The sequence below is a fragment of the Micromonospora narathiwatensis genome (genome assembly GCF_900089605.1).
In the GTDB taxonomy this organism is placed as follows: domain Bacteria; phylum Actinomycetota; class Actinomycetes; order Mycobacteriales; family Micromonosporaceae; genus Micromonospora; species Micromonospora narathiwatensis.
In genome coordinates, this window is record NZ_LT594324.1 from 5,464,244 (window position 1) to 5,688,578 (window position 224,335).

Sequence of the window (224,335 nt, forward strand, 5' to 3'; positions counted from 1 at the left end):
CGGCCGCCGCGACGGTCACCTCGCGGATCCGCCTCGGCACGCTGGTCGCCTCACCCAACTTCCGGCACCCGGCGGCGTACGCCCGGCAGGTGACCGCCCTGGACGACGTCTCCGGCGGCCGGCTGCTGCTCGGCCTGGGCGCGGGCGGCATCGGCTTCGACGCCACCGTGCTGGGCGGGGAGACCCTGCCGCCGGGGCGGCGGGTCGACCGGTTCGCCGAGTTCACCGAGCTGCTGGACCTGATCCTGCGCGAGGACGGCACCACCTGGCGCGGCGAGTGGTTCGCCGCCGTGGACGCCCGGAACAACCCCGGTTGCGTGCAACAACCCCGGGTGCCGTTCGTGATGGCCGCGAACGGGCCCCGCTCGATGCGACTGGCCGCCCGGTACGGGCAGGGGTGGGTGACCACCGGCCTCGGCGGCGACGACCTGGAAACCTGGTGGTCGTCCGTCGAGGACCTCGCCGCCCGGATGGACGTGACCCTGGACCGGGCGGGCCGCGATCCGGCCACCCTGGACCGCTATCTGTCGCTCGACTCGGCGCCGGTCTTCTCGCTCACCAGCGTGGACTTCTTCGCCGAGCAGGTCGCCCGGGCCGCCCGGCTCGGCTTCACCGACGTGGTGACGCACTGGCCCCGGGCCAGCAGCTGGTACGCCGGCGACGAGGCGATCCTGATGGCGGCGGCCAATCTGCTGCCCGAGCTGCGCCGGGTCTGACTCGGCGCGGGGTCAGGTGCCGAGGTCGCCGGTGCTGATGCCCCCGTCCCCGGCGGAGACCAGGCGGAACCGGATGCAGACCACCTGCGAGTCGTCGTCGACCGGGAAGCCCACCCGGGCCCAGTAGCGGCGGTGCCCCTCCCGCCACTCCTCGATGGACCGGTCACCCTCCCCTTCGGAGCGGGCGAATTCCCAGGACACGTCGGCGAAGCGGACCACCTCGACGTCGGTGATCTCGACGACGCCCGCCAGTGCGTCGTGGTCGTCGACCAGGACCAGCCGTTCGCCGGCGTACTCCAGTTCCTCGTTCTCCTCGGCGTACTCGGAGGTCAGCAGGCCGGCGGTGGCGGTCTTCACGCCGGACAGCACGAGGGCGTTGAGGGTGGCGCGCATCTCGCCGGGCGTGCCGAGGGCGAGGGTGCGCAGTCCTCCGATACGGGGCCACATCCTGCCGAGGTTAATCGCCGGCAGCCGACCCGTCGCGGGATTTGTCCGCCCCACGCGCGGTCCGGGGCGACGCTAGCCTGGGACCAGAAGGAGGCGACCATGGCGGACCAGCGCGCGGTGCTCGTTCCGGGCCGGGGCTACGACACCCGCGGCCCGCTCTTCGCGTACGTCGGGGAGGCGCTGCGCCGCCTCGGCTTCGACATCCACGAGGTGACCTGGCAGGTGCCCCGCGACCTGCGCGCCGACCGGACCGCCGCGTGGGTGGCCGAGCAGGTGACGCCGGTGCTGGCCGACGGCGATCTGTTGGTCGGCAAGTCGCTGGGCGCCTTCGCCGCTCCGCTCGCGGCCGACCGTGGGCTGCGCGCCGTGTGGCTGACCCCGGTGCTCAACCACCCCGACGTGGTCGACGCGCTGGGCCGGGCGACCGCGCCGTGCCTGCTTGTCGGGGGCACCGCCGACTCGCTGTGGAACGGTGAGGTCGCGCGCCGGCTCAGTCCGCACGTGCTGGAGGTGCCGGACGCCGACCACTCGATGCTGGTGCCCGGCCCGCTGGCCCGGTCGGCCGAGGCGCTGGGCCGGGTCTGCACCGCCGTGGAGAGCTTCGTCAGATGAGCTGCCCGGCATAGCCGGCCGCCGCCAGCACCCCTTCAGGTCAACCCGACGCGGCTCCGTCGAGGTCGTCCCCGGTGAGCAGCGCGCGTAGCCGGAGCCGCTCGGCGACGTACGGCGGGCAGGTCGCGACGACCGCAGCCGTCCCGACCGGTTCCGCCCCACTGTCCCGGACCACCCGGTCCAGCGCGTCGAGTTGGGCGCCGGTGGCGACCCAGTCGTCGACGAGCAGCACCCGGTCGCCGGGGCCGATCAGGCTGCCGTCCACGCCCATCCGCAGCCGCCGGCCCCGGTAGTCCGGTGGCGTCTCGGCCCAGCGCATCGCGCCGACCCGCCGCCGGCCGCCGTCCTTGTACGCCGGCAGGAAGCCCGCGCCGGCGGCCATCGCGACCAGCGGGCCGAGCAGCAGCCCGGTCACCTCGGGAGCGACCACCACGGTCGGCCGCGCGGCCGGGAACAGGCCGGTGAGGGCCGGTCCGATGCCGGCCAGCACCTCCGGGTCCCGCCACCAACCGGAGGTGTCGCTGACCAGATGACCGCTGTCCGGGCCGGGGTCGATCCAGCGGAACAACTCGACCAGGCGTCGGCTCAGCACGACACCCATCCTCGGGCATCGCCGCCAGGCGATCGCCGCGTGGTCACTGGCCAGCGATCCTTCCTCCGTTCGTATGAGCAAAGTCCACACGAGCGGATACACGTATCAGGGTAAATGTGGGCATAGCACCATGATCGCATTGACTTCGGAAGTGCTTCTCTCGTTACGGTCCGAGCCGGTTTGTTCTGCTGACGAAAGGACCGGGCGGTGGCTGGTAGGCATCTCCGTACCCGCAAGCTCTCCTCGCCCGCCGGCATCGCCGCCACCGCGGCCGTCGGCGTGCTGCTCGCCGTCGGCGGCACCGTCGGCGCCGTCCAGCTCACCTCGGGCGAGCCCTCCGCCGACTCCGCGCTCGCCGAGCCCACTGTGGTCGAGGTTCTGCCGAGCACCCCCGCCCCCGGTTCGGCCTCCCCCTCCGCCTCGCCCAGCACGCCCGCGTCGCCGAGCCTCAGCCCGTCGCCGAAGGCCACCCCCAGCCCGAAGGCGACCCGGACCCAGGCCGCCTCGCGGAGCATGACCCGGACCGCGAGCCCGAAGCCGACGGCGACGAAGACGAAGACCATCCCCGCGGCGAAGGTCGTCGACAGCGGCTCCTGCGGCGCGTCCTTCTACGACGAGGGTCAGATGACCGCGAACGGGGAGACCTTCAACCCGGACGCACTGACCGCCGCGCACAAGACCCTGCCGTTCAACACGAAGGTCCGGGTGACCAACCCGGCCAACGGCAAGTCGGTGGTCGTCCGGATCAACGACCGCGGACCGTTCATCGCCGGCCGGTGCCTGGACCTGTCCCGCGCCGCCTTCGCGGCCATCGCCTCGACGAGCCTCGGCGAGTTGACCGTCCGGTACGAGGTGCTCGGCTGACCCCGTGACCGGCGGCGATCGGGTCAGGAAGGCGATCCGGCCGGGTAGAACGTCCTCAGACGACGGGCCAGGTTCATTCACCGGTTCATCTCCATCAGGCATGCTGTCCGGTATACGCACGCAACCCTTCCAGTCGGGCCGAGGCCCGCTGAGCCCCGGATCCCGCGCCGGCCTCGGCGCGGCCCTCGCGCTGCTCGCCCTCGTCTCCGCCATGGAACTGGCGGACGGCCCCACCGCGCACTACATCGCGCTGATGGTGACCGCCCCGATGCTCGCCGCCGCCCTCGGGTCGTGGCGGGTGGTGCTCGGGGTGGGAGTCCTCGCCACGGCGATCGGAGGTTCCTTCGCACTCGCCGAGCAGACCCTGTCCCTGGTCTCCGCCGTCAACGTCGCCGGCGTCGCGCTGGCCACCGGGATCGCCGGCGCCGTGGCAGCGGTACGCCAGCGCCAGTCCGAGAAGATCGCCGAGTTGTCCCGGCTCGCCTCGGTCGCCCAGCAGGCGGTGCTCCGGCCACTCGGGCCGCAGGTGGGCACCCTCGCGGTGGCCGCCCGCTACATCTCCTCCACCGCCCGGGCCGAGATCGGTGGTGACCTGTACGAGGCGATGGACACCCCGTACGGCGTCCGCATGATCATCGGCGACGTGCGCGGCAAGGGTTTGGACGCGGTCCGGCTCGCCAGCATCGTGCTCGGCTCGTACCGGCACGTCGCGTACGAGCGGGCGGACCTGCGCGCGGTGGTGACCGATCTGGACCGGGCGGTGGCCCGCAACGTGGGCGACGAGGACTTCGTCACCGCCGCGCTGGTCGAGGAGCGGGGCGGCACCTTGACCATCGTCAACTGTGGGCACCCGCCGCCGCTGCTGCTGCGCCGGGGCGCGGTGATCCCGCTGGAACCGCCCGCGCCCGCGCCTCCGCTGGGCTTCATGCCGGTGGTCCGTCCCCGGGTGGAACGGCTCGAACCGGGCGACCGGCTGCTGCTGTTCACCGACGGGCTCGGGGAGGCGCGCCGGGACGGCGAGTTCTTCCCGACGGCCGACCGGGCCTGGCGGCTGCTCGGCCACGGCACGGTCGCCGACGGCCTCGCCTCGTTGGAGACCGCCCTGGTCGAGTGGGTGCACGGGCGGCTCGACGACGACATCGCGCTGTTCCTGATGGAGTACACCGGCCCGCGCAGTGAGGTGACGGCGGCCGTGCCGAGCTGGGAGGTCGGCGCGGCGGAGAGCTGACCCGCCGGTCGGGTCAGTCGTCGGTCAGCTCGTCGGTGGCTCGCCGCCCGGCTTCCCCGGCCCGGCGCAGGAAGTCGGCGATCACCGTCAGCTGGCGTCGTTGTACTCGTGACTGAACCGGGAGTGTGTAATCGCTGTCACTTCCGAGATCGGGTTGTCGTTACCTACCGATGAGTAATACAGTCTGGGTTACTGATCGGTAACAGCTGTTCGGAAGCGGGGCCAGCGAGCATGACCCACTACAAGAGCAATCTTCGGGACCTTGAGTTCAACCTGTTCGAGGTCTTCGGGGCGGACCGGACCTTCGGCCAGGCGCCGTACACGGACGTGGACATCGACACCGCCCGCAGCTTCCTTACCGAGGTCGACCGCATGGCCCGCGAGGACCTGGCGGCCAGCTACGCGGACAGTGACCGCAATCCGCCGATCTTCGACCCGACGACGCACACCGCGCCGCTGCCGGCGTCGTTCAAGAAGTCCTACCAGGCGTTCATGGACTCGGAGTTCTGGCGGCTGGACCTCCCGGAGGCCCTGGGCGGCACCAACGCCCCGCGCGCCCTCTGGTGGTCCCTGGCCGAGCTGGTGCTCGGCGCCAACGCCCCGATCTGGATGTACGCCTCCGGCCCGTCCTTCGCGCACGTGCTGCACGTCGAGGGCACCGAGCGGCAGCGGAAGTGGGCCAAGCTCTTCATCGAGAAGCAGTGGGGCTCGACCATGGTGCTCACCGAGCCGGATGCCGGCTCGGACGTGGGCGCGGGTCGTACCCGGGCCATCCCGCAGCCGGACGGCTCGTGGCACATCGAGGGCGTGAAGCGCTTCATCACCTCGGGTGAGCACGACCTCTCCGACAACATCGTCCACTACGTGCTGGCCCGCTCGGTCGGCGTGGAGGGCGCCGGCGGTCCGGGCACCAAGGGCCTCTCCCTCTTCGTCGTGCCGAAGTACCACTTCGACGAGGAGACCGGCGAGCTGGGCGAGCGCAACGGCGTCTTCGCCACCAACGTCGAGCACAAGATGGGCCTGAAGGTCTCCAACACCTGCGAGATGACCTTCGGTGAGCACGGCGTCCCGGCCAGGGGCTGGCTGCTCGGTGACCGGCACGACGGCATCCGGCAGATGTTCATGATCATCGAGTACGCCCGGATGATGGTCGGCACCAAGGCCATCGCCACCCTCTCCACCGGCTACCTCAACGCCCTGGAGTACGCGAAGAACCGGGTGCAGGGCGCCGACCTGACCCGGTCGACCGACAAGACCGCGCCCCGGGTGACGATCACCCACCACCCGGACGTGCGCCGCTCGCTGCTCATGCAGAAGTCGTACGCCGAGGGCCTGCGGGCGCTGGTCTGCTACACGGCCACCTGGCAGGACCGGGTCGCGATCGCCGAGGCGGCCGGCGACGAGCGGGCCACCAAGCTGGCCAAGCGGGTCAACGACCTGCTCCTCCCGCTGGTCAAGGGCGTCGGCTCGGAACGGGCGTACGAGCTGCTCGGCCACGAGGCGCTGCAGACCTTCGGCGGCTCCGGGTTCCTCCAGGACTACCCGCTGGAGCAGTACGTCCGCGATTCGAAGATCGACACCCTGTACGAGGGCACCACGGCGATCCAGAGCCTCGACCTGATCTTCCGGAAGATCGTCCGGGACAACGGCAAGGCCCTGCTGGCCGTCGCCGGCGAGATCCAGGAGTTCATCACCTCCGAGGCCGGCAACGGACAGCTCAAGGAGGAGCGGCAGGCGCTCGGCAAGGCGCTCGCCGAGATCCAGAACATGCTCGGCGTGCTGACCGGCTGGCTCGGCGAGGCCCAGGGCGGCGACCCGCGGGCCCTCTACAAGGTCGGCCTGAGCAGCCGTCGGTTCCTGCTGGCGATCGGCGATCTGGTGGTCGGCTGGCTGCTCCAGAAGCAGGCGGACGTGGCGCTGAAGGCCCTGGCCGGCGAGGTCTCGGCCGCCGACAAGGGGTTCTACACCGGCAAGCTGGCCGCTGCCCGGTTCTTCGCCCGTGAGGTGCTGCCCCGTATCGGTGCCGACCGGCGGATCATCGAGGGTGCCGACCTGGAGATCATGGACATCCCGGAGGAGGCGTTCTGACCCAATGTGGGGTGATTGGACCGGTTCGACGAGGGCGGTCGGCGAGCGGACAGCTCGCCGGCCGCCGTCGTGGTTTTCCCGGCCCGCCCGGTAGGCCGCTCGCCTGACGGGTAACCGTCGCGGACCACGACAGGGCACGCCCAACGGCCACCGCACGAGGGAGTGCAGCGCACATGGGCATCGGCAGTGGAATCTTTCTCATCGCGCTCGGCGCGATCATGACCTTTGCGATCCGGGCCAACGTCTGGTGGATCGACCTGCGCGCGGTCGGCTGGGTGTTCATCCTGGCCGGGCTGGCCGTCCTGCTCACCACGCTCTGGTTCTGGCAGGATCGGCGCAAGCGGGCGCGCACCCTGATCGTGGAGGAGAACCGGCTCTCCCACCCCACGGCGATGATGCCGCCGCCGCCCGACCCGCCCCCGCCCACCGCACCGCCGTCCTGACCGCGTTCCCTGGTTATCGGGGGCCCTTCTCTGCCTGAGGCGTCAGGGAAGGGCCCTTCCGCACATCTCAGCCCCGGGCGGTGTGCCGGGCGGTGATGGGCGCGGCGGCGGGCGCCAGGGCGGCCCACCGGGTGGTCGGGCGATGCACCACCAGGTCGCTGGTGCGCAGCCCGTCCGGATCCGCCCGTTGCGGATCGAGCAGGCCCGAGACCAGCGAGATGCCCGGGTTGTGGGCGATCAACAACACGGTGCCGGTGTCCGGCGCGACTCCCCGGAGCAGCTCCAGCAGCTCGTCCGGCTGCGCCTCGTAGACGGCCGCCTCGTAGCGCACCACCGGGGCGGAACCCGCCGGTCCCCCCTCCGGCGGGGAACCGGTCATGCCCAGCGCCACCCCGTGCCAGGTCTGCCGCGTACGCCGGGCGGTCGAGCAGAGCACCAGGTCGGGGAGGAGGGCGTGCCGGGCCAGCCACGCGCCGGCCGCCGCCGCGTCGGCATGGCCCCGTGCGGTCAACGGGCGTTCCGCGTCCGGTACGTCCCGGGACTGCTCGGCCTTGGCGTGCCGGAGCAGCACCAGGGTCCGTTGCTGGTTCCTGCCGTCCGTCATGGGCACAGCTTGCCTGATTGGCGATCAGAGCGCCTGGGTAAGTCGATGGCTGCCGCTACCTGATCCATGGCCGCGGCGGGTAGGAAACGCCAGCAGACCGCCAAGGAGGCGACGTCATGGGCATCGGTGCCAGTATCTTCCTCATCGCGCTGGGCGCGATCTTCGCGTTCGCCGTCGACGCCAACCTGGGATGGCTGAACGTGAACGCCGTCGGTTGGGTGCTCATGCTCGCCGGCGTCGTCGGCCTGATCACCACGCTCTACTTCTGGAACAGCCGACGGCGTACCGTGGTCGCCACGCCGGTGCGCGAGCGGGTCGTCGCCGAGCCCGTGGTGCCCGCGCAGGACGACCGGGTCGTACGCGAGGAGTACCGCGAGGTGCGCCGCCCGGGCTACCCGGCCTGAACCGGCGAGCCGGAGCGACGTCGCGGGCCCGCGACGTCGCTCCCGGGCCACCGTTCGGGGCGCAGTGCAGGTCGGCCAGCGGGCGCGGCCGTGGTCAGGCGAAGAGCGCGAAGTAGATCGCGATGTGGTGGCAGATCGCCGCGACCAGGGTGCAGGCGTGGAAGAACTCGTGGTGGCCGAAGACGGTCGGCCACGGGTTCGGCCGGCGCAGCGCGTAGAAGACCGCGCCGACGCTGTAGATCGCCCCACCGACGATCAGCAGCACCAGGGCGGTGACCCCGCCGGAGCGCAGAATCTGCGGCAGCATCGCCACCGCGACCCAGCCGAGGGCCAGGTAGAGCGGTGCGGAGACCCAGCGCGGCGCGTGCGGCCAGATGAGTTTGAGCGCCACGCCGGCCAGCGCACCACCCCAGACCAGGCCGAGCATGACGGTCGCCGGCCGGGTGGTCAGCAGCAGAGCACAGAACGGGGTGTACGTGCCGGCGATGAACAAGAAGATCATCGAATGATCCATCCGGCGCATGATCTGGTAGCCGCGCCGCGACCAGACCCGGCGATGGTAGAGCGCGCTGGTGCCGAAGAGACCGCACACGGTCACGCTGTAGATCAGGCAGCTGACCAGGGGCGCCCAGCCGGGCCGGGCGGCGGCGATCGAACAGAGCACGATGCCGCAGACGAGCGCGACGAAGAACGCGTAGGTGTGCAGCCAGCCGCGCATCCGGGGTTTACCGATGTCGACCGGCTTGAGCCGGAGCGGTGCGGAGGTGGTCACGGCAATAGGCTACGGCACCGTAGGTTACCTGTAGGTAGTGTCGACTGTCACGACTTCCGAACAGCCGGAGGACCCTGGCCAACGGCTCGATCCGCGAGTATGGCGGGATGCGGATCCGACCCGTCGGCGCGCACGCCCTGCTGCTCGACTGCGACGACCCCGAGCAGGTCCAGGCGTGGCGGGCCGAGCTGTGGCGCCGCCGCGAGGCCGGCGAGCTGACCGCCGTCGAGATCGTCCCGGCGGCGGCCACGGTGCTGCTCGACGGCGTACCCGACCCGGCGGCAGCCGCCGCGCGGATCGCCGGCTGGACCCCGCTTGGCGGCGTCGCCGCGTCCACCGCCGCCAAGGTCGAGGTCCCCACGGTGTACGACGGGGAGGACCTGCCCGCCGTCGCCGCCCAGTGGGGCGTCGACGTGCCGGACGTGGTGCGGCGGCTACGGCACACCGAGTTCCGGGTGGCGTTCTGCGGATTCGCGCCCGGGTTCGCGTACCTCACCGGACTGCCGGCGGAGCTGGCCGTGCCCCGGCTGGCCACCCCGCGTACCCGGGTGCCGGCCGGGTCGGTCGCGCTGGCCGGCCCGTACGCGGGGATCTATCCGACCGCGTCGCCCGGCGGCTGGCTGCTGGTCGGCCGGACCGACGCGGTCCTCTTCGACGTGCACGCCGACCCGCCGGCCCGGCTCACCCCCGGCACCCGGGTACGGCTGGCAGCCGCGTGATCGAGGTGCTTCGGGCCGGTGCCCTCACCACCGTCCAGGACCAGGGCCGACCCGGGTACGCCCACCTCGGCGTACCCCGCTCCGGCGCGCTCGACCCGGCCGCGCTGCGCCTGGCCAACCGGCTCGTCGGCAACCCGGAGACCGCCGCCGGCCTGGAGATCACCCTGACCGGCTGCGTGCTGCGGTTCACCCGGGCCGCGACCGTGGCGCTCACCGGCGCGGAGGTGGACGTCCGCGTCGACCGGCGGCCGGGCGACGTGGGCCGGCCGCTGTCGCTGCCCGCCGGGGCGGTGCTGCGGATCGGCCCCGCCCACGCCGGGCTGCGTACCTGGCTGGCGGCCAGTGGCGGGATCGCGGTCGAACCGGTGCTCGGCAGCCGCGCCACCGACACCCTCTCCGGCCTCGGCCCGCCCCCGGTACGCGACGGCGACCGACTACCCCTGGGCGCCTCGGCCGGCCCGCCGGCCCCGGCGGACTTCACCGTCGCCCCAGCCGTCCCGGCCACGCTGCGGTTGACTCTGCGTCCCGGGCCCCGGCAGGACTGGTTCACCCCCGCCGCGCTGGACCTGCTGCTCACCACCCCGTACGCGATCAGCCCGGCGAGCAACCGGGTCGGCGCGCGACTGGTCGGCGCGGCCCTGCCCCGCGCGGTGGCCGGCGAACTGCCCAGCGAGGGCCTCGTCCTCGGCGCGGTGCAGGTGCCGCCGGACGGCCAACCGCTGATCTTCCTCGCCGACCACCCCACCACCGGCGGATACCCGGTGATCGGGGTGGTGGACGAGGTGACCCCGCTCGCGCAGGCGCGACCGGGGACTACCGTGACGTTTCATGGACCTCAACGCTGACCTCGGCGAGGGATTCGGCATCTGGCGGCTCGGCGACGACGAGGCACTGCTGGACCTGGTCACCTCCGCCAACGTCGCCTGCGGTTTCCATGGCGGCGACCCGTCGACGATGCACCGGGTCTGCGCCGGTGCCGCCACGCGCGGGGTCGCGGTCGGCGCCCAGGTCGGCTACCGGGACCTCGCCGGCTTCGGCCGGCGGCACATCGCGTACGACTTCGCCGAGCTGCGCGACGAGACGATCTACCAGCTCGGGGCGCTCGACGCGTTCTGCCGGTTGTTCCGTACCCCGGTCCGCTACCTCAAGCCGCACGGCGCGCTCTACCACGCGGCGGCCTGCGACGAGGCCCAGGCCGCCGCGCTGGTCGCCGCCGTCAGCGCGTACGACCACGAGCTGCCCCTGCTCTGCCCGCCCGGGTCGGTGCTCGCCCAGCTCGCCTTCGGCGCCGGCCTACGGGTGGTCGCGGAGGGCTTCGCCGACCGGAACTACCTGCCCAACGGCTCGCTGGTGCCCCGGACCGCCGCGAACGCGCTGGTCACCGACCCGGACGAGGTGGCCGTCCGAGCCGTCCGGATGGCGACCGAGCGGACCGTGGTCGCGGTTGACGGCAGCGTCGTCCCGTGCCACGTCGAGTCGATCTGCCTGCACGGGGACACCCCGGGCGCGGTGCGCTGCGCCGAACTGGTGCGGGCCGCCCTCATCGACGCCGGTGTCAGCCTCACTCCGTTCGCCTGAACAGAGCCCCACCTCGCCTTGCCCCGCCCCGAGCCGGGTCGGGTCAGGCGTCGTCGAGGCCGCGCAGGATCAGGGGTACGCGGGTGGCGCCGCCGTCGACCACGCGGATCGGGACGCCCCAGTCCTGCCGGGTCAGGTGGCAGGCGGCGTGCTCCACGTCGGCGTCGCAGGTGGCCGCCTGGGCGGTCACCTGGAGCACGCCCTGGGCCACCGCCCCGTCGATCACCAGGCGGCGGGACAGCTCCGTGCTCGTCCCGGCCCCCTCGACCAGCAGCTCGGGCGGGGACGCCGAGACCACCAGCCGGGTGGACGGCCCGTACGTCTCGTCCAGCTTCTGCCCCGGTGCCGGGCTGAAGATCACGTCAAGGGTCAGCTCGCCCGCCGCCACGTCGGTCGGCTTGCGCTCCAGCTTGTGCCGCGGGCCGTCCACCGTGCTCGCGCCCGCCGCGCTGAGCGCGCCCGGGGCCAGCCGGGTCAGCCGGTGGGCGGCCGACTCGACCACGAGCACCTCGCCCTCGGGGGTGAGCACGATGTCGCTCGGCTCGGCGAGCCCGTCCGCCACCGTGGCCACCTGGTCGGTCGCCGGGTCGAAGCGGCGCACCGCCCCGTTGTACGTGTCGGCGATCAGCACCGAGCCGTCCGGCAGCGCGCACACCCCCAGCGGGTGCTGGAGCAGCGCCCGGTCGGCCGGGCCGTCGACGTGGCCGAAGTCGAAGAGCCCCTGCCCGACCGCGGTGCGCATCACCCCGTCCTCGACGTACCGGACCGCGCTGGTCTCGCTGTCGGCGAGCCAGAGCCGGGAGCCGTCGGCGGAGACGGAGAGGCCGGAGGGCTGGGCCATCCAGACGTCCGGCAGCGGGCCGTCCTTCAGCGCCTCGACAGTGGTGCCGGCGTACATGCCGGCGGTCCGCTTGATCGGGTCGAACCACCAGAGCTGGTGGATGCCGGCCATCGCGACGACGACCCGGCCGTCGTACCAGGCGACGTCCCACGGGGAGGAGAGGTCGACCGAGCGCGCGTCGTGCGCGTGGTCGTCGACCGTCGACCGCCACTGCCGCCCGGTGCCGGCCACCGTGACCACCTCGCCGGTCGCCAGCTTCACGCCGCGCAGCAGGTGGTTGACGGTGTCCGCGACGACGAGGTCGTACCCGGCCACCTCGGCGGCGTGTGCGGGCAGCAGGCAGAGCCCCTGCGGCTCGGAGAAGGTGGCGCTCTCCGCCGGGCCGTCGGCGTGGCCGCGGGTGCCCGCGCCGATCCGGCGCAGCACCTTCTCGCCGTCGGGGGCCAGCTCGACCAGACTGTGCCGGGCCGAGTCCGAGACCAGCAGGTTGCCGTCGTCGAGCACCACGGCCTTGCCGGGAAAGCGCAGCGTGGTCTCCGGTTCCGCCGGCGGGACGTACGGGCCGTCGCCCCGGTGCAGGGTGCCCTTCGCCTCGTGGGTGGCGATCAGGTCGTCGATCAGCCGGGCCAGCCCCTCGGCGTGCCCCTCGCCGGCCATGGTGGCGACCACGTAGCCCTCGGGGTCGACCACGGACAGGGTCGGCCACGCCTTCGCCGCGTACTGCTGCCACATGTCCAGCTCGGGGTCGTCGAGCACCGGGTGGTGCACCCCGTACCGCTCGACGGCCGCCGCCAGCGCGTCCGGGTCCTTCTCATGCTCGAACTTGGGCGAGTGCACGCCGATGACCACGAGCACGTCGGCGTACTTCTCCTCGAGCGGGCGCAACTCGTCGAGCACGTGCAGGCAGTTGACGCAGCAGAAGGTCCAGAAGTCTAGGACGGTTATACGACCTCGAAGGTCAGCCAAACGGACGGCCTCGCCGCCCGTGTTCAGCCAGCCCCGGCCGCGCAGCTCCGGTGCCCGTACTCGTGCGCTCATGCCCTCAGTCTGCCGGACCGGACGGACCGATCCGGCCGAGACCCGGCGCGGGGAGGATCACACCGGAACGTACGACGGCGGGGCCACGGCGTACCGTGACCCCGCCGTAGCGGAGCTGCTACTTGCTGGCCGGCTTCAGGCAGAGCACCCGGTCCGTCCCGTCACCGGGGAGCACCACCTGCGGCTGGGTCGGGTCGCCGCACTTCTCCTTGGAGTCGACCTTGGAGACGACCTTGAACGCGCCCGGCTCGGCGCAGTCGGCCTTGGCCGCGCTCGTGCCGGACTGCTTGATGCAGGCACCCACAGCCGGGTTGAACGGAGCCGGCTGTTCGTCGCTGCCACCGATCTTGCCGAGCAGGGTGAGCAGGCCGAGCGGGACGGCCAGGATCAGCACCGCCGCGATCAGCACGAGGGCCAGCACCCGACCGTTGCGGACCTTGGGGGTGGGCGCCTCGGTCTGCGGCTCGGCGTCCGGCTTGAACGCGTCGAAGCGGCCCTGCTCCGGCTCGCTGGTCGGAGCCTGCGACCAGGCCGGCGGTGCCGGCTGGGGCGGCGGGAAGCCGCCCGTACCCGGCTCGCCCATCGCCCCCGGCCCGGGTACGCCGACGGACGCGCGACCGCTGCCGGGCCCGCCGAACGGGTCGGCCTGGCCGCCCGGTGCGCCGTACGGGTTGGGCTGACTACCGGGTGCGCCGTACGGGTCGGGCTGGCCGCCGGGTGCGCCGTACGGGTCGGGCTGGCCGCCGGGTGCGCCGTACGGGTCGGGCTGGCCGCCGGGTGCGCCGTACGGGTCGGGCTGGCCGCCGGGTGCGCCGTACGGGTCGGGCTGGCCGCCGGGTACGCCGTACGGGTCGGGCTGGCCGCCGGGTACGCCGAACGGATCCGGGCGACCAGGGCCGCCGAACGGGTCGCCGGGGCGCTCGTCGCTCTGTGGGTGCACCCCGTTGACCGGCCGGTTGTTGCCGACCGGGTCCACGAAGGACGGCACTCCGGGCGGGAACGGCGGCGGGCCGGCGGGGGAGGACGGCGCCAGCGGTGCCTCGGCGAAGGCGTGGGGACCCGCCGAACGGTCGGGCTCCTCGAACCGGGCCGGCGGGCCGGGCTCGTCGAAGCGCGGGCCCGACTCGGGGAAGCCGTTCGGGGCGTCCTGCCCGGGAACCTCCTCCGGTTCGGCGTGGGCCGGCCGGCCGTACACCCGCGGCTGCGGGGCCGGTACGCCGGCCGGGTGCAGGGGCTGGTCGGTGGGCGGCGTCACCCGGCTGGCCATCGGCACCGAGGCGCTGGCCGAGACGGCACCGGCCGCGCCGGACTCCGGCGAGGTACGCGGGCCGGGCACCACCGGCCCGGCCGGCGACTGCGGCTCCTCGTGCGCCGGCTCCGGCGTACCCCAACCGGCCTGCTCCGGCTCGTACCCCTGCTCGGCCGGCTCGAACTGGGCCGGCGGAGCGTAGTCGGTGGGCGGCGAGGCGGCCAGGGTGGCACCCGGCACCCGCTGCTCCTGCGGCGGCAGCGGCACCGCGTTGGCCGGTGAGATGCCCGGGCCCGCGGCGGGCTGGTAGATGGGGGCCTCCCCGGCCCGGCCCGGCTCCCAGCCGTTCGACGGCGACTCGCCCGGAGCGGCCTCGGCGGACCGGCCCCACGCCTCACCCGGCGCCCAGGGCTCGGCGTCCGGGATGGCGGGGTGCTCGGGCGTCCGCTGCGCCGGGTTGTCCTGCATGCCGCCCCAGGCCGACGAGGAGTCCGCGGCCGGCACCGAGACGCTGGCGCGGGCCGGGGTCCAGGCGCCGGACTCCGGTCGGTCGCCCGGCGTCGGTACGGCGGCCGAGGCCCGTCCGGCCTGCGCCGGCTCGTCCGCCGGTCGGTCCTGGTCGTGCAGCTGCGCAGCGCCCCAGGCGGACGGCTGTGGGGCTTCGGCCTGCCCGGCGGCCCGCCCCGCGGCCCAACCGCCGGACCGATCCGGGTCGTCCTGTGCCGCCGGCCAGCTGTTGTCGGCGGGTGCGCCCGGCACCGAAACCTTGGCGGCGGCGCGGGCCGTCGGCTCGGCCGAGGCCCAGGCCGGCGCGGCTGCCTCGGTCGGCTGGCCCCAGGCCGGCTGGTCGTCCTGCGGTGGTCCGCCCCAGCCGCCGGGGTGGTTGGTCTCGTCCGGCTGACCGGTGGGGCCGGTGGGGGCACCCCATGGCTCCTGCGGCGTGGGGACCTGGGCGGCCCCCCGGGCGCCCGGCTCACCGGGCTGCGCCCAGGCCGGCTGCTCACTCTGGGCGGCGGCCGGTCCGGGGGCGGCGCCCCACGGGGACCCGGCCTGCTCGGCCGGGGTCGACCAGGCGGGCAGAGCCGGTTCGGGGGAGGCGGTCGGCGGGGCGGCGGCCCACGCGGGGGGCGCCTGTTCTCCGGACGGGGCGGGCGGGGCGGCGGCCCAGGCGGGCGTACCCTGCTCCGGCGCGCCCCAGGCCGGGCCGGCCTGCTCGGGAGCGGCCCACGCGGGCCCGCCCTGTTCCGGCGCACCCCAGGCGGGCTGGGGGGAAGCGTTCCACGCGCCCGGCTCACCGGCCGGCGGCACCTGCGCGGTGGCCCGACCGGTGGCGGGCTGGCCGCCCGGTTCCGCCCAGGCGGGGCGTTGGTCGTCGGGGGTGGCCCAGGCGGGGGCCGGCTGGGCGGATGATCCGGCCGGCGGGGGCGGGGCCCAGCCGAGGTCGGCAGCGCCGGGGTACCCGTTGTCCTGCTGCGCCGGGCGGTCGCCGTACGGCGCCGGTCCGCCGGCGCCCGGGGACACCTCTCCCGGCTCCTGGCCAGGTCGGTGCGGGGCCTCGGACGTCATGGGTGCGCCTCCTCCATCACATGTCGGCCACCGATGCCGATCGGGACCGTCGGCCTGGTTGCCGGCGTCGCCGGCGGGTACCGGCCGTGCGGGCTCCCCGCACCGTATCGGGTGGCCGCCGGGAGGCGCCCGGGGGAGCACCGGTCGTTACTCGTCGTCACCGGACGCTGTCGATCGGTTTCTGTCGGCACGATCGGTCCGGGGCGGGCGGGTGGCGACCGAGCCCCACCGTACCGGGCGTCGCTGCGAGGTGGAATCCCGGTGTCAATCGACGTGGAACGCCGAAGACCCGCCCGGTCGCACCGGGCGGGTCTTCGGACTGGAGGAGGTGAGAAAGGTACGGGAGCGTCAGCCAAGGTGACGCTGGGCGATGGCGAGAAGCTCCTGCCGGACCGCGGGCGAGTTGGCGGAACGCAGCGCGTGCTCGATGGCGCGGGCACGGCGGTTGGCGTCGCGGCGGTTGCGGATTCGCTCGATCATGCTCATCTGGGTCTCTCCTCCTGGTTATTCGGTTGTCAGCCCCTTGATGTCTCTATTGAACCGCATAGTGCGGCCAACTTCCATCGATTATTAGGTGAGCTGAACCACGGACCTAAGGATCGTAGGTCGCCGCCCTTGTCGAGCCGATGATTTGTCTCCCAACGGCAACGGCCGGTGTGCCGGGAGTTCACCCCTGGCACACCGGCCGTCGCCGGTGTCGTGGACCGTCAGGTCCAGGCGAGCAACGCCGCCTCCGGATCGGCCAGGAAGTCCCCGATGTCGCGGAGGAACTTCGAGCCGAGTTCACCGTCGATGATCCGGTGGTCGAAGGAGAGGCCCAGCGTGGTGACCAGGCGCGGCTTGACCTTGCCCTTGTGCACCCACGGCAGCTCCCGTACCGCGCCGAAGGCCAGGATCGCGGACTCGCCCGGGGGCAGGATCGGCGTACCGGTGTCGACGCCGAAGACGCCGACGTTGGTGATGGTCAGCGTCCCGCCGGACATGTCGGCCGGCGAGGTCTTGCCGGCCTTGGCGGTCTGCACCAGCTCGGTCATCGCGTCCGCCAGCTCACGCAGCGAGAGCCGGCCGGCGTCCTTGATGTTCGGCACGATCAGGCCGCGCTCGGTGGCCGCCGCGATGCCCAGGTTGACGTACTCCTTGACCACGATCTCGTCGCCGGCCCAGGTCGAGTTGACCATCGGGTGGCGCTTGACCGCCAGCAGCACCGCCTTGGCGACCAGCAGCAGCGGGGAGACGCGTACGTCCCGCCACTCGCGCCGCTCGCGGAGCCGGTCCAGGGCCTTCATCGCCCGGGTCACGTCGACGGTCAGGAACTCCGTCACGTGCGGGGCGGTGAACGCCGAGCGGGACATGTTCTCGGCGGTGAGCTTGCGTACCCCCTTGACCGGGATGCGCTGCTCGCGGTCGGCGCCGAAGCTCGCGGCCGTCGTGGTCGGGGCCGCGACCGTCAGCGGCTCGGTCCCCGCCGGGGCCGAGGCGGCCCGCTGTACGTCCTCCCGGGTGATCGAGCCCAGCGGGCCCGAGCCGGTCAGCGCGGTCAGGTCGACGCCGAGGTCCTTGGCGAGCTTACGGACCGGCGGCTTGGCCAGCACGAGCCCACCGGACCGGCCGGTGCCGTTCACCGCCGGCGCGGGCGCCACGGGGGCGACCGGCGTGGGCGCGGCCTGGACCGGCGCGGCCTGGACCGGGGTGGCCGGGGTGGCCTTGGCCTGCGCCGGGGCGTCGCCCTTGCGCGGGCGACGCTTGGCCGCCGTGGTCCGCGGACCGTAACCGACCAGCACGGCGGTACGCCCACCCGGGGCGGGACCGCCGATCAGGCCCGGTTCGACCATGCCCTCCTCGGGGGCGACCTCGACGGCGGCCAGCGAGGCCGCCGACGGGGTGGGCAGGCTTGCCGGCTCCTCGATCGGCCCGGCGCCCGGGTCGGTGTCGATCGCGATGATCGGGGTGCCGACCTCGACGGTGGTGCCCTCCGGGTGGAAGATCGCCTGTACCTGGCCGGCCCACTTCGCCGGGATCTCGACCGCCGCCTTGGCGGTCTCCACCTCGACGATCGGCTGGTTCAGCTCGATGACGTCGCCCACCTTGACCAGCCAGGCGAGGATCTCGCCCTCGGTCAGGCCCTCGCCCAGGTCGGGGAGGTTGAACTCCTTGATCCGTGACATTCCGCTCACCAGCCGAAGGTGCGGTCGACGGCGTCGAGCACCCGGTCGAGGTCGGGCAGGTACTCCTCCTCGACCCGGGCGGCCGGGTACGGGGTGTCGTAGCCGGTGACCCGCAGCACCGGGGACTCCAGGGAGTAGAAGCACTCCTCGGTGATCCGGGCCGCGATCTCGGAACCGAGGCCCAGGTTGCCCGGAGCCTCGTGGACGACCACGCAGCGGCCGGTGCGCCGCACCGACTCGTACGCGGCGGACAGGTCCAGCGGGGAGAGCGTGCGCAGGTCGATGACCTCCAGCTCCCGGCCGTCCTCGGCGGCGGCGGTGGCCGCGTCCAGGGCGGTCCGCACCATCGGCCCGTACGCCAGCACGGTGGCGTCGGTGCCCGGCCGGGCGACCCGGGCCGAGTGCAGCGGGTACGCCTCGGACAGCGGGGCGTCCAGCTCGACCGGGCCCTTCTCCCAGTAGCGCCGCTTGGGCTCCAGGAACACGATCGGGTCGTCCGAGGCGATGGCCTGCTGGATCATCGAGTACGCGTCCTGCGAGTTCGCGCAGGTCACCACCTTCAGACCGGCGGTGTGCGCGAAGTACGCCTCCGGCGACTCCGAGTGGTGCTCGACCGCGCCGATGCCGCCGCCGTACGGGATCCGGATGACCATCGGGATCCGCACCTTGCCCTGCGAGCGGTAGTGCAGCTTCGCCACCTGCGACACGATCTGGTCGTACGCCGGGTAGACGAAGCCGTCGAACTGGATCTCGCAGACCGGCCGGAAGCCGCGGATGGCCAGGCCGACCGCGGTGCCGATGATGCCGGACTCGGCGAGCGGGGTGTCGATCACCCGCTGGTCGCCGAAGTCCTTCTGGAGGCCGTCGGTGATCCGGAACACGCCGCCGAGCTTGCCGACGTCCTCGCCCATGATGACGACCTTCGGGTCGTTCTCCATGGCCTTGCGCAGACCGGTGTTGAGGGCCTTGCCGAGGGTGAGGGTCTCCGTGGCCATCAGTGCGCGCTCCCCTCGAACGAAGCCAGGTACTTGCTGAACTGCTGCCGCTGCTCGTCGAGCTCGGGCGACCCGTTCGGGTAGACGTGGTCGAACATGGTCACCGGCTCCGGGTCGGGCATGGCGAGCACCCGCTCGCGCAGGTGCACGGACTCGGTGCGGGCCTGCTCGTCGACCTCGGTGAAGAACGACTCGTCGGCGATCTGCTGCTTGGTCAGGAACGCCTTCATCCGGGCGATCGGGTCCTTGGCCTGCCAGGCCTCGACCTCGCTGGCGATCCGGTAGCGGGTGGGGTCGTCGGAGGTGGTGTGCGCCCCCATCCGGTACGTGTACGCCTCGATCAGGCTCGGCCCCTGGCCGTGCCGCGCGTTGTCCAGCGCGTGCCGGGTCACCGCGTACGACGCGAGCACGTCGTTGCCGTCCACCCGGACGCCGGGGAAGCCGAAGCCGGCCGCCCGCTTGTACAGCGGGACGCGGGTCTGCCGCTCCAGCGGCTCCGAGATGGCGTACTGGTTGTTCTGGCAGAAGAACACCAGCGGGGCGTTGAAGACGCTGGCCCAGACGAACGACTCGTTGACGTCGCCCTGGCTGGTGGCGCCGTCACCGAAGAAGGCGATCACCGCCTCGCCGTCGTCGCCGCCGGTCTTGCCGTCCATGGCGACGCCCATGGCGTACCCGGCCGCGTGCAGGGTCTGCGCCCCGATGACGATCGTGTACATGTTGAACTTGAACTCGTTCGGGTCCCAACCGCCCTGGTCGACCCCGCGGAACAGGCCGAGCGGCATGATCGGGTCGATGCCCCGGCAGTAGAGGACGCCGTGCTCCCGGTAGGTCGGGAAGGCCATGTCCTGCGTACGCAGTGCCCGGCCGGCGCCGACCTGCGCCGCCTCCTGGCCCAGCAGACTGGCCCAGAGGCCCAGCTCGCCCTGGCGTTGCAGGGCGGTCGCCTCGGCGTCGAGCTTGCGGACCAGCACGAGGTCGCGGTAGAGCCCGCGGTACTCCTCGTCGGTGAAGTCGACGCGGTACTCGGTCCCGTCCGGGCCGAGCGCGCTTTCGATCCGCTCGCCCTCGGGCGTGAGCAGCTGTACGAGTTCCGGCTCGCCTGCTACGGCGGCACGCTTGGAACGGGGTGCGGCCCGCCGGCCGCGGGTGGTGACCCCGGGGTCGCCCTTTGCCATCCGTCTCTCCCTGTCTGGTCTGCGCCGGTGTCGGGGGTGACCCGTGCCGGCGCACATCATGCGCCGCCCGGCTCGAGCCGGGCTGGTTTCCTGGCGGCCGCGCCTAGCCCCGGTGAGGGTTGCCGCGCGGCGTGAGCCGGGTGCATGGAGCGACCCGGCCCGGGAGCGCCGGCGCCGTTCCGCACCAGCCGCAGGATGCGCGGAGGTGGCGGCTGCGTTGCCGTCGTGCCTGAATGATTGCAGAGGAGGTGAGGGGTCCCACAGTATGGCCTCCCCTGCCCGTGAGGTTCCGTCTGGTTCGCGACGGATGGAGGTTTTGTCGCTTGAGCCGGGCCGCGGACGACGCACAACCGGTGTGTCGACACGCTGTGGCGCCTGGTGAACTGAGGGTCACTGGGGCAAGCTGGCTGCTGTCGGTTCTGTCCTAGTTCGGGCCGAATATCTGGGGCGGTGGCCTGCCCCTGTCGACGTATGAGGAGTGAGTGCCGGTGTCCGAGCCAGCGGGAGATCCCGGTGCGCCCTTCCTCGGCCGCCACCGGACGGCACCGCAGGATGGCTACCGCCGGGTGATCGGGGCGCACCGCGCGCCCGGCCTGGGCGGCCCGAGCCGTGGCTACCTCTTCACCGTCGCACTGCTCGCCGGTACCGCGTCCATGCCGATCCTGGCCGCGATCAGCACCGGGTCGGCCACCGTGGGCAACAGCGCCCTGCCGGACAACAGCACCCCGTTCATTCCGACTCCCTCGGTCGGCCCGGTGGTGGTTCCCCTGCCCGACGGGACCCAACCCCCGCTCCCGCCCGGCCGGACCCCCGGCGCCACGGGCGTGCCCCGGCCCGTGCCGGTGCTGGCGCCGGCCGCCCCGGCGCTGCCCGACGACCGCGACCTCGGCGCGCACCAGGGAACCCGGCCGGCCGTGCCGGCGCACACCCCCGGCCCCGTCCGCGCCACACCCACCGCCTCGCCGCGCCCGCCACGGGTCCCCCCGCCGTCGCCGTCGCCGTCCGCCTCCGAACCGGCCACGCCGGATCCGTCACCGAGCCCCACGGGCGAGCCGACCAGCACCCTTTCCGGGCCGACGGGCGATCCTCCGACCACCGCCGGCCCGGAACCGACGCCGACCGACTCCGCCGGCTCCCCGTCGTCGACCAGCGCGCCGGAGGACCCGCCCGAGTCGACCGCCGGCCCCCGCCGGCCCGACCCTCTGGTGAGCCGGCTCAGGCCGGGTCGTCGGTGAGGCGGTGCCGGTTGGCCTCGATCCAGGCGTCCAGCGCGGCCGGGTCGTCCGGATCGACGCCGTCGGCCATCAGCTGGGCGACCGCTGCCGTAGCCGGGCTGCGCCGCTCGCCGGTGCTGTAGAGCCGGGCGAACTCGGGGACCATCTCCTCGATCGCCTCGTCCGTGCGGCGGGCCGCCGCGGCCGGCAGCCCCCGCTGGCGGGCCGCGTACGCAGCCCAGCCGCGCAGCACCCGGGGCAGCAGCGCGGCGTCGTCCATGTCCAGCACGGCCCGACGGTGCACCCAGTCGAGCAGGAACAGCTCGGCGACCGTCGGGCTCCAGCGCATCGGGTCGGCGTCCGGGAAGCTCGCCGAGTGGTCGAGCAGCAGGCCCAGGCAGAAGTGCAGCGACGCCAGTTCCGCGTCGGCCACCGCGTCCAGGGCGAACCGGGCGGCCTCCGGCGAGCCGAGGAAGGCCCGGACCAACCGGGTCCGCTCCTCGTCGGTGGGCGGTGGAACCTCCCGCGCCCCGGCGGCGACAGCTAGACCGGGCAGGGCGGCCAGCCGCGCGCCGACCAGCACCCGGTCGGTGGCCAACGAGCCCTGGGCGGGCAGCTCGCCGAGGTCGTCGGTGACCCCCAGGTGGCGGGTCACCTCCGTGTGCATCCGGGCCGGGTCCTCGGTGCGGAACCAGGTGAACTCGTCCTCGGTGCAGATCTCCCGGGCCTGCTCGACGATCCGCCCGGCCGGTCCGCCGACGAAGACGTCCTTGGTGATGCCGATGTTGTGGTCGACCAGGGCCACCACGGCATGCTCCGGCCCGCCCTCGGCGTCGTCGTAGGCGAACGTGGCCAGGTACGACGTCTGATCGCCGTAGACGTCCCCGTACGCCCAGGCGCCGGTGAGGTGCACCCGCCCGAGCTGCCCGGCCCAGGCCGGGGCGTACGCGCCGGGGCGGACCCGGGCGGCGCCCTCGGCGTCCGGGACCAGCGCGGCGAAGACGGCGCGGATGGTGGTGGCGGCGGCGCTGCGCCGGCGCGACGTGGCGGCGAGGAACCCGGCGACGAACTCGCGGACGGCGGTCTCCCGGTCGGTCTCCGCGACGGCGTAGACACTGCCGAGCAGCGCGGCGCCGAGCATCTCCGCGTCGAGGGCGGAGTCGAGCCTCGTCACGTCGCGAGCGGCGTGCAGCACCGCCTCGTAAGGGGTCTGTGGCGTGGCCATGCCCCGACCCTACGCCGCTCGGCCGGTCCGGGCACTGCTCAGCACGCCGGGCTCAGCGCCGGGCGGCCTCCCGCAGCGTCTCCCGGGCCTCCGCGTACCGGGCCAGCACCGCCCAGACCGGATCCAGCACGTACTTCTCGCCGACGCTGCCCACCGAGAGCGTCAGCCGGCGTTCGGCCCGCTGCCGGGCGCGTCGCGCCGCCCACCCGATCACCGGCCGGGCCAGCGCCGCGACCAGCAGCCCGGCGAGCAGACCGCCGAGGAGCAGCACGGTCGGCCAGGGCACCTCGCCGAGCCGTGGGTACACCAGCGCGGGCAGACCGAGCGCTCGCAGCACGTAGCCGAGCACCAGCCACCCCAGCCCGGCCGCCGCGGTGACGGTGACCAGCCACTGGAGGGCGCCGACCACGCGCCACCAGGCCGGTCGCCGTGCCATGCCCAGGTCGGTGGCGGCCACCGCGTGGTCCAGCGCGTCCGGCAGGTCGGCCAGCCGGGACCGGGCCGCGGCGGTCACCGCGGCCGGCCAGGGGGCCGGCAGGTCGGCGGCGCAGCGGTCGGCAACCGCGCGGATGGCCAGGTTGAGCGCCGAGCGCTGCGCGGCGGTGGGATCGGGTACGGAGGTCGCCGCGACCAGGCTCTCCGCCGGCGCGTCGGCGCCCCCGGCGGGCAGGTGCAGCCGGCGCAGCGGGTCCGGCCGGAGCCGCCGCCAGCCGCGTACCAGCGGCCAGCCCGTCGTCCCGCCGGCCCGATGCCGGTACGCGGCCTCCACCGCCTCGGCCACGGTCGGCGCCCCGGCCGCCCCGGCCAGTGCCGCGGTGAGTTCCCGCGCCGTGGCGTCACCCGGGCCGGTACGGGACGCCACCGGCCCGACCAGCGGCTCCAGCCCGGCCACCACGGTGTCCACGTCGCCGGCCAGCCGGCGCAGCGCGGCCTGCCGTTCGGCGACCGTACGCTCCAACTCCGGGCGGAGCCTGTCCAGCCCGGCCGGGTCCACCGCGACCGTGGGCAGCAGCGGCACCCCGGTCAGACCGTCGGCGTCGAGCAGCCGGCGCAGGTCGTCGAGGACCCGGGGCAGCTCGGCCGGGGGCAGCCGGTCGGCCTGGTTGAGCACCACCACCGTCACGTCCCGGTGCCGGTGGAACTCGCGCAGGTAGCTGGTGTGGATCACACGGTCGGCGTACTTCTGCGGGTCGACCACCCAGACCACCAGGTCGACCAGACCGAGCAGCCGATCCACCTCCAGTTGGTGGCCGCGCTGCACCGAGTCGAAGTCGGGCAGGTCCAGCAGGACCAGGCCGTGCAGTGCCGCCTCGTCGTCGCCGTCGAGGGCGCTCTCCCGGACGAACCGGTGCCGGGGCAGCACCCCGAGCCAGTCGAGCAGCCGGGACGCCCCGTCCAGCGGCCCCCACACACAGGCGTGCGCCACCCCGGTCGTCGGCCGGCGTACGCCGACCGGCGAGAGGTCCAGCCGGGCCAGGGCGTTGAACAGGCTCGACTTGCCGCTGCCGGTCGCCCCGGCCAGGGCGACCACGGTGTGGTGCCCGGAGAGGGCGAGCCGGGTGCTGGCCCGCTCGACCACGGTGTGCGCGGCGACCAGTTGGGCGTCGGGCACCTGACCGTCCACCGCCCCGAGGAAGCGCTGGAGCGCCCCCAGCCGCGCGATCAGCGCGTCGGGGTCGACCCGCTGCTCGCCCCGGAACGCCTCCCGCATCCGACCGGCGATGCTGCTCACCGGCGGCCCCCGTCCTGTGGCGCGCTCACCGGGTGCCACCCGGGTTGACGGCCGGCAGCACCGGCCCGCCGGTCCGGGTCAGGCCACTGCGGTGCCGGGCCTTCTCCACCTCGCCGGCGGCCCGGCGCAGGGCGGCGCCGGTCTCGGCGGCCGGCCGGGCCGCCTCGGTACGGGCGAGGAACCGGCCGGCCTCCTCGGCCAGCAGCGCGCCGATCTGATCGAGCAGGTCTCGCCGGGCCTTGGTCGCCAGATTCCGGACCGCCTGGTCGCCGAAGATCGCCTGGAGGACGGCCTGCCCGGCGACCGCGGTGCCGGCGCCGGTGGCGACCTCCAACCCGGTCGGGATGAAGGCGGTGGAGGCGAAGACCGCGACCATGACGGCCAACCCGGTCGCGTTGACCGCGTACGCGGCCGTACGGGCCACGAAGCGGCGGTCGCCCCCCTCGGCCTGGACCAGTTCCAGCACCCCCCGCTGCCAGTCGCGGACCAGCCGCTCGGCGCGCCCGGGCAGGCCGTCCGAGGCGTGGGCGAGCCCCGGTTCGAGCAGCTCCGTGCCGGCCGGGTGCGCCTTCCACCCGGTGTACGCGGTCTCCGCCGCCTCGGCGGCCACCCCGCGCAACAGCGTCACGAGCTGGGACTCGATCGCCGTACGCAGCTCGGCGGCGGGAGCCGGACGCCCGGTGACCGCGGCGACCACCCGGTCGCGCAGCCGGCCGATCCGCGCCTCCAGCGTGCGGAAGAACTCGCCGGTGCCGACGAACTCCTGCCAGCGGGCCAGCACCTCGCCGCGGAGCAGCCGGCCGTCCTTGAGCCCCTGGTCGACGGTCCGCTCCGCCGCCCGGTACGCCGCCCGTACCCGTTCGTCCAGCGCGTCGGCGGCGGTGACCTGCTCGTCGGCCGCCTCGGCCAGCTCCACCACGGCGGGATGCAGGGCGGCCAGCGCGCCGTCCAGCGTCTGCCGGACCACGGCGGACCGGGCCTCGGCGTCCGCGGCGAGCCGGGCGAACCAGGAACTGAGTGGGGCGGTGACCCGCTCGGGCAGCAGCCCCTGCCCGTCGACCCAGGTCTCCGGCAGTACGAAGAGTGGCGCTGCGGCCAGGTCCTGGGCGGCGAGCATCTCCGACAGGTGGGCGGCGACCTCGTCGGCCGCCTCCGGGGGCACCCGGTCCAGGACCATGGCGATCACGGTGCCCCGGGCGCGGGCGCCGCGCAGTAGCTCCCAGGGGACGGCGTCGGCGTACCGGGCGGCGGTGGTGACGAAGAGCCAGAGGTCGGCGGCGGCCAGCAGCTGCCCGGCGAGCGCCCGGTTGGCGTCGACCACCGAGTCGATGTCGGGCGCGTCGAGGAAGGCCAGCCCGGCCGGCAGCGCGGGGGCGGTGACCAGGTGCAGGGTGCCCGGGTCCTCGGTCGGCTCGTTGGTCCGGGTCAGGCCGGGCAGCAGGTCGCCCTGGCGGAACCAGGCGGCGTCGGCCGGGTTGCAGACCAGCACCGGCGAACGGGTGGTGGGGCGCAGCACCCCGGCGGCGCTCACCCGCGCCTGGACCAGGCTGTTTACCAGGGTCGACTTGCCCGCGCCGGTCGAGCCGCCGACGACCACCAGCAGTGGGGCGTCGAGGCGGGCGAGCCGGGGCAGCAGGTAGTCGTCGAGCTGGTGGGAGAGGCCGGCGGCGGCGTGTCGGGCCGGTTCCGCCGAGGGCAGGACCAGCGGGAACCGGGCCGCCTCGATCGCGGCCCGCAGGCCGGCGAGCGCGTTGGGCAGATCCTCCGCGTGTCTGGCGGGCGGGTCGTCCCCCGTGGCGGGGCCGGTGCGGGCTGCGACGGCGGGCGCGCCGGAACGGGTGGCGGAATCGCCATGCGTCGTCACGGCTAAAGCGTGCCCGACCGACGCAAGGTAAGACAACCAGACGGTAAGAACGATCAGGTTGCGTCGGGTCGACTCAACCTCGACTTGCGGTTTGCCGGCGGCGTGGCACTATTGAGTCAAGTTCACTCAACTTGTGGTGCGGTCGCTGCGGGCGACCCGCCGGGGCAGGCCCCTTGACCTGCTCACCCGTTACGAAGCGAGGAAGCGAACATGGCACGTGCGGTCGGCATCGACCTCGGCACGACGAACTCCTGCGTCAGCGTTCTCGAGGGCGGTGAGCCCACCGTCATCGCCAACGCTGAGGGCTCCCGGACGACCCCCTCGATCGTCGCGTTCGCCCGCAACGGCGAGGTGCTCGTCGGTGAGGTCGCCAAGCGCCAGGCGGTGACCAACCCCGACCGGACCATCCGCTCGGTCAAGCGGGAGATCGGCACCAACTGGACCGTCGACATCGACGGCAAGAAGTACACCCCGCAGGAGATCTCGGCCCGGACGCTGATGAAGCTCAAGCGGGACGCCGAGGCGTACCTGGGCGAGCAGATCACCGACGCGGTGATCACCGTCCCCGCCTACTTCAACGACGGCCAGCGTCAGGCCACCAAGGAGGCCGGTGAGATCGCCGGCTTCAACGTGCTGCGGATCGTCAACGAGCCGACCGCGGCCGCCCTGGCCTACGGCCTCGACAAGGGTTCCAAGGAGCAGACCGTCCTGGTCTTCGACCTGGGTGGCGGCACCTTCGACGTGTCGCTGCTGGAGTTGGCCGAGGGCGTCATCGAGGTCAAGTCGACCAGCGGTGACAACCACCTCGGCGGTGACGACTGGGACCAGCGGATCATCGACCACCTGGTGAAGACCTTCCGTGGCGAGCACGGCATCGACCTGTCCCAGGACAAGATGGCCATGCAGCGGCTCAAGGAGGCGGCCGAGAAGGCCAAGATCGAGCTGTCCGCCGCCGCCACCACCAACATCAACCTGCCGTACATCACCGCCGGTTCGGCGGGGCCGCTGCACCTCGACGTGACCCTGACCCGCGCCGAGTTCCAGCGCATGACGCAGGACCTGCTGGACCGCTGCAAGGGCCCGTTCGAGCAGGCCGTGAAGGACGCCGGGATCAAGGTCGCGGACGTCGAGCACGTCATCCTGGTCGGCGGCTCGACCCGGATGCCGGCCGTGACCGACCTGGTCAAGCAGCTCACCGGCAGGGACCCCAACAAGGGCGTGAACCCGGACGAGGTCGTGGCCGTCGGCGCCGCCCTGCAGGCCGGTGTGCTCAAGGGCGAGGTGAAGGACGTCCTGCTGCTCGACGTGACCCCGCTGAGCCTGGGCATCGAGACCAAGGGCGGCATCTTCACCAAGCTCATCGAGCGCAACACCACCATCCCGACCAAGCGCTCCGAGGTCTTCACCACGGCCGACGACAACCAGCCGTCGGTGCTGATCCAGGTCTTCCAGGGCGAGCGGGAGATCGCGGCCTACAACAAGAAGCTCGGCACCTTCGAGCTGACCGGCCTTCCGCCGGCGCCGCGCGGCGTTCCGCAGATCGAGGTCACCTTCGACATCGACGCCAACGGCATCGTCAACGTGCACGCCAAGGACCTGGGCACCGGCAAGGAACAGAAGATGACGATCACCGGCGGCTCCTCGCTGCCGAAGGACGACATCGAGCGGATGCGCCGGGACGCCGAGGAGCACGCCGAGGAGGACAAGCGCCGGCGCGACGACGCGGAGACCCGCAACGTGGCCGAGGCGCTCCAGTGGCAGACCGAGAAGTTCCTCGCCGAGAGCGGCGACAAGCTGCCCAGCGAGAACCGCGACCAGCTCAACGAGGCCCTCGGCGAGCTGCGTAGCGCGCTCGGTGGCCAGGACATCGACAAGATCAAGGCCGCGCACGAGAAGCTGGCGCAGGTCTCCCAGCAGGCCGGCTCGCTGCTTTACGCGCAGCAGGGCGAGCAGGCTCCGGGGGCGACCGGGCCGGGCGCGGGTGAGACCGGTGGCAAGCCGGCCGGCGGCGCCGACGACGTGGTCGACGCGGAGATCGTGGACGAGGACAAGAAGTGACGTTCGGTCCCGGACACGTTCGCACGGCAGGGGATGAGGTAACCGCATGACGGAGAAGCCACGAGCCGCTGACCCGGCAGCCACCGGGTCGGCGCCGGGTGGCTCCGCGAAGGCTGGGCAGGACGCCGGCGAGGAGCCGCGGGTCGTCATCCGTGACAAGCGCAAGATCGGCAAGGCCGGCGAGCGGAGCGGGGCCGCCGCGGCGGCAGCCGACGCCGCCGCCGACGCGCCGGCCGAGGGGCTGGTCGAGGAGACCGAGGTCGTCGTCGACGAGATCGAGACCGAGGCCCCGGTCTCCGGCCCGCCCGTGGTCGACGCGCCGGCCGAGCCGACCGAGGAGGCGGTTGAGCCGGAGGCGCCGCTCGGCGTCGAACTGGAGGCGGTACGGGCCGAGTTGGACGAGCGGACCCGCGACCTCCAGCGGGTGACGGCCGAGTACGCCAACTACCGCAAGCGGGTCGACCGGGACCGCAACCTGGTCCAGGAGCAGGCGATCGGCAGCGTGCTCACCGCGCTGCTGCCGATCCTCGACGACCTGGACCGGGCCCGGGAGCACGGCGACCTGGTGGGCGGGTTCGGCTCGGTGGCCGAGCAGCTCACCACCGCGCTGGGCAAGTTCGGGCTGACCGCGTTCGGTGAGCAGGGCGACCCGTTCGACCCCACTCTGCACGAGGCGGTGGCCCACCAGACCTCCGCCGATGTCACCGAACCGACCTGCGTGCAGGTCATGCGCCGCGGCTACCAGCTCGGCGAGCGGCTGCTGCGGCCGGCAATGGTCGCGGTCGCCGACCCGCAGTAGTGCCGACCCGTGCCGTCCCGCCCGCCCGCACCGGGCGGGCGGGACGACCGGGGTACGTCCCGTGGAAGGGGGTGGACGGATGAGTTCCAAGGACTGGGTCGAGAAGGACTACTACGCCGTGCTGGGCGTGGAGAAGTCCGCCTCCTCGGACGAGATCAAGAAGTCGTACCGGAAACTGGCCCGGGAGTCGCACCCCGACCACAACCCAGGTGACCCGAAGGCGGAGGAGCGGTTCAAGGCCGTCTCCGAGGCGTACGCGGTGGTCGGCGACGAGAGGAAGCGCCGCGAGTACGACGAGATGCGTTCCCTGTTCGGCTCGGGCGCGTTCCGCCGCAACGCTCGCGGTGGCGCCCAGCCGGGCGGTGCGCCGTTCGACGTCTCCGACCTGTTCGGCGGCGCGGCCGGCGGCGAGGCCCGGTTCGGCGGTGGCGGTCTGGGCGACCTGTTCGGCTCGATCTTCACCGGCGGGGGTGCCGGCGGCGCGGCCCGCGCCCGCGGTCCGGCCCGCGGCCGGGACGTCGAGACCGAGGTGGCGCTCGACTTCACCGACGCCGTACGCGGGGTGACCCTCCCGCTGACGCTGCGCTCCGCCGGGGTCTGCGAGACCTGCCACGGCACCGGAGCCAAGCCCGGCACCCAGCCGAAGGCGTGTCCGGTCTGCCACGGTGCCGGGGTGACCACCCGCAACCAGGGGTCGTTCAGCTTCTCCGAGCCGTGCCGCAACTGCCAGGGCGTCGGCACGGTCGTCGAGGAGAAGTGCCCGGAGTGCCATGGCAGCGGCGGGGTCACCAAGACCCGTACCCTGAACGTCCGCTTCCCCGCCGGGGTGGCCGACGGCCAGCGCATCCGGCTGGCCGGCCGGGGTGAGCCCGGCGAGCGTGGCGGGCCGGCGGGCGACCTGTTCGTGCAGGTGAAGGTCCGCCCGGACGAGCTGTTCGGGCGCGCCGGGGACGATCTCACCCTGACCGTGCCGATCACCTTCGCGGAGGCGGTGCTCGGCACCGACCTGCGGGTGCCGACCCTGGACGGCACGGTGACCCTCCGGGTGCCGCCGGGTACGCCGAGCGGTCGGGTGCTGCGGGCCCGGGGCAAGGGCGTCGTACGCAAGGACGGCCGGGCCGGTGATCTGCTGGTCACCCTTGACGTGGTGGTCCCGGCGAAGGTGTCGGACGAGGCGCGGGCGGCGCTGGAGGCGTTCACGGAGCAGACTCCGCCCGCCGCGCGGGAACATCTCGACGCTCGGGTGCGTCGGTTCAGTTGACCGGGTGAAAGGCAGCGGAGGTGAGCGGGGATGTCGGACGAGTTCGTCGGCTCGGGTGACCCGGCCTACGAGGCCAAGGTCCTGATGATCTCGGTGGCGGCGCGGATGGCGGGAATGCACCCGCAGACCCTGCGCCAGTACGACCGGCTGGGCCTGGTGCAGGCCGGCCGGGCGTCCGGCGGGGGGCGCCGCTACAGCGTGCGGGACGTGGTGCTGCTCCGCGAGGTGCAGCGACTGAGTCAGGACGACGGGATCAACCTGGCCGGAGTCAAGCGGATCATTGGCCTGGAGCGGCTGCTGGAGGAGGCCCAGCAGCGGGTGGCCCGGCTGGAAGCGGAGTTGGACGCCGCCTACCGCCGGATCGCCGAGCTGGAGTCGCTCGGCGGCTTCCCGCGCGGCGACCTCGTACCCACCAACCGCACCTCGACGGCGCTGGTGGTCTGGCGCCCCCGCCGCACCGGCGAACGCTGACCCGTTCCCGCTATCCCCGTACCGCTCCCAGGCCGGGGCGTGCCCGTTAGGGCACGCCCCGGCCTGGCTGCGGGGGCGGCCTGTGCGGAATGGGGGGTGAAGGGTGGGGTGGTTGGCTAATCTGTGAATCAGGCCCAAGCGGCTCAATCCGGACGGACTTTGGCGGGGGGAGCCGTGGCGGAATCGGCGAAAAAGGTGGCGCAGACGGCAGAGGACCGGCTTGAGGAAGTGGCCAAGAACGTCCGCGAGCGATTTGCCCGGATCACCGACACCACCTTCACCGACAGGATCAGGGACGGGCTCTTTCTCGACCAGGTGGACCACGGCATCGACCGGGCCAGGGCCGACGAACGGCGCCGAAAGCAGGGCGGATCGCCGAGCTGACGATCCGTCGGCGTGCGGGCCGGGACCCACGGGGGGTCCCGGCCCGTTCGCCGTCGTAGGGGTGCTGGCCGGGACGCGGTGATCCGCGCGGGAGTCCCGGCCCGTTCGCCGTCGCAAGGGACGTGGGAGCTAGAGTCGGCGGTTCTCTCGGACCAGGCCGCCCTCGCACCAGTCGCGATAGACGAAGAGGTCCGGGCGGGCGAGCAGCACCCGGCTGTTGTGCGCCCAGTTGCGCATCAGCTCGTCGCCGGCCCGCTCGGCCTGCTCGACCAGCTTGCGGAATCGGCGCTTCGGGTGGGCCCGGAAGTTCGTCCGGATGCCGTCGGCGGCGTAGATGTAGAGGCAGTGCAGGGCGAATCGGCGGGCCGGGCAGGCCGCGTCCATGGCCAGCTCGAAGAGCGTCCCCACCAGGTGGTCACCGGAGACCAGCAGATCCCAGTCCGGGGGCATGGAGGTCAACGGTACGGAGTTCGGCTGATAGGCCCACGTGCGCAGCTCGGCCGGCGACGGATCGACCGGGTTGGCGAAGCCGCGGAACGTCTCCTCCTGCACGCTCACCGGCCAACCTTCCGTCGCCGCTGGCGGGGGCACCGGACCACCCGCGGAACCTGGCTGCTGGGGCGACACGGTAACGCGGTTCCGCGTACCGGCGGTAGACCTTCCCGGAACCAATTCGGCAACCGTTGGCCGGGCCAGGTCGACCATTAGGCCGACCTGGCCCGACGGACTCAGTCGGCGGCCGGCACCGGCGCGGGCGGCCGGGCGGCGGTACGCCGACGCAACCAGCCCTTGAACCAGGGTGTGTCGGGCAGCCGGGCCAGCAGCGGGCCGGCCACCACGGTGATGAGCACGTACGCCGTGGCGAGCGCCGCCAGCTTGGGCTCCACCGGTTGCGCGGCGGCGACGGCGAGCCCGGCGATGACGATGGAGAACTCGCCGCGCGGGGTGAGCGCGAAACCGGCACGCCATCGACCGGGTTCGGCGATTCCGGCCCGCCGGGCGGCCAGATAACCGGTGAGCAACTTCGTTCCCATGGTCACCACGGCCAGCGCCAGTGCCGGAAGCAGTACCGGGGGCATGTCCATCGGGTTGGTGACCAGCCCGAAGAACACGAAGAAGACCGCCGCGAAGAGATCCCGTAGTGGCGACAGCAGTTCGGTGGCGTGGTGCGCCACCGGCCCGGAGAGGGCGATGCCGACCAGGAACGCCCCGACCGCCGCGGAGACCTGGAGCTTGGCCGCGACACCGGCGACCAGCAGGGTCAGGCCGAGCACCCCGAGCAGTAGCGCCTCCGGGTCCTTCGCGGAGAGCGCCGTCGAGATCAGGTGGCCGTACCGGATGGCGACGAACAGCACGGCGATCACGGTGAGCACCGCGACGGCGAGCGCCATGCCGCCCTTGATCAGGCCGATCCCGGCGAGCAGCGCGGTGAGCAGCGGCAGGTAGAGGGCCATCGCCAGGTCTTCGATCACCAGGACCGAGAGGATCACCGGGGTCTCCCGGTTACCGACCCGGCCGAGGTCGCCGAGCACCTTGGCGATCACTCCGGACGAGGAGACCCAGGTGACGCCGGCGAGCACCACGGCGGCCAGCCAGCCCCAGCCGAGTATCAGTGCGAAGGCGAAGCCGGGCAGCGCGTTGAGCACCGCGTCGATCAGGCCGGCCGGGGCCGCCGAGCGGAGGTTCCCCACCAGTTCGCCGGCGCTGTATTCCAGGCCGAGCATGACCAGCAGCAGGATCACGCCGATCTCCGCGCCGACGGCGAAGAACTCCTCACTGGCGTTGAGCGGCAGCAGGCCGCCCTGACCGAAGGCCAGGCCGGCGATCAGATAGAGGGGGATGGGCGAGACGCCGAAGCGGCGGCTGAGCCGGCCGAGCAGGCCGAGCAGGAGCAGCAGCGCGCCGACCTCGACGAGCAGAGTTGTGGTTTCGTGCATCCGCGCCTCAGCCGTCCGGGTCGGCTTCGGCAAGGATTGCGCTGACCCCGTCGAGACCCTGCCGGGTTCCGACCACGACCACCACGTCACCTGCGGCGAAGCGGAAGGTGGGGTCGGGCGAGACGTTCACCTCGCCCTGGCGCAGCACGGCGACGATGGATGCGCCGGTGCGGGTACGTGCCTGGGTGTCGCCCAGTTGCCGGTTGACGTACTTGGTGCCGGCCGGGATGGCGATCTGCTCGGTGAGCAGCCCGGCGGCCTGCTCGCGCAGCCCGGAGAGCTGGCTGAGCATCAGGGACGCGCCGAGGATGTCGGCGAGCGCCTCCGCCTCGTCGTCGGTCAGTGGTATGTCGGCCTGGCAGGAGTCTGGATCGTCCGGATCGTAGAGAACCAGGTCACGACGGCCGTTGCGGTGGGAGACCACGCCGAGCCGGCGGCCGGATTCCGTCACCAGATCGTGACGCATGCCGATCCCCGGTAAGGCAGTCTGTTCAACACGTACTCGCACGCGGGCGAGGCTACCCTGCGTTGGAGGTGTGGTGAACCGGCGACCGGGCTGCGTGGTGGCACTGTTGCTGATGGTGCCGGTTCTGGCGGCCTGTTCGATCGGGGACGTCCGGCGTCCGCCGCCGGACCGGACCTCCGCGTCGCCCGGGCCGGTCGTCACCGCGTCGGCCCGGCCGCCGGTCGCCGACGTCCACGAGGCCCGCCTCGTCCGGGTCGCCGTACCCGACCGGTACGACCCGCCGTTCATCGAGTTCGTCGACGCCGAGCAGGCGTACGCCCTCTTCGCCACCTGCGACGGCCGGCCACCCGGCCGGGACTGCCCGGCGCTGCTCTTCGCCACCCAGGACGGCGGCCGGTCCTGGAAGCCGTTGCGGCACCCCCGGTCGGTCGCCGAGGACCAGCAGCTCTACGCCCCGAAGGGGCTGCTCGTGCTGGCCGCCGAACCGTTCGGCTGGTACGCCTCGACCGACGACGGCGTCACCTTCACCCACTACCCGGGAGTCGCGCGGCCGCCGGTGCTGGTCGGTGCCGACGGCCGGTTCCAGCTGACCCAGGACAGTGGCCGGGTGGCCCGCTGGGACGGTCGCCGGCTGCGCCCGTTGCCGGCCCAGCCCGACCTGCCGACCGTGAACACGGTGCGCGAGGCCGGGGACCTGCTGGTGGCGGCCGGCGCGACCGACGGACGGCCGTACGCCGCGCTCTCGACGGACCAGGGGCGGACCTGGCAGCGGAGCCCGGTGCCGGCACCCGACGGCGAGGTGGGGGTGCTGCGGGTGATGCCGGCGCCCGGCGGCGAGGTCTGGCTGATCGGGGAGCGCCCGGACCGGACGGGCTTTCCGGCGCTCTGGCAGTACCGGGGCAACTGGGAGCTGGTGCGGGCCGCCGGCCACCCGGACGAGATGCGCTCGGCGGCCCCGGTGGGCGACGGGCGGGTGGCGGTGACCGGACCGGACGGCGTGGGCGTGGTGGTGGACGGCAGGTACGAGCGGGTGAACTGGCCGGTCGGCCCCGAGCACTATCTCTATCTGCTCGACGACGGGACCCTCGTGGCCCGGGCACCGGACGAGATCGTGCTCGCCGTCGGCCCGGTCGGCGCCCGCCGGTGGATCAGGGTGGCCCTGGTCGGCGACTGACGGCCCCCGGCGGCTGGGGTGTCGCGCTCGTCCCGGGCGCCGCCGATGAAGTGATCCAGCTCACACCGTTGGAGTTGAGCGGAATAGGCTCAACTCTGGTTGTGTCGCTCCTAGTGGACACGCCGATCCGGGGGAGCCCATGAACACGGAACGCCTCACCACCAAGAGCCGCGAGAGCATCACGGGTGCCGTCGCGCTGGCGAACCAGCGCGGCCACGCCACCGTGGAGCCCTGGCACCTGCTGCTGTCGCTGCTGGACACCGAGGGTTCGACCGCCGCCGGCCTGCTGCGCGCCGTCGGGGCCGATCCCGCCGAGCTGCGCCGGGTCGCCCAGCGCTCGGTCGACGCCCTGCCCGCCGCGCACGGCTCCAGCCTCGCCGAGCCCACGCTGGCCCGCGAGTTCGTCAACGCCATCGGCGCCGCCGAGCAGATCGCCCGGCCGCTCGGCGACGAGTACACCTCGACGGAGCACCTGCTCGCCGGGCTGGCCCGGGTGGGCGGTGCGGTCTCCGTCGCGCTCAGGAACGCCGGCGCCACCGAGGAGAACCTGGTCGCCGCCTTCCCGACCGTACGGGGTGGGGACCGTCGGGTCACCACGGCCGACCCGGAGCAGACCTACCAGGCCCTCGCCAAGTACGGCGTGGACCTGACCGCCAGCGCCCGCGAGGGAAAGATCGACCCGGTCATCGGCCGGGATTCCGAGATCCGCCGAGTGATCCAGGTGCTGTCCCGGCGTACCAAGAACAACCCGGTGCTGATCGGTGAGCCGGGCGTCGGCAAGACCGCCATCGTCGAGGGCCTGGCCCAGCGGATCGTCGCCGGTGACGTGCCCGAGTCGCTGCGCGACAAGAAACTGGTCTCACTCGACCTCGGCGCGATGGTGGCCGGCGCGCAGTACCGCGGCCAGTTCGAGGAGCGGCTGAAGTCGGTGCTGGAGGAGATCAAGAACTCCAACGGCCAGGTCATCACCTTCCTCGACGAGTTGCACACCGTCGTGGGCGCCGGCAAGGGCGAGGGCTCGATGGACGCCGGCAACATGCTCAAGCCGATGCTGGCCCGTGGCGAACTGCGGATGGTCGGCGCGACCACGCTGGACGAATACCGCGAGCACATCGAGAAGGACCCGGCGCTGGAGCGCCGCTTCCAGCCGGTGCTGGTCGGCGAGCCGACCATCGAGGACACCATCGGCATCCTGCGCGGCCTCAAGGAGCGCTACGAGGTGCACCACGGCGTACGGATCACCGACGCCGCGCTGGTCGCCGCCGCCGCCCTCTCCGACCGCTACATCACCGACCGGTTCCTGCCGGACAAGGCGATCGACCTGGTCGACGAGTCCGCGTCCCGGCTCCGGATGGAGATCGACTCCCGTCCGGTCGAGGTGGACGAGATCGAGCGCGCCGTGCGCCGGCTGGAGATCGAGGAGATGGCGCTGGCCAAGGAGCCGGACGCCGCCTCCGCCGAGCGGCTGGAGCGGCTGCGCAAGGAGCTGGCCGACAAGCGCGAGCAGCTCACCGTGCTCTCCGAGCGCTGGCAACTGGAGAAGAGCCACATCACCAAGCTCTCCACCGCGAAGGAGGAGCTGGAGCGGCTCGGCGGCGAGGCCGAGCGGGCCGAGCGCGACGGCGAGCTGGAACGCGCCGCCGAGCTGCGGTACGGCCGGATCCCCGCGCTCAAGACCGAGCTGAAGCAGGCCGAGGAGGAGCTTTCCCGGCTCCAGGCCGACGGCGCGATGCTCAAGGAGGAGGTCGGCGCGGACGACATCGCCGCCGTGGTCGCCTCCTGGACCGGCATTCCCGCCGGCCGGTTGCTGGAGGGCGAGACGGCCAAGCTGCTCCGGATGGAGGAGTCGCTGGGGGCCCGCGTGGTCGGCCAGTCCGAGGCGGTCGCCGCGGTCTCCGACGCGGTCCGCCGCGCCCGGGCCGGCGTCGCCGACCCGGACCGCCCGACCGGCAGCTTCCTCTTCCTCGGACCGACCGGGGTCGGCAAGACCGAGCTGGCCAAGGCGCTCGCCGAGTTCCTCTTCGACGACGAGCGGGCCATGGTCCGCATCGACATGAGCGAGTACGGCGAGAAGCACTCCGTGGCCCGCCTGGTCGGCGCCCCGCCCGGCTACGTCGGCTACGAGGAGGGCGGCCAGCTCACCGAGGCGGTGCGCCGCCGGCCGTACTCGGTGGTGCTGCTGGACGAGGTGGAGAAGGCCCACCCGGACGTCTTCGACGTGCTGCTCCAGGTGCTCGACGACGGTCGGCTCACCGACGGTCAGGGCCGTACGGTGGACTTCCGCAACGCGATCCTGATCCTCACCTCGAACCTGGGCTCGTCGGTGATCAGCGAGCTGACGCTGACCGAGGAGGAGCGCCGGGAGGGCGTCCTCGCGGTGGTCCGGTCGCACTTCAAGCCGGAGTTCCTCAACCGCCTCGACGACATCGTGGTGTTCGCCGCCCTCCAGGGCGACGACCTGCGGGCCATCGTCGACATCCAGCTCGACCGGATGCGCAGGCGTCTCGCCGATCGTCGGTTGGCGCTGGTCATCACCGACGCGGCCCGGATGTGGCTCGCCGAGCACGGGTACGACCCGATCTACGGTGCCCGCCCGTTGCGACGGCTGGTGCAGTCGGCGATCGGCGACCAACTCGCCAAGGCCCTGCTCGCCGGCCAGATCCGGGACGGCGACACGGTGCGGGTGGACCTGGCCGACACCAAGGAGGCCCTCACCGTCACGGCAGGCTGACAGACTCCCGCCCACCCCGGCCGGATCCGCCTCGGCGGATCCGGCCGGTGCGTCTCGGGTACCGGCGCGGGCGCCGGTGGGGAAAGAATGGGGCATGGTGGGGATCGGGAAATGGGAACGCGAGTTGGACGCGAACGTCCGGGAGTTGGCCTCGGCGGACACGCTCGCCTTCGGCGGGGTGGGGATCGCGGGCACCCTGCTGCCGTCGACGGAGGCGTACCAGCAGGTGGAACGGGCGCTGGACGAACATCCGCCGGAGGCCCGGCAGCAGGTCGACTGGCTGCTTGAGCACGGCTCACCGGCCGGAAAGGCGTACGCCGCCGCGCTGCTGGACACCGTCGACCCGGCGGCCGGTCGGGTGGCCTGGAGCCGGTTGCGCGCCGATGACGGGGAACTCACCACGTTCACCGGCTGCCTGATGGACCAGACCACGCTCGGTGCGTACGCCGCGGAGCGGCTCGCCGACGGGTGATCCACTCGGTACGGAGGCCGATCCGATCGGCTCTGTCGGCGATGGCGGGCAGCCCGTACCTTGCCAGCCATGACCTCCCCCGCCGTCGCCGCCCGGCCCACAAGGCCCGCCGTCGTCACGGTCGCCTTCTGGTTGCAGATCGCGACCGTCGCCGTCCTGCTCGCCGTGGTCGGCCTCGTGGTCTTCGCGGCCGTGCGCTACAACGCCCAGATCGACGAGGCGCTGCGGCGGGTCCCGGACGCCGATCCGGTGGAGGTGTCGGACGAGCGCTCGGGCAACATCTTCGCGACGACCACCCTCGGTGTCCCCGCGCTGCTGCTGGCGGCCTGGCTCGCCGCCACCGCGTTGCCCCTGCGCAGTGGCAGCAATCCCGCCCGCATCCTGGTCTTCGTCGCCGCCGGGGCGCAACTGCTGCTCTGCCTCGCGCAGGGCTGCGGCGGCCTGCTGTTGATCCCGCTCATGCTGGCTTCCGGAATAGACGATTCCGGCTACGACCCCGCCCTCGACTCCGGGCCCGGCGGCGCCGACTGGGAGCAGTCGAGGTTTCTCGACGCCCTCTACGACCAGGGGGACCCGGAGGCGATCTTCGCGTTCGGCGGCATCGGCGTGGCGCTGGTGCTGGCGCTCACGTTGGCGGTCATGGTGCTGCTGTTGCTTCCCGATTCCGGCCGCTATTTCCGTCCCGCGTCGGCCGCCCTGCCACCGGTTCCGTACGGCTACTGGCCGGGCCACCCCGCAGCGGCCTACTACCCGTCGGGCTACCCCGCTGCCTACCCGTCGGGCTACCCCGCAGCGGGTTATCCACCGGCCGCCATGCCGTCCCCGCCGGGCTACCCGGTCTGCCCTGACCCGGGCCTGCACCTGGCCTACCCACCCGCCGGCCCGTGGGCACCCGCCCAGCAGGGCGGCCCGTGGGCACCCGCGCCGGGCGCCGGCCTGTCGGCCGCCATTCCGGACGCCGGCCCGTGGGCGGTCCCGCCGGGCGCCGGCCCGTCGGCACCCGCCCCGAATGCCAGCCCGTGGGCGGCCCCGCCGGGCGCCGGCCTGTCGGCACCCGCGCCTGGTGCCGGCCCGTCCGCGGTGCCGGCCGGGGACGACGTCGGCAAGCCGGCCGGGGCGGACGCCGGGGTGCCGGGCAGGGACGATGCCGCCCCGGACGCTGGCGGGCCGTCCGCCAACCCGGGTGGCGGTACGTCCATTGGCTGATCGTCGACTCAGCGGATGAGCTGTTTGGCGAGGTGGCCAGGGTTGTTAACGTCTCCGCCGACGCACGTGGGGAGGCGGTCGTGAACGGTTCGATGGCGTACCTGGTGGCGGCGCTGGGGTGCCCGGTCGGCGTGGCCGGCGTGGTGATCGCCGTGGTGGCGTTGCGTAAGGCCCGCTCCGGGCCACGCTCGCGCACCGCCGGTGCATCGCTCCGGGAACGGGACGCCGACGCCCTGGGCGGCGACCCGCGCCGGCTCAAGCCTGGCGACGTCGTGGAGATTCGCCAGGTCCCGTACACCATCCGCGGGTCGATTCACCTGGTCGAGGGCGGTTGGAGCTGGGCCGAGCACCTGCTCGACGACACGGGTGGGGTCAAGCGCTGGCTCTCCGTCCAGGAGGACCCGGACCTGGAGTTGGTGCTCTGGACCGGAGAGCCGTCGGCCACCGTCACCCCGGGCGCCCCCACTCTGGGCGTCGCCGGCCGCCAGTACACCTGGGACGAGTCCGGCCAGGCCCGCTACACCGCCACCGAGGGCACCGGCCTCGATCCGCGCGGCACCATGCGCTACCACGACTACCAGGCGCCCGGCGGGGCCCGGCTCTCCTTCGAGGCGTACGGGGAGACCGGCTGGGCGGTGGCGCTCGGTGAGAGGCTGCATCGCGCCGAGGTGTCGATCCACCCGCAGGGCGGCCCGGAGCAGGTGGCCTGAGCCGCGCGTATGCCCGCGCGGAGTGGCGCGGCCACTGACCGGACCGGCAGAGTGTCCACGTGTTGCGGGAACGGTGGCCCACCGGTGTCTCCTCCGTCGGAGCGCGCGGCGGTTCCGGCTCTCGTGCCGTGCTCACCTGGCCTGCGCTGGTTACGGTGGTCGTGTGATCTAGGGAAGGAGAATCATGGTCGATGCCTCGGGGACGCCGCCCCGCGCCCGCCCGGGCGTGGTGACGATGTCCAGTTGGTTGCTCATCCTCGTCGCCGCCATCCAGGTGGTGAGTCTGATCCTGACGTTGTCCACCATCGGCACGATTCGGGACGTGCTGCGGGACGCCTACCGGGGCACCGCCGCCGAGCAGGCGAGCGATTTCGCCTACGCGGTCGGCATCGCCGGGGCCGTGATTTCGCTGCTGCTCGCGATCGGGCTCGTCGTCCTCGCCTTGTTGAACAACCGGGGGAAGAACGGCGCCCGGATCACCACCTGGGTGCTGGGCGGCATCCTGTTGTGCTGCACCGGCGGCGGCCTGGCGAACACCGTGGGCGGCAGCCTGACCAGCGGCGGCTCGACCGGCGGCAACATGCCGAGCAGCCAGGAGATCCAGCGCCGGTTGGAGGACGCGCTGCCGTCCTGGTACCTCCCGCTCTCCACCGCGCTCAGCCTGCTGGCCCTGCTGGCCCTGCTGGCTGCCCTGATCCTGCTGGCCCTGCCCGCGTCGAACGAGTTCTTCCGCAAGCCGCAGCCGGCCTGGGAGCCCCCGGTGCCCGGTGGCACCTACCCCGGCTACCCGTCGGTGCCGGGCTACCCGCCGGCCCCGGGCTACCCGCCGGCCCCGGGCTACCCGCCGGCCCCGGGCTACCCGCCGGCCCCGGGCCAGCCGCCGGCTCCTGGCTATCCGCCGGCCACTGGTCAGCCGGGCCAGCCTGGTCAGCCGGGCCAGTTCGGCCAGCCGGACCAGCCGGGTCAGCCGGGGCCGTCGCCGGAGCCCGGCGAGCGCCGCGAACCCGAGGCACCCTCGGGAAGTTGACGCTCCGATAACAGCGACGCCGACGATCCCTCCGAGTAGGTTGCAAGCCGACGCCTACCGGAGGGATCTGTCGTGTCGTATCCCGTTCAGGCACCGTCCCGCCGCCCGGGGACGGTCGTCTCGGCAGCGGCGGTGCTGCTGCTGATGGCGGCCGGCGCCGTGGCGTACGCGGTCGCCAACCTGCTGGTCACGGGTGGCACGGTGGACCGGTTCCGCGCGGCGGCGCCCGGGACCGGAGCCAGCATCGGCGAGATCGACACAGTGGTGTCGCTGCTGCGAGCCTCCACCATGTTGGCGGCCGTGATCGGCGTACTCATGGCGCTGCTGCTCGTCGGGCTCACCCTCGGCCTGCTCTCCGGCCGGCCCGGCGCCCGCGTGGCCACCTGGGCCGTGTCCGGGCTGGGCCTGTTCTGCGGCTGCTGTGGCCTGGCGGTACTGGTCGGTCAGCGGGCTGCTCCGCTTCGCCTCGGTGCCGACGAGCAGGTCACCGCCGATCTGCTCGGCCTCGTCGGAGACGCGTACCCGGGCTGGTGGATCCCGTTGAACGCGGCCGTGTCGGTGGCGCAGGTCCTCGGGTATCTGGTGGCCGCCGTACTGCTGGCCCTCCCCGCAGCCGGTGCCTTCTTCCGTCGTACCGCCCCCGTCGCGCCGCCCGCCGGCCCGATGCCTCCGACGGGCCACATGCCCCCGACCGGGCAGACCAGCCCCGGAGCCGGCCCGGTCTACGGCCCGCCGTCCGCTTCCTCGGCGCCGCCGTCCTACGGCCCGCCGTCGGGTTCGATTCCGCCGGCATCCGGCCCGCCGTCGGGTTCGACTCCACAGTCCTACGGGTCCCCGTCGCCCTGGGCGCCGCCGCCCGGATCGCCGGGCAACCCTCCGCCCGCGTCGGCCCCGCCCGGACAGACCCCACCCCCCGAGGAGCGCGCGTGACCGACGAGTCCCACACCTCCCCGCGCCGCGCGTTGATCACCGGTGCCAGCCTCGGCATCGGCGAGGCGTTCGCCCGCCGGCTCGCCGCGGACGGGTGGGACCTGATTCTGGTGGCCCGGGACGCCGGCCGGCTCGACGCCACCGCCGCCCACCTGGCCGACCGGTACGACCGCCGGATGGAGACCATCTCCGCCGATCTGTCCACCGACGACGGCTGTTCGGTGGTCGAGCGCCGGCTCGCCGCCGAGCCGCCGGTCGAAATGCTGGTGAACAACGCCGGGAGCAGCCTCAACACCCCGTTCGTCCGGTCGGCCGTCGAGGACGAGGTCCAGCTGCTCCGGCTGAACGTGCAGGCGGTGCTGAGGTTGACCCATGCCGCGCTGGGCCCGATGGTCCGGCGAGGCAAGGGGGCAGTGATAAATGTCTCTTCCGTCGCCGGGTTCGGCGTGCCGATGCCGGGGTCGACGTACTCAGCCAGCAAGGCGTGGGTCACGAATTTCAGTGAATCGATCGGTCAGTCGGTGGCGCCGCTGGGCGTGCGGGTGATGGCGCTGTGCCCCGGCTACACCCGTACCGGCTACCACGAGCGGGCCGGCATCAACATGTCGCGCACGCCGGGCTGGATGTGGCTACGGGCCGACGACGTGGTCGACGAAGGGCTGCGTGACCTGCGAAAAGGCAAACTGGTCAGTGTGCCGAGCTGGAAGTACAAGTTGGCCGTGGCGGGCCTGCGGCACGCGCCGAGACGGCTGCTGCGCGGCGTCTCCCGGGACACCAGGGGGCGGGTCGCGCGCGGTGGCGACTGACCTCGGGGCGGTCGGGTGGGTGTCCTGGCGACGGGATCGGCACCCGTGACCCGGATGGACGGTCGCACAGCGTAGCCGGACATCGCCACCCTTCGGTCGCCCGCAGGGCTGACCCGGGAGGACCCGACAGACGCCTCCCAGAGTTGCGCAGTACCCTCTATCGCCATGGGGGACCACGACGACCTGCGTAAATTCATCACCGACCTGGCTGTGGTCCACGGGCGCGTGGTGCTCTCATCGGGCCGTGAGGCGGACTGGTACGTCGACCTGCGTCGCGTCACGCTCCATCACCGGGCGGCACCGTTGGTCGGACGGGTGATGTGTGATCTCACCGCCGATTGGGCATACGACGCGGTCGGTGGGCTGACCCTCGGGGCCGATCCCGTCGCGGTGGCGATGTTGCACGCTGCGGCCGAGACCGACCGGCCGCTGGACGCGTTCGTGGTCCGCAAGGCGGGCAAGGCGCACGGTCTCCAACGGCGTATCGAGGGGCCGGACGTGGCAGGTCGCCGGGTCCTGGCGGTTGAGGACACCTCGACCACCGGCGGCAGTGTGTTGGCCGCGGTCGAGGCGTTGCGTGAGGCCGGGGCCGAGGTGGTCGGGGTTGCGGTTATTGTTGATCGAGGCGCTGGCGACGCGGTACGAGCCGCCGGACTGCCGTATCGGGCGGCCTATACGTTGGCTGACCTCGGCCTTGTGGCGTAAAAGTTTGCCGATTCGGATTTGCTGATATGCAGGCGGATCGATGCTGCTGGTGGAAGGATGGAATACGTGGGAACTGCGTTGGCTGAAATGACCATGCCTCAGATCTCGCCGCTCGCCGGCGAGCCGATCGAACGTGCCGATGCCGAGCGGCTCGCGGGGGTGCTGAAGGCCCTTGCCGACCCTGCCCGGCTGCGGCTGCTCAGTCTGATCCAGTCGGCACCCGAGGGAGAGGCGTGCGTGTGTGACCTCACCGCACCGCTCGGCCTCTCCCAGCCGACGGTCAGTCACCACCTGCGTATCCTCACCGAGGCCGGCTTGCTGGAGCGGGAGAAGCGCGGTGTCTGGGCGTACTACCGGCTGGTGCCGACCGCGATCGCCACGATCGCGGATCTGCTCACCCCGCCGCGGAAGCGGGCCACCAAGAAGGCCCGCTGAAACCGGACGTTGCTGAGTCCGGGGTGGCCGCGTCAATAAGGCGCGGCAACTGGTGGCGTGCCAGGGGTGGCGCCACCATCCGACGGTGACGGCTGCCCGTCTCCGTACCACCCGCAGGTAGACAGGTTGTTGCCGATGGCCGGCCCCCACCAGGGGGCCGGCCATCGGCGCAGCCGTTCGATCAGCGGCGGTGCTGGCCGCGCTGGCCGTGCCGCGGGTCGTCGTCGTCCCCGACCTCGCGCCGGATCGCGTCGGCGGCGCCGGCCGCGCTGGCCGCGGCGACCACCGCGACCGCCTCGCCGCGCTTGCGTGCCCGCCGGTCGCGGAGGAACTCGAAGAAGATCGGCAGTACCGAGATCACGATGATCAGGGCGACCACCGGCAGGATGTACCGGTCGATCTTGTCGCCGATCGCGTTGTAGATCTGGTCGGCCAGCAGGTACCCGATCAGCAGGATGCCGTCCACCCAGAGGATCGCGCCGATCACGTTCCAGAGGAAGAACTGCCGGGCCGGCATGCCGAGCACGCCGGCGACCGGGTTGAGGAAGGTCCGCACGATCGGGATGAAGCGGGCCAGCACGACGGCCTTCGCCGGGCCGAACTTCTGGAAGTAGTACTCGGCCTTCTCCACGTACTCCCGCTTGAAGAGACGGGAGTTGGGCTTGTCGAACATCCGCCGGCCGTACCGGGCGCCGAACCAGTGCCCGAGCTGGGCGCCGGCGATCGCGCAGAGCGGTCCGCCGATCAGCAGCGCGATCAGGTTCAGCCGGGTGCCGGCACCGAAGATCGCGTCCGCCACCGGCGAGGCGGCCACCCCGGCCAGGAAGAGCAGCGAGTCGCCCGGGAAGAAGAAGCCGACCAGCAGGCCGGTCTCGGCGAAGAGGATCACCCAGACGCCGATCAACCCGAAAGTGTGGATCAGGTCCTTCGGATCGAGCGGGTTCAGGGCGATGCTCTCGGAGAACATCCGCGTCTTCTCTGCTGTGTCCACGGCCACAAAGGGTACCCAAGCCCGGTCCGGCATCGCGCCGGACCGGGCGTACCGGTCACAGCCGGGGGTCGACCGGCTCGGACTCGCAGGCGAGGACCGCGAAGACCAGCTCGTGCCGCCGCCAGAGCGGGGCGTCCTCGGCCAGGGCGTCCAGTGCGGCCAGGCCGAGGCCGTGCTCGCGCAGGGCCAGCCCGCGCTTGCGCCCCAGCGAGCGCCGGCGCAGCGCGGCGAGCTGACCCGGCTCGGTGTACCCGGGACCGTAGATGATCCGCAGGTACTCCCGGCCCCGGCACTTGATGCCCGGCTGGAGCAGCGCGCCCTTCGGCGAGCGGGCGGCGAGCCCGGCGTACGGCTTGACCACCATGCCCTCACCGCCGGTCGCGGTAAGCGCCAGCCACCAGTCGGTCGCCGCCGCCACCGCCGCCTCGTCGGACAGGTCGACCACCTGCCGGCGGGTCGGCGTGAAGAACTCCGGGTCCGCCGCGTAGAGCCGGTCGGCCAGGGCCAGGTGCCAGCCGTGGTCCCGGTCGGCGTAGCTGGCCCCGGCCCCGGCCAGCACGGCGAACGGCGCCAGCGTCACCCCGCGCAGCCCGTCGGTCGGCCCGACGTACGCCCGGTACGCCGCCGAGTACGCCTCGATCTCGGACGCCCGGTCGGCGAGCCGGCCGCGCAGCTCCCCGATCGGCAGTCCCCGGCCGGCGGCGGCGTCGAGCGTGGCGAGCGCCGCCGGCAGGGCGGCCCGGCCGGCGGCACCCACGCCGGCGTACTGCTCGCGGATCAGGCTGCCCGCCTTCGCCGACCAGGGGAGCAGCTCGCAGTCGAGCAGCAGCCAGTCGGTGCCCAGCTCGGCCCAGAGCCCGGCCGACGTGACCGCCGCGCGAACCCGGGCCAGCAGCTCGTCGTCGAGCGGCGGACCGAAGAACGGTCGGCCGGTACGGGTGTACGCCGCTCCGCCGGCGAACCGCCCCGGCTCCCGCTCCACCAGCACCACGGCCCGCGAGCCCATGTGCTTCTCCTCGCAGACCACCCGCTCGACACCGGCCGAGCGGTGGTCCGCGAACGCCTCCGCCGGGTGCTCCAGGAACCCGTCGACCGTCGACGTCGAGCAGGGCGCCATGGTCGGCGGCAGCCAGACCAGCCGATCCGGGTCGACCGCGTACCGGCTCATCACCTCCAGCGCGGCGGCGGCGTTCTCCGCCGGCACGGTCAGCGACCCGTACGCGTGGGTGAGGTGCCGCCGCCCGGTGACGTCGGCCAGGTCCAGCACGCTGTCCGGGCGGGCCGGCGCGGGCGGGACCAGCGGGCGGGCCGGGGCGTACCACTCCTTCGCCGCCGGGACGGAGACCAGCTCCTTCTCCGGGTACCGCAGCGCGGTGAGCCGGCCGCCGAAGACGCAGCCGGTGTCGATGCAGATGGTGTTGTTCACCCACTCCGGCTCCGGGGTGGGGGTGTGCCCATACACGACCATGGCCGAGCCCCGGTAGTCGCGCGCCCACGGGTAGCGCACCGGCAGGCCGTACTCGTCGGTCTCGCCGGTGGTCTCGCCGAACAGCGCGAAGGCGCGGACCCGGCCGGACGCCCGGCCCTGGTACGTCTCCTTCAGCCCGGCGTGCGCGACCACCAGCCGGCCGCCGTCCAGCACGTAGTGGCTGACCAGGCCGTCGACGAAGGTCGCCACGTCCGCGACGAACCCCGCCGGCTCCGACTCCAGCTGGGCCATCGTCTCGGCCAGGCCGTGGGTCAGCCGCACGTCCCGGCCGCGCAGCTTGCGCAGCAGCTTCTGCTCGTGGTTGCCCGGCACGCAGATCGCGTGGCCGGCCGCCACCATGCCCATCACCAGGCGGAGCACCCCGGGGGAGTCCGGGCCGCGGTCCACCAGGTCACCCACGAAGACCGGGGTACGCCCGGCGGGGTGCACCGCGTCCACCGGGCGGCCCGCGTCGTCGTGGGCCAGCGCGTAGCCCAGCCGGAGCAGCAGCGCCTCCAGTTCCTCCCGGCAGCCGTGCACGTCGCCGATGATGTCGAACGGCCCGGTCAGCTCGCGCCGGTCGTTGAACAGCTTCTCGTAGCGGATCTCGGCGGTGTCGATCTCCTCGACCCCGCGCAGTACGTGCACCTTGCGGAAGCCCTCCCGGGCCAGCCGCCCGTACGACTGCCGCAGGTCCCGCCGCATCCGGGTGAGCACCTGGCGGCCGTGCGTCCGGTCGGCCCGGCCCCGCGTACGCTCCCAGGCCAGCGCCTCCGGCACGTCCAGCACGATCGCCACCGGCAGCACGTCGTGCTCGCGGGCCACCCTCACCAGGGCGGCCCGGGCGTGCGGCTGGAGGTTGGTCGCGTCGACCACGGTGAGCCGGCCCCGGCGCAGCCGCAGCCCGGCGACGTGGTGCAGCGCGTCGAACGCGTCGCCGGAGGCGGACTGGTCGTTCTCGTCGTCGGCCACCATCCCCCGGAAGGTGTCCGAGGAGAGCACCTGGCTGGGCCGGAAGTGCCGCCGGGCGAAGGTGGACTTGCCGGAGCCGGAGACGCCGACCAGCGCCACCAGGGCCAGCTCGGGAATGTCCAGGATGGTCATGCGCCGGTCTCCTCCTTCCGGGTCAGCACGGCGAGCTGCGTGGGGTTGCCCAGCTCGGGGTCGTCGTCGCCGACCCCGACGATCGTGGCGGTGTAGCCGTGGGTCGCCGACACACGCTCGACCCAGGCGGCGAACTCGGCCCGGGTCCACTCGAACCGGTGGTCGGCGTGCCGGAACCGGCCCGCGCCCAGCCCCTCGTAGCGGACGTTGTACTCGGCGTTCGGGGTGGTCACCACGACCGTGCCGGCCCGGGCGTGCCCGAACACCGCGTCCTCCAGCGCCGGCAGGCGCGGCGGGTCGACGTGCTCGATCACCTCCATGAGCACCGCCGCGTCGTAGCCGCGCAGCCGGTCGTCCCGGTAGGTCAGCGCCGACTGCCACAGCCTGATCCGGTCCCGCTGCCGTTCCGGCAGCCGGTCCAGCCGTAGCCGCCGGGCGGCCAGGGTGAGCGCCTGACTCGACACGTCGGTGCCGACGATCTCGGTGAACCGCCGGTCGGCGACCAGCGCGGCGAGCAGCGCCCCGGCCCCGCAGCCCAGGTCCAGCACCCGGGACGCCCCGCTGTCGCGCAGCGCGGCCAGCACCGCCTCGCGCCGGCGTACGGCCAGTGAGGCGCGCTTCTGGTCCGCCTCCTCAGCCGGTTCCGCCGGGTTGACGCTGTCGTCGGCGGGTGCCTCGTCGGCCAGCCGCAGCTCGGCGAGGCGGGCCAGCGCCTCACCCGCGAGGGCCCGGCGGTGCGCCAGGTAGCGGCGGGTGATCAGGGACCGCTCGGGGTGCTCGGCCAGCCAGCCGGCACCGGCCCGGAGCAGCTTGTCCACCTCGTCCGGCGCCACCCAGTAGTGCTTGGCGTCGTCCAGCACGGGCAGCAGCACGTACAGGTGGTTGAGCGCGTCGGCGACCCGCAGCTCGCCGGTGAGCGTCAGGTCGACGTAGCGGCTGTCGCCCCACTCCGGGTACGTCTCGTCGAGCGGGATCGGGGTGGCGGTCACCGTCCAGCCGAGCGGGGCGAAGACCCGTACGGCCAGCTCGGCGCCGCCCCGGCAGCGCAGCACCGGCACCCGTACCTCCAGCGGGATCGGGGTGGCGGCCAGCTCCGGCCGGTCGCGGGACTCGCCGCGCAGCGCCGACCGGAACACCTTGGCGAGCGCGGAGGAGAGCAGGCTGGACGCGGCGTACGGGCGGTCGTTGACGTACCGGCCGAGGGTGAAGGCGTCCGGGGTGGGCACCTGCCTGCGACCCTGACCGCCGCCCAGCCTGAGCGGATCGATCTCGACCAGCAGGGCCGCCGTGCACCGCTGCTCGTCCGCCTCGGGGTAGAGCACGTGCGCGGTGCCCGCCGGCAGGTCGAAGCTCTGCACGCGGTCCGGGTGCTTGACGAGGAGGTGGCCGAGGTCGGTCGCGGGGCGGTGGGTCGTGGTCAGGGTCAGCAGCACGTTCTTGATGTTCTCAGGGGTGTCGATCTGGTTTCGGATCGTTCGGGATGTCCCGGGTAGGACGGTGCCCCGCCGACCGGGTGGTCGGCGGGGCGCCGTGGTTGCGCAGTGCGCCTGGGGTCAGGCGACGAAGCGCGTCTTGCGGCGGCGGGCCACCACGTAGCCGCCCACGCCGGCCGTGAGGAGCAGGGCGCCGACGCCGGCGATCAGGCCGGTGGAGCTACCGGTGATCGGCAGCGTGCCGCCGTCGCCGCCGTGGCCATCGCCACCGCCACCGCCACCGGCGTCGCCCTGGCCGCCCGCTGCGGTTACGACGATCTTGGCGAGGTCGTTGGCCGGGTTCAGGTCCTGCAATCCGTCGTCGTGCGCGTCGTTGTGGAGCAGCTGGACCTCGCCGGTGAGGGTGCCGGCCTTGTCGATACGCAGGGTGAACGGGAACTCGGCCTTCTTGCCGCGGCCCACCACTTCAGGCAGGTAGCAGGCGTAGACGGCAGCATCGGCCTTGCCGGCGGTGCACTGCTCCGGGGCCTTCGTCGCCGTGGTGCCCTCGGGCAGGGTGACCAGCACCACGGTGTAGCGGCCTTGCTCGCCACCGGCGTTGATCGCTGCCGGGCCGTTGTTGGTGAAGCCGACCGTGACCGGGATGCTCTCGCCGACCTCTCCGCGCACGGTGGCGCCGTCGGCCGCCACATCGGCCTGCTGGTCACCCTGCACGGTGAGCTGAATCCACGTCTCGTTGTTGGTCGGGTCGACGTCGGTCTGTTCCTTGAGCAGGCGGCTCATGGTGCGGGAGGGAGCCGACGACGTGAGCGTGAGGACACCGTCGTCGCCCCTGGTGCTCTCTCCGAGGCCGGGCATCTGGGCCCGGAACGCGTCCCAGTCGGCCGGGGTCATCCAGATGGCGGAGCCGTTGACCTTGTTCGGGGCCCAGGCGTCACCAGGGATGGCGAAGGCGAACGAGTCGTCCAGCTTTGCGCTGCCGCCCGCCGTCACTGTGCCGTCGAGCTTGCAGGCGTAGACGTTCGTGGCGAAACTGTTCGCGAAGTACTCGCAGTTCTGGTACCGCCTGGACGGGGCCAGCTCGTACGAGCCGTAGAAGAAGAGGACGGCTCCGTGGACGTGAGTCTGACCCTGGTTGCCCACCTCGAGCGCCGCCCGCACAGTGCTGCCCGGGCTGCCGTTCAGGTGAAGCAAGGGCTCGGCGGTCAGGTCGACGCCCTCGCCGACGGTGATGGTGGACTCGTAGCTGGCCGTCCCGGCGTTCTGCGTGGTGACCGTGTACTTCAGCGTGCCTTCCTGCCCCGCCTTGGCGGTCTCCCGAGGCAGCACGGGGAGGGTGAGCAGGCTGAGGCTCGGCTTCGGGTCGACCTTCTTCACGCAGGTGAGGACGGCGCCCTCCTCGCTGCAGGAGCCCTGACCCACCGGCATCCGCACCTCAGCGAAGCCGTCGACGTCGCTGCGATCCACCTTGACGGTGTAGTCGGTGAATGGCTCGTTCACCAGCGAGTACAGCGAGATCCACTTCTCCGGTCCGCCGGGGGCGACGATGACGGGGTTCGCATACAGCGAGAAGCCCTGGGCGCCCTTGACGTCGGCGATGCTGGGGGTGGGGTCAGCCGCGAAGGCGGGGGTGGCGGAGGCGGCGACGAACGCGCCTGCGACGCCCAACCCGGCGAGCCAGCGCCGGGCGGAGTTCCTGAGCATGTGGGGTCCTCCTGTGGGATGGATGCCGCGACGCCCCGCCGACCGGTGCCGGTCGACGGGGCGTCGGGTGGTGTCGTACCGATCAGGCGACGAACCGGGTCTTGCGACGGCGGGCGATCACGTAGCCGCCCGCGCCGGCCGCCAGCAGCAGGGCGCCGATGCCGGCGATCAGGCCGGTGGAGGAACCGGTGATCGGCAGCGTGCCGCCGTCACCGCCGTCACCGCCGCCCTGGCCGCCGTTGCCCTTGATGACCAGGGCAGCGGTGTCGTTGCGCGGGTTGAGGTCGGCCACCGGGCCGTGGCTCTCCAGGTCGAAGTGGATCAGCTTCACCGAGCCCGGCGCGGCGTCGACCTTGTCGATCCGCAGGCCGAACTCGAAGAGGGCCTTGTCGCCCTTGTGCAGGGTTTCGAACCACTCGCAGAAGTAGACCTTGGCGCCCGGCTTGCTCGGCCCGCCCTCGATGTCGTCGGAGCACTCGACCGGGGCGGTTACGACCGTGGCGCCGGCGGGGACGGAGACCTGCGCGATGGTCACGATCTCACCGCCCGGCGAGTACGAGTTGGTCATGGCCGGGCCGTTGTTCACGAAGCCGACCTTGGCCTGGACCGTCCGGCCCACGGTGCCCGGCAGTTCGGCGCCGATCGCGGCCACGTCGGCCCGCTGCTCGCCGGTCACCTCCACCTCGATGCCGGTGCCGTTGTTGGTGGTGTCCTTGTCGGTCTGCCGCAGTGCCTGCACCTGCGCGTTCGACGCGGGGACCAGCTTCAGCGGGGCACCGGTGCCCTGCTGCCAGCCGTCCACCTCCTTCAGCTCGGTCTCGATCTCCTCCCAGTCGCCCTTGGCGTACCACGACGCGAAGCCGAACAGCTGGCCCGGGGCCCAGGCGTCCGGGGCGATCCGCAGCCCGGACGAGCCGTCCAGCCGCATCCCGGTGCCCGGGGCGATGTCATCGTCGAAGGTGCACTGCGCGAAGTGCGACCCGAAGCCGTCGAGGTAGGAGCAGTTGCTGTGACGCTTGGCGGGGGCGAGGGCCTCCATGGTCGCCAGCAGGAGCACCGTGCCGTGGCTGGTCGTGTCGCCGATGTTCGCGACCGTGATCGGAGCCGCGATGGTGGTGCCCGGAGCGCCCGCCGCGGTGATGTCAGGCCCCGCCGCGAGGTCGACGCCCTCGCCGATCTCGACAGTTGCGCGGGTGGTCGCCTTCCGGCCGTCGCCGGCAAGGCTCAGTACGACATCGCCCTTCGCGCCGACCTCGGCCTTGTCGTCGGCCTTGACGGTCAGGTCGACGACGTAGTCGATGACGTTCTCGTCATCGAGGGCACAGGTGATGACCGCGCCGGCCTCCTTGCAGCCGGTCAGGCGGTCGGTCAGGGTGACCGAGGCGAAGCCCTGGACGGCGGTGCGGTCAATGGTGAGCGTCAGCTTCTTGGGCAGGGCCTCGGCGTAGGCGAGCAGGGTGACGTTCCGGGCCTCACCGCCAGGAGCCACGAGCGCGTTGTTCGCGTAGAGCAGCACGTCGTTCGCGGGCGGTGCGGCGGCGGCGGGGGTGGCGGAGGCGGCGACGAACGCGCCTGCGACGCCCAACCCGGCGAGCCAGCGCCGGGTGGAGTTGCTGAGCATGTTTTGGGTTCCTCCCGTGGGATTCAGGTGGAGCGCGTGCAGCTTAGAGAAGCCTTAAGCCGCTCCGCTGTCCCGGTTGCCTGGTCGGCGTGTCGAACCGGCTGAAAGGTTGATCATCTTTCGGACGACTTGGCGCAACGACGACGCCCCGCCGACCGGTGCCGGTCGACGGGGCGTCGGGTGGTGTCGTACCGATCAGGCGACGAACCGGGTCTTGCGACGGCGGGCGATCACGTAGCCGCCCGCGCCGGCCGCCAGCAGCAGGGCGCCGATGCCGGCGATCAGGCCGGTGGAGGAACCGGTGATCGGCAGGGTCCCGCCGTCACCGCCGCCCTGGCCGCCGTCGTTGCCGCCGCCAGCGGCGGGGTTCACCACGAGCTTCGCGGTGTCGTTGGCCGGCTTCAGGTCCCGGTAGAAACCGCCGTCGCACTGGCACGGGACGTTGATCTTGACGATCCCGGTCGCGTTCGCGATCACCTTGTCGATGCGGAGCGTGAAGTCACGGGTGGCGGTGTCGCCGGCCTTGAGGAAGGGGTCGAAGTAGCAGCGGTAGTGACGCGCCCCCGGCTCGCCCGGCTCGCCCCACTTGTCGCCGTTCACCGGCGCGCAGCTCTGCGGTACCTCCACCGCGGTCGTGCCCTTGGGCACGTCGAGCGCCATGTAGGTGATGGAACTGCCGGCCCGGTTGTAGTCGAGCGTCGCCGGGCCGTTGTTGCGGACCCCGACGGTCGCCTTCACCAGGTCACCGACCTTGCCGGTCAGCGTGGCGCCGAGCGCCTCGAGGTCGGTGCTGTTCTTGCCGGTGACCTTCACCGCGAGGTGGGACGAGTTGTTGTCCGGCTGGGTGTCCGCCTGGACCGCCTTGCTCATCTTGGCGCTGGCCTCGGCCAGGGTCAGCTCGCCGTCGGTGCCCGGCTTACCGATGGTCGCCTCGAAGTGGTTGATGTAGCGCTGGAAGTCCTCGAACTCGGCCGGGGTCATCCAGACGACTTCGCCGTACTTGAGACCAGGGGCGAAGCTGTCCGCACCGAGAACGTACGGAAGCGTCGCGCTGAAGGTGGTGCCGGCCGGCAGGTCCTCCTTGAACTGGCAGGTACGCAGCTCGTTGCCGACGTACGTGCAGTTGCTGAAGCGCTTGCCGGCGTTGAGGCCGTAGTCGTTGTAGAAGACGACGGTGGCACCCTTGGCGGTGGTGCCGCCCGCGTTGGTGACGCTGAGCGGCGCGGTGAAGCTCTTCCCGGGGGCCAGCGAGAGTTCGGTCGGTGCACCGGCGGCCAGGTCGACGCCCTCGCCGACCCGGACGGTCGACTCGTGCGCGATCGCGTCGATGCCGGCGGCGCTCACCGTCATCTTGAGCTTGCCGCTGTCGCCGTCCTTCGCCGTGTCGGTCGGGGTGAGCTGGACCGGGAAGATGCCGGCCAGACCCCACTCCTCGACACCGACCTCCCACATCGAGGTGCAGAGCAGCACGTGCTTCGACGGGCTGGTGCACTCGCCGATGGTGTCCTCGTAGGCCGTGACGTCGATCTTTCCAGCCAGGTCGCTGAAGTCGTACCGGACGGTGAGGTCGTGCAGCAGGACCGGGGCCGAGGCGTAGATGATGCCGTCTTCGACCTTGCCGGCGGTGCCGGTGGCGACCGTGCTGTCGTTGAAGTACCAGCCGAGCTTGACCTGCGACTTCTCGGCGAGAGCGGGGGTGGCGGAGGCGGCGACGAACGCGCCTGCGACGCCCAACCCGGCGAGCCAGCGCCGGGTGGAGTTGCTGAGCATGTTTTGGGTTCCTCCCGTGGGATTCAGGTGGAGCGCGTGCAGCTTAAAGAAGCCTTAAGCCGCTCCGCAGTCCCGGTTGCCTGGTCGGCGTGTCGAACCGGCTGAAAAGCTGATCGTCCGGTCGTGCAATCTTCGGTTGTCCCCAGCCCGTCAACAGGGCGGGACACCGGGAGGTGCAGTGACGTACGAGGAGTTCGCCGACGCACGGCTGGGCGCCCTGCTGCGGTACGCGGTCATGCTGACCGGGGATCCGCACCAGGCGCAGGACCTGGTGCAGGAGACCATGGTGCGGGTCCAGCTGAACTGGCGGCGGGTGGCCCGGAGCGACGTGCCGGAGCGGTACGTCCGCCGGATGCTCACCAACCAGTACGTCGACTGGCGGCGCGGCTCGTGGGCGCGGCGGGTGCTGCTCCGTGGTGAACCGGACGAGGTGCCCGTGCCGACCGACCACGCCCAGTCCGCGGTGGACCGGGACGAGCTGTGGTCCTGGCTGTCCCGGCTGCCCCGCCGACAGCGCGCCGCGTTGGTGCTCCGCTACTACGAGGACCTGCCCGACGCCGAGATCGCGGAGATTCTCGGCTGCGCCGTCGGCACGGTCCGCTCCTGCATCTCCCGGGCGCTGGCCACCCTGCGAGCCGAGTACATGGAGGTCTGCTGATGATCGAAAACGACCTGCGGGCCGCCTTCGCGCGGCTGGAGGCGCTGACCCCGCCCATCGGCCCGGTCCGCGTAGCCATCGAGCGGGCCGCGGTCCGCCGCCGGCGCCGCCGTTTCCGGCTCCGGCTCGGTGGTACGGCGCTGTTGCTGGTCGCCGCCGCCACGGCCGGCTTCACGGCGTTCGTGCCGCACCAGCCGGCACCCGCGACCCTGCTCGGTGAGCCGGCGCCGCCGACCCCGACCGGCGCGCTGAACGTGCTGCTGCTCGGTGTCGACTCGACGTCGACGCAGCGTCCCCCGCTGGCCGACTCGGTGCTGCTCGTGCACCTCCCGGCCGACCGCAGCCGGCCGTATCTGGTCTCGCTCCCGCGCGACCTGGAGGTCGCCATCCCCGGGCTGCACCGGGACAAGCTCAACGCGGCCTTCGCGTACGGTGCGGGCTACGACCCGCCCGACCAGAGCAAGGGCTACGACCTGACCCGTCGGGCGGTCGTCGACCTGATCGGCGTACCCGTCGACGCCGGCGCCGTGCTGACGTACCCGGTGCTGCGGAAGGTGACCGACGCGCTGGGCGGGGTGGAGGTCTGCCTGCCGCAGCAGATCAGGTCCTCGCACACCCGCCGGGCGTACCCGGCCGGCTGCCAGCGCCTCGACGGGTCCGCCTCCGTCGACCTGCTGCGACAGCGGCGAGGGCTGCCCGACGGAGGTCTGGACCGGGACCGTAACGCCCAGCGGTTCGCGGCCGGCCTGGTCCGCCGGGCCAGAGCGAAGGATGTGTTGGGCGACCCGGTGCAACTCTCCCGCATCGTCGCCGCGGTGGGCCCGGACCTGACCGTGGCCGGCGGATCGGTGCTGGACCTGCTGCGGGTCGTCCCGGAGTTGACCTCGGTCGAGCCGGTCGGGCTCAGCCTGCCGGTCGAGCTGACGGAGGGCTCCAACGGGCGGCTGCACGCGGATCCGAGGGCCGCCCCGGCCTTCCTGGCCGCGTTGCGGGAGGATCGGCTGGCCGAGTGGGCGGCGGCGCACCCGGACCGGGTCACCCCGATCCGCTGACCGGCGCGCCTGGCGTGGTCCGCCGGGCGGCGCCGACGCGGCACGGCCCCGGCGGTGTGCCGGCCGCCGGGTGTCAGCGGTAGTCGTCCTCGTTGGTGGCGACCACCCGGGCCTGTTCGATCGCGTCCCAGTCGTCGACCTCCAGGCCGCGGTGCGGCTCGCCCTCGCCGTCCTCGGGTTGGACCACCGCCGCCTGCTCGACGGCGTCGGCCGGTTCCGCCTCCAGGTCCCGTTCCTCCGGAGCGAGGTGGTCGCTCGGGGCGAAGTCCTCGTCGGGCTGACCCATCGTCCCTCCCTGGATCTCGGTACGGACGGTCACCACCACACCGTACGGGCTGGCTCCGGTCCCCGCTCGGTGCCGGGCCCAACGGCGTGGATCCCGGAGTCGGCGGATTGTCCCTCCCCGCGGGGTACCCGGTGCCAGGATGGTGGGGTGGGCTTCCTGATCCGACTGGCGATCACCGCGATCGCGCTGTGGATCACCACCCTGATCGTGCCCGGAGTGGAGGTGACCGGCCGCAACGCTACGGACACGGCGCTCACCCTGCTCGTGGTGGCGCTCATCTTCGGCGTGGTCAACGCGGTGCTCAAGCCGGTCATCAGGGTGCTCGGCTGCGTGTTCTACCTGCTCACCCTCGGTCTCTTCGCGCTCGTGGTCAACGCCCTGCTGTTCCTGCTCACCAACTGGATCGCCCAGGAACTGCACCAGCCGTTCCACGTCGACGGGTTCTGGGCCGCGTTCTGGGGGGCCATCGTGGTGGCCGTGGTGAGCTGGCTGATGAGCGTCGTGGTGCCGGATCGGCGGGAGGCGCGGTGAGCCCCGTTCCCGGGTCGGTTGTGCCCGTCGCCGCCTTCTACGGGATACTTCCCGCGGTGGACAGCGCGGTCCGGCGCACCAAGGAAGACAGCGGCCTGCACGGCCGAGAGCGGTAAGTAAGGAGCGTTCGACATGCCCATCGCTTCCCCCGAGGCTTACGCGGAGATGCTGGACCGGGCCAAGGCCGGCCGGTACGCGTACCCCGCGATCAACGTGACCTCCTCGCAGACGCTGAACGCGGCGCTCAAGGGCTTCGCCGACGCGGAGAGCGACGGCATCATCCAGGTCTCCACCGGTGGCGCGGAGTACCTGTCCGGACCGTCGGTCAAGGACATGGTCGCCGGTTCGGTCGCGTTCGCGAAGTACGCCCACGAGGTGGCGAAGAACTACCCGGTGAACATCGCGCTGCACACCGACCACTGCCCGAAGGACAAGCTGGACAAGTTCGTCCGGCCGCTGATGGCCATCTCCCAGGAGCGGGTGCAGCGCGGCGAGGAGCCGCTGTTCCAGTCGCACATGTGGGACGGCTCGGCCGTGCCGGTGGCGGAGAACCTGGAGATCGCCGAGCAGCTCCTCACCGAGGCCGCCAAGGGCAAGATCGTCCTTGAGATCGAGGTCGGCGTCGTGGGTGGCGAGGAGGACGGCGTCGAGAACGCCATCAACGAGAAGCTCTACACCACCGTCGAGGACGGCCTGGCCATGGTCGACGCGCTCGGCCTGGGCGAGAAGGGCCGCTACATGGCGGCGCTGACCTTCGGCAACGTGCACGGCGTCTACAAGCCGGGCAACGTCAAGCTCCGCCCCTCGGTGCTGCACGACATCCAGGTGGCGGTCGGCGCCAAGTACGGCAAGGAGAAGCCGCTCAGCCTGGTCTTCCACGGCGGTTCCGGCTCGCTGCTGTCGGAGATCCGCGAGGCGCTTGACTACGGCGTGGTGAAGATGAACATCGACACCGACACCCAGTACTGCTTCACCCGGCCGGTGGCGGACCACATGTTCCGCAACTACGACGGCGTGCTGAAGGTCGACGGCGAGGTCGGCAACAAGAAGATGTACGACCCGCGCGTCTGGGGCAAGGCCGCCGAGGCCGGCATGGCCGCCCGGGTCGTCGAGGCCTGCGAGGCCCTGCGCTCCACGGGCACCAAGATGAAGTGATGCCGAAGTGGAGGGGCCCCTTGTCGACAAGGGGCCCCTCCACCTCAGCGCCCGGTCAGCAGCCGGACCGCCTCGTGCACGTCGTCGGTCAGGTGCACGGTGCTCGACAGGTCGCCGAACGGGGACGCGGCCAGCAGCGGGCGCAGCAGCGACTCGACCGGCAGTTCCGTGGTCCAGTACGCCCGGTCCAGGAAGACGTACGCCCCGCTCGCGCCGTCCGTGCCGTAGTAGGTCTTGGTGGCCGCCTGGAACACCTCCTGCACGGTCCCGGCCCGGCCGGGCGCGAAGACGATCCCGCCCCGGGCCAGCCGGAGGATGGTGTCCTCCCGGATCGCGTTCGAGAAGTACTTGGCGATCCGCCCGGCGAAGAGGTTCGCCGGCTCGTGCCCGTACAGCCAGGTGGGGATGGCCAGCCCACCCGAGCGGGCCCACTCCGTGCCGGCCGCCGCCGGGCGCGGCGCGGGCAGCCCCGGCCCGGCCGAATACCGCTCGCGGATCCGCAGCGCCACCTCCGTGTAGCGGTCGTGGTCGGTGAAGTCGGGCGCGGTCGCGAGCAGGTCGATGGCCGCGGTCAGCTCCTCCGCCGGCCAGGCCGCGAGGAACGCGCCCAGGTTGGCCGCCTCCATCACGCCGGGCCCGCCGCCGGTCACCACCAGCCGTTCGGCCCGTGCCAGCTCCCAGCCCAGCACCGCCGCCATCCGGTACGCGACGCTGCCGCGCCCTACCGCGTGCCCGCCCATCACGCCCACCACGGACTGCGGCCCGTGCACCGCGAGCCAGGTCCGGGTGGCGTCGGCCAGTGCGTTGTCCACCCCGTGGTCGTGCAGCCGCTGGCCGAGCGCCTCCCGGACGTCCGGCAGCGCGCCGCCGTGCGCGCGGAAGTGCGCGTACACCCGGGTGTCGTACATCCCGGCGAACCCCGCCTCCGCGAAGCCCGCGGCCAGGTCGTCCGCGCTGTAGAGATGGGCCGGCTGGGTCGGGTAGGGCAGCCCGGAGAAGGGCGGGACCACGTTCGCGCCACGCCGGACCAGGTCCGCGCCGACCTCCCGGCCGGCGAACCGGCAGCCCACGAAGAGGGTCCCGGCCACCTCGACGCCGCGCAGGTCGGGGACCGGATCGAGGTCGAGGCGCAGGCCCTGCACGGTCAGGCCGGCGAGGCTCCCCTCGGCGAGCCGCCGGTCGAACGCGGCCCGGGTCTCGATCTCGTTGGTGCTGGTCTCGTGCGGCTCGATGACGTCCGCGGGAGGTGGGGTCGGCACGAGATCATCCTGCCCCGGCCCGGCAACCCGGCCAACCCGGCGGCCCGGACCCGGCCAACCCCGGCGGGACGGACAGGAGCCCGGCGGCCAGGCCACCGGGCTCCTGCGTAACCGGGTCCTGGGGAGGCTCCGGACCTGTAGTTGTAGTGGAAAAAATCGCCGCATGGCATGGGCCGCCGGTACCTGCACCGGCACCGCAGGCGTGACGAAACCCTCAGCCGTTCAGCCGACCGGCTCGCCGGACCCTCTCGCGTAGTCGGGCGCGAAGCGGGTTGAATGGGGCGATGCAGAACCTGTTGCCTGAGCCACCGGCCACCCTCCTGCCCGCGCACGAGGAGGCCGACGCCGCGCTGGACGCCGCCGCCGAGCAGGACACCGACGAGGCGTACGCCGAGGTCGCGGCCCGCTTCCCCAGCCACAGTGCGGCCTGGGCGGCACTCGGGGTCCGGGCGCTCGCCGTGGGCCAGGTCGTCCCGGCGTACGCGTACGCGCGTACCGGTTACCACCGGGGCCTGGACCAGCTGCGCCGCAGCGGCTGGAAGGGACACGGTCCGGTGCCCTGGTCGCACGAGCCCAACCGGGGTTTCCTCGGCTGCCTCTACGTGCTCTCCCGGGCCGCGGGCGAGATCGGCGAGGCGGACGAGGCGGCCCGCTGCGCCCAGTTCCTCCGCGACTGCGATCCGGCTGCCGCGGACGCCCTGGCCAGCCACTGACCCGCGTCGACGGCCGGTCCGGCCACCGGCTCGGGTCGGCCGTCGCCTCTCGGGTCCCTGCCGTCCCGGAGGGCCGGGGCTACAGCCCTTCGGCGACCGCGGCGGCGATCTTCAGCCACGCGTCCCGGGTCGCCGAGGAGAGCTGGGCGTACCGGATCGGCTCGCCGGTGTCGATGAGCCGCTCGTACGGCGCCAGCAGCACGGCTCGGGTCCGGGCCGCGAAGTGCTGCTGGATCGCCGGCAGGTCGATCTCCTTGCGCGACGGCGGCATCGACACCACCGTCACCGCCTGTCGGACCAGTCGCTGCCGGCCGCTCTGCTCCAGGTGGTCGAGCATCCGGGCGGCCGTCTCCGCCGAGTCGTTCCGTGCCGACATGGTGACCACGAGCTGGTCGGTGGCGTCCATCGCGGCCTGCCAGTTCTGGGCCCGGACGTTGTTCCCGGTGTCCACGAAGATCAGCTTGTAGAAGCGGCTGACCACCTCGCGGATCTCGGCGAACGCGGCGGCGGTGAGCATTTCCCCACCGGTCGCCGACTCGTCCGAGGCGAGCACGTCGAACATCCCCTCGCCCTGCGAGCGGACGTACTGCGACAGGTCCCCGATGCGGCCGTGCGGGCCCTGGAACTGCCCCAGGTCGCGCAGCATGTCCCGGACCGTACGGGAGTGGAAGTCCTGCTGGGCCCGCATGCCCAGGGTGCCCTGGGTCTCGTTGTTGTCCCAGGCCAGCACGTATCCGCCACGCTTCTGACCGAAGGTCATCGCGAGCAGCAGAATGGCGACGGTCTTGCCCGCGCCGCCCTTCGGGTTGACCACGGTCACCTGGCGCAGCCCGCCGAAGTTGCGCCGGACCATCTCGATGTCGCGCTTCAGGTCCTGCTCGTGCCGCCCGGGCGGGAGCCGGACCAGCCCCATCCGGTTCACCACCGCCCGGACACCCATGGTGGCCATCGGGTCGGCCGGTCTGGCCTGGCGACGGCGGGCGAAGTCCTCGGCCGTCGGAGTCGCCCCGCTCTCCGGGGTCCAGACCGGCTCCGGATACGCGGCGGCGGGTGCGGGCTGCCGCGCGGCAGGCGGGCCGGGCTGTGGCGGTGCGGGGGCACCCGGCTGCGGCCAGGCCGGCGGGTACCAGCCCGGCGGTGGGGTGGGCCCGCCCGCCTGCGGGTGCGCCGGGTACGCCGACGCCGACGGGTGCCCCGGCGGTCCGTACCCGACCGGTCCCGGCGGGTACGCCGTGCCGTCCCCGTACGGCGGCTGCCGCAGCGGTACGCCCGGCGCGGGCGGGAACGGCCCGAGCCGCGGCGGGCTCTGCGGCGATCCCCGGCCGCCCGTCGCCTCGACGGCACCCGCTGCCGGCAGGTCCGGCCCGCCCGGCACGGGGGCGGTCACCGGGACGTCCGGCCCGGGTGAGGCCGTACCGGCGGCCGGCGGCGTCACCGGACCGGCGGCGGCCTCCACCGGTGGCGATGCCGGCGTACGGCCGGACGGTTCGCTCGCCGGGTTGGTGAGCCGCTGCGGCGGCTGCGCCCACGGCGACTCGCTCCGGCCACCGCCCGTCGCGCCGTCACCAACCGGGCCGGACCCGTCCGCGGGAACGGCCGCCTCGGCCACCGTCTCGTCGGCCGTGGCCGGGATGGCCGCCCCGGCCGCCTCTCCGCCGGTCGTGGGCGGGATGGCGGCTCGGGACGAGGGCGGGGTCTGGCTGTCGGGGCCGGCCGGCGGCTGGTCGAGGGTGAACGGCAGGTCCAGGTCGACCGAGGGCTGCACCGTGCGGGCCACGGGTGTTCCGTTGCCGGCGTCCGGCGGAATCTGGTCCGGGGCCGGTTCGCCGGACGGATCGACCGGCTGCGGCGTCGGTGGCCTGGCGGTCGGCGTCGTCGCGGGCGGGGTGGGCCAGGCCGGTGCGGCCGGCTGGGGTGCCGCCCAGGGCGGGACGGCGGCGTCCGGGTCGGTCGGATCCGGCGGCCAGAGCGGTTCGATGTCCCGCTCGGGCACCTGCGGTTGGCCCCGTACGTGGGCCCGGTCGGCGTTCTCGTGCACCACGGTTCCTCCCCATTCCTCCCGCCGAGGATAGGCCGTCCGGTTCGCCGGGGCGTCCGATCGAATCGACGGAGGTCAGACCGTCCAGACCGCCCAGGCGCCCGGCTCGATCCACCAGGACCGCTTGCGGTTCAGCTCGCCCTCGACACCGTCGTCGAGGAAGGGCACCCGCTCGTCGCGCGGCACGACCGCCACCGCCCGCCCCCGGGCCCGGCGTACCTCCAGTCGTACCCGCTTGCGGCCGAGTGCGGACCGGGTGACCACGGGCACGGCCACCGCCACCTCGACCCGGCCGTCGGTCGGGTCCGGGTCGGCCAGCAGCGCCACGTCGTCCAGCCGGGCGTACCCGCCGGCGTTGCCGATCGCGCAGGCCATGATCGGGTCCTCGCCGTGGGAGAGGATCGCGCCGTCGACCTCCACCCGGGCCCGCCAGCGCAGCGGTCGGCCCGCGTCGTCGGCCGCGCCGAGCAGCGCGCCGTCCAGGGTCACCGAGCCGCCGTCGTTGCGCAGCAGGTCGAGCCGGCGGACCGTGCCGTCCAGCACCGCGGCGGCCACCGCCGCCGGATCGCGGGGCAGCCCGAGCTGCGCGGCCAGGTCCCGCGCCGTCCCGCCCCGGGCCGGGTCGAGCGGGAGTACGCCGACCGGCGGCAGATCGGGGACGGTCCGGTTGCCGGCCAGGTCGGCCGGACGGCGGCTGGGCGGCGGAGCGTACCGCCGGACCAGCCGGCGGAGCACGGCGCGCAACTGCCCGTCGCTGGCCGTGGCGACCACCAGCCGGGTCTTGGAGTCCGGGTCCGGCCAGGTGAGGCCGTCGGGGCGCGGCGGCCCGTCGAGGCGGGCGAGCACCTCGTCGATCTCGGCGTCCGAGCGGGCGGTCACACTGTCCACCCGGGCGCCTCGGGCGGTCAACGCGTCCGCACAGGCCAGCACCGGTACGCGCGGCGTCTCGCAGCGCTCGGCCGGCTTGGCGTCGGCGGCCTCGTCGGCGCCACCGCAGCAGGCTCCACCGCTGCCGCAGCCCCCACCAGACCCGTCCCGCTCCGAGCCGAGGGTGAGCAGCACCACGTCGTACACGAAGGAGCCTCCTGCTTCTCGACGAACCCCTGCCGGTCCCGCCGTCCCTACTTGTTAGCCTGACACCCCGGGCTCGCCAACCGGTCGCCACCTGGCACCCGAGCCTTCTGGAGGCGGAGAAGATGCCAGCGATCGTGCTCATCGGCGCTCAGTGGGGCGACGAGGGCAAGGGCAAGGTTACCGACCTGCTGGGCGGGCGGGTCGACTACGTGGTGCGCTACTCCGGCGGCAACAACGCCGGTCACACCGTCATCACCCCGGACGGGCAGAAGTACGCGCTGCACCTCATGCCGTCCGGCGCGCTCTCGCCGAGCGCGATGATCGTCATCGGCAACGGCGTGGTGGTCGACCCGAAGGTGCTGCTGGAGGAGATCGACGGGCTCGCCGAGCGGGGCGTGGACGTCTCCCGGCTGCGGATCTCCGGCGACGCGCACCTGATCATGCCGCACCACCGGGCGCTGGACCGGGTGGTGGAGCGCTACCTCGGCTCGTCCCGGATCGGCACCACCGGCCGGGGCATCGGCCCGGCGTACGGCGACAAGGTCGCCCGGATGGGCATCCGGCTCCAGGACCTGCTCGACCCCGGCATCCTGCGCAAGAAGCTGGAGCTGGCGCTCCGCGAGAAGAACCAGGTGCTGTTCAAGGTCTACAACCGCAAGGCGATCGACATCGACGCCACGATCGAGGAGTACCTGGGCTACGCCGAGCGGCTGACGCCGTACATCGCGGAGACCCGGGTGATGCTCTGGGACGCCCTGGACCGCGGCGAGACGGTGCTGCTGGAGGGCGCCCAGGCGACCATGCTCGACATGGACCACGGCACGTACCCCTTCGTCACCTCGTCGAACCCGACTGCCGGCGGGGCGTGCGTGGGCGCGGGCATCCCGCCGACCGCGATCACCAGGGTCATCGCGGTGAGCAAGGCGTACACCACCCGGGTGGGCTCGGGTCCGTTCCCGACCGAGCTGTTCGACGACAACGGCCAGCACCTGCGCAAGATCGGCCACGAGTACGGCACCACCACCGGCCGGGAGCGCCGCTGCGGCTGGTTCGACGCCGTCGTCGCCCGGTACGCCTGCCGCCTCAACGGCGTCACCGACCTGGTCATCACCAAGCTGGACGTGCTCACCGGCATGCCGAAGGTGCCGATCTGCGTCGGGTACGAGATCAACGGCACGCGTTTCGACGACATGCCGATGACGCAGACCGACTTCCACCACGCCACCCCGATCTACGAGGAGCTGGACGGCTGGTGGGAGGACATCACCAAGGCGAGAACCGAGGATGAGCTCCCCGAGAACGCCAGGCGCTACATCGCGAGGATCGAGGAACTCTGCGGCACCCGCGTCAGCGTGGTGGGCGTAGGCCCCGGCCGCGAAGAGAACGTCCTCCGCCACCCGCTCCTCCCCTGACCTCCCCCCTCGGAGTGCGGTTGATCAAGGAGTTCGCGTCCGGATCCGCAGCCGGACAGACGCGGACTCCTTGATCAACATTGGTGGGTGGTGGGGCCAGTAGGATGCGGGTCGTGCGGGTTCTTCTTGTGGGTGGCGGGGGGCGGGAGCACGCGCTCGCGCTCGGGCTCGCCGCAGATCCGTCCGTCGAGGCGTTGATCGCGGCACCGGGTAATCCCGGGATCGCGGCGGTGGCCGAGCTGCGGGAGGTGAACGCCACCGACCCGGCGTCGGTCGCCGCGCTCGCCGTCGAGCTGGGCGCCGACCTGGTGGTGATCGGGCCGGAGGCGCCGCTGGTGGCCGGGGTCGCCGACGCGGTACGCGCCAAGGGCATCCCCGTGTTCGGCCCGTCGGCGGAGGCGGCCCGGCTGGAGGGCTCCAAGGCGTTCGCCAAGGACGTGATGACCGCCGCCGGCGTGCCCACCGCCCGCGCGTACACCTGCGAGGACCGGGCCAGCGCCGGTAGGGCGCTGGACGAGTTCGGGCCGCCGTACGTGGTGAAGAACGACGGGCTGGCCGCCGGCAAGGGCGTCGTGGTGACCGACGACCGGGCGGTCGCCGAAGAGCATGCGGCGGAGTGCGGTCGGGTGGTGGTCGAGGAGTACCTGGCCGGGCCCGAGGTCTCCCTGTTCGTGGTCACCGACGGGGAGGCGGCGCTGCCGCTGCTGCCCGCCCAGGACTTCAAGCGCGCCGGTGACGGCGACACCGGGCCGAACACCGGCGGCATGGGGGCGTACGCGCCGCTGCCCTGGGCGCCGGCCGGCCTGGTCGACGAGGTGATGCGCGACGTCGTGCACCCGACGCTGGCCGAGATGCGCCGCCGGGGCACCCCCTTCGCCGGCCTGCTCTACGTCGGCCTGGCGATCACCGCCGCCGGCCCCCGGGTGATCGAGTTCAACGCCCGTTTCGGCGACCCGGAGACCCAGGTCGTCCTCGCCCTGTTGGAGACGCCGCTCGCCGGCCTGCTGCACGCCGCCGCCACCGGCACCCTCGCCGCGCACCCGTCGCTGCGCTGGCGGGACGGCGCGGCGGTCACCGTCGTGGTCGCGGCGCAGGGATACCCGGCGGCACCGCGTACCGGCGACGTGATCACCGGCGCGGACCGCGCCGGGGTCATCCACGCCGGCACCCGCCGGGACGCCGACGGCACGCTGCGCTCCGCCGGCGGCCGGGTCCTCTGCGGTACGGCCACCGGCCCCGACCTGCCCGCCGCGCGGGACGCCGCCTACGACCTGGTACGCGGCATCGAGCTGGCCGGCTCGCACCACCGCACCGATATCGCCGCCGCCGCGGTGAACGAACAGGTCACTATTCCGAGCTGACCGGGCAACCCCGCTACCCCTTGCCTCCGTTTGATACCTGAGGCGAGGAGGTGGCCTGAGTGCCGGTGGATGTCGAGGGTTACCGCGAGGCCGGGGCGGATCGGTCGCCGGCCGGGGTGCGGCTGATGATCCGGTCGAGGAGGTTGGCGGTCGCCCGCTCGATCCGGTTGTCCCGGTGCCCGGGGCGGTTGAGCGCCATCGTCCAGTGCAGCGTCCCGCTCGCGAAGACCAGGGCACCCTGCGGCGTCTGGTAGAGGTGGGTGTGCTGCATGGCGTGCCGCCCCGAGCGGGTCCGGAACGGCGACGCGCTCAGCCTGGTCGCGGTGACGTTGACCGGCCGGGGTTGGGTCGGGTCGAAGCCGTCGGCCTCCCCGCCGACCAGCCCCGGGATCCGGTCCCCGTCGACGACCCGGGTGCCCGCCCAGAACCAGTGGTTGGCGGCCTGGACCACCAGCGGGACCGTGGCCCGGACGATGCCGTTGTACTGCACCCCGAGCAGCGCCTGCTCGGCCGGGCCGACCAGTCGCCAGGTGATCGTCGGGCCGGACTCGTCCTCGTCCGGGTCCGGCGTCTCCTTGGCGCAGGCGATCACCCGGTCGGGGCGGGCGTCGCCGGCGGGCCGGACCCGGATGTGCCAGTAGACGCTGTTCGCACCGAAGTACGCGAGGCTCACGCCGTCTTCGACCGCCCGTTCCGCCACCTGCCGCATCTCCCGCGACCAGTACTCGTCGTGCCCGCAGAACACCACGCCCCGGTGTCGGCTCGGATCGAGCCGCCCCGAGTGCAGGTCGAGGCTGCTCGCGTAGCTGATGTCGTAGCCGTTGCGCTCCAGCCACTGGATCGCGTCGTGGTCCTGACCCAGCGCGCCCGGCATACCGTGGTGGGCGTACGGCCGGTCGAAGGAGACCTCCCGTGCCCGTAGCGCCGGGCTGAGCCGCCCGGCCGGGGTGTAGCCGTTGTAGAGGCTCTTGCCGGACCGCCGGTCCATCGGCCACTGGTTGTACGCCTGCCACGTGGTCACCGGCAGGACGACGCAGAGCGCGGCGGCCCGCCGGTCGTCGCGTACGACGAACGGGGTGCACCCGCGCCAGCCGTCGGCCGAGGTGAAGACCGCCTGGTAGAGACCGGAGGTCCAGTCGTCGGGCACCCGGAGGGTCCAGGACACCGGCCAGCGGCAGGCGATCGTCCCGGTCTCCGGGTCGGCGGGCGGCACCGGCTGCGGCGCGCCGACCAGGACCGGGCTGGTCAGCATGGTGCGCGCGCCGGCGCCGTCGTACCAGCCGAGCCGGTGGATGGTGATCTGGAACTTGCCGGCCGGGTTGACCGCGACGTGGAAGTCGATGGACTCGCCGGGGGCGACGCTGGTCGCCGAGGCGTACCCCTGGATCTGCCGCAGCCGGTCGTCGGAGGCCTGGGCACCGACCGGCCACCAGGGCTCACCGGCCGCGCGGTTCTCCACCTCGACGAGCGAGGGCTGGCGGCGGGTCAGGGTGGCCCCGCGGCGCCGGCCGAGGCTGGGCTCGACGGTGCCGAGCGCGCTGGCGGAGACTCCGCCCAGAAGGAGACCGAGTGCCCAGCGCCGGCGAAGTCGGACCATCGGACTGCTCCCGGTAGTGAAGGACCTGCCGGGACAGCCGGCGGAGGAAAACTACCATTGGGGGATCGGTCCCGTCCGTCCCCCGTTGGGCCGGATTCAGCCGTAGTAGCGGCGCAGTTCGCGGCCGAGCACCTTGCCGGTGGCGTTGCGCGGCAGATACTTCACGAAGACCACGTCCCGGGGCACCGAGAAGCGGGCCAGGTAGTGCCGCACGTACTCGCGGACCGCCTCCGGGTCGAGCGTCTCACCGGGACGCAGGGCCAGGAACGCGGCGAGCCGCTGGCCGTACTCCGGGTCGGGTACGCCGATCACCGCGACCTCGCGGACCTGGGGCAGGCGGGCGATCAGGTCCTCCACCTCGGAGGGGAAGACGTTCTCGCCCCCGGAGACGATCATGTCGTCGGCCCGCCCGTCGACGAAGAGCAGGCCGTCGGCGTCCAGCCGGCCCAGGTCGCCGGTGTCCAGCAGACCGTCGCGGCGCTCCCGGCCGGCCCCCGAGGTGTATCCCTCGAAGAGCATCTCGTTGCCGACGAAGATCCGCCCGACCTGGCCGTCCGGGACGGGGGCGCCGGCCTGGTCCAGGATCCTCAGCCGGGTGCCGTACGGGGGCCGGCCCGCGGTGTCGGGCGCGCGGCGCAGGTCGGCCGGGCCGGCGATGGACGCCCAGGAGACCTCGGTCGAGCCGTACAGGTTGTGGAGGACGTCGCCGTAGCGGTCCATGAACGCGGTGGCCAGCCCGCCGGGGAGCGCGGAGCCGCTGACCGCGACCACCTTCAGCGGCGGGCGCGGGTCCGGCGGCGGCGCTTCCATCAGCCGTTGCAGCATCACCGGTACGGCGAAGAGCGCGTCACAGGGCCGCTCCGCCAGGGCGGTCAGCGTGGCGGTCGGGTCGAACCGGCGGTGCAGCACGATCGTGGCGCGCAGCGCGAAGGCCACCTGGAGGGCGGCGTACCCCCAGGTGTGGAAGATCGGCGCGGCGATCAGCACGGCGTCCCGGGCGTGCAGCGGGATCCGGTCGATGATGGACACCAGCGGGCCGAAGCCGTTCGGCGTGGGCCGGCGGGCACCCTTGGGCGCGCCCGTGGTGCCCGAGGTGAGCACGATGGTCCGGCCGTCCCGCTCCGGCGGCTGGAGCTGCTCCCCGGGGATCGCGGCGGCGATCAACTCATCCCGGCCGCGTTCGTCGATCCGGAACACGTCGGCGGGGAGGCCGAGGACCCGCTCGGCGAACTCGGCGTCGTGCACCAGCACCCGCAGCCCCTGCTCCTCCGCCACGGTGGTGAGCTGCGCCGCGGAGAGCCCGGTGTTGACCAGTACGGCGTCCGCGCCGAGCAGCATCGCCGCGACGATCGCCTCGATCATCCCGTGGTGGTTGCGGCACAGCATGCCGATCCGGTCGCCGGCCCGGACGCCGAGCCCGGACCGCATCGAGCGGGCCAGCCGCTCCGACCGGTCCAGCAGCTCCTGGTACGTCAGCGTGCCGCCGTGCTCGTCGACCACCGCGGTACGCCCCGGATCACGCGCGGCGGCCTGGCGCAGCTCCCCGGCGAGGCTCCAGCCCCACCTGCGCAGCGCGCCGAGTTGGGCGGCGACCCGGACGGGCCGGCCCGGGTTGAGCAGTCCACGTCGGGTCAGCGTGGCGACGACGAATGGCAGGTCCATGACGCAGCACTCCTTCGGGAGGCGACGGTCAGCGGATCTGCATCCCGGAGATGGCCCGGGAGATGACCAGTCGCTGGATCTCGGAGGTGCCCTCGAAGATGGTGTAGATCTTGGCGTCCCGATACCAGCGTTCGACCGGGTGGTCGCGCAGGAAGCCGGCGCCACCGAGCAACTGGACCGCCTTCTCGGTGACCGAGACGGCCACCTCGCCGGCCTTGAGCTTGGACATCGAGCCCTCGCCCGCGGTGAACGGCCGGTTGTTGCGACCCATCCAGGACGCCCGCCAGACCAGCAGCCGGGCCGCGTCGATCTCCATCCGCATGTCGGCGAGGGCGAACGCGACCGCCTGGTTCTCGATGATCGGCCGGCCGAACTGCACCCGTTCCCTGGCGTAGTCCAGTGCGTACTCGTACGCGGCGCGGGCCACGCCGAGCGCCTGCGCGCCGACGGTCGGGCGGGACAGCTCGAAGGTGCGCATCGCCGCCTGGCCGGAGGCGCGCCGCCCGGAACGCGCCCGGTCGAGCCGTTCCAGCAGTGCCTCCCGCTCACCCAGCAGGCAGCGCCCCGGCACCCGTACGTCGTCGAGGAAGACGTCGGCGGTGTGCGACGCGCGCAGCCCGAGCTTGCGCAGCTTGCGGGTGGCGGTCAGCCCCGGCGTGCCCGGCGGTACGACGAACGCCGCCTGCCCGCGCGAGCCCAGCTCCGGCTCGACCGAGGCGGTGACCACGTGCACCCCGGCGATCCCGCCGTTGGTGGCGTACGCCTTCTGCCCGTTCAGCACCCATTCGTCGGTGGCCTCGTCGTAGACCGCGCGGGTACGCATGGCTGCGACGTCCGAGCCGGCCTCCGGCTCGGTGGTGCAGAACGCGGCGACCGCCGGCTGTTCGAGGTCGCCGAAGCACTGCGGTACCCACTCGACGAGCTGGTCGGGGGTGCCGGCGCCGTAGATGGCGGCGACGGCCAGCGACGTGCCGAAGATGCTCAACCCGATGCCGGCGTCGCCCCAGAACAGCTCCTCGCTGGCGATCGGCAGGCTGAGGCCGGTGGGGTCGGCCCAGCAGGTGGCGAGGAACTCGAAGCCGTACAGGCCGACCTTCGCCGCCTCCTGGATGATCGGCCAGGGCGTCTCCTCGCGGGCGTCCCACTCGGCCGCGGCCGGGCGTACGACGTCGCTGGCGAAGCCGTGCACCCAGTCGCGGAGATCCCGCTGTTCCTCGTTCAGGTCGAGCGAGAACTCGGCCACGTCAGGCCTTGGGGATGTCGAACAGGTTGGCGATGTTGGCGGCCAGGCCCAGGTCGCCCTTGGCCTTGAGCTTGCCGGTCATGAACATCATGACCGGGTTGCCGCCACCGGAGACGATCTTCAGGAAGTCGACCGGGCCCATGGTGAGGCTGAGCTTCGGGTCGCGGGCCGGGGCGTCCGAGACGGCGCAGGCGCCGTCCTCGATGACGATCTCGTAGGTGTCGGTGCCGCCGTCGGCGCGGCCGGTGACGTTCCAGTGGATGACCGCGTTGGTGGAGCCGGCGCGGTCGGCCCGGAACAGCGACGGCATCCGGCCGAAGACCTCGCTGAGGATCTTGCCGCGGCTCTCGCCGGACATGACCTGGGCGATCTTGTCGTCGGGGGTGGACTTGACCAGCTGCGCGAACTCCTTGGGGCTGACGTTCGCGAAGTTGGCCGGGTCGAAGTCCGTCATGGGGTGCACCTCTCGGAGCGGGGCCGACTTTGGTTACTCTGGCGTAACCTTACGCAGGAGTAGGTATGCTCGCAAGGTGTCCGGCACACCCGCCTTCAAGCGCCTGCCCCGGGCCGTACGCGAGCAGCAGATGCTCGACGCGGCGGTCAGGGTGTTCTCACGCAGGGGTTTTCACGCTGCCAGCATGGACGAGATCGCCGACGACGCCGGCATATCCAAGCCGATGGTCTACGCGTATCTCGGCACGAAGGAAGAACTCTTCGTCGCCTGTCTACACCGGGAAGGCACTCGGCTGATGGCGGCCATCGCCGGGGCGGCGGCCGCCGACCTGCCCGCCGACGAGCGGCTCTGGCGCGGGTTGCGCGCCTTCTTCGGCTTCGTCGGCGCGCACCGGGACGGCTGGGCCGTGCTCTACCGGCAGGCCCGCGGCTCCCAGCCGTTCGCCGCCGAACTGGCCGCCATGCGCAACCGGCTGGTCGAGGTGGTCGCCGGCATGCTCGACCACGCGCTCCGGGCCAGGGGGCGCGAGGTGAGCGCCACCGACCTGGAGGTCGTCGCGTACGCCCTGGTCGGCGCGAGCGAGTCGCTGGCCGACTGGCTCGCCGACCACCCGGAGGCGGACCCGGAGCGGACCGCCGGCCGGATGATGAACGTCGCCTGGCTCGGCGCCGACCAGCTCCTGCGCGGCGCCACCTGGCACCCGCCCGCCCAGTGAGGAACGCCGGTGCCGCCGGCCGCCGGATCAGACCGGCAGGAGGGTGGGTCGGCCGGCGGTGAGCTTGTCCTCGGCGGTCGGGCCGTGCGAGGTGAGCACGACCGGGGTGTCCAGGGCGTCGGCCACCGCCGTCGGCCAGTCGGCGGGCGGGGCGTCGTGGACCGGGCGGGCCCGCAGCAGGCGGGCGGTGAGCGCGGCCTGCCGGTCCAGGTCACCGGCGGGCCCCGGGACCAGCCGGTCGAGGGTGTCGTAGCGGCGGCAGATCCGCAGCTCCGGGCCGGCCAGATCGAGGTGGGTCAGCGCCAACCCGTCCACCCCGCCGACCACGTCGCGGGCGTACCGGTGGGCGACCGCGTCGAAGTGGCCGAACCGGAACCGGCCCTGCCACGGGTTGGTCGGGTTGCGCGGATCGGTGAACGGCAGGGTCGGATCCTCGGTGACCAGGGGCCCGGGGCCGTGCCGGGTGGTGGTCACCCGGAGCACCCCGAGCCGCTGCGCGGTGCCAGCCAGGCCCGCCTCGGCGAGCAGCGCCTCGGCGTTCGCGAAGGTGGTGGTGCTCCACGTCGTGTACGGGTGGAAGCCGTGCCACTCGTCCAGCAGCACCCCCTGCGCCCCCTCGAAGACGCAGGTCCCCGCCCGCAGCACCCCGGCCAGGTACGCCCGGTCCACGATCGCCACCCGCCCGGCGAACCCGGCGTACGCGGGCAGGCAGTCCTCGACCGGCGGGACGTCCAGCGGGCCCAACTCGGCGGTGAGCCGGTCCCGCAGCGCGGCGAGCCGGCGGCGCAGCACCGCCGGGCGGCGGCAGTCCGCCACCCGGGGCGCCTCGTCGGGGTGGGCGAGACCGTACGCGACGGCCTCACCCACCCCCAGCCCGCAGGAGCCGTGCCGGTCGGCTCCCCGGGCGATCTCCCGGGCCCGGTTCGCGGCCCGGTGGTACGGCGTGGCCAGCAGCGCCTCGCCGTCCGCGGTCAGCCGGTCGAGCGCGTCGGGCACGCCGACCGCCGTGAGATGGTCGGCCTCGGCCGCCAGCGCCAGCGGGTCCACCACCACGTGCCGCGACAGGTGGGTACGCACCCCGGGGCGGAACGTTCCCGCGCCGAACTGGGCGAACGTGTGGTGTCGTCCGTCGCGCAGCACGACGTTGTGCGCCGCCTGCGCGCCCCCGTTGAACCGGACCACCGTGTGCACCGGCCGGCTCGCGCAGAGCCAGTCCACGACGGTGCCCTTGCCGGCGTCGCCGTAGCCGAGGTCGACCACCATCACGTGCCTCACAGCCGGGTGACCCCGCCTCCGCCTCCGGCGGTGGGCGTGAAGGGCAGTGCCGCCACCGTGCGTCGGCCGCCGCCCAGCCGGGCCAGCGCCCGGGAGACCGTCCCGCTGGCCGTCGAGCCGGCCCGGTCCAGGTCGCGCAGCCCCTCGTCCAGGTCGATGGCCTGCTCGCCGAGGCCGACAGTGAGTGCGATGGTCTCGCAGACCGCGTCCAGGTCGTCCAGCTCGACGGCGTTCTGCCCGAGCAGGCCACGCCAGAAGTCCAGCACCTTCCGGCTCCCGGCGTACGCGCTGCCGGCCGGGAGCAGGTAGTAGGTGTCCCAGCGCCGGGTCACCTCGTCAACGATCTGCCCCAGCGGCACGCTCTCCCGCAGGTCGTCGCCGATCAGCCGGGCCACCTGCCGCCGGTCCACCCGCTGGTACGCCAGCTCGTCGCCGATGATGAACAGGTAACCGCGCTGCCCCCGCTTCTCCCAGCAGTCGGTGACCGTGTGCCGGGCCATGAAGTACAGCGCCAGCTCGTACGACTCGGTCATCTGGCCGCCACCGCCGCCCTCCAGCACGATCCGGCCGAGGTCGTCGTCCATCCGGTTGTCCGACTCGAACTGCCCGACCTGCAACGGCACCCGGTCGCAGGTGGCGTCGCCGATCGCGCCGAACATGAGCTGCGGGTCGCGGGCGTACCCCTGGCGCAGCAGCAGCCCGAGCAGCTGCGGCAGCTTGGTCTGGAGAACCCGGGGGACGTGGCCCATCGAGCCGGTCACGTCGAACAGCACCGCGATGGCGGTCGACTGCGGGTGCTCGTCGGAGTCGCGGCTCTCCCGAACCGACCCGCGCGGGTCGAGCGCGGGGTGCACCGTCCGGGCTCCGCTGTCGCTGTAGGAGAAGGCGCTCGCGCCGGTCGCCCGCCGGTAGCGGTCGGCGGCGTCGTACACGTCGGTGGACCAGATTCCGCTGCCCATGGCAGCCTCCCTAGAGGTTGAGGGTGAAGGAGCGGAAGGTGCGGGGGCCGTACAGCCGCTCCAGCACCTCGTCGAGTTCGCCGAGCAGCCGCCAGGCGTCGTCCGGGCGGGCCTGGAGGGCCGGTCGGGCGCAGCCGGCCGCGAAGGCGCGCAGGTCGTGCGGGGCGCGGTCGGCCATCAGCCAGGTCAGGCAGCGGGCGGCCAGCGCCAGGTCGGTGCCGGGTCCGCAGGCCCGCCGGCCGGTCACCTCCGGCGGGTACCAGTCCTCGTGGCCGGGGACCAGCGCCGGGACCGCGCCGCCGTCGACCACCGAGAAGCACCAGTCGACCAGCACCAGGCCGTGCGCGTCCGGCTCGATCAGCACGTGCCGGGGGAGCACCGCGCCGTGCACCACCCCGGCGCGGTGGGCGAGGCCGAGGGCGACCAGCAGCCGCCGCCACATCCAGGCCGCGTCGCGCGGGTCCAGCCCGTCCGGGTACGCCCGGCGCACCTCCGCCAGGCTGTGCAGCCCGGGCGCGGCGGCCAGCACGTTGGCCAACCGGTCCGCCCCGGTCGTCGCGTCCCGGATCCGGAGCGAGTCGACCAGCCGGGGCACGTACGGCAGGTGGCGCGGGTCGCCCCGCTCCGCGATCACCCGCAGGGCGCGCGCCTCGCGGGCCATCAGGTCGTTGTCGGCCGGGTCCCGGGGCAGCTTGAGCAGCCGGTCCGCTCCGACGTCGTACAGGTCGGCCAGGTCCCCGGCGTACGCGAGGCGGCGGAGCGGGTAGTCACCGAGCATGATGCCGCCTCCTCCCCGCCACCGGGTGGTGACCTCGATCAGCGCGTCGGTCGCGGCGGCGCGTACCGCCGGATCGGCCGCGCCCAGCCGGTCGGGGTGCAGGGCCGCGACCAGCTTGCGGTAGCGGCGGGCCGGGGCGTCGGTGCCGAAGAGTTCGGCGTCGCCGCGCGCCGCCGCGACCAGCCGGATCGCCTCCTCGGTCCTCACCGGACCGTCTCCTCGCGGGCGGGGCGCAGCAGCGCCGGGTGCAGCAGCCGGGCGTCGCCGGCGCGGTAGAGCTTGGCCCGGGGCCCGCCGCGCGCACCGCCGCGTTCGGTGCTGGCGCCGGTGCTCTCCACGAAGCCGGGCACCGAGAGCACCTTGCGGTGGAAGTTGCCGGCGTGCAGCGGGTGCCCCCAGACCGTCTCGTAGACGGCCCGCAGCTCGGTGATGGTGAACTCGGGTTCGAGGAAGCGGGTGGCCAGCGGGGTGTACTCCAGCTTGGACCGGGCCCGCTCCAGGCCGTCGTCGATGATCCGGGCGTGGTCGAAGGCGAGCTGCCGGCTGGTCAGCGCGGTGACCGGCAGCCAGGCCGCGTCGTCGGCGTCGGTGCCGGCGGCCGGGTCGGGCAGGTCGGGGGCGAACGCCAGGTGGGCGACCGAGACGACGCGCATCCGGGGGTCGCGGTCGGGAGCGCCGTAGCTGCCGAGCTGCTCCAGGTGTACGCGGCGCAGCCGTTCGCCGCCGAGCCCGGTCTCCTCGGCCAACTCCCGGCGGGCGCCGGTGGCCAGGTCCTCGTCCGGGTGGACGAAGCCGCCGGGCAGCGCCCAGTGCCCCTCGTACGGTGGGGCGCCCCGGCGGATGAGCAGCAGGTGCAGCGCGTTCTCGCGGATGGTCAGGGCCACCACGTCGACGGTGACCGCGACCGCCGGATAGCTCCGGGGGTCGTACGCGGCGAGGAAGTCCTGCTCGTTCACGGGTCGTCTCTCTCACTGTAAGAACAACTCAAGGTGAGAACAACTTAGCGCAGAAAGGAGGGAACGCCAACCCCCTCCTCGCTCAGCGGACGGTGCCCACCAACTGCGGACCGCCGGACCGCGCGTCGTGCAGGGCGAAGTCCCAGGCCCCACCGGTCGCGGTCGCGCTGAAGGCCACCGTGGACGGCAGCGGCACCGGCAGCTTGAACGACACCCCCACCGTGTACGCCTCCGGCAGCCGGCCGTCCAGCGCGGCCAGGCAGCGGGCCATGCTCCACATCCCGTGCGCGATCGGGCGGGGGAAGCCGAACAGCCGCGCCCCCAGCCGCGAGGTGTGGATCGGGTTGTGGTCGCCGGAGACCCGGGCGTAGTCGGTCCCCACCCGAGGGGTCACCCGCCACTGCGCCGAGGCGGCCGGCGAGGCCGGGCGGTCACCCCGGTCGCGCCGCGCACCGCCGCCCGCCTGCCGCTCCTTCCCCAGGTACGTCGAGACGCCGCGCCAGACCTCCTCGCCGCCGACCGCGCCGATCAGCACCACGTCGAGCTGCCGGCCCCGCTCGTGCGGGCGCAGGTGCTCCGCGTACGTGCGGAAGTCCAGGGTCTCGCCGGCCTCGACCGGCCGGTGCACGGTGATCCGGTTCGCCACGTGCACCACCCCGGTCAACGGGATGGGGAACTCCGCCGCGGTCATCAGCCGCAACGCCAGCGGGAAACCCAGCACGTGCGGGTACGTGGCCGGCAGCCGGTCGGCGAGCCGGAAGCCGCAGACCCGGTCGTAGTCGGCCAGGTGCGCCCGGTCCACGGTGACCCCGCCGACGCCCAGCTCCACCTCGGGCAGCTCCGGCCCGCGCCGCCCGCCCATCCCGGGCAGCGCCCCGAGCAGGGCGCGTCGGTAGAGCGCCCCGGCCGCCGGCATCCGGGGCAGGTCGATCCGGACCCGCTCCCCGGCACCGGCCACCGGCCGGACGGCCGTACCGGCGACCGCCGACAGGTCCCGGGTGATCTCGGCGGCCGGCCCGGACAGGTCCCGGGTGACCTCGGCGGCCAGGCCGGAGAGGTCCTGCGTCTCGGCGGGCGACTGCCCAGGGGCGTCGCCCGCCGACGCGACCGCGTTCCGCGCCGCGGTGAGATCCTGGGTCGGGCCCTCGATCAGCTCGTGCACCGACAGCTCCTCGGCCGGCTCCTCCGCCCGCCGCTGCTTCCGCCGCGCCATCACGCCCCCAGCAGGCTCTGGCCGCAGACCCGGATCAGGTTGCCGCTGACCGCGCCGGTCGCCGGCCAGGCAAGCCAGCCGATCGTCTCGGCCACGTCGACCGGCAGGCCGCCCTGGGCCAGGCTGTTCATCCGCCGGCCCGCCTCGCGCAGCACGAGCGGCATCCGGGCGGTCAACCGGGTCTCGATGAACCCGGGCGCGACCGCGTTGAGGCTGATGCCGCGCCCGCCCAACACCGGAGCGAGCGAGTCGACCAGGCCGATCACGCCGGCCTTGCTGGTCGCGTAGTTGGTCTGCCCCCGGTTGCCGGCGATGCCGGCGATCGAGGAGACCGAGACGATCCGCCCGCCGGCCGGGATCAGGTCGCGTTCCAGCAGCACGTCGTTGATCCGCTCCTGGCTGGAGAGGTTCACGTCGATGACCGAGTCCCAGCGGTCGGCGTCCATCCGGCCGAGGGTCCGGTCCCGGGTGATGCCGGCGTTGTGCACCACCACGTCGACCCGCCCGTGTCGGCCGGCCAGGTGTTCGGCCAGTCGGGTCGGGGCGTCCGGGGCGGTCAGGTCGAGCTGCACCGCACTGCCGCCGATCTCGTTGGTGACGGCGGCCAGCGCGTCCCCCGCGTCGGGAACGTCCAGCGCCACGACCCGGGCGCCGTCCCGGGCGAGCACCCCGGCGAGCGCCGCGCCGATGCCCCGCGCGGCCCCGGTGACCAGGACGACCTGCCCGTCCAACGGCCGGTCCCAGTCGGCCGGCACGGTGGCGGTGCCGGTGCCGACCCGGATCACCTGCCCCGACACGTACGCGGACCGGCCGGACAGCAGGAAGCGCAGGGTGGCCTCCAGGCTGACCGGGGTGCCGGCGTCCCCGCCCGGCGTGACGTACACCAGCTGGGCGGTGACGCCCCGGCCGAACTCCTTGCCGATGCTGCGGGTCAGCCCCTCCAGGGCGCGCTGCGCGGTCGCCTCGCGGGGCGAGCCGCACTCGGCGGGCGGGGTGCCGAGCACGACCACCCGGCCGCTGGGCAGCACGGCCCGGGCCCGCGGGTGGAAGAAGTCGTAGAGCTGGCGCAGCTCGGTGGAGTCGGTGATGCCGGTGGCGTCGTACACCAGGGCGGCGAAGCGCGACGTGGCGTCGGGGGCGGCGGCCGGGTCGGCCAGCTCGACCCCGGCGGCGGTGAGGATCTTGCCGACCGGCTCGGCGAGCCGGCCGCCGGTCGCGGAGCCGAGCAGGACCGGCCCGGGCGCGAGCGGGCCGCCCGGCGTGTGCCGGCGCAGTCGAGGCGGATCGGGCAACCCGAGGCGCTTGACCAGCGCGCGACCGGCCCCCGTCTGGACGAAGCTCGCGTACCTGTCGGTCATAGGCGTAGCCTACTGGCGAGTAGGGTTCGGGCAACAGCTTCGAGGAGGCCGATCGTGCAGACTGTCCGGCGGGTCGCGGTCATCGGCGGCAACCGCATCCCCTTCGCCCGGTCCAACTCGCGCTACGCGCAGGCGTCCAACGCGGACCTGCTCGGCGCAGCGCTGGACGGCCTGGTGGCCCGGTTCGGCCTGGCCGGACAGCGGGTCGGCGAGGTGGTCGCCGGGGCGGTGCTCAAGCACTCCCGGGACTTCAACCTCGCCCGCGAGGTGGTGCTCGGCTCGAAGCTCGACCCGCACACCCCGGCGTACGACATCCAGCAGGCCTGCGGCACCGGGCTGGAAGCCGCCATCCTGGTCGCCAACAAGATCGCCCTCGGCCAGATCGAGGTCGGCATCGCCGGTGGCGTGGACACCACCTCGGACGCGCCGCTGGCCCTCAACGAGGACCTGCGCCGTACGCTGCTCCAGCTCAACTCCGCCCGGACCCTCGGCGAGCGACTGAAGGTCGCCGCGAAGTTCCGCCCGCACCAGCCGTTCAAGCCGGAGATCCCGCGCAACGCGGAACCGCGTACCGGGCTGTCCATGGGCGAGCACGCCGCGCGGACGGCGCTGCGCTGGCACATCGACCGGCCGGCCCAGGACGAGTTGGCGCTCCGCTCGCACCAGCGGCTCGCCGCCGCGTACGAGAGGTGGTTCTTCGACGACCTGATGACCCCCTACCTGGGGCTGACCCGCGACCAGAACCTCCGCCCGGACACCAGCCTGGAGAAGCTCGGCTCGCTCAGGCCGGTCTTCGGCACCAGCGGGCCGGACGGCGAGCTGGCCACCATGACCGCCGGCAACTCCTCCCCGCTCACCGACGGCGCGTCGACCGTGCTGCTGGCCAGCGAGGAGTGGGCGCGGGAGCACCACCTGCCGGTGCTGGCCTGGTTCTCCTGGTCCGAGACGGCCGCGGTCGACTTCGTGCACGGCGACGAAGGGCTGCTGATGGCCCCCGCGTACGCGGTGCCCCGGCTGCTGACCAGGGCCGGCCTGACGCTTCAGGACTTCGACCTCTACGAGATCCACGAGGCGTTCGCCTCGCAGGTGCTGGCCACCCTGGCCGCCTGGGAGTCGCCGGAGTTCGGCAAGGAACGGTTGGGCCTGGACGCGCCGCTCGGGTCGATCGACCGGGACAAACTCAACGTCAACGGATCCTCGCTGGCCGCCGGGCACCCGTTCGCGGCCACCGGCGGCCGGATCGTGGCCACCCTGGCCAAGCTGCTCGCCGAGCGGGGCAGTGGGCGTGGCCTGATCTCCATCTGCGCCGCCGGTGGCCAGGGCGTGACCGCCATCCTGGAACGCTGACCCCTCGCCGGAACGGCGACGCCCGTCCGGGTTGGTGTCCCGGACGGTCGTCGGTCGTCGTGGTGTGTGGCTGGCTCAGCCGAGGGTGAATTTCTCCCAGGGGCCGATGGCGGTGCGGTTGGCGATGAGTGGTTTGGTGCCGGCGCTTTCGGCGACGACGTAGCGGTTGTTGATGCCGGCTTTGAGGCTGACGGTGCCGTCGGTGTTGCGGATCAGGGTGAATCTTTCCCAGGGGCCGACGGTGGTGCGGTTGGCGATGAGTGGTTTGGTGCCGGCGCTTTCGGCGACGACGAAGCGGTTGTTGACTCGGGCGAAGAGGGCGACCTGTCCGTTGCCGAGGTCGACCAGGGTGAACTTTTCCCAGAGGCCGGCGGCGGTGCGGTTGGCGATGAGTGGTTTGCTGCCGGCGCTCTCGGCGGTGACGTGGCGCTTGTTGATGCCGGCCTTGAACGTGCGCTCGTTGTCGGCGACGTTCACCCGGTAGAACTTCTCCCGGGTGCCGATCGTGGTGGCGCTGGCGACCAGCGAGGCGGTGCTCGACGGCGCGCTCACGTAGCGGTTGTTGATGCCGGCCTTCAGACTGACCGTGCCGTCGGCGTTCCGCAGCAGGTCGAACGTCTCGCTCGAGGTGACCGCCGTGCTGAGCGGGAGCACCGAGCCGCCGTTGGTCAGGTACCGGCGGGTGGCCCGGGAGAAGAGGGCGACCTTGCCGTTGCCGGCGTCCGCCAGGTCGAACTGGGCGGCGGCGCCCAGCGCGGGCTGGTTGGCCGCCACCCCGATGCCGGCGGTCGTCGCGGCCGCGTACCAGAGGGTGTACTGGGAAATCAGCCCGATCGTGCCGGTACGCCGCAGCACGCTGGCGTTCTGGGCGCTGCTGGCGGTGCGACCGTCGCTGCCGGACACCTTGACCGACACGGTGTAGGTGCCGGTGGCCGCGTACTTGTGCGACGCGACCGGGGTGCCCTGGGTGACGACGGTGCCGTCGCCGAAGTCGAACACGTACGAGGTGATCGGCACGAAACCGGGGGTCGAGGTGGTCGCGTCGACCGTGACCGAGTTGGCGCCGAGGTCCAGCGCCGTGTCGAACCTGGCGACCGGATTGCCGACGGTCTCGACCGCGCCCCGGTCGGCGTAGGTGACCGGGCCGGCGCCGGTGTTCGGCACCGCCGGGTTGTCGGCACGGGCGGTCCCGGCCCGGTCGGTGTCCTGATATCCGGGGGCTGCCGAGTTGGCCGAGTCCTCACTGTCCCTGGCCCAGGGGGTGTCCTTGTCGTGGGCAGCCTGTCCCGACGCGGTGCGGAACGCGGCGAGACCCATCCGGGTGCCGTTCCAGGAGTACGCCGACGCCGACGGCGACCCGTGGTGGTACGTGTTGTTGTAGTCGACCACCGTGTCCTTGGTGGCGTCGTCGTAGATGCCGATCTCGGCGCCCCCGGGTCCCGGTCGCTTGCAGTAGACCTGGCCGAAGAGCCCGTTCGAGAGCATGACGTTGTTCTGCACCGAGACGCCGGTCGAGGCCCCGTCGACCCGGATTCCGTCCTGACAGTGATCCCGGACGGTGTTGTTGGTGATCGCTGTGCCGGCGGCCCCGCGGTTGTGGATACCGAAACGCGCGCCACCCATGACCTGGTTGTTGGCCACCACCGTGCCGGTTGCGTCCGGGCCGATCTCGATCGACGCACCGGCGAAAGCGCCGGTGGTGGTGCCGATGACGGTGTTGCCGGGCCCGTCGACCTTGATGCCCGCGCCGCCGTCGTCGCTGTCGGAGATGGAGCTGGCAAACACGGACCCGCCCCGGACGGACACGTCGCTGGTCGCGGCGTCCATGGTCAACCCGCCGAAGAGCGCTGATCCGGTGACGGATACCTGCTTCAGGTTCGACCGGGTCACCCCGGCGAGCCGTACGGCGGGTGCCTTGGCGTTGGTCCCCATCACGTAGCTGCCGCCCTGGACCGTGATGCCCGAGGCGTTCGCGAGTTCGAGGACGGGCGCGTCGGTCGCACTTCGCACCTTGAAGTTCTGGAGCACGACGTCGTGTTGGCCGTCGATGACGAAGCCGGCCGTCGCGCCGCTGAGGATGGCGACGCCGCTGGCGAGGAAGGTGATCGGCTGGTCCGGCGTACCGGAGCTGGTGATGGTGACCCGTTCCGGGTAGGTGCCCCGGCCGACGTCGACCGTCTGGCCGGAGGTGACCACGGCCGCGGCGGCACCGATGGAGCAGAACGGCTGCGCGAGGGTGCCTGGCCCGGTGTCCGAGCAGGCGGTGGATTCCTGGCGGACGTAGAGAGCCGCCGGTTCGGCGGCCTGCGCCGGAGCGGCGGACCCCAGGAGGCTGGCCGTCATGGCGGTAGCGGCGAGAACGGCGGAAGAAGGTCTGTGCATGCGAGTCCTCGGTCGAGGAGGAAGGGCCTGAGTCGGCCGGGAGAGATCCATGCATCATCCCCCGTCAGTCGATCTCCCGCTGTCCCGGGCCCGCCACAGCCGGCGGCTGGCGAGATCGGGCAACCGTGATCTGCCGCGACAACCGGGCAACCCGTCGCGGGTCGCCTTCCGTCCCCTGGACATGAGGCGAGCAGCAGGTTCCGTGCCGTGAAACCGGGTGACGAGGACGAGTTCCGCGAGTTCGTGAGCGCCCGGCTGGATGCGCTGCGCCGTACGGCGTACCTGCTCTGCCGGGACTGGCACACCGCCGACGACCTGGTGTCCATCACCGTCGGCCGGATCTATCGCAACTGGCGGCGGGTCCGGGCCGCCGACAACGTCGACGCGTACGTGCGGGGGATGCTCACCCACGCCTGGCTGGACGAGCGCCGACGCCCGTGGCGGCGGGAGCACGTGAGCGAGGAACTGCCCGACCGGTCCGACCCGGCCAGCCCGGAGCCGTCGCTGGCTGACCGGGAGGTGCTCTGGGACCTGCTCGGGCGGCTCGCGCCGCGCCGGCGGGCGGTGGTGGTCCTCCGCTTCTACTGCGACCTGTCCGTCGAGCAGACCGCGGAGATCCTCGGCATCAGCACCGGCACGGTGAAGAGTCAGGCCGCTCGGGCACTGGAGCACCTGCGTCTGCTCGCCACGGAGGAAATGACCATGGAGTACGGGAGGCGGGTATGACGTACCAGCAGATCTTCGACGAAGCGCTTGGCGCGCCACCTCCGACGTCGGTGGACCTCGACGGGATCATGGTTCGCGAGGCGCGACGCGGCCGGCTGCGCCGGCTCGGCGCGTACGGGACGGCCGCCGGGGCTGTGGTCGCGGTGGCCGTGGGCATCGGGGTGGTGGTCACCGACCGGCCGGCCGTCACCATGCCGGGGATCGTGGCCGCCTCGTCGTCGGAGGCACCTGGCGACGAGGCGAACAAGGCGCGGGTCAGGAGCGCGATGCTCGCGGCGATCGACCGTGAGGTGCCGGGGCTGCGCTGGGTGCCGGACGCCGAGCACAAGAACATGGCCGACTGGAGCGGACCGACCGTGACCGACCCGAGCTGGCCGGTCAGTTGGTTCTCACACCAGTCGGCTTCCGGTTGGATCGGCGCGGGGCTCGCGGTGCGGGGCGACATCCGGGCCCGCTTCTCCATCGAGATCAGCATGCCAAAGGCGGGTCAGTCGACGGAGGACCTGACGTGCTCCGGGGCAGCGCGGGCATGCGAGACGTCGCGGGGACCGAACGGCGAGCGGATTCGGCGGGTGGACGTGGATGGCCGGCGCACCCTGCCGGACAAACCACCCACCCCCACGGTCAGCCGGTGGGTTGAGGTCTTCTGCCCGGATGGTACGCAGGTGCGGGTGTCGGCGGTCAGTTCCTCCGCGGAGTTCCTGCTCACTGTGCCGGAGATGACCGCGATCGGCCTTGACCCGGCGCTCACTCCGCGCTGACACCGGCTGCCGGCGTCCCGCCGACTCACGGAAAGAGTGGCTGTTCCGCGTTGGACAGCCGCTCTTTCGTGAACGTGTAACTCGTCGAATCGCGCGGCCTGCGACCGGCCAGCGAATCAGGCGGTGGTGCCGCCGTCGATCGCGATCGACGCGCCGGTGATGTGCTGGCCACCCTCGCCCACCAGGTGACTGACCATCGCCGCCACGTCGGCCGGTGTTCCGTACCGACCGAGTGCGATGTGCGACCGCTGCTTGTCGGAGGTGGCGCTGTCCGACGGGTTCATGTCGGTGTCGGTGGAACCGGGCAGGACCAGGTTGACGGTGATCCCCCGGGGGCCGAGTTCGCGGGCGAGGGCCCTGGTCAGGCCGTTGACCGCGGTCTTGGTCATGGCGTAGACGCTGACGCCCGGGTCGGGTACGCGGCTGGCGAAGCTGCTGCCGATGTTGACGATCCGTCCGCCGTCGCCCATGTGCCGAACCGCCGCCTGGGTCGCCAGGAACGCCCCGCGTACGTGCACGGCGATGGCCAGGTCGAGGTAGTCGAGGCTGACCTTGTCGATCGGCCCGGCCGCGAAGACTCCGGCGTTGTTGACCAGGATGTCCAGCCGCCCCAGCTCGGCGACCGTCCGCTCGACCGCGTCGACCACCGCCGTACCGTCGGCGCTGTCGGCCTGGATCGCCAGGCCGGTGCGGCCGTACGACTCGATCTCGGCGACCACGGCCTTCGCGCTGTCCTCCGCCGACCGGTACGTGAAAGCGACGTGGGCGCCGTCTTCGGCCAGCCGGCGCACGACGGCGGCGCCGATCCCGCGGCTTCCGCCGGTGACAAGGGCGACCCTGCCGGTAAGTCTGGACACGCTTCCCCAATCCTGTCTCTCGACTCAGGAGGGTGATCACCATATCCGGCGCCCGGTACGGCACTTGTCGACCGTCCTTACCGTGAACGCCAGCCCGTCCGGACGTCACCGGCGGCGGCACTCACGAGGGAGTGGTCATGCCCGGTCAAGCCCTGCTCCGTACCACCGTCGTCGCCCTGACCGCCGCGCTGGCGGTCGCGGGCTGCGCGTCCGGCGGCGAGAAGACCACCGAGTCGAGCGCCACGACCTCGGTCACCGAGGCCCCCGGCGACGCGACCGCAACGGGATCTCCCACCCCCGCGACCGACGGGGGCACGACGACCGGGACGCCGACCGGCGGCGGCTCGACGGGTGGCGGGTCGACGGGTGGTGGGTCGATGGGCGGTGGCACCGGCAGCAACGGTGGGCAGCCCGGCGGCAAGCCGACGACGAGCGCCCCGAAGGCGGCCGGGCCCACCATCACCTTCTTCCGGGTCGCCCAGAAGCCGTCCTGCCCGTCCGGAACCAACCTCAGCCGGACCGAGGGCACGCCGGTCGTCCTGGAGTGGAAGGCCAGCAACGTCGACTCCGTCGCCCTCTCCGTCGACGGCCCGGGGGTGTACGCCGACAACTACCCGCCCACCGGCAGCGAGACGTTGAACTTCCCCTGTTCAGGGGCTGAGGGTGACGTCCAGCGGCACACCTACCTGCTGACCGTCCGCAACGCCCAGGGCAAGCAGACGAAGAGCCTCGCGGTGACCGCGACCGTGCACGAGATCAAGCAGGTGACGTAACCCGGGGGCGGCCGCCCGGTCATGGGAGACTGAGGTACGTGACGACGATCCCGAACGTGCTCGCCCACCGGTACGCCTCGCCCGAACTGGTCGCCCTCTGGTCGCCGGAGGAGAAGGTACGGATGGAGCGGCGGCTCTGGCTCGCCGTACTCAAGGCCCAGCGGGACCTCGGCGTGCCGGTGCCGGACGGGGTGGTCGAGGCGTACGAGCGGGTGGTCGACGACGTCGACCTGGCCTCGATCGCGGCGCGCGAGCGGGTCACCCGGCACGACGTGAAGGCCCGGATCGAGGAGTTCAGCGCGCTCGCCGGGCACGAGCACGTGCACAAGGGGATGACCTCGCGGGACCTCACCGAGAACGTCGAGCAGCTCCAGATCCGCCGCTCGCTGGAGCTGATCCGGGACCGGGTGGTCGCCACCCTGGCCCGGCTCGCCTGGCACGCCCACGAGTACTCCGGCCTGGTGCTGACCGGCCGGTCGCACAACGTCGCCGCGCAGGCCACCACGCTGGGCAAGCGCTTCGCCTCCGCCGCCGAGGAGCTGTTGATCGCGTACGACCGGCTGGAAGACCTGATCAGCTGGTACCCGCTGCGCGGCATCAAGGGGCCGGTCGGCACCGCCGCCGACCAGCTCGACCTCTTCGACGGTGACGCGGAGAAGGTAGCCGAGCTGGAGCGTCGGGTCGCCGAGCACCTCGGGTTCAGCCGGGTGCTGGACAGCGTCGGGCAGGTCTACCCCCGTTCGATCGACTTCGCGGTGCTGGCCGCGCTCGCCCAGGTGGCCGCCGCGCCGTCGTCGCTGGCCACCACGATCCGGCTGATGGTCGGCCAGGAGTTGGTCACCGAGGGCTTCAAGCCCGGTCAGGTGGGCTCCAGTGCCATGCCGCACAAGATGAACACCCGCTCGTCGGAGCGGGTGAACGGCTTCGCCGTGATCATCCGGGGCTACCTGTCGATGGTCGGCGAGCTGGCCGGCGACCAGTGGAACGAGGGGGACGTCTCCTGCTCGGTGGTCCGCCGGGTGGCGCTGCCGGACGCGTTCTTCGCCGCCGACGGGCTCTTCCAGACCTTCCTGACCGTGCTGGACGAGTTCGGCCCGTACCCGGCGGTGATCAACCGGGAGCTGGAGCGCTTCCTGCCCTTCCTGGCCACCACGAAGATCCTGGTCGCGGCGGTCCGGCGCGGGGTCGGCCGGGAGGTGGCGCACGAGGCGATCAAGGAGCACGCGGTCGGGGTGGCGCTGGCCATGCGGGAGCAGGGCGCGGCCGGGAACGACCTTTTCGACCGCCTCGCCGCGGACGGCCGCCTCGGCCTGACCCGCGCCGACATCGACGCCCTGGTCGCCGACCGCAACGCCTTCGTCGGCGCGGCCGGGGCCCAGGTCGACCGGGTCACCGCCCGCATCGCCAAGATCGTCGAAACCCACCCGCACGCGGCGGCCTATTCCCCACCCCCCATCCTCTGATCCCACCCCACCCCACCACCGCCGGCCGGGAGGTGGGCGGGGGCTAGGAGTCGCGGGTGGGGGTTTCGGCGGCGGAGCTGAGGTTGGGGGCGCTCGGCGGCTCGGCGACGCCGCCGGGGGCGGACGCGATCTCCGGGGCCTGCGCGGTGTCGGCGGCGACGAGCGGCTGGTCGGGCGGCATGACGTCCGGCATCTTGGGTACGACGATCACCGCCGTGCCGTAGGCGCAGATCTCCATCCACATCTCGCCGCAGTCCCGGCTGTCGAAGCGCATGCCGATCACCGCGTTCGCGCCGAGCCGGCGGGCCTCCTCGCCCAGTCGCGCCACGGAGTCCGTACGCCAGCGGGTGAGGTTGTCCGGTGCCATCGGGTCGTACGCCCCACCGCGGAGGTTCTTGACCCCCTCGCGGTAGGGGTTGCGTGTCCTCGCCATCGAGGAGACCACTTCGCCGAGGATCTGGCGGATCTCGTAGCCGGGTAGTTGATCCGTCGTCACGACCAGCACGTTTCCGATGCTGTCAGTCGGGCGGCGACCCGAACGTCGGCCGTGGTCACCTGATCGGATGCTGCGAAACGGGTCGGCGCGGACGGTCGGCACGCTGCCGACCATCCGCGCCGCGCGCGGCGTCAACCGGCCGTCGGCCCCCAGACGGGGTGCCGGAGGGTCGGACCGTCAGACACCGGCCACCGAGGTGATCCAGGCCCGGTTGTACGCGACACTGGCGTAGTTCTGGATGCTCGAACCGTCGGCGGTCGAGGCGACGCCGACCTGGAGCCCGTTGTAGAACTGCGGGCCGCCGGAGTCGCCCTTCCAGGCGTTGCCGTTGATCCGGCTGCTGCGGATGGCCTGGCCGCCGTACGCGTCGGTGGCGCTGTTGCTGGTCACCTGGACGGTGGCGGTCTTGAGTTGGCTCGACGGGTTGCAGCCGCTGTAGCAGGTCATGCCCCAGCCGTAGATCGAGTTGGTGGATCCGATCGGCGGGTTGCTGCTGGCCAGCGAGACGGTTGAGGTGGTCACCGCGCTGGAGAGCCGCATCAGCGCGAGATCGTTGCGGGTGTAGGTGGCGCTGACGGTGCGGGTGGTGCCGCCCGAGGCGTAGTAGACGCTGCCGATCCGGACCGACATGGTGCCGCTGATGCAGTGGCGGGCGGTGAGCACCCACGACGAGGCGATCACGCTGCCGGAGCAGGTGAACGAGCCGTTGCTGAAGACCGCGGCGGCCCAGGGCGCCGACGAGACGGTGCCGCCGCCGATGATGTACGGGCTCACGGGGGCGGCGACGGCGCCGCTGGCGGCGCCCAGCACGCCCACGAGGGCGGTGCCGAGGACGGCGAGCAGGGATCGGATACGCATCGGATGTACTCCTTGCCTCACGGACCCGGGATCACCGGGTCGGTCGAGCCGGTGCGGGTTGTGGGTGACCCGCCGGCCTAGCATCGAGCTTTGTCGATGTAGAGTAGGGGCTGTCGGCGGTCGTGGCAAGGATTCGATCGAGCCTAATGGATGTAACGATTTGGCGACCCCCGGCGCGGCGAAGTACCTGCTCGGGGGACGTTCCGGCAAAGCACGGACATCCCGGTTCCCGCACCCCGCCGGTCATGTCGATCACTGCCTGAACTGTCCCGGCCGGTGCGGTCGAAGCGGAATCTGCCAGGTAGGCTGGCTGCGCTCGCCCGTTGTGGGTCGGCACCCAACTGCGTACACAGTCAGGAGTGCCCAGTGCCTCGCGTCGTCGTCGACGTCATGCTCAAGCCCGAGATCCTCGATCCGCAGGGCCAGGCCGTCGCAAACGCGCTGCCCCGGCTCGGCGTCAGTGACGTCGCCTCGGTTCGGATCGGCAGGCGGATCGAGATCGAGTTCACCGGTGAGCCGGACCTGGACCGGGCCCGGGAGATCGCCGACAAGTTGCTCGCCAACCCGGTCATCGAGGACTACACCGTCCGACTGGTCGAGGCCGACGAGCCCGTGGACGCACACCGGTGACCGCCCGGGTCGGTGTGGTGACCTTCCCCGGCTCGCTTGACGACGGGGACGCGGCCCGGGCCGTCCGGATCGCCGGCGCCGAGCCGGTCCGGCTGTGGCACGGCGACCCGGGGCTGCACGGGGTGGACGCCGTGGTCCTGCCCGGCGGCTTCTCCTACGGTGACTACCTGCGCTGCGGGGCCATCGCCCGGTTCGCCCCGGTCATGGAGACGATCGTGGACGCCGCCCGGGGCGGCCTCCCGGTGCTCGGCATCTGCAACGGCTTCCAGATCCTCTGCGAGGCCCACCTGTTGCCCGGGGCACTCACCCGCAACCAGCACCTGCACTTCCGTAACCGGGACCAGGTCCTCCGCATCGAATCCGTCGGCACCGCCTGGACCAACGCGTTCCAGCCGGGCCAGGAGGTGCTGATCCCGGTCAAGAACGGCGAGGGCTGCTACGTCGCCGACCCGGCGACGCTGGACCGGCTGGAGGCCGAGGGCCGGGTCGTCGCCCGCTACCTCGGCGGCAACCCCAACGGTTCGCAGCGCGACATCGCCGCGATCACCAACGAGGCCGGCAACGTGGTCGGCATCATGCCGCATCCCGAGCACGCGGTGGAGGCGCTCACCGGCCCCTCCCTGGACGGTCTCGGCTTCTTCACCTCGGTGCTCAAGCACCTGGTGGGGGCCCCCGCGTGACCGTTCGCGGCGGGATCATCGGTCGGCTCACCCGCCCGTACGGCGGCGAGCGCAGCGAGGAGAGGTCATGACCACCCATCCGGACCCGGCCCTGCGGGAGACGCCGGGCGCCTTCCCGGCCGACCCGGCGGAGCCGCGTACGGCCGCCGTGCTGCCGCAGGCCGGCCCGGCCGACGAGTGGGCCCCGGGCGTGGACACCGTGCCCCGGGCCACCGGCACGCCGGACGAACTCCAGCCGTACGCGGAGCTGGGCCTCCGCGACGACGAGTACGACCGGATCCGGCACATCCTCGGCCGCCGGCCCACCCAGGCCGAGCTGGCGATGTACTCGATCATGTGGAGCGAGCACTGCTCCTACAAGTCGAGCAAGGTGCACCTGCGCCAGTTCGCCGAGAAGGCCCCGCCGAGCGACCGGATGCTCGCCGGCATGGGGGAGAACGCCGGCGTGGTCAGGGTCTCCGACGAGCTGGCGGTGACCTTCAAGGTCGAGTCGCACAACCACCCGAGCTTCGTCGAGCCGTACCAGGGTGCGGCGACCGGCGTCGGCGGCATCGTCCGGGACATCCTCGCCATGGGCGCCCGCCCGGTCGCGGTGATGGACCCGCTGCGCTTCGGCGCGGCCGACCACCCGGACACCGCCCGGGTGCTGCCCGGCGTGGTCGCCGGCGTCGGCGGCTACGGCAACTGCCTGGGCCTGCCGAACATCGGCGGCGAGGTGGTCTTCGACCCCTGCTACCAGGGCAACCCCCTGGTCAACGCGCTCTGCCTCGGCGTGCTGCCGGTCGACCGGCTGCAGAAGAAGGAGGCCGCCGGCCCCGGCAACGTGGTGGTGCTGATGGGCGCCAAGACCGGCCGGGACGGCATCGGCGGCGTGTCGGTGCTGGCCAGCGCCACCTTCGACGACGAGAGCCAGCAGCGCCGTCCCTCCGTGCAGGTCGGCGACCCGTTCATGGAGAAGCTGCTCATCGAGGCGTGCCTGGAGCTGTACGACGGCGAGCTGGTCGTCGGCATCCAGGACCTCGGCGGCGCCGGCCTGACCTGCGCGCTCACCGAGACCGCCGCGGCGGCCGGCACCGGCATGCGGGTGTGGCTGGAGCGGGTGCCGCTGCGCGAGCCCTCGATGGAGCCGCACGAGATCCTGGCCAGCGAGTCCCAGGAGCGGATGCTGCTGGTCGTCGCCCCCGACAAGCTGGACGCGGTGCTCAAGATCGCCGAGAAGTGGGGCGTCTGGGCCACCGCCATCGGCGAGGTGACCCCGCCGGCCGCCGACGGGCAGCCGGGCCGGCTGGTCATCACCTGGCGCGATCAGCTCGTGGTGGACGTGCCGCCGGGCTCGCTGGTCGACGACGGTCCGGTCTACGCCCGCCCGATGCGTGAGCCGGCCGACCTGATCCTGCTCCAGGCCGACCGGGCGGAGACGCTGCCCCGACCGAACAACCCGGAGGCACTCCGGGAGACCGTGCTCCGCATGATCGCGTCGCCGAACCTGGCCGACAAGACCTGGGTCACCGAGCAGTACGACCGGTACGTGCTGGGCAACACCGTGCTCGCCCAGCCGGAGGACTCCGGCGTGATCCGGATCGACGAGCGGACCGGCCTCGGCGTCGCCCTCTCCGTCGACGGCAACGGCCGGTACGCGCGCCTCGACCCGTACCACGGGGCGAAGCTCGCGCTGGCCGAGGCGTACCGGAACGTGGCGGTGACCGGCGCGAAGCCGATCGCCGTGACCGACTGCCTCAACTTCGGCTCGCCGGAGGACCCGGGCGTGATGTGGCAGTTCGCCGAGGCCGTCCGCGGCCTGGCGGACGGCTGCCTGGAGCTGGGCATCCCGGTGACCGGCGGCAACGTCAGCTTCTACAACCAGACCGGCCCGGCGCCCATCCACCCGACCCCGGTGGTCGGCGTGCTGGGCGTGCTGGACAACGTCGCCGACCGGGTGCCGATGGGCTTCGTGCCGCGGCCGGGTGCCGACCACGACCAGCTCTTCCTGCTCGGCGAGACGCACGTCGAGCTGTCCGGCTCGGAGTGGGCCTGGGTGACCCACGAGCACCTGGGCGGCATCCCGCCGCAGGTCGACCTGGCCCGCGAGCGGCAGCTCGCCGAGCTGCTGGCGGCCGCGGCCCGGGTTGGCCACGTCAGCTCCGCGCACGACCTCTCCGACGGCGGCCTCGCCCAGAGCCTGGTCGAGTCCTGCCTGCGGCGTGGCGTCGGCGCCCGGGTGGCGGTGCCCGAGCACTTCGCCGGCGGCTCGATGCCGTTCGTCTTCCTGTTCAGCGAGTCGGCCGGCCGCGTGCTGGTCTCGGTGCCGCGCGGGCACGAGAAGGCGTTCACCGCCCTCTGCGTCGAGCACGGGGTGCCGTGGGAGTTCATCGGGGTCACCGACCCGGCCGGCGCGGCCCTGGAGGTGCACGGCCAGTTCCGGATCGGCCTCGACGAACTGCGCGCCGCGCACAGCGAGACCCTGCCGCGCCTCTTCGGCGGCTCGGAGGCGGCCCGGCCGGGCGTCCCGGCCACCGTCGAGCAGCCGGCGGACGTCGAGCAGCCGGTGGACGTCGAGATCGACGCGGCGGAGACGGTGGCCGAGCCGGCCGAGGCCGTGGACCCGTCGGCGCCGAGCGTGGACAGCGAGGCCGTGGCGGCTCCGGCGGCGGCCGAGACCGCCCCGGCGGAGCCGCCGACGCAGGGTACGCACGTCCCGGCGGAGGTGGCGTCCGAGGCGACGTCCGATCCGGCGGAGACCGGGCCGGCCGGCTCCGTGGCGGCCCCCGGTGACCCGGACCCGACCCCCGCACCGGATCAGCGCTGAGGCCCTGGCCTTGGCCGTTTTCGCCCAACCCGGTTCCGGCGCCCGGTTCGACTGGGGGCTGACCGGGGCGGCGGAACTCGGCCGGGTCTGTGCCGCCCTGGTGGTGGTGGACGTGCTCTCGTTCACCACCGCCGTCGAGGTGGCGGTCGGCCGGGGCATGCGGGTGCACCCGTTCCCCTGGGGGGAACAGGCGGCTGACTACGCCCGCCGGGTGGGTGCCGTGGCCGCGGTCGGCCGCCGGCAGATGACCCCGGAACACCCGTGGTCGCTCTCGCCGGCGGCGTTGCGGAACGCGCCGGTCGTCGCCGACCTCGTCCTGCCGTCCCCGAACGGCTCGGCGATCAGCGCCGCCGCGAGCGCCACCGGCCTGCCGGTGGTCGCGGCGTGCCTGCGTAACGCCCGCGCCGTCGGGCGCTGGCTGCGTGCCGAGGGGTACGGCTCGACCGACTCCCCGGTGGGGGTGGTGGCCGCCGGGGAACGTTGGCCGGACGGCTCACTGCGCCCCTGTGTCGAAGACCAGCTCGGGGCGGCCAGCGTGCTGGACGCCCTGTCCGGCGTACCGGGCGGGCTCTCGGTGGAGGCGGCGATGGCACTGGCCGCACTGGCCAGTACGCCTGACGTACCGGCGGCGGTCCGGGGCTGCGTGTCCGGCAGGGAACTCGTCGAGAGCGGTTTCGCCGGAGACGTGGAGGTCGCCGTCCAGGTGGGTGTGTCCGACGTGGTGCCGGTGCTACGCCAGGGATATTTCGTCGCCGGCTGATCCCCGATCGGCCTCGGGCCGAGCAGACGAAGTGGCCGCCCGGAGAAACCGGGCGGCCACTGTCGATGTCGGTGAAGCGCTCAGGCGGTCGAGTCAGTCGTCCAGCCAGTCGAGGCGGCGTCCGCCGCGGTCGTGCGAGCCGTCCTGGCGTCCCCGACCGGCCTGGGCCGGGTCGTTGTAGTAGCCGCCCTGGTCGTAGCCCTGGTTGTCGTAGCCACCGCTGCGTTGCTGCGGCGGCTGCTCCGGGCTGTAACCGCCCTGCTGGCCGTAACCGCCCTGCTGCGGCTGGCCGTAGCCGTCGCCGCCGCCGTAGCCGCCACGCTGGTCGTAACCGTCGTAGCCCTGCTGCTGGCCGCCGTCGTAGCCCTGCTGGCGGCTGTCGTAGCCCCCGCCCGGCCCGTTGTCGTAACCGCCACCGGGGCCGCTGTCGTAACCGCCGGACGGTGCGCCGTAGCCGGCGTCCGAGCCGTAGCTGTTGCCCTGTTCCGCGCCGCGTCCGTACTGGCCCTGGCCCGGCTGGTCGTAGCCCTGGCCCTCGTCGGGCTGGTAGGTGCTGGTCGGGTACGGGTCGGCCGGCGGCGCGTACTGGGTGCTGTCACCGGTGTACCGGCCGGTCGGCTCGTCGTAGCGGTCGTTGCCGTAGCCGCCGCCCTGAGCGGGCGGGTAGCCACCGGCACCGGCACCGGCACCGGTGCCGTAGTCGCCCCGACGGTCGTAGCCGCCGTCTCCGTACGAGGCGCTGTCGTAGCCGCCACCGGAGGCGGGAGCGTTGCCGTAGCCGCCGCCGGAGGACGGGGCGGCGTTGCCGTAGCCGCCGCCCGAGGAGGGGGCGTTGCCGTAGCTGTTGCCGCCGTAGCCGCCCTGGCCGGGCGCCTCTTCGCCGTAGCCGTAGCCGCCCTGCGGGCCGCTGCCGTAGGTGGGACCGGGGGGCGCGCCGTACGGGTCCGGCGGGACGTCGTCCACGACCGGGCGGTGCATCATGGTCGGTGCCTCGCTGAGCCCGGCCCCACCGACCATCGTCGGCGCGGCCCCGGCACCCATGCCGTTCACCACCCGGGTCTGCTCGTCCACGCCCCGGTACGCGCCTCGGGCGGCCGGTACGGCACCCGCCGCGGCGGCCCCACCCGGGCCACGCGGACCGGCCGGGTCGTCCCCGTCGGCGTCGTCGCCCTCGTTCTTGCGCCGCAGGTAGAGCAGCACGATGGTGCCCACGCCCACGGCGACGAAGAGGCCGCCGAGCAGGATCAGCAGCCAGTTGCCGAAGCCGCCCGACTCCTGGTTCGCGGCGGGCTGCTGGGCGGCGGGGGCCGCCTCGGTGGCCCCGGCGTCGTCCTCAGTGGTGGCGGTGTCGTCGGTGGCCTCCTCGGTCGGGAGGGCCTCCTCGCTCGCCGACGGCGTGGCGCTCGGCGTGACCTCGACCTTGACCGCCACGCTGATGCGCAGGCCGGTCACGGCATCACCGGGGCCTGCGTTGATCGACTTGGTGCCGGGGGTGGCGTCGCCCTTGCTGGCGCCCAGGTCGATCCGACCGGGCGCGATCGGGTCCGACGTCGAGCCGGTGAAGCGGAAGTTTCCGCTGCCGTCGCTGGTGGTCGAGCGCTGCTTGCCCTTGGCGTCCCGCAGCATGACGAGGGCGCCCGAGAGCGGTTCGTTGTTCGCCGCGATGACGACCTTGCCGGAGATCGACTTGACCGTCTGCGTCTGCTCCTGCGTGGGCGGGGGAGCGGAGCCCTTCACCGTCATGGAGAGGCTGGCGCTGTTCGAATCACTCGAGGTCTCGGCGGTCACCTGAACGCCCACGCCGTTGGCGTCCGGTGCGTTCTGACTGGCCTTGAACGTCAGCGAGAAGTTGCGTTGCCCGATGACGGTCACGGTGTCGCAGCCGGAGCTGCAGCTCACCCCGGAGGGCAGACCGGTTACCCGGATAGTGACCTGGGTTGGCCCCGGATCCGAGACTTTGACCTTGACCTGTACCGACGTGTCACCGCCGGCATTCACGGTCACCGAGCCCTGATTGAGGGAGATCTCTGGGGGGTCGGCCTGTGCGGGCGTGGCGGGGACGGTGAGCAGCGCGCCGACTACCAGCGCTACGACCACACCCGCCCGCTGCTTCCAGGCACGTCGGTGTGTTGACACGTCCACCGCCTTCCGGGTCTGACCTCCCCCGCCGGCCGGTGCCGGGCCGGGGAATGATCACTCACGGTACGAATACGCCGTCGGCAACTATGCCTTGTCTGACCGGAACATCTCTACCCAGGGCCGGCGTCGACCGAAATGCGGTCGGGTCGTATCGTCCCTTCGTGTCCTCTCCGCACACTAAGTCCGCTGCGGTCGCGGCAGCGTTGACCGCGCTGGACGAGGGGCGTACACCCGAACGGTCGGTGTTCCGAGAGGCGGTCCGTACCCTCTTGGCCGTCCTCGCGGAGCGCGCCCCCGGCCGATCGGTGGAGGTGCGGATTCCACCCTACGGTGCCGTGCAGTGCGTGGCCGGGCCGCGACACACCCGGGGAACGCCCCCGAATGTGGTGGAAATGGACCCGGCTACCTGGCTGAGCGTGGCCACCGGCCGCCTGAGCTGGGCAGACGCGGTCACCGAGGGTCGCGTACGGGTGAGTGGGGCCCGCGCCGACCTCTCCGCGCATCTCCCGCTCTAGCTGGGCGGATGCCGGAGAGTGTGTCACTCTGGGCAGGCGGATCGTGACTGTCGGTATCGACCCGGATTCGCGTACACTGTCAGGCGACGAGGTCCCGGCTGTACGTGCGGAGCTGCCCCCGACTCCGCCAGGCCGGTCCAGAGCAGCAAGGGAGCGGCAGGTGCCCCGAGGCGATGGCCGGCTGAGCCACGACCTTGACCCCCAGCGGCCCGGCCCGCAGGACGCGTGCGGCGTCTTCGGCGTCTGGGCGCCCGGGGAGGAGGTCGCCAACCTCACCTACTTCGGGCTCTACGCCCTCCAGCACCGCGGCCAGGAGGCGGCCGGCATCGCGGTGAGTGACGGCTCGGGGGTCGTGGTCTTCAAGGACCTCGGCCTGGTCGCCCAGGTCTTCGACGAGCCGACCCTGGCCAGCCTGCGCGGGCACGTCGCGATCGGGCACGCGCGCTACTCCACCACCGGCGGCTCGACCTGGGAGAACGCCCAGCCGACTATCCGGGCGACCAGCGCCGGCACCACGATCGCGCTGGCCCACAACGGCAACCTGGTCAACACCGCCGAGCTTCAGCGTGAGGCGGCCGAGCGGCGGCTCGACTCGGACGGCGCGACCAACGACACCTCGCTGGTCACCATGCTGCTGGCCAGCCGGCCCGACCTCTCCGTCGAGGCGGCCGCGCTGGAGGTGCTGCCCCGGCTGCGGGGCGCGTTCAGCTTCGTCTTCATGGACGAGTCGACCCTCTACGCGGCCCGCGACCCGCACGGCGTACGCCCGCTGGTGCTCGGCCGGCTGGAGCGCGGCTGGGTGGTGGCCAGCGAGACCGCCGCGCTGGACATCGTCGGCGCGAGCGTGGTCCGCGAGGTCGAGCCGGGCGAGCTGATCGCCATCGACGAGGACGGGCTGCGCTCCACCCGGTTCGCCGCGCCCGAGCCGAAGGGCTGCCTCTTCGAGTACGTCTACATCGCCCGACCGGACGCCACCATCGCCGGGCGCAACGTGCACTCCGCCCGGGTGCAGATCGGCCGCCAACTCGCCCGGGAGCACCCGGTCGAGGCCGATCTGGTGATCCCGGTGCCGGAGTCCGGCACCCCCGCCGCGATCGGCTACGCCGAGGAGTCCGGCATCACCTACGGCCAGGGGCTGATGAAGAACCCGTACGTCGGGCGCACCTTCATCCAGCCGTCCCAGACGCTGCGCCAGCTCGGCATCCGGCTCAAGCTGAACCCGCTGCGCGAGAACGTCCGGGGCAAGCGCCTGGTGGTGGTGGACGACTCGATCGTCCGTGGCAACACCCAGCGGGCCATCGTGCGGATGCTGCGCGAGGCGGGCGCGCTGGAGGTCCACGTCCGGATCTCCTCCCCGCCGGTCAGCTGGCCCTGCTTCTACGGGATCGACTTCGCCACCCGGGCGGAGCTGGTGGCCAACGGGCTGGACAACGACGGCATCCGGCGGTCGATCGGTGCCGACACGCTGGGTTACGTCTCGCTGCCCGGTCTCATCGCCGCGACCGAGCAGCCGAAGAGCCGGCTCTGCCGGGCGTGCTTCGATGGGGAGTACCCGATCGAGCTGCCGGCCGGGCACCTGATCGGCAAGCACGTGCTCGAAGGAGTGGGCCGCCGGGTTGCCGCCGAGGCGTCCGACGCCACCGCTGACACCACCACCGCGCTCAACGACAACTTCAGCTCGGCTGGCGGCCACAATTCGGCCTCCGCGCCGCTGGGCGGCACTCCGGACCTGATGAAGGCCGGTCTGACGCCGTCGGCTGCCACCCACCTCCGGTAGCACCACCCACGCGGGTCCGGCCCCACCCGGGTCGGCCCCGCGGGAAACACAAAGGGGAGAACCGTGACGCACGTGTCCGAGCGCAGCGGCGCAGGAACCAGCCCGACGGGCGCTGCCGGCGACCGCCAACCCTGGACGGCCGGCACCAGCCGTACGACGCGCAAACGCTCTGTCTCCTACGCGGACGCCGGGGTGTCGATCGAGGCGGGCGACCGCGCGGTCGAGCTGCTGAAGTCCAAGGTCAAGCAGACCCGGCGCCCGGAGGTCATGGGTGACCTGGGCGGCTTCGCCGGCCTGTTCCGGCTGGACACGCAGAAATACAAGAACCCGATTCTCGCCTCCTCCACCGACGGGGTCGGCACCAAGCTGGTGATCGCCCAGCAGCTCGACATCCACGACACGGTCGGCATCGACCTGGTCGCGATGGTGGTCGACGACCTGGTCGCCTGCGGCGCCGAGCCGCTGTTCCTGCTCGACTACATCGCCACCGGCGAGGTCGTGCCGGACAAGGTCGCCGAGATCGGCGCGGGCATCGCCGACGGCTGCCGGTACGCGGGCTGCGCGCTGCTCGGCGGCGAGACCGCGGAGCACCCGGGCGTGCTGCGCCCCGACGAGTACGACATTTCCGCCACCGGCGTCGGCGTGGTGGAGGAGAGCGAGATCCTCAGCCCGGAGCGGGTCGAGGTGGGCGACGTCGTGATCGCGATGCGCTCCTCCGGCCTGCACTCCAACGGTTACTCCCTGGTCCGGCACGTGCTGCTGGGCGCCGGCCGGATGCGGCTGGACGTGGTGATCGACGACTTCGGCCGGCAGCGGACCCTCGGCGAGGAGCTGCTCACCCCGACCAAGATCTACGCGCAGGACTGCCTCAAGCTGATCGCCGAGGCCGAGGTGCGGGCGCTGGCCCACGTCACCGGCGGCGGCATCCCGGGCAACCTGGTCCGGATCCTGCCCGAGCACGTCGACGCGGTGGTCAACCGCTCCACCTGGAGGCCGCAGCCGATCTTCGACCTGATCCAGTCCAAGGGCCGGATCGAGGACCCGGAGATGGAGGCGACGTTCAACATGGGCGTCGGCATGTTCGCCATCGTCTCCGCCGAGGACGCCGACCGGGCGCTGGCCACCCTGACCGGGCGTGGCGTGGACGCCTGGCAGGCCGGCGAGATCATCGAGGGCTCCGGCAACGTCCAGATGATCGGCCACCACACCCGCGGATGATCACGGTCTGGTGATCATCCGGCCACCTGATCGGGGGTTCACCCGAGTGGCCACCGCCGCCTAGCCTGAAGGGCACTTGGGCTGACGGGGGAGGGTTGATGGCCGCTCGTACGCACTCCGGGATGCGGGGGATCGCCGCCGTGCCCTCGTACGTGGTGATGCAGCCGACCACGCTCTGTAACCTCGACTGCGCCTACTGCTACCTGCCGATGCGCGCGGCGGACCGGCGGATGCCGGTCGCGGTCGCCGAGGCGGTGGCGGCCTCGGTGAACCCGTGGGCGGCGGCGGGGCGCTTCTCCGTCGTCTGGCACGGCGGTGAGCCCCTGGCGGCCGGCCGGGAGCACCTGGCCGCCCTGCTCGCCCCGTTCGGGCCGGAGGTGGAGCACCACGTCCAGACCAACGCAACGCTGGTCGACGACGCCTGGTGCGCGTTCTTCGTCGAGCACGGCATACGGGTGAGCGTGAGCGTGGACGGGCCGCGCGAGCGCAACGCGGAGCGGGTCACCCGGGGCGGCCGGGCCGCGTACGACCGGATCATGTCCGGGGTGGCCGCGCTGCGCCGGCACGGGCTGCCCTTCTCGGCCCTCGCGGTGGTGTCCCGGCCCGGTCCCGGTCTCGCGACCGAGCTGTACGACTACTTCCTCGACCTCGGCTGCGACGTGCTCGGCGTCAACATCGAGGAGACCGAGGGGGTCAACACCCGCAGCAACGCCCGGGACGCCGCCGCGGTGACCGGGTTCTGGGCGGAGCTGGTCGGCGCGTGGCGCCGGGATCCCCGGATCCATCTGCGCGAGCTGGAATGGTCGCTGCGGTACGCCGGGGCCGTGCTGGCCGGCACGGTGGACGACCTGCTGCCCCGCCAGCTCGACCCGATTCCCACCGTCGCCCACGACGGCTCGGTGGTCGTGCTCTCGCCGGAGCTGGCCGGCTTCACCGATCCCGGGTACGGCGACTTCGGCAGCGGTAACGTGCTGACCACCCCGCTGGCCGAGATCCTGGCCGGGGCGGGGCGGACTCCCTGGGTGGCGGAGTTCCTCGCCGGCGTCGAGGCCTGCCGGTCGTCCTGCCCGTACTTCGGCTTCTGCGGTGGCGGCCACGCCGCCAACCGGTACTTCGAGCAGGGGCGCTTCGACGGTACGGAGACCGAGCACTGCCGCAACAGCAAGATCCGCCTACTGGAGGGAGTGTTGGAGCATGCCCGAGACCACCAGTCACCGGCAGTCTGAGCGCGTTGAGGGAGCCGGCCCGGACCCGGTCGTCGAGCGGGTACGGGAGGCCGCCGTGGGGTTGACCGCACTGCTCCACGAGGCCGATGCCGCGCGGGTGCTGCGGGCGGAGGTGTCGGGCGGCGACGGGGCCAGCGCGGTGTGCGCGTGGAACCACTTCGAGAACATCCCGACGTTCTACAACTGGAACAACCGCCCCCGCTGAGGGTACGACTCCGCGATCAAGGACCTGCCGGGTGCGTAGGGGTGTCCCGTCGGTGCGGCAGGTCCTTGATCGTCGGTCGTACGCCGGCTTCCGCAGAGCACATGCGTGAGCACGCGGGGCTTACCGCGTGCTCAGATGTGACCGGAGGTCAGCGGGTCGGACGGACCCAGGTGTCCGGGTCCTCGTCCGCGTGGTCCTCGTCATCGTCGTCGACATACTCTTTGTAGTCGTCGTCGAAGTCGCGGTCCGACTTCCCGCTGCCGCCGAGTTCTCGCTGCAAGGCGGCGAGGTCGGTGTTCGGGGAGTGGTACTTCAACTCCCGGGCCACCTTTGTCTGCTTGGCCTTAGCACGGCCGCGCCCCATGGCTCGACCCCCTCGCACAGAATGCGGGGCAGCCCGAAGGCGGGCCCCGATGACGTCAGGCATCTCTCGTGGCTCTTACGGTACATGGGGATGCCACTGTTCGGCACCTCGGGTTACCGTCAGCCGGCCCTGCGCGTCGCAGTGATCCGGCCGTCACAAAGTGTACCCGGTAAGGGGTGGGTGCCGTGACCGGCCGTGACAGCGGTCAAATAGGCCTTAACTGCCCCAATTTCTAGCTTAACGCCAGTCGGCCCGTCGCATCAGGCCGGGGGTGGAGCCGGTGCCCCGCCCCCGGCGTGATGTTCACCGCAGGCGGATCGTCCGGAGCCGGCCGACCTCGGCCATCCGCCGCTCGGCGAGCCGGTCCGCGGCCACCGCGGGCGGCACGCCCTCGTCGTCGGCGAGCCGAAGGATCTCCCGGGTGGTGTCGTAGATCCGGGTGGCGCGCAGCTTGGCCCGCTCGAAGTTGAAGCCCTCGATCTCGTCGGCGACCTGGATCACGCCGCCGGCGTTCACCACGTAGTCGGGGGTGTAGAGGATGCCCCGGTCGGCGAGGACCTTCTCGATGCCCGGGTGGGCGAGCTGGTTGTTCGCCGCGCCGGTGACCACCTTGGCCCGCAGCACCGGCACGGTGTCGTCGTTCAGGGCGCCGCCCAGCGCGCACGGGGCGTACACGTCGATGTCGGCGGCGATCAGGGCGGCGGTGTCGTCGACCAGCTCGACCTGCGGGTGGTTGGCGCGCACCCACTCCAGGGCCTTCGGGTTGACGTCGGTCGCCACGACCTCGGCCCCGTCCTCCAGCAGGTGGCCGGTCAGGTACTTGCCGACCTTGCCCAGGCCGGCCACGCCGACCCGCCGGCCGGAGAGCGTCGGGCTGCCCCAGACGTGCTCGGCGCCGGCCCGCATGCCCTGGAAGACGCCCCAGGCGGTCAGGATCGAGGAGTCGCCGGCACCGCCGTGCTCCACGCTGCGACCGGTGACGTACCGCGTCTCCCGGGCGATCACGTCCATGTCGGCCACGTAGGTGCCGACGTCGCAGGCGGTGTAGTAGCGCCCGTTCAGCGACTCCACGAAACGGCCGTACGCGCGCAGCAGCGGCTCGCTCTTGATCTGCTCCGGGTCGCCCCAGATGACCGCCTTGCCGCCGCCGAGGTCGAGACCGGCCAGGGCGTTCTTGTACGCCATACCGCGGGAGAGGTCGAGCACGTCGGCGAGAGCCGCTTCCTCGCTGGCGTACGGGTAGAACCGGGTGCCGCCGAGCGCGGGGCCCAGCGCGGTGGAGTAGATCCCGATGATCGCCTTGAGGCCGGACTGCTTGTCCTGGCAGAACACGACCTGTTCGTGGCCGGTGGATCCCGGGTCGTCGGTGGTGGCGAATACGCCCATGGCTGACTCCTGTGACGGTGTGCGCCCTTGTGGGGCGCGGACCTGGTGGCACGCCGGCGGGATGATGCCGGTGCTGCTGAGCCTAATATCGGCCGGAGCCGTACTGTCGCGCACACCACGTCCCCACGTCACGCCGGCAACGTACGGGTCCCGACTCGTGGGAGGATCGCGCCGTGCCGTCGCTCTTCGCTTCTTACCTGCGCGTGTACGAGCCGCTGACCGCCTTCGATCGGGATCGCCAGTCGTTCTGGCGCCGCTATGTGAACGAGGGCCGGGCCGTCGCGCCGCTGGAGGGGCCGGTCCGGCAGCGGACCGCGGTGATCGAGGCGCTCGGTGCGGGCTGGACCCGGCTGCCGGACCTGCCGGACGAGGCGTACGTGCTGGAGACCGACGACTCCCTGCTGGTCTGCCCGTGGAACCTGCGGATCCGGGTGGCCGAGGCGGCGCTGAGCGCCCGGGACGGCGTGCCCGCGGTGCTGGCCGACGCGTTCGTCCCGCCGATCCTGGCCGGCCAGGCCAAGGCGGTGGTGGAGGACTGGCGCAGCGGGGCGCGGGTGCTGGAGCACGGGGTGCCGAGGCTGCACGAGCAGATCGCCACCTGGGGGGTGCCGCTGCGCTGGTTCGTGCTCTTCGACGCGCAGGAGCGGCACCTGGTGACGGAGCCGGACCGGCGGGCGCTGCGCTACCGGACCGAGATCTCGAAGGCGCGCCGACGCTCGTCCCGCGCGCTGTCCGTGCTGCGCAAGTCGGTCGGGGAGGCCCCGATCACCGAGGCGGTCGAGGAGGCCGCCCGCTGGCTGGAGGAGTTCCACCCCCGCTCGGTCGTCGAGCTGGACTACGGGGGTCTGGTCCAACTGCTGCCGGACGAGACGCTGCTGGCCGACGACTCGCCCGAGCTGGTCGCGGCCGGGCTGGCCGGGCTGTCCCGCGGCGAGGCCGAGGAGGCCTCGGCGGCGTACGACAAGCTGGTCGCGCGGTGGCGGGCGGTGCAGTTGCTGGAGCGCTGCAATTAGCCCGGATTATCCGGCCAAGACCCCTTCGACACGAGAGTGTCTCGTAGTTGATGCATCACGACCCGTGATCATGAGTCCGAATAAGGTACTTCCTGACACATAAAAGTCGTAAAAATCGGGCATGGTTCATCCGTCCGTCTAGGGACCTTCAGCCGTTCGGCCCATGTCGGACATCGGGGACTAGCCGGACCATGGGAGACGCGTCGGCCGGCGGGACCCCGGCCGATGTCTATACATGTGGAGGAGTGACCCCGATGGCATCGCGAACGCATGAACCAGAGCCGCTACTCACACCGGCCGAGGTGGCGTCGATGTTCCGTGTCGACCCGAAGACGGTGACCCGGTGGGCCAAGGCCGGCAAGCTAAGTGCGATCCGGACCTTGGGCGGACACCGCCGTTACCGTGAGTCGGAGGTTCGGGCCCTGCTGCAGGGGCAGATCCCCCAGCAGCGTCAAGGGGACTGACGACCCGGACGTTTCTCAGGCGTTCCGATCAGGGGCGGCCGGACGTACGCGACAGCGACGATCCGCCGCCCTTAGTCGTATCCGGGGACTATCCGGGGCTCGCTCGCCCCACCCGGTCCTCCAGCACGATCCGCAGCCCCACCGTACCGCTCTCCCCCCGGCGCAGCCGGCTGCCGAGCAGGCCCAGCCGGCCGAGCAGCCGGTACTTCTGCTTCAACAGCCCCCGGACCCGCCGGGTCCCGACCAGGTCGCAGACCGTCGCGCGCCCCGGGACCGCCGCCCCGTGCGGCCGTCCCCGGACGTCGCACGGGGCCACCGTCACCCGACCGTTGCGCCGGATCCGTTTGACCTTGCCGGTGTCCGACGCGGTCCACACCGCAAGCGCGTCCCCGTCCCGCACCGCCCAGACCGGCGTCGGCACCGCCCGCCCGTCCTTGCGGAACGTCGTGAGCAGCACGTACTTCTCCGCCGCGAGGCGGTCCAGGTCGGTCACGCCGCTCAGGATAAGGCCGCGACAGGCCAGCCGAGCCCGGTTAGCGTGATCGCTGTGACCGGGGAACCCACGATCGGCGACGTGTTCGGCGAGATGATCCGTGACGCGTACGCCGTCGCCACCGGGATCGGACCCCGGCCGCTGGCCGGCGGGCGGCTGCCCCGGCCGGTCATCGAGATCATCGAGCGGGACGACGGCCTGGTCAACGGCGCTCCCGCCGGGCACTACCTGGACCCGCCGGAGGCGTGGCAGCCGTACGACCACCGGGCCGTGGAACGGGTGCGCGGGCACGCGCTGGACGTCGGCGTCGGCGCGGGCCGGATCGCGCTGCACCTCCAACAGCGCGGGGTTCCGGTCACCGGCCTGGACACCTCGGTCGGCGCGCTGCGGGTCTGCCGGCACCGGGGCGTACGCGACCTGGTGCACGGCACGATCGACCAGCACGTCGCCGACGGCCGGCGGTACGACACCTTCCTGCTGCTGGGCAACAACCTCGGGCTGATCGAGGGGCGGGAGCGGGCCGCCGGGTTCCTGGCCGCCCTCGCCGCGCTGGCCCGTCCCGGGGCGCAGGTGATCGCGCACGGCACCGACCCGTACGGCACCACGGATCCGGTGCAGGTCAGCTACCACGAGCGCAACCGGCGGCGGGGCCGGCTCGGCGGCCAGCTCCGGCTGCGGCTGCGCTACCGGCTGCTCGGCACCGAGTGGTTCGACTATCTGGTCTGCACGGCCGACGAACTGGCCGAGCTGGTCCAGGGTTCGTCGTGGCGACTGGTCGACGTGGACGACCGGGACCACCCCTACTACCTGGCCACCCTGCAACTGGCCTGAGCGCCGCCAGGCCCCCGGGACCGGCCCGGGAGCCCGCGCGCGTACCCGTCAGACCTGGACGGTCGGGGAGTGCTGCTCCGGCGGGAGGCCGCCGTCGCCGTCGACCACCTCGTCCGGGGTCCCGTCCTCGTCGATGTCGACCATGGTGATGTCCACCTTGCCGTCACCGTCGGTGTCGAACTGGAACAGGTCGGCCTTACCATCGCCGTCGGTGTCCACCACCCACACGTCGGTCTGCCCGTCGTGGTTGGTGTCCGCGCGGAGCAGGTCCACCCGCTCGTCGCCGCGCGTCTCCACGGTCTCGGCGGTCGCCGCGTTCTCCGGTGCCTGACTCATCTCGATCCTTCCCTCGGCCTGGCCGTCGTCTGTACCCGGCGGGACGCGCCCCCACGCACGCCGCCCCGGTCGGCCCTGCATAGGGTCGCATCCAGGAGCGAGCGGAGCGGGCGGCCGGGCGCGGCGGAGACCCCGTGCGCCACCGCACGCGGCGAGGGGACGTCATGAGTGGTCGTTTTGTGGTCGTCGGGGCCGGCACCATGGGCCTCGGCATCGCGTACGTGGCGTCCGGCGCCGGGTACGCGGTCGAACTGGTCGAGGTGGACCCGACGCGCGGCGAAGACGCCGTACGGCGGCTCGGCGAGCTGTGGGAACGCGGGGTGCAGCGCGGCAAGCTGACCGCCGAGGAGGCGACGGCGAACCGGGAGCGGCTCACCCTGCGGGCCGGGCTGGCCGAGGTCGCCGAGGGGCCCGACGTGATCGTGGAGGCGGTCCCCGAGCGGCTCGACCTCAAGCGTTCGGTGCTCCGGCAGGCCGAGGCACGGCGTCCCGCCCTGCTCGGCAGCAACACCTCCAGCATCCCGATCGCCGAGCTGGCCGAGGGGCTGGCGCGGCCGGCCGACTTCCTCGGGCTGCACTTCTTCAACCCGGTCTGGGTGATGGCGCTGCTGGAGATCGTGGTCGGCCCGGCCACCGCGCCGGAGACCACCGAGGCGGCCGTCGCGCTCGCCGGCCGGCTGGGCAAGGACCCCGTCGTCGTACGCGACATGCCCGGCTTCGCCACCTCCCGGCTCGGGGTCACCCTCGGGCTGGAGGCGATCCGGATGGTCGCCGACGGGGTGGCCAGCCCCGGCGACATCGACAAGGCGATGGTGCTCGGCTACCGGCACCCGATCGGCCCGCTGGAGCTGACCGACCTGGTCGGGCTGGACGTCCGGCTCGACATCGCCCGCACCCTCCAGGCCGCGTACGGGGACCGTTTCGCGCCGCCGCCGCTGCTGGAGCAGTTGGTCGCCGAAGGAAAGCTCGGCAAGAAGTCCGGTCAGGGCTTCTACACCTGGGAAGGCGGGGTCAAGCAGTGAGCGGGCTGCGGATCGAGGAGTTGCCGGACCGGCTGGTGGTCACCCTGGACCGGCCGGAGAAGCGCAACGCCATCGACGCCGACCTGATCGCCGAGCTGCACGCCGTCTGCGCCGAGTTGGAGGCGCGACCCCGGCTGCTGCTGCTCACCGGCGGGACGGAGGGCGTCTTCGCCGGCGGGGCGGACATCGGCCAGCTCCGCGAACGCGGCCGGCTGGACGCGCTGGCCGCCATCAACCAGGCCGCCTTCGCCCGGATCCGGGCCCTGCCGATGCCGACCGTGGCCGCCGTGGACGGCCCGGCGTTGGGCGGCGGCGCCGAGCTGGCGTACGCCTGTGATCTGCGGGTGTGTACGGCGCGTGCGGTGTTCGGCCAGCCCGAGGTGCGGTTGGGCATCCTGGCCGGCGCGGGCGCGACCTACCGGTTGCCGGCGCTGGTCGGCGAGGCCCGGGCCAAGGAGCTGCTCTTCACCGGACGCCGGGTGGACGCCGACGAGGCGCTGCGGATCGGCCTGGTCAACCGGGTGGTGGCGGAGCCGGCGGAGCTGCTGCCCAGCGCGCACGGCCTGCTCGACGAGATCGCCAAGGGGTCGGCGCTGGCGGTGCGGCTGACCAAGCTGGCCGTGGACGCCCCACCCGCCGCCCACCCGCAGCTCGACCTGCTCAGCCAGGCGGTGCTCTTCGAGGACGAGGAGAAGCACCGGCGGATGACGGAGTTCCTGGAGCGGCGTAGGTCCCGCTGACCGGGCCGGACGCGACGAGGGCCGCACCGGTGCGCCCGGTGCGGCCCTCGTCGTCGGTTCAGTGCTGGATCTGCACCCCGGCGTCCGCCAGGTCGGTGATCACCTTCAGCGACTCGCCGAAGCCGATTATCAGCACGGCGTCCGCCCCGTATGCCTTGATCTCCTTGGCGCTGGCGGAGAAGTCCACCGGCGGCGCCTGCGCGTCGGCCGGCGGCTCGTACGTGAGCAGCTTGACGCGGTCGGCACCGAAGCCGGCCCGCTCCAGCTCGGCGCGGACGTTCTCCTGGAAGCCCTGGCCGTAGGAGTCCTTCCGGGCCACGATGGCGACCTTGTGCGGCCCGTCCCGCAGGATCACGTCGGCCAACGCCCGTCCCTGGAGGCTGTCCGGCGGCGCGGTGCGGAAGTAGAGGTCCTTGTCGTCCACCGTGGTCAGCCCGGCGTCCGTGTTGGACGGGGAGAACAGGATCCGCCCGGCGGCCACCACGTCGGGCAGCACGGCCCGGGAGATGCCGGACGCGGCGGCGCCGATGATGACGTGCACACCCTTGGCCACGTGCGAGGCCACGGTCGCCTTCGCGACCTCCGGGTTGGTGCCGTCGTCGCCGTCGATCCAGGTCACCGGCTCGCCGAGCACCCCACCGGCGGCGTTGATCTCACGGATGGCCAGCGCCGCCGCGGCCGCCAGCGGCGGGTACGCCAGCGCCAGGTCACCGGTCTTCGGCAGGAGGCCGCCGATGACCAGCGGGGCGTCGTCCGCCTTCTTCCCGCCGCGCGGCTTCCTGCCCCGGGGCGGCTCCTTGGTGCTCGCCGCCGAGTCGTCACCGGCGCCGACGAACTCGGTCTTGCCGTCGTCGATCTTCTCGTGCCCGAAGTGAAGGGTGGCGTAGCTGGCGGTGGCCGGCTCACCGGCGTCGGTGAACCCGGCCCGGTTGAGCGACACGCCCCGGTACTCGATGTCCTGGCCGGTGCGGGCGAGCCGCAGGCAGGTGGCCGGGTCCTCGCAGCGCTGTCCGCCCGTGGTCACCCCGACGATCTGCTTGGCGATCTCGGTCGGCTCGGTGGTGCCGGCCAGTTGGGCGGCCAGCGCGCTGATCACCACCGCGTCGTACGTCTCCGCCGAGTAGAGGTAGTCGGTCAGCTTCGGGTCTACGGTGCGTAGCCGCTCCTTGAAGGTGTCGGGCAGCGGCGTGAGCGGGATGGTGCCCTTCATCCCGTTGAGAAGGCCCGCACGCTCCTTCAGCTCGACGGCGTACGCGGTCTGCATGTTGCCGTCGGTCCCATAGAGGCGCACCTGGGTGTCGGTGTTCGCCTCCTCGGGCTGGTCACTCCCACAGCCGCTGGTGGCGAGCAGGAGCGCCGCGCTGGCCACAACGATGGCCGCGCGCGACGCGCGTGATACGAGCATGGTCGTCCTTCCTCCGGCGAAGGTCCGTTGCGCACACTAGCGTGCCGACGCGGGTCGCGGGACCGTGGATGGGCGGTCCGTCAGCAGCTTGACTACGGATATCACTCAGCGTGACGGGCGGGCTGTTTCGGGTCACCGCTTGACCTCCCGTCCTACTGTTCGGCAGGTGACCGACGAAGCACAGCAGACGCTGGACGACGCGACCGCCGTGCTCCACTCGGCTCTCGCCGGCGACGGGGACGCAGTGGTGGGCACCTTCGACGCGGTGGTGGACCGGGCCGGCCTGGCCGGGGCGTACGGGGTGGCATGGTGCCTGGCAGCCACCATGGTCGGCGACGACGCCCCGCTCGGCGGCTGCGCGCTGGACTTCCCCGACATCGACCAGGCCGACTACGACACCCGCTGGGTGGCCCGCTTCGTCAGCGCGTACGCCAACGACGACGCCGACACCGGGGAGGCGCTCTTCGGGGCCGCGGCGGCCGACGGGCTGCTGCCCGACTGCCTGCTCACCCTCGCCGGGTCGACGGTGGCGACGCTGCGCAGCCGGGCAGGCTGACCGCTCGACGGATCCGGGCTGTGGTAGCTCTGGAGCATGTCCGAGGCGATGCTGAGCAAGGTCCGCAAGCTGCTCGCCCAGGCCGAGGACCCGGCCTGCACCCCCGCCGAGTCGGCGGCCTTCATGGCGAAGGCGACCGAGCTGATCGCCCGCTACGGCGTCGACCGCGCGCTGCTGGCCGCCCGGGAGCCGGCCACCGACCCGGTCGGCGACCGGGTGGTCGAGGTGGTCGCCCCGTACGCCCGGGACAAGGCCGGCCTGCTCGCGGCGGTCGCCGATCCGTTGCGCTGCCGATGCGTACGCCGCCGGCAGGGCAGCGGCTTCGCGATGCACCTGTTCGGCTTCGCCAGCGACCTGGAACGGGTCGAGATGCTGTTCACCTCATTGCTGGTGCAGGCCGCGCACGGGCTGGCCGGTGCGCCCGTACCGGCCGGGGAGAATCCGGCCGCGTTCCGTCGTAGCTGGCTGGCCGGTTTCGCCCACACCGTGGCGGAGCGGCTGCGCGCGGCCGAGGCCGAGGCGGTCGCCGGAGCCGGCGTACCCTCGACGGCGCTGGTGCTGGCCGACCGCTCCGACCGGGTCCAGCACCGGCTCGCCGAGGTGTATCCGCGGCTGCGTACCGCGCCGCCCCGCCGGCTCGCCGGCACCGGCTTCGGCTCCGGGGTGGCGGCGGGGCGCCGGGCCCACCTGGGCGGCACCGGCGTGACCGGGCGCGGCGCCGCGGGGCGGGGCATCGGGCGATGACCCTTCCATCCCTTGGTGAGACCGGTCAGGTCGCGCTGTGGCTGTGGCCGCGACGAGGTATCTCCGCACACACGCTTTGGAGCTGATATCACGAACGCATCGCTGGTATCGCTGTCCGCCTGATTCGTTTGCGATATCAGCTCGAAAGGCAGTTTTGAGTTGTCCTGATATCCGAGGACATCGGCCCGCCGGGCAGGCGATCGCCGATGCGTCGCAGGTCAGGAACCGCTGCGGGCGACCGTGGCGAGATAGCGGCAGAGGAGTTCGTGCCAGCCAGCGGTGAGCGCCTTGCGGTAGCCCTCGGCGGCCGCGCCGTGCCGGTCGAAATACCGGTGCTCGACCTCGACCCGGGTGCGCTCCGGCCCCTCGGGCAGAAAGAGCACCTCCACCTCGCTGGCCCGCGCCGGGTCCGGCACCGGCACCCGGTCCGGCCCGAGCTGCCAACTGAAGACGAGCCGGCGCGGCGGGTCCCAGGTCAGCACCCGGCCCCAGTCGCCGCGGAAGCCGTACGGGCCGATCTCGTAGAGCATGCCGCCGGCCCGGGGCTCGACCCCCAGCTCGGCCAGCGCCGCCGGCCCGGACCAGGTGTATTCGCGTACCCACCAGTCGGCCAGGGACCCGGTGAAGACCGCGAACGCGCGCTCGGCGGAGGCAGGGGCGAAGAGTTTGCTACGGACGGAGAAGCGGTCGAATTCCTGGCTGACCTCATCCGGATCAGCCATCTCCTGTCCCATAGGCCCGGACCATACCGGCTGCTGCCTCGCTGTGCAGCTTGGCGAACGTCTGTATTCCGGCAGCGGGAATGGGAGTTTCCGACACCCTTGGCCAGGTGAATTGGGGCGAATGCAACAGCGCCGACCGGCGTTTCCGCTGGTCGGCGCTGTTTAGCCCGGCGAAAGGCTATGTGGCCAGGGGCGGGGTCGAACCGCCGACCTTCCGATTTTCAGTCGGACGCTCGTACCAACTGAGCTACCTGGCCGTGGTGCTCGGCTCATGCTACCGCATGGGCCGATACGCAGAACGCCGCGCATGCTGCGCGGCGTCAGCGCTTGCGGTCCTGACGGGACTTGAACCCGCGACCTCCGCCTTGACAGGGCGGCGAGCACTCCAACTGCTCCACAGGACCTTGCTGATGTTGCATCCGGCGCGAGCCGGACCGTGCCCCCAACGGGATTCGAACCCGTGCTACCGCCTTGAAAGGGCGGCGTCCTGGGCCGCTAGACGATGAGGGCGGCCCCGCCATCATTGCACATCGCAACTTCAGACGGACTTGCTCCCATCCGGCCCCGCCGGAGGCATGAGAAGCATATGTCATGCCCCGGCGGTCAACCAAACCGGTATCCCCCTGCCTGCGTCGGCTGGCGAAACCGCAGGTCACGGCCGGGTCAGCGGAGCCGGGTGATGCCGTACCGCTTCTTCAGGTCGGGAATCACCTGCCGGCAGGCGGCCATGGTCTGGCTCCGGTCGCCGCCCCCGTCGTGCATCAGCACGATCGAGCCGGGGCGGGCCGCCGCCTCCACCCGTTTGGCGATCGTCTTCGCGGTCGGATGGTTCCAGTCCTGCGGGTCGACGGTCCAGTGCAGCGGGCGCATGCCGAGCTTGCGCGCCACCGCCACCTCCTCCGCCGTCCACCGGCCACCGGGCTGGCGGAACCAGGTGATCTCGGCGTCCGGTACGGCGTCCCGAATCACCCGGTTCGTCCGGACCAGGTCGGCCTTGATCTCCGACACCGGTCGCCGGCCGAGGTCCAGGTCGTGCCGCCAGCTGTGGTTGCAGAGCTGGTGACCCTCCCGAACGATCCGCTCCACCAGTTCCGGGTAGCGCTTGGCCTGCTGGCCGATCAGGCAGAACGTCGCGGTGACGTGGGCCGCCCGCAACTGGTTGAGAATCTGGGGCGTCCACCGCGGATCCGGCCCGTCGTCGAAGGTCAGCGCCACCGCGTCGTCGTCGCTGCGCCGGTGCAGCCCGGCGGGAAGGTTCTTCGGCAGCGGACGCAGCTTCGGTTTCGGCGGGGTGGTGCGGCTGGGCCGCGGGGTGGGCGTCGGTGTCGGCACCGGGGTGGGTGAGGCGGAGGTGGGTGGACCCGCCGCCGGGGGTGGGGTCTTGCCGGGTCCGCCACAGCCGGTGAGGAACAACACCAGGCCCAGGGCGAGCGCCAGCACGGCGCGTGATCGCATCATCGCTCCCGAGAGGGGTCGGGGTATGCGGACTTCCGACCGTAGTGGACGCGGCTCGGAAGCACGAGAGGTGGTCAGGCCGTCGTCGACCGGTCCTGCGAATCGCGTACGGCCGTCGCCAGCGCGACCGCCTCGGCCAGGTCCATCGGCCGGACCACGCCGGCCGGCAGCGCGTCGGCCCGCCAGCCCGGCCCGGCGGCGAGCACCAGCAGCGGCCGACGGGGGGTGGCGAGCAGCGCGGTGAGCTGATCCGGGTCGGCGGTCGCCCCGGTGTGGGACCAGAGTACGACGGCCGTCGGCCCGGTCCGGGCGACCGCCTCGACCAGGGCCGGCACCGGCACCCGCGCGCCCAGCATGCGGTAGCCCACTCCCGCCTCGGCGAGGGCGGCGCCGAGCGCCTCCAACGGCAGCGTGTGCTGCTCCTCGTCGGCGCAGGAGAGCAGGATCCGGGCCGGCCCGGCGGCCGGGCGCGCCCGGGCCACCGTGGCGAACGCCTCGGACACGCACCGGGACAGCAGATGTTCCACCTCGATCAGCCGGCCGGTGGCGGCGTGCCGGTCGCCGATGCCGGCGAGCACCGGCCGGAGCAGGATGTCCCAGGTCGTCACCACACCGTCGGCGGCGAGGGCGTGCGCGATCGTCTCACCGATGGCCACCGAGTCCAGCCGCATCGCGGCGCGGGCCAGCCCACGGGCTACCGGTCCGGCCCGGCCGACCGGGATGGCCGTCCCGCCGCCGGCCCGGGTGACGCCCGGCGGGGTCGCCCGGCCGAGACGCTCGGGTGCGGCCAGCACCGGCGCCCGCCGGGCCCAGCGGGCGGCCTCCGCCGGGCTCACCCCGTCCGCGGTGAGCCGCCGCATGATCTCCAGCCGCGAGAGGTCGGTCGAGGTGTAGCGCCGGTGGTGTCCCGGTACGTGCTCGCTGGGCCCGAGACCGTAGCGCTGGTGCCAGGTACGCAGCGTGGTGACCGCGACACCCAGCGTCCGTGCGACGGCACCCGCGCTCAGCGCCTCATCGGCCACCCGACCGCTCCGGTGCCTCGTCGACCGGCACACCGGCCGGGCCCGCGCCGGACGAGCCCGCCCCGCCGGCGGCGGGACGTGCCGGACGCAGCAGTTGCCGCACCACCCCGCCCAGCCAGGGCGCGTACGCCTCGGGGGTGGCGTCGAGGTCGGCGGCCAGTTCGTGCGGGTCGACCCAGCGCAGGGTGGCGACCTCGGCCGGGTCGGGCCGGGTGGGCAGGTCGGCCGGCACGTCGGCGCGCAGCACGTGGTCGTACTCGAACTCGACGCGGCCGGTGGCCGGGTCCTCGGCGTGGTAGAGGTGCACCCCGACCTCGGTGAGGTCGACGGGGGCGACGCCCAACTCCTCGGCCAGCCGGCGGTTGGCGGCCTCGGCCAGTGGCTGGCCCGGCAGCGGGTGGCCGCAGCAGGAGTTGGCCCAACGCAGCGGGAAGCGGGTCTTCACGGCGGCCCGCTGCTGGAGCAGGATCCGCCCGTCCGGGTCGACCAGCAGCACCGAGAACGCGCGGTGCAGCCGGCCCGGCGGCTGGTGGGCGGCGGCCACCGTGTCCTCGCCGAGCGCGTGCCCGGCGCCGTCGACCAGTTCGACCAGGTGTCCTTCGCGGGAGGTCACGGTGCCCGCCTTTCGTTCGAGAACGCGCTCACCGACCGGCTCCGGTGATCCGCGAGGCGGCCAGCTTGCCGCTGATCAACACCATCGGTACGCCCACCCCGGGCTGCGTGCCGGAGCCGACGAAGACCACGTTGCCGAGCGCCCGGTGCAGGTTCGACGGGCGGAACGGCCCGGTCTGGAAGAGGCTGTGCGCGGCGGCGAACGGGGTACCGGCGGCCATGCCCTGTTCCGCCCAGTCGGCCGGGGTGACCGTGCGCAGCACCTCGACGCCGTCGCCGAAGCCGACGTAGCCCCGCTCCTCCAGCGTCTCGACGAGCTGGTCGGCGTAGCGGCGGGTCAGGTCGCCCCGCCAGGGCAGCGCGGCCCGGTCGAGGTTCGGCACCGGGGCGAGCACGTAGTAGGTGTGCCGCCCGGCGGGGGCCACCGCGGGGTCGGTCCGGCTCGGGTTCGTCACCAGCAGCGACGGGTCGCTCATCAGCTCGCCTCGCCGGATCACCTGGTCGAACGTGCCGCGCCAGGACCGGCCGAAGTGGATGTTGTGGTGCGCGATCCGGGTGTAGCCCTGCGTCGACCCGACGTGCAGCACCACGCAGGAGGGCGAGTGGGTGAGTCGGCGCTGCCGCCCGGCGGGCAGCAGGTCGCGGTAGGCGACCGGCAGGTCCGGGTTGAGCACCACGACGTCCGCGGGGACGAACTCGCCGTCGGCGGTCAGCACGCCGGTGGCCCGGCCGTTGACCGTCTCGACCCGGGTCACCGTGGTGCCGTACCGGAGCTGCACGCCGTGCTTCTCCGCCGCGCCGGCCATCGCCCGGGAGACCGCGTGGACGCCGCCGCGTGGGAAGCACACCCCGGCCACCGAGTCGAGGTACGCGATGACCGCGTAGATGGCCAGCGCGTCGTGCGGCGCGAGGCCGGCGTACATGGCCTGGAAGGAGAAGATCCGCTGGGTACGCGGGTCCCGGAAGAACTGGTTGATCTTCGTCTGGAGTCGCCGGAACGCCCCGCTGGCCAGCAGCCGCACCAGGTTGGCGGTGAGCAGGTCGGTCGGCGCGTCCAGGTTGCGTTCGATGAAGTCGGCCCGCTCCCACCGCCACAGGTCGCGGGCGTAGTCGACGAACCGCAGGTAGCCGTCGGCCTCGCGAGGGCCGCAGACCCGGGCGATCTCGGCCGCCATCCGGGTGGTGTCCGTGATCACGTCCAGCGTCGACCCGTCCGGGTAGTACGCCCGGTACGCCGGGTCCAGCGGGGTCAGGTCAAGCCAGTCGGTCAGCTCCTCGCCGACCGCGCCGAGTGCCTCGGCGATCAGGTCGGGCATGGTGAGCACGGTGGGTCCGGTGTCGAACTCGTACCCGTCGACGCTGAGTCGGCCGGCCCGGCCGCCCGGCACCGCCTCCCGTTCCAGGACGGTCACCTGCCGGCCGCTGCCGGCCAGGTGCAGTGCGCACGCCAACCCGCCCAGGCCGGCGCCGACGACGACCACCCGGTCCGTGCGTCCGGTCACGATCCGCACGGGACCACCTCCCTCAAAACGGCCCGCGCGACACGGAGCACATCAGCCGTGACCGCGCGTTGGCCATGGGGGCGAGCGTACCCTAAGGTTACGAGTTGCGTCGATTTATGCGTCGAATCTGGGGGGTGGGTCGGGTGGACACCGATCTCACGGCTGCCTACGACCGCTGCCGCGAGCTGCACCGACGCCACGGCCGGACCTACTATCTCGCCACACGTCTGCTGCCCGCATGGAAACGGCGGCATGTCCACGCCCTGTACGGATTCACCCGCTACGCCGACGAGATCGTCGACCGGACCGAGGAGTTGCCGCCGGCCGAGCGCGCCGCCCGGCTGCGGGAGTGGTCCACCCGGTTCGCCGCCGGGCTGCGCGGGGAGCCGGTCGACGACCCGCTGCTACCGGCGGTGCTGCACACCATCGCCGTCTTCGACCTGGACCCCGCCGACTTCACGTCGTTCCTGCGCAGCATGGCGATGGACCTGACGGTGGCGTCCTACCCGAGCTACGCCGACCTGCTCGACTACATGGAGGGCTCGGCCGCGGTCATCGGCACCATGATGCTGCCGATCCTGGGCAGCTCCGACCCGGCCGCCGCCCGGGAGCCGGCCCGCCAGCTCGGCCTGGCGTTCCAGCTAACCAACTTCATCCGGGACGTGGCCGAGGACCTCGGCCGGGGGCGGACGTACCTGCCCGACGAGGACCTGGCCCGGTTCGACGTCACCCGGGACGACCTGTACGCGGCCCGGGCGGCCGGCCACGCCATTCCGAAGATCCGCGAGCTGGTCGAGTACGAGGTGACCCGCGCCCAGGCCCACTACGCCGCCGCCGCGCCGGGCATTCCGCTGCTCAGTGCCGCCTCGCAGTCCTGCATGCGCACCGCGTACGCGCTCTACGGCGGGATCCTCGACGAGGTGGCCGCCCAGGGCTACGACGTCTTCGTACGGCGGGCCCGCGTACCCGGTCGACGGCGGCTGGCGGTGGCCGCGCGGTCGCTGCTCACCCCGACCGGCACGCCGGTCGCGATCCCCGGCCCGGCGTTCCAGCCCGCGCTGGTGGCCTGACCGCACGTGCGACCGGCCCCGGTAGGTGGTCGGTGCGGTGGCCGGCGCGGGAATTCCGGCGCGGCCGGGTCGCGGCGGGGGCCGGGGTGCGAAATGCTGGCGGGATGGCGGAGCCGGAACTGGTGGACGTGGTCGTGGTCGGGCTCGGGGTCGGCGGCGAGGAGGTGGCCGGGCGGCTGGCCGAGGCCGGCCTCACCGTCGTCGGGATCGAGCGGGACCTGGTCGGCGGCGAGTGTCCCTACTGGGGCTGCATCCCGAGCAAGATGATGATCCGGGCGGGGAACGCGCTGGCCGAGGCGCACCGGGTCAACGAGCTGGCCGGTTCCGCGCAGGTCCGGCCGGACTGGGCGCCGGTCGCGAAGCGGATTCGCGAGGAGGCCACCGACACCTGGGACGACCGGCTGGCGGTCGACCGGTTCACCGGCAAGGGCGGCCGGTTCGTCCGGGGCAGCGGCCGGCTCGACGGCCCCGGCCGGGTACGCGTCGGCGAGCAGGTTTTCCAGGCCCGGTACGGGATCGTGCTGGGCACCGGCACCCGCCCCTCGATCCCGCCGATCGACGGCCTGGCCGGCACCCCGTACTGGACCAACCGGCGGGCGATCGAGGTCGAGGAACTGCCGGAGTCGCTGCTGGTGCTGGGCGGGGGCGCGATCGGGCTGGAACTGGCCCAGGTCTTCGCCCGGTTCGGCGTACGGGTGACCGTGATCGAGGCGGCCGACCGGGTGCTCGCCATCGAGGAGCCGGAGGCATCCGAGCTGGCTGCCACGGCGTTGCGCGCCGACGGGGTGCGGATCGAGACCGGGGTACGGGCCGGGCGGGTCAGCCACGACGGCACGACCTTCACCGTGCACGCGGACGGCACCGGGTTCACCGGCGAGAAACTGCTGGTGGTGACCGGCCGCAGGGCGCACCTGGAGGAGTTGGGGCTGGACACCGTCGACGTGGACGCCAGCCAGCGCTACCTGCCGGTGGACGGGCGGATGCACGTCACCGAGGGGATCTGGGCGGTCGGCGACCTCGCCGGCGAGGGCGCGTTCACCCACATCGCCATGTACCAGGCGGCGATCGTCGTCGCCGACGTGCTCGACCACATGCGGCGGAGCAAGGGCGGCCCGGACGCGAGCGGCACCGCCAGCGTGGTCGGTGGTGCGGCCGGGGTGGTCAGCGCGGTCGGCGGGGCGATGAGCGCCGGCGGGTCGACCGCCGCGCCGGGCAGCGTCCCGTACGCCGACTACCGGGCGCTGCCCCGGGTCACCTTCACCGACCCCGAGGTCGGGGCGGTCGGCCTCACCGAACAGCAGGCCCGCGAGCGCGGCGTCAACGTCCAGATCGGGTACGCGGACCTGACCTCCTCCGCCCGGGGCTGGATCCACAAGGCCGGCAACGCGGGCTTCATCAAGCTGGTAGCCGACGCCGACCAGGGCGTGCTGATCGGTGCCACCTCGGCCGGCCCGGCCGGTGGCGAGGTGCTGTCCGGGCTGGTGGTGGCGGTGCACGCGGCGGTCCCGATCAGCCAGCTCCGGCACATGATCTACGCGTACCCGACCTTCCACCGGGCCATCGAGGACGCGCTGCGCAACCTGCGCTAGCAGTTTCGCGGCGATTGCCGGAGCGGCCCCGGCGCGCACGCGCCGGGGCCGCTCGGTGTGGCACACGGTCAGCTCAGGCCGGACCAGAACGCGTACTGATGGTCGCGGATGAACTCGGTCGGCTGCCAGCGCCCCGAGGTCAGGGACTGCACGTGCGGGTGGCGCTCGGTGAACCGCTGCCAGCCGCCGTCCCCGCCGCCGTTCGGGTTGCCGTCCGCCGCGAACCGGGTCCACCCGCCGATCATCCGGTCGGCGAGCCGGTCCTGCTGCCGCGTCCGCGGCACGAAGAGGTCCATGTCGAACAGGTACGCCAGCTCGGCCATGTGCTGGGCCCGCCACGGGAAGCTCGGCTCGTTGTAGCCCACGAACCACGGCGTCTTCTCCTCGGCGAACTCGAACAGGTACGTCGTCGTCCACCTCGACAGCAGCTTCGCGGTGTCGTAGGTCGGCTTCGCCCAGTTCCGGTCGGTGCCGATGGTCGACAGGGCCAGCCCGGCGGAGTTGGCGTGGTCGGACAGGGGGTAGCGGGCCAGGACCCCGTCCGCGTCGACGCCGTACTGCTCGCGGACCGTCGGTTCGTACGCCTCCACCGGGATGGGCGTCCCACCCGGGCTGATCTCCAGCCCGGCGTACCGGCCGTTCTCCTCGTCGTGGTTCAGGCCGACGAGCACGGGGACGCGGTGAAACCGGCCGGTGCGGAACGCCTCTGCCGGGCTCAGGGGCAGCAGCGGCGTGCCGGATACCGGGCGCGGCTCGCCCCACGGCCCGTACGCGGCCAGCAGTTCGGCCACGGTGGTTTCGGACGACCGCAGGCAGGTGGCCACGTCGGTGGCGTCGTCGCAGCCGACGGCCTTGATCACGCCGGCGCTGTCGGCCTCCGCCTCGGCGCGGGTGCGGGAGCCGCCGGTGGCGCAGGGTGCGCTCTGGATGATCGCGCGGTCGAACAGGCCCGCCGACATCGGTGAGGCGAGGTGGTCGCAGACCGCGTACCCGCCACCGGACTGGCCCATGATCGTGACGTTGCCGGCGTCGCCGCCGAACCGGTCGACGTTGGCCCGTACCCAGCGCAGCGCGGCCTGCTGGTCTTCGAGGGCGAAGCTGCCCGAGCCGTACGCCGAGCCGCCGTCGAGCGACGGGTGGGTGAGGAACGCCATGACGCCGAGGCGGTAGTTCATCGACACCACGACAGCGTTGGCGGCGAGGCGGTCCGGCCCGTACATGTCGCCGGTACCGAACATCATGCTGCCGCCGTGGATCCACACGATCACTGGCAGGCGGTCACCCTTGCGGCCGGGCGTGGTGACGTTCAGGTACAGGCAGTCCTCCGCCTCTCCGGGCACGCCGATGGGCAGGCCGACCGGCTGCGCGCAGGCCGGGCCCGGGCGGGTGGCGTCCCGCACACCGGACCAGGGCGCGGTGGGCTCGGGTGAGGTCCAGCGGCCGGGCGGCGCGGCGTACGGGATGCCCTGGAAGGAGCGAAGGCCGGCGTGGACGGCGCCGCGCACGGCGCCCTTGTCCGTGGTGACGACGGCGGGGTCGCCGGGGGTGGCGGCGGCCGGCGGGGCGGCGCTGATCGCGACGGCGGCCAATGCGGCGGCGGCAAGGCACCCGAGGGTGCGCTTCCGAAACAGACCGGGGGTGTCCATGGTGGCTCTCCTGTCGTGGACGGGGACCGGAAGTGGTTGCTGCCGGAAACCGTAGATCCAATTTGGGCAATCGCGCAAGACGTTTGCCCAAGGCGATCGCCTAAGACGTTTGCTCCAGGGATTGCTACCCTGCTGGCCATGGGAAACCGCGAAGCGCTCCTCGCCGGGGCCAGGACCTGTCTGCTCGACAAAGGCTTCGACCGCACCACCGTGCGCGACATCGCCACCACGGCGGGCGTCAGCATGGCCGCGATCGGCTACCACTTCGGCTCGCGGGAGAACCTGCTGTTCCAGGCCCTGTTCTCGATCCTCGACGAGTGGGGTGACGTCGCCGGGCGTGCGCTCGTCCCCGCCGACGAGCCCGGCACGAACCCCGCTGAGGCGTACGAGCGGATGTGGGACGACCTCCTCGCGCAGGCCCGCGCCCACCCGAAGATGTGGCTCGTCTCCATCGACCTGTTCCTGCGGGCGCAGCGGCAGCCCGACCTGCTGCCTCAGCTCACCGAGGGCATGCGGCAGGGGCGCAGCGGCACGGCAGCGATCCTGGAGAGCGTCCCCGAGACCGAGGTGCCGGAACAGTCCGTACGCACTCTCGGCATGGTCCAGCTCGCGCTGATGTCTGGCGTGATCATGCAAGTGCTCTCTGACCCCGACAACCCCGTCACCGGCGCCGACGTGGTCGCCGGGCTGCGCGCCCTGGCGAAGATCACTGGCTGACCGCCGGCCCTTCCCCGCGTCGCCCCGTCATTCGGGCGTGCTGCCGTGCCGGCCCGCGCCGGCGGTGAATCGGGCCGCGCCTTTCATCGCATCGGTGATCAGGGACTCCATGCCGAAGGCCAGCTCGGTGGCCATCGCCTCCGGCTCGGGCAGGCCGGCGTTGGCGAGCAGCGCCGCGCGGTCGTTGCGCAGGCAGGTCTGCGGGTGCCGGGCGATCTCGGCGGCCAGCCGCTCGGCCTCCGCCCGGGCCGTACCCGGCACGACCAGCCGGTTGACCAGGCCCATCGCGTACGCCTCCTCGGCGGGAACCGGTCGGCCGGTGAGGATCAGGTCCAGGGCCCGGCTCTCGCCGATCAGTCGGGGCAGCCGGACCGTCCCGCCGTCGATCAGCGGTACGCCCCAGCGCCGGCAGAACACGCCGAGCGTCGCGTCCGACTCGGCGATCCGCAGGTCGCACCAGAGCGCCAGCTCCAGACCGCCGGCCACCGCGTACCCGGAGATGGCGGCGAGCACCGGTTTGGACAGGCGCATCCGGGTGGGTCCCATCGGGCCGTCGCCCTCCGGTTCGACCCGGTTGCCGCGCGGCGTACCGATGGCCTTCAGGTCGGCGCCCGAGCAGAACGTGCCGCCGGCACCCCACAGCACGGCGACCGCCGCGTCCGGGTCGGCCTCGAAGGCGCGGAACGCGTCCGCCAACGCCCGGGCGGTCGGGCCGTCGACGGCGTTGCGGGCCTCCGGCCGGTCCAGGATCACCGTGGTCACCGGCCCGGCGTGCTCGACGCGTACCCCCATCGGGTTAGCATGCCCTCGACGGCGGCCGGAAGGCCAGGGATTGGTGCGGTGTCGCGCTGGCCGGTCCCCGATCTTGGACAGGTTCCAGCCGCTGCGAACGGTAACTGTCCAAGATCTGCAGCGAGCGCGGGATCGGGTCAGGCGCGGGTGGGTGGTTGGGTGAGGAAGGCGCGCCAGGCGGTGGGGGTGAAGGTGAGGGTGGGGCCGGTCGGGTCCTTGGAGTCGCGGACGGCGACCAGGTTGGGAAGGTTGTCGGCGACCTCCACGCAGTCGCCGCCGTTGCCACTGCTGCGGCTGCTCTTGCGCCACCGAACGCCCGTCAGCTCCATGATTCCGCCACTTCCCTGATCAGATCGACCGACTGCCAGTGGGAGAGCGCCTCGCCGCGCACGTTCTCCCACGCGGCCATTATCGCCGCGAGGTCATCGACGTCGCTAACCACTTGTCCCTCAAGCTGGTTGTCGAGGTAGCCGGCGATCCGGTGGTCCGGGCAGGTGGCGATCACGAACGGGCCGTTCAGCCCGGCGTAGCCGCCGACCGAGGACGGCACCACGTGCACCCGGACGTGCGGCTCCCCGCAGGCGGCCACCAGGGAGAGCAACTGCTCGCGCATGGTCTCCCGGCCGCCGACGGGCCGGCGGAGGATTCCCTCGTCGATCACCGCGGTGAACTGGGGCGGATCGTCGCGCCGCAGAACGCCCTGCCGGGCGAGCCGATTCGAGACGTGCCGCTCGATGTCGGCCCGGGGCAGCGTGCCGGCCCCGACGAGGACCGCCCGGGCATACGCCTCGGTCTGCAACAGGCCCGGCAGCACCATGGACTGATAAGAGCGCAGCGCCACCGCCTCGCGTTCGATCTCCTGCCAGGGACGGAACCAGACCGGATCACGACGTCTTGAAGTGTCCGGCCAGATGTCCGACACGTCCCGGCCGAGCGCCCCCGCCGCCGCCACCCGATGCCGGGCATGCGGGATGCGGCCCTCGCTCAGCCAGCGGCCCACCGTCTTCGGGTCCACCCCGACCCGTTCGGCAAGCGATTCGGTCGTGTACCCGGTCGCGTTGAGCGCCACCCGTAGCGCGTCGTTCACGGTCCCTCCCCATTGGACGTCTCAAATATCTGCCGACCATACCGCTACGCGGTGTATCTGTCTGACCACCTTCGGCAGCGTGTTGTGCAGGACGGCGCGACCGGTGGAGGTGAAGGAGCCCGGCGGTCAGCGTCAGCGCCGGGGCCGCCCCGCCAACGACGTCGGGGCGGCCCCACTCACCGGTGACTGGGAGGAGAAAGATGCGTATCCGGTTCTGGCGGCAGCGGCCCGAGGCGGCACCGCGCGTACCCCGGCAGCGAAACCCGCAGAACGAGCGCCCGACATGGGCGAGCCAACCGACGGACGTCTTTCCCACCGACGGGTCGGGGCGCGCGGGCAACCTCACGCCGGCGCAGCGGTGGCGGGCCGGCGGGTGGCGGCGGAACGGCGACACGCGATGAGCCGGGCGTCCCGGCCGCACCTGCCGATGCGTCCACTGTGGCGGTGCCGGCGCTGCGGCGCGGAGTGGCCCTGCCAGCCGGCCCGGCTCGCCCTGCTGGTCGAGTACCGGGCGGATCGCACGGCGCTGCTGATCTACCTGAGCACCCTGATGGCCGAGGCCGGCGAGCAGTTGTCGCAGCTCAACGGGCACGCCGCCCCGGAGAGACTGACCGAACGCTTCCTGTCCTGGGCCCGGGCGCGGTGACGGCCCGTGCGCGGTGAGCGCTCAGCCGCGGCGGGCCAGGGTGGCGCCGAGGGCGGCCCCCACCACGCAGGACACGCCGAGCAACTGCGGCCAGGCCAGCAACTCGCCGAGCAGCAGCGCACCCACCAGCGCCGCCACCGCCGGCTCCAGACTGAGCAGCACCGCGAAAACCCGCGCCGGCATCCGGCGTAGCGCGGCCAGCTCCGCCGAGTACGGCAGCACCGACGACAGCAGCGCCACCCCCAGCCCGAGCGCCACGATGCGCGGATCGAGCAGTTCCGCGCCGCCGGACGCTACCCCGAACGGGAGTACGCAGAGCGCGCCCACCGCCATGCCCAGCGCCAGTCCCCGGCTGCCCGGCACGTGCCCGCTCATCGCCTTGCCGAGCAGCACGTACCCGGCCCAGCCGACCGCGATCAGCGCGCAGAGCAACAGGCCGAACGGGTCCACCCCGATCCCGCCGAGCCCGGCCAGGAGCAGGACGCCCGCTCCGGCCAGCAGTGCCCAGAGGACGTCGACCACCCGGCGGCTGCCGAGCAGCGACACCAGCAGCGGGCCGGCGAAGCCGACCGTGACCGCCACCCCGAGCGGTACCCGCTGGAGGGCGGCGTAGAAGGCGAGGTTCATGGCGGCCATCGCCACCCCGAACGCCCCGATCAGGCCGGCCGCCCGCCAGCCGGGCCACCGGGTCGGGCGGGTGACCACCAGCAGGACCAGCGCGCCGAGGCCGAGCCGGAGCGTGGTCGTACCCCCGGCGCTGGTGGCGGCGAAGAGCTGCTTGGCCACCGCCGCGCCGACCTGGGTGGAGACCATCCCGAGCAGCATCAGCAGCGGCGGGGGCACCGTCTCGGGACGGCTCAGCGCCGCGACCAGCCGGGTCGCGGCGACAGACGACGGGGTACGGGAGGCGTGCGCGTACATGCCGGTCACGATGGTGGGCGGCGGCGCGGGACGCGAGGGATTTCCCGGCCGGGCGACACCCGATGGGGTGATTGGTGGGGGCCGCCCGGTTTGGCGCCTCGTCTGCCGGGAAGTCGGACCACGTGCGCGGACTTGTGAACAATCTCGAACAGGCATCCCGGCTCGACCGGATCGGCGACCGGCTCCAGCGAGCCGTCCAGGGCACCCTGCGCGGCCAGCGGGTCCGGGACTTCCTGCACGGCGTCTGGTTGGGGCACCCCCTGCACCCGGCGATGGTGCAGGTGCCCGTCGGCGCCTGGATGAGCGCCGCGTTGCTGGACCTGATGCCCGGGCAGCGCCGGGCCGCCACCACCCTGATCGGGCTCGGTACGGCGACCGCCATTCCGGCCGCCGTCGCCGGGCTCAACGACTGGTCGGCCCTCTCCCGCGATCAGCGCCGGATCGGCCTGGTGCACGCCACCGCGAACGTGATCGGTTTGGCCTGCTACGCCGGCTCGCTGGTCGCCCGGTGGAACGGTCGGCACGGAATGGGCCGGGCTCTCGCGTACGCGGGGCTGTCGGCGGCGAGCGGTGGGGCGTACCTGGGCGGGCATCTCGCGTACAAGCAGGGGGCGCAGGTCAGCCAGAGCATCTCCGAGATGCACCTGATGAGCGAGGGCTGGCACCCGCTGGGCGACCTGTCCACCGTGCCGCAGCGGCAGATCGTCACCCGGGACATCGACGACGTGTCGGTGATCCTCTACCGGCACGGCGACGACGTCACCGTGATGCTGGAGCGCTGCCCGCACCAGAGCGGCCCGCTCGGCGAGGGCAAGGTGGAGCAGGTGGACGGCCACGACTGCGTGGTGTGCCCGTGGCACGGCAGCACGTTCCGGCTCAACGGTGGCGAGGTGGTGCACGGGCCGGCCGCCAACGACCAGGTCATCCTGCCGACCCGGGTCGTCAACGGCCGCCTGGAAGCCCGCCTGCCCTGACCCTGCCCGCCCCCGATCGCCCTGGTCCCCTGGTCGCCCTGACCCCTCCTCGGGTTGGATCTTGGTAGGAAGTGGCCCCTGGAGGGGCCGAAATCCTCCAAGATCGGTAGTGATCAGCTCTTGCGGTGGCGGCCGACCGGCAGCGTCTGCCCGGCGGACTGAGGGGCTGGGCGTCGACGCAGGCCGAGCACCGCGCCGATCTGCGCGCCGACGATGCTCGCCACCGCCAGCACCGCCGAGATCGCCAGGGGCCGGTTGATCCCGTCCTCGGCGGTGATCCGGGACGCGCCGGCCGCCATCGCCGGCGGCGGCCCGGCCGGTTCCACCGCTGTGGAGCCCGGCGTCCCGGTCCGCCCCGGCACCTGCGGGGACGCCGTAGACGCGTGCGGGGAGGCCGTAGACGCGTGTGGGGACGGCTTCGGCCTGGGTGCCTGCGGGGACGGTATCCCGGCGGGAGCCGGCCCGATCGCCTCCACCCCGCCGCCCGGAGCCGTCACCCCCGGGGCCGTCGTGCCCGGTGTCGTCGTGCTCGGTGTCGTCGTGCTCGGTTTCGTCGTGCTCGGTTTCGTTGTGCCCGGTGCACCGCCGGGTGCGGCGGGGCCGGCAGCCGGCGTACGCGGGGCGGGCGCAGGACGGGCCGGCGGCTTGTCCACCAGTCGTCCGGCGGCGTGCCGGCGAGCCCCGTCGTCCACCGCACCCTCGGGAAGTTTGAGTAGCTGGCCGGGGTGGATCCGATCCGGGTCGGTGAGCCGGTTCAGCCGGGCCACCTCCTGGTAGCGCTCGAAGTCGTCCAGGTAGCGCTCGGCCACCTCGCCGAGGTAGTCGCCCTTCGCCACCCGGTACACGACCGGCTGAGCCGACGCCGACGCCGACGCGGACGCGGACCCGGCCTGGACCGGCACCGATCCGGCCTGGGCCGGCGGCGCGGCCACCTGGACCGCCGGAGCGGCGACCACCGGTGCGGCGACGGTCGGGTGTGGCGCGGCCAGGGTGGCGGCGCTCGCCGCGGCCGGGCTCGCCGCCAGGATCAGCGCCACCGAGCCGACCAGCGCCGCGGCCGCCCGCTGCTGCCGGCCCATCCCGGGCAGCCGGGGGGCCGGCCGGCGCAGCGCCGCCGCCAGCAGCTCCACCAGTACGGAGAACGCGAACGTCGCCCAGCCGACCCAGCCCACCACGGCAAGCGCCCGCAGGAAGAGTTGCCCGTCGTCGCGGCTGGTCAGCGTCGTACCCACCTCGGCGAGGGTGGGCAGATGGTCGGGGAGGGGATTGCCGGCGAAGGCGAGGAGGGCGATCGGCCCGCCGGCCAGCACCGCGCAGAGCACGACGAGGGCGCCGAACCCGGTGAGGACCTGGCCGGTCCGCCGGACGGCGGAGCGTCGGGATACGGCCATGGCTGCCTTCCCTTTCTACGGTGCCCCGGTGAGCGCCCGTGCGGTGGCCTCACCGGTGACGGTGACGGAGTTGTTGAGGCCGAAAAGGCCGAGCAGACTGCGGCGGTAGGTGATGCGGACGCGTACCCGAATCTGCTTCTCGCCGTTCACCACCGGGAAGCTGACCTGGTGGCCGCTGACCCCGCCGGCGGCGCGCAGGTAGCCCGCGACCGCGTTTCGGGCACCCGCCTCGTCGATCTCCTTCGGGCCGCCCTCGATCGCCCGGGCCCGGTCGATGACCTGGCCACCGCTGCGGGCCGCCTCGGCGGCGACATTGTCGGCACGCTGCAACGACCGCAACTGCCCGGCGCCGTCGTACGCCAGGCTGATGATCACGAGTACGCCGGTCATCGCCACGGCGAGGAAGAGACTCACCCGGCCGCTCTCCGGCGCGCGCCGACGGGTCATCGGCGTGTCAGAAGTGTCACGGGTTTCTTCCTGGCCGGGTTGTCTTGAGCTGCCGAAGCACCTGGTCATCGGGGCCTCCCGAGCACAGATGGGAGTTTCGACGGAACGTCGGGATTCCTGACTCGTTGTCGCTTGTGCAGACGTTGGCGAGTGATTCCTGAAGTGGGGCGACCATGGCGCTGGCGGTGGTGCGGTCGATCGATGCCCCGCGTCGGCTGCGGACAGCGGCCGAGTTGGAGGACTTCGAGCAGGAGTTGGTCGATCAGTACGCCTTGGCGTCGGCTGGTTCGGGGATCACCGATCGGCAGATCGTGAAGGAGCGGTACGTACTGTTCGAGTTCATCCGGTTCCTTGGCGAGCCGGTGTGGACGTGCCAGCCTGGCGACGCCGACCGGTACCTGGTGCACCTGCGCAAGGATCGCGGGCTGGCTCCGGCGACGGTGACGGGGAAGGCGTGGGTTGTTGCGCAGTTCTTCGACTTTCTGCTGACGCGGTACCAAGGAGACATCCACGCGCTGACCGGCCATGTGCTGGTGCAGCCGATCGACGAGTACAACCGGCCGCCGAAGCCGTACACGGCAAATGTGCGAGTTCCCCCGTCCGACGGCGAGGTAGAGACCCTGTTCGGCGCTTGGCGCGGGGCGTTGCCCCAGGCGCGTAAGTATCTTCCGGCGGCACGGGACTATCTGGCGGCGTCGTTGTGGCGCCGGGCCGGCCTGCGGATCACCGAGACCGCGATGTTGGACATCCGTGACTGGCGGCCGGACCTGGGTGAGCTGGGCAAGCTGCACGTGCGCTTCGGCAAGGGCAGCCACGGCCGCGGGCCCAAGTCCCGAATGGTGCCCGGGATCAACTCGATCGGCGAGCTGCTGCAGTGGTGGCTGGTCGACGTGCGGCATCAGTTCGGCGACGACTGGGCAGACCCGCACGCGCCGTTGCTGCCCAGCGAACGTCGCGACCCGGTCACCGGCCGGTGTGAACGTATCGGCACCAACGCTCTGCGCAACGGCCTTGCTTCGGCGGTGCAACGGTGGCTGCCTTCCTGGCAGAGCCGGCTGACCCCGCACGGCCTGCGCCACTACTGCGCGTCGTCGCTCTACGCCCGAGGGGTTGACCTGAAGGCGATCCAGGAACTGCTCGGGCATTCGTGGTTGCAGACGACCACTGGCTACATCCACGTGCACGACAAGCACATCGAGCACGCCTGGGCCGCGGCGAACGAGCGTGTGACGGCACGCCTGACCGAGACGACGAGGGGGTAGGTCGATGCGGTGGAACCTGCGGATGAAGGCTGCCGAGCGGGGAATCTGGAAGTCCACCGAGCTGCGCCGCCGGCTGGCCGAGGCCGGACTGGAGATCAGCGCCGGGAAGATGTCGGCGCTGTGGACCGGCACGCCGACCACGATCCGGCTCGACGACCTGGAGCTGATCTGCGCGGTGCTGGACTGCACGCCCACCGACCTGCTCGTCTGCGAGGCGGACAAGGTCGCCGCACGACGCCCCGCCAAGACAGCCATCGCCTGCGGCGAGGCCACGCCGATCACCCCGCGGCTGGGCCGGACCCGATCGGCGCCACCGGTATGAGCAGACCCCGCGTCCGGCGATGCACCAGCTGCCGCACCACGCCGGTGGCCATGCCGCAGGTCGACTTCTGCTTCACCTGCTGGCCGGGTGGCCCGGTCATCCCGCCGCCATGCCTGCGCTGCGGCTCCCGTTTCGGCTACTTCGCCGCTGGGCTGTGCACCCGTTGCCACCCCTACGCCACGCCGCCGGTCGAGTCCTGCCGGGACTGCTACGCGTGGGGCGTGACCCGGCTGCACAACTGGCGGTGCCACGGCTGCAGCACCTGGCGCGCCAAGTACAAGGTCGTCGGCGACTGCCGCACCTGCGGCCGGGCCACCATCCTCGGCGCCGAGGGCGTCTGCCGACTGTGCCGCAAGCAGGCCACCCTGGTCCGCACCGGCCGCGACAAGCTTGACGTTGTCGCTGCCAACCGCAACGGGCAGCAACTGTTCCTGGCCAACATGTTCTCCGACGGCAGCCGCTACCAGCCCAAGTCCACCCCGCCCGCGGCCGACCACCCGCCGCGGCGCCCTGTCCGACACCAGCAACTGCTGCTGTTCACCATGGAGCGTGACCTCGCCGCGTGCGGACGCGCCGCCATGCCGGCACCACCCGACCCGGCTTTCGCCGACGAGCTCGACCGACACACCCGCTGTTACGCCGCTGCCCGACGGTGGGGCAAGAAGCACACCGACGAGGCCCGCTGGGGCATCCGCATCCTGCTCGGTCTGCAAGACACCCCCGGCGCGGCCATCAATGCCACCGAGGTCCTCCAACTGCGCGCCGCCGGCCTGCGCACCTGGACCGTGCTCGAGGTCCTCGCCGACGCCGGCCTGCTGATCGACGACCGGCACCCAGCGTTCGACACCTGGTTCCACAGCCAGATCGAGGGCCTTCCCGAGCCGATGACCACCGAACTGCTCACCTGGTACCACGTCATGCGGCACGGCCGTCCCACCAGCCCGCGCCGACGGCCGCGCTCCGAGACCACCATCCGCCTGCACACCAGCTGGGCCCTGCCCACCCTGCGCGCCTGGGCCACCAGCGGACACACCACCCTGCGCGAGATCAGCAAGGACGATGTGCTCGACGCCCTGCCCGCCTCCGGGAACCAGCGATCCACCGCCGGACAAGGACTCAAGTCGGTCTTCCGCGTGCTCAAGGAGCACAAGGTGCTGTTCACCGACCCAACCCGCCGCGTCAAAACCGGCGAACACGCATCCCGCCAGCCCGTCCCCGCCAACCTCGACGCCATCCGGCAGGCCCTCAACTCCAGCAACCTCGCCCAAGCAGCCGTCGTCGCCCTGATCGCCTTCCACGGACTGCGCCCCGGACACATCCGCCGTCTCAAGGTCACCGATCTGCGCGACGGACGCCTGCACACCGACGGCCGCGTCATCGTCCTGGCCGAGCCCGTGCTCGACCGCCTCAACCGCTGGCTCGACTACCGCCACACACGCTGGCCCAACACCCTCAACGACCACTTCTTCCTGCACTACCGCACAGCCTGCCGGCCCGACGCCGCAGTCGGCCAACGCTGGACCTGGCTCATCACCGGCAAAGGACTGTCCGGCACCGCGATCCGCGAAGACCGCATCCTCAACGAAGCCCACGCCACCGACGGCGATGTCCGCCGCCTCGTCGACCTGTTCGGCCTCTCGGTGCAGGCCAGCACCCGCTACACCGCCACCGTCGACCACCCCGGTCTCACCGGTCCGACCGCAAACCGCGATTCCACCACCGGCTGACCCGCCGAACCCCAGGACTTGATCTCCACACAACCACCACAGCAACACCCCCACGCCGGGTCGCGACTGTGGTTTCCTGCTCCCATGACCCCGCCCAGCAGCACCCTGCGCGCCGCCGACCAGATCGCCTACCTCGACCAAGCCGCCGCCAGCGATCCCGGGCGCCAATACAAGCAACAACTCCTCACGGCGCTGGACCTGCGCCCAGGCCACGTGGTGCTCGATGTCGGGTGCGGGCCCGGAACCGACCTTCCCGCGCTGGCCAACGCGGTCGGAGACAGGGGAGCCGTCATCGGCATCGATCACGACCCAGCGATGCTGGAGCAAGCCCAGCAACGAACCGCAGCGCACACACACGTCACGGTTCGAGCCGGCGATGCCCACGCCCTGCCACTCGACGACGCCAGCATCGACCGTGCCCGCACCGACCGGGTGCTGCAACACCTCACCGACCCCCGCCAGGCACTGGCCGAACTGCGACGAGTCGTACGTCCCGGCGGCCTGGTCGCACTGGCCGAACCAGACTGGGACACCCTCGCCATCGACGCCGCCGACACCGCAACGAGCCGCGCCTACACCCGCTACGTCACCAGCAAGGTGGTTCGCAACGCCGCTATCGGACGGCAACTCGGCCGACTCCTCAACGACGTCGGGTTCGAAGTCGCCTCCATCCAGGCCACCGTCGCCATGTTCCACGACTACCAAGCCGCAGACGCCATCCTGCGGATGCCCGCCGTCGCCCAGCGCGCATGGCAGTCCGGAGCCCTCGACGAGAACGCCGCCCGGACCTGGCTCACCAGCCTGACCAACGGCCCATTCCTGGCCGCCTTCACGTTCTTCACCGCCATCGGCCGCGTTCCCACCACAAACAGCTAGGCGGCGGAATCCACCGTTCCAGCCAGCCCGGCTGACGCTCTCGCCATAGCCGGTTCCCGAACTGAAGCGCACCGATATGCTCATCACACGCCACCCACACTCGGGTTCGCCGCAGAACCTGCTTCAGTAATCCCGAACCCGAGAGCTCTGCTCCGGTAACTGTCAAGCGGGGACGTGAAGCTCGCCGAGACCCGCTTGCCGCCCGGCACTCCGGGCAGCCCCGGCGCTCTCAGGTCGGCGAAGGAGACCGTGCAGGCCACCGTGACCGTGACGGTCGCCGGCACCCCGGGCGCGCTGCCGTACGCGGCGGCGAAGGTCGTCGCCCTGCCCTGTACCGAGCCGGCGAACGTCAGTGTCGGCGCGGCGGCGCAGTTCAGCCCCGACCAGTCGAGCTGGCGGCGGGCCGCGTTGGTGGCCGCGGTCCGACCGGTACGCGCGTCCCGAGCGATCGAGGCGGCCCGGGCGGCGTCGTGCGCGGCCGACTCCACCGCCTCGGCGGCCACGGCCGTCCGCCCGGCCACCCCGGCCAGCACCATCAGCATGATGAACGCCGGGGCGAGCACCGCCACCTCGATCGAGACCGAACCCCGTTCGCGCACCGGCCTCACCCCGTCGTCCATCGTTCGACCGTCCCGTGCGCGGTCTGGCGTACCCGGAACTGGACCCCCGGGATCACCGACAGGCTGCGCCCGGTGACCGTGCAGGTGACCTCGGTGGCGGTCGTCGTACAGGTGGGGGGCGGCCAGTCGACGAGCCAGTCACCGGCGGCGCGCAGGTAGTTGGTGGCCCGGACCCGGCCCGTGCCGGCCGGGGCCTGGAGCGTGCGTTGGGCGTTGACCCCGGTCTGTGCCGCGTTGAGGGCGGTGGACCGGGCGACGAACCAGACGCCGAGCTGGATCGAGGCGAAGAGCAGCACCAGGATCGCCGGCATCACCACCGCCAGCTCGACCGGGTTGGCCCCCCGCTCCGCCCCGCCCTCGGCGAGCCGGCCACGGACGACCACGGTGATCCGCCCCGGGCCGCGCAGGCCGGTGGGCCGGCCGGCGTCCGCCGGCCGGCTCCGGCCCGTACGGGCGGGGCGGGGCATCACGGTGCCGTGTGCTTCGGGATGGCCTTCATCCAGTCGTTGGCCCTGGTCAGGGCGAGCGTGGTGACTGCCATGGCGACCGCCACCAGACCGAAGATGATCACTGCGGTCGGCACCGGGCTGTCGCCCCGCTCGGCGTTGCGCCGCAGCTCGGCCAGGCGGCTGGTTACCGCGACGTGCAGGTAGGTGTAGAGGCGCATCGGGTTCTCCTTTTCGGGGTGGGTTCACAGACGGGCCAGGAACGGATAGACGGCGAAGCCGAGCAGGACGAAGACCAGCAGCGAACCCGGGATGTCCAGCCGGCTGGTCACCCCCTCGGCGCGGGCCAGGTTGTCGGTACGGATCTGGTCGCGCAGCGAGTCGGCGCGGCTGCGCAACGTCTCGTGCACCTGGGCGCCCTCGCTGCCGGAGGTGCGCATGATCGCGCCCACGTCGCCCAGCTCCGGGATGCCGATCCGGTCGGCCAGCTCCTGGAGCTCGTCCCAGGGCGAGTGCATCTGGAGCTGGGCGATCCGCAGCGCCTCCCGGATCCGGTCGAAGACCCAGCCGTCGCAGACCGCCGCCGCGCGTTCCAGCGACTGCACCGGGCCGTGCGCCGCGGAGAGCTGCAACGCGACCAGGTCCAGGTAGGTGCAGACCGCCTGGCGGAACTCGTCCCGCGCGGCGTCCGCCTTCGTCAGCACGTCGTGATGCGCGACGAGGCCGGCGACCAGCGCCAACCCCAGGCTCCCCAGCACCGGTACGACCATCGGCAGCGACACCCCGCCCAGGAAGAGCAGGGCCGACACCAGGGCCGGCGTGGCGAACCCGACCAGCGCGGAGAGCAGCACCGACAGGGCGTACTGCTCCGGGGTCCGGTCGAGCAGGGCGAGCTGCCGGTGCGGCGGGCGCAGCCAGCGGGAGAAGCCGACCAGCCAGTCCGGACCGCTCCGGACCGCTATCGCCTGACCGGGCGGCTGGTGCAGCCGGCGCAGCGCCGGGCCGAGCGCCGGGGTGGCCGGGAGCGCCTCGCGTACCACCAGGAAGAGACCGAGGCCGACGACCGCCCCGCCCAACACCGCGACGGCGAACTGCCAGTTGAGGATCACGTTCACGCGATCACCTCCTCCGGGTCCGGGGCCGGCAGGAAGCGCGCCGGCCGGGGCGGCTGGCTCATCGAGCGCACCCAGACCAGCAGCCCGACGAACGCGGCACCGAGGACCGCCATCACCAACTGCCCGAACGGCGTCCGGTACGGCTGGATGTACTCGGTGTTGACCAGCGCGTACGCGAGGGCGGCCAGGGTCATCCCGGTGAGGAAGCGGACCGCGAACCGGGGCTGCGTACGCTTCGCCTCGATCTCCCGGCGGGTGGCCACCTCGGCGGACGCGGCCGAGGCGATCGAGCCGAGTACGTCACCGAGCCGCTCACCCCGGTCGGTCAGGTGCAGGATCAGCGCGGCCACCACCTGGTCGCAGACCGGGTCACCGATCTCGTCGGCGAACGCGAGCAGGGCCGACTTCGCCAGCCAGCCGGCCTGGAGCCGGGCGGCGAGGGTACGTACCTCCTCCTGGATCTCCTCCGGCGCGGTGGCGATGGTGCCGACGATCGCCTGTTGTAGCCCCTGGCCGGTGCCGCAGATGTCCTTCAGCCGGCGGGTCCAGTCGCCGACCGCCTCGATCCGGGCGATGGCCCGCTGCTCGGCCCGGCCGACCGCGAACAGCCACGGCACCCCCGGCACGGCCACCGCCACCAACAGCCCGACCACCGGCAGCCCGGTCAGCAGGAAGGCCAGCGCGCCGGCCACCACCGCCGCACCGAGCAGCACCTGATATCTCCGCTGCTCCCGGCGGCCCGACCCGGAGCCGGTCGAGAGCCGGCGTACCCCGGGTTGCGCGCCCGGTGCCGGGCCGGCGGGCCGACGGGTGCCGACCAGCGCGACCACGACCAGCACCAGCCCGGCCACGAACGCCGCGCCGGAGAAGAGGGCGATCAGCTCGATCATCGACATGGTGTGCCCGCCTTCGCTCGCGCCTGCGGGGCTCGCAAGATCGGCTCACTCCTCGCGCTCACGGTCACCGCCGTCCGAGCCGGGTGCGCCGGGGCCGACGCCACGCGCCGGTGCCGGCCTCGATGAACCGGGTCAGCAGCCGGGCGTCGTAGCCGACCCGCAGGAGCTGGTCGCGGATCCGCTCGGGCAGGTGCCGGGGGACCGCCCGGCCGTCCGGCCCCGGCCCGAAGACCGTCGTGGTGGTGATCCGGTTGGCCTCGCCGACCCCGATCACCTCCTCGACGTGCGAGACGAAGCGGTGCTTGCGGCCGCCGATCGCGGTCTCGTCCTCGACGGTGACGTAGACGATCAGGTCGAGCGCGTTGCCCGCCATCCGACGGGCCTGGTCGACCGTCATCTCCCGGCCGTGCGACAGCGCCAGCTCGATGATCCGTTCGCTCACCCCCGCCGGGGTACGCGCGTGGATGGTGCACATCGATCCGCGGCTGGTGGTCATCGCCTGGAGCATCGGCACGATCTCGCGGGACCGGACCTCGCCGACGATGATCCGCAGCACGCCCATCCGCAGCGAGACCGGGATCAGGTCGGCGATGCTCACCTCACCGGCCGGCCGGCCGTCCATGCCGCGTTCGCCGTGCCCCTCGCGGGCCTCGAAGCTCATCACCGCCCGGTGCTTGTGCCCCCGGCGGGCCGGCAGCAGCTCCCGGCTCTCCTCCAACAGCACGTACGGCTCGTCCGCCGGGATCTCGTCCATCAGCGCCCGGATGACCGTGGTCTTGCCCGCCCCGGCCAGCCCCGCGACCATGATGTTCAGCCCGGCCCGCATGGACGCGCGCAGGAAGTCGCGCAGCAGCGGGTCGAGCATCTCGTCCAGGTCGGGCCGGCCACCGGCGATGTCCTCCAGGCTCACCGCGAGGGTGTTGTGCTTGCGGATCACCGCGTACGGGCGGTGGCTGACCAGGAACACCGCGGCGAGCCGGCTGCCGTCGGGCAGTTGCAGGTCGAGCGTCGGCTTCGACGTGGACAGGGACCGTTCCGTGGCCCCCGCCCGGCGGGCCGCCGCCTGGAGGATCTCCACCAGTTCGTCGTCGCTGTCGGCGATCGGCTCGGACCAGTCCACCCCGCCGCCGTGCCGGGTGATGCGTACCTGGTCGCAGCCGAGGATGTGCACCTCCTCGATGGTCTCGTCGACCAGCAGCGTCTGCAGCCGGCCCAGGCCCACCAGCTCGGCGGTCACCTGGTCGAGCAGCAGCCGTTCCTCGTCGGCGGCCATCGGCGTGCCGGACCGGCGCACCGAGTCGGCGTACGCGGAGACCACCGCGACGGCCAGCCGCGCCCGCTCCACCTCCTCGGCGTCGGCGTCGAACTCCCGGCCGCGCTGCCAGAGGGTGAACCGTTCGCTCAGCTCCCGGCGCAGTTCGCGGACCACGGCGAAGTCCACCCTGGGGCGGGATGGCGGCGGGGGCGCCGGCGGCGCGACCGGCGCCACGGATGAACCCGGCGGGTGGTGCCGCCCGTTCGGCGGGGCCAGCGGCGGCACGGTCGAGGTGGCGCCGGGCTGCTGCCCGCGCGGGTCGTGGGAGACCGGCTCAAACCGCACCGGACACCCCCGGCGCGGTCGGCGCGGTCACCGCCGCCGGCGGCGGCGTCGCGCCCGGCCAGGCCAGCCGCGCCCGCCGCCGGTCCAGCAGCGCCCGGACCGGCACCTCCAGGGCGCCGGCCGCGCGCATCAGCGGCCGGCCGGAGCGTACGGTGCCGCCGAGGCTGAGCACCGCCGCGGTACGCGGGTCATGCGGCAGCCGGGCGATCACCGGCACTCGCAGCGCCTTGCTGATCTCGCTGGCACCGTGCCCGTCGCCGACCACCAGCAGCCGCAGTGTGCCCGGCGGTACCCGGTGCTCGGTGAAGTCCCGTTCGATGGCCCGGACCATCGACCGGGTGGCCGACAGGTCGGGCAGGTGCGCGTGGGTGACCAGCAGCACCACCGTGGCGGCGCGCAGCACCGGCCACGGTGGACCGGCGACCTGGAGCCGGCCGCAGTCAACCAGCACGTCGTACGGGGGGACGCCCCGTTCCAGGCTGGCGAAGAAGTCGGCGAACCGCTGCCAGAGCGGGGTCACGCTGCCGGCCTGGGCCGGGTCGACCACGCCCGGCAGCAGCAGCCGCTCCCGCCTCGGCGCGTCCAGGTCGACCAGTTGCGACCAGAATGCGGTGTCCAGGTTGCCGTCGCGCAACTCCCCGACCGCCAGTTCGCCGATGCCGCGGGGACCGTCGAGCGCACCGCCCAGATAACCGGCGAGGATCGAGCCGCCCGCCGGGTCGCACTCGGCCAGCACCAGCCGCCGGTGCCAGGTCAGCGCGGCCGCCAAAGCGGACGTGGTGACGCCGGGCGAGCCCTTCGCCGAGACCAGGGCGATGATCGCCATCAGGCCGCCTCGGTGAGTACGAGCGCGATCCGGTCGTCCGCCGCCAGCGCCACCACCGCCGGCACGTCGCGTACGGCCAGGGCCAGGTAGACGACCATCTCGTCACTCTCCGGGGCGGCGGTGTCGATCACCGTGGCCTCGAACCGGGTGCCGCCGCCGCGCGCCCCGCCATCCGCGTTCGCGTTGGTGTCCGGGGTGCTGATCAGCAGGACCTTGTCGCCGGGGTGGAGCGTACGGGCCGGCACCCGGCTCGGCTTGAGCCCGAGCGCGATCTGCTGCTGCCCGGGCCCGAGCAGGGGGGCGTCGGTGAGCTGGGACTCGGTCAGCAGGGTGCCCGGGGTCAGCCGCACCGCCGCCCGTAGTTCCAGCACCTCCTTGAGTCGCCGGCTCGGCACCGGCTGGAGCCCCTGGCCGCCGGAGACCCGTACCGTGACCAGGTCGTCGGCGCTGAGCTGCCGACCCACCTCGACCGGGCGGGCCACCGCCAGGTAGCTGCCGGTGGAGCGGACCGAGGTGACCGCGAAGGCCGCGCCCAGCCCGCCGAGGGCGATCAGCAGCACCGCCAGGCCGAGCAGGCCGGGGCGTATCCGCCGTTGCCGGACCACCCGGGGCGGCGCCACCGGCGCCTCCATCGGAGTCCCGTTCCGCGTCGCCACACTCACTGCGCCATCTCCGTTCGCGGCTGCGGGGCTCGCAGGCCCGGCTCGCTCCTCGCGCTCACCGTGTTGTCTTTCGTTCGCGGCTGTGGGGCTCGCAGGCCCGGCTCGCTCCTCGCGCTCACCGTGTCACCACCTGAAGCTCGTTGATCTGCACCGGGACCGTGCCGCTGGCCCGGCTCTGCGCGATGTCGCCGCTCTGGCCCCCGCCGGTCCAGTGCACGGTCCAGAACGTGGTGGCGCTGACCTGGTAGGTGCCGGCCCGGGCATAGCCCCTGTCGTAGCCGCAGTCGGGGGAGGTCCGCCCGGCGCGCGGGCCGTTCGCCGCGTACGGGGTGCCGGGCCGGGTGCAGGTGACCTTCGTGCCGTCGCCCATGGTCCAGACGATCCGGGTCACCCGGGCGGTGATCCGGACCGTCAGCCCCCGGTCCGAGGCAGAGGCCCGCAGTGGCCCGAAGTACGACGTTCCGGTGCTGGCCCACATCCAGACCGGCAGGCCGACCAGGCCCGGTCCCTTGCTGCGCCGGGGGGCGACCGCGATCCGGGGCGGGAGCAGCGTGATCGAGGCGAGGGCGCGGCGGGCCAGTTCCTCCGGGTCGGGCGGCGCGCCGTAACCGGGCGGCGGGGCGTCCAGCAGGACCTCGCTCCGGGCGCCCAGGTCCCCGCCGTTGCAGGTCCGCAGGTACCACTGCTTGCCGTCCGGCGCCTCCGGCTGCGGCTCCTCCAGCTTGTAGTAGCAGCCGTCGCCGTTGTTGAACCAGCCCAGCAGCTTGTCGTAGCAGGGGATCGTCCGGCCGTTCCACTGGCACTTGCCGCCACCGCCGGAGCCGCTACCACCACCGGTGTTGCCCCCGCCGCCCGGCCCGCCCGGCCCGCCAGGGTCGTCGTCCCAGACGTTGCAGTCGTACTGGTCCGGCGTGCAGTCCCCGCCGGGGCCGGCGCCCCGGGCGGGCGCGCCGGTCAGGGTGAGCAGCAGCGCCAGGCCGGCGGCGAGCAGCAGCCGGCGAGGCGTCCCGGCCCGGGTCGGGCGGGCCGGGACACCCCTTCCTCCCCAGGTCAGCACGGCTGGTCCTGATGTGCGGCGCCAGCTTTGATCAACCACCGGCCGTCCGGGTAGCGGGCCGCGGTGGCGGTCGCCAGGTAGCGCCCGCCGCGGGTGCCGGGCACCACCCGGCGGTCCTTGGCGTAGACGAGTTGGTAGCCGGTGGCGTCCAGGCAGTCCTGGATCTCCACGATCGGCGGGTGGGCGGCCAGGTCGACCGATACGACGGTGGGATCGGACACGAGCCGTCCGGTACGCATCGCGCCATGCTCCTTCGCCTCACGAATTGCCACTCGTACCCGAGTCAGTAGCGGATCCGCCAGGAACCGGGTCAGTTCGGGATGGCCGGGATCGCTTCGCGCGCTCGCCACCCGGGATGCCGCTAGATATCCGGAATAGGCGGCGAGTGCCGCTTTCCCGGCCGCCTGTTTGTCGACCGTGGAATGGGCGGCCGGTGCGGCGTTGGAGCCGCCCAGTGGGCGGGTGGCCGCCTCCGGCTCGGCGCCGCAGCCGGCGCTCGCCGCCAGTACGGCCAGGCTGAACAGGCAGATTTTCCATCGGTGGGAATGCCGTGTGCGCAACACCGCGCCCTCCTCGGTGCCAACCCGGAGCGGCTGCGGAACCGTGCTCCGGGCATGCGGAAGCGCGCCCGGATGTGGTCACCCGAGACCGGACTGGCTACCGCTGCATTTACCTGTGCGGATCTTCAGCTAATTCGAAACGTGATGTCTCCGGTCGGCCTCCGACGCCAATTGATCGGGGGTTGCGTCGTACCCAAGGGGCGAGCATAGGCTGACGCCCGCCGATGCAACAGAGGCAATTCAATCGAACACGCTCAGTGATGATGGGTGGTGGTGGCGGGTGGCTGTCCGCATGCTGACCGACGAGCGGGCGTCGGCCGGGTCGGTGGCAGGAGTGCGCTCACCCTGTCAAGTGGCCCGGGGTGCCGGCCGGGGCTCGCCGGGTGGAGGAATGGGTGGCAACGCCACCTCTGGTCCGATCCGTCCCGTCGGCGTCGGCGTCGATCAGACCCGGTCGACCGCCGGAGGTCGACCCGCCGGACCGGTCGGCCGGAGCGCCGTTTTCCGCGCCATCCGCCACGCGCCGACACGGTCAGAATTACTCTCCGTGTTCCTGAGTGGAACGGTCAGCGACCGCGCCGGGGAGTCGACATGACCACCGAGCGGCTCCGGGCCGCACCGAAGGCGGCCCCCGCCCGCCGTCCGGGGATACGCCTGCTGGCCGTTCTGGGGGTCGTACCGCCGATGCGGCTGGCCGTCGCCCGGTACGCCGTACCCCCGGAATCGGCCGACCGGGCCGGGTGCGACGGCTGCGGCACGCCGATCGGCCTGGACCGGCCGCTGCCGGCGCTCGGACCGGCGGCCCGCTGCCCGGTGTGCCGGGCCCGGGTCGGCGCGGCGCCCGGCACGGTCGAGCTGGCGCTGGTCGCGGCGGTGGCGGCGCTCGCGCTGACCGGCGGCCCGGCCGGCGTACGGCTGGCGGTGGCCTGGTGGCTCGCCTGGGCGGTACCGCTCGCCCTGGTCGACGCCGCCGTGCACCGACTCCCCGACCGGCTCACCTACCCGGCGGCGGCCGGCGTCTGGGCGCTGCTCGGGGTGGCCGCGCTGGCCGGCGCCGGAGCGGGGCCCTGGCTGCGCGCCATCGTGGCCGGGCTCGCCCTCGGTGCCGGCTTCGCGGGGACCACCCTGCTGCTCGGCCGGCGCGGGTTCGGGCTCGGCGACGCCAAGCTGGCGCTCGGGGCCGGCGCGTTGCTCGGCTGGTACGGCTGGCCGGTGCTGGTGGTCGGGCTGGTGCTGGCCGTCACCCTGTCCGGGCTGATCGGGCTGGCGCTGCTGGCGGCCCGCCGGGTCCGCTGGTCCAGCCACCTGCCGTTCGGGCCGTTCCTCATCCTGGCGACCGCCCTGACCCTCCTCCTCACCACCTGACCCGTGCGGGTGCCGTCAGTGGGCCGGCGGCTCGGTGGCGTCGGACGGTCGGCGCTGGGCCGGTTGGCTGGGGTTGCCGGTCATCCGCTCGACGACCTCCTCCAGCGCCTCGAAGGCGTACGCCCAGTTGTGGCACTTGAAGCTGCGCAGCCCGTCGATCGGGGTACGACAGTCGGAGCAGTACACACCGGGGATCGCGGCCGGCACCTCGGTGTTGACGTACTTGCGGTCGCCGAGGATGACGCGGGCGATCATCGCCGGATCGTGCACCCCGTGCAGGGCGGAGGCGACGATGTCGTACCAGCTCACCCGCCGACCGCACTTGGGGCAGTCCGGCTCGTCGCCGCTGACCCAGAGCGGGGCGCCGATGCTGCGTGCCGGCATGTTCAGCAGCTTCTCCAGCCGGCGTACGTCGTGCTCGGGTGTGGTCCACTTGTGCCGGCCCGGCAGCGAGGCCGGCGAGTCGTAGACGGCCCGGAACACGACCGGGTCGACCTCCGTCGTCTCCCGTCCGCTGGTCATCAGGTACCTCCTCGCCGTCGGTGCGCCCCACCGTCGTACCAGGTGGACGGCGTCCACAGCCGGATCACGGACACGGCCGGTCGGCGGCGTGTCGCGTCTGGTCATCCTCCTCGTGCCTGACGCGACTGTCAGAACTCGATGTCAGGTCACGACGCGTACGCCGGGCCATCGCTCGGCGGGGCGGTGCCGGGCCAGTCGTTGCCGGGAGCGGTCGGGGCTGACCCGGGTGGGGTTTCGTCGCCACACGCCGTCGAGGAGGTCGTCGAGGCCGTACGGGGCGCAGATGTCGATCCGGTCCTGCTCGCCGAGGCGGACCGCGACGGCGGTGGCGTACTCGGGCCAGGTGGCGACCGCCTCGGCGATGCCGCGCAGCGGCGGCACCTGGTCGCCGAACTTGGCGGGATACCAGGTGTGCACGGCGGCCTGGTTCTTGGCTTCCCAGGGCGGCTCCGGCCAGGCTTCCCGCAATCGAGCGGTGGCCCGGTCGTCGTTGTCCCGGCTCAGATCCAGCGGATCGAAGAACACGACGTCGACGTCGCGTACCGCCTGCGGGTCGAAGCCGTCGCCGTACCGCTGGCCCCAGACCAGATCACGCAGGACCCCGGCGCCGATCCACGCGTCCGGCAGCCCCGATTTCCGTACGACGTCGAGGGCGCTCACCAGCCATGGACTGGCTCGGACCAGGTCCCGCAACATCGCTTCGCGCACACCTCCACCCTAGGTTCCCGGCCGACGGCGCCACTTGAGACCGGACGGGCGGAGCGCACTCGGGCAGTGCCGAGGGTTGTGGACGTCATGGACGATCGCGCCGGCACGATCTACGAACAATGCCGCGTGCAGGATCCGCGCAGCACTGACCGTACGGTGCCGTAGTTGTCGGATGTCTACACCCCGCGCCCGCGTACCTCGTCGCTGGCGAAGGCGAGCCGGCGTGCGAGGTAGTCGCCGAGCGACGTGGCCTCCGGCACGTCCGGGTCGCCGGTACGGCCGGCGGGGGCGTATCGGGTGTGCCGCAGCTCCGCCACGAACTCGGACACCGGCGCGCCGGCGTGTAGCCCGGTGGTGATCGCGGTCGACAGGGCGTCGGTCAGTCCGGCCAGGGTGGAGCCGTGCTTGTCGACGCGCAGCTCGACGTGGGCGAGCAGGTCAGCCGCGGCGGCCGTGACGAGGCGACCGGGGATGCCGTCCAGGACGAACTCGGTCGTGGTGCCCGCCGTCTGACGAGGCGCCGGAATCCGGGTTCGTCCAAGTTCCGCCATCGTCGGATGCTCCTTCACGTCCGCGCCTCGCCCGGTCTTGGCGAGGACCTCGACACGGTAGGCAGCCGGACGGGTCGACGCCAGCGCGACACGGCATCCATTCGCACAGGTGAACGAACGTGAGGTCAGGGAGACGAGCGGCAGCCCGGGGAGGCGCCTGCGGGGCGTGCCGCACCTGCTCGGCCGAGCCCGGTGCGGAAAGGCCGGATGTCGCGACGCACTCGCGGCCCGCGTCGGCCGGCCGTTGCTGTGTGGTCGTGTGCCGTACACCCGGCGTTCATGTTCGGTTCTGACGGAGTTCAAAGGCTGTTCCGAGGTTCGGCTGCTTTTGTCTTGTTCGCTCCCTGCCGTTACGAGATGGGCTTCGAGTATGCGATTGACCTTCCGACGCCGTGCCGTGCCGCCGGATCGCACCGCCGAAACCGTACCCCCGGACCCCGACCATCCGCCGTCGTCAACCGAAGGGAGTCGGGAACGCGGTGACGACGGCGGTCATGCGCTGCGGAGACCGAGCAAGCTGCACGCGTTCAACCGCTACGAGATCAAGTACCTGATGCCCAGTACCGCGGTGTCGGCGCTGCGTACGGAACTCGCCGGACGCCTCGACTTCGACAGGAACGGCGTCAGCGGCAGTTACGGCGTCTGGAGTGTCTATTACGACACCCGCGATCTGAGATTCTACTGGGAAAAGATCGAGGGGTTGAAGTTCCGCCGCAAGCTGCGGATACGCCATTACGGCGACCGCTCCTCAGTCGACGACGACACCCCCGTGTACGTCGAGATCAAGCAGCGGGTCAACCGGGTCACCCAGAAGCGCCGGATTGCGCTGCCCTATCACCTGGCCCGGGATCTGTGCGATCGCCGAGTCATGGTCGAGCACGACCCGTCGCAACGGGCGTTTCTGGAAGAGGTATTGGAGCTGGCCTCCGGGCTGGACCTGCGCCCGGTCGCGATGACCGGCTACCAGCGCGAGGCGTTCATCGGACGCGACGCCGACGCCGGCCTGCGCGTCACCGTCGATCAGCGGATCCGCGGCCGGGACCGCGACTTCCACCTCGGCGCGGACGCCGAGAACCGGCTCATCGTCCCGGCCCGGCTCGCCGTGATGGAGTTCAAGGCCAACGAACGCGTCCCGTACTGGCTCACCGATCTCGCCGCCGAACTCAACATGTCGGTCGTGCGCATCTCCAAGTACTGCCAGGGCGTCGAGGCATTCGGCCGCGCGCCCCGATCGATCTTCCACGTTCCCGACGACCACCCCGCCGGTGCCCCGGTACCGGCTTTCTCCGAAAGGGAGGCCTGACCCATGCCGTTCGAAGTCCAGGATTTGTCCGGCACGTTCAGCGTCGGTGACATCGCCATCGCGCTGTCACTGTCGTTCGTGCTCAGCGCGATGATCGGCTGGGTCTACCGGTTCACCCACCGCAACGTTTCGTACAGCCAGTCCTATGTGCAGACCCTCGTCATCCTGGGCATGCTCATCGCACTGATCATGCTGGTGGTCGGGTCGAACATCGCCCGCGCCTTCGCCCTGGTGGGCGCGTTGTCGGTGGTGCGGTTCCGTAACGCCATCAAGGAGACCCGCGACGTCGGGTTCATCTTTCTCGTCATGGGCATCGGCATGGCCGCCGGTACCAGGTTCTACACCCTCGCGGTCGTCGCCGCCGTCGCGATCAGCCTGATCATCATGGTGATGTACCGATTCAACTGGTTCGCCGCCAGCATCCAGCGGCAGGTCGTCAAGGTCCAGGTCCCGCCGGACGGCAACTACACCGAACACATCCAGGACGTGCTCATCGCGCACACCAGCGAGTTCGAGCTCGTCAGCATCGAGTCGATCCGCGGCGGCACCCTGACCGAGATGATGTACACCGTCCGGCTCAAGAAGGGCCACGAGCCCGGCCAGTTGGTCGCCGCGCTCGGTGAGCGCACCGGCGGCCAGCGGGTCACGGTACTGACCGGCTACGACCAGACGGACCTGTGATGCCACCAGCCAGTTCGCTGCGGCGCAGACTGCTGCACCGTGTTCCATTGCGGGTGCGCCACTACTGGAAGCTGCTGGTCACCTGCGGGGTGTTCCTCGTCGTCTGCTCGGTGCTGTTCAGCACCGTCCGGGTCGCGCCGCTGGTCACCAGCGCCAGCGACGGCCACGCCGACCGGGTCACCCAGAACATCACCGGAGCCGTCGAACTCTTCGACGCGAGCGTGGCGCACCGCATCACCATCACCTTCCGCGACAGCGACTACCAGCGGCTGCTCGACGAGTTCTGGCAGGATGGCGAGAAGGGCTTCCTCGAAGCGGACCTCGCCATCGACGGCACCGACGTTCCCAGCGTCGGTATCCGCCTGAAAGGCAACTCCACCCTGGCCGGACTCACCCGCAACGGCCAAGCCCGGTCCGGCGGATTCGGCCAGGGCCGCCCCCCGGGTGCCGGCCAGGCACCGCCGAACGGCAACGGCCCCGTCGGCGGCTTCCCGGGCCGTGGCGCTCCGGACGCCGCCGAACCAGGCGCACCGGGAGGCAACCCGCCGGGCGGGGGCGCCCAACGCGGTGATGCGCCGGGCGGCGGCGGACCGGCCAGCGGGTTCGGCCGGGCCTCGCTCAAGGCCGAAGAGCCCGAAACGCTGCCGTGGCTGATCCGCTTCGACGAGTTCGTCGACGGCCGCCGATACCAGGGCCACCGCGAGGTCGCCGTGCGGGTCGCCGGCATGGGTGGCGGCGCCACGGTACTCAACGAGGCCGTGTCGCTCAACGTGCTGGCCGCAGCCGGGCTGACCGCCCAGCGTTACACGTACGCCAGCTTCACCGTCAACGACCGCCCCACCACCGCCCGGCTCGTCGTCGAGCACCCCGACGAAGGCTTCGCTGACACGCTGGGCGGCTCCGGCGTCCTCTACAAGAGCCTCGCCACCAGCCAGTTCACCGACCAGGGCGATGACCCCACCAGCTACGCCGACGACTTCAAACAGATCACCATGAAGGGCAGCCAGGACCTCCAGCCTGTCATCAACCTCATCAGGTGGGTCAACACCAGCAGCGACGCCGACTTCGACCGCCACCTCGCCGATCGCGTCGACGTGCCGGCCTTCGCCCGTTACCTGGCCGCGCAGAACCTGCTGCTCAACTTCGACGACATGGCCGGCCCTGGCCGCAACTACTACCTCTGGTACGACCTGAGCGCGAAGAAATTCACCGTCGTCGGCTGGGACTACAACCTCACCTTTGCCGGAAGCGCCACTCAAGGCCCCCACGACACAACCATCATGGGCGGCCCTTTCCCTCAGAACGGTCAGGCACCACCGCAGGGCTTGCAACCACCGGCCGGCATGCAACTACCCGACGGCATGCAACTGCCCGACGGGATGCAACCACCCGACCGCATGCAGCGGCCCGGTGGTGACACCGCCGGTGGGCAGGGCAGGCCAGGAGGCTTCGGCGGGATGGGCGGCAACAAGCTCAAGGAGCGTTTCCTGGCCAGCGCCGCGTTCAAGACGGTGTACGAGGACGCCTACCGCGATCTGTACGGCAGGTTCTACGCCAGCGCCACGGCCCTGAACACCCTCGACAGCATCACCAAGATGCTGTCCACGGTGGACGGTTACGACCAGACGAAAACCGCTGCCGACGTCGAACAACTGCGAACCCTCATCCGGCAACGTACCGAACATCTCGCCACCAACAGCGTCATCACCAGCACGTAAACCGTACGCAGGCGACGAGGTTCCCAGACACTGCGGCCGGCGGTGTGAAATGGTTCGTGCACCGCCGGCCGCAGCCCGTGAAACCGGCACCAGTCGATCGCCGACACCGGTTCACCTGCCAAGCGAACTACATCCGCGAGCAGGTCGAACGCCAATAGGCCCCGGATGTACCCGACGGCAAGCGGGGCCAGAATCGGGTCCACGACAAGTGGATCAAGAGGCGCGGGCAAGCCACGGCCGGCCCGGTGTCGACGCGCTCCCCGACGTGGGGGAGTACGCCGGTTACCGGCCGCGCCGACCGGTGTAGGAGTGGGCCGCCAGGGACTCGAACCCTGAACCTATGGATTAAAAGTCCACAGCTCTGCCATTGAGCTAGCGGCCCGCCGAGGCAAGGCTACCCGAGCCCGTGCCGGCTCGGCGCACGGCTTTCCCGGTGCACCTCGACCACCGACCCGGCGTACCGCCGGCCCGCCCGACAGGGGCAGGCCGGCGGCCAGGCTCCGGGGTCAGCGGCGGCGGCCGGAGGCGCCGGACGTGATCGAGACGCCGATCGCGGCGAAGCCGACCTGTAGGGCCAACTCGATCCAGTCGATGCCACGGGTGTCGGCGACGCCGAGGACGCTGGCGACGAGGGTGCCGAGCAGCGCGGCGACTATGCCGATGAGCAGGGTGAGCCAGATCGAGATGTTCTGCTTGCCGGGCACGACCAGCCGGCCCAACGCGCCGATGATCAGACCGATGATGATCGCGGTGAAGATGCCGGTGACTTCCACGAGCCGTCCCTTCCCAGGCCAGTTATCTCCTTCCAGCGTTGCCCAGGCGCGCAAGCGGGCCAAACCCCTACCGTCGCCGATGTCACCCACTTGCGTTGGGTGACGAGCCCTGATCGGGCGGGGTTGGTGCCCGCCGCAACGGGTACGGCACCTGCCATGCGCATCGTGATCGTGGGGGCCACCGGAAACGTGGGCACGGCCGTGTTGCGCCGGCTGCGGCGGGAGTCGGGGGCGGAACTGGTCGGGGTGGCCCGCCGGCTGCCCGCAGCGGACGCGGGTGAGCCGTACGACCGGGTGGCGTGGCACTCCTGCGATGTCGGCGGTCCGGGGGCGGCCGAGCGGTTGGCCGCGATCTTCGCCGGGGCGCGGGCGGTGGTGCACCTGGCCTGGCAGATCCAGCCCAGCCACGACCGGCGCACCCAGCGCCGGACCAACGTCGGCGGCAGCCGGGCGGTGCTCGACGCGGCCGTCCGGGCCGGCGTACCCGCACTGGTGTACGCCTCGTCGGTCGGCGCGTACGCGCCCGGGCCGAAGGACCATCCGGTCAGCGAGCGCTGGCCGGCGACCGGGGTGGCCGGGTCGTCGTACAGCCAGGACAAGGCGGAGGTGGAGGCGTTGCTCGACACGGTCGAGCGGGAGCATCCGGAGCTGCGGGTGGTCCGGCTTCGGCCGGGGCTGATCTTCCAGCGCGACGCGGGTACCGAGATCAGCCGCTACTTCCTCGGCCCCCTGGTGCCGGTGCGGTTGCTCCGGTACGGCCGCATCCCGCTCGTACCCGCGAACCGCCGCCTCCGGTTGCAGGCGGTGCACGCCGACGACGTCGCCGACGCGTACGCGAAGGTGGTTCTGGGTGAGGCGCGTGGTGCCTTCAACGTGGCCGCGGACCCGGTGCTCTCCCCGGAGCTGGTGGCCCGGCACTTCCACGGCTGGACGGTGCCGGTGGCCGCCCCGGTGCTGCGCGCGGCGGCGGCGTTGACCTGGGCGGCGCGGCTGCAACCGGTCGACGTCGGCTGGGTCGATCTGGCGCTGAACGCGCCGCTGATGTCCAGTGGGCGCGCCGAGACCGAGCTGGGCTGGACCCCGGGGGTCGACTCGGTCAGCGCGCTCCGGGAACTCCTCGCCGGCATGGCCGCGCTCACCGGCACCGCCTCCCCGCCGCTGTCGGCGGATCCCAGGCTTCCCGGCCGTCCCGCCGCGCTGCTCCGATCCGGCCTCCCCGGTCGGGGCGATCCCTACTGACCGCCGCCCTCCTGTGTTGATCAAGGGGTTTCCGCCCGAGCCGATCGTCCTGGAGACGCAAACCCTAGATCAAAGCCGACCCGGCGCGGGGCGGCGAGGTCAGGTCAGGGTGGAGGCGGTCACCGTGGGTGGGCGGGCGCCGAGGAAGAAGATGCCGGGAAAGCCCCGGGTCTCGAAGCCCTGGCTGGGGTTGCGGCGCAGGGTCGAGCGCTCGATCCGCAGGGTGCCGGTCCGGTTGTTGCTGACGAAGAAGATCGCCCCGCCGCCCTCGTTGGCGCGGTTGCCCTCGATGACGCTGCCGGCGATCCGGACGGTGAACTCGTTGCCGTCGCAGTAGATCGCGCCGCCGCTGCCGCCGCCGGAGGTGCCGCCCCGGGCCGGGTTGGCGCCCGTGCCGACCGCCCGGTTGTCGCGGAAGACGCTGTTCAGCACGGTCCAGGAGACGCCGATGCTGCTCGTCGCCGCGCCGTTGGCGCAGACCCCGCCGGTGAAGGTGCTGCTCACCACGTACACGGGCTTGTTCTCGTACTGGCTGAGCACCCGGAGGGCGGCTCCGCCCAGGTCCGGCCCGGTCCGGTCGCAACGGTTGTCGACGAAGCGCGAGTTGACCACCTTGAACCGGCCGCCCCGTACGAAGATCGCGCCGCCACCGCCGCCCTCGGTGCGGTCGCCCGTCGAGTTGCCGTCGGCGAAGGTCAGGTTCTGCACGGTGAGCTGCGGGTGGTCCTGGTTCTGGCAGTGCGAGGTGGTCCAACCCTGGGCCTGGTCGCAGGTGTTCATGTAGAGGATCCGGCGCTGGCCGCCGCCGCTCAGGGTGACCTTGCCGCCGCCGTCCAGCACGATCCGCGGCCCGTGCGAGTTGACCACCTTCGCGGTGGCCTTCATCCGGATGGTCACCGGCGCCGGGCCGCAGTCGAAGGTGATGATCCCGCCCGCCGCGACGGCCTTCACCACCGCCTCGGAGGTGCAGCTCGCCGCGGTCCCGGTGCCGACCGTACGGGTCGGGTGCGAGGTGTCCACGGCCCGCGCCTCGGCCGGCACGGCGGCACCGCCGGTCGGGTTGCCGGCCCGGAACGGGGACGCCGACGGTGTGGCGCTCGGCTGCGCGACGCCGAGACCGGCCCGCGCGGCCGGGCCGGCCGTCGGGGTGACCACCGGGGCGGCGGCGGGTCCGGTGGCGCCGACCGGTGCGGCGCGGGAGCCGACCGGGTCGGCCGAGCCGCAGGCGGGCAGCGTGGCGGCACCCACCGCGAGAATGAACAGGACGACGAGCGACTTCAGACGCACCGCCCGATGCTAGGAGCCGCCGGCTCCCCCGCACGACCTCCCGCCGCATCCTTAACCCGCCGCTAAGTCGCCGCCTCGGGGCGACGAGGGGGCGGTTCGCCGAAAGTGCTGCTCCCGGGTGCCCGGAGCCCGCAGTTTCGGCGAAACTGCGGGGCATCGACCCCGGGGCGCGGGAGCGGGCACCGACCCTGGGGCGCGGGCGGCGCGGGGGCGGGCGTGGTGCGGGTCAGAAGTCGGCGAAGAGGTAGGGGAGCGCGCGGGGGAAGAGGCGGCGTAGTTCGGTGGCGGCGTCCGCCGGGACCTCGCCGAGCCCCCGGATGGCGACCTCCGCCGGGTCCAGCACCCCGTACGCCAGGCCGGAGAGCCCGGCGGCGGTGAGCGTCGCGGTCGGGACGGTGCCCGCGCCGGCGGAGTCGCCGGGCAGCACCTCCAGCCGGCCGGTGGCGCCGTCGAGCAGGTGGGTGCCGGCGAGCCACCGGTCACCGACCAGCTCGACGTTGACCCGGCCGGCCCCGGCCGGCAGCCCGGCGAGCGCGTCCAGGCTGAGCAGCCGGGCCATCGGGGCGGGCGACCCGGGCCGGGACACCCGCGCCTCGACGTGCACCGCGAGGTCGGTCAGCCACAGCTCGGGCAGCTCGTCGGCGGGCAGGTGGACGCGGATCCGATCCACCTGGTCGACGTGGCGGGCGAAGAACTGGAGCAGCGCCGCCCGGGCGTACGGGTCGCCGGCGAGCAGGTCGTCGGCGATCAGCTCGCCGCCGTGGTCGTCGATGCGGTAGGTGACCGCGCCGACGGTCTCGCCGTCGCGTACGGCGGTGAGCAGCCAACGGTCGTCCCGGTCGCGCAGCCCGACCGCCCGGAAGTCGGGGAAGACCGCGAACCCGTGCCGCTCGTGCAGGCAGCGTTCGGTGTACGCGCGCCACGTCTCGTAGCCGGCGCCGATCCGTTTCCAGACCACCTCGCCGGGTAGCTCGGCGCGGAGCAGCGGGGCCAGGTCGGCCGGGGAGAAGACGGCGGTACGCCGGCGGGGCAGCCCGACATAGCCGAAGCGCTCGTAGAACGAGGCGCGGAACGGGTAGAGCGCGGTCAGCGTATGCCCCTCGGCCCGCATCTCGTCGAGGAGCTGGTGCAGCAGCGCCCGGACGTGGCCGCGCCGGCGGGCCAGCGGGTGGGTCGCCACCCCGGCCACGCCGGCCATCGGCAGGACGCGACCACGTAGGTTCTGCCGCATCGGGACCGCCGAGACGGCGGCTGCCGTGACCCCGTCCTCCTCCACGACCAGCGTCCGGTTGCCCGCGTTGTACGGCAGGTACTCGCGGAACTGGTCGATCCGGGACGCGACCATCGGCGACGCCTCGAACGCGTACGCCTGGAGCGGGAAGCTGTGGGTGAGGCGTTCCTCGGCGGCCAACCGGCGGATGATCATCTGCCCATCCCAACCCGGCGGGGCGAGCGGCGCAACCGGAATGGCCGGTCAGGTCACCGGCAGGTGCCGTACGTGCCGACGCCGGCGCAGCCGGGCGGTGGACACCCCAGCCACCGCGAGGACCAGCACGGCGGTCACCGCCACCGCGTGCAGCAGCCCCCGGGCCAGGTAGCCGTCGTCGGTGTGGTCGACCGCCCAGGTGGCGATCTCCCGGCTCGACCAGAACGGGGTGAGCCGGGCGCCCGAACCGGCCGGGTCGATCAGCATCTGCACCGCCACCACGGTGAGCAGCAGCAGGGTTCCCTCCAGCTCGCGCGGCAGCACCGCGCCGATCAGCATGCCAAACGGCGCGGCCACGGCGACGGCGCAGAGCATCGCCGCCGCCACCCCGCCGTACCGGAGGTCGGAGCCGTCGACGGCGACGAGCGCGAAGAAGGGTACGGCGATGGCGACGCCCAGCGCCCAGAGGCCGAGCATCCGCCCGAGGTAGAGGTGGTGCGGCCGGTAGCCGGCGAGGCGCAGCCGGGGCTCCAACTCGCGGGCCGCCCCGGTGGCGAAGAGCGCCGCGGTGCTCACCGCCCAGCTGATCCCGAGCAGCAACGCGCGTACGGACTGCCCGATGTAGGAGCCGCGCCGGATGAGGTAGAAGGCGAGCGGCATGAGCAGGAGCAGCAGGAGTACGCCCCGGCGGCGGATCAGCTCCCGCAGGGTCATCTCGGCGACGGTCATCAGCCGGTTCACGGACGGCCTCCCGGTGTGGCGGGGGTGAGGTCGAGGACCAGGTCGACCCGGTCGAGTTGGTTGAGCAGGTGGGTCACCACGACGATCGCCCGGCCCTCGTCCCGCAACCGTAGGAGCTGGTCCCAGAAGTTGACGTAGGTGCCCCGGTCGAAGCCCTGGTAGGGCTCGTCCAGCAGCAGCACGTCCGGCTCGGTCAGGGTGGACAGGGTGAGGTTGAGCTTCTGCCGGGTGCCGCCGGAGAGTCGCCGGGCGAGCACCGCCTGGTCGGACTCCCAGCCGAGTTGGCGGGCCGCGACCCGCCCGGCTCGGCGCGCGGTGGCCCGGCCCATGCCCCGGCCGGCCCCGACCAGCACGAAGTGCTCGTCCGGCAGGAGGAAGTCGTCGGTGCCGCCCTGCTGCGGGCAGTAGCCCAACCGGCCGGACACGGTCACCTGCCCGCCGTCCGGGGACTCCACGCCGGCGCAGATCCGCAGGAAGGTGCTCTTGCCGCAGCCGTTGGCCCCGACGATCGCCGCGATCTGTCCGGCCCGGACGGTCAGCCCGGCGTCGTGCAGCACGGTCCGCCGGCCGTAGCGCTTGGTGATGCCCTCAGCGTGCAGCCGGACCGGCCCGGGGCGGGGCGCCGGGCGGGTGCCGACGCTCTCGGCGATCGCGGCGGCGTACCGGTCCGGCGTGCCGAACACCGTCCACGGGTCGCCGCCGCCGTCCCGCAGGTGGGTGGCGGCCTCGGCGACCACGTGCCGGACGTCCTCGGTCGCCACCCGGCGCCGGTGCAGCTCGGCCCCGAACGCGTGCAGCCACTGGTCGGCGTTCACCCGTCGACTCCTCCCGTCACGATGGCGGTCACCGGCGTCACGAACGCCACCCAGTCGTGCCCGCCCCGGCTCAGGGCGGCGCGTCCGTGGTCGGTGATCCGGTAGTACTTGCGGGCCGGGCCGCTGGCTCCCTCGTGCCACTGCGCGGTGACCAGGCCGGCGCGTTGCAGCCGCAGCAGCACCGGGTAGAGGGTGCCGCCCTGGATCGGGCCGATGCCGGCCGCGTCGAGCGACTGGGCCAGCTCGTAGCCGTACGACTCGCGGTCGCGCAACAGGCCGAGGACGCAGAGGTCGAGCACTCCGCGTAACCACTGACCCCGCCGCTCGATCTCCACGGCCGGAAGAGTAGCGGCACTATCTAGATGGCACAACTATCTAGTCGGGCGGAGGCCGCCCGTGCTGCGACGGGCGGCCGGTTCAGGCGGCGGTGACGTCGGACACCACGACGGTGACGTTGTCCGGCGCGCCGGCCTGGTGGGCGAGCTTGACCAGCTGCTCGCCGCACTGCTGCCGATCGGGGTACGCCGCGAGCGTCGTGGCGATGGGGGGATCCTCCACGTAGTCGGACAGGCCGTCGCTGCACAGCAGCAGCCGGTCGCCGGGGACGAGGGTGAGCACCCCGATGGCCGGGGGCGTGTCCGAGCCCTGCACGGCGCGGGTGACCAGGGAGCGCTGCGGGTGGTGCCGCGCCTGGTCGGGGGAGAGCGCGCCCTGGTCGACCAGCGCCTGCACGAAGGTGTCGTCCCGGGTGAGCTGGGTCAGCTCGCCGTCGCGCAGCAGGTAGCAGCGGGAGTCGCCGACCTGGGCGAGGACCAGGGTGTCGCCGGCGAGCAGGCCGGCGGTCAGCGTCGTACCCATGCCGTCGCGGGCCGGGTCCACCGTGATGGCCGCCCGGATGCGCTGGTTGGCGGTGCTCACCACGGCGCGCAGCGCGTCGGCGGCCTCGTCGGGGACGTTCGGCGGGGTCAGCTCGTCGAGGATCCGGATGACGATCTCGCTCGCCACCTCGCCGGCGGGCAGCCCGCCCATCCCGTCGGCCACCGCCACCAGGCGGTCACCGGCGAGAGCGGAGTCCTCGTTGTTGGTCCGGACGAGGCCGACGTCGTTGCGGATGGACGAGCGGAGGATCAGCGTCATGGGTCAAGCTTGCCAAGAACACCCGCTCCGCGTCTCTACCGAGGTGCCGGGTCCGCTGAAAGAACTGCTGCCGTCTTTCATCCCGCGGACCTTTCGTCCACAGTGGCCGGTGTCGACCGGGCCCGGCGACGCGGGTACCGCAGCAGCAGGCTGGCGTGCACCTCCTCGTCGCCGACCGCGGCGTAGCTGTGCGGCACGTCGGAGGTCCAGCGCAGGTGGCCGCCGGCCGCGGCGGTCAGCGGGGCGTCCACCGGCCCGGCCCGCAGTACGCCGGCGAAGACGGTTATGTGCTCGGTCACCCCGGGTTGGTGCGCGGGGGAGAGCTGGCCGGGCCCGGGGATGACCCGCATCCGGTAGAGCTCGTAGGTCGCGTCAGCCTCGGTGAAGACCTCCAACAGGGTGGCGCTGACCGCCGCGCCGCTGACCGTGGGCGTCGCCGCCGCTTCGGAGAGCACGGCGGTGAGCGGTACGCCGAGCTGCGCGGTGACCGCGTACAGGGTTTCCAGGGTCGGGTTGCGGGTGCCGTTCTCCAGCCCGGAGAGGGTGGCCTTCCCGATGCCCGCGAGCCGGGCCAGCGTGGAGAGGGACATGCCGCGTTCCTCGCGGAGGGCGCGGACCTGGCGTCCGACCGCCCCGGCGCCCGTGTCGGGCGTCCGGTCCCGGTCTGGTGGAGCTGCTGCCATCCGGCTATGGTGCTACACCGTGCCGTTCCGTAAACGGAACGACACCGCCGCCGGAGCGGCGGCGTGGAGGGCAACCCACGGGAGGATGGCGTGACCGGTCGGCTCCAACCCGTGCTGGCCGGGGTCGTGACGGCCCTCGTCGGCTTCGCCAGCTCGTTCACGGTAGTGCTCGCCGGGCTGCGGGCCGTGGGTGCCGACCAGGCACAGGCGGCCTCCGGCCTGCTCGCGCTCTGTGTCGCCACCGGCTGCTGTGCGGTCTGGCTGGGGCTGCGCCACCGGCTGCCGCTGGCGATCGCCTGGTCCACCCCGGGCGCGGCCCTGCTGGTCGCCACCGGCCCCGTGCCCGGCGGCTGGCCGGCGGCCGTCGGCGCGTTCCTGCTCACCGGCCTGCTGATCGCCGCCGCCGGACTGATCCCGGCGCTCGGCCGGGCGGTCGCCGCGATCCCCGGCCCGATCGCCAGCGCCATGCTCGCCGGGGTGCTGCTGCCACTGTGCACCGCGCCGGTCCGGGCCCTGGTCGAGGTGCCCCGGCTGGCCGGGCCGGTGGTGCTCGCCTGGCTGGTGCTGCACCGGTTCGCCCGTCGCTGGGCGGTGCCGGGCGCGCTGGCCGTGGCGGCGGTGGCGATCGCGCTGACCACGTCCGGGCCGGTCCGGGCGCACCTCGCCCCGACCGTCGCGCTGACCGCGCCGACCTGGACACTGCCCGCGGTGGTCGGGCTCGCGCTGCCGCTGTTCCTGGTCACCATGGCCGCGCAGAACGTGCCCGGGACGGCCGTCCTCGCCGGCTACGGCTACCGGGCCCCGCTGGGCTCCGCGCTCCGGGTGACCGGGCTCGCCACCGCGCTCGGCGCCCCGGCCGGCGGGCACGCGGTGAACCTGGCCGCGATCACCGCCGCCCTGGCTGCCGGCCCGGACGCCCACCCCGATCCGGACCGGCGCTGGATCGCCTCGGTGACCGCCGGGATCGGCATGGCGCTGCTCGGGCTGGGCGCCGGCGTGGCGACCGCCCTGGTGCTGCTCTCGCCGCCGGTCCTGGTCGAGGCGGTGGCCGGGCTCGCGCTGCTCGGCGCGCTGGCCGGCGCGGTCTCGGCGGCCGTCGCCGAGCCGGACGCCCGCGAGGCGGCGGTGGTCACCTTCGTGGTCACCGCCTCCGGGGTGAGCCTGCTCGGGGTGGGCGGCGCGTTCTGGGGTCTCGTCGCCGGCTGGCTGATGCTTCTGCTCTTCCGTCACCGGAAAACCGACCGGCCGACACCGCCCGCGGCGGACGGGTCGACACCGCCGGTGGCGGACCGTCCGGCGTCCGGGCCGGTCACCGCGACGCGGGCCGGCTGATCAGGGCGTCGCCTGGGCCTCGGCGTTCCGGCCGGCGATACGCCCGGTCACTCCGCCGCGGGCAGCTCCGCGGCCGGCACGTCGAGGCGTACGCCCTGGTCGGTGACGGCGGCGATCTGGTCGGCCGGTACGTAGACCGCGCCGGTCCGGGCCAGTTCGGTGGAGACCTTCAGGTAGCCGGTGCGCAGCAGCCGGGCGGCCAGGTCGGCGGGGACGTCCGGTTCGTCGACCGCCGCCGACTCGATCAGCTCGTCCAGGCTGCCGCCCGGGTCGACCCCGGCGGGCGCCTGTACGGTCACCGCGTTCGGGTCGCCGCGCTGGACGAGATCCACGGTGCCGACCTCGACGCCGGCCGAGTCGAGCACCCGGGTGCCGGTGGTGACCCGGGAGATGGTCTTCTGCTGCTGGCTCATGCAGGCGCGGTTCCCGGGTCGGCCCGGCGCTAAACAGGCCGGCCCGGCGCTAGACGGGCGGGGTCCAGCCGCTCGGCGGGCGGGGTGAGAGTTCGCGCCAGGTGTCCGGTCCCTCCATCAGCGCCCGGATCGTGTCCTCCGCCTCCTCCACGCTGTCGTACTCGTAGAACCGGGAGATTCCCTCGGCGCCGCCGGCGCGCTGCTCGACGTGCCAGCGGTCGCCGTCCACCCGCAGGAAGACGTCCCGCCGGGCCAGCCGCCCCCATTTCCCGTTCCACCAGTGCCTGCGCTGCTCCATGACCGGGACTCTATCGAACATGTGTTCGACACACGTCGGCCCCCATGGGATTCCCACGGGGGCCGGGTGCAGGCGGTACGTCAGCGTGGGGCGGGCGGCTCCTGCCGGCGGCCCAGCACGTCGTCCAGCGCGCCCCGCTGGGCCGGCGTGGACTGGTTGCCGGCGAGCAGTGCGTCCCGGATCTCGGTGAGCAGCTTGATCTCCTCGCTGGGGGCCTTCGGCGGCGGCTCCTCGCCGCGCCTGCGCCGCTCGGCGAGCCTGTTCATCGGGTAGACGACGAGGAAGTAGAGCGCCGCCGCGGTGAGCAGGAAGGTGATCACCGCGTTGACGAAGGCGATCCAGTCGAACGAAATGCCCCGGAACTCGGGTGCGGTGCCCGCCAGCCCCTTGCTGCTGCCGGTGAGCAGCAGTACGAACACCCGGATCAGCGGATCCAGGAACGACTTGGTGAGCTGGGTGACCACGCCGGTGAACGCGGCGCCGATGACGACACCGACCGCCAGATCGACGACGTTGCCGCGCATGATGAAGTCTTTGAAGCCCTTGAGCATCCGCTCTCCCGTGCTGTCCGGTATCTCGACCGGGACAACCTATGCCCCGGAGGGGGGTTCCAGAAAAGCACCGGCCTCGATCGCCGCCCGCGCCGGATCGCCGTCCCGGATCGCCTCGACCAGCCGGCCGTGGTCGACGTACCGCTCGGGTTCCAGCGCGTCGCCCATCGCGTGGGCGACGGTGCTGCGCAGCGCGGCGCCGACCGACGCGTACAGCTCGGCCAGCATGCCGTTGTGCGCGGCGGCCACGACCGCGCTGTGCAGCGCGGCGTCCGCCTCGACGAACTCGTCCACCCGGCCGGACCGCCAGGCGACCTCCCGGGCGTCGAGCGCGGCGTCGAGCGCCGCCAGGTCCGCCGGGGTACGCCGCAGCGCGGCGAGCCGGGCCGCCTCCACCTCGAAGGCGCGGCGGACCTCGACCACCTCGGCCATCCGGTCGTCGGTGAGTCGGCGGGCCACCACCGGGGCCAGCTCGTCGGTCGACACCACGTACGTTCCGGAGCCCTGGCGGCACTCCAGCACCCCGGCGTGCACCAGCGCGCGGACCGCCTCCCGGACCGTGTTGCGCCCGACGCCGAGCGCGGCGACGAGCTGCGGCTCGGTGGGGATGCGCCCGCCCACCGGCCACTCGCCGCCGAGGATCCGGGCCCGGAGCTGTTCGATCGTCTGGCGTACCCGGTGGCCGCGCGGGGGCACGGCGACGGAGTCGAGGGCACGTGTCACGGGTTACAACTCCTCCCGAAATTCATCCCATGATTGTAGGTTGGAGGTCATGACCCCGCCAACCAGCTGCACCGACGCGCCCGCCGCCGACGGGAACACCCTGACCGCGGCGCCCGGCCCGGCCCCCACGGTGGCCGCGCCCGCGCGCCCGGTCACCCCGGCCACCGGCGGTGCGCTGGTGCTGGTCGGCATGCTGCTGGTCGCGCTCAACCTGCGCGCGGCGGTGACCAGTCTGGGTGCCCTGCTCGACGAGATCCGCACCGGGCTGGGCCTCTCGGGCACCATGGCCGGTCTCGTCACCACCCTGCCCACCATCGCCTTCGCCGGACTCGGCGCGCTCACCCCGGCGCTGGTCCGCCGCTGGCCGGCCGCCCGGGTGCTGGTGCTGGCGATGCTCGCCCTCGCCACCGGGCAGGTGCTCCGGGTGGTCACCGACTCGGCGACGGTCTTCGTGCTCACCAGCGCGCTCGCCCTGGCCGGCATCGCGATCGCGAACATCCTGCTGCCGATGCTGGTCAAGCAGCACTTCCCGCACCGCACCGGGCTGGTAACCGGGGCGTACACGATGTCGCTGACCATCGGTACGACGGTGGCCGCGGCCTCGGCGGTGCCGGTGGCGCACGCCTTCGGCTCCTGGCGGGCCGGGCTCGGCGTGTGGGCCGGGCTGGCCGCCGTGGCCGTACTCCCCTGGGTGCCGCTGGCGCTGCGCGCCCAGGCGGCGCGGCGGACGGCGAGCCCGGCGGTCGCCGCGGCCCCGACCCGGGTACGGCCGGCGCGGACCCGGCTCGGCTGGGCCATGGCCGTCTACTTCGGGGCACAGTCGCTCAGCGGGTACGCGATCATGGGCTGGCTGGCCCAGCTCTTCCGGGACGCCGGGTACGCGCCCGAGGCCGCCGGGCTGCTGCTCGCCGGGGTGACCGCGCTCGGCGTGCCGGTGGCGCTGGCGATGCCAACCCTGGCCGGTCGGCTGCCGACGCTGCGCCCGCTGGTGCTCTCGCTGACCGCCTTCTCCGCCGCCTCGTACCTCGGTCTGGCGGTCGCGCCGCACGGCCTCGCGCCGCTCTGGGTGCTGCTGCTGGCCCTCGGCCAGGGCGCGTTCCCGCTGATCCTGACCACCATCGGGCTGCGGGCCCGGACCGCCGACGGCACCGTCGCGCTGTCGGCGTTCGCGCAGAGCACCGGGTATCTCATCGCGGCGCTCGGTCCGCTGCTGGTCGGCATCCTCTACGAGGTGACCGGGGGCTGGACGGCACCGATCGGCTTCCTGCTGGCGGCTCTCGGCATGCAGACGGCGGCGGGTCTGGTGATCGCCCGCCCCCGCTACATCGAGGACGAGCACTGACGGACGACGGTCAGGACGAGGCCGGAGTCGGGTCGCCCGCGACCGCCTGCTCGACCGTCGGGTAGGTGTGCAGCACCTCGACGAGGCCGCTGACCTCCAGGATGCGGAGCACACCGCGTTGCGGGGCGGCCAGCCGGACCACGCCGCCGGCATCGTCGCAGCTGTTCTTGGCGCGGACGAACACCGACAGCCCGGTCGAGTCGCAGAACGACAGCTCCGCCAGGTCGAAGACGAGGCGGTTGCGCCCCTTGTCCAGCAGGTCCGTGATCTGGTCCTGAAGCTGCGGTGCCGTGGCCATGTCCAACTCGCCCGCGACCGACACGACGACGACGTCGCCGCGCTGTTCCGTGTGCACCGTAAGGGACATTCGCCGACCTCCCGTGTTCGGTGGAACGGTATCCCACAACGCGGGTGATACGCAGAACGAGAGCCGCCGCGGTGCCGCCGATCATTTTCTTGCCCTCTGACAAGGAGTGTGGCCCGCTCCGGTGATAGAGTCCGCCCGGCCGAGGTTCAGGGAGGTCACCATGGCGCTGGGCGTCGAACAGAGCGGTCGGCTCGCCCGACTGCTGACCGAGCAGGCCGACCGGCTGACCGAGCGCTGGACGGAACTCGTCACCGCCTCGCTGCGCGGCCGGCTCAGCCGGGCCGAACTGGCCGGGCAGGTTCGGGAGCTGCACCGCAGCATCGTCGACGCCGGGGAGAACGGGCTCACCGAGCTGGCCGACGAGCACGGTGGCGAGCTGCGCGCGGTGCTGGCCGAGCTGTCCGCGGGGCGGGCCCGGCAGGGCTTCAGCGCCACCGAGACCGCGATCAGCGTCTACGCGCTGAAGGACGCCCTGCTGGAGCTGATGGAGGAGAGCCAGGGCACCGAGACCCTCCGCGACTTCGTGGCCTTCTCCGCCCTGATCGACCAGATGGGGCTGTTCACCTTCGAGAGCTACGTCCGTGCCCGGGAGAGCCTCATCGCCGACCAGGCGGAGCAGCTTCTCGAGCTGTCCACCCCGGTGGTGAAGCTCTGGGAGGGCGTGGTCGCCGTCCCGCTGGTCGGCACGCTCGACTCGGCCCGCGCCCAGGTGGTGATGGAACGGCTGCTCCAGGCCCTGGTCGACACCGGCTCGCCGTACGCGATCATCGACATCACCGGTGTGCCGGCGGTGGACACCCAGGTCGCCCAGCACATCCTCAAGACCGTGGTGGCCGCCCGGCTGATGGGCGCGGACTGCATCATCTCCGGCATCCGGCCGCAGATCGCCCAGACCATCGTCGCGCTCGGCATCGAGTTCGGCGACATCGCCACCAAGGCGAGCCTGGCCGACGCGCTGCGCCACGTGCTGCGGCTGTCCGGCGTCGAGACCGCCACCCGCCGCCCGCGCCGGGAGTCCTGATGGAACGGGTGCCGATCCTCAAGATCGGTGACATCCTGCTGGTCTCCATCCAGGTCGACATGTCCGACCAGACGGCGATGCAGCTCCAGGAGGACCTCGCCGAGCGGATCGTCGCCACCGGCTGCCACGGCGTGATCATCGACATCACGGCGCTGGACATCGTCGACTCGTTCGTCGGCCGGATGCTCTCCACCATCGCGTCCATCTCCAAGGTGCTGGACGCCGAGACCGTGGTGGTCGGGATGCGTCCCGCCGTCGCCATCACCCTGGTCGAACTGGGGCTGTCGCTCAGCGGCATCCGCACCGCGTTGAACGTGGAGCGCGGCATGGAGCTGATCGCGGCGGCCCGCGCCGACGAGTGGGACGAGGCCGACGGCGACGAGGACGCCGAGACGACGGCCACGGCATGACCGCCGGCGTCGACCTGGGTGTGCCGGCGACCCAGGCGATCCGTAGCGACGAGGACGTGGTCCGGGTCCGGCAGCTCGTGCGTACCACCGCGGTAGCGGTCAGGCTCTCGCTGGTCGACCAGACCAAACTGGTCACCGCCGCCAGCGAGCTGGCCCGCAACACACTGATCTACGGCGGCGGGGGCACCGCCGAGGTGACCACGGTCGACGACGGCCGTCGACGCGGCGTACGCGTCGTCTTCGCCGACGACGGGCCGGGCATCCCCGACCTCGACCTCGCGTTCACCGACGGCTACACCACCGGCAGCGGGCTCGGCCTGGGGCTCAGCGGCGCCCGCCGGCTGGTCGACGACTTCGACATCCGGACCGCCGCGGGCGAGGGCACCCGGATCACCGTCACCAAGTGGTCCCGATGACCGCGGACGTGGTCTCCGACCACGGCCTCTGGTTCCGGGTGGAGAACGGCGGCACGACCAGCGGCGTACGCCGGGCGGCGGAGCGCCTCGGCCGGCAGCTGGAGCTCAGCGAGCGACGGATCGCCGACCTGGCCATCGTCACCGCCGAACTCGCCAGCAACCTGGCCAAGCACGCCCACGAGGGGACACTGCTGCTCCGGCCGGTACGCCGGGGCGGCCGGGCCGGAGTGGAAGCGGTGGCCGTCGACGCCGGCCCGGGCATGCCGGACCTCGCCCTCTCCTCGGTGGACGGGCACTCCACCACCGGCACGCTGGGGATCGGCCTCGGCGCGATCGTCCGGCAGGCGAGCTGGTTCGACGGATACTCGCTGCCCGGACGGGGCACCGTGCTGGCCGTACAGGTCTGGGACGGGCCGCCGCCGGAGCCGGACTGGGCCGCCGGGCTGACCCGGCCGATCACCGGCGAGCAGGTCAGCGGCGACGGGTACGCCGTCCGGGTCGTCGACGGCCGGCGGCAGGTGCTGGTCTGTGACGGCCTCGGGCACGGGCCGCTGGCCGCGATCGCCACCGAGGCGGCGGTCACCGCGTTCCGGGCCGCCCCGGCCGGGCCGCCGGCCACCGTGGTCCAGCACCTGCACCGCGCCATCTCGCACACCCGCGGCGCCGCGCTGGCCGTGGCCGAGCCGGACCCCGCGTCAGGCTTGCTCCGGTACGCCGGACTGGGCAACATCGCAGCCATGATCGTGGTGGCGGGCGAACGGCGGCGGGGCCTGGTCTCGCTGCCCGGCATCGCCGGTCACCAGCGTCCCGGGGTGCGGGAGTACGACTACCCCTTCCCGCCCGGGGCGACGCTGGTCATGCACAGCGACGGCGTGGTCGACCGCTGGGACCTGGCCGACCATCCCGGCCTCGCCCGGCGTTCGCCGCTGGTGGCCGCCGCGGTGCTGCTCGGCGAGGCCGGCATCCGCCGCGACGACGCCTGCGTCCTGGTCGCCCGGGCGCTGCCGTGACCGGGCCCACCGCGCCGGACCCCCTGCTCCAGCTCGCGCTGCGGGTGGAGCAGGACATCTTCCTGGTCCGGCAGCGCGGCCGGGAGGTCGCCGCCGCCGTCGGGCTGGAGCACCAGGACCAGGTACGCCTCGCCACCGCGCTCAGCGAGGTGGCCCGGGACCTGTTGCACACGGTCGACGGCGCGGACGTCACCTTCGCGGTCGACGTCGACGCCGCCACCGGCCGACCGGTGCTCCGGGTCGACCTGGCTCCGGCCCGTCCGTTGCCCGACGGCCGGTACGAACCTCAGTCCGGCGCGGTGGCCCGTCTGGTGGATGTGCTGGCCGTGGTGGCGGACGAGGGGGATACCGTCGTGAGGATGTCCCGACGTGTCCCGGCCCATGCGCCGGCGTTGCCGCCGGAGCGCCTCGCCCAACTCCGTGACGAGCTGGCCAGCAGTGCCCCGGGCACCGCCCTCGACGAGCTGGCCGCGCAGAACACGCAGCTCATCGCCGCCCTCGACGAGGTACGCAGCCACCGCGACGAGCTGGAGGTGCTCAACGCCGAACTCCAGGAGACCAACCGGGGCGTGATGGCGCTCTACAACCAGCTCACCGAGGAACTGGAGGCGACCAACCGGGGGGTGGTGGCCCTCTACGCCGAGCTGGACGAGAAGTCCGCCCAGCTCCGTGCGGCCAGCGAGTCGAAGAGCCGGTTCCTGGCCAACGTGAGTCACGAGCTGCGCGCCCCGGTCACCGCGATCATCGGGCTGGCCCGGCTGCTCGCCGACCCCGCCTCCGATCCGCTCACCGCCGAGCAGGCCCGGCAGGTCGGGCTGATCCGTTCCTCGGCCGGCGATCTGCTCTCCCTGGTCAACGAACTGCTCGACCTGGCCAAGGCCGAGTCGGGCCGGATCGAGCCGAACTGGGCGGAGGTGGACCTGCGGGCGGTCTTCGGGCAGCTCCGGGGCACGCTGCGGGCGCTGGCCACCCGGCCCGAGGTCGAGCTGGTGGTGGCGGAGCCGCCCGCCCCGGCCACCCTCCGCTCCGACGAGGTGCTGCTCGCCCAGGTGCTGCGCAACCTGCTGCACAACGGGCTCAAGTTCACCGAGCGGGGCGAGGTCCGGCTGCGGGCGGAACGGCGGGACGACTCGTGGCGGCTGTCGGTCTCCGACACCGGCGTCGGCATCCCGCCCGAGCTGCACGAGCGGGTGTTCGAGGAGTTCTACCAGGTGCCCGGGGCGACCCGGGTGGTCGGCACCGGCCTCGGCCTGCCGTACGCGCGCCGGCTGGTGAAGCTGCTCGGCGGGTCGCTGGAGCTGTCCAGCGAGCCCGGTCGGGGCAGCACCTTCACGGTGACCCTTCCCGAGGGCGGAGCGTGACGGTGGACGGCGGCGCGGCGACCGTACTGGTGGTCGACGACAGTCGTACCAAGCGGTATCTGCTGGTGAGCTGGCTGAACCGGGCCGGGTTCACGACCATCGAGGCGGAGAACGGCACCGAGGCGCTGGACCGGATGGCGGCCGGCCGGATCGACCTGGTGGTGCTCGACGTACGGCTGCCCGACATGAGCGGCTTCGAGGTCTGCGAGCGGATCAAGTCGGCGTACCCGGCCACTCCGGTGGTGCACGTCTCGGCGCACGCGGTGGACACGGTGGACCGGACCCAGGGGCTGACCCGGGGCGCGGACGCGTACCTGGCCGAGCCGATCGAGCCGGAGGAACTGGTCGCCACCGCCCACGCGGTGCTCCGCTACTACCAGGCCCGGCGCCGGGCCGAGCAGCTCGCCGAGCGGTTGGCCGCGCTGGCCGACGCCACCGTGCAGATGCACGCCGCGCCGAACTTCGGCCGGCTGTTGGAGGCGGCGGCGGCCGGCGCGGCGCGGATCTTCAAGAGCCCGGCGGCGGTGGTCGCGGAGACCTTCGACGGACACTGCCTGGCCGGGGTCGCCGCCGGGCCGGACGCGTCGCCGACGGTGGTGCCCTGGTCGGTCGACGACACGGGAGTGCCGATCGGCACCACGGTCCGGGTGGACGAACCGGGCAACTGGGATCTGGTCGGCTGGCCGGACGGGGACACCGTCACCGTGGCCGCCGCCCGGCTGCGCGAGGACCGGCCGCCGCTCTACGTGGCGGTGCCCACCGCCACCCAGACCGTGCGGACGCCGGTGCTGGTGCAGCTCGCCCAGGCCATCGCCTCGGCGGTGGAGGCCCAACGATCCTTCGACGAGGAGCACCGCATCGCGGTGACCCTCCAGCGCAGCCTGCTGCCCCGCCGGCTGCCCGAGGTCGCCGGCCTCGACCTGGCCGTCCGGTACGAGCCGGCGAGCGCCCGGACCGAGGTGGGTGGCGACTTCTACGAGCTGGTGATGCTCGACGGCCACCTGCTGATGGCGATCGGCGACGTGGCCGGGCACTCGCTGCACGCCGCCACCGTGATGGCCGAGCTGCGGCACGCGGTGCGGGCGTACGCGGTCGAGGGGCACCCGCCGGGGGTGATCCTGGACCGGGTCAACGAACTGATGCGTACCCTGCTGCCGAACGAGCTGGCCACGATCTGTGTGCTGCTGCTCGACCCGGGCAGCGGGCTGGTCCGGCTGGCCAGCGCGGGGCACCTGCCGGCGCTGCTCAGCGAGGCGGGACGGGTGCGGTACGTGCAGCAGATCGCTCCGCTGCTCGGGGTCCGCGCGCCCCGCCCGCCGGACCTGGAGTTCGTGCTGCCGGCCGGGGCGACGCTGGTTCTCTACACCGACGGCCTGATCGAGCGCCGGGACGCCACCATCGACGAGGGGATGGCGGCGTTGGGCGCGGTCGCCGTGCGGGTGGATGACGACCTCGACCGGTTCTGCCAGCGGCTGCTGGACGAGCTGGCGCCGCCGGAGATCAACGACGACGTCGCGGTGGTCGCCGTCCGGCGCCGCTGACCCGGCCGTCACCCGCCGTCCCGGTTGGCCAGCGAGCGGGCGTACGCGGCGGGGGAGACCCCGGCGACCGCGGTGAACGCGCGGACCAGGTGCGCCTGGTCCGCGTACCCGAGGTCGGCGGCGACCCGCGACCAGTCCACCGGCCCGGCGGCGGCCTGCTCGATGGCCTCCTGGAGCCGGTATCGCTGGATCACCCACTTGGGGCCGACCCCGACGTGGTCCAGGAAGAGCCGCTGGAGCCGCCGGGTCGAGACGGCGTGCCGCCGGGCGAAGTCGTCGACCCGCAGGATGCTCCGGTCGGCGCGGATCTCCTCGACCAGCGCGGTGGCCTCGGCGGCGAGCGGGTCCGGCACCGGCCCCCAAGCGGTGAGCAGGTCGTCCAACCGGCGGCACCGGTTGTCGTCGCTACCCGGGCAGACCGGCCCGACGGCGAACGGGTCGGCGGTTGCCGCGCCGGCGGGCGGTGGCCCGGCGGCCAGGGAACGGCGCTGCCCGGTCAGTTCGGCCACCGGCCGGCGCCAGAACGGGCGGAAGCCACCCGGGCGGAACTGCACCCCGGTGGCCCGGCCGACGCCGTGCAGCAGCGCCCAGTCGACCAGCCAGTGGTGCTCGACGTACGGGCGCAGCGCCGGGGCGGGCAGCCGACGGCGGAAGCGGACCTGCCGCCGCAGCCGGCCGGGGTCGAGGATGCCCCGGCTGTCCCGCCGCGGTTCGTGTCGCATTTTTTCAAGACCACCCTCATACGCTGGCCGTATGACCACGAAGACTAGTGAGCTGCTGGCCGTCGCCGCGCCCCGAACGGTGGCGGTGGTCCGGGGCATCTCCGACGACCAGCTCGACCTGCCCACCCCGTGCCCCGAGTACACGGTGCGCGGCCTGCTCAACCATCTTTTCGACGTGGTGGTCAACTTCCAGGAGTTGGCCCGCCGGGGAGAGGTCGACTGGTCGGGCAAGACCGACCACGTGACCGAGGGCTGGCGGGACCGGTTCGCGGCGGAGACCGTACGCCTGATCGAGGCGTGGTCGGATCCGGCGGCCCTGGCGGGCGTCTCGCCCGGCATGGGGCTGCCGCAGGAGACGGTCGGCGACATGGCCCTGGCCGACCTCACCGTGCACGGCTGGGACCTGGCCCGGGCCACCGGGCAGCCCGGCGTGCAGGCCGAGCCGGCGGTGCTGGCGGCGCTGCACGGATTCATGGACCGGATGGGGGAGACCGGCCAGCGGATGGGTGCCTTCGGTGAACCGGTGCCCATCGCGCCGGACGCCGCCGAGCTGGACCGTCTCCTCGGCCGGACCGGCCGGGATCCGGCCTGGACGCCCTGACACCTCGGCCCGCGTGGCGCCACGCCGCGCGGGCCGCTCTTGACACCGCTATTCGCTGAGTGAATAGTGGCGAGGTGTCCACTCAGCACGTCCTGCTCGGGTTGCTCGCCGGCGGTGCCCGGCACGGCTACGAGCTGAAGCGCGCCCACGACGAGCGGCTGCCCCAGGCCCGCCCGCTCGCCTTCGGGCAGGTCTACGCGACCCTTGGCCGGCTCCAGCGGGACGGCCTGGTGGTCCCGGCCGGCCAGGGGCGCGAGGGCGGCCCGGACCGCACGGCGTACGCGCTGACCGAGGAGGGACGGGTCGCGCTCGACCGGTGGCTCGCCACCGTCGAGCCACCCATGCCGCACGTGGCGAGCACCCTCTTCGCCAAGGTGGTGGTCGCGCTGGTGGTCGCCGACGCCGACCGAGCCCGGTCCTACCTCATCGCCCAGCGCCGGGCGCACACCGAGCGGCTCCGCGAACTGACCGCGCTGAAGGCCGCCCCCTCGGCCAGCCTCGACGACGTGATCGCGGCCGACTACGCCATCAACCATCTCGACGCCGACCTGCGGTGGCTGCACACCACCCTGGACCGGGTCGCCGACTGGCACCGGGAGGTGCACTCGTGACACATCTGGAGGCCCGCGGCATGGTCAAGGCGTACGGCAGGACGCCCGCCCTGCGCGGCGTGACGCTCGACGTGGCGGAGGGCGAGATCGTCGCCGTCACCGGGCCGAGCGGTTGCGGCAAGTCCACCCTGCTGCACTGCCTCGCCGGCATCCTGCGCCCCGACGCCGGGCAGGTCACCTGGCGGGGGGAGCGGATCGACACCTGGTCGGAGGCGGCCCGGTCCCGGTTGCGCCGCACCGAGTTCGGGGTGCTCTTCCAGTTCGGCCAGCTCGTCGCCGAGCTGACCGCGGCGGAGAACGTCGCCCTTCCGCTCCTGCTCGCCGGCACGGGGCGGCGAGAGGCGCGGGCGGCGGCGCTGACCTGGCTGGAGCGGCTGGGCGTGGCCGAGGTGGCCGACGTCCGGCCGGGCGAGATGTCCGGCGGGCAGCAGCAGCGCTGCGCCACCGCCCGGGCGTTGGTCACCGAGCCCCGGGTGCTCTTCGCCGACGAGCCGACCGGCGCGCTGGACACGCTCACCGGCGAGCAGGTGCTCACCCAACTGGTCCGGCTCGCCCGTGATCAGCACACCACCGTCGTGCTGATCACCCACGAGCCGCGCATCGCCGCGTACGCCGATCGCGAGGTGACGCTGCGCGACGGGGCGGTGGACCACTCGGGGCTGGGCCTGCACGCGCCGGTGCCGGGCGGCCCCCGGTGAGGCCGGCCGCGATGCTCCGGCTCGCGCTGGCCGGCACCCGCACCGACCTGGCCCGGGTGACGCTGACCGCGCTGAGCGCCGCGCTGGCCGCGCTGGCCGCCCTGGCCGCGCTGACCGTGCTGGCCATCCCGACGCCGCCGGCCACCGCCGACAACGGAAGCCGCTGGTCGCACCAGTACGCCAACCAGCTGCTGGTCGAGCCGGGGCTGCGCGGTGGCACCGCGTTCGCCCTTTTGCTGCTGGCCATCCCGGTGCTGGGGCTGGCCGGGCAGTGCGCCCGGCTCGGCGCCCCGTCCCGGGATCGGCGGCTGGCCGCGTTCCGCCTGGCCGGGGCGACCCCTGGCCAGGTCACCCGGGTCGCCATGGTGGAGACCGGGCTGGCGACCCTGCTCGGCACGCTGGCCGGCCTGGGCCTCTACCTGGCCGGCCACCGGCTGCTGCACCGACCCGACGAGCGCGGTCGGCTGCCGTTGCCCACCGACGTCTACCCGTCGACCGTCGCGGTGGCGGCGCTGGTGTTCGGCCTGCCGGTGGTCGCCGCGCTGGCCACCGCGCTGATGCTCCGCCGGGTGGCGACCACTCCGTTCGGTGTGGTCCGGAAGGTGCGGACCCGGGGTCCCTGGCCCTGGCCCGGCCTGCTGATCGTTGTGGGGCTGGCCGCCTTCGCCGCCTTCCGACCGGTGGGCGTCTGGTATGACCAGCGGCACAGCCAGCCGCCGCTCTGGCTGCTGCCGACGCTGCTGGTCGGCGGCGGGCTGGCTGCCATGATCGGCGTGGTCACCGGCACCGGCTGGATCTCGCACACCGCCGGTCGCCTGCTGCACCGGTACGCCCGGCGACCCGCCGCCCTGCTCGGCGCGCGGCGGCTGATGGCCGATCCGTGGGCGGGCAGCCGGACCTTCGCCGCGCTTCTCGCCGCGCTCATCTTCGGGGCCGGGGCCGCCGGGTACCGCGCCTACTTCACCGCGATGGCGGAACTCGGTGGCCGGACCGGAGCCGAACTGAGCACTTCGGACGACTTCTACCTCGGCACCATGGATCTGATCGACCTGGCGGTGTCGGTGTCGGTGGCGATCGCGGCCGGCGGGCTGCTGGTCGCCCTGGTGGAGGGGATCATTGCCCGCCGCCGCCAGTACGCGGCGCTGGTGGCGACCGGGGTGTCGCGCGGCGCGCTCGGGCGGTCCATCCTCTGGCAGTCGCTCGCGCCGGCGGTGCCCGCGATCGCCGTCGCCCTGGCCGTCGGTCTGCTGCTCGTCCGGGGCGCGCTCGGCGCACCGAGCAGTGGGAGCGTCTCGCGAGAAATCTGTGACGCGGGTGTCACCCTCTGCTCCGACCCGGCGACGGCCGCCAAATACACCCGCACGGAGTGGGTCCCGGAGACAACCGTGGTTCCGGACGTACCGGTGGAGCAGTTGGCGTGGCTCGCGGGCGGCGCCCTGGTCGCGGTGCTGGCCACCGTCGGCGTCGGCCTGCTCTTCCTGCGGTCCAGCACGGCGGTGGAGGAACTGCGGACGACCTGACCTGACGCGGCGGTGGGCTCAATGGCCGCCGAAGAGGCCGGCGGACCAGGAGACCGCCAGACCGATCACCACCGAGCAGCAGCAGACGAGCAGGGCGGCGGCGACCACCGCGAGGATCACCCAGGTCGGCCCGCGCCGGGCCGCCCCGGCCGGCTTCCCCTCCTCGGCCTCGCTCACCCGGGCAGTCTAGGCGCCCTGATGGTGATCTTGGTGAGCGCCGGGGCAGCGGACTGTCGCGACAGCGGGGCAGGATGGGGCGATGGAGCTGATCTCGATCGAGGACGTCCGCGCCGCCGCCGCCGACATCGTCGGAACCGTCGTGCGTACCCCGCTGCTGCCCGTGCCGTGGGACGACGAGCTGTGGGTCAAGCCGGAGAGTCTGCAACCGGTCGGATCGTTCAAGCTGCGCGGGGCGACCCACGCGGTGGCCCGGCTCGACCCGGCCGTCCGGTCCCGGGGCGTGGTGACCCACTCGTCGGGCAACCACGGGCAGGCCCTCGCGTACGCGGCCCAGGCGGCCGGCGTCCCCTGCACGGTGGTTGTCCCCGAGGGGGCGCCGCAGGTCAAGGTGGACCGGATCCGGGCGTTCGGCGCCGAGGTGGTGCTGGTCCCGCCGGCCCGCCGGCTGCCCGAGGCGGAGCGGGTCGCCGCCGAGACCGGGGCCACCCTGGTGCCGCCCTTCGACGACCCGCGGATCATCGCCGGGCAGGGCACCATCGGGCTGGAGATCCTCGCCGACCTGCCCGACCTGGACGTGGTGCTGGTGCCGGTCGGCGGGGGCGGGCTCTCCTCGGGGGTCGCCACCGCGGTGAAGGCACTGCGCCCGTCGGCCGCCGTGATCGGGGTGGAGCCGGCGCTGGCCGCCGACGCCCGGGACTCCCTCGCCGCCGGCGAGGTGGTGGTCTGGGACGTCGAGCGGACCTACCGGACCAGCGCGGACGGACTGCGGACCAACCTGTCCGCGCTGACCCTGGCCCACCTGCGGGAACGTCTCGACGGCATCGTCACGGTCACCGAGGAGGAGATCACGGCGGCGATGGGTCGGCTGGCCCGCGAGGCCCGGCTGGTGGTCGAGCCGAGCGGTGCCGTGGCGGTCGCGGCCCACCTGTTCCACCGGGACGAGCTGCCGTCGGGGCGTACCGCCGCGGTGGTCACCGGCGGCAACGTCGATCCGGCACGGCTCGCGTCGGTGCTCGCCGGCTGAGCCTCGGGCGGGCCCCCGCGATCCGGCGGGGGCCCGACCCGGTCAGGCGCGGTGCAGGCGGTCGAGGATCCAGGCGTTGATGAACGCCTCCTCGCGCCAGGCGTCGTAGCGACCGCTCGGGCCGCCGTGGCCGGCGCCCATCTCGGTCTTGAGCAGGTAGTCGCCCTGCGGCGCGACGGCCCGCAGCCGGGCGATCCACTTGGCCGGCTCGTGGTAGAGCACCCGGGTGTCGTTCAGGCTGGTCACCGCGAGGATCGCCGGGTAGTCGACCGGGGCCACGTTCTCGTACGGGGTGTACGACTTCACGTACGCGTACACCTCGGGGTCGTCGAGCGGGTTGCCCCACTCCTCCCACTCGGTGACGGTGAGCGGCAGCGACGGGTCGAGGATCGAGGTGAGCGCGTCCACGAAGGGCACCTGCGCGACGATCCCGGTGAACGCGTCCGGGGCGAGGTTGGCCACCGCGCCCATCAGCAGGCCGCCGGCCGACGCGCCCCGGGCAACGAGCCGGTCGCCGGCCGTCCAACCGGCCTTGACCAGGTGCCGGGCGCAGGCCACGAAGTCGGTGAAGGTGTTCCGCTTGGCGAGCAGCTTGCCCTGCTCGTACCAGCGCCGGCCCAGTTCGCCGCCGCCGCGGATGTGCGCGACGGCGAAGACGACGCCCCGGTCGAGCAGGCTGAGTCGGGCGATCGAGAACCAGGGGTCCATGCTCGACTCGTACGAGCCGTAGCCGTAGATGACGCACGGGGCGGAACCGTCGCGCGGGGTGCCCTTCCGGCGGACCAGGGAGATCGGCACCTGGGTGCCGTCGTCGGCGAGCGCCCAGTCCCGGTGCTGCTCGTAGTCGGCCGGGTCGTACGGCCGCCCGTCCGGCCCCGGGCGGACCGGTTTCTGCTTGCGTAGCACCATCTGCCGGTTGACCAGGTCGTAGTCGTAGATCGAGTCCGGGGTGACCAGCGACGTGTAGCGCAGCCGCACCTCGTTGGTGCGGTACTCCGGGTTGGCGTCCAATCCGACGCTGTAGATCGGCTCGGGGAAGTCGATGTCGTACGGGTCGCCGCCGCCGACGGGCAGCACCCGCAGCCCGGTCAGCCCGTTGCTGCGCAGCGAGACGACCAGGTGGTTCTCGAACGCGTCGACCGCCTCCAGCCGGGTGCCCGGCGAGTGCTCGATCAGCGGCGTCCAGTCGCCGGGCGTGTCCGCCGAGGTGAAGGCCAGCGCGAAGTCCTCCGCGCCGTCGTTGTGCAGGATCAGGAACCGGTGTCCGTGGTGCTCCACCGAGTATTCGACGCCCTGCCGGCGCGGGGCGACGATCGCCGGTTCGCCGGTGGGGTTGGCGGCCGGGATGACCCGTACCTCGCTGGTGATCTTGCTGTGGATGTCGATGACCACGAACCGCTCGGAGCGGGTCAGCTCGACGCCCACCCAGAACCGCTCGTCGTCCTCCTGGTGGACCACCACGTCCTCGCTCGACGGGGTGCCGACCGCGTGCCGCCAGACCCGGTTCGGCCGCCAGGCGTCGTCCACGGTGACGTAGAAGAGCGCCGAGGCGTCGGTGGACCAGGCGGTGCCGTAGAAGGTGTCCGAGATCTCGTCGGGCAGCACCTCGCCGGTGTTCAGGTCCTTGACCCGCAGGGTGAACCGCTCGTCGCCGGTGAAGTCCGTCGAGTAGGCCAGCCAGCGCCCGTCCGGGCTGACGTCGAACGCGCCGAGGGCGAAGAAGTCGTGCCCCTCGGCGAGCAGGTTGCCGTCGAGCAGCACCTCCTCGCCGTCCAGCGGGGCGCCGTCGGCGCTGATCGGGGGCGCGGTCTCGCCGTCCCGGACGGCCCGGCGGCACTGCACGCCGTACTGCTGGCCCTCGACCGTGCGGGTGTAGTACCAGTAGCCGTCCTTGCGGGTGGGCACCGACAGGTCGGTCTCCTGGGTGCGCCGGCGGGTCTCCTCGAACAGCTCGGCGCGCAGCCCCTCCAGGTGCGCGGTGCGCGTCTCGGCGTACGCGTTCTCCGCGGTCAGGTGGGCGATCGTCGCGGGGTCGTCCTTGGCGGCGAGCCAGGCGTACTCGTCGACGACGGTGTCGCCGTGGTGGGTGCGCTCGGTCGGGACGCGCTTGGCGACGGGTACGGGTGTGGTGGTCACGGCGTCACGTTACCGGCCGGGCACGCGCCGCCGGGCGGGCGTGCCGCGGGATTCACCGAACCACCGCCGGACGCTTTCGAACATGTGTACGATGACCGCCATGGCGGCTGCAGCGAGTTCCACCGATCGACCCGGAGCCCTGGAGATCACCCGGCGACTGGCGGGGATCTGCGGCTCGCCGTTCGCCCGGTTCGCCGGGCCGGCCGACGAGGTGGCCGGGCGGACGGCCCGCTGGGTGGCGGTGCCGGGCGGCCCGCGCGCCGCCGCCGAGGTGCTGCGGCTCGCCGCCGCGCACGACCTCACGGTGGTGCCGCGCGGCGCCGGCACGAAGATCGACTGGGGGGCCGCCCCGGCGCAGGTCGACATCATGCTCGACACCGGCCGGCTCGCCGGGGTCTGGCACGAGCCGCAGGGCTCCCCGGTGGCCGAGATCGGCGCCGGCACCCCACTGCGGGCGGTGCAGGCGAGCCTGGGCCGCACCGGCCAGCGCCTCCCGGTCGACGCGCCGTCTCCCGGGGCGACCCTGGGCGGGGTGCTCGCCGCCGACGAGGCCGGCCCGCTCCGGCACCGGCACGGCACACCGTGCGCCCAACTCGTCGGGGTGCGCTACCTGGACGCCGAGGGTGAGCTGGTCAGCATCGGTGAGTCCGGCACCGCGCAGCTCGGCCGGGCGGCACCGGCGGGCGGGGGCGCGGCGGCGCTCTTCGGCCGGGCCGACCTGCCCGGGCTCGACGTCGCCCGGCTGCTCTGCGGCTCGCAGGGCGGCCTGGGGGTGCTCGTCTCGGCGACCATGCGGGTGCAGGCCGTGCCGGCCAGCCGGGTCTGGGTGTCCCGCCCGGTCTGGACCCCGTTGGAGGTCCACGACCTGGTCCGGGCCGTGCTCGCCGCCGGGCTCCAGCCGGCCGCCGTCGAGCTGGACCTGCCGGTGCCGGTGCCGTTGCCGCGCCGGCGGGTGCATCCGTCGCACCCGTCCGTGTTCCACCGGCCCGAGCATCCCGCGGTGACCGGGCGGTCCACCCGGCCGGCCGCGGCGGGCAGCCTGGTGGTGCTGCTGGAGGGCGGCCCGGCCGACGTCGCCGAGCGGGCCGAGCGGCTGGCGGCCCTGCTCGGCCCGGAGGCCACCGTCGGGCACGCGGCGCCGGAGTGGTGGGGGCGGTACCCGTTCGGCCCGGGCGACACCGCGTTGCGGATCGAGGTCCCGATCAACGACCTGCATGCGGCGGTCTACGCGCTGCGCGACGCCGCCGGCGCCCCGGTGCCGGTGCGCGGCTCGGCCGGCGTCGGGACGGTGCACGCGGCGCTGCCCGCCGCCCTGCCCGCCGACCGGGTGGCCTCGATCCTCGCCGCCGTCCGTGGGGTGCTGCTCGCCAGGCGCGGCCGCTGCGTGGTGGTGGCCGCCCCCACCCCGGTCCGCCGGGCCGTCGACCTCTGGGGCGAGCTGCCCACCCTGCCCGGCCTCCGGGCGGCGAAGGCCCACCTGGACCCGCACCAACGCCTGGCCCCCGGCCGCCTTCCCGGCGGCCTGTGACGGCCTTCCCGCCGGCCCGTGGCCGGCGGGCGTCACCACCAGGTCGGGCCGGCGGGCGTCACAGCAGGTCGTTGCGGAGGACCAGGATGGCGATGTCGTCGCGGGGGGCCTCCACCGAGAAGCCGATCGCCGTGGCGCGCAGCCGGGCGGCCACCACGTCCGCCGAGTAGCCGGCCAGCGGGGCCGCCGACCCGCGCAGCCGTTCGGTGCCGAAGAGTTCCCGGCCCCGCCGCCGCTCGGTCACCCCGTCGGTATAGAAGATCAGCGCGTCGCCCGGGTCGAGCGGGAAATCGGCCGTCGGGGTGGCGATCGAGTCGAGCAGCCCGAGCGCCGTACCGCCCGTGCCGACGAAGGCGGCTCCACCGCCGCCGTGCAGCAGCACCGGGCGGTCGTGCCCGGCCAGGTGCAGGGACACGTCGAGCTGGTCCCCGTCGCCCGGGCCGACCGCCGCCAGCGCCAGCGTGCAGTACCGGCCGCTGCCCCGCTCGACCAGCGTCTCGTTGAGCCGGACCAGCACCTCCGGCAGCGGCTTGCCGTCGCCGGCCAGCACCCGGATCACGTCCCGGACCAGCCCGGTCACCGCCGCCGCCTGCACCCCCTTGCCCGAGACGTCGCCGATCACCACCAGCCAGCGGCCGTCCGGCAGCGGCACCACGTCGTAGAAATCGCCGCCGACCTCGGCGTCGCCGCCGGTCGGGACGTACTCGGCGGCGAAGCCGATGCCCTCGACCACCGGGAGCACCGGCGGCAGCAGGGACTGCTGGAGCGTGTGAGCGACCCGCCGGCGCTCGGCGTGGATGCGGGCGTTCTCGATGGCGAGCGCGGCCCGCCGGGCCACGTCCTCCAGCACCGAGACCTCGTCCGGATCGTGCCGGTGCCCCTGGTGGCGGCCGACGGCCAGGGTGCCGAGCCGCTGCCCGCGGGCGATCAGCGGTACGGCGAACCCCTCCATCGGCCCGCTCAGCGGCACCTGCGCCGCGCTCCGCGACGCCTCGCGCAGCCGGGCCTGGATCGAGTCCGGCCCGGTCTCCTGGAGCACCCGGTGCAGCTGCGGCAGCACCGACTCGTCGGCGTGGCTGGACGCGGCGAGCCGCAGCCGGCCCCACTCGTCGGTGGTGTGCACCGCGCACCACTGGCCGAGCCGAGGCACCACCAGCTGCGGGATCAGCGCCATGGTCAGCTCGACGTCCAGGGACTGGGCGAGCAGCTCGCTCGCCTCGGCTAGAAAGGTCAGCCAGGTCGACCGGCGGATGTCCGCCCGGCGCAGCCGGTCGTTCTCCAGGTGCAGCGAGAGCCGCTCGGCGGCCAGCACCGCCAGCGGCCGGGCGTACGCCGAGGGCGCCGCGTCCAGCTCCAGCTCACCGGCGTACGGCCGGTGCACGGCGAGCGGTACCCGGAGCAGTTCGTTCCCCTCCCGGGGGTGCCGGCCGTACCGGGCGAGCAGCTGGCTGCCCTGGCCGTCGCCCCGGTCCAGCCGGACCACGCCGCCGGCCGCGCCCACCATCTCGGCGAGCCGGCTCAGCAGCCCGGTCGCGAACTCCGGCAGCGGGTCGTCCGCGTACGGGTCGGGGTTGGTCTGCATCAGCTCGCTCATCGCGGCGGCGCTCGGGGTGTCGTCCCCCGCCCCATCCGGGTCGGTGGCCGTCGCGGGCCGCTCGGCGGTGGCGGTACGGGCGGGGGGTGCCTCGTCGTGCCGGTCGAGCCGGAACCAGATGCCCTTGCCGGTGGGCAGGTAGGTGGTGCCCCACCGGCTGGCGAAGTGGTCGACCAGCAGCAGCCCGCGCCCGCGCTCGGCCACCTCGGTGATGTCGGAGCTGACGTTGCGTACGCCGACCATCAGCTCCTCGACGGGGCCGGCCGCGAAGTCGGTGACCGTGACGGTCAGTCCCCCGCTGTCCGCTTCGACCTCGATGTCCAGCTCGGTACGCGCGTGTTCCACGGCGTTGGTGGTGAGTTCGGTGGTGAGCAGCAGCGCCTCATCGAGCAGTTCGTCCAGGTTCGCCTCGGCGAGGACGGACCGGACCAGTGCTCGGGCCGCGGCCGGGGTACGCCGGTCCGCGGGGAGGCGGACCCGTCGGACGTGCTCGTCCGGGCCGCCGTTCCGCGCCGGCCCCGCCTCCGCTGACACCTTCGTATCCTCCACTGCCGTCGCCCCGGGTGCCAAACCCTCCGCCGATCGGCGCGGCTCCCGTGGGGAACGGAACGGCGGAACGGGCCGGCCGGGGGCGCCCTGGCGTGGCGCACGCTCGTCGGCCGGCACCTCGACGGGAGGCGGGCAGAATGGTGGGATGGCCGCGTGTCGGCACGAGCCAGACGGCCCCGAGCTGAGCGAGGAATGATGACCACGGCGAAACAATCGGTAGCCGCGGACCCGTCCGCTTCCGATCACGAGGTGCTCCTCGGCGAACTGGTGGAGGCGTTGCGTCAGGTGCGACGCGGCGACCTCAAGGTCCGGTTGCCCCGGCGGGCCGGCCTGGCCGGCGAGGTGGCCGACGCCTTCAACGACGTGGTGTCGCTCCAGGAGCGGCAGCATCTGGACCTGCGCCGGATCAGCCGGATCGTCGGCCGGGACGGTCGGCTCACCGAACGCCTCGACGACGAGGGCCTGGACGGCTCGTGGGTGGAGGGGCAGCGGGCGATCAACTCGCTGATCGACGACCTGGGCCGGCCGGCCACGGAGATCGCCCGGGTGATCGTGGCGGTGGCCGACGGCGACCTGTCCCAGCACATGGCGCTGGAGATCGACGGCCGCCCGCTGCGCGGTGAGTATCTGCGCATCGGCCGCACCGTCAACACCATGGTCGACCAGCTCTCGTCCTTCTCCAACGAGGTGACCCGGGTGGCCCGCGAGGTGGGCACCGAGGGCGAGCTGGGCGGCCAGGCCGACGTACGCGGGGCCGCCGGCACCTGGAAGGACCTCACCGACTCGGTCAACACCATGGCGTCGAACCTGACGTACCAGGTGCGGTCGATCTCGCAGGTGGCGGCGGCGGTGGCGACGGGTGACCTGTCGCAGAAGATCACCGTGTCGGCCAAGGGCGAGGTGGCCGAGTTGGCACACACCTTCAACTCGCTCACCGACACCCTGCGGCTCTTCGCCGAGCAGGTGACCCGGGTGGCCCGCGAGGTGGGTACGGAGGGCAAGCTGGGCGGCCAGGCGGAGGTGCCGAACGTCGCCGGCACCTGGAAGGACCTGACCGACAGCGTCAACTCGATGGCGTCGAACCTGACGTCGCAGGTGCGCAACATCGCCCAGGTCTCCACGGCGGTGGCCCGGGGCGACCTCTCCCAGAAGATCACGGTGGCCGCCCAGGGCGAGATCCTGGAGCTGAAGGACACCGTGAACACGATGGTGGATCAGCTGTCGTCGTTCGCGGACGAGGTGACCCGGGTGGCCCGGGAGGTGGGCATCGAGGGCAAGCTCGGCGGCCAGGCCCAGGTACGCGGCGTCTCCGGCACCTGGCGTGACCTCACCGAGAACGTCAACCAGCTCGCCGGCAACCTGACCAGCCAGGTACGCAACATCTCGCAGGTCTCGACGGCTGTGGCGAAGGGTGACCTGTCGCAGAAGATCACGGTGGACGCGCAGGGCGAGGTCCTGGAGCTGAAGAACACCGTGAACACGATGGTGGATCAGCTCTCGTCGTTCGCGGACGAGGTGACCCGGGTGGCCCGGGAGGTGGGCACCGAGGGCAAGCTGGGCGGTCAGGCGCAGGTGAAGGGGGTCTCGGGCACCTGGCGGGATCTGACCGACAACGTGAACTCGATGGCGTCGAACCTGACGTCGCAGGTGCGCAACATCGCCTCGGTGACCACCGCGGTGGCGAAGGGTGACCTGTCGCAGAAGATCACCGTCGACGCCCGAGGCGAGATTCTGGAGCTGAAGTCCACGGTCAACACGATGGTGGATCAGCTCTCCTCGTTCGCGGACGAGGTGACCCGGGTGGCCCGGGAGGTGGGCACCGAGGGCAAGCTCGGCGGCCAGGCCCAGGTACGCGGGGTCGCCGGCACCTGGCGGGATCTGACCGACAACGTGAACTCGATGGCGTCGAACCTGACCAGCCAGGTGCGGAACATCGCCCAGGTCTCGACGGCGGTGGCGAAGGGTGACCTGTCGCAGAAGATCACGGTGGACGCGCAGGGCGAGATCCTGGAGCTGAAGAACACCGTGAACACGATGGTGGATCAGCTCTCCTCGTTCGCGGACGAGGTGACCCGGGTGGCCCGCGAGGTGGGCACCGAGGGCAAGCTCGGCGGTCAGGCCCAGGTGAAGGGCGTCTCGGGCACCTGGCGGGACCTGACCGACAACGTGAACTCGATGGCGTCGAACCTGACGTCGCAGGTGCGCAACATCGCCTCGGTGACCACCGCCGTGGCCAAGGGCGACCTGGGCCAGAAGATCACGGTGGACGCGCAGGGCGAGATCCTGGAGCTGAAGAACACCGTGAACACGATGGTGGATCAGCTCTCCTCGTTCGCCGACGAGGTGACCCGGGTGGCCCGCGAGGTCGGCATCGAGGGCAAGCTCGGCGGTCAGGCGCAGGTGAAGGGGGTCTCGGGCACCTGGCGGGACCTGACCGAGAACGTCAACCAGCTCGCCTCGACGCTCACCACCCAGCTCCGCGCGATCGCCCAGGTCTCCACCTCGGTGACCCGGGGCGATCTGACCCAGCGGATCGCCGTCAAGGCGCAGGGCGAGGTCGCCGAGCTGAAGGACAACATCAACCAGATGATCGTCACCCTGCGGGAGACGACCAAGAAGAACGCCGAGCAGGGTTGGTTGGACTCCAACCTGGCCCGGATCGGCGGCCTGCTCCAGGGCCAGCGGGACCTCGGCGAGGTCTGCCGCATGATCATGATGGAGGTGACCCCGCTGGTCGACGCGCAGCTCGGCGCGTTCTTCCTGGTGGACAGCTCCGACGGGAGCATGCGGCTGCGGCTCACCGCCTCGTACGGGTACGTGGCGCGGGGTCACGACGTCACCTTCGGGCCGGGCGAGGGGCTGGTCGGGCAGGCTGCCCTGTCCCGGCGGACCATCCGGGTCAACACCCAGCCCGACGGGCGTCTGGTGCTGCGCTCCGGGCTCGCCGAGACGCCCCCGGCCGACCTGGTGGTGCTGCCCGTGCTGTTCGAGGGCGAACTGCTCGGCGTGATCGAGTTCGCCGGCGTGACCACCTTCTCCGAGTTGCACCTGTCGTTCCTGGAGCGGCTGGTCGGCACGATCGGCATCGCGGTCAACACCATCCAGGCCAACCGGCGTACGGAGGAGCTGCTGGCGCAGTCGCAGCGGCTGGCGCACGAGTTGCAGGAGCAGTCGGCGGAACTCCAGCGCACCAACGCCGAGCTGGAGGACAAGGCCAAGCTGCTCTCGGAGCAGAAGACCAACATCGAGACCCAGAACCGGGAGATAGAGCTGGCCCGGCTCGGCCTGGAGGACAAGGCACAGCAGCTCACCCGGGCGTCGGCGTACAAGTCGGAGTTCCTGGCGAACATGAGCCACGAGCTGCGTACGCCGCTCAACTCGCTGCTGCTGCTGGCCCGGCTGCTCGCGGAGAATCCGGAGCAGAACCTCACGGCGAAGCAGATCGAGTTCGCCCGTACGATCCACAGCGCCGGCTCGGACCTGCTGTCTCTGATCGACGACATCCTCGACCTGTCCAAGATCGAGGCGGGTCGGATGGACGTCGAGCCGACCGAGGTCCGGTTCTCCGAGATCCGCGGCTACGTCGAGCAGGCGTTCGCGCCGCAGGCGGAGGAGAAGGGCCTCGATTTCCAGGTACGGATCAGCAAGGAGCTGCCGCCGGCGCTGGTCACCGACGCCCAGCGGTTGCAGCAGATCCTGCGCAACCTGCTCTCCAACGCGGTGAAGTTCACCGACAACGGGGCGGTGACGCTGCGTATCGCGCCGGCCGCCGAGAACGCGGTCTTCGACGTGCCGGCGCTGACCAACGCCCGGCGGGTCATCGCGTTCACGGTGATCGACACCGGCATCGGCGTCTCGGACGACAAGTTTTCGCTGATCTTCGAGGCGTTCCAGCAGGCCGACGGCACCACCAGCCGGCGGTACGGCGGCACGGGGCTGGGCCTGTCGATCAGCCGGGACCTGGCCCGCCTGCTCGGCGGCACGATCACCGTCACGTCGGCGCCCGGGCAGGGCTCGACCTTCACTCTCTTCGTACCGGATGTGCTGGCGCCGGACGCGGTGGTGGCGCCGGCGCCGCCCTCGCCGAGCCGCGCGGGCCTGCCGTCGTCGTTGCTCATGCCGCTGGAGTTGCCGCAGCCGCAGGAGACTCCGACGACCCGGCGGTTGGAGGGCGTGACGGTCCTGATCGTCGATGACGACGTCCGTAACGTCTTCGCGCTGACCTCAGCGTTGGAACTTCATGGGATGACCGTGTTGTACTCGGACAACGGGGCGGACGGTGTCCGCCAGCTCGCCGAGCATCCGGAGGTGGACATCGTGCTCATGGACGCGATGATGCCGGACCAGGACGGGTACGAGACGACCCGGCAGATCCGCCGTAACCATCGCTTCACGGACCTGCCGATCGTCTTCCTGACCGCGAAGGCGATGCCCGGTGACCGGGAGTCGGCGATCACGGCCGGCGGCAGCGACTACATCACCAAACCGGTGGACCTGGACGAGCTGATCGAGATGATGTCGTCCTGGATCGGCCGCAGCCGAGGCGAGGAGATCTCGTGACCCAGATGGCCAAGGCGCTGCTGGTGGACGACCGGCGGGAGAACCTCATGGCGCTGGAGGCGATCCTCCAGGGGCTTCCGGTGCAGTCGGTCGCGGTGGAGAGCGGCGAGGCGGCCTTGAAGCAGCTCCTGGTCGACGACTTCGCGGTGATCCTGCTCGACGCTCAGATGCCCGAGATGGACGGCTTCGAGACGGCCACCCACATCAAGCGGCGGGAGCGGACCCGGCACGTACCGATCATCTTCCTCACCGCGGCGGACCGGGACGCCCAACTCGCCCTGCGCGGCTACGCGGTCGGCGCGGTCGACTACCTGACCAAGCCGTTCGACCCCTGGGTGCTGCGGGCCAAGGTGTCGGTCTTCGTGGAGCTGTGGGTGAAGACCCGCCAACTCGCCGCCCAGTCGGACCTGGTGCGGGAGCGGGACACCCAGTGGCGGGTGCTCACCGAGGCGGTGGACGAGGCGACGGCGCTGCTGCGGGCCGACGACGGTCCGGAGTCCCGGGAGCGCGCGGTGGACCTCCTGGAGCAGGCCCGCTGGGGCAACCCGGCCTGATCTCTCAGTCGGCCCGGCTGCCGTGCCCGGTCGCGGCACGCCGGGCCCGCCACCGCTCGCCGAGGGCGTCGATCTCCTCCTGTACGAAGAGGAAGAAGTCCCGCATCTCGGACACCCGTTCGCCGGCCGGGGTGTCCCGCCCGAGCAGCGCGTCCACGCCGCCGTTGGCGATGTCGATGAAGTTCTTGTAGAGGCCGGTCTTGGTGATGGTGGCCTCGTACCAGGGGTTGTCCGGCATCCGGTAGCGGTCCCGCCGGGAGCCCTTGACCGGCTCGCGGACCAGCATGGCGAACTGGGTCAGATAGCGGACCGCGCCGGAGACGGCCGCGGCGCTGACCCCGAGCCGCTCGCCGATCTCGGCGGCGGTGAGCGGCTCGTCCGCGCTCATCACGGTGAACAGGACCCGGCCGGCCATCCGGGGAAAGCCGACGTCCGCGAAGGCCATCGCCATCCGCTCGACGAAGAGGTGGACCTCCTCCTCGTTCCGGGCCGGGCGGTGGTCGTCGAGCATCGGTGCTGACTCCTCGCGTTAAAAAGTCGTGAAAGTGATGGTGCCTCAACCAACACTATCTTCACAAGTTTGTGAAACGAGCGTAGCTTCCAAAACATGGAAACCCCGATTGAGGTGTCCGGCCTGGTGAAAACCTTCGGCCGGACCCGGGCACTCGACGGACTCGACCTCACCGTCCGCGCCGGGGAGGTGCACGGCTTCCTGGGCCCCAACGGCGCCGGCAAGTCGACCACCATCCGGGTGCTGCTCGGTCTGCTGCGGCCGGACGCGGGGACCGTCCGGCTGCTCGGCGGCGACCCGTGGCGCGACGCCGTCGCCCTGCACCGCCGCCTTGCGTACGTCCCGGGCGACGTCACCCTCTGGCCGAGCCTCACCGGTGGCGAGGTGATCGACCTGCTCGGCCGGATGCGCGGCGGGCTCGACCCGAAGCGCCGCGCCGAGCTGCTGGAGTCCTTCGAGCTGGACCCGCGCAAGAAGGGCCGGGCCTACTCGAAGGGCAACCGGCAGAAGGTCGGCCTGGTCGCCGCGCTCGCCTCCGACGTCGAGCTGCTGATCCTCGACGAGCCGACCTCCGGGCTGGACCCGCTGATGGAGGAGGTCTTCCAGCACTGGGTGCGCCGGGCCAAGCAGGACGGCCGCACCGTGCTGCTCTCCAGCCACATCCTGGCCGAGGTGGAGGCGCTCTGCGACCGGGTGACGATCATCCGCAACGGCGTCGCCGTCGAGTCCGGCACCCTCGATGAGCTGCGTCACCTCCAGCGAACCTCGATCGAGGCCGAGATCGTCGCCCCGCTGGACGGGCTGGCCGACCTGGCCGGCGTGCACGACCTGCGGGTGGACGGCAACCGGGTGCGCTTCGACGTGGACAGCGCCGCGCTGGAGACCGCGCTGCGTCGGCTCACCGAGCTGGGCGTACGCAGCCTGGTCAGCAAGCCGCCGACGCTGGAGGAGCTGTTCCTGCGGCACTACGAGGCAGATCCGACCGAGGTGGCCGCCGCATGAGTACGTTGACGGGCACCCGCCACGTGGCCCGGCTGATCCTGCGCCGGGACCGCGTCCTGCTCCCGCTCTGGGTGCTGCTGCTCGCCGTCCTGCCGGCCACGTACGCGGCCAGCTTCTTCGAGCTGTTCCCGACCGAGGCCGAACGGGCCGCGTACGCCGCCGGCACCGCCCGCAACCCGTCGATCGTCGCGCTGCTCGGCCCGGCGTACGGCGACAGCATCGGCGCGCTCACCGCCCAGCGCAGCGGGTTCCTGCTGGTGATCATCGCGCTGGCCAGCCTGCTCACCGTCATCCGGCACACCCGGACCGAGGAGGAGGCCGGCCGGCGGGAACTGCTCGGGGCCACCGTGCTCGGCCGGCACGCCGGGCTGACCGCCGCGCTGCTCGTGACGTACGCGGCCGATCTGCTGCTCGGCCTGGTCACCGTGGCCGGGCTGGTCGCCTCCGGGCTCCCGGCGGCCGGCTCGTGCGCGTACGGCCTCGCCACCGTGCTGACCGGCATCGTCTTCGCCACCATCGGCGGGCTGGCCGCCCAGCTCACCGAGACGGCGGGCGGGGCGCGGGGGATCGGGATCGCGGTCCTCGGGGCGGCCTTCGGGCTCCGGCTCGTCGGCGACACCGCCACGCACGACTGGCCGAGCTGGCTCTCGCCGCTGGGCTGGGCGGCGCGGGTGCGCGCGTACGAGGGGGATCGCTGGTGGGTGCTGGCGCTGCCGCTGGCCGCGACGGTGCTGCTCGCCGCGGTCGCGTACCCGGTGTCGGTGCGCCGCGACCTGGGTGCCGGCCTGCTGCCACCCCGCCTCGGGCCGGCCACCGCCGGCCGGGCCCTCTCCGGGGCGTTCGGGCTGGCCTGGCGGCTGCACCGGGGGCAGATCCTGTGGTGGTCGGTCGGCTTCGGCCTGCTCGGGCTGATCCTCGGCGGTGCGGCGCAGGCCGCCGGCCGATCCATGGAGGGCAACGCCCAGTTGGAGGAGATCATGGCCCGGATCGGCGGCGCCTCCGGCCTGGCCGACGCGTACCTCGGTGCGACGCTGAGCCTGGCCGGCCTCGCGGCGGCCGGGTACGGCGTGCAGGCCGCGCTGCGGATGCGGTCGGAGGAGACCGACGGGCGGGCCGAGCCGTTGCTGGTGACCGGTACGCACCGCTCGACCTGGCTGCTGTCCCACGTGGTGTTCGCGCTGCTCGGGCCGGTGGTGGTGCTGGCCGTGACCGGCCTCGCCATCGGCCTGACGTACGGGCTGAGCGTGCACGACGTGCCGCGTGAGCTGCCCCGGATGGTCGGCGCCGGGCTGGCCCAGGTGCCTGCGGCCTGGGTGCTGGCCGGGCTCGCGGTGCTGCTCTACGGCCTGCTGCCCCGGCTCGCCTCGGTGGCCTGGGCGATCTTGGCGGTCTGCGTGCTGCTCGGCCAGCTCGGCGCGGTGCTGAAGCTGAGCCAGTGGCTGTTGGACGTCTCTCCGTTCACCCACACCCCGCAGGTGCTCCGGCCGCAGTGGAGTGCCACCCCGTTCTGGGTCCTGGCCGCTGTGGCCCTCGTCGCGGCGGCGGCCGGCCTGGCGGCCTTCCGCCGCCGCGACGTCCCGGTCACCTGATCCGCGTTGTCGTCGGCCCGGTGCCGTTGATCATCATGATCGGCCGCCGGGCCGGCGGGGCGACAGGGGGTGGGGGTCAGTGGGCGGTTTCGTTGCGGATCATCAGGGCCGAGCGGAGGCCGGTGATGTCCAGGACGCGGAGCAGGAAGTCGCCGACGTTGCTCAGGACCAGCAGGCTCTGCGCGTGGCTGGCCTTGCGGCTGAGCACCACCAGGGTGCCGAGGCCCTGCGAGTCGCAGAAGGTGACCCCGCCCAGGTCGAGCACGATGCGCGGCGGAGGGTCGGCCAGCACCTCGTTGACGACGGTCGACAGTTGGGTGGCCGTAAGCATGTCGATCTCACCGGCGAGGCGAAGCACGACGTCATCGCCTGTCCGGTGTACCGTGATGGACAGTTCGGCACGATCCACCCGGTCAGCCTATCGCGATCTCGACCACCCGGCCCGTCGAGCCACCGCCGCCTGCCGCCCGCGCCGGTCGGGCGAGCGTGAGCCCGGTAACGCCCGAAGCGGGGTGGCTGCCGGTCACCCGTCCGACGCTGACACAATGGCCGCATCGTGAGCGAGACGTTTTCCGCCGGATCCGGCCGCTACCCGGCCGACGCGCCGGCCTCCGAGGCCCTGTTCGACCGCGCCAAGGCCATCGTGCCCGGCGGGGTGAATTCTCCTGTGCGCGCGTTCCGTGCCGTGGGCGGCACCCCGCGTTTCATGGTCCGGGGGGAGGGTCCCTGGCTGTTCGACGCCGACGGTCGCCGCTACGTCGACCTGGTCTGCTCCTGGGGGCCGCTGGTCCTCGGCCACGCCCACCCGGTGGTGGTCGAGGCGCTGCGGAAGGCCGCGGCGCTCGGCACCAGCTTCGGCACTCCGACGCCGGGCGAGGTCGACCTGGCTGAGGAGATCATTGCGCGTACCCCGGTGGAGCAGGTCCGGCTGGTCAACTCGGGCACCGAGGCGACCATGTCGGCGATCCGGCTGGCCCGTGGCTTCACCGGCCGCGCCAAGATCATCAAGTTCTCCGGCTGCTACCACGGGCACTCCGACGCACTGCTCGCCGCCGCCGGCTCCGGCGTGGCCACCCTCGGCCTGCCCGACTCGCCCGGCGTGACCGGCGCCGCCGCCGGCGACACCATCGTGCTGCCGTACAACGACCTCACCGCCGTCGAGGCTGCCTTCGCCGCCGAGGGCCCGCACATCGCCGCGATCATCACCGAGGCGGCCGCCGGCAACATGGGCGTGGTCGCCCCGCGTGACGGCTTCAACCAGCACCTCGCCCGGATCGCCCACGCGTACGGCGCGCTGCTCATCGTCGACGAGGTGATGACCGGGTTCCGGGTCTCCCGCGCCGGCTGGCACGGCCTCGACCCGTCCGACGCCGACCTGTGGACGTACGGGAAGGTCATGGGCGGTGGCCTGCCCGCCGCGGCGTTCGGCGGGCGCGCGGAGATCATGGCGAAGCTGGCCCCGGCCGGCCCGGTCTACCAGGCCGGCACCCTCTCCGGTAACCCCCTCGCGTGCGCCGCCGGCCTGGCCACGCTCCGCCTCGCCGACGACGCGCTCTACCGGAAGCTCGACGAGACGGCCGCCGTGGTGAGCAAGCTCGCCACCGACGCGCTGGCCGCCGCCGGGGTGCCGCACCGCCTGTCGTCCGCGGGCAACATGTTCTCGATCTTCTTCACCGACGCCGACGTGGTCGACTACGACAGCGCCCGCACCCAGCAGGTGCCCGCGTTCAAGGCGTTCTTCCACGCGATGCTCGCCGCCGGGGTCTACCTGCCGCCGAGCGCGTTCGAGGCATGGTTCGTGTCGGCGGCGATCGACGACGCCGCCCTGGAGCAGATCGCCGACGCCCTGCCGGCCGCAGCGGCGGCGGCAGCGGCAGGACACGGGGGGCAGCAATCGTGAGCGAGACGGTGGTCCACGTGCTGCGGCACGGCGAGGTGCACAACCCGGACGGCATCCTCTACGGCCGGCTGCCCGGTTTCCGTCTCTCCGAACTGGGCGTCCAGATGGCCAAGGCGGCCGCCCAGGCGCTCGCCGACAAGACCGTGGTGCACGTGGTCGCCAGCCCGCTGGAACGCGCGCAGCAGACCGCCGATCCGATCGCCGGGCACTTCGGCCTGCCGGTCGGGGTGGACGAGCGGCTGATCGAGAGCGCCAACTGGTTCGAGGGCAAGAAGGTCTCGCCGGGCGACGGTTCGTTCCGCGACCCGCGCAACTGGTGGGTGCTGCGCGACCCGGTCACCCCGTCCTGGGGCGAGGCGTACCGGGCGATCGCCGAGCGGATGTTCGCCGCGCTGCACGCCGCCCGGATCGCCGCCGAGGGGCGCGAGGCCGTACTCGTCTCCCACCAGCTTCCCATCTGGACGCTGCGCCGGTACGTGGAGCGCAAGCGGCTCTGGCACGACCCGCGCCGGCGGCAGTGCGGGCTGGCGAGCCTCACCTCGTTCCACTTCGACGGCGCCAAGATCGCCGGCATCGGCTACTCCGAGCCGGCGGCGCACTTGATCGCGATGTCGGTGACCGCGCGGACGGCCAAGGGGGCCTGATGCCCAGCCGGAGGCTCGTCGCCGCCCTGCTCGCCGCCGCCACCGCCGGGGCGGTGCTGGTCGGCTGCAACTCCGGCAGCCAGGAGAACCGGTGCACGAGTGACGGCCTCATCATCACCTGCGCCCCCGACCAGCGGTCGAAGACCCCGAAGGTGAGCGGTGAGCTGCTCACCGGGGGCAGCTACGACGTCTCCCGCGACCGCGGGCAGGTGGTCGTGGTCAACTTCTGGGGTTCCTGGTGCCCGCCCTGCCGGGCCGAGGCCGACGACCTGGAGGCCACCTACCAGGCCACCAAGGCGTCCGGGGTGACCTTCCTCGGCATCAACGTGCAGGACAGCAAGGACAAGGCGATCGCCTTCGAGGAGGGCCGGGTCACCTACCCGAGCCTCTTCGACCCGGCCAGCCGGCAGGCGCTCAACTTCGACATCCCGCCGAACACCACCCCGGCGACGGTCGTGCTCGACCGGGACGGCCGGATCGCGGTGGTGATCCGCCGAGCCGTCACCCAGGACGAGCTGCGACCGATCGTGGAGCGGATCGCCGCCGAGCAGCCGGCGCCCAACGGGTCCCGCTGATGGGCGAGACGTTCCGCCAACTCGCCGAGTCCGGCCCGCTGTTGCTGGCCGTCGGCGCGGCGGCACTCGCCGGGCTGGTCAGCTTCCTCTCGCCCTGCGTCCTCCCGCTGATGCCCGGCTACCTCTCCTACGTCACCGGCCTGGCCGGCGCCGACCTCGAGGGCCGGGCCGCGAGGAAGGGCCCCCTGTTGACGCCTCCGGTGGCGGAGGGGGACGCGGCAGACACCGAGGCCGGCGCGGTCGCCGTCGCCGCGCCCCCGGCCCGGCCGCCGGCCGCGGTGAAGGGGCGGGTGCTCGCCGGCACGCTGCTCTTCATCGCCGGCTTCACCGCCGTGTTCGTCGTCACCGCGATCGTCACCTCCTTCGTCGGCCGGCTGTTCTTCCAGTACCAACGCGCGCTGGAGATCGCCATTGGCGTGCTGATCGTGGTGCTCGGGCTCAGCTACCTCGGGGTGATTCCCGGCCTCCAGCGCGAGTTCCGGATCCAGCGGCTGCCCGCCGCCGGCCTGCTCGGCGCCCCGGTTCTCGGCGCGGTCTTCGCGCTGAGCTGGGTGCCCTGCACCGGCCCGACGCTCGGCGCGGTGCTCGGTATGGCGGCCGCCGAGGGCAAGACCGACCGGGCGGTGCTGCTCGCCGTGGCGTACTGCCTGGGGCTGGGGATACCGTTCATCGTCTTCGGGCTGGGCTTCCATCGCCTGCTCGGGGTGTTCCGCGCGGTCCGGCGCAACAGCCGCTGGGTCACCCGCATCGGCGGTGTCCTGCTGATCCTGATCGGCCTGGCGTTGGTCACCGGTGGTTGGCAGGACTTCGTGATCTGGCTGAAGACGCATGTGGGCCCGGGTGAGGTGAGCATCTGATGACGACGGTGGACGACCGGCCGTCCGCACCGCCCGCCGGAGCGCCCCGGCGGCGGGTCAACCCGGTGCTGGCCCTGCTGCGCAACTCGTGGCGGCAGCTCACCAGCATGCGTACCGCGCTGATCCTGCTCTTCCTGCTCGCGGTGGCCGCCATCCCCGGCTCGGTGCTGCCGCAGCGCGGGGTCAACCCGGAGAGGGTCAACCAATGGTTCCTCGACCACCCCGACCTGGCCCCCCGGCTCGATCAGCTCGGCCTGTTCGAGGTCTTCGGCTCGGTCTGGTTCTCCGCGATCTACCTGCTGCTCTTCACCTCGCTGATCGGCTGCATCCTGCCCCGGGCCCGCGACCACGTCCGCGCGCTGCGTCGCCGGCCGCCGGCCGCGCCGAAGCGGCTCGACCGGCTGCCGCAGCACGCGGTGCTGGAGGCGCCGGCCGCCGCCGACCCCGAGGCGATCGCGGCGGTGCTGCGCCGCCGCCGCTGGCGGGTCGTGGCACGCGACAACGAGGTCTCCGCCGAGAAGGGCTACCTCAAGGAGACCGGCAACCTGCTCTTCCACGTCTCGCTGGTCGCCGTCCTGCTCGGGGTCGCGGTCGGTTCGTGGTACGGCTGGCACGGCAACCGGATCCTGGTCGCGGGTGACGAGAACGCCTTCTGCAACACCCGCCAGCAGTACGCCGAGGCGTCGCTCGGCCCCCGGGTGGACAGCGCCGACCTGCCCCCGTTCTGCCTCACCCTCGACCGGTTCGAGGCGGAGTACCTCCCCTCCGGGCAGCCGTCGCGCTTCTGGGCGACGGTGACCGTGGACGAGCCGGACGGGGCGAAGCGAACCGCCGGTTTCTCGGTCAACTCGCCGCTGCGGCTCGGCTCGGCCAACGTCTACCTGCTCGGCAACGGGTACGCGCCGATCCTGAAGTACACCGACAAGTACGGCCGCAGCCAGACCAGCACGGCGCCCTTCCTGCGCACCGGCGACCCGAACGCGACCGAAGAGGGCGTCGCCGCGTTCCCGGACGCGAACCTCGACCCGAAGACCGGCCGGCGCGCCTCCGATCAGCAGGTCGCCTTCGACGGGCTCTACCTGCCCACCGCCCCGGACAGCCCGCCGTTCGTCTCGTCGCGCTTTCCCGAGGAGCGGAACCCGGCGGTGGTGCTGGTCGCGTACCGGGGCAACCTCGGGATGGACGCCGGCATCCCCGGGTCGGTCTACAAGCTCGACCAGGGGCAGATCGCCAATGGCAAGCTGAAGCAGATCGGCAACAAGAAGCTGGGCCTGGGCGAGAAGTGGACCCTGGACGACGGCAGCACGGTGGAGTTCCTCGGCACCAAGTCGTACATCACCATCTCGGTCCGGTACGCCCCCGGGCAGACGCTGATGCTCGGCGCCTGCGTGACGCTGCTGCTCGGCCTGATGGGTTCCCTCTTCGCCCGGCGGCGGCGGGTCTGGTTCCGGGTTTCGTACCCCGAGGGTGGATCTCCGACGGGCGGTAGTAGTTTGGTGGAGGCCGGTGGGCTGCCGCGCACCGAGCATCCGGGGTTCGCCGACGAGTTCGCGCAGCTCGTCGCCGCGGTCAGCGACGACGGGCGGGACGACCGGCGGGCGCGAGAAGGAGACGAGTGATGTCCGCACTCTCCGACCAGCTGGTCACGTACGCGATCCTGGCGTACCTGGTCGCGATGATCAGCCACGCCGTCGAGTACGCGCTGGGCAACGCCCGGGCGGTGTCGGCGAAGGTCGCCGCCCCGGCCCGGGAACTGGTCGGCGCGGGCGTCGGGGGTTCCGGTGGCACCGGTGAAACGGTGGCGGCGACTTCCGCCACCCCGGCCGAGCCCCGGCCCAGCCGCTCGGCCGCGCGGGCCGCGCTGGCCGGGCAGATCGCCGGCTGGGTCACCGCGCTCGCCGTCGTGCTGCACCTGGGCGCGGTGGTCACCCGGGGCGTGGCCGCCGAGCGGATGCCCTGGGGCAACATGTACGAGTTCGTGCTGACGGGCACCTTCATCGGGGCTGCGGCCTGGCTGGTGGTGCTCTGGAAGCAGCCGTCGCTGCGCCGGCTGGGACTCTTCCTGACCCTGGTCATGGTGCTGCTGTTGGCGTTCGCCGAGCTGAAGCTCTATGTGCAGGTCACCCCGCTGATGCCGGCCCTGCAGTCGTACTGGTTCATCATCCACGTGTCGACGATCATCTTCGCCTCCGGCATCTTCCTGCTGGGTGTGGTGCCGGCCGCCGCGTACCTGATGCGGGCCGGTTGGGAGCAGGGCCGGCGGAGCTTCCCGTACACCCTGGCCCGCCGGCTGCCGGCGGCGGCCGGCCTGGAGCGGCTGACCTTCACGCTGCACGCCTTCGCGTTCCCGATCTTCACGTTCGCGGTGATCGCCGGGGCGATCTGGGCCGAGGCGGCCTGGGGTCGGGCCTGGGGCTGGGACCCGAAGGAGACCTGGGCGTTCATCTCCTGGGTGGTGTACGCCGGCTACCTGCACGCCCGGGCCACCCCGAGCGTGAGGCGGAACGTGGCCACCTGGATCTCGATCCTGGGCTTCCTGACCATGCTGATGAACCTGTTCGGGGTCAACTTCTTCTTCACCGGCCTGCACTCGTACGCCGGCGTCAACTGATCCGTCCGCGCTGACCGCCGGAGCCGCGCGGCTCCGGCGGTCGCGTCGTCTCAGCGGGTCGGTCGCCGGCTGCTCAGCACCCCGTCCACCCGCAGCGTGATCTGGTACGCCACCTCGGGCAGGTCGGCCAGTTCGAGGCGATCGGCCCGCAGCGCGAACTGGGCGTGCAGTTCGCGGGCCACGGCGTCCCGGATCTCGGCCTGGAGCGGGGTGAGCCCGTCCGGATCGCCCACCACGTACGCGTCGCTCATCCTCGTAGCATCCGCCGGGCCGCTCCGGCCCGCAAAATGTAGGACTACACTTCTAAGAACTGTAGTTCTACGAAATGCGGTGACCCCAGGTGATTCAACCGTCGAAGCCGAAGGGGATCTTCGACCGGGACGTCGAGTGGGCGGAGCTGACGCAATTCGCCGCCGACGAGCGCCCGGGCGCGACCCTCGGCGTCGTCAGCGGCCGACGCCGTCAAGGCAAGACGTTGCTGCTCTATGAGCTGGCTCGGGCCACTGAAGGCTTCTACTTCGGAGCCACCGAGGCCACGGCGGCGGAGTCGCTGCGCCGGCTCGGCGAGGCGCTCGGCGCATACACAGGTGCGCCGGGACCGCTTCAGCTGGCCGGCTGGGGTGCGGCCGTGGATGCGTTGCTCGCTTTGGGGCGAGAGGGACCCGTGACCGTGGTCATCGACGAGTTCCCGTATCTCGTGCGCGCGGCCCGCGACCTTCCGTCGATCATCCAGCACGCGCTCACGCCCGGACGGCCGGAGCGCACGCAGTCCCGTACCCGTCTGCTGCTCTGCGGATCGGCCCTGTCCTTCATGGGCGGCCTGCTCGCCGGGTCCGCCCCGCTGCGTGGCCGGGCCGGCCTGGAGTTGCCGGTGCAGCCGCTGGACTATCGGGCCGCTGCGATGTTCTGGGGCATCGAGGACCCGTTGCTGGCCGTGAAGGTCTTCTCCATCGTGGGTGGGACGCCGGCCTACCGTCGCGAATACGTCCAGGACGATGCACCCGACGGTCCGGAGGACTTCGACAGATGGGTGGTGCGGGCAGTCCTCAACCCGGCGCGGCCGTTGTTCCGCGAGGCGCGTTACCTACTCGCCGAGGATCCCGATCTGCGGGACGCCGCTCTCTATCACTCCGTGCTGGCGGCGGTTGCCGAAGGCAACGCCAGCCGTGGCGGGATCGCCGGCTACATCGGACGCAAGGCGACCGATCTGCAACATCCACTGACCGTGTTGGAGGACGCCGGCCTGCTGGTGCGGGAACCGGATCCGTTCCGGAGCGGACGCAGCAGCTACCGGATCACCGAACCGCTCATCACCTTCTACCAGGCCGTCATGCGACCTGCCTGGACCGCGCTCGAACAGCGTCGTGGCGGAGACGTTTGGCGCCGCTCGAAACGCCGCTACACCAGTGCCGTCCTCGGTCCCCGGTTCGAGGAGATCGTCCGGCAGTGGACCATCCGCTTCGCCGACCTCGACGTCTTCGACGGCGTCGTCGCGGAGGCCAGCGCCGCGACTGTGACGGACCCGTCCACCCGAACCAGCCACGAACTGGATCTCGTCGCGCTCGGTGAGCCGCCGCTCGGTGACGGGCCGCGTCCGCTGCTCGCAATCGGCGAGGTGAAGTGGGGTCGGCGGATGGGCCAGGCGGACCTGGAACGGTTGCGGCGCGTGCGAGAGTTGCTCCTGCGCCGCCCCGGATTCGACACCACCCGCACCCGCCTACTGCTGGCGAGCGCGGAGGGGTTCACCGAGGACCTGATTACGTCGGTGGCGACGCGACCGGACGTGATCCTGGTGGATCCCGGGGTGCTCTACGGCGTCGAGGATGGCTTCTCCACTTCTCTTCCAGGGCTCGGGTGGCAGGGCTGACAGAGTGCTTCCGCATCGCTACCGTCCGACTCGGGCGTGTCTCGTCCGCCTTCGCGGCGGGCGCTTCCTTCTCCGATCACAGGAGTTTCCGGATGGGCGAGCAGATGTCGACAGCGGCGTTGAGCCGTTCCCAGCTTCGTCGGTCGCGCGTCGCGGCCGGGTTGAGCCAGGAGGAGTACGGCCGTCGCATCCACTACTCGACGTCGCTGATCTCGGCGTGGAGCTGGGGCACACCACGCCCGCACTCGACTACCTGAGACGGGCCGACGACGCCTTCGACACCGGCGGGCTCTTCGTCGCGCTTCGGGAGCTGGGCCGGCGGGAACGGGAACCGGTCTGGTTCCGGCCCTGGCTGGAGGCGGAGCGGGAGGCCACCCAGTTGCGTTGCTTTGGGGCGACGATGGTGCCTGGGCTGTTGCAGACGGCCGACTACGCGCGGTCGGTGTTCAGGCTCGATCCCACCCTCACTCCCGACCGGGTGGAGGAGATGGTGACGGCCCGGCTCGACCGGCAGGCCATCCTCGACCGGGAGGACCCGCCCCACCTGACCGCCGTGATCGACGAGACGGCCCTGCGTCGCTTCGGCGAGGAGGGTATGGACGTGATGGCGGGGCAGCTCCGGCACCTGTTGGCCTGCGCCCGGCGTCCGCACGTCAGCGTGCACGTGCTACCGCAGGCCGCCGGGCTGCACGCCGGCCTGCTCGGCCCGTTCATCCTCGGTTCGACGGTGACTGGACGGCCTTTCTCGACAACCAGATCGGCGGCACGGTGGTGGACGACGTCGAGGGGCTGGCGACGCTGCTCGGAAGGTGGGAGAGTCTGCGCAGCGACGCGCTGCCCCGGCAGCAGCAGTCGATCGGCCTGATCGAGGAGATCTTGAAGCCATGGACCTGACCGGTGCCCAGTGGCGCAAGTCCACCCGGAGTGGCAACGACAGCGGCGCGTGTGTCGAGGTCGCCGACAATCTGCCCGGCCGGGTGCACGTGCGGGATTCCAAGGACCGTGCCGGCGCGGTGCTGACCTTCTCGCCGCGCGCGTGGCGAGCCTTCGTGGAGCTGGCCCGCAGCCGCTGACCGCCCCAACTGAACGATCGGCGGAGGCGGGGCGTAACCGATCGTGACGGGTCAGGCGCCGAACCAGCCAGGGACGTCGAGGCGGAAGAAGTTCGGCAGGGCGACCGTGCGCAGGTCGTCCTCCAGCGCCGCGACCCGGTCGGTGCCGAGGGCCGCCGCCCAGCGATCCCGGAGCTGGTCGAAGATGACCGCCGAGCGGCGCAGCCCGTCCAGCCCCCGGTCGGTCAGCCGGACCAGCTTGCGGCGCGCGTCGGCCGGGTCGTCGGCGCGTTCCAGGTAGCCGAGCGTCACCAGCCGGTCGACGGTCTTGCCCGCCGCCTGCTTCGAGACGCCGAGCCGCTGGCCCAGCTCGCTGGCGGTGGTGCCGGCCACGCCGACCGCCTGGAGGACGAAGCCGTGCACCGGGCGCAGGTCGGGGTGCCCCTGGCGGGCCAGCTCGGCGTGCAGGTCGTCGATGAGCGTACGGAAGCCGGCGAGCAGGAGCAGGGGGAGTACGAAGCCGGGGCGGTCAGGCGTTGCCATGTTCGACAACCACGTTTACTATTTGGTCAACCACATTGACTATCGTACCCGGGAGGGCCCGGCATGTCCCGACCTGTCTTCACCGCACACACCCTCGACACCGCGCCCGCCGCCGCCCGCGCCACCATGGCGGGCGTCCACCGCAACCTCGGCCACCTACCCGCCGCCGTCGCCCTGATGGCCGAGTCCCCGGAGCTGCTCAAGGGCTTCCTCACCGCCAACGCCGTCTTCGAGGCCAGCGACCTCGACCCGATCGCCCGCGAGGTGGTGGTGTTCACCGTCGCCACCCGCAACGAGTGCCACCTCTGCGTGGCCATGCACACCGCCGCGCTCACCCGCCAGGGCGCCGACCCGGAGTTGATCGACGCCCTGCGGGCCGGCGCGGAACTGCCCGACCCGCGACTGGAGGCGCTGCGCCGGTTCACCCGCGCCGTGCTCGATCACCGGGGCGCGGTCCCGGACGACGGGCTGGACGCCTTCCTCGCCGCAGGCTGGCAGCCCCGGCACGCGTTGGACGTGGTACTCGGCGTCGGGACGTACACCATCTCGACCTTCGCCAACCGGCTCACCGCCGCGCCGCTCGATCCGCCCCTGGCCGCGTACGCCTGGGAGCCGGCCGCCTGACCGGCGCGGCCCGGCGGGCGGGGTCAGCCGCGAAGGAACGGCAGCAGCAGGGCGGCCAGCTCCGCTGGGCGTTCCTCGAACAGCCAGTGACCGCAGTTGTCGACCACCTCGCCGGTGACCGTGCCGGCGTACCGGCGCACCTGGTCGGCGACCTGGGGGCCGAGGCTGGCCTGGGCGCCGACGGCGAGCACCGGCATGGGCAGCCGGGTCGACCGGTACGCCGCGTTGTCCGCGACGTCCTGACCGAACGCCCGGAAGTAGCCGAAACTGGCCCGCAGGTGCGCCTCGTCGCGCAGGTGCCGGGCGTACTCCTCGATGTCGTCCGGGCCGAGGCTGCCCTTGTTGACCATGATCGAGTCGCTGAAGCGGTCCACCCAGAGGGCCTCCCGGCCGACGACGAGTTGCTCCGGCAGGCCGTTGGGAACGGTGAAGAAGCCGAAGTTCCACACGGCCGGGCCGGCGGCGGTCAGCGCCGGGATGGTGTAGATGCTCTCGTCGGGGATCGGCGCCTCGGTGAGCACCAGCCGGGCGACCGAGTCCGGGTGGGCGGCGGCGTAGGCGTACGCGACCATGGTGCCGAGGTCGTGGCCGACCAGTCGGATCTCCCCGGCCAGGCCGAGTCCGGTGAGCAGCCCGTGCAACTCGGCGGCGACCGTCTTCTTGTCGTACCCGCCGGGCGGGGCGTCGCTGTCCCCGAAGCCGCGCAGGTCGGGGGCGACCACCTCGTACGACTCCGCCAGCTCCGGCAGCAGGTGCCGCCACATCCGCCAGCACTGCGGGTAGCCGTGGAGCAGCACCACCGTGGGTCCCCGGCCACCCCGGACGTAGTTCCACGTCACGTCGCCGACCCGGGCCCGCTGCTCGGTGAATCCCGTTGGCATCCGTCCGTCGCCCATGTCGCCCTCCGCCCTGGTCCGGCCGCTCGACTACCCCGCCGGCCGTCGCCCATGCCGGTGCTGCTCGGCGTCGAGAGGGCCCCCGCTCAGCCGGGGGTGTTGCGGGAGAGCCGTTCCGGTCACGTCACACCAACCCGGCGTGGGCGGGGTGGTGGGCGGTGCGGGAGGATGGCGGCATGGCGGCTCGTGGCTTTCCGTACCCCGATCTGAAGGACTTCCTCGCGGCGCTGGAGCGCGCGGGCGAGCTGCGGCGGGTCAGCGTCCCGGTCGACCCGACGCTGGAGATCAGCGAGATCGTGACCCGGACGGTACGGGACGGCGGCCCGGCACTGCTCTTCGAGCGGCCGACCCGGGGCGAGATGCCGCTGGCGATCAACCTGTTCGGCACCGAGAAGCGGATGGCGATGGCGCTCGGCGTCGAGTCACTCGACGAGATCGGCGAGCGGATCGGTGGGCTGATCAAGCCGGAGTTGCCGGTCGGCTGGTCCGGCATCCGCGAGGGCCTGGGCAAGGTGATGCAGCTCAAGTCGGTCCCGCCGCGCAAGGTGAAGACCGCACCCTGCCAGCAGGTGGTCTACCGGGGTGACGACGTCGACCTGAGCCGGCTGCCCGGGCTCCAGGTCTGGCCGGGCGACGGCGGCGTCTTCCACAACTTCGGGCTGACCCACACCAAGCACCCGGAGACCGGCAAGCGCAACCTCGGCCTCTACCGCCTCCAGCAGCACAGCCGGAACACGCTGGGCATGCACTGGCAGATCCACAAGGACTCCACCGCGCACCACGCCGTCGCCGAGCGGCTCGGCCAGCGGCTCCCGGTCGCCATCGCGATCGGCTGCGACCCGGTCGTCTCGTACGCCGCCACCGCGCCGCTCCCGAGTGACATCGACGAATACCTGTTCGCCGGGTTCCTGCGCGGCGAGCGGGTGGAGATGGTCGACTGCCTGACCGTGCCGTTGCAGGTGCCGGCGCACGCGCAGGTGGTGCTGGAGGGCTATCTGGAGCCCGGGGAGCGGTTGCCCGAGGGGCCGTTCGGCGACCACACCGGCTTCTACACGCCGGTCGAGCCGTTCCCGGTGCTGCACGTCGAGACGATGACCATGCAGCGCGACCCGGTCTACCACTCGATCGTCACCTCCAAGCCCCCGCAGGAGGACCACGGCCTCGGCAAGGCCACCGAGCGGATCTTCCAGCCGCTGCTCAAGCTGATGATCCCGGACATCGTCGACTACGACCTGCCGGCCGCCGGGGTTTTCCACAACTGCGCGATCGTGTCGATCCGCAAGCGCTACCCGAAGCACGCGCAGAAGGTGATGAACGCGATCTGGGGCGCGCACCTGATGTCGCTGACCAAGTTGATCGTGGTCGTCGACGAGGACTGCGATGTGCACGACTACGCCGAGGTCGCCTTCCGCGCCTTCGGCAACGTCGACTACGCGCGCGACCTGCTGGTCACCGAGGGGCCGGTGGACCACCTCGACCACTCGTCGTACCAGCAGTTCTGGGGCGGAAAGGCGGGCATCGACGCCACCCGCAAGCTGCCCGCCGAGGGCTACACCCGGGGCTGGCCCGAGGAGATGACCATGAGCCCCGAGGTGGTCTCCCTGGTCGACAAACGCTGGAAGGAGTACGGGATCTGATGGCCGACGAGGGCACCCCCCGCGATCTTGCAGTTTCGGTCGCCGATTCGTCCCCTTCCGCCGGCACTGCCGGGTCAGGAAGTGCAAGATCACGCGGGCGGGTAGGGGCGTTTCTGCGGCTGGTGGCGATCGAGCACTCGGTTTTTGCGTTGCCGTTCGCGTACCTGTCGGCGCTGACCGCGATGCAGGTGCACGGCGGGCACGTTCGGTGGGGCGAGCTGCTGCTGATCACCGTGGCGATGGTCGGGGCGCGCACGTTCGCCATGGCCGCCAACCGGATCCTCGACCGGCGGATCGACGCGCGGAACCCGCGTACCGCCAACCGGGAACTGGTCACCGGGGCGGTGAGCCTGCGGACGGCCTGGACCGGCGCGGCGGTCGCCCTGGTGGTCTTCCTCGCCGCCGCCGCCCTGCTCAACCCGCTCTGCCTGGTGCTCGCGCCGCTCGCCGTGGTGCCGCTGGTCGTCTACCCGTACGGCAAGCGGTTCACCAACTGGCCGCACGCGATCCTGGCCATCGCCCAGGCGGTCGGGCCGGTCGGCGCGTGGCTGGCGGTCACCGGCACCCTCGCCGGCTCCTGGCCGGCGTGGCTGCTCGGCGCGGCCGTCGGTCTGTGGATCGGCGGCTTCGACCTGATCTACGCCTGCCAGGACGCCGACGTCGACCGGCGGATCGGCGTGCACAGCGTCCCCGCCCGCTACGGGCTGCGCTTCGCGCTGCACGCCTCCACCGTGGCGCACGTGGTGACCTTCGCGCTGTTTCTCTGGTTCGGCGTGCTGGTCGGTTTCGGCTGGCTCTGGTGGATCGGGCTGGCGCTCACCGCGCTCGCCTTCGGCTACCAGCACCTGGTGGTCAGCCCGACCGACCTGAGCAAGGTCAACCGGGCGTTCTTCACCGCCAACGGGTTCGTCGGCATCGCGCTGTTCGTCTTCGCCGTGCTCGACCTGGTGATCCGCCTCGGCCTGCGCGGCTGAGCGGGTGCCGGCGCGGCAGCGGGCTCAGCCGCCGGAGCCGGCCGGGTAGCGGGCGCTTTCCAGGGTCCAGTCGACGGTGCCGCGGACGGCGTTGGCCACCCCGTCGAGATGGGCGGTGACCGACTCGTCCAGCGCCGGCCCGAAGGACGGCACGGCGGCGCGCAGCGCCAGGAAGCGCCCCATCTCCGTACGCCAGCGCGCCGCGACCAGGTCCACCGCGGTGGCCACCGGCACACCCCGTTCGGCGGCCACCGCCAGCACCAGGTTGTGGCCGCCGGCGGTGGCCCGATCCCGGTCCAGCGAGGCGATGTCGTTGAACCAGGAGAGCAGGTCGTTGCCGAGGTCGGCGAGCCGGCGCAGCGCGGGGTGGTGGTGGACCGCGTCGGGCAGCGGCCGGCCGGTCGCGAACTCGATCAGCGGGTACGACACGTACGCCGCCGAGGTGGCCCGGCGCAGCTTGACGTACTCGTCTACCCCGGGCGGCCGGCCGGCGGTCCTGGCGACCGCCTCCCGCCACGCGCCGTCGAGATGGTGGGCGACGGCGTCGGCGAAGCGGAGCCGCCAGCGGGCCGGCATCCGGCGCCGGGGCTCCCGCCACGCCTCCACGAGCAGCCGGCGCAACGGGCCGGTGAGGCCGGGATGGCGGGCACGGGAGCCCTGCCGGAGCAGGGTGAGCGCGCCGTCCCGCAGCGCCCGGATCCGCGCCGGGTCCGGCTGGCCCGGCCCGTCGCAGATGTCGTCCACCAGGAAGAACCAGGTGAACAGGGCGGTCAGTACGCGCAGGTCGGGCTCGTCGGCGTCCGGGTGGAGCCGGCTGGCGTACCGGGCGAAGCCGGCGCGGGCCAGCCGCTCCCGGGCGACGGCGTCCGGCGGCAGCCCGAGGCGGTCGAGCTGACCGGTCAGCCACTCCTGCACCGGCTCGGCGTACGGGGAGAGCCGGGGCGCGATCGGGCAGGCGGACCGTAGGAACCGGAGCACGGTTTCCGTCATCACCGATTCCTCGCGTCGACCTCTTGCGCCGACGGAAGCATGGCAGGTTGGTGGGATTCCCACGTGGCCGGCGGACAACGTGCTCGACGTGGGACAAGCGGGGCACTCCGGACGGGCGCTCCGGGGGTGCCCGCCCGGCGCTCCGGCCGACCAGGCACGCTTGACGGTATGCGCGAACCATGGGTGGTGGGCGTCTCCGGGGCATCCGGCACGCCGTACCCGGCCGCCGTCGTCCGTGGCCTGCTCGACGCCGGTGAGGCGGTGGACCTGATCGTCTCCCGGGCCGCCCGGCTGACCATCCTGGACGAGACCGGACGCCCCTTCCGGGACGCGCACTGGGCCGACGACCTGGCCGCCTGGCTGGGCCGCGACCTCGCCGACGCGGACCTGCGGTTCTGGCCGGCCGGAGACCTGGCCGCCGGGCCGAGCAGCGGCTCCTACCGGGTACGCGGAATGGCCGTCGTCCCGGCCAGCACGGCGGCCTGCGCCGGTATCGCGATCGGGCTCTCCAAGGACCTGTTGCAGCGCGCCGCCGAGGTGAACCTCAAGGAACGGCGACCGGTGGTCGTGGTGCCACGGGAGACCCCGGTGACCCGCAGCCACCTGGAACACCTCATCACGCTGCACGACGCCGGTGCCGTCGTGCTGCCGGCCAGCCCCGGCTTCTACGGAGCCGGCGCGGCGGCCTCCGCCCAGCAGCTGGTCGACTTCGTGGCCGGCAAGGTGCTGGACGCGCTCGGTGTGCCGCACACGCTCTTCCGGCGCTGGTCGGGCGAACTGGCGGCGGCCCGACGGGACGCGGACCGCACCTGACGTCCGGTCCGCGTGCCGATCGGCACCGGGTCAGTACATGCCGGCGTTCGCCGGTCCGGGGCCGGTCGAGGCGGTCGGGCCCGCATTGCGTGGCCTGCCCATGTCCTCCGCCTCGTCCAGCATGCCCTCCCCCTCAAGCAGGGCTCGCACCTCGGATTCCCGAAAACGGCGATGCCCGCCTGGAGTCCGGATGCTGCCTATCCGGCCGGCCGCTGCCCATCTGGTCACGGTCTTCGGGTCAACCCGAAACAGTGCAGCGACCTCACCCGGTGTCAGCAGGCGATCTCCAGTGTCCACAGCCCCCTCCTCGCGTCGACGAAGCCCCCGGCTGAACACACTGCCCCCGGCCGGTGCGAGCCCAGAGCCGTCATGAGGGACGTATGGCAATTACAGCACCGGGGATCTGGCCTGTCCGCCCAAACGCGAAAAACGCACGGAAGTGAGAAGTTAGTAAATGGTACCGGCCGAGAGTTGCCCTGACCGCTGGTTTGTGAACCGATACATGACGTCACGTTCAACTGTTGCCGACCGTCGGGCGTTACGCCCGAACGGATAGGGTGACACTCCGTGGACGCGATCGACCTGAGCCTCGTGGAGTTGCTGCGCGGGAACGCCCGCCTGTCGTACGCCGAACTGGCCCGCCAGGTCGGCCTCTCCGCCCCGGCCGTGCACGAGCGGGTCGGCAAGCTGGAGGCGAGCGGGGTCATCCGGGCGTACCGGGCCGAGGTGGAGCCGGAGGCGATCGGGCTCCGGGTCACCGCGCTGATCGGCATCGTGGAGGACTCCAACGCCGACACCGACGACGTGCTGGAGGCGTTCCGGCAGATGCCCGAGATCGAGTCCTGCTACTTCATGGCGGGGGTCGAATCGTTCCTGCTCAAGGCGCGGGTCGGCACCATCGCCGAGCTGGAGCAGCTGATCGTACGGCTGAACCGGACGCCGGGGGTGGCCTCCACCCGTACCGGCATCGCGCTGTCGACCAAGTGGGAGAACCGGCCCCAGCCGGTCGAGCCGCCCGCCTCCTGACCGGCGGTGCCGCCGGGCCGGCCGGGACGCGAGCCGACCTCGCTTGTAACGTTGCCGGCGTGACTCAACTCGACCGGTGCGACGAGGCCAGCCGGGCCTGGGTGACCGAGGCGATCGCCACGGTCGAGGCGGACGCCAACCGTTCCGCCGACACCCACCTGCTGCCCTTCCCGCTGCCCCGGGAATGGGGAATCGACCTCTACCTCAAGGACGAGTCGGTGCACCCCACCGGCTCGCTCAAGCACCGGCTGGCCCGCTCGCTCTTCCTGTACGGGCTCTGCAACGGCTGGATCGGCCCGGCGACCACGATCGTCGAGGCGTCGTCCGGCTCGACCGCGGTCTCCGAGGCGTACTTCGCCCGGATGCTGGGGCTGCCGTTCATCGCGGTGATGCCCGCCGCCACCTCGCCCGAGAAGATCGCCCAGATCGAGTTCCAGGGCGGGCGCTGCCACCTGGTCGACGATCCGGCCAGGGTGGTGATCGAGGCCCGCTGGCTCGCCGAGGACACCGGTGGGCACTACATGGACCAGTTCACGTACGCCGAGCGGGCCACCGACTGGCGGGGCAACAACAACATCGCCGAGTCGATCTACGCGCAGCTCGCGTTGGAGCGGCACCCCGTACCGGCGTGGGTCGTGGTGGGCGCCGGGACCGGCGGCACCAGCGCCACCATCGGCCGGTACGCCCGCTACCGCCGGCTGCCCACCAAGCTCTGCGTGGTCGACCCGGACAACTCCGCCTTCTACCCGGCCTGGCAGGCCGGCGACTGGTCGCTGCGGACCGACCGGGGCTCCCGGATCGAGGGGATCGGCCGCCCCTGCGTCGAGCCGTCCTTCCTTCCCTCGGTGGTGGACCGGATGGTCCAGGTGCCGGACGCCGCGTCGCTGGCCGCCATGCGGGCCGGCTCGGCGGTGCTCGGCCGCCGGGTGGGCGGCTCCACCGGCACCAACCTGTGGGGGGCGTTCGGGCTGATCGCGGAGCTGCTCGCCGCCGGGCGGACCGGGTCGGTGGTCACCCTGATCTGCGACGCCGGTGACCGCTACGCGCACACGTACTACGCCGACGAGTGGGTGGCTGCCCAGGGCCTCGACCTCGCCCCCCACCTGGCCACCATCGACAACTTCCTCACCACCGGCACCTGGCCCGCCTGATCGGGCGCGCGGCGCAGGGTCAGCGCGGGTCGATCCGCTCGGCCAGGCCCGGGTAGCGCACCACGAAACCGTCCGGGTCGATGTCCAGGTCGGCCGTGAAGGTGTCGCTGGCGAAGCGGACCCGGCCCGGCCCGAGCGAGGTGTAGACCTGATCGGTCGGCAACACGGCCAGGCCGGGCAGCAGCACCCAGGCCACGGTGACCTGCCGGGCGTGATCCGCCGGGGTCCGGCCAAGCCCGATCCGGCGTACCGGAAGGGTGTTGAACAGCGGCGAACCGCTCAGGTCGACGTCGAGCGCGGCGGCCAGCCGGTCCGGCTCGTCGGTGCCCGGCAGCCCGGCCGGCGGATGGCCGGCGGCCCGCAACGCCGCGTCCAGGTCACCCTCCTCGCCGGTGCGCACCCGCCAGCCGTCCCCGGCGCGTTCCAGGCGTACGTTCCGTGCCCAGCCGGCCCCCGTGGCCTCGACCTCAAGTGAGCTGGTGCACCAGTCCGCGCCGACGGTGAGCTGGTATCGGCAGGTGTACGGGATGGGGTCCACGGCGAGCACCACGCCCCGCGCGAGAAGACCCTCCCGATCGTCGAAGACGGCGTGCTCGGATCCGGCGGTGTCGGTCCGGGACCAGAAGAGCGACTTCGGCATGGTCGGCATGAGGCGGACGTTACGCCCTTGGCCAGGCACCGGCACGGGATGCGGGAACGCCGCCGCCGAGTGGCTCGGCGACGGCGTCCGTCAGCTTCTCCGCAATCTCAGGCGGAAGCGGGCACCGGTCAGTGGGTGCGCGCCGCCGGGCGACCGCCGAAGCTGCGCCGGTCGTCGCGGGGCCGGTCGTCGCGGGGCCGGTCGTCCCGGGCCCGGTCGTCCCGGGCCCGGTCGTCCCGGGCCCGCCCGTCGGCGCGGAACCCGGCCCGGCGATCCGTCGGCCGAAGGTCGCCACCGCGGTCACCGAAGCGCCGGTCACCCCGGCCGTCCCGGTCGCCGAAGCGCCGCCCGCCCTGCGAGCGGTCCTCGTACCGCTGCTCGCCGCGCTCGCCGTAGCCCCGAGCGTCGCGGTCGCCGTAACCCCGGGTGTCGCGGTCGCCGTAGCTCCGGGCGCCGCTGGGCCGGTCCCCGGGCCGGCGCTCGCCACCCCGGTCCCCGACCTGCTCGCGTCGATCCCCGAAGGGGCGGCCCGAACGCCGTTCGTCCCGGTCAACGGAGACCCGGTCGCCGAACCGGCGCTCGCCATACCCACCCCGGTCGAACGAGCCCCGCTCGCCCCGCGAGCCGCGCTCGAACGATCCGCGTTCGCCCCGGTCGAACGATCCGCGCCCGCTTCGCTCGAACGATCCACGGTCGCCGCGGTCGAACGATCCGCGCTCGCGGCCGAAGCGGCGCGGGCCGGACGGGCGGTCGCCCTGACGGCGCGGCTCAGGCTCGGCCCGGACCGGTACGCCGCTGGGCTCGCGGGCACCGGTCAGCTCGGCCAGCGCCGGGTCACCCGCGCGGACGCGGGTCTGGGCCGGCTCGACGCCCGCCTTCTCCAGCATGGCGAGGGTCGTGCGGCGCTGCTTCGGCAGCACCAGGGTCGCCACCGCGCCCGACTCTCCCGCCCGGGCGGTACGCCCCGCCCGGTGCAGGTAGTCCTTCGGGTCCTTCGGCGGGTCCACGTGCAGGACCAGCGACACCCCGTCGACGTGGATGCCCCGGGCCGCCACGTCGGTGGCGACCAGCACCTTCATCCGCCCCTCGCGGAACTCGGCCAGGGTCCGGGTACGCATCCGCTGGGTCTTGCCGCCGTGCAGGCCGCCCGCGCGTACGCCGACCGCGGCGAGCTGCTCGACCAGCCGGTCGACGCCGAGCTGGGTACGCGCGAAGAGCATGGTGCGCCCGTCGCGGGCCGCGATGGACGCCGCGACGGCGAACTTGTCGTGCGGCGGGATCAGCAGCAGGTGGTGGTCCATGGTGGACACGGCGGCGGTCGGTGGCGCGGTGGAGTGGGTGACCGGGTCGGTCATGAACCGGGTGACCAGGGTGTCCACGTCGTTGTCCAGGGTGGCCGAGAACAGCAGCCGCTGGGCGTCCGCCGGCGTCTTCGCCAGCAGCTCGGTGACCTCGGGCAGGAAGCCCATGTCGGCCATCTGGTCGGCCTCGTCGAGCACGGTGACCTCGACGTCGTCCAGCTTGCAGACGCCGCGCTCGATGAGGTCGCCGAGCCGCCCCGGGGTGGCCACGACGATCTCCACGCCCCGGCGCAGCGCGTCGATCTGCCGGTCGTACGGCACGCCGCCGACGGCGGTCTTGAGGAAGATGCCGACGGCCTTGCCGAGCGGCGCCAGCGCGTCGTTGACCTGCATGGCCAGTTCACGGGTGGGCACCAGGACCAGGGCACGCGGGTGCAGCGGGCGGGCCCGGTTACGGTCGGCGAGCCGGGCGATCACCGGCAGGCCGAAGGCGAGCGTCTTGCCCGAGCCGGTCTGGCCCCGGCCCAGGACGTCGTGTCCGGCGAGGGCGTCCGGCAGGGTGGCCCGCTGGATCTCGAACGGGGTGGTGATGCCCTGTCGGGCGAGCGCGTCGACCAGCCGCCGGGGCAGGCCCAGCGCGGCGAAGTCGGGGGTCTCGGTGGCCGGAAGCTCCGGCGTCGGGGCCTGGTCGGCGGACGGGGACGTGCCGGGGGCAGCAGAAATGGACAAGAAATGCCTTTCGAGCGGGGCGCATCTTCGCGATGGCCCGCCGCAGCGCTGAACGCCGCCGAATCGCCCGCAAGATCGCCCATGGGCGCGCGATCGGCGCGCCGGGTCAGTGATCTCCACAAGTGTACGGCGGGTCGGCGCGGTCGCCACCGCACCGAGACACCGTAGTGGGCGGGCTCACCCCGTCAGTTGCCCGCCGCGCCGTCGGTCAACCCGCTCAACGCGTCGTTGGCCAGGAACACCACCAGCAGGCTGATCGCGATCAGCAGACCCAGCGAGGCAGCCAGCACGATCACCACCTTGGTGTTGCTGGACCGGGCCGCCGGAGCGTCCTCGGCCCAGCCCTGGGCCAGGATGTGCCCGGTCAGGGAGCCGGAATTCTCCTCCAGATCGCTCTGCGGGAACGCGACGGTGGTGAAGCCTGCTCCGCCGCTGCCTCCGTACGCCGTACCGGCCAGGTCGGGACCGCCCTGGTGGGCCGGCCCGGGGGCGGCCGCGGACCCGCTGACCGGGTACGCGGGCCCACTGGGCCGGCCGGTCGGACCGTTCCGCTGATCGGTCGGGTTGGTCGGCGGCGGCCAGGTGGGCAGCGCGGGTGCGGGCACCACCGGCGCCGGGGTAGCCGTCACCGGCGGCGTGGCGACCGGTGCGGCCGCCGGCGGGGCGACCGGTGCCGGCACTGGCGGCGCGGACACCGAAGCGCCGGCCCGGGCGGCCGGCATGGTCGGCGGCGCGGAGACCGAAGCGCTGGCGCGGGCGGCCAGACCGATCGGGGGCGCGGAGACCGGCACGCTGGCCCGGGCCGTCGGAGCGATCGAAGGCGCGGAGACCGAGGCGCTGGCCCGGGCCGGCATGGCCGGCGGCGCGCCGGCGGGCCCGCCCGCCGGGGCGGCGAGGGGTGCCGGCCCGCCGGTCGGGGCAGCCGTGGCGGGCGGCGGCGGGAACGGCGGAGCCGGCATGGGGCCGGGTGGCGGCGGAGGCGGTGGCACCGGTGGGCCAGACGGGGGCACCGGCGGCCCGGGCAGCGGCGGCACCGGCCCCGGCGGAGTCGGCCCGGGCGGCGGTGTGGGCAGCGGCGGCACCGGCCGGAACGGCGGCTCCGGCTCCGGCACGGGCGGCGACGGCGACGGCGGGGTGGGGCCCGGTACGGGCGTCGGCGCCGGCTCGGGTTCCGGTGCGGGCGGCGTCGGCGGCTGTGCCGGCTCCGGTGGCTGCGCCGGCTCGGGCGGCTCGGGGTTGACCGGACCCGCGCGGTAGACCTTGGCACCGCCGGCCTTCGCCACCGTCGCGGCGGCGACCTCGTCCGGCGACATCCGGTTCAGGCCGGGCACGGCGGCGCTGGCCCGGGCCTGCCCCGCCTCGGCCCGCGGTGCCGCCTGCGCCGGTGCACCCGCCCGGTACGTGGTGGCGGCGGCCGGCGTGCCCGGCAGGGCGTCAGCCGGCGACGGTACGGCCGCACCGGTGACGCTGACGCGTGCCCGGGCGACGGCGGCCGGGGCGGCCTCGCCCGGCTGCTCGCCGGCAGCCGGTCCGGCCGGCTCGGGCGTGGATCCGGGGTGGACCGTCTCCGCCGGAACCTCTTGCTCGCCCATGCTCCCCCCTCCGCGCCCGCGTTCGACCCCGGACCGTAGCGTTGGCCTGGAGTGCCTGGGTCTCACCGTGCCACATTCCGGCCCGGCAGCACAGTCGGAGTGGACGGTTGGGTCAGCTACCGGTGCTCGGGCTGGACGACGCCGTGCTGGCCGCGGTGCTCGACGGGTCGGCGGCGCTCGCCGTCGCCTCCGGCTCCGTGTCCGTCGCGTCGCTCGGCGTGGAGCTCGGCGAGTCGGACGGGTGCGACGTCGGCGACCCCGTGGGCGACTCGCTCGGCGAGTTCGACGGGCTGGGGCTCGGACTCGGCGTGGTGGGTTGCGGCGTGGGCGAATGGGTCGGCTTCGGGGTGGCCGGTCGCGTCGGCGTCGGCGTGGGGGTGGGCGTGGGCGTGGGGGTCGGCTTGGGCGTCGCGGTCGTCCCGGTCGGGGCCGGCGTCGGGGTGGCCGGGGCGGGCACCGCGCCGATCACCCGGGTGGCGGCGTAGAGCCGGGTCCAGCGGACCACGGAGATCTTGACCACGTCGCCGGTGCGCGGCGCCTCGACCATCTTGCCGTTGCCGATGTACATGGCGACGTGGTGGATGCTCGTCCAACTGCTCCCCGAGGCGAAGAAGAGCAGGTCGCCAGGGAGCAGCGCGTTCGGGTCCACGGTGCGGGAACGGGTGGCGTAGTACTGGTCGCGGGAGACCCGGGGCAGGCCGCGGTAGCCGGCCGCCCGGTACGAGGCGAGGACCAGGCCGGAGCAGTCGAAGCGGTCCGGACCCTCCGCCGCCCACAGGTACGGGTCGCCGAGTTGGGCGAGGGCGTACCGCACGGCGGCCAGTGCCTGTGGGTCGGCGACCAGCCCGCTGACGCTCTGGTTGAAGACGTACGAGGTGCCGACCTGCTGTTCGGCGGCGTCCTGGCGCTTCTCGATCTCAAGCAGCAGTGCGGCGTTGTCCTGGCGCAGCTTGAGCAGCGTGGCTTCCTGCCGGTGCAGCTCCGCCTCGATCTGCGCGTACCTGTCGGCCTTCTCCTCGGCGCCCTGCTTGACCGCGGCGTGTGCCTCGCGGGCCGACTTCTCGTTGGCGGTGGCCCGGGTGACCTCGCCGGCGACCGCGGTGGTGGCCCCGTCGGCCTTGTCGCCGCGGGTGAGCCGCTGGAGGTCGCTGAAGCTACGCAGGTCGGGGCCGAACGGCAGGGGTGGCACTGCGGCGGCGGCCTTGACCGCGTCGGCGGCGGCGTTGCGGGCGCTCTCCTGGGCCCGGTCCAGCGCCTCTTCGGCCTCCTGGAGCGTGGTGGCGGCGAGGGCCACCTCGGTCTCGGCCGCGTCCCGGGCCTTCTTGGCCTCGATCAGGTCGTCGCCGAGCTGGGCGACCTGCGCGTCGACCTGGTTGATCTGCGCGATGAGCGGCCCGTCGGCCGGGTTGGTGACGCCCGTGATGACACCGGGTGCCCCGGGGGTCTGACCGGGCACCCCGGGAACCGCGCCGGGGAACTGCAACGCCCCGGTGTAGGTGGGGCGGGAGCCGGAGTGCGGGATCGTGTCGGGCAGCGGGTCGGCCCAGACCGGGGTGGCGAGCGCCGCGGCCGCCACCGCGCCGAGCAGGGCGGACCAGAGCCTCGGACGCAGCACCGGGGAGATCAACGGGAACCTGCGTCGCTGTCGTCGGCCCCGCCTGCTGTCGACCATTCCGCTCCCCGTCCGGTTTGGTGTGTTCCGCGTCGGATGGACGCGGGTAAACCGGGACGGCGCCGATGTGTTCGTTCCGCCCCCATCCTGTCTTACCTCACCAGCGCACCTATGTCGATGCGCGGAGGGTGACGGCCGGACGGGCGTCCGGTGAATTTCGTCGCCGCGGTCGACCGGGTCGCCGGTTCGTCGGCCCTGCGACGTACGCTCGACCCGGATCGCAGGTGGAAGGGACGTGGCTTTCGATGGACGCCGGACTCAAGCGTGAGCTCGAAGCGAAGGTCTACGCGGGGGAGCGGCTCACCCGCGAGGACGGCATCGCCCTCTACGAGTGCGACGACCTCGCCTGGCTGGGGCGGCTGGCCCACCACAAGCGCACCGAGTCGAACGGCGACCGGGTGATGTTCAACGTCAACCGGCACCTCAACCTGACCAACGTCTGCTCCGCGTCGTGCGCGTACTGCTCGTTCCAGCGTAAGCCGGGCGAGAAGGACGCCTACACGATGCGTATCGACGAGGCGGTCCGCAAGGCCAAGGAGATGGAGGACGAGCAGCTCACCGAGCTGCACATCGTCAACGGCCTGCACCCGACCCTGCCCTGGCGCTACTACCCCAAGGTGCTGCGCGAGCTGAAGGCGGCACTGCCGAAGGTCAACCTCAAGGCGTTCACCGCGACCGAGGTGCAGTGGTTCGAGAAGATCAGCGGCCTGAGCGCCGACGAGATCCTCGACGAGCTGATGGACGCCGGCCTGGAGTCGCTGACCGGCGGCGGCGCGGAGATCTTCGACTGGGAGGTCCGGCAGCACATCGTCGACCACGCCTGTCACTGGGAGGACTGGTCGCGGATCCACCGGCTGGCCCACTCGAAGGGCATGAAGACCCCGTCGACCATGCTCTACGGCCACATCGAGGAGCCCCGGCACCGGGTCGACCACGTGCTGCGGCTGCGCGAGCTGCAGGACGAGACGGGCGGCTTCCAGGTCTTCATTCCGCTGCGCTACCAGCACGACTTCGTCGACTCGGCGGACGGCAAGGTCCGTAACCGGATCCAGGCCCGGACCACCATGGCCTCGCCGGCCGAGTCGCTGAAGACCTTCGCCGTCTCCCGGCTGCTCTTCGACAACGTCCCGCACGTGAAGTGTTTCTGGGTGATGCACGGCCTCTCGGTGGCCCAGCTGTCGCTGAACTTCGGCGTGGACGATCTGGACGGTTCCGTCGTGGAATACAAGATCACCCACGACGCCGACTCGTACGGCACGCCGAACACCATGCACCGCGACGACCTGCTGCACCTGATCTGGGATGCCGGCTTCCGCCCGGTCGAGCGGAACACCCGCTACGAGACCGTCCGCGAGTACGACGCGGCTCCGTCGCTCGCCGAGCGCCGGGCCGAGCCGCAGCGGGTCTGGGCCTGACCGCGGCTGAGCGCGCCCTCGGCGGCCGGAGTCGGTGACGACCCGCCGCCGTTCGAGCCGTCGCGGCGCGTCAGGACTGCCCGGGAGTCACCCGACCATCGCTACCGTCCGTGTCGGCGAACCGCCGCATGGCGGCCCGGGAGATTGATGGTCGGGAACGGCTGCGCGGCCCCTCGGCCGGGCTGAGTTCCCGGGCGATATATGCCCGCAAACCGCCATCAATCGCTGTCCACTCCCCCTGTTGGAAGTGCCTTGTATCCGAACGGCGGATGGCTGTGAATCCGCTGTTCACGTTCCGGATGTCCGGCGTAAGCGATTGGCTGCTGACTGAGTCATTGTCCCTCCTGAGCCTGTCCCCACCAGCCAAATGTGGGCCGGGTCCGGGCGCGGTTTCGTGCCCGGGTCGAGGGAGGGATCAAGGTGCAGCGTCCACGCTTCGTGTTCCTCGCCGCGCCAGCGACACAGGCGCAGGTCGCACCCGAGAGGGAACGCATCCTCTGGATGCTCGTATCGCCCAATAATCGGCAACTCGGCCGAAGCGCCTCCTATCACGACGCCTACGCCGACAGTCGCCAGGCGGTCCTCGATCTTCAGCAGAATCTGGATCGCGTTATTCGGCTGGAAAGCCTGGTCGAAATGACCGGACAGTGGATCTGGCGGCTGAATCTCGACGGCCATGCCGTCGCCGCCTCCAGCCGTTCCTACTTCCGGGCGCGGGAGTGCGCGTACAACCTGGAACGGTTCCTGGAGGCGGTACCGCAGGCGGACCTCGTCGTCGGCGTCCGCGCTGCCAGACGGGGACGTCAGCGGCCGACAGAAACGGAAGACGTCGCCGCGATCCACCCAACCCGCTCGCTGGCCACCGGCCTGACGCCATCGTCGTTCGGTGAGGCGTACCGGCCCCGGTTCCGAATGCCGGGTGAGCTGTGAAAGACCGGCGGCCGGCAATCGGCATCGGCCGGTCGACGAAGAGCGCGCGGACGGACGTACCGAAATGGACAGGGCGCGACGAATTGAGCCGCCGACGTGAGTCGGTGACCCGATCGGGACGGCGGACATCCGGAATTCACCGGTCACATGTCTGGCGTAAGTATTCGCCTGTCCGCGACGTCACCGCTCCCGCCGAGCGTGGGCCGTGCGACGAACGGGGCCGCGGCACCGGTCGAGTCGGCTCAGGAAAGGTGGCATTCCAGGTGTGCAGCACGGTCAGGCGCGGTCTCGTGCCTGTCACCCGTCATCCCGTGGTGGGCCGCTGATGGTCACGACAACGATCCCCGGCGCTCCCGCCGGGGAGTCCGCCGACGTACCGCGCCGGACGACGTCCCGGATCGGCCCCTCCGACCATGCCTTCCGTCTGGTCGCGCGGGCCGGTGGCGCCGCCGTGCTGGTCATCATGTTGCTGGTCGGTGGCTTCCTGCTCTACCGCGGTTGGGCGGCGCTTCAGGTCGCCGGCTGGTCGTTCTTCACGACCCAGGCGTGGGACCCGGATTCCAACAACTTCGGTGTGGCGGCGCTGCTCGTCGGGACGGTGGCGATCGCCATCGTCGCGGTGTCCTTCGCGGTGCCGCTCGCCACCGGCACCGCTCTCTACATCTCCGAGTACGCCCCGCGCCGGTTTCAGCGCACGCTCGTCTCGCTGGTGGATCTGATGGCCGCCGTCCCGAGCGTGGTGTACGGCCTCTTCGGCTTCTATCTGCTCTCGGGCAAGGTCATCTACCTGTCCAAGTGGCTCTCCACCTGGCTCGGCTGGATCCCCATCTTCCGGGTCGTCGAAGGTGGACAACCGGTGGACCCGCGTGACCCGCTCGCCACGATGTCGGTCTACAGCTCGTCGACGTTCATTGCCGGGATGGTCGTGGCGATGATGGTCACGCCGATCATGTCCTCGGTGATGCGCGAGGTCTTCTCCCAGGCACCGGTCGGGGAGCGCGAGGGCGCGTACGGCCTGGGTGCCACCAAGTGGGGGATGATCCGGACCGTGGTGCTGCCCTTCGGGCGGGGCGGCATGATCGGCGGCACGATGCTCGGTCTGGGCCGAGCCCTCGGGGAGACGATCGCCGTTTACATGATCATCACTCCGCTCTTCGAGATCAACTGGCACATCCTCCAGAACGGCGGCATCTCCGTCTCCGCCCTCATCGCCCAGCGCTACAGCGAGTCCAGCGATTTCGGGCTCTCCGCGCTGATGGCGGCCGGTCTCGCCCTGTTCCTCATGACGCTGGTCATCAACTTCATCGCATCAGCGATCATCGCCCGAAGCCGATCCGGCGCCGAGAGTGAGGCCTGACCCGATGGCCGGATTGACACCCGCTGAGACCTCGACCGCGTACGCCGAAGACGCCGTCGCGCAGCGGACAGACGAGGTCGACCCGACTTCACGACGGGCGCGTCACGCCGCGGAACCCGACGACGATGCGGCGCGGCGGCCGACCACCACCATTCCGGCTCCGCCGGCCGAGTCGGACGTACCCGCGCGGCCGAGGGCGATCGGCGGCACCGGCGAGGGTGGGGCCTTTCCCGTCCTCGCCGCGGCGGCCGCCGCGGTGGGCTTCACGGCACTGCTCTTCTACCAGCTCGCGCCGCTCAGCGGCGCCCTCGGGCTCGTCGTCGTCGGCTACCTGAGCTTTCTGGTCTTCTACACGGTGCTCGTCTCGTACGAGAATCCCGGCCCGGCGGTGCGTGCCAAGGTGGCCTCGGTGATCGTGCCGAGCCTCGGCTTCGTGCTGCTCGCCGCGCTGGTCCTCGTCGTCGGCTACGTGCTGATCCGGGGCTGGGAGTCGCTGAAACACCTGAACTTCGTCACCCAGGACATGTCCTTCGCCGGACCACTGGACCCGCTCACGGTGGGCGGGATCGTGCACGCGGCGATCGGCACCCTGGAACAGATAGCGATCTGCCTCGCCATCACCATTCCCGCCGGGATCATCTGCGCGGTCTTCCTCAGCGAGTTCCCCGGTACGTTCAGCCGCTTCGTCCGGACCATCGTCGAGGCGATGACCGCTCTGCCGTCGATCGTCGCCGGCCTCTTCGTCTACCTCTCCTACATTCTCATCTGGGGCCACTGGGTCGAGACGCACCTTTCGGAGCGCTGGCAGTGGCTCGCGCCGGGCAAGTCCGGCTTCGCCGCGTCGCTGGCGCTGAGCATCATGACCCTGCCGATCATCGTGCGCGCGGCCGACGTGGTGCTGCGCCTCGTCCCCGGACACCTGCGGGAGGCCTCCTACGCCCTCGGCGCGTCGCACTGGCGCACGGTGTGGCAGGTGGTCCTGCCGACGGCCCGGTCCGGCCTGGCCACCGCGGTGATCCTCGGCACCGCCCGCGGCATCGGCGAGACGTCCCCGGTTCTGCTCACCGCGGGCTTCGCGGCCAGCGTCAACCTCAATCCGTTCAGCGGACCGCAGGTCTCCCTGCCGCTGTTCACCTTCGACTCGGTGAAGTCGCCGGAACCGTCGATGGTGGCTCGTGGCTTCGGTGCCGGCGCGGCGTTGATGCTGCTCGTCCTGCTGCTCTTCGTCCTGGCGCGGGTGCTCGGTGGCCGCGGTGCCGGCAATCTCAGCAAGCGTCAACTCCGGCGACGAATGGTCGCCTCCTATCGGGACGCGCGGCGGTTCGCCGAACGCAGCCGCTCGCGCTCCGTCGTACCCGACTCAGCACCCGCACCCGGGGGCGACAGTGAGGAACGTCATGTTTAGGAAATTGATGCCGGGTGGCCCGAGCGGGCCACGTCGACTTGCGTCCGCCGCGCTCGCGCTGGGGATCGCGGGGGCGGTCGTCGTGCTTCCGGGCACGGCCGCCAGCGCCGCCACGTACGTCCCGGTCAGCGGCGCCGGCTCCACCTGGAGCGCGAACGCGCTGCGCCAGTGGGCGGCCAACGTCAAGAAGAACGGCATGACGATCAACTTCGCCGCCACCGGCTCCACCGATGGACGGACCCAGTTCGCCAACGGCACCGTCGACTTCGGCGTCTCGGAGATCCCGTACGGGCTGTACGACTCGAACTTCGGTCGGGCGGCCGACCAGCCGCCCGCGCGCAAGTTCGCCTACATGCCGATCGTGGCCGGCGGCACGTCGTTCATGTACAACCTCAACATCGGCGGGCGGCGGGTCACCAACCTGCGGCTCTCGGGCGAGAACGTCGCGAAGGTCTTCACCGGCGCCATCAAGTACTGGAACGACCCGGCGATCAAGGCGGACAACCCGTCGCTGACCCTGCCCGCGCGGCGGATCGTTCCCGTGGTCCGCTCCGACGGCTCGGGCACCACGGCGCAGTTCACGCTCTGGCTGAGCAAGCAGTATCCGGACATCTGGAACGCCTACTGCGCCCGCAACGGCAAGCGCACCCCGTGTGGGCTCACGTCGTACTACCCGTACAAGCCCAGTGAGGGGTTCGTCGCCAAGTCCGGCTCGGAGAACGTCTCCGGCTTCGTCCGCCAGCCGCAGGGCGAGGGCGCGATCACCTACGTCGAGTACTCGTACCCGGAGAAGGCCGGCTTCCCGGTGGTCAAGTTGCTCAACTCGGCCGGCTACTACGTTGCTCCGACGGCAGAGAACGTCGCCGTGGCGCTGACCAAGGCCGAGATCGAGGAGCACAACACCGACCCGGCGGTCTACCTGACCCAGAAGCTCGACAACGTCTACCGGAACCCGGACAAGCGGGCGTATCCCCTGTCCTCGTACTCCTACATCATCGTGCCGGTCGCGGAGGAGTACGGGCTGAAGCAACCCGACAAGGGGTACACGCTCGGGAAGTTCGGCTACTACCTGCTCTGCGAGGGGCAGAACCAGGCCAAGTCGCTCGGCTACTCGCCGTTGCCGAAGAACCTGGTCGAGGCCGGCCTCAAGCAGGTCGAGCGAATCCCCAACATGGCGCGCGAGCCGAACAAGATCGCCAACTGTCGGAACCCCACGTTCTCCGGCGACGGCACGAACACGCTGGCCAACAACGCGCCGTACCCGCCGGAGTGTGATCGCAAGGGCGGCCCGGCCCAGTGCACCACCGGCACCGGTGGAGCGCCGCAGGACACCCCGTCGAACAACAACGGGGGTTCGACCGGCGGGAACAACCCCGGTGGCTCGGGCGGACCGAACCCCACGGCCGGGCCGAACGCGACCGCCGGCCCGAACGCCAGTGCCGGGCCGAACGCCGCGCCGAGTGCCGGGGCGGTTGACCCGCTCACGGGCGACCCGGTCGCCGGTGGCTCCGACCCAGGCGCAGGCGCGGGCACAGGCGGGGATTTCGTCGCCGGCATCCCGGTCGCCCTCGACGCCGACGGTGGGTGGCGCCTGTCGCACACCCTGATGCTGCTCGCCGGAGTGCTGTTCGTCGGCCTGATGATCGGACCACCGCTACTCGCCCGGTCGCTGCAGCGCCGTGGCCGCAACAATTCGTGGAGCGGGTCGTGAGCCGGGCGATGAGCCATGGCCGACGGCGGGGCGTGGCCGCGGCAGCGGTTCTCGTCGGGGCGGCCGCGCTGCTGACCGTCGGCCCGCCGGTCTCACCGGCGAGAGCGGTCGACGAGGTGACCGACTCCGCGGTCACGGTCAGCGGGCGCATGGGCCAGCTGGGCGACGACTGGAGCGACCTCAAGGTCACCGTCTCCCAGACGAAGAACCTGACCAACCAGTCGGTCACCGTGACCTGGACCGGCGCCCCCAAGACCAAGTTCTACGCCAAGGATCCCAACGCGAACTACCTGCAGGTCATGCAGTGCTGGGGCCCGGATCCCGACGCGCCCGACTTTCGAGAGACCTGCGAGTGGGGCGTCGGTCGGTACAAGAAAAACGGTGACAAGACCGAGGTCGAACCCCCCGAGCAGCGTTCTCCGGTGCCGGCGGACCCGTTGGAGGACGGGCTGCTCCGGACGGGCGCGAGGCTCATCCCGTTCCGGTCCGCGCTGGACGGCTCTCGAACTCCGGATGGCAGCCCGGAAGACCCGTTCCCCGCCGAAGGACTGCCGCCGGACAGCCCGCTGAAGCCGGCCGAGGTGCTCTCGAACTACTTTGGCATTTACACCAGCAACGAGATTCCTTTTGCCGTGACGACCGGTGACGGTTCCGGTCGGGCGGTCTTCGAGGTTCGTAACGCGGTCCGCGACCCGCACCTGGGCTGCGGCGTCCGCACGGGCGGCGCCAGCGGCGCTCCCCGCCGATGCTGGCTGGTCATCGTCCCCCGCGGCGAGCGAGAGGTCGACGGGACGCACCAGGAGATCGTTACGTACCGGGGGGCGCTCACGCCGTCGATCTTCGCCGACCGGCTGGTCGTGCCGTTGGACTTCACCCCGGTGGACGCCGGGTGCCCCCTGGACCGGGAGGAACGGGGGACGGTCGGCACGGAGATGATCGCCGAGGCCGTGCTCGCCTGGCAGCCCGCGCTCTGCGCCAACAACGGGCCGGTCTTCGCCTATTCGACGACGGGCGACGAGGAGGCGGTGCGGCAGGTGCTGGACGCGTCGAACGACGGTCCGGGCCTGGCCTTCACCTCCGATCCGGTGGTTCCCGAGGAGGGGCAGCCGCCCGTCGTGCAGACACCGGTCGCCGTCTCCTCGGTGGTCATCGCGTTCAACATCGACCTCCGCCTCGCGGGCACCGTGCCGCCGGAGATGGAGCCGCTACGCCGCACCCTGGTACGCAACCTCAAGCTCACTCCCCGGCTGCTCGCGAAGCTGCTCACCCAGTCGTACGTCCGGGACGTGCCGGACGGGAACCAGAAGAACTATGTGGCGGACAACCCGCGAAGTCTCGGGGTGGACCCGGAGTTTCTGGCGCTGAACCCGGACTTTGCCTACATCGACAACGGGTTCGCTCCCGACGGCATCGTCGTCCCGTACGGCAATTTTGCGGCGGCCCGCGAGGTGTGGCGGTGGGTCCTCGCCGATCCGTCGGCGCGTGACTGGCTGAACGGCAAGCCTGACGGGCTCGGTGGTGGGCCCCACGGCAAGGGCATGGAGGTCAACCCGAACTACCGGTTCGTGTCCGCCGGTGCCCAGGACTACTTCCCGCGTACGGACCCTTCCTGCATCAATCCGGAGGAGCGGCCGGATCTGGAGGAGTGGCAGCAGGAACCGTCGCCGGGCCGGTGCACACTCGACCTTTTCCCGTACGCGCCGAGCCTCGGCGAGTCCGCGTACCAGACGCTGCGCGCCGACACCAAGCAGGCATCCAACTGGCAGCCGTCCTTTGACCGGAGCATTCCTGGCAAGTACGGCAAGGAGCCACCCAAGCAGGTGGGTCAGCGTTTCGCACTCTCCATCACCGACTCGGCGTCGGCCGCCCGCTACGGTCTCCACACCGCGCAGCTCTGCAAGGCGGTGACCGACGCCGACGGCAACATGGCCGCCTCGGACTGCCGCACCGCCGACACGACGGGCATGCTCGCCGGAGCCGACGCGATGGTGCCGAGCAAGGTGCCCGGGGTCCGCACGATCGACCCACTGCGTGCGGTCGCCACTCCGAAGGCGTACCCGCTGACCATGGTCACCTACGCGGCGGCCACTCTCGGTGCGCCCGCCGAGGCGCGGCGCGACTACGCGTCGCTGCTGCGGTACGTCGCCGGCAACGGACAGCAGCCGGGACAGCAGCCCGGCCAGTTGCCGGAGGGCTACGCGCCGCTGCCGCAGGCGATGCGGGCACAGACGTTGACCGTCGCGGACACGCTTGAGCGCTACCAGCCGCCGTCGCCGTCGCCCACGCCGACTCCGAATCAGCCCCCGGCGACCACCGCCCCCGCGGCGAGCGAGGCACCAACGTCGACCCCTACTGACACGGCCTCTGAAGTACCGAATCAGGGCGTCCCCCCGACCCCGGCACCCCCGGCCCCCTCGCAGTCGCCTCCCGTGGGCAAGCCGATCGCGCAACTGACTCCCGGCAGCCCACTGGGCCAGGTCCGCTGGGTCGTCGTGGCCCTACTCGTGGTCGGAGTGCTGGGCGGCATGGCCGGGCCGGTTCTCCTGATGGTGTCCCGACGCCTTCGATCGAACTCCGGCGGGCCGGCATGACGGCGAACGAAGGAATGGCAAGAGATTGGCACCCGGTGACTGAGCCGTTCATCTGGCCTAAGTGTTGCCGAAAGGAACCGCTCTCAACGTTTGCGCAACCTAGGTTTCGGTCTTTGGTTTCGGGCCGGGAAAGTTAGCACAACTCATTTTCATCGTGAAATGAGCCGCATTTCCTTCTCTCTCGGAAAGGGAGATCGCATGAGGGTCAACACCTTCGGCAAGGTGATGGTGGCGGGCGTGGCCGTCGCCGCCGTCGCCGTCTGGGGTAGCCCCGCGTCGGCGGACCCGGCGCCGGCGACGGACTACCGGACGCTTGCCGGCGCCGGCTCGGACACCACCCAGGACGTGATGAACGGTCTGGCGGAGACGATCCGAGTCAACGGCAACAAGGTCATCGCCTCCTGGGACGCCCGGGGCACCGCGCAGATCAAGACCAAGGCGACCAACTGCCAGTTCACCCGGCCCAACGGGTCCGGCGCGGGCCGCCAGGCCCTGCGTGCGGCCAAGGGCGAGGACCTCGGCGGCACCCACGGTGGGCCGGGTAAGTACCTCGGCTCCGACGTCGTGGGCTGCGTCGACTTCGCCCGCTCGTCGGCGTACTCCAGCACCACGCCGGGCACCAGCGGCAACCTCACCTACATCCCGTTCGGTGTGGACGCCGTGGCGCTGGCCATCAACAGCAACAGCGACCTGCCGCGCAACAACTCGTTCGCCCGGGTGCAGCGCGTCTACAAGTGCTTCGACAAGAACATCAGCGGCCTGCCGGTACAGCCGCTGATCCCGCAGGCGGGCTCCGGCACCCGTCAGTTCTGGCTGCAGCAGATGGAGATCACCGAGCAGGAGATCTCCCTGGGCGACCTGCCCTGTCTGACCGTTGCTGGCGTTCCGAACCCGCAGGAGCACGACGGCACGGTCCTCCAGGGGCACAACGACTGGGTCGTGCCGTTCGCGGCGGGGCAGTTCCTCGCGCAGGGCAACAACGCGACGATCCAGACCGCCACCGGTCTGGTGGTGGAGGACCGGCGTGGCCCGGCACTGCTGACCGGCATGAACCTGCCCGGTCAGGCCGTCCAGCAGCCGATCGCGAGCGGTGTGCTCAACGCCAACTTCCCGCTCAACCGGGACGTCTACAACGTGGTCCCGACCGCTGACCTCACCAACCCGCTGATCAACCAGGTGTTCGTCGGCGACAACGCACTCGCCTGCACGCAGACGGTGACCGTCGGCAGCAGCCAGCGCAACGTGGTGCAGCTGTTCGGCTTCGGGCAGCGCTCGGCGAGCCCGGACCTGTTCCACCAGAAGTGCGGCGCCACCGCCCTGAAGTCCAACTCGTAACAGCAGAACACGAAGCGGCGGCTGGGCGTCCCACAGCGGGCGCCCGGCTCCGCGGTTACGTCGGCGGTCGCCGCGCCATCAGCGCGGGCGGGCCGCTCACCGGAGGAAGGTTGCGATGAGAACGCGGGAATGGCCAGCCAGGCGCGTACGCGCCGGGGCGGCGGCCGGGCTGAGCCTGGTGTTGGCCGGCGGCGTCTCCGCCGTCAGCGCCGCGCCGGCGCTTGCCGCGCCGCTCGGCACCGTCGCCATCTCGTCGCAGAGCGGCGACGTCACGAGCAACCCGATCTTCGCCAAGGCGACCACCTCGGCCCCGTGCCCCGCCGGCTACGGGGAGAACGCGTCGCTGCGGGTCGGCCCGCCGAACGGACCGTTCACCAACCTCGCCAAGCCGCTCACCGACGGCGGCTACGACAAGGCGAAGGTGACCTTCTCCCCCAACCGCTCCTACCAGCTGGCGCTCGGAAGCAACCCGGCCGACGGTGTCTGGTGGATCGTCGTCGAATGCTTCAGCGCCACTGCGGGTCGCCACCCGGAGCGGTTCGTCACGCCGATCACCGTCTCCGGCACCGGCTGGCGGGTCGGGGCGTCAGGGCAGCCGGCGCAGCCCGGGTCGCCGGATGAGTCGGCCACTCAGACGCCCACGCCCTCCGCGTCGCCGACGGCCACCGTCGACCCGACCCCGGCCGGCTCGGCAGAACCGAATCCCGCGACGTCGATGGCCGAGCCCACCCCCGCCGCCCACCGCCTGCCGGCGAGTGGAGCCAGCCTCGTCATCGCCGCCATCGTCACCGGCGGGGTCCTGCTCGCCGGCTCCCTGGTCAGCCTGCTCGTCGTACGCCGCCGTCGAGTGGCACCGGCGCTGCCGAAGGTGGCGTGGCCCGAGGAGTCGGTGACCGAGCCGCCGACCGAGCCGCCCTCCGACAGCGCGAAGACCGCAAGTTCCAGCAGTCGTACCACTACGCCGACGGCGAAAAGGAAGTAGTCGATGTCCCTGTCTGTCTCCCGGCGTGGCCGGATCGCTGCTGCACTCTCGGCGGCCACACTTCTCGGCGGCATGCTCGTGGGGCTGGTCGCCACGCCCGCTTACGCCGCCGACCTGGGCACCGTCAACCTCTCGCAGTCCCGTGGCACCGTCACCGCAAATCCGATGTTCGAGACCGCGATCACCTCCAAGCCGTGTCCGAAGCCGTACGGCGAGGAGGCCGCGCTCCGGATCGGTCCGGGCGTGCCGACGGGCCCGTTCACCAACCTGACCCCGTCGCTGGGCGGCGGCGGGTACGACGAGGCCCCGGTGACGGCCAACCCGAACCGGTCGATGCAGACCGCGCTCGGGGAGAAGCCGGCCGACGGCACCTACTGGGTGGTGGTCGAGTGCTTCAGCCTGCTGGCGGGCCGGAACCCCGATCGGTTCGTCACCCCGATCAAGGTCACCGGCGAGAACTGGGAGGTGGTGAGCTCGAACACGCAGACCACCACCACGCTCGCCGTCAGCCCGGCCGATTCGGCCGTGCAGGGCAGTGCGGTGACCCTGACCGCAACGATCGACCCGCCCGCGGCGACCGGCTCGATCCAGTTCCGCGACGGGGAAACGGCGCTCGGCGCTCCGGTCACCGTCTCCGGCGGCACTGCCACGCTCACCACCCGCGACCTGTCGGTGGGCCTGCGTGCCCTGAGCGCGGTCTTCAATCCGACCGGCAACTTCGACGCGTCGATCTCATCGGCGGCGTCGTATCGGATCACCGCTCCCGGGGCTCAGGACGTCACGATCGAGCTTGAGGCGACCCCGGCCAGCCCGCAGCCGCAGAAGACCCCCGTCACGCTGACCGCGAGGGTGACTCCGGCGACCACCGGACACGTCCAGTTCCGCAGGGGCACGGATCCCATCGCCTCGATCGAGGTCAGTGCTGATGGCACGGCCACCACGACGGTGAACACCGCGAGCGCGCCGCTGCTGGTCGGGGCGCACACCTTTACCGCCGAGTTCATTCCGACGAACCCGGACGAGTTCAACGGCGCACAGTCCGCACCGGTCCAGTACGAGATCACCGGGGACGGCGTCGCGCAGACCACCACGAAGCTCGAGGTGTCGCCGGCCGGTCCGAAGCCGCAGGGTACGGCCGTCACGCTCACCGCGACCGTGCAGCCGGCCGCGGCGGCGGGCAAGGTGCAGTTCAACGACGGGAGCACCGCACTGGGCGAGGCCGTCACCGTCCAGAACGGCACCGCGACCACGACCGTCACGACCCTTCCCGTCGGCGTTCACTCGCTCACCGCGGTATTCACGCCGAGCGACGCGACTCAGTTCAGCAACTCGACCTCCCAGACCGTCCAGTACGAGATCACCGCGCCGGCCACCGACAGCGATCTGACGGTGACCGACGAGGACGGCAAGAAGCTCGGCGCGAACCCGACGTTGTACCCGGGGCAGACCGTGCAGATCGAGGCCCGAGGGTTCACCGGCGACGAGCCGGTCGTGCTGCAACTCGACGGCACCACGGTGCAAACCGTGCCGGCTGAGAACGGCGTGGTCGGACTGACCTTCACGCTGGGCGAAGACAGCCGGGTCGGGGCGCATCAACTCGTGTTCTCCGGCACCGCCCACACGGTGACCTTCGACTTCACCGTCGCCGCCAAGGACGACGACCCGGCCGATGGCGACGACAACAACAGCGACGGTGACGGCGGCAACGGCGGTACTGGCGGCGGCAGCCTGCCGAAGACGGGTGTCGACGTCGTGACGATGCTCGGGGCCGGCCTGATGCTGGTCGGCGGCGGTGCGGGTGTGCTGGTGATGACCCGGCGGCGGCCACGGTTCGCGCCGGTGATCTGGCCGGACGAGCAGCGGTAGGACCGCGCGACAGCGTGGCAATGGGGCGGAATCAGGGCAAGGGAGAAGCACGACGATGACGGTGACGACAAGTCGCCCGCCGGCGGCACCGCCGCCGGCCCCGGCAGCGACCGCGCCGGCGCCGCCCCCGGCGGCGGCGAGCCGCCCGCTGCCCGCGGTGACGGCGAGCCCTCCGGAGTCGGGTGCTTCGAGCCCCGCACACCTGGCGTTTCACCTCTCCGGGGCCGGGCTCACGATCCTCGCCGTCGTGCTGCTCGCCTTCGTCGCCCACCTCACGGTCGTCTCCCAACTGCGCTACGCGCGGTCTCAGCAGACGGCGTACGCCGACTTCCGCTACGAACTGGCCAACGCCACCGCGCCGGTCGGTCAGACCGACGAGAACGGGAAGCTGGTGCCGCCCGGGAGCGCCGTCGCCGTGCTGCGGATCCCGGCCATCGACCTGCGGACCGTCGTCTTCGAGGGGACCCGGGGCGACGTGCTGGAGTCGGGCCCTGGGCACCGCCGTGACACCGTGCTGCCCGGCCAGGCGGGCACGAGCATCGTCATGGGCCGCAAGTTCCTCTACGGCGGACCCTTCGGCGCGCTCGACGTCCTGACGACGGGCGACGAGATCACCGCGATCACCGGGCAGGGCGAGCACAAGTACCGCGTCATCGCCCTGCGCCGGGCGGGCGAGGAGGCGCCGCCACCGTCGGAGACGGCACCCGGTCGACTGGTTTTGATCACCGCGGACGGGCCGGTCTACGCACCGGAGGACCTGCTCTACGTCTACGCCGAACTGACCTCGGACGCGCAACCCGCGGCACGCCGCGCGTTCGGCGCCGCGTCACTGCCGGCCAGCGAGCGACCGATGGCGGCCGACCAGAACGCCTGGATGTCCGTCGTGCTCTGGGGCCAGGCCCTGCTGCTCGCCGTGGCGGCGGTGACCTGGGTCCGGGTCCGGCGCGGGCGTTGGCCGGCCTGGATCGTCGGCCTACCGGTCTGCGGTGCGCTCGGCCTCACGCTCGCCGACCAGGTCGCCCGCCTACTGCCCAACCTGATGTGAACAACGTGGAAGCTGTGAGGACAAGGTGACGCACCCGATCGACGACATCGTGGCTCGGCGGGATGCCGCGCAGGACCCGCCCGCCGGGACACCGCTGGGCGGGGAGACACCGACCCTGGTGGACATCCCGCAGGCCGAGCTGGCCGCCCCCCACCGAGCCGGCGACGGCCTGGCCAGCACCGAGGTGATGCACCGGGGGAGTGCGCGGGTGGGGGCCGCGACGGACTCGCTCGCGATGCTGGAGGCCCGCTCAATCTCGGCCTGGTTCGGTGACCGCAAGGTGCTCGACCGGGTCTCCCTGACGATGCCGGCCGGCCAGGTGACCGCGCTCATCGGGCCGTCCGGCTGCGGTAAGTCCACCTTCCTGCGGATTCTCAACCGGATGCACGAGTTGGTGCCCAGTGCCGCGCTCGCCGGCGAGGTGTTGCTGGACGGGCGGGACATCTACGACTCCTCGCGCCGGGTCACCGACGCGCGCCGGCAAATCGGCATGGTTTTCCAGAAGCCCAACCCGTTTCCGGCGATGTCCATCTACGACAACGTCATTTCCGGGCTGCGGCTGACCGGGATCCGCGCGGGCCGGCGGGAACTGGACGACCTGGTCGAGGAATGCCTGATAAAGGCGGGTCTCTGGAAGGAGGTCCGCGACCGGTTGCGCCAACCGGGCGGAGCGCTCTCCGGTGGACAGCAACAGCGCCTGTGCATCGCCCGATCGCTCGCCGTACGCCCCCGGGTGCTGCTCATGGACGAACCCTGTTCGGCCCTGGACCCCACCTCGACGCGGCGGATCGAGGAGACGATTGCGGAACTGGTCACCGAGGTGACCATTGTCATCGTCACCCACAACATGCAGCAGGCGGCGCGCGTATCCGACGAGTGCGCTTTCTTTCTCGCCAGCCAGGGCACGCCGGGATCGATTGTCGAGTACGGGCCGACGTCCGCCATGTTCGAAAACCCGCAGGATTCCCGGACGTACGACTACGTGCATGGGCGGTTCGGCTGATGCCACCGCACCCAGAGTTTCCCTTTCGCATGTCCGGCGTAGGGATTGAACTGCCGTCAACGTCACAGCAGATCGAAAACCTAATCGTCGGCCGGCTCATCTGATCCGGTCCGTCACCACCCTCAATGAGAGGAAGTGATCCATGAGTAAGCGTCTGCTTGCTCGTGCGGCCGCCCTGACGACGGGTGCCGCCCTTGCAGCCGGTGCGCTCGTGGCGGTCGCCTCCCCGGCGCTCGCCGCGCCGCTCGGCACCGTCAACCTGTCGAAGACCAGCGGCCTGGTCACCGACAACCCGATGTTCGGAACCGCCACCACCTCCGCGCCGTGCCCGGCGACGTACGGCGAGGAGGCCGCGCTGCGGATCGGTCCGGCGGAGACCGGGCCGTTCACCAACCTCACCCCGTCGCTCGGTGGCGGTGGGTACGACCAGGCGCCGGTGGTGGCCAACCCGAACCGGTCCTTCCAGACCGCGCTCGGCTCGGCGCCGGCCAACGGCCGTTGGTGGATCGTCGTGGAGTGCTTCAGCCTGCTCAACGGCCGGCACCCCGACCGGTTCGTGACGGAGATCGTGGTCAGCGGCAACCAGTGGAAGGTGCCGGTGGTCGAGGCCACCACCACCAGCCTCGCCGTCACCCCGGCCGGCCCGGTCGCGGCCGGCACCCCGGTGACCCTCACCGCGACGGTGGCCCCGAGCGGTGCCGCCGGCACGGTCGAGTTCCTCCGCGGCACCAACTCGCTCGGCACCGCCGCCGTCAGCGGTGGCGCCGCCACCCTGACCACCAGCACCATCCCCGCGGGCTCCTGGTCGCTGACCGCCCGGTTCACGCCGGCCGACCCCAGCTCGTTCGGGGCGTCGACGTCCTCCGCCGTCTCGCTCGCCGTCAGCGGCCCGGCCGGTGGCGTCAGCAAGGCCCAGACCATCACCGCCGACGTCGACCCGGGTGCCTTCACGCTGGACATCGCGCAGCCTCCGTCGGTCGCGCTGGCCGGCGGCCAGGTTGGCGGCACCGCCACCGGTGCGCTCAAGCAGGCCACCGTCACCGACCTGCGGGGCACCAACGTCGGCTGGGACGTGACCGGTCAGCTGACCGACTTCACCGGTGCCGGCAACATCCCGGCCGGGAACCTCAGCTGGACCCCGTCGGCCGCCAAGGCCAGCGGCTCCGGCGCGGTCACCGCGGGCACCGCGGCGAACCTGGGCGACACCCGTACGCTCTGCACCTCGGCCGCGGGCAGCAGCGCCGGCAAGTTCACCTGCGACGCCGGTCTGAGCCTGTCGATCCCGGACAGCGTCCCGCCGGGCGCCTACACCGCCACCCTCACGCTGACCCTGGCCTGACCAGAGCGTCGGTGACCAACGGGTGACAACAGCGCAAGCGGATGTACCGCGGACAGCCGGTCCGTGGTGCATCCGCTGCGTGTCCTATCCGGAACCCCTCTCGGAGTCGTACCATGCGCCATCGTGATCTCTTCCGTACCGGGGTCGTGCTGCTGGCCGTCGTAGCCCTCACCCTTCCCGGCGTCGCCGCTCCGGCCGTCGCCGGACCGGGTGCGGCGCGCGCCGCCGCGGCGCGGCCTGTCGCGTTCCAGCCGTCGGCCACGCTCACGGCGCGCGAAGAACCCCGTTGGAGCGTGCAGCCGTCGAGCCGGAAGGGGCCGACCGGCAAGAACCACTTCGTGTACGACCTCTCGCCCGGCGAGCAGATCATCGACTACGTCGGCATCAGCAACCTCGGCAAGGAACCGCTCACGCTCGACACCTATGCCACCGACGCGTTCAACACCGAGGACGGTGCCTTCGCCCTCCTCCCCACCGGCCAGGATCCCCGGGGCGTCGGCGCCTGGATCAGGTTGCCGCAGCGGTCGTACACGGTCGCGCCGGGGAAACGGCTGGACGTGCCGTTCACGCTGCAGGTTCCGGCGAACGCCGAGCCGGGAGACCACCCCGGAGCCGTGGTTACCGCGATGTCGGTGACGGCGACCGGCAAGGAAGGGCAGCAGGTGACCATCGAGCGGCGCATCGGCGCCCGGGTCTACCTGCGGGTCAGCGGGCCGGTGGAGCCCTCCGTGCAGATCACCGGGATGGAGCTGCGGTACGACAATCCGGTCGTCCCGTTCCCCGGTGGAGATCTGACCGTCACCTATCGGGTGGCGAACCTCGGCAACGTCCGGGTCGCCGGCAAGGCGCGGATCCAGGTCAAGGGCCCACTCGGCATCCGGCTCGGCCACAGCGAGATGATCGACATTCCGGAGTTGCTCCCTGACTCCGAGGTCAGGCTCACCAGCACGATTCACGGCGTCTTCCCGGCCGGTCCGATCTCCGCCTCCCTGGCGGTCAACCCGGAGACCGTGGACAAGAAGGAGGCGGTACCGACCGCCAGACGGGCGGCCTCGACATCGGCGGCGC

Annotated in this window: 215 protein-coding genes and 4 tRNA genes (2 of these 219 cut by a window edge); 115 read left to right on the forward strand and 104 right to left on the reverse strand. The window is 72.6% G+C overall.

What is annotated here, in order from left to right; translation table 11 throughout:
- Positions 1–716, forward strand: the 3' portion of a protein-coding gene (locus GA0070621_RS23955; protein ID WP_091202790.1) for an LLM class flavin-dependent oxidoreductase. Its footprint begins 163 nt before the window's first position; 716 of the gene's 879 nt are visible here — the last part of the coding sequence; its start codon lies off the left edge, out of view; its stop codon occupies positions 714–716.
- A 12-nt stretch (positions 717–728) separates the two neighbouring features.
- On the opposite strand, the gene GA0070621_RS23960 is transcribed toward GA0070621_RS23955, so the two are convergent.
- On the reverse strand, positions 729–1,163 hold the full coding sequence (locus tag GA0070621_RS23960) for an ASCH domain-containing protein (RefSeq protein ID WP_091199975.1): 435 nt from the start codon (positions 1,161–1,163) through the stop codon (positions 729–731).
- A gap of 99 nt (positions 1,164–1,262) precedes the next feature.
- Between GA0070621_RS23960 and GA0070621_RS23965 the strand changes: the two genes are divergently transcribed.
- On the forward strand, positions 1,263–1,775 hold the full coding sequence (locus tag GA0070621_RS23965; RefSeq protein ID WP_091199978.1) for an alpha/beta hydrolase: 513 nt from the start codon (positions 1,263–1,265) through the stop codon (positions 1,773–1,775).
- 40 nt (positions 1,776–1,815) lie between these two features.
- On the opposite strand, the gene GA0070621_RS23970 is transcribed toward GA0070621_RS23965, so the two are convergent.
- Positions 1,816–2,376: a phosphoribosyltransferase gene (locus GA0070621_RS23970; protein ID WP_197673927.1), complete on the reverse strand. Its 561-nt coding sequence runs from the start codon at positions 2,374–2,376 to the stop codon at positions 1,816–1,818.
- A 198-nt stretch (positions 2,377–2,574) separates the two neighbouring features.
- On the opposite strand from GA0070621_RS23970, the gene GA0070621_RS23975 reads away from it, so the two are divergent.
- From GA0070621_RS23975 to GA0070621_RS23990, 4 genes are all read left to right on the forward strand, one after another.
- Positions 2,575–3,231, forward strand: a complete 657-nt coding sequence (locus tag GA0070621_RS23975; protein WP_091199980.1) for a septal ring lytic transglycosylase RlpA family protein — start codon at positions 2,575–2,577, stop codon at positions 3,229–3,231.
- 100 nt (positions 3,232–3,331) lie between these two features.
- Positions 3,332–4,459 carry a PP2C family protein-serine/threonine phosphatase gene (locus GA0070621_RS23980; protein WP_091199982.1) on the forward strand — a complete coding sequence of 376 codons (1,128 nt, stop codon included), beginning with the start codon at positions 3,332–3,334 and terminating at the stop codon, positions 4,457–4,459.
- A gap of 231 nt (positions 4,460–4,690) precedes the next feature.
- Positions 4,691–6,547 (forward strand): acyl-CoA dehydrogenase, encoded by a 1,857-nt coding sequence (locus tag GA0070621_RS23985; protein ID WP_091199984.1) that lies wholly within the window; start codon positions 4,691–4,693, stop codon positions 6,545–6,547.
- A gap of 173 nt (positions 6,548–6,720) precedes the next feature.
- Positions 6,721–6,990, forward strand: a complete 270-nt coding sequence (locus GA0070621_RS23990; RefSeq protein WP_067300694.1) for a DUF6458 family protein — start codon at positions 6,721–6,723, stop codon at positions 6,988–6,990.
- A 67-nt stretch (positions 6,991–7,057) separates the two neighbouring features.
- On the opposite strand, the gene GA0070621_RS23995 is transcribed toward GA0070621_RS23990, so the two are convergent.
- Positions 7,058–7,594 (reverse strand): SixA phosphatase family protein, encoded by a 537-nt coding sequence (locus GA0070621_RS23995; RefSeq protein ID WP_091199986.1) that lies wholly within the window; start codon positions 7,592–7,594, stop codon positions 7,058–7,060.
- A gap of 116 nt (positions 7,595–7,710) precedes the next feature.
- Here GA0070621_RS23995 and GA0070621_RS24000 point away from each other — a divergent pair, with 116 nt between their 5' ends.
- On the forward strand, positions 7,711–7,998 hold the full coding sequence (locus tag GA0070621_RS24000) for a DUF6458 family protein (protein WP_091199988.1): 288 nt from the start codon (positions 7,711–7,713) through the stop codon (positions 7,996–7,998).
- A 94-nt stretch (positions 7,999–8,092) separates the two neighbouring features.
- Here GA0070621_RS24000 and trhA read toward each other — a convergent pair whose 3' ends face one another.
- Positions 8,093–8,770, reverse strand: coding sequence for a PAQR family membrane homeostasis protein TrhA (trhA, locus tag GA0070621_RS24005; protein ID WP_091199990.1), 678 nt, complete (start codon positions 8,768–8,770; stop codon positions 8,093–8,095).
- 107 nt (positions 8,771–8,877) lie between these two features.
- Here trhA and GA0070621_RS24010 point away from each other — a divergent pair, with 107 nt between their 5' ends.
- From GA0070621_RS24010 to GA0070621_RS24020, 3 genes are read left to right on the forward strand one after another with little or no spacing between them, the layout of a single operon-like run.
- Positions 8,878–9,489, forward strand: a complete 612-nt coding sequence (locus GA0070621_RS24010) for a 5-oxoprolinase subunit B family protein (RefSeq protein ID WP_091199992.1) — start codon at positions 8,878–8,880, stop codon at positions 9,487–9,489.
- Entirely contained in the window at positions 9,486–10,334 is an 849-nt protein-coding gene (locus tag GA0070621_RS24015; protein WP_091199994.1) for a 5-oxoprolinase subunit C family protein, read from the forward strand. Before GA0070621_RS24010 ends, GA0070621_RS24015 begins: the two co-directional genes overlap by 4 nt.
- Positions 10,318–11,067 carry a LamB/YcsF family protein gene (locus GA0070621_RS24020; protein WP_091199996.1) on the forward strand — a complete coding sequence of 250 codons (750 nt, stop codon included), beginning with the start codon at positions 10,318–10,320 and terminating at the stop codon, positions 11,065–11,067. Before GA0070621_RS24015 ends, GA0070621_RS24020 begins: the two co-directional genes overlap by 17 nt.
- Before the next feature lie 43 nt (positions 11,068–11,110).
- Here the strand turns inward: GA0070621_RS24020 and GA0070621_RS24025 are convergent, their stop codons facing one another.
- The 6 genes from GA0070621_RS24025 to pdhA all read right to left on the reverse strand — a co-directional run bounded on the left by GA0070621_RS24025 (position 11,111) and on the right by pdhA (position 20,099).
- Complete coding sequence (locus GA0070621_RS24025) at positions 11,111–12,946, reverse strand: NHL domain-containing thioredoxin family protein (RefSeq protein WP_091199998.1); 1,836 nt, start codon at positions 12,944–12,946, stop codon at positions 11,111–11,113.
- Between the two features lie 118 nt (positions 12,947–13,064).
- The gene (locus GA0070621_RS24030) at positions 13,065–15,761 is read right to left on the reverse strand and encodes an LppU/SCO3897 family protein (RefSeq protein WP_091200000.1); all 2,697 of its coding nucleotides are present in this window, start codon (positions 15,759–15,761) and stop codon (positions 13,065–13,067) included.
- 348 nt (positions 15,762–16,109) lie between these two features.
- Positions 16,110–16,247 carry a hypothetical protein gene (locus GA0070621_RS30160; RefSeq protein ID WP_167667266.1) on the reverse strand — a complete coding sequence of 46 codons (138 nt, stop codon included), beginning with the start codon at positions 16,245–16,247 and terminating at the stop codon, positions 16,110–16,112.
- A gap of 221 nt (positions 16,248–16,468) precedes the next feature.
- Positions 16,469–17,926 carry a dihydrolipoamide acetyltransferase family protein gene (locus GA0070621_RS24035; RefSeq protein WP_091200003.1) on the reverse strand — a complete coding sequence of 486 codons (1,458 nt, stop codon included), beginning with the start codon at positions 17,924–17,926 and terminating at the stop codon, positions 16,469–16,471.
- Positions 17,927–17,931: 5 nt separating this feature from the next.
- Positions 17,932–18,921, reverse strand: a complete 990-nt coding sequence (locus GA0070621_RS24040; RefSeq protein ID WP_091200005.1) for an alpha-ketoacid dehydrogenase subunit beta — start codon at positions 18,919–18,921, stop codon at positions 17,932–17,934.
- The gene (gene pdhA, locus GA0070621_RS24045) at positions 18,921–20,099 is read right to left on the reverse strand and encodes a pyruvate dehydrogenase (acetyl-transferring) E1 component subunit alpha (RefSeq protein ID WP_091200007.1); all 1,179 of its coding nucleotides are present in this window, start codon (positions 20,097–20,099) and stop codon (positions 18,921–18,923) included. The genes GA0070621_RS24040 and pdhA overlap by 1 nt, the downstream gene beginning before the upstream one ends.
- Positions 20,100–20,587: 488 nt before the next feature.
- On the opposite strand from pdhA, the gene GA0070621_RS24050 reads away from it, so the two are divergent.
- Positions 20,588–21,334, forward strand: coding sequence for a hypothetical protein (locus GA0070621_RS24050; protein WP_157740037.1), 747 nt, complete (start codon positions 20,588–20,590; stop codon positions 21,332–21,334).
- Here GA0070621_RS24050 and GA0070621_RS24055 read toward each other — a convergent pair.
- From GA0070621_RS24055 to GA0070621_RS24065, 3 genes are read right to left on the reverse strand one after another with little or no spacing between them, the layout of a single operon-like run.
- Entirely contained in the window at positions 21,315–22,538 is a 1,224-nt protein-coding gene (locus GA0070621_RS24055) for a hypothetical protein (RefSeq protein WP_091200011.1), read from the reverse strand. The two genes, GA0070621_RS24050 and GA0070621_RS24055, sit on opposite strands and share 20 nt — an antisense overlap.
- A gap of 52 nt (positions 22,539–22,590) precedes the next feature.
- Positions 22,591–24,249 carry a GTPase gene (locus GA0070621_RS24060; RefSeq protein ID WP_091202793.1) on the reverse strand — a complete coding sequence of 553 codons (1,659 nt, stop codon included), beginning with the start codon at positions 24,247–24,249 and terminating at the stop codon, positions 22,591–22,593.
- Positions 24,250–24,295: 46 nt separating this feature from the next.
- Positions 24,296–26,134: a GTPase family protein gene (locus GA0070621_RS24065; protein WP_091200013.1), complete on the reverse strand. Its 1,839-nt coding sequence runs from the start codon at positions 26,132–26,134 to the stop codon at positions 24,296–24,298.
- Between the two features lie 210 nt (positions 26,135–26,344).
- Here GA0070621_RS24065 and dnaK point away from each other — a divergent pair, with 210 nt between their 5' ends.
- From dnaK to GA0070621_RS24090, 5 genes are all read left to right on the forward strand, one after another.
- Positions 26,345–28,192: a molecular chaperone DnaK gene (gene dnaK, locus GA0070621_RS24070; RefSeq protein ID WP_091200015.1), complete on the forward strand. Its 1,848-nt coding sequence runs from the start codon at positions 26,345–26,347 to the stop codon at positions 28,190–28,192.
- Between the two features lie 46 nt (positions 28,193–28,238).
- Positions 28,239–28,991, forward strand: coding sequence for a nucleotide exchange factor GrpE (gene grpE, locus GA0070621_RS24075; RefSeq protein ID WP_091200017.1), 753 nt, complete (start codon positions 28,239–28,241; stop codon positions 28,989–28,991).
- Between the two features lie 79 nt (positions 28,992–29,070).
- Positions 29,071–30,252, forward strand: a complete 1,182-nt coding sequence (dnaJ, locus tag GA0070621_RS24080; RefSeq protein ID WP_091200019.1) for a molecular chaperone DnaJ — start codon at positions 29,071–29,073, stop codon at positions 30,250–30,252.
- Between the two features lie 30 nt (positions 30,253–30,282).
- The gene (locus GA0070621_RS24085; protein WP_091200022.1) at positions 30,283–30,723 is read left to right on the forward strand and encodes a heat shock protein transcriptional repressor HspR; all 441 of its coding nucleotides are present in this window, start codon (positions 30,283–30,285) and stop codon (positions 30,721–30,723) included.
- Positions 30,724–30,897: 174 nt separating this feature from the next.
- Positions 30,898–31,107: a hypothetical protein gene (locus GA0070621_RS24090; protein ID WP_091200024.1), complete on the forward strand. Its 210-nt coding sequence runs from the start codon at positions 30,898–30,900 to the stop codon at positions 31,105–31,107.
- 129 nt (positions 31,108–31,236) lie between these two features.
- On the opposite strand, the gene GA0070621_RS24095 is transcribed toward GA0070621_RS24090, so the two are convergent.
- The 3 genes from GA0070621_RS24095 to GA0070621_RS24105 form a co-directional block, all read right to left on the reverse strand.
- Entirely contained in the window at positions 31,237–31,665 is a 429-nt protein-coding gene (locus GA0070621_RS24095; RefSeq protein ID WP_091200026.1) for a hypothetical protein, read from the reverse strand.
- Between the two features lie 170 nt (positions 31,666–31,835).
- Positions 31,836–33,044 carry a cation:proton antiporter gene (locus GA0070621_RS24100; protein ID WP_091200028.1) on the reverse strand — a complete coding sequence of 403 codons (1,209 nt, stop codon included), beginning with the start codon at positions 33,042–33,044 and terminating at the stop codon, positions 31,836–31,838.
- 7 nt (positions 33,045–33,051) lie between these two features.
- Positions 33,052–33,552, reverse strand: a complete 501-nt coding sequence (locus tag GA0070621_RS24105; protein WP_091202795.1) for a cation:proton antiporter regulatory subunit — start codon at positions 33,550–33,552, stop codon at positions 33,052–33,054.
- Positions 33,553–33,583: 31 nt separating this feature from the next.
- Between GA0070621_RS24105 and GA0070621_RS24110 the strand changes: the two genes are divergently transcribed.
- The 10 genes from GA0070621_RS24110 to GA0070621_RS24155 all read left to right on the forward strand — a co-directional run bounded on the left by GA0070621_RS24110 (position 33,584) and on the right by GA0070621_RS24155 (position 43,706).
- Positions 33,584–34,684, forward strand: coding sequence for a beta propeller repeat protein (locus tag GA0070621_RS24110; RefSeq protein WP_157740038.1), 1,101 nt, complete (start codon positions 33,584–33,586; stop codon positions 34,682–34,684).
- Between the two features lie 139 nt (positions 34,685–34,823).
- Positions 34,824–37,415: an ATP-dependent chaperone ClpB gene (gene clpB, locus GA0070621_RS24115; protein ID WP_091200032.1), complete on the forward strand. Its 2,592-nt coding sequence runs from the start codon at positions 34,824–34,826 to the stop codon at positions 37,413–37,415.
- A gap of 94 nt (positions 37,416–37,509) precedes the next feature.
- On the forward strand, positions 37,510–37,887 hold the full coding sequence (locus tag GA0070621_RS24120) for a hypothetical protein (RefSeq protein WP_091200034.1): 378 nt from the start codon (positions 37,510–37,512) through the stop codon (positions 37,885–37,887).
- A 69-nt stretch (positions 37,888–37,956) separates the two neighbouring features.
- Positions 37,957–39,093: a chromosomal replication initiator protein DnaA gene (locus GA0070621_RS24125; protein ID WP_091200036.1), complete on the forward strand. Its 1,137-nt coding sequence runs from the start codon at positions 37,957–37,959 to the stop codon at positions 39,091–39,093.
- Positions 39,094–39,173: 80 nt separating this feature from the next.
- Positions 39,174–39,803, forward strand: coding sequence for a DUF4178 domain-containing protein (locus tag GA0070621_RS24130; RefSeq protein WP_091200038.1), 630 nt, complete (start codon positions 39,174–39,176; stop codon positions 39,801–39,803).
- 184 nt (positions 39,804–39,987) lie between these two features.
- Complete coding sequence (locus tag GA0070621_RS24135; protein WP_091200041.1) at positions 39,988–40,830, forward strand: hypothetical protein; 843 nt, start codon at positions 39,988–39,990, stop codon at positions 40,828–40,830.
- 72 nt (positions 40,831–40,902) lie between these two features.
- Positions 40,903–41,760 (forward strand): hypothetical protein, encoded by an 858-nt coding sequence (locus GA0070621_RS31145; RefSeq protein WP_167667276.1) that lies wholly within the window; start codon positions 40,903–40,905, stop codon positions 41,758–41,760.
- Positions 41,757–42,566, forward strand: coding sequence for an SDR family NAD(P)-dependent oxidoreductase (locus GA0070621_RS24145; protein WP_091200043.1), 810 nt, complete (start codon positions 41,757–41,759; stop codon positions 42,564–42,566). The genes GA0070621_RS31145 and GA0070621_RS24145 overlap by 4 nt, the downstream gene beginning before the upstream one ends.
- A 165-nt stretch (positions 42,567–42,731) precedes the next feature.
- Entirely contained in the window at positions 42,732–43,271 is a 540-nt protein-coding gene (gene pyrE / locus GA0070621_RS24150) for an orotate phosphoribosyltransferase (RefSeq protein ID WP_091200045.1), read from the forward strand.
- Between the two features lie 57 nt (positions 43,272–43,328).
- Complete coding sequence (locus GA0070621_RS24155) at positions 43,329–43,706, forward strand: ArsR/SmtB family transcription factor (protein WP_007073957.1); 378 nt, start codon at positions 43,329–43,331, stop codon at positions 43,704–43,706.
- A gap of 181 nt (positions 43,707–43,887) precedes the next feature.
- Here the strand turns inward: GA0070621_RS24155 and GA0070621_RS24160 are convergent, their stop codons facing one another.
- The 6 genes from GA0070621_RS24160 to GA0070621_RS24185 form a co-directional block, all read right to left on the reverse strand.
- Entirely contained in the window at positions 43,888–44,673 is a 786-nt protein-coding gene (locus GA0070621_RS24160) for a DedA family protein (RefSeq protein ID WP_407940359.1), read from the reverse strand.
- Positions 44,674–44,752: 79 nt separating this feature from the next.
- Positions 44,753–47,269: a polynucleotide kinase-phosphatase gene (locus GA0070621_RS24165; RefSeq protein ID WP_091200049.1), complete on the reverse strand. Its 2,517-nt coding sequence runs from the start codon at positions 47,267–47,269 to the stop codon at positions 44,753–44,755.
- On the reverse strand, positions 47,266–48,702 hold the full coding sequence (locus GA0070621_RS24170; RefSeq protein ID WP_091200051.1) for a 3' terminal RNA ribose 2'-O-methyltransferase Hen1: 1,437 nt from the start codon (positions 48,700–48,702) through the stop codon (positions 47,266–47,268). Before GA0070621_RS24170 ends, GA0070621_RS24165 begins: the two co-directional genes overlap by 4 nt.
- A 120-nt stretch (positions 48,703–48,822) precedes the next feature.
- On the reverse strand, positions 48,823–50,406 hold the full coding sequence (locus tag GA0070621_RS24175; RefSeq protein ID WP_091200053.1) for an LPXTG cell wall anchor domain-containing protein: 1,584 nt from the start codon (positions 50,404–50,406) through the stop codon (positions 48,823–48,825).
- Positions 50,407–50,488: 82 nt separating this feature from the next.
- Complete coding sequence (locus tag GA0070621_RS24180) at positions 50,489–52,027, reverse strand: LPXTG cell wall anchor domain-containing protein (RefSeq protein WP_091200054.1); 1,539 nt, start codon at positions 52,025–52,027, stop codon at positions 50,489–50,491.
- A gap of 195 nt (positions 52,028–52,222) precedes the next feature.
- Positions 52,223–53,797 (reverse strand): LPXTG cell wall anchor domain-containing protein, encoded by a 1,575-nt coding sequence (locus tag GA0070621_RS24185; RefSeq protein WP_091200056.1) that lies wholly within the window; start codon positions 53,795–53,797, stop codon positions 52,223–52,225.
- Positions 53,798–53,975: 178 nt separating this feature from the next.
- On the opposite strand from GA0070621_RS24185, the gene GA0070621_RS24190 reads away from it, so the two are divergent.
- Together GA0070621_RS24190 and GA0070621_RS24195 are read left to right on the forward strand one after the other, a co-directional pair.
- Complete coding sequence (locus tag GA0070621_RS24190; protein WP_091200058.1) at positions 53,976–54,455, forward strand: SigE family RNA polymerase sigma factor; 480 nt, start codon at positions 53,976–53,978, stop codon at positions 54,453–54,455.
- Positions 54,455–55,507, forward strand: coding sequence for an LCP family protein (locus tag GA0070621_RS24195; RefSeq protein WP_091200060.1), 1,053 nt, complete (start codon positions 54,455–54,457; stop codon positions 55,505–55,507). The genes GA0070621_RS24190 and GA0070621_RS24195 overlap by 1 nt, the downstream gene beginning before the upstream one ends.
- A 73-nt stretch (positions 55,508–55,580) precedes the next feature.
- Here the strand turns inward: GA0070621_RS24195 and GA0070621_RS24200 are convergent, their stop codons facing one another.
- Positions 55,581–55,793, reverse strand: coding sequence for a hypothetical protein (locus GA0070621_RS24200; RefSeq protein ID WP_091202796.1), 213 nt, complete (start codon positions 55,791–55,793; stop codon positions 55,581–55,583).
- 147 nt (positions 55,794–55,940) lie between these two features.
- Between GA0070621_RS24200 and GA0070621_RS24205 the strand changes: the two genes are divergently transcribed.
- Entirely contained in the window at positions 55,941–56,324 is a 384-nt protein-coding gene (locus GA0070621_RS24205) for a phage holin family protein (RefSeq protein WP_091200062.1), read from the forward strand.
- Between the two features lie 132 nt (positions 56,325–56,456).
- Positions 56,457–57,479, forward strand: a complete 1,023-nt coding sequence (gene fbaA / locus GA0070621_RS24210; RefSeq protein WP_091200064.1) for a class II fructose-bisphosphate aldolase — start codon at positions 56,457–56,459, stop codon at positions 57,477–57,479.
- Positions 57,480–57,523: 44 nt separating this feature from the next.
- On the opposite strand, the gene GA0070621_RS24215 is transcribed toward fbaA, so the two are convergent.
- Positions 57,524–58,738 carry a hypothetical protein gene (locus tag GA0070621_RS24215; protein ID WP_091200066.1) on the reverse strand — a complete coding sequence of 405 codons (1,215 nt, stop codon included), beginning with the start codon at positions 58,736–58,738 and terminating at the stop codon, positions 57,524–57,526.
- Positions 58,739–59,022: 284 nt separating this feature from the next.
- Between GA0070621_RS24215 and GA0070621_RS24220 the strand changes: the two genes are divergently transcribed.
- Positions 59,023–59,451, forward strand: a complete 429-nt coding sequence (locus GA0070621_RS24220; protein WP_091200068.1) for a DUF3151 domain-containing protein — start codon at positions 59,023–59,025, stop codon at positions 59,449–59,451.
- 79 nt (positions 59,452–59,530) lie between these two features.
- Here GA0070621_RS24220 and GA0070621_RS24225 read toward each other — a convergent pair whose 3' ends face one another.
- Together GA0070621_RS24225 and GA0070621_RS24230 are read right to left on the reverse strand one after the other, a co-directional pair.
- Complete coding sequence (locus tag GA0070621_RS24225; protein ID WP_091200070.1) at positions 59,531–61,492, reverse strand: chromosome partitioning protein; 1,962 nt, start codon at positions 61,490–61,492, stop codon at positions 59,531–59,533.
- Between the two features lie 72 nt (positions 61,493–61,564).
- Positions 61,565–62,563, reverse strand: coding sequence for a diacylglycerol kinase family protein (locus GA0070621_RS24230; RefSeq protein WP_091200072.1), 999 nt, complete (start codon positions 62,561–62,563; stop codon positions 61,565–61,567).
- 122 nt (positions 62,564–62,685) lie between these two features.
- On the opposite strand from GA0070621_RS24230, the gene GA0070621_RS24235 reads away from it, so the two are divergent.
- Positions 62,686–63,975, forward strand: a complete 1,290-nt coding sequence (locus GA0070621_RS24235) for an adenylosuccinate synthase (protein ID WP_091200074.1) — start codon at positions 62,686–62,688, stop codon at positions 63,973–63,975.
- Between the two features lie 113 nt (positions 63,976–64,088).
- The gene (gene purD / locus GA0070621_RS24240) at positions 64,089–65,336 is read left to right on the forward strand and encodes a phosphoribosylamine--glycine ligase (RefSeq protein ID WP_091202798.1); all 1,248 of its coding nucleotides are present in this window, start codon (positions 64,089–64,091) and stop codon (positions 65,334–65,336) included.
- A 79-nt stretch (positions 65,337–65,415) separates the two neighbouring features.
- On the opposite strand, the gene GA0070621_RS24245 is transcribed toward purD, so the two are convergent.
- The 4 genes from GA0070621_RS24245 to GA0070621_RS24260 all read right to left on the reverse strand — a co-directional run bounded on the left by GA0070621_RS24245 (position 65,416) and on the right by GA0070621_RS24260 (position 70,292).
- Entirely contained in the window at positions 65,416–66,933 is a 1,518-nt protein-coding gene (locus GA0070621_RS24245; protein ID WP_091200076.1) for a N,N-dimethylformamidase beta subunit family domain-containing protein, read from the reverse strand.
- A gap of 96 nt (positions 66,934–67,029) precedes the next feature.
- The gene (locus tag GA0070621_RS24250; RefSeq protein ID WP_091200078.1) at positions 67,030–68,595 is read right to left on the reverse strand and encodes an AMP-binding protein; all 1,566 of its coding nucleotides are present in this window, start codon (positions 68,593–68,595) and stop codon (positions 67,030–67,032) included.
- Positions 68,596–68,623: 28 nt separating this feature from the next.
- A complete protein-coding gene (locus GA0070621_RS24255; RefSeq protein ID WP_091200081.1) occupies positions 68,624–69,838 on the reverse strand; it encodes an acyl-CoA dehydrogenase family protein in 1,215 nt (404 codons plus the stop codon).
- Between the two features lies 1 nt (position 69,839).
- Complete coding sequence (locus GA0070621_RS24260) at positions 69,840–70,292, reverse strand: SCP2 sterol-binding domain-containing protein (RefSeq protein WP_091200083.1); 453 nt, start codon at positions 70,290–70,292, stop codon at positions 69,840–69,842.
- A gap of 76 nt (positions 70,293–70,368) precedes the next feature.
- Here GA0070621_RS24260 and GA0070621_RS24265 point away from each other — a divergent pair, with 76 nt between their 5' ends.
- Entirely contained in the window at positions 70,369–71,007 is a 639-nt protein-coding gene (locus GA0070621_RS24265; protein ID WP_091200086.1) for a TetR/AcrR family transcriptional regulator, read from the forward strand.
- Between the two features lie 27 nt (positions 71,008–71,034).
- On the opposite strand, the gene GA0070621_RS24270 is transcribed toward GA0070621_RS24265, so the two are convergent.
- The 6 genes from GA0070621_RS24270 to GA0070621_RS24295 form a co-directional block, all read right to left on the reverse strand.
- Positions 71,035–72,282 (reverse strand): adenylosuccinate synthetase, encoded by a 1,248-nt coding sequence (locus tag GA0070621_RS24270; protein WP_091200088.1) that lies wholly within the window; start codon positions 72,280–72,282, stop codon positions 71,035–71,037.
- Entirely contained in the window at positions 72,279–73,241 is a 963-nt protein-coding gene (locus GA0070621_RS24275) for a hypothetical protein (protein ID WP_091200090.1), read from the reverse strand. The genes GA0070621_RS24270 and GA0070621_RS24275 overlap by 4 nt, the downstream gene beginning before the upstream one ends.
- A 10-nt stretch (positions 73,242–73,251) precedes the next feature.
- Entirely contained in the window at positions 73,252–74,226 is a 975-nt protein-coding gene (locus GA0070621_RS24280) for a BUD32 family EKC/KEOPS complex subunit (protein ID WP_091200093.1), read from the reverse strand.
- A complete protein-coding gene (locus GA0070621_RS24285) occupies positions 74,223–74,975 on the reverse strand; it encodes an NUDIX hydrolase (RefSeq protein ID WP_091200095.1) in 753 nt (250 codons plus the stop codon). Before GA0070621_RS24285 ends, GA0070621_RS24280 begins: the two co-directional genes overlap by 4 nt.
- 82 nt (positions 74,976–75,057) lie before the next feature.
- On the reverse strand, positions 75,058–75,891 hold the full coding sequence (locus GA0070621_RS24290) for a MaoC family dehydratase (protein ID WP_407940360.1): 834 nt from the start codon (positions 75,889–75,891) through the stop codon (positions 75,058–75,060).
- Between the two features lie 296 nt (positions 75,892–76,187).
- Positions 76,188–77,546, reverse strand: coding sequence for a 3-oxoacyl-ACP reductase (locus GA0070621_RS24295; protein WP_091200099.1), 1,359 nt, complete (start codon positions 77,544–77,546; stop codon positions 76,188–76,190).
- Between the two features lie 54 nt (positions 77,547–77,600).
- On the opposite strand from GA0070621_RS24295, the gene GA0070621_RS24300 reads away from it, so the two are divergent.
- Entirely contained in the window at positions 77,601–78,893 is a 1,293-nt protein-coding gene (locus GA0070621_RS24300) for an acetyl-CoA C-acetyltransferase (RefSeq protein WP_091200101.1), read from the forward strand.
- A 75-nt stretch (positions 78,894–78,968) separates the two neighbouring features.
- Here GA0070621_RS24300 and GA0070621_RS24305 read toward each other — a convergent pair whose 3' ends face one another.
- Positions 78,969–81,236, reverse strand: coding sequence for a right-handed parallel beta-helix repeat-containing protein (locus GA0070621_RS24305; RefSeq protein ID WP_167667287.1), 2,268 nt, complete (start codon positions 81,234–81,236; stop codon positions 78,969–78,971).
- Between the two features lie 246 nt (positions 81,237–81,482).
- Here GA0070621_RS24305 and GA0070621_RS24310 point away from each other — a divergent pair, with 246 nt between their 5' ends.
- Positions 81,483–82,001, forward strand: a complete 519-nt coding sequence (locus GA0070621_RS24310) for a SigE family RNA polymerase sigma factor (protein ID WP_091200105.1) — start codon at positions 81,483–81,485, stop codon at positions 81,999–82,001.
- Positions 81,998–82,762 (forward strand): hypothetical protein, encoded by a 765-nt coding sequence (locus GA0070621_RS24315; RefSeq protein WP_091200107.1) that lies wholly within the window; start codon positions 81,998–82,000, stop codon positions 82,760–82,762. Before GA0070621_RS24310 ends, GA0070621_RS24315 begins: the two co-directional genes overlap by 4 nt.
- A gap of 116 nt (positions 82,763–82,878) precedes the next feature.
- Here the strand turns inward: GA0070621_RS24315 and GA0070621_RS24320 are convergent, their stop codons facing one another.
- Complete coding sequence (locus GA0070621_RS24320) at positions 82,879–83,619, reverse strand: SDR family NAD(P)-dependent oxidoreductase (RefSeq protein ID WP_091200109.1); 741 nt, start codon at positions 83,617–83,619, stop codon at positions 82,879–82,881.
- A gap of 137 nt (positions 83,620–83,756) precedes the next feature.
- Between GA0070621_RS24320 and GA0070621_RS24325 the strand changes: the two genes are divergently transcribed.
- Positions 83,757–84,392: a hypothetical protein gene (locus GA0070621_RS24325; RefSeq protein WP_157740039.1), complete on the forward strand. Its 636-nt coding sequence runs from the start codon at positions 83,757–83,759 to the stop codon at positions 84,390–84,392.
- Positions 84,393–84,430: 38 nt separating this feature from the next.
- Complete coding sequence (purB, locus tag GA0070621_RS24330) at positions 84,431–85,855, forward strand: adenylosuccinate lyase (RefSeq protein WP_091200112.1); 1,425 nt, start codon at positions 84,431–84,433, stop codon at positions 85,853–85,855.
- Positions 85,856–85,898: 43 nt separating this feature from the next.
- Here the strand turns inward: purB and GA0070621_RS24335 are convergent, their stop codons facing one another.
- Both GA0070621_RS24335 and GA0070621_RS24340 read right to left on the reverse strand, forming a co-directional pair.
- Positions 85,899–86,465: a YbjQ family protein gene (locus GA0070621_RS24335; RefSeq protein WP_091200114.1), complete on the reverse strand. Its 567-nt coding sequence runs from the start codon at positions 86,463–86,465 to the stop codon at positions 85,899–85,901.
- Positions 86,466–86,528: 63 nt separating this feature from the next.
- On the reverse strand, positions 86,529–87,209 hold the full coding sequence (locus GA0070621_RS24340; protein ID WP_091200116.1) for a S1 family peptidase: 681 nt from the start codon (positions 87,207–87,209) through the stop codon (positions 86,529–86,531).
- Between the two features lie 366 nt (positions 87,210–87,575).
- Here GA0070621_RS24340 and purS point away from each other — a divergent pair, with 366 nt between their 5' ends.
- The 4 genes from purS (at position 87,576) to GA0070621_RS24360 (ending at position 92,085) form a co-directional block, all read left to right on the forward strand.
- Complete coding sequence (gene purS, locus GA0070621_RS24345) at positions 87,576–87,839, forward strand: phosphoribosylformylglycinamidine synthase subunit PurS (protein WP_091200118.1); 264 nt, start codon at positions 87,576–87,578, stop codon at positions 87,837–87,839.
- Positions 87,836–88,519 (forward strand): phosphoribosylformylglycinamidine synthase subunit PurQ, encoded by a 684-nt coding sequence (gene purQ, locus GA0070621_RS24350; RefSeq protein ID WP_091200120.1) that lies wholly within the window; start codon positions 87,836–87,838, stop codon positions 88,517–88,519. The genes purS and purQ overlap by 4 nt, the downstream gene beginning before the upstream one ends.
- A 67-nt stretch (positions 88,520–88,586) precedes the next feature.
- Positions 88,587–91,325 carry a phosphoribosylformylglycinamidine synthase subunit PurL gene (purL, locus tag GA0070621_RS24355; protein WP_091200122.1) on the forward strand — a complete coding sequence of 913 codons (2,739 nt, stop codon included), beginning with the start codon at positions 88,587–88,589 and terminating at the stop codon, positions 91,323–91,325.
- A 10-nt stretch (positions 91,326–91,335) separates the two neighbouring features.
- Positions 91,336–92,085 carry a 2-phosphosulfolactate phosphatase gene (locus tag GA0070621_RS24360; RefSeq protein ID WP_091202800.1) on the forward strand — a complete coding sequence of 250 codons (750 nt, stop codon included), beginning with the start codon at positions 91,336–91,338 and terminating at the stop codon, positions 92,083–92,085.
- A gap of 93 nt (positions 92,086–92,178) precedes the next feature.
- Here GA0070621_RS24360 and GA0070621_RS24365 read toward each other — a convergent pair whose 3' ends face one another.
- A complete protein-coding gene (locus GA0070621_RS24365) occupies positions 92,179–94,221 on the reverse strand; it encodes a carboxypeptidase regulatory-like domain-containing protein (RefSeq protein WP_091202801.1) in 2,043 nt (680 codons plus the stop codon).
- 164 nt (positions 94,222–94,385) lie between these two features.
- Here GA0070621_RS24365 and GA0070621_RS24370 point away from each other — a divergent pair, with 164 nt between their 5' ends.
- The 5 genes from GA0070621_RS24370 to amcA all read left to right on the forward strand — a co-directional run bounded on the left by GA0070621_RS24370 (position 94,386) and on the right by amcA (position 99,165).
- Complete coding sequence (locus GA0070621_RS24370; RefSeq protein ID WP_167667291.1) at positions 94,386–94,739, forward strand: sterol carrier family protein; 354 nt, start codon at positions 94,386–94,388, stop codon at positions 94,737–94,739.
- Between the two features lie 160 nt (positions 94,740–94,899).
- Positions 94,900–96,516 (forward strand): amidophosphoribosyltransferase, encoded by a 1,617-nt coding sequence (purF, locus tag GA0070621_RS24375; protein ID WP_091200123.1) that lies wholly within the window; start codon positions 94,900–94,902, stop codon positions 96,514–96,516.
- Positions 96,517–96,579: 63 nt separating this feature from the next.
- Entirely contained in the window at positions 96,580–97,734 is a 1,155-nt protein-coding gene (purM, locus tag GA0070621_RS24380; RefSeq protein ID WP_091200125.1) for a phosphoribosylformylglycinamidine cyclo-ligase, read from the forward strand.
- 122 nt (positions 97,735–97,856) lie between these two features.
- Positions 97,857–98,960 (forward strand): cyclophane-forming radical SAM peptide maturase AmcB, encoded by a 1,104-nt coding sequence (gene amcB / locus GA0070621_RS24385; RefSeq protein WP_331715222.1) that lies wholly within the window; start codon positions 97,857–97,859, stop codon positions 98,958–98,960.
- Entirely contained in the window at positions 98,929–99,165 is a 237-nt protein-coding gene (amcA, locus tag GA0070621_RS30565; RefSeq protein ID WP_091200128.1) for a multiple cyclophane-containing RiPP AmcA, read from the forward strand. The genes amcB and amcA overlap by 32 nt, the downstream gene beginning before the upstream one ends.
- Positions 99,166–99,313: 148 nt before the next feature.
- On the opposite strand, the gene GA0070621_RS24395 is transcribed toward amcA, so the two are convergent.
- Both GA0070621_RS24395 and GA0070621_RS24400 read right to left on the reverse strand, forming a co-directional pair.
- Positions 99,314–99,529, reverse strand: a complete 216-nt coding sequence (locus tag GA0070621_RS24395; RefSeq protein WP_091200132.1) for a DUF3073 domain-containing protein — start codon at positions 99,527–99,529, stop codon at positions 99,314–99,316.
- Positions 99,530–99,832: 303 nt separating this feature from the next.
- Entirely contained in the window at positions 99,833–100,915 is a 1,083-nt protein-coding gene (locus tag GA0070621_RS24400; RefSeq protein ID WP_091200134.1) for a Glu/Leu/Phe/Val family dehydrogenase, read from the reverse strand.
- A 173-nt stretch (positions 100,916–101,088) separates the two neighbouring features.
- Here GA0070621_RS24400 and GA0070621_RS24405 point away from each other — a divergent pair, with 173 nt between their 5' ends.
- Both GA0070621_RS24405 and GA0070621_RS24410 read left to right on the forward strand, forming a co-directional pair.
- Positions 101,089–101,928, forward strand: a complete 840-nt coding sequence (locus tag GA0070621_RS24405; RefSeq protein ID WP_091200136.1) for a hypothetical protein — start codon at positions 101,089–101,091, stop codon at positions 101,926–101,928.
- A gap of 254 nt (positions 101,929–102,182) precedes the next feature.
- On the forward strand, positions 102,183–102,392 hold the full coding sequence (locus GA0070621_RS24410; protein WP_007073996.1) for a BldC family transcriptional regulator: 210 nt from the start codon (positions 102,183–102,185) through the stop codon (positions 102,390–102,392).
- A gap of 88 nt (positions 102,393–102,480) precedes the next feature.
- Here the strand turns inward: GA0070621_RS24410 and GA0070621_RS24415 are convergent, their stop codons facing one another.
- Positions 102,481–102,885, reverse strand: a complete 405-nt coding sequence (locus GA0070621_RS24415; protein ID WP_091200140.1) for a PPOX class F420-dependent oxidoreductase — start codon at positions 102,883–102,885, stop codon at positions 102,481–102,483.
- Positions 102,886–102,939: 54 nt separating this feature from the next.
- On the opposite strand from GA0070621_RS24415, the gene GA0070621_RS24420 reads away from it, so the two are divergent.
- Positions 102,940–103,716 (forward strand): class I SAM-dependent methyltransferase, encoded by a 777-nt coding sequence (locus GA0070621_RS24420; RefSeq protein WP_091202804.1) that lies wholly within the window; start codon positions 102,940–102,942, stop codon positions 103,714–103,716.
- A 48-nt stretch (positions 103,717–103,764) separates the two neighbouring features.
- On the opposite strand, the gene GA0070621_RS24425 is transcribed toward GA0070621_RS24420, so the two are convergent.
- The gene (locus GA0070621_RS24425; protein ID WP_091200142.1) at positions 103,765–104,052 is read right to left on the reverse strand and encodes a hypothetical protein; all 288 of its coding nucleotides are present in this window, start codon (positions 104,050–104,052) and stop codon (positions 103,765–103,767) included.
- Between the two features lie 164 nt (positions 104,053–104,216).
- Here GA0070621_RS24425 and GA0070621_RS24430 point away from each other — a divergent pair, with 164 nt between their 5' ends.
- Positions 104,217–105,074, forward strand: a complete 858-nt coding sequence (locus tag GA0070621_RS24430) for a 3-hydroxyacyl-CoA dehydrogenase family protein (RefSeq protein ID WP_091200144.1) — start codon at positions 104,217–104,219, stop codon at positions 105,072–105,074.
- Entirely contained in the window at positions 105,071–105,814 is a 744-nt protein-coding gene (locus GA0070621_RS24435) for an enoyl-CoA hydratase/isomerase family protein (RefSeq protein ID WP_091200146.1), read from the forward strand. Before GA0070621_RS24430 ends, GA0070621_RS24435 begins: the two co-directional genes overlap by 4 nt.
- A gap of 58 nt (positions 105,815–105,872) precedes the next feature.
- Here GA0070621_RS24435 and GA0070621_RS24440 read toward each other — a convergent pair whose 3' ends face one another.
- Complete coding sequence (locus GA0070621_RS24440; protein ID WP_091200148.1) at positions 105,873–107,219, reverse strand: ABC transporter substrate-binding protein; 1,347 nt, start codon at positions 107,217–107,219, stop codon at positions 105,873–105,875.
- A gap of 166 nt (positions 107,220–107,385) precedes the next feature.
- On the opposite strand from GA0070621_RS24440, the gene GA0070621_RS24445 reads away from it, so the two are divergent.
- Positions 107,386–107,775 carry a hypothetical protein gene (locus tag GA0070621_RS24445; RefSeq protein ID WP_091200150.1) on the forward strand — a complete coding sequence of 130 codons (390 nt, stop codon included), beginning with the start codon at positions 107,386–107,388 and terminating at the stop codon, positions 107,773–107,775.
- A gap of 36 nt (positions 107,776–107,811) precedes the next feature.
- A complete protein-coding gene (locus tag GA0070621_RS24450) occupies positions 107,812–108,519 on the forward strand; it encodes a DUF2786 domain-containing protein (protein WP_091200153.1) in 708 nt (235 codons plus the stop codon).
- Positions 108,520–108,737: 218 nt separating this feature from the next.
- Here GA0070621_RS24450 and GA0070621_RS24455 read toward each other — a convergent pair whose 3' ends face one another.
- From GA0070621_RS24455 to crtI, 8 genes are all read right to left on the reverse strand, one after another.
- Positions 108,738–109,253: an SRPBCC family protein gene (locus GA0070621_RS24455; RefSeq protein ID WP_197673928.1), complete on the reverse strand. Its 516-nt coding sequence runs from the start codon at positions 109,251–109,253 to the stop codon at positions 108,738–108,740.
- A gap of 171 nt (positions 109,254–109,424) precedes the next feature.
- A tRNA-Phe gene (locus GA0070621_RS24460) sits at positions 109,425–109,498 on the reverse strand.
- Positions 109,499–109,571: 73 nt separating this feature from the next.
- Positions 109,572–109,645 (reverse strand) — tRNA-Asp (locus GA0070621_RS24465).
- Positions 109,646–109,678: 33 nt separating this feature from the next.
- Positions 109,679–109,751: transfer RNA gene (locus tag GA0070621_RS24470), tRNA-Glu, on the reverse strand.
- Positions 109,752–109,904: 153 nt separating this feature from the next.
- Positions 109,905–110,699, reverse strand: coding sequence for a polysaccharide deacetylase family protein (locus GA0070621_RS24475; RefSeq protein WP_167667294.1), 795 nt, complete (start codon positions 110,697–110,699; stop codon positions 109,905–109,907).
- A 71-nt stretch (positions 110,700–110,770) separates the two neighbouring features.
- Complete coding sequence (locus tag GA0070621_RS24480) at positions 110,771–111,718, reverse strand: MerR family transcriptional regulator (protein WP_091200154.1); 948 nt, start codon at positions 111,716–111,718, stop codon at positions 110,771–110,773.
- On the reverse strand, positions 111,708–112,331 hold the full coding sequence (gene idi / locus GA0070621_RS24485; protein ID WP_091200156.1) for an isopentenyl-diphosphate Delta-isomerase: 624 nt from the start codon (positions 112,329–112,331) through the stop codon (positions 111,708–111,710). The genes GA0070621_RS24480 and idi overlap by 11 nt, the downstream gene beginning before the upstream one ends.
- Before the next feature lie 28 nt (positions 112,332–112,359).
- Positions 112,360–113,841, reverse strand: a complete 1,482-nt coding sequence (gene crtI / locus GA0070621_RS24490) for a phytoene desaturase family protein (protein WP_091200158.1) — start codon at positions 113,839–113,841, stop codon at positions 112,360–112,362.
- Positions 113,842–113,975: 134 nt separating this feature from the next.
- Here crtI and GA0070621_RS24495 point away from each other — a divergent pair, with 134 nt between their 5' ends.
- Both GA0070621_RS24495 and GA0070621_RS24500 read left to right on the forward strand, forming a co-directional pair.
- Positions 113,976–114,902, forward strand: a complete 927-nt coding sequence (locus tag GA0070621_RS24495; RefSeq protein WP_091202809.1) for a phytoene/squalene synthase family protein — start codon at positions 113,976–113,978, stop codon at positions 114,900–114,902.
- 104 nt (positions 114,903–115,006) lie between these two features.
- Positions 115,007–116,491 carry a dihydrolipoyl dehydrogenase family protein gene (locus tag GA0070621_RS24500; RefSeq protein WP_091200160.1) on the forward strand — a complete coding sequence of 495 codons (1,485 nt, stop codon included), beginning with the start codon at positions 115,007–115,009 and terminating at the stop codon, positions 116,489–116,491.
- A gap of 68 nt (positions 116,492–116,559) precedes the next feature.
- Here GA0070621_RS24500 and GA0070621_RS24505 read toward each other — a convergent pair whose 3' ends face one another.
- Positions 116,560–118,137, reverse strand: coding sequence for a carboxylesterase/lipase family protein (locus tag GA0070621_RS24505; RefSeq protein ID WP_091200163.1), 1,578 nt, complete (start codon positions 118,135–118,137; stop codon positions 116,560–116,562).
- A gap of 138 nt (positions 118,138–118,275) precedes the next feature.
- Between GA0070621_RS24505 and GA0070621_RS24510 the strand changes: the two genes are divergently transcribed.
- Positions 118,276–118,854 carry a TetR/AcrR family transcriptional regulator gene (locus GA0070621_RS24510; protein ID WP_091200165.1) on the forward strand — a complete coding sequence of 193 codons (579 nt, stop codon included), beginning with the start codon at positions 118,276–118,278 and terminating at the stop codon, positions 118,852–118,854.
- A 27-nt stretch (positions 118,855–118,881) separates the two neighbouring features.
- Here GA0070621_RS24510 and GA0070621_RS24515 read toward each other — a convergent pair whose 3' ends face one another.
- The 3 genes from GA0070621_RS24515 to GA0070621_RS24525 form a co-directional block, all read right to left on the reverse strand.
- Positions 118,882–119,646 (reverse strand): crotonase/enoyl-CoA hydratase family protein, encoded by a 765-nt coding sequence (locus GA0070621_RS24515; protein ID WP_091200167.1) that lies wholly within the window; start codon positions 119,644–119,646, stop codon positions 118,882–118,884.
- 137 nt (positions 119,647–119,783) lie between these two features.
- On the reverse strand, positions 119,784–119,975 hold the full coding sequence (locus GA0070621_RS24520) for a DUF397 domain-containing protein (protein ID WP_091200168.1): 192 nt from the start codon (positions 119,973–119,975) through the stop codon (positions 119,784–119,786).
- The gene (locus GA0070621_RS24525; RefSeq protein WP_091200170.1) at positions 119,966–120,733 is read right to left on the reverse strand and encodes a helix-turn-helix domain-containing protein; all 768 of its coding nucleotides are present in this window, start codon (positions 120,731–120,733) and stop codon (positions 119,966–119,968) included. The genes GA0070621_RS24520 and GA0070621_RS24525 overlap by 10 nt, the downstream gene beginning before the upstream one ends.
- Before the next feature lie 397 nt (positions 120,734–121,130).
- Between GA0070621_RS24525 and GA0070621_RS24530 the strand changes: the two genes are divergently transcribed.
- A complete protein-coding gene (locus GA0070621_RS24530) occupies positions 121,131–121,379 on the forward strand; it encodes a flavin reductase (protein ID WP_091200172.1) in 249 nt (82 codons plus the stop codon).
- Between the two features lie 21 nt (positions 121,380–121,400).
- On the opposite strand, the gene GA0070621_RS24535 is transcribed toward GA0070621_RS24530, so the two are convergent.
- Entirely contained in the window at positions 121,401–122,300 is a 900-nt protein-coding gene (locus GA0070621_RS24535) for an EamA family transporter (RefSeq protein WP_157740040.1), read from the reverse strand.
- 122 nt (positions 122,301–122,422) lie between these two features.
- Between GA0070621_RS24535 and GA0070621_RS24540 the strand changes: the two genes are divergently transcribed.
- Positions 122,423–123,274: a Rieske 2Fe-2S domain-containing protein gene (locus GA0070621_RS24540; protein ID WP_091200174.1), complete on the forward strand. Its 852-nt coding sequence runs from the start codon at positions 122,423–122,425 to the stop codon at positions 123,272–123,274.
- A gap of 113 nt (positions 123,275–123,387) precedes the next feature.
- On the opposite strand, the gene GA0070621_RS24545 is transcribed toward GA0070621_RS24540, so the two are convergent.
- Together GA0070621_RS24545 and GA0070621_RS24550 are read right to left on the reverse strand one after the other, a co-directional pair.
- Entirely contained in the window at positions 123,388–124,665 is a 1,278-nt protein-coding gene (locus GA0070621_RS24545; protein ID WP_091200176.1) for a LysM peptidoglycan-binding domain-containing protein, read from the reverse strand.
- Positions 124,666–124,680: 15 nt separating this feature from the next.
- Positions 124,681–125,112 (reverse strand): hypothetical protein, encoded by a 432-nt coding sequence (locus tag GA0070621_RS24550; protein WP_091200178.1) that lies wholly within the window; start codon positions 125,110–125,112, stop codon positions 124,681–124,683.
- A 173-nt stretch (positions 125,113–125,285) separates the two neighbouring features.
- Here GA0070621_RS24550 and GA0070621_RS24555 point away from each other — a divergent pair, with 173 nt between their 5' ends.
- From GA0070621_RS24555 to GA0070621_RS24570, 4 genes are all read left to right on the forward strand, one after another.
- Entirely contained in the window at positions 125,286–126,374 is a 1,089-nt protein-coding gene (locus tag GA0070621_RS24555) for a tyrosine-type recombinase/integrase (protein WP_091191919.1), read from the forward strand.
- 4 nt (positions 126,375–126,378) lie between these two features.
- Positions 126,379–126,696 carry a helix-turn-helix domain-containing protein gene (locus GA0070621_RS24560; protein WP_091191917.1) on the forward strand — a complete coding sequence of 106 codons (318 nt, stop codon included), beginning with the start codon at positions 126,379–126,381 and terminating at the stop codon, positions 126,694–126,696.
- Between the two features lie 50 nt (positions 126,697–126,746).
- The gene (locus GA0070621_RS24565) at positions 126,747–128,423 is read left to right on the forward strand and encodes a hypothetical protein (RefSeq protein WP_091202005.1); all 1,677 of its coding nucleotides are present in this window, start codon (positions 126,747–126,749) and stop codon (positions 128,421–128,423) included.
- Positions 128,424–128,507: 84 nt separating this feature from the next.
- The gene (locus GA0070621_RS24570) at positions 128,508–129,299 is read left to right on the forward strand and encodes a methyltransferase domain-containing protein (RefSeq protein WP_091191915.1); all 792 of its coding nucleotides are present in this window, start codon (positions 128,508–128,510) and stop codon (positions 129,297–129,299) included.
- 83 nt (positions 129,300–129,382) lie between these two features.
- Here GA0070621_RS24570 and GA0070621_RS24575 read toward each other — a convergent pair whose 3' ends face one another.
- From GA0070621_RS24575 to GA0070621_RS24620, 10 genes are all read right to left on the reverse strand, one after another.
- Positions 129,383–129,919 (reverse strand): TadE/TadG family type IV pilus assembly protein, encoded by a 537-nt coding sequence (locus GA0070621_RS24575; protein WP_091200180.1) that lies wholly within the window; start codon positions 129,917–129,919, stop codon positions 129,383–129,385.
- Positions 129,904–130,386: a TadE family protein gene (locus tag GA0070621_RS24580; RefSeq protein WP_091202813.1), complete on the reverse strand. Its 483-nt coding sequence runs from the start codon at positions 130,384–130,386 to the stop codon at positions 129,904–129,906. Before GA0070621_RS24580 ends, GA0070621_RS24575 begins: the two co-directional genes overlap by 16 nt.
- A complete protein-coding gene (locus GA0070621_RS24585) occupies positions 130,386–130,586 on the reverse strand; it encodes a hypothetical protein (RefSeq protein ID WP_091200181.1) in 201 nt (66 codons plus the stop codon). Before GA0070621_RS24585 ends, GA0070621_RS24580 begins: the two co-directional genes overlap by 1 nt.
- A gap of 24 nt (positions 130,587–130,610) precedes the next feature.
- A complete protein-coding gene (locus tag GA0070621_RS24590; protein WP_091202814.1) occupies positions 130,611–131,474 on the reverse strand; it encodes a type II secretion system F family protein in 864 nt (287 codons plus the stop codon).
- 2 nt (positions 131,475–131,476) lie between these two features.
- Positions 131,477–132,376, reverse strand: a complete 900-nt coding sequence (locus GA0070621_RS24595) for a type II secretion system F family protein (RefSeq protein ID WP_091200183.1) — start codon at positions 132,374–132,376, stop codon at positions 131,477–131,479.
- Between the two features lie 64 nt (positions 132,377–132,440).
- Positions 132,441–133,976, reverse strand: coding sequence for a CpaF family protein (locus GA0070621_RS24600; protein ID WP_091200185.1), 1,536 nt, complete (start codon positions 133,974–133,976; stop codon positions 132,441–132,443).
- The gene (locus GA0070621_RS24605) at positions 133,966–134,802 is read right to left on the reverse strand and encodes a P-loop NTPase family protein (protein WP_091200187.1); all 837 of its coding nucleotides are present in this window, start codon (positions 134,800–134,802) and stop codon (positions 133,966–133,968) included. Before GA0070621_RS24605 ends, GA0070621_RS24600 begins: the two co-directional genes overlap by 11 nt.
- A complete protein-coding gene (locus GA0070621_RS24610) occupies positions 134,802–135,464 on the reverse strand; it encodes an SAF domain-containing protein (protein ID WP_091200189.1) in 663 nt (220 codons plus the stop codon). Before GA0070621_RS24610 ends, GA0070621_RS24605 begins: the two co-directional genes overlap by 1 nt.
- Before the next feature lie 115 nt (positions 135,465–135,579).
- A complete protein-coding gene (locus tag GA0070621_RS24615) occupies positions 135,580–136,521 on the reverse strand; it encodes a hypothetical protein (protein ID WP_091200191.1) in 942 nt (313 codons plus the stop codon).
- The gene (locus tag GA0070621_RS24620; RefSeq protein WP_407940361.1) at positions 136,515–136,976 is read right to left on the reverse strand and encodes a hypothetical protein; all 462 of its coding nucleotides are present in this window, start codon (positions 136,974–136,976) and stop codon (positions 136,515–136,517) included. The genes GA0070621_RS24615 and GA0070621_RS24620 overlap by 7 nt, the downstream gene beginning before the upstream one ends.
- Positions 136,977–137,672: 696 nt before the next feature.
- Here GA0070621_RS24620 and GA0070621_RS24625 point away from each other — a divergent pair.
- Positions 137,673–138,446, forward strand: a complete 774-nt coding sequence (locus GA0070621_RS24625) for a prepilin peptidase (protein WP_091200193.1) — start codon at positions 137,673–137,675, stop codon at positions 138,444–138,446.
- Between the two features lie 15 nt (positions 138,447–138,461).
- Here GA0070621_RS24625 and GA0070621_RS24630 read toward each other — a convergent pair whose 3' ends face one another.
- From GA0070621_RS24630 to GA0070621_RS24640, 3 genes are all read right to left on the reverse strand, one after another.
- The gene (locus GA0070621_RS24630; protein WP_091200194.1) at positions 138,462–138,968 is read right to left on the reverse strand and encodes a hypothetical protein; all 507 of its coding nucleotides are present in this window, start codon (positions 138,966–138,968) and stop codon (positions 138,462–138,464) included.
- A 141-nt stretch (positions 138,969–139,109) separates the two neighbouring features.
- Complete coding sequence (locus tag GA0070621_RS24635) at positions 139,110–139,676, reverse strand: nucleotidyltransferase family protein (protein ID WP_091200196.1); 567 nt, start codon at positions 139,674–139,676, stop codon at positions 139,110–139,112.
- Positions 139,677–139,852: 176 nt separating this feature from the next.
- On the reverse strand, positions 139,853–140,245 hold the full coding sequence (locus GA0070621_RS24640) for a TSCPD domain-containing protein (protein ID WP_091200198.1): 393 nt from the start codon (positions 140,243–140,245) through the stop codon (positions 139,853–139,855).
- Between the two features lie 352 nt (positions 140,246–140,597).
- Here GA0070621_RS24640 and GA0070621_RS24645 point away from each other — a divergent pair, with 352 nt between their 5' ends.
- Together GA0070621_RS24645 and GA0070621_RS24650 are read left to right on the forward strand one after the other, a co-directional pair.
- On the forward strand, positions 140,598–141,530 hold the full coding sequence (locus tag GA0070621_RS24645; protein ID WP_091200201.1) for a polyphosphate polymerase domain-containing protein: 933 nt from the start codon (positions 140,598–140,600) through the stop codon (positions 141,528–141,530).
- Between the two features lie 3 nt (positions 141,531–141,533).
- Positions 141,534–142,211 (forward strand): DUF4956 domain-containing protein, encoded by a 678-nt coding sequence (locus GA0070621_RS24650; RefSeq protein WP_091200203.1) that lies wholly within the window; start codon positions 141,534–141,536, stop codon positions 142,209–142,211.
- 61 nt (positions 142,212–142,272) lie between these two features.
- Here the strand turns inward: GA0070621_RS24650 and GA0070621_RS31005 are convergent, their stop codons facing one another.
- The gene (locus GA0070621_RS31005; protein ID WP_167667299.1) at positions 142,273–142,446 is read right to left on the reverse strand and encodes a hypothetical protein; all 174 of its coding nucleotides are present in this window, start codon (positions 142,444–142,446) and stop codon (positions 142,273–142,275) included.
- On the opposite strand from GA0070621_RS31005, the gene GA0070621_RS31010 reads away from it, so the two are divergent.
- A complete protein-coding gene (locus GA0070621_RS31010) occupies positions 142,433–143,929 on the forward strand; it encodes a CotH kinase family protein (RefSeq protein WP_167667300.1) in 1,497 nt (498 codons plus the stop codon). The genes GA0070621_RS31005 and GA0070621_RS31010 overlap by 14 nt on opposite strands.
- A gap of 310 nt (positions 143,930–144,239) precedes the next feature.
- Here GA0070621_RS31010 and GA0070621_RS24660 read toward each other — a convergent pair.
- Together GA0070621_RS24660 and GA0070621_RS24665 are read right to left on the reverse strand one after the other, a co-directional pair.
- Positions 144,240–144,311 (reverse strand) — tRNA-Lys (locus GA0070621_RS24660).
- A gap of 124 nt (positions 144,312–144,435) precedes the next feature.
- Complete coding sequence (locus GA0070621_RS24665; RefSeq protein ID WP_091200207.1) at positions 144,436–144,702, reverse strand: GlsB/YeaQ/YmgE family stress response membrane protein; 267 nt, start codon at positions 144,700–144,702, stop codon at positions 144,436–144,438.
- A 156-nt stretch (positions 144,703–144,858) separates the two neighbouring features.
- Between GA0070621_RS24665 and GA0070621_RS24670 the strand changes: the two genes are divergently transcribed.
- The gene (locus GA0070621_RS24670; RefSeq protein ID WP_091200209.1) at positions 144,859–145,941 is read left to right on the forward strand and encodes an NAD-dependent epimerase/dehydratase family protein; all 1,083 of its coding nucleotides are present in this window, start codon (positions 144,859–144,861) and stop codon (positions 145,939–145,941) included.
- 99 nt (positions 145,942–146,040) lie between these two features.
- On the opposite strand, the gene GA0070621_RS24675 is transcribed toward GA0070621_RS24670, so the two are convergent.
- The 7 genes from GA0070621_RS24675 to GA0070621_RS24705 form a co-directional block, all read right to left on the reverse strand.
- Complete coding sequence (locus GA0070621_RS24675) at positions 146,041–147,228, reverse strand: hypothetical protein (RefSeq protein WP_167667301.1); 1,188 nt, start codon at positions 147,226–147,228, stop codon at positions 146,041–146,043.
- 226 nt (positions 147,229–147,454) lie between these two features.
- Positions 147,455–148,654, reverse strand: coding sequence for a GNAT family N-acetyltransferase (locus GA0070621_RS24680; RefSeq protein ID WP_091200211.1), 1,200 nt, complete (start codon positions 148,652–148,654; stop codon positions 147,455–147,457).
- 48 nt (positions 148,655–148,702) lie between these two features.
- The gene (locus GA0070621_RS24685) at positions 148,703–149,395 is read right to left on the reverse strand and encodes an ABC transporter permease (RefSeq protein WP_091200213.1); all 693 of its coding nucleotides are present in this window, start codon (positions 149,393–149,395) and stop codon (positions 148,703–148,705) included.
- Positions 149,392–150,210 carry an ATP-binding cassette domain-containing protein gene (locus tag GA0070621_RS24690; RefSeq protein WP_091200215.1) on the reverse strand — a complete coding sequence of 273 codons (819 nt, stop codon included), beginning with the start codon at positions 150,208–150,210 and terminating at the stop codon, positions 149,392–149,394. The genes GA0070621_RS24685 and GA0070621_RS24690 overlap by 4 nt, the downstream gene beginning before the upstream one ends.
- On the reverse strand, positions 150,207–150,545 hold the full coding sequence (locus GA0070621_RS24695) for a PadR family transcriptional regulator (protein WP_091200216.1): 339 nt from the start codon (positions 150,543–150,545) through the stop codon (positions 150,207–150,209). Before GA0070621_RS24695 ends, GA0070621_RS24690 begins: the two co-directional genes overlap by 4 nt.
- A gap of 82 nt (positions 150,546–150,627) precedes the next feature.
- Complete coding sequence (locus tag GA0070621_RS24700) at positions 150,628–151,347, reverse strand: PP2C family protein-serine/threonine phosphatase (protein ID WP_091200218.1); 720 nt, start codon at positions 151,345–151,347, stop codon at positions 150,628–150,630.
- Between the two features lie 77 nt (positions 151,348–151,424).
- Positions 151,425–152,030 (reverse strand): XRE family transcriptional regulator, encoded by a 606-nt coding sequence (locus GA0070621_RS24705; RefSeq protein WP_091200220.1) that lies wholly within the window; start codon positions 152,028–152,030, stop codon positions 151,425–151,427.
- A 90-nt stretch (positions 152,031–152,120) separates the two neighbouring features.
- Here GA0070621_RS24705 and GA0070621_RS24710 point away from each other — a divergent pair, with 90 nt between their 5' ends.
- Positions 152,121–153,362 carry a benzoate/H(+) symporter BenE family transporter gene (locus GA0070621_RS24710; protein WP_167667302.1) on the forward strand — a complete coding sequence of 414 codons (1,242 nt, stop codon included), beginning with the start codon at positions 152,121–152,123 and terminating at the stop codon, positions 153,360–153,362.
- 47 nt (positions 153,363–153,409) lie between these two features.
- On the opposite strand, the gene GA0070621_RS24715 is transcribed toward GA0070621_RS24710, so the two are convergent.
- From GA0070621_RS24715 to GA0070621_RS24730, 4 genes are all read right to left on the reverse strand, one after another.
- On the reverse strand, positions 153,410–153,775 hold the full coding sequence (locus GA0070621_RS24715) for a hypothetical protein (RefSeq protein WP_091200222.1): 366 nt from the start codon (positions 153,773–153,775) through the stop codon (positions 153,410–153,412).
- A 49-nt stretch (positions 153,776–153,824) separates the two neighbouring features.
- Positions 153,825–154,073 carry a hypothetical protein gene (locus GA0070621_RS24720; protein ID WP_091200225.1) on the reverse strand — a complete coding sequence of 83 codons (249 nt, stop codon included), beginning with the start codon at positions 154,071–154,073 and terminating at the stop codon, positions 153,825–153,827.
- Between the two features lie 80 nt (positions 154,074–154,153).
- Positions 154,154–154,624 (reverse strand): large conductance mechanosensitive channel protein MscL, encoded by a 471-nt coding sequence (gene mscL / locus GA0070621_RS24725; protein WP_091200226.1) that lies wholly within the window; start codon positions 154,622–154,624, stop codon positions 154,154–154,156.
- Positions 154,625–154,663: 39 nt separating this feature from the next.
- A complete protein-coding gene (locus GA0070621_RS24730) occupies positions 154,664–155,347 on the reverse strand; it encodes a FadR/GntR family transcriptional regulator (protein ID WP_091200228.1) in 684 nt (227 codons plus the stop codon).
- Between the two features lie 49 nt (positions 155,348–155,396).
- Between GA0070621_RS24730 and GA0070621_RS24735 the strand changes: the two genes are divergently transcribed.
- Complete coding sequence (locus GA0070621_RS24735; RefSeq protein WP_091200229.1) at positions 155,397–156,689, forward strand: MFS transporter; 1,293 nt, start codon at positions 155,397–155,399, stop codon at positions 156,687–156,689.
- Between the two features lie 10 nt (positions 156,690–156,699).
- Here the strand turns inward: GA0070621_RS24735 and GA0070621_RS24740 are convergent, their stop codons facing one another.
- Positions 156,700–157,056: an STAS domain-containing protein gene (locus GA0070621_RS24740; protein ID WP_091200231.1), complete on the reverse strand. Its 357-nt coding sequence runs from the start codon at positions 157,054–157,056 to the stop codon at positions 156,700–156,702.
- 160 nt (positions 157,057–157,216) lie between these two features.
- Between GA0070621_RS24740 and GA0070621_RS24745 the strand changes: the two genes are divergently transcribed.
- Genes GA0070621_RS24745 through GA0070621_RS24770 form a run of 6 tightly spaced genes read left to right on the forward strand, consistent with a single transcriptional unit; the run spans position 157,217 to position 162,815 of the window.
- Complete coding sequence (locus GA0070621_RS24745) at positions 157,217–158,077, forward strand: STAS domain-containing protein (RefSeq protein WP_091200232.1); 861 nt, start codon at positions 157,217–157,219, stop codon at positions 158,075–158,077.
- Positions 158,077–158,487: an STAS domain-containing protein gene (locus GA0070621_RS24750; protein WP_091200235.1), complete on the forward strand. Its 411-nt coding sequence runs from the start codon at positions 158,077–158,079 to the stop codon at positions 158,485–158,487. The genes GA0070621_RS24745 and GA0070621_RS24750 overlap by 1 nt, the downstream gene beginning before the upstream one ends.
- Positions 158,484–158,903 (forward strand): anti-sigma regulatory factor, encoded by a 420-nt coding sequence (locus GA0070621_RS24755; protein ID WP_091200237.1) that lies wholly within the window; start codon positions 158,484–158,486, stop codon positions 158,901–158,903. The genes GA0070621_RS24750 and GA0070621_RS24755 overlap by 4 nt, the downstream gene beginning before the upstream one ends.
- On the forward strand, positions 158,900–159,913 hold the full coding sequence (locus tag GA0070621_RS24760) for an ATP-binding SpoIIE family protein phosphatase (RefSeq protein WP_091202819.1): 1,014 nt from the start codon (positions 158,900–158,902) through the stop codon (positions 159,911–159,913). The genes GA0070621_RS24755 and GA0070621_RS24760 overlap by 4 nt, the downstream gene beginning before the upstream one ends.
- Entirely contained in the window at positions 159,910–161,274 is a 1,365-nt protein-coding gene (locus GA0070621_RS24765) for an ATP-binding protein (protein WP_091200239.1), read from the forward strand. The genes GA0070621_RS24760 and GA0070621_RS24765 overlap by 4 nt, the downstream gene beginning before the upstream one ends.
- 2 nt (positions 161,275–161,276) lie before the next feature.
- Positions 161,277–162,815: a SpoIIE family protein phosphatase gene (locus GA0070621_RS24770; protein WP_091200241.1), complete on the forward strand. Its 1,539-nt coding sequence runs from the start codon at positions 161,277–161,279 to the stop codon at positions 162,813–162,815.
- A gap of 8 nt (positions 162,816–162,823) precedes the next feature.
- Here GA0070621_RS24770 and GA0070621_RS24775 read toward each other — a convergent pair whose 3' ends face one another.
- Positions 162,824–163,537 (reverse strand): helix-turn-helix domain-containing protein, encoded by a 714-nt coding sequence (locus GA0070621_RS24775; protein WP_091200243.1) that lies wholly within the window; start codon positions 163,535–163,537, stop codon positions 162,824–162,826.
- Between the two features lie 31 nt (positions 163,538–163,568).
- On the opposite strand from GA0070621_RS24775, the gene GA0070621_RS24780 reads away from it, so the two are divergent.
- From GA0070621_RS24780 to GA0070621_RS24795, 4 genes are all read left to right on the forward strand, one after another.
- Positions 163,569–164,138 (forward strand): TIGR03086 family metal-binding protein, encoded by a 570-nt coding sequence (locus GA0070621_RS24780; protein WP_091200245.1) that lies wholly within the window; start codon positions 163,569–163,571, stop codon positions 164,136–164,138.
- A gap of 74 nt (positions 164,139–164,212) precedes the next feature.
- A complete protein-coding gene (locus GA0070621_RS24785; protein WP_091200247.1) occupies positions 164,213–164,749 on the forward strand; it encodes a PadR family transcriptional regulator in 537 nt (178 codons plus the stop codon).
- Positions 164,746–165,447: an ABC transporter ATP-binding protein gene (locus GA0070621_RS24790; protein WP_091200248.1), complete on the forward strand. Its 702-nt coding sequence runs from the start codon at positions 164,746–164,748 to the stop codon at positions 165,445–165,447. The genes GA0070621_RS24785 and GA0070621_RS24790 overlap by 4 nt, the downstream gene beginning before the upstream one ends.
- An 11-nt stretch (positions 165,448–165,458) precedes the next feature.
- Positions 165,459–166,967, forward strand: coding sequence for an FtsX-like permease family protein (locus GA0070621_RS24795; RefSeq protein ID WP_167667305.1), 1,509 nt, complete (start codon positions 165,459–165,461; stop codon positions 166,965–166,967).
- Between the two features lie 18 nt (positions 166,968–166,985).
- Here the strand turns inward: GA0070621_RS24795 and GA0070621_RS29640 are convergent, their stop codons facing one another.
- On the reverse strand, positions 166,986–167,144 hold the full coding sequence (locus GA0070621_RS29640; RefSeq protein WP_157740041.1) for a hypothetical protein: 159 nt from the start codon (positions 167,142–167,144) through the stop codon (positions 166,986–166,988).
- An 82-nt stretch (positions 167,145–167,226) separates the two neighbouring features.
- Here GA0070621_RS29640 and GA0070621_RS24800 point away from each other — a divergent pair, with 82 nt between their 5' ends.
- Positions 167,227–168,171 (forward strand): threonine ammonia-lyase, encoded by a 945-nt coding sequence (locus tag GA0070621_RS24800; RefSeq protein WP_091200252.1) that lies wholly within the window; start codon positions 167,227–167,229, stop codon positions 168,169–168,171.
- A gap of 42 nt (positions 168,172–168,213) precedes the next feature.
- Here the strand turns inward: GA0070621_RS24800 and GA0070621_RS24805 are convergent, their stop codons facing one another.
- Entirely contained in the window at positions 168,214–170,307 is a 2,094-nt protein-coding gene (locus GA0070621_RS24805) for a S9 family peptidase (protein ID WP_091200253.1), read from the reverse strand.
- Between the two features lie 100 nt (positions 170,308–170,407).
- On the opposite strand from GA0070621_RS24805, the gene GA0070621_RS24810 reads away from it, so the two are divergent.
- The gene (locus tag GA0070621_RS24810; RefSeq protein ID WP_167667307.1) at positions 170,408–171,835 is read left to right on the forward strand and encodes an FAD-binding oxidoreductase; all 1,428 of its coding nucleotides are present in this window, start codon (positions 170,408–170,410) and stop codon (positions 171,833–171,835) included.
- 58 nt (positions 171,836–171,893) lie between these two features.
- Here GA0070621_RS24810 and GA0070621_RS24815 read toward each other — a convergent pair whose 3' ends face one another.
- Positions 171,894–173,963 (reverse strand): SpoIIE family protein phosphatase, encoded by a 2,070-nt coding sequence (locus tag GA0070621_RS24815; protein WP_091200257.1) that lies wholly within the window; start codon positions 173,961–173,963, stop codon positions 171,894–171,896.
- A gap of 210 nt (positions 173,964–174,173) precedes the next feature.
- Here GA0070621_RS24815 and GA0070621_RS24820 point away from each other — a divergent pair, with 210 nt between their 5' ends.
- Positions 174,174–178,538, forward strand: coding sequence for a hybrid sensor histidine kinase/response regulator (locus GA0070621_RS24820; protein WP_091202821.1), 4,365 nt, complete (start codon positions 174,174–174,176; stop codon positions 178,536–178,538).
- Positions 178,535–179,092: a response regulator gene (locus tag GA0070621_RS24825; RefSeq protein WP_091200259.1), complete on the forward strand. Its 558-nt coding sequence runs from the start codon at positions 178,535–178,537 to the stop codon at positions 179,090–179,092. The genes GA0070621_RS24820 and GA0070621_RS24825 overlap by 4 nt, the downstream gene beginning before the upstream one ends.
- 4 nt (positions 179,093–179,096) lie before the next feature.
- On the opposite strand, the gene GA0070621_RS24830 is transcribed toward GA0070621_RS24825, so the two are convergent.
- A complete protein-coding gene (locus GA0070621_RS24830) occupies positions 179,097–179,603 on the reverse strand; it encodes a GbsR/MarR family transcriptional regulator (protein WP_091200260.1) in 507 nt (168 codons plus the stop codon).
- A gap of 96 nt (positions 179,604–179,699) precedes the next feature.
- Between GA0070621_RS24830 and GA0070621_RS24835 the strand changes: the two genes are divergently transcribed.
- Positions 179,700–180,605, forward strand: coding sequence for an ABC transporter ATP-binding protein (locus GA0070621_RS24835; protein ID WP_091200262.1), 906 nt, complete (start codon positions 179,700–179,702; stop codon positions 180,603–180,605).
- Positions 180,602–182,194: an ABC transporter permease gene (locus tag GA0070621_RS24840; protein WP_091200264.1), complete on the forward strand. Its 1,593-nt coding sequence runs from the start codon at positions 180,602–180,604 to the stop codon at positions 182,192–182,194. The genes GA0070621_RS24835 and GA0070621_RS24840 overlap by 4 nt, the downstream gene beginning before the upstream one ends.
- Positions 182,195–182,270: 76 nt before the next feature.
- Here GA0070621_RS24840 and GA0070621_RS24845 read toward each other — a convergent pair whose 3' ends face one another.
- Positions 182,271–182,603, reverse strand: coding sequence for an STAS domain-containing protein (locus GA0070621_RS24845; protein WP_091200266.1), 333 nt, complete (start codon positions 182,601–182,603; stop codon positions 182,271–182,273).
- Positions 182,604–182,750: 147 nt separating this feature from the next.
- On the opposite strand from GA0070621_RS24845, the gene hemL reads away from it, so the two are divergent.
- The 6 genes from hemL to ccsB are packed head-to-tail and all read left to right on the forward strand — an operon-like array spanning position 182,751 to position 188,781.
- Positions 182,751–184,094, forward strand: coding sequence for a glutamate-1-semialdehyde 2,1-aminomutase (gene hemL, locus GA0070621_RS24850; protein ID WP_091200268.1), 1,344 nt, complete (start codon positions 182,751–182,753; stop codon positions 184,092–184,094).
- A complete protein-coding gene (locus tag GA0070621_RS24855) occupies positions 184,091–184,738 on the forward strand; it encodes a histidine phosphatase family protein (RefSeq protein ID WP_091200270.1) in 648 nt (215 codons plus the stop codon). Before hemL ends, GA0070621_RS24855 begins: the two co-directional genes overlap by 4 nt.
- Complete coding sequence (locus tag GA0070621_RS24860) at positions 184,738–185,313, forward strand: TlpA family protein disulfide reductase (protein ID WP_091200272.1); 576 nt, start codon at positions 184,738–184,740, stop codon at positions 185,311–185,313. Before GA0070621_RS24855 ends, GA0070621_RS24860 begins: the two co-directional genes overlap by 1 nt.
- Positions 185,313–186,170, forward strand: coding sequence for a cytochrome c biogenesis CcdA family protein (locus GA0070621_RS24865; protein ID WP_091200274.1), 858 nt, complete (start codon positions 185,313–185,315; stop codon positions 186,168–186,170). The genes GA0070621_RS24860 and GA0070621_RS24865 overlap by 1 nt, the downstream gene beginning before the upstream one ends.
- Positions 186,170–187,789, forward strand: a complete 1,620-nt coding sequence (resB, locus tag GA0070621_RS24870; RefSeq protein WP_091200276.1) for a cytochrome c biogenesis protein ResB — start codon at positions 186,170–186,172, stop codon at positions 187,787–187,789. The genes GA0070621_RS24865 and resB overlap by 1 nt, the downstream gene beginning before the upstream one ends.
- Entirely contained in the window at positions 187,789–188,781 is a 993-nt protein-coding gene (gene ccsB / locus GA0070621_RS24875) for a c-type cytochrome biogenesis protein CcsB (RefSeq protein ID WP_091200278.1), read from the forward strand. Before resB ends, ccsB begins: the two co-directional genes overlap by 1 nt.
- Positions 188,782–188,831: 50 nt before the next feature.
- Here the strand turns inward: ccsB and GA0070621_RS24880 are convergent, their stop codons facing one another.
- The gene (locus GA0070621_RS24880; protein WP_091200280.1) at positions 188,832–189,032 is read right to left on the reverse strand and encodes a hypothetical protein; all 201 of its coding nucleotides are present in this window, start codon (positions 189,030–189,032) and stop codon (positions 188,832–188,834) included.
- Between the two features lie 89 nt (positions 189,033–189,121).
- Between GA0070621_RS24880 and GA0070621_RS24885 the strand changes: the two genes are divergently transcribed.
- From GA0070621_RS24885 to GA0070621_RS24895, 3 genes are all read left to right on the forward strand, one after another.
- Entirely contained in the window at positions 189,122–190,648 is a 1,527-nt protein-coding gene (locus GA0070621_RS24885; protein WP_091200282.1) for an AAA family ATPase, read from the forward strand.
- Positions 190,649–190,865: 217 nt separating this feature from the next.
- The gene (locus tag GA0070621_RS24890; RefSeq protein ID WP_167667314.1) at positions 190,866–191,513 is read left to right on the forward strand and encodes a DUF5753 domain-containing protein; all 648 of its coding nucleotides are present in this window, start codon (positions 190,866–190,868) and stop codon (positions 191,511–191,513) included.
- A 19-nt stretch (positions 191,514–191,532) separates the two neighbouring features.
- On the forward strand, positions 191,533–191,721 hold the full coding sequence (locus tag GA0070621_RS24895) for a DUF397 domain-containing protein (RefSeq protein ID WP_091200285.1): 189 nt from the start codon (positions 191,533–191,535) through the stop codon (positions 191,719–191,721).
- 51 nt (positions 191,722–191,772) lie between these two features.
- Here the strand turns inward: GA0070621_RS24895 and GA0070621_RS24900 are convergent, their stop codons facing one another.
- Positions 191,773–192,243 (reverse strand): MarR family winged helix-turn-helix transcriptional regulator, encoded by a 471-nt coding sequence (locus GA0070621_RS24900; RefSeq protein WP_091200287.1) that lies wholly within the window; start codon positions 192,241–192,243, stop codon positions 191,773–191,775.
- 63 nt (positions 192,244–192,306) lie between these two features.
- Between GA0070621_RS24900 and GA0070621_RS24905 the strand changes: the two genes are divergently transcribed.
- The gene (locus GA0070621_RS24905) at positions 192,307–192,867 is read left to right on the forward strand and encodes a carboxymuconolactone decarboxylase family protein (protein ID WP_091200289.1); all 561 of its coding nucleotides are present in this window, start codon (positions 192,307–192,309) and stop codon (positions 192,865–192,867) included.
- 23 nt (positions 192,868–192,890) lie between these two features.
- Here GA0070621_RS24905 and GA0070621_RS24910 read toward each other — a convergent pair whose 3' ends face one another.
- Positions 192,891–193,763, reverse strand: a complete 873-nt coding sequence (locus GA0070621_RS24910; protein ID WP_091200290.1) for an alpha/beta fold hydrolase — start codon at positions 193,761–193,763, stop codon at positions 192,891–192,893.
- A 176-nt stretch (positions 193,764–193,939) separates the two neighbouring features.
- Here GA0070621_RS24910 and GA0070621_RS24915 point away from each other — a divergent pair, with 176 nt between their 5' ends.
- Together GA0070621_RS24915 and mqnP are read left to right on the forward strand one after the other, a co-directional pair.
- Complete coding sequence (locus GA0070621_RS24915; protein ID WP_091200292.1) at positions 193,940–195,400, forward strand: menaquinone biosynthesis decarboxylase; 1,461 nt, start codon at positions 193,940–193,942, stop codon at positions 195,398–195,400.
- Complete coding sequence (mqnP, locus tag GA0070621_RS24920; protein WP_091200294.1) at positions 195,400–196,374, forward strand: menaquinone biosynthesis prenyltransferase MqnP; 975 nt, start codon at positions 195,400–195,402, stop codon at positions 196,372–196,374. Before GA0070621_RS24915 ends, mqnP begins: the two co-directional genes overlap by 1 nt.
- 24 nt (positions 196,375–196,398) lie before the next feature.
- Here mqnP and GA0070621_RS24925 read toward each other — a convergent pair whose 3' ends face one another.
- Entirely contained in the window at positions 196,399–197,364 is a 966-nt protein-coding gene (locus GA0070621_RS24925) for a terpene synthase family protein (protein WP_091200296.1), read from the reverse strand.
- 168 nt (positions 197,365–197,532) lie between these two features.
- On the opposite strand from GA0070621_RS24925, the gene GA0070621_RS24930 reads away from it, so the two are divergent.
- A complete protein-coding gene (locus GA0070621_RS24930; RefSeq protein WP_091200297.1) occupies positions 197,533–198,177 on the forward strand; it encodes a UbiX family flavin prenyltransferase in 645 nt (214 codons plus the stop codon).
- Positions 198,178–198,207: 30 nt separating this feature from the next.
- On the opposite strand, the gene GA0070621_RS24935 is transcribed toward GA0070621_RS24930, so the two are convergent.
- Complete coding sequence (locus GA0070621_RS24935; protein ID WP_091200300.1) at positions 198,208–198,474, reverse strand: BldC family transcriptional regulator; 267 nt, start codon at positions 198,472–198,474, stop codon at positions 198,208–198,210.
- Positions 198,475–198,744: 270 nt separating this feature from the next.
- On the opposite strand from GA0070621_RS24935, the gene GA0070621_RS24940 reads away from it, so the two are divergent.
- Together GA0070621_RS24940 and cds1 are read left to right on the forward strand one after the other, a co-directional pair.
- The gene (locus tag GA0070621_RS24940) at positions 198,745–199,203 is read left to right on the forward strand and encodes an Lrp/AsnC family transcriptional regulator (protein WP_091200302.1); all 459 of its coding nucleotides are present in this window, start codon (positions 198,745–198,747) and stop codon (positions 199,201–199,203) included.
- A gap of 59 nt (positions 199,204–199,262) precedes the next feature.
- Complete coding sequence (cds1, locus tag GA0070621_RS24945; protein WP_091200304.1) at positions 199,263–200,354, forward strand: L-cysteine desulfhydrase Cds1; 1,092 nt, start codon at positions 199,263–199,265, stop codon at positions 200,352–200,354.
- Between the two features lie 19 nt (positions 200,355–200,373).
- Here the strand turns inward: cds1 and GA0070621_RS24950 are convergent, their stop codons facing one another.
- The 4 genes from GA0070621_RS24950 to GA0070621_RS24965 all read right to left on the reverse strand — a co-directional run bounded on the left by GA0070621_RS24950 (position 200,374) and on the right by GA0070621_RS24965 (position 206,288).
- On the reverse strand, positions 200,374–200,994 hold the full coding sequence (locus GA0070621_RS24950) for a putative glycolipid-binding domain-containing protein (protein ID WP_091202823.1): 621 nt from the start codon (positions 200,992–200,994) through the stop codon (positions 200,374–200,376).
- Between the two features lie 128 nt (positions 200,995–201,122).
- Positions 201,123–203,024, reverse strand: coding sequence for a DEAD/DEAH box helicase (locus GA0070621_RS24955; protein WP_167667320.1), 1,902 nt, complete (start codon positions 203,022–203,024; stop codon positions 201,123–201,125).
- A 185-nt stretch (positions 203,025–203,209) separates the two neighbouring features.
- Complete coding sequence (locus GA0070621_RS24960; RefSeq protein ID WP_091200306.1) at positions 203,210–204,616, reverse strand: hypothetical protein; 1,407 nt, start codon at positions 204,614–204,616, stop codon at positions 203,210–203,212.
- A 112-nt stretch (positions 204,617–204,728) separates the two neighbouring features.
- The gene (locus GA0070621_RS24965; RefSeq protein ID WP_167667322.1) at positions 204,729–206,288 is read right to left on the reverse strand and encodes a C40 family peptidase; all 1,560 of its coding nucleotides are present in this window, start codon (positions 206,286–206,288) and stop codon (positions 204,729–204,731) included.
- 245 nt (positions 206,289–206,533) lie between these two features.
- Between GA0070621_RS24965 and mqnE the strand changes: the two genes are divergently transcribed.
- The 13 genes from mqnE to GA0070621_RS25030 all read left to right on the forward strand — a co-directional run.
- Complete coding sequence (gene mqnE, locus GA0070621_RS24970; RefSeq protein ID WP_091200310.1) at positions 206,534–207,703, forward strand: aminofutalosine synthase MqnE; 1,170 nt, start codon at positions 206,534–206,536, stop codon at positions 207,701–207,703.
- 420 nt (positions 207,704–208,123) lie between these two features.
- Positions 208,124–208,633 (forward strand): hypothetical protein, encoded by a 510-nt coding sequence (locus tag GA0070621_RS24975; RefSeq protein WP_157740042.1) that lies wholly within the window; start codon positions 208,124–208,126, stop codon positions 208,631–208,633.
- A 325-nt stretch (positions 208,634–208,958) separates the two neighbouring features.
- Complete coding sequence (gene pstC, locus GA0070621_RS24980) at positions 208,959–209,990, forward strand: phosphate ABC transporter permease subunit PstC (protein WP_091200314.1); 1,032 nt, start codon at positions 208,959–208,961, stop codon at positions 209,988–209,990.
- Between the two features lie 13 nt (positions 209,991–210,003).
- Entirely contained in the window at positions 210,004–211,395 is a 1,392-nt protein-coding gene (gene pstA / locus GA0070621_RS24985; protein WP_167667324.1) for a phosphate ABC transporter permease PstA, read from the forward strand.
- On the forward strand, positions 211,388–213,106 hold the full coding sequence (gene pstS / locus GA0070621_RS24990) for a phosphate ABC transporter substrate-binding protein PstS (protein ID WP_167667326.1): 1,719 nt from the start codon (positions 211,388–211,390) through the stop codon (positions 213,104–213,106). The genes pstA and pstS overlap by 8 nt, the downstream gene beginning before the upstream one ends.
- Positions 213,103–215,697 (forward strand): hypothetical protein, encoded by a 2,595-nt coding sequence (locus GA0070621_RS24995; protein WP_157740043.1) that lies wholly within the window; start codon positions 213,103–213,105, stop codon positions 215,695–215,697. The genes pstS and GA0070621_RS24995 overlap by 4 nt, the downstream gene beginning before the upstream one ends.
- A gap of 198 nt (positions 215,698–215,895) precedes the next feature.
- Entirely contained in the window at positions 215,896–217,032 is a 1,137-nt protein-coding gene (locus GA0070621_RS25000; protein WP_157740044.1) for a substrate-binding domain-containing protein, read from the forward strand.
- 115 nt (positions 217,033–217,147) lie between these two features.
- Positions 217,148–218,014: a hypothetical protein gene (locus GA0070621_RS25005; protein ID WP_157740045.1), complete on the forward strand. Its 867-nt coding sequence runs from the start codon at positions 217,148–217,150 to the stop codon at positions 218,012–218,014.
- A gap of 3 nt (positions 218,015–218,017) precedes the next feature.
- Positions 218,018–219,880, forward strand: a complete 1,863-nt coding sequence (locus GA0070621_RS25010; RefSeq protein WP_091200326.1) for an Ig-like domain-containing protein — start codon at positions 218,018–218,020, stop codon at positions 219,878–219,880.
- Between the two features lie 55 nt (positions 219,881–219,935).
- Complete coding sequence (locus tag GA0070621_RS25015; RefSeq protein WP_091200328.1) at positions 219,936–220,925, forward strand: sortase; 990 nt, start codon at positions 219,936–219,938, stop codon at positions 220,923–220,925.
- Between the two features lie 187 nt (positions 220,926–221,112).
- Entirely contained in the window at positions 221,113–221,928 is an 816-nt protein-coding gene (pstB, locus tag GA0070621_RS25020) for a phosphate ABC transporter ATP-binding protein PstB (RefSeq protein ID WP_091202827.1), read from the forward strand.
- A gap of 142 nt (positions 221,929–222,070) precedes the next feature.
- Positions 222,071–223,267 (forward strand): Ig-like domain repeat protein, encoded by a 1,197-nt coding sequence (locus GA0070621_RS25025; protein WP_091200330.1) that lies wholly within the window; start codon positions 222,071–222,073, stop codon positions 223,265–223,267.
- A gap of 41 nt (positions 223,268–223,308) precedes the next feature.
- A protein-coding gene (locus tag GA0070621_RS25030; RefSeq protein ID WP_157740046.1) for a WxL protein peptidoglycan domain-containing protein crosses the window boundary here: on the forward strand, positions 223,309–224,335 show its 5' portion. It continues 170 nt past the right edge of the window; the window shows 1,027 of its 1,197 coding nt (coding positions 1–1,027); it begins with the start codon at positions 223,309–223,311; its stop codon lies beyond the right edge, outside the window.

What these genes read in the sequence shown, in the direction of transcription:
- GA0070621_RS23960 (WP_091199975.1), bottom strand. Translation starts at nt 1,163, where the DNA reads ATGTGGCCCCGTATCGGAGGACTGCGCACCCTCGCCCTCGGCACGCCC.
- GA0070621_RS23965 (WP_091199978.1), top strand. Translation starts at nt 1,263, where the DNA reads ATGGCGGACCAGCGCGCGGTGCTCGTTCCGGGCCGGGGCTACGACACC.
- GA0070621_RS23970 (WP_197673927.1), bottom strand. Translation starts at nt 2,376, where the DNA reads ATGGGTGTCGTGCTGAGCCGACGCCTGGTCGAGTTGTTCCGCTGGATC.
- GA0070621_RS23980 (WP_091199982.1), top strand. Translation starts at nt 3,332, where the DNA reads ATGCTGTCCGGTATACGCACGCAACCCTTCCAGTCGGGCCGAGGCCCG.
- GA0070621_RS23985 (WP_091199984.1), top strand. Translation starts at nt 4,691, where the DNA reads ATGACCCACTACAAGAGCAATCTTCGGGACCTTGAGTTCAACCTGTTC.
- GA0070621_RS23990 (WP_067300694.1), top strand. Translation starts at nt 6,721, where the DNA reads ATGGGCATCGGCAGTGGAATCTTTCTCATCGCGCTCGGCGCGATCATG.
- GA0070621_RS23995 (WP_091199986.1), bottom strand. Translation starts at nt 7,594, where the DNA reads ATGACGGACGGCAGGAACCAGCAACGGACCCTGGTGCTGCTCCGGCAC.
- GA0070621_RS24000 (WP_091199988.1), top strand. Translation starts at nt 7,711, where the DNA reads ATGGGCATCGGTGCCAGTATCTTCCTCATCGCGCTGGGCGCGATCTTC.
- GA0070621_RS24010 (WP_091199992.1), top strand. Translation starts at nt 8,878, where the DNA reads ATGCGGATCCGACCCGTCGGCGCGCACGCCCTGCTGCTCGACTGCGAC.
- GA0070621_RS24020 (WP_091199996.1), top strand. Translation starts at nt 10,318, where the DNA reads ATGGACCTCAACGCTGACCTCGGCGAGGGATTCGGCATCTGGCGGCTC.
- GA0070621_RS24025 (WP_091199998.1), bottom strand. Translation starts at nt 12,946, where the DNA reads ATGAGCGCACGAGTACGGGCACCGGAGCTGCGCGGCCGGGGCTGGCTG.
- GA0070621_RS24030 (WP_091200000.1), bottom strand. Translation starts at nt 15,761, where the DNA reads ATGACGTCCGAGGCCCCGCACCGACCTGGCCAGGAGCCGGGAGAGGTG.
- GA0070621_RS30160 (WP_167667266.1), bottom strand. Translation starts at nt 16,247, where the DNA reads ATGAGCATGATCGAGCGAATCCGCAACCGCCGCGACGCCAACCGCCGT.
- GA0070621_RS24035 (WP_091200003.1), bottom strand. Translation starts at nt 17,926, where the DNA reads ATGTCACGGATCAAGGAGTTCAACCTCCCCGACCTGGGCGAGGGCCTG.
- GA0070621_RS24040 (WP_091200005.1), bottom strand. Translation starts at nt 18,921, where the DNA reads ATGGCCACGGAGACCCTCACCCTCGGCAAGGCCCTCAACACCGGTCTG.
- pdhA (WP_091200007.1), bottom strand. Translation starts at nt 20,099, where the DNA reads ATGGCAAAGGGCGACCCCGGGGTCACCACCCGCGGCCGGCGGGCCGCA.
- GA0070621_RS24055 (WP_091200011.1), bottom strand. Translation starts at nt 22,538, where the DNA reads ATGGCCACGCCACAGACCCCTTACGAGGCGGTGCTGCACGCCGCTCGC.
- GA0070621_RS24060 (WP_091202793.1), bottom strand. Translation starts at nt 24,249, where the DNA reads ATGCGGGAGGCGTTCCGGGGCGAGCAGCGGGTCGACCCCGACGCGCTG.
- dnaK (WP_091200015.1), top strand. Translation starts at nt 26,345, where the DNA reads ATGGCACGTGCGGTCGGCATCGACCTCGGCACGACGAACTCCTGCGTC.
- grpE (WP_091200017.1), top strand. Translation starts at nt 28,239, where the DNA reads ATGACGGAGAAGCCACGAGCCGCTGACCCGGCAGCCACCGGGTCGGCG.
- dnaJ (WP_091200019.1), top strand. Translation starts at nt 29,071, where the DNA reads ATGAGTTCCAAGGACTGGGTCGAGAAGGACTACTACGCCGTGCTGGGC.
- GA0070621_RS24085 (WP_091200022.1), top strand. Translation starts at nt 30,283, where the DNA reads ATGTCGGACGAGTTCGTCGGCTCGGGTGACCCGGCCTACGAGGCCAAG.
- GA0070621_RS24100 (WP_091200028.1), bottom strand. Translation starts at nt 33,044, where the DNA reads ATGCACGAAACCACAACTCTGCTCGTCGAGGTCGGCGCGCTGCTGCTC.
- clpB (WP_091200032.1), top strand. Translation starts at nt 34,824, where the DNA reads ATGAACACGGAACGCCTCACCACCAAGAGCCGCGAGAGCATCACGGGT.
- GA0070621_RS24120 (WP_091200034.1), top strand. Translation starts at nt 37,510, where the DNA reads ATGGTGGGGATCGGGAAATGGGAACGCGAGTTGGACGCGAACGTCCGG.
- GA0070621_RS24125 (WP_091200036.1), top strand. Translation starts at nt 37,957, where the DNA reads ATGACCTCCCCCGCCGTCGCCGCCCGGCCCACAAGGCCCGCCGTCGTC.
- GA0070621_RS24135 (WP_091200041.1), top strand. Translation starts at nt 39,988, where the DNA reads ATGGTCGATGCCTCGGGGACGCCGCCCCGCGCCCGCCCGGGCGTGGTG.
- pyrE (WP_091200045.1), top strand. Translation starts at nt 42,732, where the DNA reads ATGGGGGACCACGACGACCTGCGTAAATTCATCACCGACCTGGCTGTG.
- GA0070621_RS24155 (WP_007073957.1), top strand. Translation starts at nt 43,329, where the DNA reads ATGGAATACGTGGGAACTGCGTTGGCTGAAATGACCATGCCTCAGATC.
- GA0070621_RS24160 (WP_407940359.1), bottom strand. Translation starts at nt 44,673, where the DNA reads ATGTTCTCCGAGAGCATCGCCCTGAACCCGCTCGATCCGAAGGACCTG.
- GA0070621_RS24165 (WP_091200049.1), bottom strand. Translation starts at nt 47,269, where the DNA reads ATGACCATCCTGGACATTCCCGAGCTGGCCCTGGTGGCGCTGGTCGGC.
- GA0070621_RS24175 (WP_091200053.1), bottom strand. Translation starts at nt 50,406, where the DNA reads ATGCTCAGGAACTCCGCCCGGCGCTGGCTCGCCGGGTTGGGCGTCGCA.
- GA0070621_RS24180 (WP_091200054.1), bottom strand. Translation starts at nt 52,027, where the DNA reads ATGCTCAGCAACTCCACCCGGCGCTGGCTCGCCGGGTTGGGCGTCGCA.
- GA0070621_RS24185 (WP_091200056.1), bottom strand. Translation starts at nt 53,797, where the DNA reads ATGCTCAGCAACTCCACCCGGCGCTGGCTCGCCGGGTTGGGCGTCGCA.
- GA0070621_RS24195 (WP_091200060.1), top strand. Translation starts at nt 54,455, where the DNA reads ATGATCGAAAACGACCTGCGGGCCGCCTTCGCGCGGCTGGAGGCGCTG.
- GA0070621_RS24200 (WP_091202796.1), bottom strand. Translation starts at nt 55,793, where the DNA reads ATGGGTCAGCCCGACGAGGACTTCGCCCCGAGCGACCACCTCGCTCCG.
- fbaA (WP_091200064.1), top strand. Translation starts at nt 56,457, where the DNA reads ATGCCCATCGCTTCCCCCGAGGCTTACGCGGAGATGCTGGACCGGGCC.
- GA0070621_RS24220 (WP_091200068.1), top strand. Translation starts at nt 59,023, where the DNA reads ATGCAGAACCTGTTGCCTGAGCCACCGGCCACCCTCCTGCCCGCGCAC.
- GA0070621_RS24235 (WP_091200074.1), top strand. Translation starts at nt 62,686, where the DNA reads ATGCCAGCGATCGTGCTCATCGGCGCTCAGTGGGGCGACGAGGGCAAG.
- GA0070621_RS24245 (WP_091200076.1), bottom strand. Translation starts at nt 66,933, where the DNA reads ATGGTCCGACTTCGCCGGCGCTGGGCACTCGGTCTCCTTCTGGGCGGA.
- GA0070621_RS24250 (WP_091200078.1), bottom strand. Translation starts at nt 68,595, where the DNA reads ATGGACCTGCCATTCGTCGTCGCCACGCTGACCCGACGTGGACTGCTC.
- GA0070621_RS24260 (WP_091200083.1), bottom strand. Translation starts at nt 70,292, where the DNA reads ATGACGGACTTCGACCCGGCCAACTTCGCGAACGTCAGCCCCAAGGAG.
- GA0070621_RS24275 (WP_091200090.1), bottom strand. Translation starts at nt 73,241, where the DNA reads ATGGGCAGCGGAATCTGGTCCACCGACGTGTACGACGCCGCCGACCGC.
- GA0070621_RS24290 (WP_407940360.1), bottom strand. Translation starts at nt 75,891, where the DNA reads ATGCCGGCGGCCGGGGCGCTCTACCGACGCGCCCTGCTCGGGGCGCTG.
- GA0070621_RS24295 (WP_091200099.1), bottom strand. Translation starts at nt 77,546, where the DNA reads ATGACCGACAGGTACGCGAGCTTCGTCCAGACGGGGGCCGGTCGCGCG.
- GA0070621_RS24305 (WP_167667287.1), bottom strand. Translation starts at nt 81,236, where the DNA reads ATGACGGCCAGCCTCCTGGGGTCCGCCGCTCCGGCGCAGGCCGCCGAA.
- GA0070621_RS24315 (WP_091200107.1), top strand. Translation starts at nt 81,998, where the DNA reads ATGACGTACCAGCAGATCTTCGACGAAGCGCTTGGCGCGCCACCTCCG.
- GA0070621_RS24325 (WP_157740039.1), top strand. Translation starts at nt 83,757, where the DNA reads ATGCCCGGTCAAGCCCTGCTCCGTACCACCGTCGTCGCCCTGACCGCC.
- GA0070621_RS24335 (WP_091200114.1), bottom strand. Translation starts at nt 86,465, where the DNA reads ATGGTCGGCAGCGTGCCGACCGTCCGCGCCGACCCGTTTCGCAGCATC.
- GA0070621_RS24340 (WP_091200116.1), bottom strand. Translation starts at nt 87,209, where the DNA reads ATGCGTATCCGATCCCTGCTCGCCGTCCTCGGCACCGCCCTCGTGGGC.
- purL (WP_091200122.1), top strand. Translation starts at nt 88,587, where the DNA reads ATGACCACCCATCCGGACCCGGCCCTGCGGGAGACGCCGGGCGCCTTC.
- amcB (WP_331715222.1), top strand. Translation starts at nt 97,857, where the DNA reads ATGCGGGGGATCGCCGCCGTGCCCTCGTACGTGGTGATGCAGCCGACC.
- amcA (WP_091200128.1), top strand. Translation starts at nt 98,929, where the DNA reads ATGCCCGAGACCACCAGTCACCGGCAGTCTGAGCGCGTTGAGGGAGCC.
- GA0070621_RS24395 (WP_091200132.1), bottom strand. Translation starts at nt 99,529, where the DNA reads ATGGGGCGCGGCCGTGCTAAGGCCAAGCAGACAAAGGTGGCCCGGGAG.
- GA0070621_RS24400 (WP_091200134.1), bottom strand. Translation starts at nt 100,915, where the DNA reads ATGGGCGTATTCGCCACCACCGACGACCCGGGATCCACCGGCCACGAA.
- GA0070621_RS24410 (WP_007073996.1), top strand. Translation starts at nt 102,183, where the DNA reads ATGGCATCGCGAACGCATGAACCAGAGCCGCTACTCACACCGGCCGAG.
- GA0070621_RS24425 (WP_091200142.1), bottom strand. Translation starts at nt 104,052, where the DNA reads ATGAGTCAGGCACCGGAGAACGCGGCGACCGCCGAGACCGTGGAGACG.
- GA0070621_RS24430 (WP_091200144.1), top strand. Translation starts at nt 104,217, where the DNA reads ATGAGTGGTCGTTTTGTGGTCGTCGGGGCCGGCACCATGGGCCTCGGC.
- GA0070621_RS24440 (WP_091200148.1), bottom strand. Translation starts at nt 107,219, where the DNA reads ATGCTCGTATCACGCGCGTCGCGCGCGGCCATCGTTGTGGCCAGCGCG.
- GA0070621_RS24450 (WP_091200153.1), top strand. Translation starts at nt 107,812, where the DNA reads ATGTCCGAGGCGATGCTGAGCAAGGTCCGCAAGCTGCTCGCCCAGGCC.
- GA0070621_RS24455 (WP_197673928.1), bottom strand. Translation starts at nt 109,253, where the DNA reads ATGGGACAGGAGATGGCTGATCCGGATGAGGTCAGCCAGGAATTCGAC.
- GA0070621_RS24475 (WP_167667294.1), bottom strand. Translation starts at nt 110,699, where the DNA reads ATGATGCGATCACGCGCCGTGCTGGCGCTCGCCCTGGGCCTGGTGTTG.
- GA0070621_RS24500 (WP_091200160.1), top strand. Translation starts at nt 115,007, where the DNA reads ATGGCGGAGCCGGAACTGGTGGACGTGGTCGTGGTCGGGCTCGGGGTC.
- GA0070621_RS24505 (WP_091200163.1), bottom strand. Translation starts at nt 118,137, where the DNA reads ATGGACACCCCCGGTCTGTTTCGGAAGCGCACCCTCGGGTGCCTTGCC.
- GA0070621_RS24510 (WP_091200165.1), top strand. Translation starts at nt 118,276, where the DNA reads ATGGGAAACCGCGAAGCGCTCCTCGCCGGGGCCAGGACCTGTCTGCTC.
- GA0070621_RS24515 (WP_091200167.1), bottom strand. Translation starts at nt 119,646, where the DNA reads ATGGGGGTACGCGTCGAGCACGCCGGGCCGGTGACCACGGTGATCCTG.
- GA0070621_RS24520 (WP_091200168.1), bottom strand. Translation starts at nt 119,975, where the DNA reads ATGGAGCTGACGGGCGTTCGGTGGCGCAAGAGCAGCCGCAGCAGTGGC.
- GA0070621_RS24530 (WP_091200172.1), top strand. Translation starts at nt 121,131, where the DNA reads ATGAGCCGGGCGTCCCGGCCGCACCTGCCGATGCGTCCACTGTGGCGG.
- GA0070621_RS24535 (WP_157740040.1), bottom strand. Translation starts at nt 122,300, where the DNA reads ATGTACGCGCACGCCTCCCGTACCCCGTCGTCTGTCGCCGCGACCCGG.
- GA0070621_RS24545 (WP_091200176.1), bottom strand. Translation starts at nt 124,665, where the DNA reads ATGGCCGTATCCCGACGCTCCGCCGTCCGGCGGACCGGCCAGGTCCTC.
- GA0070621_RS24550 (WP_091200178.1), bottom strand. Translation starts at nt 125,112, where the DNA reads ATGACCCGTCGGCGCGCGCCGGAGAGCGGCCGGGTGAGTCTCTTCCTC.
- GA0070621_RS24555 (WP_091191919.1), top strand. Translation starts at nt 125,286, where the DNA reads ATGGCGCTGGCGGTGGTGCGGTCGATCGATGCCCCGCGTCGGCTGCGG.
- GA0070621_RS24560 (WP_091191917.1), top strand. Translation starts at nt 126,379, where the DNA reads ATGCGGTGGAACCTGCGGATGAAGGCTGCCGAGCGGGGAATCTGGAAG.
- GA0070621_RS24565 (WP_091202005.1), top strand. Translation starts at nt 126,747, where the DNA reads ATGCCGCAGGTCGACTTCTGCTTCACCTGCTGGCCGGGTGGCCCGGTC.
- GA0070621_RS24570 (WP_091191915.1), top strand. Translation starts at nt 128,508, where the DNA reads ATGACCCCGCCCAGCAGCACCCTGCGCGCCGCCGACCAGATCGCCTAC.
- GA0070621_RS24575 (WP_091200180.1), bottom strand. Translation starts at nt 129,919, where the DNA reads ATGGACGACGGGGTGAGGCCGGTGCGCGAACGGGGTTCGGTCTCGATC.
- GA0070621_RS24580 (WP_091202813.1), bottom strand. Translation starts at nt 130,386, where the DNA reads ATGCCCCGCCCCGCCCGTACGGGCCGGAGCCGGCCGGCGGACGCCGGC.
- GA0070621_RS24585 (WP_091200181.1), bottom strand. Translation starts at nt 130,586, where the DNA reads ATGCGCCTCTACACCTACCTGCACGTCGCGGTAACCAGCCGCCTGGCC.
- GA0070621_RS24595 (WP_091200183.1), bottom strand. Translation starts at nt 132,376, where the DNA reads ATGTCGATGATCGAGCTGATCGCCCTCTTCTCCGGCGCGGCGTTCGTG.
- GA0070621_RS24605 (WP_091200187.1), bottom strand. Translation starts at nt 134,802, where the DNA reads ATGGCGATCATCGCCCTGGTCTCGGCGAAGGGCTCGCCCGGCGTCACC.
- GA0070621_RS24625 (WP_091200193.1), top strand. Translation starts at nt 137,673, where the DNA reads ATGACCACCGAGCGGCTCCGGGCCGCACCGAAGGCGGCCCCCGCCCGC.
- GA0070621_RS24630 (WP_091200194.1), bottom strand. Translation starts at nt 138,968, where the DNA reads ATGACCAGCGGACGGGAGACGACGGAGGTCGACCCGGTCGTGTTCCGG.
- GA0070621_RS24645 (WP_091200201.1), top strand. Translation starts at nt 140,598, where the DNA reads ATGCGATTGACCTTCCGACGCCGTGCCGTGCCGCCGGATCGCACCGCC.
- GA0070621_RS24650 (WP_091200203.1), top strand. Translation starts at nt 141,534, where the DNA reads ATGCCGTTCGAAGTCCAGGATTTGTCCGGCACGTTCAGCGTCGGTGAC.
- GA0070621_RS31005 (WP_167667299.1), bottom strand. Translation starts at nt 142,446, where the DNA reads ATGCGGTGCGCCACGCTCGCGTCGAAGAGTTCGACGGCTCCGGTGATG.
- GA0070621_RS24670 (WP_091200209.1), top strand. Translation starts at nt 144,859, where the DNA reads ATGCGCATCGTGATCGTGGGGGCCACCGGAAACGTGGGCACGGCCGTG.
- GA0070621_RS24680 (WP_091200211.1), bottom strand. Translation starts at nt 148,654, where the DNA reads ATGATCATCCGCCGGTTGGCCGCCGAGGAACGCCTCACCCACAGCTTC.
- GA0070621_RS24700 (WP_091200218.1), bottom strand. Translation starts at nt 151,347, where the DNA reads ATGACGCTGATCCTCCGCTCGTCCATCCGCAACGACGTCGGCCTCGTC.
- GA0070621_RS24705 (WP_091200220.1), bottom strand. Translation starts at nt 152,030, where the DNA reads ATGGCAGCAGCTCCACCAGACCGGGACCGGACGCCCGACACGGGCGCC.
- GA0070621_RS24715 (WP_091200222.1), bottom strand. Translation starts at nt 153,775, where the DNA reads ATGAGCCAGCAGCAGAAGACCATCTCCCGGGTCACCACCGGCACCCGG.
- GA0070621_RS24720 (WP_091200225.1), bottom strand. Translation starts at nt 154,073, where the DNA reads ATGGAGCAGCGCAGGCACTGGTGGAACGGGAAATGGGGGCGGCTGGCC.
- mscL (WP_091200226.1), bottom strand. Translation starts at nt 154,624, where the DNA reads ATGCTCAAGGGCTTCAAAGACTTCATCATGCGCGGCAACGTCGTCGAT.
- GA0070621_RS24735 (WP_091200229.1), top strand. Translation starts at nt 155,397, where the DNA reads ATGACCCCGCCAACCAGCTGCACCGACGCGCCCGCCGCCGACGGGAAC.
- GA0070621_RS24740 (WP_091200231.1), bottom strand. Translation starts at nt 157,056, where the DNA reads ATGTCCCTTACGGTGCACACGGAACAGCGCGGCGACGTCGTCGTCGTG.
- GA0070621_RS24745 (WP_091200232.1), top strand. Translation starts at nt 157,217, where the DNA reads ATGGCGCTGGGCGTCGAACAGAGCGGTCGGCTCGCCCGACTGCTGACC.
- GA0070621_RS24750 (WP_091200235.1), top strand. Translation starts at nt 158,077, where the DNA reads ATGGAACGGGTGCCGATCCTCAAGATCGGTGACATCCTGCTGGTCTCC.
- GA0070621_RS24755 (WP_091200237.1), top strand. Translation starts at nt 158,484, where the DNA reads ATGACCGCCGGCGTCGACCTGGGTGTGCCGGCGACCCAGGCGATCCGT.
- GA0070621_RS24760 (WP_091202819.1), top strand. Translation starts at nt 158,900, where the DNA reads ATGACCGCGGACGTGGTCTCCGACCACGGCCTCTGGTTCCGGGTGGAG.
- GA0070621_RS24775 (WP_091200243.1), bottom strand. Translation starts at nt 163,537, where the DNA reads ATGCGACACGAACCGCGGCGGGACAGCCGGGGCATCCTCGACCCCGGC.
- GA0070621_RS24780 (WP_091200245.1), top strand. Translation starts at nt 163,569, where the DNA reads ATGACCACGAAGACTAGTGAGCTGCTGGCCGTCGCCGCGCCCCGAACG.
- GA0070621_RS24795 (WP_167667305.1), top strand. Translation starts at nt 165,459, where the DNA reads ATGCTCCGGCTCGCGCTGGCCGGCACCCGCACCGACCTGGCCCGGGTG.
- GA0070621_RS24800 (WP_091200252.1), top strand. Translation starts at nt 167,227, where the DNA reads ATGGAGCTGATCTCGATCGAGGACGTCCGCGCCGCCGCCGCCGACATC.
- GA0070621_RS24810 (WP_167667307.1), top strand. Translation starts at nt 170,408, where the DNA reads ATGGCGGCTGCAGCGAGTTCCACCGATCGACCCGGAGCCCTGGAGATC.
- GA0070621_RS24820 (WP_091202821.1), top strand. Translation starts at nt 174,174, where the DNA reads ATGACCACGGCGAAACAATCGGTAGCCGCGGACCCGTCCGCTTCCGAT.
- GA0070621_RS24830 (WP_091200260.1), bottom strand. Translation starts at nt 179,603, where the DNA reads ATGCTCGACGACCACCGCCCGGCCCGGAACGAGGAGGAGGTCCACCTC.
- GA0070621_RS24835 (WP_091200262.1), top strand. Translation starts at nt 179,700, where the DNA reads ATGGAAACCCCGATTGAGGTGTCCGGCCTGGTGAAAACCTTCGGCCGG.
- GA0070621_RS24840 (WP_091200264.1), top strand. Translation starts at nt 180,602, where the DNA reads ATGAGTACGTTGACGGGCACCCGCCACGTGGCCCGGCTGATCCTGCGC.
- GA0070621_RS24860 (WP_091200272.1), top strand. Translation starts at nt 184,738, where the DNA reads ATGCCCAGCCGGAGGCTCGTCGCCGCCCTGCTCGCCGCCGCCACCGCC.
- GA0070621_RS24865 (WP_091200274.1), top strand. Translation starts at nt 185,313, where the DNA reads ATGGGCGAGACGTTCCGCCAACTCGCCGAGTCCGGCCCGCTGTTGCTG.
- resB (WP_091200276.1), top strand. Translation starts at nt 186,170, where the DNA reads ATGACGACGGTGGACGACCGGCCGTCCGCACCGCCCGCCGGAGCGCCC.
- ccsB (WP_091200278.1), top strand. Translation starts at nt 187,789, where the DNA reads ATGTCCGCACTCTCCGACCAGCTGGTCACGTACGCGATCCTGGCGTAC.
- GA0070621_RS24880 (WP_091200280.1), bottom strand. Translation starts at nt 189,032, where the DNA reads ATGAGCGACGCGTACGTGGTGGGCGATCCGGACGGGCTCACCCCGCTC.
- GA0070621_RS24895 (WP_091200285.1), top strand. Translation starts at nt 191,533, where the DNA reads ATGGACCTGACCGGTGCCCAGTGGCGCAAGTCCACCCGGAGTGGCAAC.
- GA0070621_RS24900 (WP_091200287.1), bottom strand. Translation starts at nt 192,243, where the DNA reads ATGGCAACGCCTGACCGCCCCGGCTTCGTACTCCCCCTGCTCCTGCTC.
- GA0070621_RS24905 (WP_091200289.1), top strand. Translation starts at nt 192,307, where the DNA reads ATGTCCCGACCTGTCTTCACCGCACACACCCTCGACACCGCGCCCGCC.
- GA0070621_RS24910 (WP_091200290.1), bottom strand. Translation starts at nt 193,763, where the DNA reads ATGGGCGACGGACGGATGCCAACGGGATTCACCGAGCAGCGGGCCCGG.
- GA0070621_RS24915 (WP_091200292.1), top strand. Translation starts at nt 193,940, where the DNA reads ATGGCGGCTCGTGGCTTTCCGTACCCCGATCTGAAGGACTTCCTCGCG.
- mqnP (WP_091200294.1), top strand. Translation starts at nt 195,400, where the DNA reads ATGGCCGACGAGGGCACCCCCCGCGATCTTGCAGTTTCGGTCGCCGAT.
- GA0070621_RS24925 (WP_091200296.1), bottom strand. Translation starts at nt 197,364, where the DNA reads ATGACGGAAACCGTGCTCCGGTTCCTACGGTCCGCCTGCCCGATCGCG.
- GA0070621_RS24930 (WP_091200297.1), top strand. Translation starts at nt 197,533, where the DNA reads ATGCGCGAACCATGGGTGGTGGGCGTCTCCGGGGCATCCGGCACGCCG.
- GA0070621_RS24950 (WP_091202823.1), bottom strand. Translation starts at nt 200,994, where the DNA reads ATGCCGAAGTCGCTCTTCTGGTCCCGGACCGACACCGCCGGATCCGAG.
- GA0070621_RS24960 (WP_091200306.1), bottom strand. Translation starts at nt 204,616, where the DNA reads ATGGGCGAGCAAGAGGTTCCGGCGGAGACGGTCCACCCCGGATCCACG.
- GA0070621_RS24965 (WP_167667322.1), bottom strand. Translation starts at nt 206,288, where the DNA reads ATGGTCGACAGCAGGCGGGGCCGACGACAGCGACGCAGGTTCCCGTTG.
- mqnE (WP_091200310.1), top strand. Translation starts at nt 206,534, where the DNA reads ATGGACGCCGGACTCAAGCGTGAGCTCGAAGCGAAGGTCTACGCGGGG.
- pstC (WP_091200314.1), top strand. Translation starts at nt 208,959, where the DNA reads ATGGTCACGACAACGATCCCCGGCGCTCCCGCCGGGGAGTCCGCCGAC.
- pstS (WP_167667326.1), top strand. Translation starts at nt 211,388, where the DNA reads ATGTTTAGGAAATTGATGCCGGGTGGCCCGAGCGGGCCACGTCGACTT.
- GA0070621_RS25000 (WP_157740044.1), top strand. Translation starts at nt 215,896, where the DNA reads ATGAGGGTCAACACCTTCGGCAAGGTGATGGTGGCGGGCGTGGCCGTC.
- GA0070621_RS25005 (WP_157740045.1), top strand. Translation starts at nt 217,148, where the DNA reads ATGAGAACGCGGGAATGGCCAGCCAGGCGCGTACGCGCCGGGGCGGCG.
- GA0070621_RS25010 (WP_091200326.1), top strand. Translation starts at nt 218,018, where the DNA reads ATGTCCCTGTCTGTCTCCCGGCGTGGCCGGATCGCTGCTGCACTCTCG.
- GA0070621_RS25015 (WP_091200328.1), top strand. Translation starts at nt 219,936, where the DNA reads ATGACGGTGACGACAAGTCGCCCGCCGGCGGCACCGCCGCCGGCCCCG.
- pstB (WP_091202827.1), top strand. Translation starts at nt 221,113, where the DNA reads ATGCACCGGGGGAGTGCGCGGGTGGGGGCCGCGACGGACTCGCTCGCG.
- GA0070621_RS25025 (WP_091200330.1), top strand. Translation starts at nt 222,071, where the DNA reads ATGAGTAAGCGTCTGCTTGCTCGTGCGGCCGCCCTGACGACGGGTGCC.